The organism is Klebsiella sp. FDAARGOS_511, from assembly GCF_003812845.1.
GTDB lineage: Bacteria > Pseudomonadota > Gammaproteobacteria > Enterobacterales > Enterobacteriaceae > Klebsiella > Klebsiella grimontii.
In genome coordinates, this window is sequence record NZ_CP033824.1 from 4640784 (window position 1) to 4867767 (window position 226984).

At 54.8% G+C, this 226984-nt stretch carries 228 protein-coding genes and 4 tRNA genes (1 of these 232 running past the window's edge); 158 read left to right on the top strand and 74 right to left on the bottom strand.

Features of this window, described 5'->3' with window-relative positions:
* Positions 1 to 25: 25 nt before the first annotated feature.
* Positions 26 to 97: transfer RNA gene (locus EGY08_RS23480), tRNA-Arg, on the bottom strand.
* 74 nt (positions 98 to 171) lie between these two features.
* Complete coding sequence (locus EGY08_RS23485; RefSeq protein ID WP_004123276.1) at positions 172 to 1068, bottom strand: formate/nitrite transporter family protein; 897 nt, start codon at positions 1066 to 1068, stop codon at positions 172 to 174.
* 257 nt (positions 1069 to 1325) lie between these two features.
* Here EGY08_RS23485 and mlaA point away from each other — a divergent pair, with 257 nt between their 5' ends.
* Positions 1326 to 2087, top strand: coding sequence for a phospholipid-binding lipoprotein MlaA (gene mlaA / locus EGY08_RS23490; RefSeq protein ID WP_004123272.1), 762 nt, complete (start codon positions 1326 to 1328; stop codon positions 2085 to 2087).
* Positions 2088 to 2149: 62 nt separating this feature from the next.
* Here mlaA and fadL read toward each other — a convergent pair whose 3' ends face one another.
* Positions 2150 to 3514, bottom strand: coding sequence for a long-chain fatty acid transporter FadL (gene fadL / locus EGY08_RS23495; RefSeq protein WP_075208544.1), 1365 nt, complete (start codon positions 3512 to 3514; stop codon positions 2150 to 2152).
* Positions 3515 to 3886: 372 nt separating this feature from the next.
* Between fadL and EGY08_RS23500 the strand changes: the two genes are divergently transcribed.
* From EGY08_RS23500 to sixA, 4 genes are all read left to right on the top strand, one after another.
* Positions 3887 to 4171, top strand: a complete 285-nt coding sequence (locus EGY08_RS23500; RefSeq protein ID WP_004123267.1) for a YfcZ/YiiS family protein — start codon at positions 3887 to 3889, stop codon at positions 4169 to 4171.
* A gap of 160 nt (positions 4172 to 4331) precedes the next feature.
* Positions 4332 to 5642, top strand: coding sequence for an acetyl-CoA C-acyltransferase FadI (gene fadI / locus EGY08_RS23505; protein ID WP_087829171.1), 1311 nt, complete (start codon positions 4332 to 4334; stop codon positions 5640 to 5642).
* On the top strand, positions 5642 to 7786 hold the full coding sequence (gene fadJ / locus EGY08_RS23510; RefSeq protein ID WP_123829006.1) for a fatty acid oxidation complex subunit alpha FadJ: 2145 nt from the start codon (positions 5642 to 5644) through the stop codon (positions 7784 to 7786). Before fadI ends, fadJ begins: the two co-directional genes overlap by 1 nt.
* Before the next feature lie 209 nt (positions 7787 to 7995).
* Positions 7996 to 8481 (top strand): phosphohistidine phosphatase SixA, encoded by a 486-nt coding sequence (gene sixA, locus EGY08_RS23515; RefSeq protein WP_032741921.1) that lies wholly within the window; start codon positions 7996 to 7998, stop codon positions 8479 to 8481.
* A gap of 19 nt (positions 8482 to 8500) precedes the next feature.
* On the opposite strand, the gene smrB is transcribed toward sixA, so the two are convergent.
* Positions 8501 to 9052 (bottom strand): endonuclease SmrB, encoded by a 552-nt coding sequence (smrB, locus tag EGY08_RS23520; RefSeq protein WP_004123257.1) that lies wholly within the window; start codon positions 9050 to 9052, stop codon positions 8501 to 8503.
* Between the two features lie 167 nt (positions 9053 to 9219).
* Between smrB and prmB the strand changes: the two genes are divergently transcribed.
* The 6 genes from prmB to EGY08_RS23550 are packed head-to-tail and all read left to right on the top strand — an operon-like array spanning position 9220 to position 13770.
* The gene (gene prmB / locus EGY08_RS23525; protein WP_009652591.1) at positions 9220 to 10152 is read left to right on the top strand and encodes a 50S ribosomal protein L3 N(5)-glutamine methyltransferase; all 933 of its coding nucleotides are present in this window, start codon (positions 9220 to 9222) and stop codon (positions 10150 to 10152) included.
* 37 nt (positions 10153 to 10189) lie between these two features.
* Positions 10190 to 11275, top strand: a complete 1086-nt coding sequence (gene aroC / locus EGY08_RS23530) for a chorismate synthase (protein WP_004123252.1) — start codon at positions 10190 to 10192, stop codon at positions 11273 to 11275.
* Positions 11276 to 11278: 3 nt separating this feature from the next.
* Positions 11279 to 12103 carry a penicillin-insensitive murein endopeptidase gene (mepA, locus tag EGY08_RS23535; protein ID WP_004123249.1) on the top strand — a complete coding sequence of 275 codons (825 nt, stop codon included), beginning with the start codon at positions 11279 to 11281 and terminating at the stop codon, positions 12101 to 12103.
* On the top strand, positions 12103 to 12912 hold the full coding sequence (locus EGY08_RS23540) for a sulfite exporter TauE/SafE family protein (RefSeq protein WP_004123247.1): 810 nt from the start codon (positions 12103 to 12105) through the stop codon (positions 12910 to 12912). The genes mepA and EGY08_RS23540 overlap by 1 nt, the downstream gene beginning before the upstream one ends.
* Positions 12912 to 13460 carry an elongation factor P hydroxylase gene (locus EGY08_RS23545; RefSeq protein WP_123829007.1) on the top strand — a complete coding sequence of 183 codons (549 nt, stop codon included), beginning with the start codon at positions 12912 to 12914 and terminating at the stop codon, positions 13458 to 13460. The genes EGY08_RS23540 and EGY08_RS23545 overlap by 1 nt, the downstream gene beginning before the upstream one ends.
* Before the next feature lie 31 nt (positions 13461 to 13491).
* Entirely contained in the window at positions 13492 to 13770 is a 279-nt protein-coding gene (locus EGY08_RS23550) for a YfcL family protein (protein WP_004123241.1), read from the top strand.
* 54 nt (positions 13771 to 13824) lie between these two features.
* Here the strand turns inward: EGY08_RS23550 and mnmC are convergent, their stop codons facing one another.
* A complete protein-coding gene (gene mnmC, locus EGY08_RS23555; RefSeq protein WP_112165717.1) occupies positions 13825 to 15813 on the bottom strand; it encodes a bifunctional tRNA (5-methylaminomethyl-2-thiouridine)(34)-methyltransferase MnmD/FAD-dependent 5-carboxymethylaminomethyl-2-thiouridine(34) oxidoreductase MnmC in 1989 nt (662 codons plus the stop codon).
* 158 nt (positions 15814 to 15971) lie between these two features.
* On the opposite strand from mnmC, the gene fabB reads away from it, so the two are divergent.
* Positions 15972 to 17189 (top strand): beta-ketoacyl-ACP synthase I, encoded by a 1218-nt coding sequence (fabB, locus tag EGY08_RS23560; RefSeq protein WP_004123236.1) that lies wholly within the window; start codon positions 15972 to 15974, stop codon positions 17187 to 17189.
* A gap of 206 nt (positions 17190 to 17395) precedes the next feature.
* Positions 17396 to 18571 (top strand): MFS transporter, encoded by a 1176-nt coding sequence (locus EGY08_RS23565; RefSeq protein WP_004123233.1) that lies wholly within the window; start codon positions 17396 to 17398, stop codon positions 18569 to 18571.
* A gap of 40 nt (positions 18572 to 18611) precedes the next feature.
* Here the strand turns inward: EGY08_RS23565 and flk are convergent, their stop codons facing one another.
* Positions 18612 to 19571 carry a flagella biosynthesis regulator Flk gene (gene flk, locus EGY08_RS23570; protein WP_004123231.1) on the bottom strand — a complete coding sequence of 320 codons (960 nt, stop codon included), beginning with the start codon at positions 19569 to 19571 and terminating at the stop codon, positions 18612 to 18614.
* 110 nt (positions 19572 to 19681) lie between these two features.
* Here flk and pdxB point away from each other — a divergent pair, with 110 nt between their 5' ends.
* From pdxB to hisP, 15 genes are all read left to right on the top strand, one after another.
* Positions 19682 to 20818: a 4-phosphoerythronate dehydrogenase PdxB gene (pdxB, locus tag EGY08_RS23575; RefSeq protein ID WP_049114649.1), complete on the top strand. Its 1137-nt coding sequence runs from the start codon at positions 19682 to 19684 to the stop codon at positions 20816 to 20818.
* Between the two features lie 62 nt (positions 20819 to 20880).
* Positions 20881 to 21894, top strand: coding sequence for an aspartate-semialdehyde dehydrogenase (locus tag EGY08_RS23580; protein WP_123829008.1), 1014 nt, complete (start codon positions 20881 to 20883; stop codon positions 21892 to 21894).
* Positions 21894 to 22706: a tRNA pseudouridine(38-40) synthase TruA gene (truA, locus tag EGY08_RS23585; RefSeq protein ID WP_004123224.1), complete on the top strand. Its 813-nt coding sequence runs from the start codon at positions 21894 to 21896 to the stop codon at positions 22704 to 22706. The genes EGY08_RS23580 and truA overlap by 1 nt, the downstream gene beginning before the upstream one ends.
* Positions 22707 to 22733: 27 nt before the next feature.
* The gene (locus tag EGY08_RS23590) at positions 22734 to 23393 is read left to right on the top strand and encodes a DedA family protein (RefSeq protein WP_004123217.1); all 660 of its coding nucleotides are present in this window, start codon (positions 22734 to 22736) and stop codon (positions 23391 to 23393) included.
* A gap of 194 nt (positions 23394 to 23587) precedes the next feature.
* The gene (gene accD / locus EGY08_RS23595) at positions 23588 to 24502 is read left to right on the top strand and encodes an acetyl-CoA carboxylase, carboxyltransferase subunit beta (RefSeq protein WP_004870882.1); all 915 of its coding nucleotides are present in this window, start codon (positions 23588 to 23590) and stop codon (positions 24500 to 24502) included.
* A 72-nt stretch (positions 24503 to 24574) separates the two neighbouring features.
* The gene (gene folC / locus EGY08_RS23600) at positions 24575 to 25843 is read left to right on the top strand and encodes a bifunctional tetrahydrofolate synthase/dihydrofolate synthase (RefSeq protein ID WP_112165573.1); all 1269 of its coding nucleotides are present in this window, start codon (positions 24575 to 24577) and stop codon (positions 25841 to 25843) included.
* Positions 25833 to 26522, top strand: coding sequence for a cell division protein DedD (gene dedD, locus EGY08_RS23605; RefSeq protein ID WP_049114652.1), 690 nt, complete (start codon positions 25833 to 25835; stop codon positions 26520 to 26522). Before folC ends, dedD begins: the two co-directional genes overlap by 11 nt.
* Positions 26523 to 26721: 199 nt before the next feature.
* A complete protein-coding gene (gene cvpA, locus EGY08_RS23610; RefSeq protein WP_004104143.1) occupies positions 26722 to 27210 on the top strand; it encodes a colicin V production protein in 489 nt (162 codons plus the stop codon).
* Positions 27211 to 27243: 33 nt separating this feature from the next.
* Positions 27244 to 28761 carry an amidophosphoribosyltransferase gene (purF, locus tag EGY08_RS23615; RefSeq protein WP_004123211.1) on the top strand — a complete coding sequence of 506 codons (1518 nt, stop codon included), beginning with the start codon at positions 27244 to 27246 and terminating at the stop codon, positions 28759 to 28761.
* Positions 28762 to 28897: 136 nt separating this feature from the next.
* Positions 28898 to 29467, top strand: coding sequence for a UbiX family flavin prenyltransferase (locus tag EGY08_RS23620; protein WP_049114653.1), 570 nt, complete (start codon positions 28898 to 28900; stop codon positions 29465 to 29467).
* 291 nt (positions 29468 to 29758) lie between these two features.
* Positions 29759 to 30541, top strand: a complete 783-nt coding sequence (gene argT / locus EGY08_RS23625; protein ID WP_004123206.1) for a lysine/arginine/ornithine ABC transporter substrate-binding protein ArgT — start codon at positions 29759 to 29761, stop codon at positions 30539 to 30541.
* A gap of 256 nt (positions 30542 to 30797) precedes the next feature.
* Complete coding sequence (hisJ, locus tag EGY08_RS23630; protein WP_004123203.1) at positions 30798 to 31580, top strand: histidine ABC transporter substrate-binding protein HisJ; 783 nt, start codon at positions 30798 to 30800, stop codon at positions 31578 to 31580.
* Positions 31581 to 31646: 66 nt separating this feature from the next.
* Positions 31647 to 32333 carry a histidine ABC transporter permease HisQ gene (locus tag EGY08_RS23635; RefSeq protein ID WP_004123199.1) on the top strand — a complete coding sequence of 229 codons (687 nt, stop codon included), beginning with the start codon at positions 31647 to 31649 and terminating at the stop codon, positions 32331 to 32333.
* Positions 32330 to 33046 (top strand): histidine ABC transporter permease HisM, encoded by a 717-nt coding sequence (gene hisM, locus EGY08_RS23640; protein ID WP_004123196.1) that lies wholly within the window; start codon positions 32330 to 32332, stop codon positions 33044 to 33046. Before EGY08_RS23635 ends, hisM begins: the two co-directional genes overlap by 4 nt.
* Before the next feature lie 7 nt (positions 33047 to 33053).
* On the top strand, positions 33054 to 33827 hold the full coding sequence (hisP, locus tag EGY08_RS23645) for a histidine ABC transporter ATP-binding protein HisP (protein WP_004123193.1): 774 nt from the start codon (positions 33054 to 33056) through the stop codon (positions 33825 to 33827).
* A 41-nt stretch (positions 33828 to 33868) separates the two neighbouring features.
* On the opposite strand, the gene EGY08_RS23650 is transcribed toward hisP, so the two are convergent.
* The 6 genes from EGY08_RS23650 to yfcG form a co-directional block, all read right to left on the bottom strand.
* Positions 33869 to 34366 carry a GNAT family N-acetyltransferase gene (locus EGY08_RS23650; RefSeq protein ID WP_123829447.1) on the bottom strand — a complete coding sequence of 166 codons (498 nt, stop codon included), beginning with the start codon at positions 34364 to 34366 and terminating at the stop codon, positions 33869 to 33871.
* A gap of 67 nt (positions 34367 to 34433) precedes the next feature.
* Entirely contained in the window at positions 34434 to 35000 is a 567-nt protein-coding gene (locus tag EGY08_RS23655; RefSeq protein ID WP_049114654.1) for a hypothetical protein, read from the bottom strand.
* Positions 35001 to 35003: 3 nt separating this feature from the next.
* Positions 35004 to 35258 carry a hypothetical protein gene (locus EGY08_RS23660; RefSeq protein WP_004123187.1) on the bottom strand — a complete coding sequence of 85 codons (255 nt, stop codon included), beginning with the start codon at positions 35256 to 35258 and terminating at the stop codon, positions 35004 to 35006.
* 216 nt (positions 35259 to 35474) lie between these two features.
* The gene (locus EGY08_RS23665) at positions 35475 to 36368 is read right to left on the bottom strand and encodes a TIGR01777 family oxidoreductase (protein ID WP_004123185.1); all 894 of its coding nucleotides are present in this window, start codon (positions 36366 to 36368) and stop codon (positions 35475 to 35477) included.
* Between the two features lie 23 nt (positions 36369 to 36391).
* Positions 36392 to 36754 (bottom strand): dihydroneopterin triphosphate 2'-epimerase, encoded by a 363-nt coding sequence (folX, locus tag EGY08_RS23670; RefSeq protein WP_004104107.1) that lies wholly within the window; start codon positions 36752 to 36754, stop codon positions 36392 to 36394.
* A gap of 65 nt (positions 36755 to 36819) precedes the next feature.
* Entirely contained in the window at positions 36820 to 37449 is a 630-nt protein-coding gene (gene yfcG / locus EGY08_RS23675) for a GSH-dependent disulfide bond oxidoreductase (protein WP_123829009.1), read from the bottom strand.
* A gap of 208 nt (positions 37450 to 37657) precedes the next feature.
* Between yfcG and yfcF the strand changes: the two genes are divergently transcribed.
* The 3 genes from yfcF to yfcD are packed head-to-tail and all read left to right on the top strand — an operon-like array spanning position 37658 to position 39523.
* On the top strand, positions 37658 to 38302 hold the full coding sequence (gene yfcF, locus EGY08_RS23680; RefSeq protein ID WP_004123181.1) for a glutathione transferase: 645 nt from the start codon (positions 37658 to 37660) through the stop codon (positions 38300 to 38302).
* A gap of 56 nt (positions 38303 to 38358) precedes the next feature.
* On the top strand, positions 38359 to 38910 hold the full coding sequence (gene yfcE, locus EGY08_RS23685; protein ID WP_004123174.1) for a phosphodiesterase: 552 nt from the start codon (positions 38359 to 38361) through the stop codon (positions 38908 to 38910).
* Positions 38911 to 38968: 58 nt separating this feature from the next.
* A complete protein-coding gene (gene yfcD, locus EGY08_RS23690; RefSeq protein ID WP_004123172.1) occupies positions 38969 to 39523 on the top strand; it encodes an NUDIX hydrolase YfcD in 555 nt (184 codons plus the stop codon).
* Positions 39524 to 39525: 2 nt separating this feature from the next.
* Here the strand turns inward: yfcD and EGY08_RS23695 are convergent, their stop codons facing one another.
* On the bottom strand, positions 39526 to 40545 hold the full coding sequence (locus EGY08_RS23695) for a LacI family DNA-binding transcriptional regulator (RefSeq protein WP_004123170.1): 1020 nt from the start codon (positions 40543 to 40545) through the stop codon (positions 39526 to 39528).
* 236 nt (positions 40546 to 40781) lie between these two features.
* Between EGY08_RS23695 and EGY08_RS23700 the strand changes: the two genes are divergently transcribed.
* The 5 genes from EGY08_RS23700 (at position 40782) to EGY08_RS23720 (ending at position 44761) form a co-directional block, all read left to right on the top strand.
* On the top strand, positions 40782 to 41225 hold the full coding sequence (locus tag EGY08_RS23700) for a PTS sugar transporter subunit IIA (protein WP_123829010.1): 444 nt from the start codon (positions 40782 to 40784) through the stop codon (positions 41223 to 41225).
* 87 nt (positions 41226 to 41312) lie between these two features.
* Positions 41313 to 41576 (top strand): PTS sugar transporter subunit IIB, encoded by a 264-nt coding sequence (locus EGY08_RS23705; RefSeq protein WP_123829011.1) that lies wholly within the window; start codon positions 41313 to 41315, stop codon positions 41574 to 41576.
* A 20-nt stretch (positions 41577 to 41596) separates the two neighbouring features.
* Positions 41597 to 42988, top strand: coding sequence for a PTS ascorbate transporter subunit IIC (locus tag EGY08_RS23710; RefSeq protein WP_049087141.1), 1392 nt, complete (start codon positions 41597 to 41599; stop codon positions 42986 to 42988).
* Complete coding sequence (locus EGY08_RS23715; RefSeq protein WP_123829012.1) at positions 42985 to 43815, top strand: transketolase; 831 nt, start codon at positions 42985 to 42987, stop codon at positions 43813 to 43815. The genes EGY08_RS23710 and EGY08_RS23715 overlap by 4 nt, the downstream gene beginning before the upstream one ends.
* Entirely contained in the window at positions 43808 to 44761 is a 954-nt protein-coding gene (locus EGY08_RS23720; protein WP_123829013.1) for a transketolase family protein, read from the top strand. Before EGY08_RS23715 ends, EGY08_RS23720 begins: the two co-directional genes overlap by 8 nt.
* Positions 44762 to 44807: 46 nt before the next feature.
* Here the strand turns inward: EGY08_RS23720 and pta are convergent, their stop codons facing one another.
* Together pta and ackA are read right to left on the bottom strand one after the other, a co-directional pair.
* Complete coding sequence (pta, locus tag EGY08_RS23725; RefSeq protein ID WP_004123158.1) at positions 44808 to 46952, bottom strand: phosphate acetyltransferase; 2145 nt, start codon at positions 46950 to 46952, stop codon at positions 44808 to 44810.
* A gap of 200 nt (positions 46953 to 47152) precedes the next feature.
* Positions 47153 to 48355, bottom strand: a complete 1203-nt coding sequence (gene ackA, locus EGY08_RS23730; protein WP_004123156.1) for an acetate kinase — start codon at positions 48353 to 48355, stop codon at positions 47153 to 47155.
* Positions 48356 to 48690: 335 nt separating this feature from the next.
* Here ackA and yfbV point away from each other — a divergent pair, with 335 nt between their 5' ends.
* The 4 genes from yfbV (at position 48691) to EGY08_RS23750 (ending at position 52307) form a co-directional block, all read left to right on the top strand.
* A complete protein-coding gene (gene yfbV / locus EGY08_RS23735; RefSeq protein WP_004123154.1) occupies positions 48691 to 49146 on the top strand; it encodes a terminus macrodomain insulation protein YfbV in 456 nt (151 codons plus the stop codon).
* A gap of 86 nt (positions 49147 to 49232) precedes the next feature.
* Positions 49233 to 49727 (top strand): YfbU family protein, encoded by a 495-nt coding sequence (locus EGY08_RS23740; protein WP_004123152.1) that lies wholly within the window; start codon positions 49233 to 49235, stop codon positions 49725 to 49727.
* Between the two features lie 11 nt (positions 49728 to 49738).
* The gene (locus tag EGY08_RS23745) at positions 49739 to 50398 is read left to right on the top strand and encodes a sugar phosphatase (RefSeq protein ID WP_032742182.1); all 660 of its coding nucleotides are present in this window, start codon (positions 49739 to 49741) and stop codon (positions 50396 to 50398) included.
* A gap of 76 nt (positions 50399 to 50474) precedes the next feature.
* The gene (locus EGY08_RS23750; protein WP_004123147.1) at positions 50475 to 52307 is read left to right on the top strand and encodes an SLC13 family permease; all 1833 of its coding nucleotides are present in this window, start codon (positions 50475 to 50477) and stop codon (positions 52305 to 52307) included.
* Positions 52308 to 52359: 52 nt separating this feature from the next.
* Here the strand turns inward: EGY08_RS23750 and yfbR are convergent, their stop codons facing one another.
* Positions 52360 to 52959 (bottom strand): 5'-deoxynucleotidase, encoded by a 600-nt coding sequence (gene yfbR / locus EGY08_RS23755; protein ID WP_004123145.1) that lies wholly within the window; start codon positions 52957 to 52959, stop codon positions 52360 to 52362.
* 87 nt (positions 52960 to 53046) lie between these two features.
* Positions 53047 to 54264 carry an alanine transaminase AlaA gene (alaA, locus tag EGY08_RS23760; RefSeq protein WP_004123143.1) on the bottom strand — a complete coding sequence of 406 codons (1218 nt, stop codon included), beginning with the start codon at positions 54262 to 54264 and terminating at the stop codon, positions 53047 to 53049.
* Between the two features lie 889 nt (positions 54265 to 55153).
* On the opposite strand from alaA, the gene EGY08_RS23765 reads away from it, so the two are divergent.
* The 21 genes from EGY08_RS23765 to EGY08_RS23870 all read left to right on the top strand — a co-directional run bounded on the left by EGY08_RS23765 (position 55154) and on the right by EGY08_RS23870 (position 79124).
* Positions 55154 to 56080, top strand: coding sequence for a LysR family transcriptional regulator (locus EGY08_RS23765; protein ID WP_004123142.1), 927 nt, complete (start codon positions 55154 to 55156; stop codon positions 56078 to 56080).
* A gap of 651 nt (positions 56081 to 56731) precedes the next feature.
* On the top strand, positions 56732 to 57178 hold the full coding sequence (nuoA, locus tag EGY08_RS23775) for an NADH-quinone oxidoreductase subunit NuoA (protein ID WP_004123140.1): 447 nt from the start codon (positions 56732 to 56734) through the stop codon (positions 57176 to 57178).
* Between the two features lie 15 nt (positions 57179 to 57193).
* The gene (gene nuoB, locus EGY08_RS23780) at positions 57194 to 57868 is read left to right on the top strand and encodes an NADH-quinone oxidoreductase subunit NuoB (RefSeq protein ID WP_002913178.1); all 675 of its coding nucleotides are present in this window, start codon (positions 57194 to 57196) and stop codon (positions 57866 to 57868) included.
* Between the two features lie 86 nt (positions 57869 to 57954).
* On the top strand, positions 57955 to 59763 hold the full coding sequence (gene nuoC / locus EGY08_RS23785; RefSeq protein ID WP_004123133.1) for an NADH-quinone oxidoreductase subunit C/D: 1809 nt from the start codon (positions 57955 to 57957) through the stop codon (positions 59761 to 59763).
* A 2-nt stretch (positions 59764 to 59765) separates the two neighbouring features.
* The gene (nuoE, locus tag EGY08_RS23790; protein ID WP_004104075.1) at positions 59766 to 60266 is read left to right on the top strand and encodes an NADH-quinone oxidoreductase subunit NuoE; all 501 of its coding nucleotides are present in this window, start codon (positions 59766 to 59768) and stop codon (positions 60264 to 60266) included.
* Positions 60263 to 61600 (top strand): NADH-quinone oxidoreductase subunit NuoF, encoded by a 1338-nt coding sequence (nuoF, locus tag EGY08_RS23795; RefSeq protein WP_112165583.1) that lies wholly within the window; start codon positions 60263 to 60265, stop codon positions 61598 to 61600. The genes nuoE and nuoF overlap by 4 nt, the downstream gene beginning before the upstream one ends.
* An 87-nt stretch (positions 61601 to 61687) precedes the next feature.
* Entirely contained in the window at positions 61688 to 64414 is a 2727-nt protein-coding gene (nuoG, locus tag EGY08_RS23800) for an NADH-quinone oxidoreductase subunit NuoG (RefSeq protein ID WP_123829014.1), read from the top strand.
* Entirely contained in the window at positions 64411 to 65388 is a 978-nt protein-coding gene (gene nuoH, locus EGY08_RS23805; RefSeq protein WP_004104068.1) for an NADH-quinone oxidoreductase subunit NuoH, read from the top strand. The genes nuoG and nuoH overlap by 4 nt, the downstream gene beginning before the upstream one ends.
* Positions 65389 to 65402: 14 nt before the next feature.
* Positions 65403 to 65945, top strand: coding sequence for an NADH-quinone oxidoreductase subunit NuoI (gene nuoI, locus EGY08_RS23810; RefSeq protein ID WP_004104066.1), 543 nt, complete (start codon positions 65403 to 65405; stop codon positions 65943 to 65945).
* Positions 65946 to 65955: 10 nt separating this feature from the next.
* Positions 65956 to 66510, top strand: coding sequence for an NADH-quinone oxidoreductase subunit J (gene nuoJ, locus EGY08_RS23815; RefSeq protein WP_004123127.1), 555 nt, complete (start codon positions 65956 to 65958; stop codon positions 66508 to 66510).
* Positions 66507 to 66809, top strand: coding sequence for an NADH-quinone oxidoreductase subunit NuoK (gene nuoK, locus EGY08_RS23820; protein ID WP_004104062.1), 303 nt, complete (start codon positions 66507 to 66509; stop codon positions 66807 to 66809). The genes nuoJ and nuoK overlap by 4 nt, the downstream gene beginning before the upstream one ends.
* A complete protein-coding gene (gene nuoL / locus EGY08_RS23825) occupies positions 66806 to 68647 on the top strand; it encodes an NADH-quinone oxidoreductase subunit L (protein WP_123829015.1) in 1842 nt (613 codons plus the stop codon). The genes nuoK and nuoL overlap by 4 nt, the downstream gene beginning before the upstream one ends.
* Positions 68648 to 68960: 313 nt before the next feature.
* Positions 68961 to 70490, top strand: a complete 1530-nt coding sequence (nuoM, locus tag EGY08_RS23830; RefSeq protein ID WP_004870953.1) for an NADH-quinone oxidoreductase subunit M — start codon at positions 68961 to 68963, stop codon at positions 70488 to 70490.
* A 6-nt stretch (positions 70491 to 70496) separates the two neighbouring features.
* Positions 70497 to 71954 carry an NADH-quinone oxidoreductase subunit NuoN gene (gene nuoN / locus EGY08_RS23835; protein ID WP_004123120.1) on the top strand — a complete coding sequence of 486 codons (1458 nt, stop codon included), beginning with the start codon at positions 70497 to 70499 and terminating at the stop codon, positions 71952 to 71954.
* 202 nt (positions 71955 to 72156) lie between these two features.
* The gene (locus EGY08_RS23840; protein ID WP_004123118.1) at positions 72157 to 72708 is read left to right on the top strand and encodes a tyrosine-type DNA invertase; all 552 of its coding nucleotides are present in this window, start codon (positions 72157 to 72159) and stop codon (positions 72706 to 72708) included.
* Between the two features lie 426 nt (positions 72709 to 73134).
* Positions 73135 to 73671 (top strand): fimbrial protein, encoded by a 537-nt coding sequence (locus tag EGY08_RS23845; RefSeq protein ID WP_123829016.1) that lies wholly within the window; start codon positions 73135 to 73137, stop codon positions 73669 to 73671.
* A 62-nt stretch (positions 73672 to 73733) separates the two neighbouring features.
* Positions 73734 to 74396: a molecular chaperone gene (locus EGY08_RS23850; protein ID WP_004123115.1), complete on the top strand. Its 663-nt coding sequence runs from the start codon at positions 73734 to 73736 to the stop codon at positions 74394 to 74396.
* Between the two features lie 30 nt (positions 74397 to 74426).
* A complete protein-coding gene (locus EGY08_RS23855) occupies positions 74427 to 76976 on the top strand; it encodes a fimbria/pilus outer membrane usher protein (protein WP_123829017.1) in 2550 nt (849 codons plus the stop codon).
* A 203-nt stretch (positions 76977 to 77179) separates the two neighbouring features.
* Positions 77180 to 78037, top strand: a complete 858-nt coding sequence (locus EGY08_RS23860) for a fimbrial protein (RefSeq protein WP_228712758.1) — start codon at positions 77180 to 77182, stop codon at positions 78035 to 78037.
* Positions 78038 to 78049: 12 nt separating this feature from the next.
* On the top strand, positions 78050 to 78559 hold the full coding sequence (locus tag EGY08_RS23865; RefSeq protein ID WP_004123111.1) for a fimbrial protein: 510 nt from the start codon (positions 78050 to 78052) through the stop codon (positions 78557 to 78559).
* Positions 78560 to 78593: 34 nt separating this feature from the next.
* The gene (locus EGY08_RS23870; protein WP_004123110.1) at positions 78594 to 79124 is read left to right on the top strand and encodes a tyrosine-type recombinase/integrase; all 531 of its coding nucleotides are present in this window, start codon (positions 78594 to 78596) and stop codon (positions 79122 to 79124) included.
* A 48-nt stretch (positions 79125 to 79172) separates the two neighbouring features.
* Here the strand turns inward: EGY08_RS23870 and rnz are convergent, their stop codons facing one another.
* On the bottom strand, positions 79173 to 80093 hold the full coding sequence (gene rnz / locus EGY08_RS23875; protein WP_123829018.1) for a ribonuclease Z: 921 nt from the start codon (positions 80091 to 80093) through the stop codon (positions 79173 to 79175).
* 59 nt (positions 80094 to 80152) lie between these two features.
* Here rnz and EGY08_RS23880 point away from each other — a divergent pair, with 59 nt between their 5' ends.
* The 7 genes from EGY08_RS23880 (at position 80153) to menE (ending at position 87736) form a co-directional block, all read left to right on the top strand.
* Positions 80153 to 80614, top strand: a complete 462-nt coding sequence (locus EGY08_RS23880; RefSeq protein WP_004123108.1) for a GNAT family N-acetyltransferase — start codon at positions 80153 to 80155, stop codon at positions 80612 to 80614.
* Between the two features lie 98 nt (positions 80615 to 80712).
* Positions 80713 to 82008, top strand: a complete 1296-nt coding sequence (gene menF, locus EGY08_RS23885; RefSeq protein ID WP_123829019.1) for an isochorismate synthase MenF — start codon at positions 80713 to 80715, stop codon at positions 82006 to 82008.
* Between the two features lie 77 nt (positions 82009 to 82085).
* Complete coding sequence (gene menD, locus EGY08_RS23890; RefSeq protein ID WP_004123105.1) at positions 82086 to 83756, top strand: 2-succinyl-5-enolpyruvyl-6-hydroxy-3-cyclohexene-1-carboxylic-acid synthase; 1671 nt, start codon at positions 82086 to 82088, stop codon at positions 83754 to 83756.
* Positions 83753 to 84511, top strand: coding sequence for a 2-succinyl-6-hydroxy-2,4-cyclohexadiene-1-carboxylate synthase (gene menH, locus EGY08_RS23895; RefSeq protein ID WP_004123103.1), 759 nt, complete (start codon positions 83753 to 83755; stop codon positions 84509 to 84511). Before menD ends, menH begins: the two co-directional genes overlap by 4 nt.
* Before the next feature lie 14 nt (positions 84512 to 84525).
* Complete coding sequence (gene menB / locus EGY08_RS23900; RefSeq protein WP_004123101.1) at positions 84526 to 85383, top strand: 1,4-dihydroxy-2-naphthoyl-CoA synthase; 858 nt, start codon at positions 84526 to 84528, stop codon at positions 85381 to 85383.
* Complete coding sequence (gene menC, locus EGY08_RS23905; protein WP_123829020.1) at positions 85383 to 86348, top strand: o-succinylbenzoate synthase; 966 nt, start codon at positions 85383 to 85385, stop codon at positions 86346 to 86348. Before menB ends, menC begins: the two co-directional genes overlap by 1 nt.
* Positions 86345 to 87736 (top strand): o-succinylbenzoate--CoA ligase, encoded by a 1392-nt coding sequence (gene menE, locus EGY08_RS23910; protein ID WP_049114238.1) that lies wholly within the window; start codon positions 86345 to 86347, stop codon positions 87734 to 87736. The genes menC and menE overlap by 4 nt, the downstream gene beginning before the upstream one ends.
* On the opposite strand, the gene EGY08_RS23915 is transcribed toward menE, so the two are convergent.
* From EGY08_RS23915 to EGY08_RS23930, 4 genes are all read right to left on the bottom strand, one after another.
* Positions 87713 to 88336 carry a DUF2238 domain-containing protein gene (locus tag EGY08_RS23915; RefSeq protein ID WP_004123096.1) on the bottom strand — a complete coding sequence of 208 codons (624 nt, stop codon included), beginning with the start codon at positions 88334 to 88336 and terminating at the stop codon, positions 87713 to 87715. The genes menE and EGY08_RS23915 overlap by 24 nt on opposite strands.
* A gap of 105 nt (positions 88337 to 88441) precedes the next feature.
* Positions 88442 to 89962, bottom strand: a complete 1521-nt coding sequence (locus EGY08_RS23920; protein WP_004123094.1) for a tripartite tricarboxylate transporter permease — start codon at positions 89960 to 89962, stop codon at positions 88442 to 88444.
* Positions 89963 to 89973: 11 nt separating this feature from the next.
* A complete protein-coding gene (locus tag EGY08_RS23925; RefSeq protein WP_004123092.1) occupies positions 89974 to 90405 on the bottom strand; it encodes a tripartite tricarboxylate transporter TctB family protein in 432 nt (143 codons plus the stop codon).
* Positions 90406 to 90420: 15 nt separating this feature from the next.
* Positions 90421 to 91395: a Bug family tripartite tricarboxylate transporter substrate binding protein gene (locus EGY08_RS23930; protein ID WP_369894088.1), complete on the bottom strand. Its 975-nt coding sequence runs from the start codon at positions 91393 to 91395 to the stop codon at positions 90421 to 90423.
* Between the two features lie 140 nt (positions 91396 to 91535).
* Between EGY08_RS23930 and tctD the strand changes: the two genes are divergently transcribed.
* The gene (gene tctD / locus EGY08_RS23935; protein ID WP_004123089.1) at positions 91536 to 92210 is read left to right on the top strand and encodes a transcriptional regulator TctD; all 675 of its coding nucleotides are present in this window, start codon (positions 91536 to 91538) and stop codon (positions 92208 to 92210) included.
* Positions 92197 to 93612 (top strand): sensor histidine kinase, encoded by a 1416-nt coding sequence (locus tag EGY08_RS23940; RefSeq protein WP_004123087.1) that lies wholly within the window; start codon positions 92197 to 92199, stop codon positions 93610 to 93612. The genes tctD and EGY08_RS23940 overlap by 14 nt, the downstream gene beginning before the upstream one ends.
* Here the strand turns inward: EGY08_RS23940 and nudI are convergent.
* A complete protein-coding gene (nudI, locus tag EGY08_RS23945) occupies positions 93604 to 94029 on the bottom strand; it encodes a nucleoside triphosphatase NudI (protein WP_049115596.1) in 426 nt (141 codons plus the stop codon). The two genes, EGY08_RS23940 and nudI, sit on opposite strands and share 9 nt — an antisense overlap.
* Before the next feature lie 184 nt (positions 94030 to 94213).
* Complete coding sequence (locus tag EGY08_RS23950; RefSeq protein ID WP_123829021.1) at positions 94214 to 95662, bottom strand: catalase; 1449 nt, start codon at positions 95660 to 95662, stop codon at positions 94214 to 94216.
* Positions 95663 to 95932: 270 nt separating this feature from the next.
* Here EGY08_RS23950 and EGY08_RS23955 point away from each other — a divergent pair, with 270 nt between their 5' ends.
* From EGY08_RS23955 to yfaU, 6 genes are all read left to right on the top strand, one after another.
* On the top strand, positions 95933 to 96475 hold the full coding sequence (locus EGY08_RS23955; RefSeq protein ID WP_004123076.1) for a YfaZ family outer membrane protein: 543 nt from the start codon (positions 95933 to 95935) through the stop codon (positions 96473 to 96475).
* Between the two features lie 96 nt (positions 96476 to 96571).
* Complete coding sequence (locus tag EGY08_RS23960) at positions 96572 to 97768, top strand: nicotinamide mononucleotide deamidase-related protein YfaY (RefSeq protein ID WP_123829022.1); 1197 nt, start codon at positions 96572 to 96574, stop codon at positions 97766 to 97768.
* Between the two features lie 204 nt (positions 97769 to 97972).
* Entirely contained in the window at positions 97973 to 98755 is a 783-nt protein-coding gene (locus EGY08_RS23965; RefSeq protein ID WP_004123072.1) for an IclR family transcriptional regulator, read from the top strand.
* A 13-nt stretch (positions 98756 to 98768) separates the two neighbouring features.
* The gene (gene rhmD, locus EGY08_RS23970; protein WP_123829023.1) at positions 98769 to 99974 is read left to right on the top strand and encodes an L-rhamnonate dehydratase; all 1206 of its coding nucleotides are present in this window, start codon (positions 98769 to 98771) and stop codon (positions 99972 to 99974) included.
* A gap of 52 nt (positions 99975 to 100026) precedes the next feature.
* Positions 100027 to 101316: an MFS transporter gene (locus EGY08_RS23975; RefSeq protein WP_004123068.1), complete on the top strand. Its 1290-nt coding sequence runs from the start codon at positions 100027 to 100029 to the stop codon at positions 101314 to 101316.
* Positions 101317 to 101330: 14 nt separating this feature from the next.
* Entirely contained in the window at positions 101331 to 102134 is an 804-nt protein-coding gene (gene yfaU / locus EGY08_RS23980; RefSeq protein WP_004123066.1) for a 2-keto-3-deoxy-L-rhamnonate aldolase, read from the top strand.
* A gap of 23 nt (positions 102135 to 102157) precedes the next feature.
* Here the strand turns inward: yfaU and glpC are convergent, their stop codons facing one another.
* From glpC to glpA, 3 genes are read right to left on the bottom strand one after another with little or no spacing between them, the layout of a single operon-like run.
* Positions 102158 to 103336 carry an anaerobic glycerol-3-phosphate dehydrogenase subunit GlpC gene (glpC, locus tag EGY08_RS23985; protein ID WP_087829149.1) on the bottom strand — a complete coding sequence of 393 codons (1179 nt, stop codon included), beginning with the start codon at positions 103334 to 103336 and terminating at the stop codon, positions 102158 to 102160.
* Positions 103333 to 104592 carry a glycerol-3-phosphate dehydrogenase subunit GlpB gene (gene glpB, locus EGY08_RS23990; RefSeq protein ID WP_049115587.1) on the bottom strand — a complete coding sequence of 420 codons (1260 nt, stop codon included), beginning with the start codon at positions 104590 to 104592 and terminating at the stop codon, positions 103333 to 103335. Before glpB ends, glpC begins: the two co-directional genes overlap by 4 nt.
* The gene (glpA, locus tag EGY08_RS23995; protein WP_123829024.1) at positions 104582 to 106204 is read right to left on the bottom strand and encodes an anaerobic glycerol-3-phosphate dehydrogenase subunit A; all 1623 of its coding nucleotides are present in this window, start codon (positions 106202 to 106204) and stop codon (positions 104582 to 104584) included. Before glpA ends, glpB begins: the two co-directional genes overlap by 11 nt.
* 271 nt (positions 106205 to 106475) lie before the next feature.
* On the opposite strand from glpA, the gene glpT reads away from it, so the two are divergent.
* Positions 106476 to 107822, top strand: a complete 1347-nt coding sequence (glpT, locus tag EGY08_RS24000; RefSeq protein WP_004123062.1) for a glycerol-3-phosphate transporter — start codon at positions 106476 to 106478, stop codon at positions 107820 to 107822.
* A 9-nt stretch (positions 107823 to 107831) separates the two neighbouring features.
* Positions 107832 to 108902: a glycerophosphodiester phosphodiesterase gene (glpQ, locus tag EGY08_RS24005; RefSeq protein WP_112165599.1), complete on the top strand. Its 1071-nt coding sequence runs from the start codon at positions 107832 to 107834 to the stop codon at positions 108900 to 108902.
* A 71-nt stretch (positions 108903 to 108973) separates the two neighbouring features.
* Here glpQ and yfaE read toward each other — a convergent pair whose 3' ends face one another.
* The 4 genes from yfaE to ubiG all read right to left on the bottom strand — a co-directional run bounded on the left by yfaE (position 108974) and on the right by ubiG (position 113820).
* Positions 108974 to 109228, bottom strand: coding sequence for a class I ribonucleotide reductase maintenance protein YfaE (yfaE, locus tag EGY08_RS24010; RefSeq protein ID WP_004123060.1), 255 nt, complete (start codon positions 109226 to 109228; stop codon positions 108974 to 108976).
* Positions 109228 to 110358 carry a class Ia ribonucleoside-diphosphate reductase subunit beta gene (nrdB, locus tag EGY08_RS24015; RefSeq protein ID WP_004123058.1) on the bottom strand — a complete coding sequence of 377 codons (1131 nt, stop codon included), beginning with the start codon at positions 110356 to 110358 and terminating at the stop codon, positions 109228 to 109230. The genes yfaE and nrdB overlap by 1 nt, the downstream gene beginning before the upstream one ends.
* A gap of 103 nt (positions 110359 to 110461) precedes the next feature.
* On the bottom strand, positions 110462 to 112747 hold the full coding sequence (nrdA, locus tag EGY08_RS24020) for a class 1a ribonucleoside-diphosphate reductase subunit alpha (RefSeq protein ID WP_087829146.1): 2286 nt from the start codon (positions 112745 to 112747) through the stop codon (positions 110462 to 110464).
* A 344-nt stretch (positions 112748 to 113091) separates the two neighbouring features.
* Positions 113092 to 113820, bottom strand: a complete 729-nt coding sequence (gene ubiG, locus EGY08_RS24030; RefSeq protein ID WP_004123052.1) for a bifunctional 2-polyprenyl-6-hydroxyphenol methylase/3-demethylubiquinol 3-O-methyltransferase UbiG — start codon at positions 113818 to 113820, stop codon at positions 113092 to 113094.
* Between the two features lie 185 nt (positions 113821 to 114005).
* On the opposite strand from ubiG, the gene gyrA reads away from it, so the two are divergent.
* On the top strand, positions 114006 to 116639 hold the full coding sequence (gyrA, locus tag EGY08_RS24035) for a DNA topoisomerase (ATP-hydrolyzing) subunit A (RefSeq protein ID WP_004123050.1): 2634 nt from the start codon (positions 114006 to 114008) through the stop codon (positions 116637 to 116639).
* 131 nt (positions 116640 to 116770) lie between these two features.
* Positions 116771 to 119617: a two-component system sensor histidine kinase RcsC gene (rcsC, locus tag EGY08_RS24040; RefSeq protein ID WP_004123047.1), complete on the top strand. Its 2847-nt coding sequence runs from the start codon at positions 116771 to 116773 to the stop codon at positions 119615 to 119617.
* A 43-nt stretch (positions 119618 to 119660) separates the two neighbouring features.
* Here rcsC and rcsB read toward each other — a convergent pair whose 3' ends face one another.
* On the bottom strand, positions 119661 to 120311 hold the full coding sequence (rcsB, locus tag EGY08_RS24045) for a response regulator transcription factor RcsB (RefSeq protein ID WP_004103995.1): 651 nt from the start codon (positions 120309 to 120311) through the stop codon (positions 119661 to 119663).
* A 16-nt stretch (positions 120312 to 120327) separates the two neighbouring features.
* Positions 120328 to 122988: a phosphotransferase RcsD gene (gene rcsD / locus EGY08_RS24050; protein WP_004123044.1), complete on the bottom strand. Its 2661-nt coding sequence runs from the start codon at positions 122986 to 122988 to the stop codon at positions 120328 to 120330.
* A gap of 770 nt (positions 122989 to 123758) precedes the next feature.
* On the opposite strand from rcsD, the gene EGY08_RS24055 reads away from it, so the two are divergent.
* From EGY08_RS24055 to mgtE, 6 genes are all read left to right on the top strand, one after another.
* A complete protein-coding gene (locus EGY08_RS24055) occupies positions 123759 to 124853 on the top strand; it encodes a porin OmpC (protein ID WP_004123039.1) in 1095 nt (364 codons plus the stop codon).
* 102 nt (positions 124854 to 124955) lie between these two features.
* On the top strand, positions 124956 to 126008 hold the full coding sequence (gene apbE, locus EGY08_RS24060) for an FAD:protein FMN transferase ApbE (RefSeq protein ID WP_123829025.1): 1053 nt from the start codon (positions 124956 to 124958) through the stop codon (positions 126006 to 126008).
* A 72-nt stretch (positions 126009 to 126080) separates the two neighbouring features.
* Positions 126081 to 127145, top strand: coding sequence for a bifunctional DNA-binding transcriptional regulator/O6-methylguanine-DNA methyltransferase Ada (gene ada / locus EGY08_RS24065; protein WP_004123023.1), 1065 nt, complete (start codon positions 126081 to 126083; stop codon positions 127143 to 127145).
* Positions 127145 to 127795: a DNA oxidative demethylase AlkB gene (gene alkB, locus EGY08_RS24070; RefSeq protein WP_004123021.1), complete on the top strand. Its 651-nt coding sequence runs from the start codon at positions 127145 to 127147 to the stop codon at positions 127793 to 127795. The genes ada and alkB overlap by 1 nt, the downstream gene beginning before the upstream one ends.
* Before the next feature lie 76 nt (positions 127796 to 127871).
* Positions 127872 to 129515: a multidrug ABC transporter permease/ATP-binding protein gene (locus EGY08_RS24075; RefSeq protein WP_087829144.1), complete on the top strand. Its 1644-nt coding sequence runs from the start codon at positions 127872 to 127874 to the stop codon at positions 129513 to 129515.
* Positions 129516 to 129683: 168 nt separating this feature from the next.
* A complete protein-coding gene (mgtE, locus tag EGY08_RS24080) occupies positions 129684 to 131120 on the top strand; it encodes a magnesium transporter (protein ID WP_004123017.1) in 1437 nt (478 codons plus the stop codon).
* Here the strand turns inward: mgtE and EGY08_RS24085 are convergent.
* On the bottom strand, positions 131083 to 132330 hold the full coding sequence (locus tag EGY08_RS24085; protein ID WP_004123015.1) for a SulP family inorganic anion transporter: 1248 nt from the start codon (positions 132328 to 132330) through the stop codon (positions 131083 to 131085). The two genes, mgtE and EGY08_RS24085, sit on opposite strands and share 38 nt — an antisense overlap.
* Positions 132331 to 132609: 279 nt before the next feature.
* Here EGY08_RS24085 and mqo point away from each other — a divergent pair, with 279 nt between their 5' ends.
* Positions 132610 to 134244, top strand: a complete 1635-nt coding sequence (gene mqo, locus EGY08_RS24090; RefSeq protein ID WP_004123013.1) for a malate dehydrogenase (quinone) — start codon at positions 132610 to 132612, stop codon at positions 134242 to 134244.
* 42 nt (positions 134245 to 134286) lie between these two features.
* Here mqo and eco read toward each other — a convergent pair whose 3' ends face one another.
* Positions 134287 to 134778, bottom strand: a complete 492-nt coding sequence (eco, locus tag EGY08_RS24095; protein WP_004123012.1) for a serine protease inhibitor ecotin — start codon at positions 134776 to 134778, stop codon at positions 134287 to 134289.
* A gap of 336 nt (positions 134779 to 135114) precedes the next feature.
* Here eco and EGY08_RS24100 point away from each other — a divergent pair, with 336 nt between their 5' ends.
* On the top strand, positions 135115 to 135537 hold the full coding sequence (locus tag EGY08_RS24100) for a hypothetical protein (protein WP_004123010.1): 423 nt from the start codon (positions 135115 to 135117) through the stop codon (positions 135535 to 135537).
* A 65-nt stretch (positions 135538 to 135602) separates the two neighbouring features.
* On the opposite strand, the gene EGY08_RS24105 is transcribed toward EGY08_RS24100, so the two are convergent.
* Positions 135603 to 136709: an AI-2E family transporter gene (locus EGY08_RS24105; protein WP_004123009.1), complete on the bottom strand. Its 1107-nt coding sequence runs from the start codon at positions 136707 to 136709 to the stop codon at positions 135603 to 135605.
* Positions 136710 to 137183: 474 nt separating this feature from the next.
* On the opposite strand from EGY08_RS24105, the gene EGY08_RS24110 reads away from it, so the two are divergent.
* Complete coding sequence (locus EGY08_RS24110; RefSeq protein ID WP_064147087.1) at positions 137184 to 137999, top strand: DUF6694 family lipoprotein; 816 nt, start codon at positions 137184 to 137186, stop codon at positions 137997 to 137999.
* Positions 138000 to 138097: 98 nt separating this feature from the next.
* Here EGY08_RS24110 and EGY08_RS24115 read toward each other — a convergent pair whose 3' ends face one another.
* The 16 genes from EGY08_RS24115 to EGY08_RS24195 all read right to left on the bottom strand — a co-directional run bounded on the left by EGY08_RS24115 (position 138098) and on the right by EGY08_RS24195 (position 147980).
* The gene (locus tag EGY08_RS24115; protein WP_064147086.1) at positions 138098 to 139276 is read right to left on the bottom strand and encodes a phage integrase Arm DNA-binding domain-containing protein; all 1179 of its coding nucleotides are present in this window, start codon (positions 139274 to 139276) and stop codon (positions 138098 to 138100) included.
* Between the two features lie 2 nt (positions 139277 to 139278).
* A complete protein-coding gene (locus EGY08_RS24120; RefSeq protein WP_032422972.1) occupies positions 139279 to 139488 on the bottom strand; it encodes a hypothetical protein in 210 nt (69 codons plus the stop codon).
* Between the two features lie 303 nt (positions 139489 to 139791).
* Positions 139792 to 140010 (bottom strand): hypothetical protein, encoded by a 219-nt coding sequence (locus tag EGY08_RS24130; RefSeq protein ID WP_123829026.1) that lies wholly within the window; start codon positions 140008 to 140010, stop codon positions 139792 to 139794.
* A complete protein-coding gene (locus EGY08_RS24135; protein WP_123829027.1) occupies positions 140003 to 140380 on the bottom strand; it encodes a hypothetical protein in 378 nt (125 codons plus the stop codon). Before EGY08_RS24135 ends, EGY08_RS24130 begins: the two co-directional genes overlap by 8 nt.
* Positions 140377 to 140760: a hypothetical protein gene (locus tag EGY08_RS31150; protein WP_228712759.1), complete on the bottom strand. Its 384-nt coding sequence runs from the start codon at positions 140758 to 140760 to the stop codon at positions 140377 to 140379. Before EGY08_RS31150 ends, EGY08_RS24135 begins: the two co-directional genes overlap by 4 nt.
* Entirely contained in the window at positions 140757 to 141269 is a 513-nt protein-coding gene (locus tag EGY08_RS24145; protein ID WP_123829028.1) for a hypothetical protein, read from the bottom strand. The genes EGY08_RS31150 and EGY08_RS24145 overlap by 4 nt, the downstream gene beginning before the upstream one ends.
* Positions 141269 to 141943: a hypothetical protein gene (locus tag EGY08_RS24150; RefSeq protein ID WP_123829029.1), complete on the bottom strand. Its 675-nt coding sequence runs from the start codon at positions 141941 to 141943 to the stop codon at positions 141269 to 141271. The genes EGY08_RS24145 and EGY08_RS24150 overlap by 1 nt, the downstream gene beginning before the upstream one ends.
* Complete coding sequence (locus EGY08_RS24155; RefSeq protein WP_123829030.1) at positions 141940 to 142209, bottom strand: antitoxin; 270 nt, start codon at positions 142207 to 142209, stop codon at positions 141940 to 141942. Before EGY08_RS24155 ends, EGY08_RS24150 begins: the two co-directional genes overlap by 4 nt.
* Positions 142206 to 142724 carry a hypothetical protein gene (locus EGY08_RS24160; RefSeq protein WP_228712760.1) on the bottom strand — a complete coding sequence of 173 codons (519 nt, stop codon included), beginning with the start codon at positions 142722 to 142724 and terminating at the stop codon, positions 142206 to 142208. The genes EGY08_RS24155 and EGY08_RS24160 overlap by 4 nt, the downstream gene beginning before the upstream one ends.
* Positions 142721 to 142855, bottom strand: a complete 135-nt coding sequence (locus EGY08_RS31265) for a hypothetical protein (protein WP_262355930.1) — start codon at positions 142853 to 142855, stop codon at positions 142721 to 142723. Before EGY08_RS31265 ends, EGY08_RS24160 begins: the two co-directional genes overlap by 4 nt.
* Entirely contained in the window at positions 142852 to 143637 is a 786-nt protein-coding gene (locus EGY08_RS24165) for a ParB/RepB/Spo0J family partition protein (protein ID WP_123829031.1), read from the bottom strand. Before EGY08_RS24165 ends, EGY08_RS31265 begins: the two co-directional genes overlap by 4 nt.
* A complete protein-coding gene (locus EGY08_RS24170; protein ID WP_123829032.1) occupies positions 143630 to 143830 on the bottom strand; it encodes a hypothetical protein in 201 nt (66 codons plus the stop codon). The genes EGY08_RS24165 and EGY08_RS24170 overlap by 8 nt, the downstream gene beginning before the upstream one ends.
* Positions 143830 to 144357 carry a hypothetical protein gene (locus EGY08_RS24175; protein WP_042934058.1) on the bottom strand — a complete coding sequence of 176 codons (528 nt, stop codon included), beginning with the start codon at positions 144355 to 144357 and terminating at the stop codon, positions 143830 to 143832. Before EGY08_RS24175 ends, EGY08_RS24170 begins: the two co-directional genes overlap by 1 nt.
* Positions 144358 to 144492: 135 nt before the next feature.
* Positions 144493 to 145323: a YfdQ family protein gene (locus tag EGY08_RS24180; RefSeq protein WP_023343169.1), complete on the bottom strand. Its 831-nt coding sequence runs from the start codon at positions 145321 to 145323 to the stop codon at positions 144493 to 144495.
* Between the two features lie 52 nt (positions 145324 to 145375).
* Entirely contained in the window at positions 145376 to 145747 is a 372-nt protein-coding gene (locus tag EGY08_RS24185) for a hypothetical protein (protein ID WP_048999619.1), read from the bottom strand.
* 1600 nt (positions 145748 to 147347) lie between these two features.
* A complete protein-coding gene (locus EGY08_RS24195) occupies positions 147348 to 147980 on the bottom strand; it encodes a LexA family protein (protein WP_049592232.1) in 633 nt (210 codons plus the stop codon).
* A gap of 103 nt (positions 147981 to 148083) precedes the next feature.
* Between EGY08_RS24195 and EGY08_RS24200 the strand changes: the two genes are divergently transcribed.
* The 17 genes from EGY08_RS24200 (at position 148084) to EGY08_RS24280 (ending at position 159648) form a co-directional block, all read left to right on the top strand.
* Positions 148084 to 148287 (top strand): Cro/CI family transcriptional regulator, encoded by a 204-nt coding sequence (locus tag EGY08_RS24200; RefSeq protein ID WP_047683642.1) that lies wholly within the window; start codon positions 148084 to 148086, stop codon positions 148285 to 148287.
* Between the two features lie 22 nt (positions 148288 to 148309).
* Entirely contained in the window at positions 148310 to 148861 is a 552-nt protein-coding gene (locus EGY08_RS24205) for a YmfL family putative regulatory protein (RefSeq protein WP_049592231.1), read from the top strand.
* Positions 148862 to 149033: 172 nt separating this feature from the next.
* On the top strand, positions 149034 to 149213 hold the full coding sequence (locus EGY08_RS24210; RefSeq protein WP_064349867.1) for a DUF4222 domain-containing protein: 180 nt from the start codon (positions 149034 to 149036) through the stop codon (positions 149211 to 149213).
* On the top strand, positions 149203 to 150114 hold the full coding sequence (locus tag EGY08_RS24215; protein ID WP_123829034.1) for a conserved phage C-terminal domain-containing protein: 912 nt from the start codon (positions 149203 to 149205) through the stop codon (positions 150112 to 150114). Before EGY08_RS24210 ends, EGY08_RS24215 begins: the two co-directional genes overlap by 11 nt.
* Positions 150111 to 150569: a hypothetical protein gene (locus EGY08_RS24220; RefSeq protein WP_048258063.1), complete on the top strand. Its 459-nt coding sequence runs from the start codon at positions 150111 to 150113 to the stop codon at positions 150567 to 150569. Before EGY08_RS24215 ends, EGY08_RS24220 begins: the two co-directional genes overlap by 4 nt.
* A 202-nt stretch (positions 150570 to 150771) precedes the next feature.
* Complete coding sequence (locus tag EGY08_RS24225) at positions 150772 to 151551, top strand: phage N-6-adenine-methyltransferase (RefSeq protein ID WP_416381356.1); 780 nt, start codon at positions 150772 to 150774, stop codon at positions 151549 to 151551.
* Positions 151552 to 151693: 142 nt separating this feature from the next.
* Positions 151694 to 153664 carry a DNA cytosine methyltransferase gene (locus EGY08_RS24230; protein WP_049592227.1) on the top strand — a complete coding sequence of 657 codons (1971 nt, stop codon included), beginning with the start codon at positions 151694 to 151696 and terminating at the stop codon, positions 153662 to 153664.
* Entirely contained in the window at positions 153661 to 154134 is a 474-nt protein-coding gene (locus tag EGY08_RS24235) for an SOS-response repressor and protease LexA (RefSeq protein ID WP_123829035.1), read from the top strand. Before EGY08_RS24230 ends, EGY08_RS24235 begins: the two co-directional genes overlap by 4 nt.
* Positions 154134 to 154532: a RusA family crossover junction endodeoxyribonuclease gene (locus tag EGY08_RS24240; protein ID WP_115660793.1), complete on the top strand. Its 399-nt coding sequence runs from the start codon at positions 154134 to 154136 to the stop codon at positions 154530 to 154532. Before EGY08_RS24235 ends, EGY08_RS24240 begins: the two co-directional genes overlap by 1 nt.
* Positions 154533 to 154620: 88 nt before the next feature.
* Complete coding sequence (locus EGY08_RS24245; protein WP_123829036.1) at positions 154621 to 155451, top strand: KilA-N domain-containing protein; 831 nt, start codon at positions 154621 to 154623, stop codon at positions 155449 to 155451.
* Between the two features lie 10 nt (positions 155452 to 155461).
* A complete protein-coding gene (locus EGY08_RS24250) occupies positions 155462 to 155986 on the top strand; it encodes a hypothetical protein (protein ID WP_123829037.1) in 525 nt (174 codons plus the stop codon).
* An 8-nt stretch (positions 155987 to 155994) separates the two neighbouring features.
* Positions 155995 to 157050, top strand: coding sequence for a DUF968 domain-containing protein (locus tag EGY08_RS24255; RefSeq protein ID WP_123829038.1), 1056 nt, complete (start codon positions 155995 to 155997; stop codon positions 157048 to 157050).
* Positions 157051 to 157068: 18 nt separating this feature from the next.
* Positions 157069 to 157899: an antitermination protein gene (locus tag EGY08_RS24260; RefSeq protein ID WP_049071743.1), complete on the top strand. Its 831-nt coding sequence runs from the start codon at positions 157069 to 157071 to the stop codon at positions 157897 to 157899.
* Between the two features lie 210 nt (positions 157900 to 158109).
* Positions 158110 to 158301 (top strand): hypothetical protein, encoded by a 192-nt coding sequence (locus EGY08_RS24265; RefSeq protein WP_016809733.1) that lies wholly within the window; start codon positions 158110 to 158112, stop codon positions 158299 to 158301.
* A 149-nt stretch (positions 158302 to 158450) separates the two neighbouring features.
* Complete coding sequence (locus tag EGY08_RS24270; RefSeq protein WP_123829039.1) at positions 158451 to 159500, top strand: DNA-methyltransferase; 1050 nt, start codon at positions 158451 to 158453, stop codon at positions 159498 to 159500.
* Positions 159491 to 159566 (top strand) — tRNA-Thr (locus EGY08_RS24275). The genes EGY08_RS24270 and EGY08_RS24275 overlap by 10 nt, the downstream gene beginning before the upstream one ends.
* Before the next feature lie 5 nt (positions 159567 to 159571).
* Positions 159572 to 159648: transfer RNA gene (locus EGY08_RS24280), tRNA-Arg, on the top strand.
* A gap of 350 nt (positions 159649 to 159998) precedes the next feature.
* On the opposite strand, the gene EGY08_RS24285 is transcribed toward EGY08_RS24280, so the two are convergent.
* Complete coding sequence (locus EGY08_RS24285; RefSeq protein WP_049071747.1) at positions 159999 to 160811, bottom strand: DUF3800 domain-containing protein; 813 nt, start codon at positions 160809 to 160811, stop codon at positions 159999 to 160001.
* Between the two features lie 460 nt (positions 160812 to 161271).
* Here EGY08_RS24285 and EGY08_RS24295 point away from each other — a divergent pair, with 460 nt between their 5' ends.
* The 37 genes from EGY08_RS24295 to EGY08_RS24470 all read left to right on the top strand — a co-directional run bounded on the left by EGY08_RS24295 (position 161272) and on the right by EGY08_RS24470 (position 189271).
* Positions 161272 to 161697, top strand: coding sequence for a tellurite resistance TerB family protein (locus tag EGY08_RS24295; protein WP_015370231.1), 426 nt, complete (start codon positions 161272 to 161274; stop codon positions 161695 to 161697).
* Positions 161694 to 161849 carry a DUF3927 family protein gene (locus EGY08_RS24300; protein WP_015370230.1) on the top strand — a complete coding sequence of 52 codons (156 nt, stop codon included), beginning with the start codon at positions 161694 to 161696 and terminating at the stop codon, positions 161847 to 161849. Before EGY08_RS24295 ends, EGY08_RS24300 begins: the two co-directional genes overlap by 4 nt.
* Positions 161850 to 162287: 438 nt before the next feature.
* A complete protein-coding gene (locus EGY08_RS24305) occupies positions 162288 to 162677 on the top strand; it encodes a phage holin family protein (RefSeq protein ID WP_004139418.1) in 390 nt (129 codons plus the stop codon).
* The gene (locus tag EGY08_RS24310) at positions 162667 to 162945 is read left to right on the top strand and encodes a phage holin family protein (protein ID WP_014228560.1); all 279 of its coding nucleotides are present in this window, start codon (positions 162667 to 162669) and stop codon (positions 162943 to 162945) included. The genes EGY08_RS24305 and EGY08_RS24310 overlap by 11 nt, the downstream gene beginning before the upstream one ends.
* Positions 162945 to 163574: a glycoside hydrolase family 19 protein gene (locus tag EGY08_RS24315; RefSeq protein ID WP_123829040.1), complete on the top strand. Its 630-nt coding sequence runs from the start codon at positions 162945 to 162947 to the stop codon at positions 163572 to 163574. Before EGY08_RS24310 ends, EGY08_RS24315 begins: the two co-directional genes overlap by 1 nt.
* A 2-nt stretch (positions 163575 to 163576) precedes the next feature.
* Positions 163577 to 163852, top strand: a complete 276-nt coding sequence (locus EGY08_RS24320; RefSeq protein ID WP_123829041.1) for a hypothetical protein — start codon at positions 163577 to 163579, stop codon at positions 163850 to 163852.
* Positions 163803 to 163988 (top strand): hypothetical protein, encoded by a 186-nt coding sequence (locus tag EGY08_RS31155; protein ID WP_123829448.1) that lies wholly within the window; start codon positions 163803 to 163805, stop codon positions 163986 to 163988. Before EGY08_RS24320 ends, EGY08_RS31155 begins: the two co-directional genes overlap by 50 nt.
* Positions 163985 to 164227: a hypothetical protein gene (locus tag EGY08_RS24330; protein WP_064824428.1), complete on the top strand. Its 243-nt coding sequence runs from the start codon at positions 163985 to 163987 to the stop codon at positions 164225 to 164227. Before EGY08_RS31155 ends, EGY08_RS24330 begins: the two co-directional genes overlap by 4 nt.
* 65 nt (positions 164228 to 164292) lie before the next feature.
* Complete coding sequence (locus EGY08_RS24335; RefSeq protein ID WP_123829042.1) at positions 164293 to 164538, top strand: DUF2560 family protein; 246 nt, start codon at positions 164293 to 164295, stop codon at positions 164536 to 164538.
* 244 nt (positions 164539 to 164782) lie between these two features.
* Positions 164783 to 165076: a hypothetical protein gene (locus tag EGY08_RS24340; protein WP_123829043.1), complete on the top strand. Its 294-nt coding sequence runs from the start codon at positions 164783 to 164785 to the stop codon at positions 165074 to 165076.
* A 3-nt stretch (positions 165077 to 165079) separates the two neighbouring features.
* Entirely contained in the window at positions 165080 to 166537 is a 1458-nt protein-coding gene (locus EGY08_RS24345) for a glycosyltransferase family 2 protein (RefSeq protein ID WP_123829449.1), read from the top strand.
* Positions 166522 to 167118 (top strand): hypothetical protein, encoded by a 597-nt coding sequence (locus tag EGY08_RS24350; protein ID WP_123829044.1) that lies wholly within the window; start codon positions 166522 to 166524, stop codon positions 167116 to 167118. The genes EGY08_RS24345 and EGY08_RS24350 overlap by 16 nt, the downstream gene beginning before the upstream one ends.
* Positions 167111 to 167479, top strand: a complete 369-nt coding sequence (locus tag EGY08_RS24355) for an HNH endonuclease (RefSeq protein ID WP_123829045.1) — start codon at positions 167111 to 167113, stop codon at positions 167477 to 167479. The genes EGY08_RS24350 and EGY08_RS24355 overlap by 8 nt, the downstream gene beginning before the upstream one ends.
* 181 nt (positions 167480 to 167660) lie before the next feature.
* A complete protein-coding gene (locus tag EGY08_RS24360; protein WP_123829046.1) occupies positions 167661 to 168173 on the top strand; it encodes a terminase small subunit in 513 nt (170 codons plus the stop codon).
* Between the two features lie 3 nt (positions 168174 to 168176).
* Positions 168177 to 169835, top strand: coding sequence for a terminase large subunit (locus tag EGY08_RS24365; protein ID WP_123829047.1), 1659 nt, complete (start codon positions 168177 to 168179; stop codon positions 169833 to 169835).
* 58 nt (positions 169836 to 169893) lie between these two features.
* Positions 169894 to 171828 (top strand): phage major capsid protein, encoded by a 1935-nt coding sequence (locus tag EGY08_RS24370; protein ID WP_123829048.1) that lies wholly within the window; start codon positions 169894 to 169896, stop codon positions 171826 to 171828.
* Positions 171829 to 171866: 38 nt separating this feature from the next.
* Entirely contained in the window at positions 171867 to 172034 is a 168-nt protein-coding gene (locus EGY08_RS30810) for a hypothetical protein (protein WP_177447676.1), read from the top strand.
* Positions 172034 to 173383, top strand: a complete 1350-nt coding sequence (locus EGY08_RS31160; RefSeq protein ID WP_123829049.1) for a phage portal protein — start codon at positions 172034 to 172036, stop codon at positions 173381 to 173383. Before EGY08_RS30810 ends, EGY08_RS31160 begins: the two co-directional genes overlap by 1 nt.
* The gene (locus tag EGY08_RS31165; RefSeq protein ID WP_123829050.1) at positions 173380 to 174612 is read left to right on the top strand and encodes a phage gp6-like head-tail connector protein; all 1233 of its coding nucleotides are present in this window, start codon (positions 173380 to 173382) and stop codon (positions 174610 to 174612) included. The genes EGY08_RS31160 and EGY08_RS31165 overlap by 4 nt, the downstream gene beginning before the upstream one ends.
* On the top strand, positions 174609 to 174935 hold the full coding sequence (locus tag EGY08_RS24385) for a head-tail connector protein (RefSeq protein WP_049592250.1): 327 nt from the start codon (positions 174609 to 174611) through the stop codon (positions 174933 to 174935). Before EGY08_RS31165 ends, EGY08_RS24385 begins: the two co-directional genes overlap by 4 nt.
* A 69-nt stretch (positions 174936 to 175004) precedes the next feature.
* Positions 175005 to 175202 carry a hypothetical protein gene (locus tag EGY08_RS24390; protein ID WP_049592249.1) on the top strand — a complete coding sequence of 66 codons (198 nt, stop codon included), beginning with the start codon at positions 175005 to 175007 and terminating at the stop codon, positions 175200 to 175202.
* A 1-nt stretch (position 175203) separates the two neighbouring features.
* Positions 175204 to 175554, top strand: coding sequence for a phage head closure protein (locus tag EGY08_RS24395; RefSeq protein WP_123829051.1), 351 nt, complete (start codon positions 175204 to 175206; stop codon positions 175552 to 175554).
* Positions 175547 to 176032: an HK97-gp10 family putative phage morphogenesis protein gene (locus tag EGY08_RS24400; RefSeq protein WP_123829052.1), complete on the top strand. Its 486-nt coding sequence runs from the start codon at positions 175547 to 175549 to the stop codon at positions 176030 to 176032. The genes EGY08_RS24395 and EGY08_RS24400 overlap by 8 nt, the downstream gene beginning before the upstream one ends.
* Positions 176029 to 176394, top strand: a complete 366-nt coding sequence (locus EGY08_RS24405; RefSeq protein ID WP_049592246.1) for a DUF3168 domain-containing protein — start codon at positions 176029 to 176031, stop codon at positions 176392 to 176394. Before EGY08_RS24400 ends, EGY08_RS24405 begins: the two co-directional genes overlap by 4 nt.
* 56 nt (positions 176395 to 176450) lie before the next feature.
* Positions 176451 to 176933 (top strand): phage tail tube protein, encoded by a 483-nt coding sequence (locus EGY08_RS24410; RefSeq protein ID WP_123829053.1) that lies wholly within the window; start codon positions 176451 to 176453, stop codon positions 176931 to 176933.
* Between the two features lie 182 nt (positions 176934 to 177115).
* Positions 177116 to 177646 (top strand): KilA-N domain-containing protein, encoded by a 531-nt coding sequence (locus tag EGY08_RS24415; protein ID WP_123829054.1) that lies wholly within the window; start codon positions 177116 to 177118, stop codon positions 177644 to 177646.
* 46 nt (positions 177647 to 177692) lie between these two features.
* Positions 177693 to 178076 (top strand): phage tail assembly chaperone family protein, TAC, encoded by a 384-nt coding sequence (locus EGY08_RS24420; RefSeq protein ID WP_123829055.1) that lies wholly within the window; start codon positions 177693 to 177695, stop codon positions 178074 to 178076.
* Between the two features lie 2 nt (positions 178077 to 178078).
* On the top strand, positions 178079 to 178342 hold the full coding sequence (locus tag EGY08_RS24425) for a phage tail assembly protein T (RefSeq protein WP_123829056.1): 264 nt from the start codon (positions 178079 to 178081) through the stop codon (positions 178340 to 178342).
* Positions 178343 to 178406: 64 nt separating this feature from the next.
* Positions 178407 to 178874, top strand: coding sequence for a hypothetical protein (locus EGY08_RS24430; RefSeq protein WP_123829057.1), 468 nt, complete (start codon positions 178407 to 178409; stop codon positions 178872 to 178874).
* A gap of 44 nt (positions 178875 to 178918) precedes the next feature.
* Positions 178919 to 181366 (top strand): phage tail tape measure protein, encoded by a 2448-nt coding sequence (locus EGY08_RS24435; RefSeq protein ID WP_123829058.1) that lies wholly within the window; start codon positions 178919 to 178921, stop codon positions 181364 to 181366.
* Positions 181366 to 181845: a hypothetical protein gene (locus EGY08_RS24440; protein WP_123829059.1), complete on the top strand. Its 480-nt coding sequence runs from the start codon at positions 181366 to 181368 to the stop codon at positions 181843 to 181845. The genes EGY08_RS24435 and EGY08_RS24440 overlap by 1 nt, the downstream gene beginning before the upstream one ends.
* On the top strand, positions 181832 to 182314 hold the full coding sequence (locus tag EGY08_RS24445) for a DUF1833 family protein (protein ID WP_123829060.1): 483 nt from the start codon (positions 181832 to 181834) through the stop codon (positions 182312 to 182314). Before EGY08_RS24440 ends, EGY08_RS24445 begins: the two co-directional genes overlap by 14 nt.
* Positions 182315 to 182323: 9 nt before the next feature.
* Complete coding sequence (locus EGY08_RS24450) at positions 182324 to 182704, top strand: nitrite transporter (protein WP_123829061.1); 381 nt, start codon at positions 182324 to 182326, stop codon at positions 182702 to 182704.
* On the top strand, positions 182701 to 185769 hold the full coding sequence (locus tag EGY08_RS24455) for a host specificity factor TipJ family phage tail protein (RefSeq protein WP_123829062.1): 3069 nt from the start codon (positions 182701 to 182703) through the stop codon (positions 185767 to 185769). The genes EGY08_RS24450 and EGY08_RS24455 overlap by 4 nt, the downstream gene beginning before the upstream one ends.
* Positions 185770 to 185846: 77 nt before the next feature.
* The gene (locus EGY08_RS24460) at positions 185847 to 187151 is read left to right on the top strand and encodes a hypothetical protein (protein WP_123829063.1); all 1305 of its coding nucleotides are present in this window, start codon (positions 185847 to 185849) and stop codon (positions 187149 to 187151) included.
* 10 nt (positions 187152 to 187161) lie between these two features.
* Positions 187162 to 187923: a hypothetical protein gene (locus EGY08_RS24465; RefSeq protein ID WP_123829064.1), complete on the top strand. Its 762-nt coding sequence runs from the start codon at positions 187162 to 187164 to the stop codon at positions 187921 to 187923.
* Positions 187916 to 189271, top strand: a complete 1356-nt coding sequence (locus EGY08_RS24470) for a BNR-4 repeat-containing protein (protein WP_123829065.1) — start codon at positions 187916 to 187918, stop codon at positions 189269 to 189271. Before EGY08_RS24465 ends, EGY08_RS24470 begins: the two co-directional genes overlap by 8 nt.
* 57 nt (positions 189272 to 189328) lie before the next feature.
* On the opposite strand, the gene EGY08_RS24475 is transcribed toward EGY08_RS24470, so the two are convergent.
* Both EGY08_RS24475 and EGY08_RS24480 read right to left on the bottom strand, forming a co-directional pair.
* Positions 189329 to 190129 (bottom strand): hypothetical protein, encoded by an 801-nt coding sequence (locus EGY08_RS24475; RefSeq protein ID WP_117095884.1) that lies wholly within the window; start codon positions 190127 to 190129, stop codon positions 189329 to 189331.
* Between the two features lie 6 nt (positions 190130 to 190135).
* Positions 190136 to 192070, bottom strand: coding sequence for an SGNH/GDSL hydrolase family protein (locus EGY08_RS24480; protein ID WP_123829066.1), 1935 nt, complete (start codon positions 192068 to 192070; stop codon positions 190136 to 190138).
* A 91-nt stretch (positions 192071 to 192161) separates the two neighbouring features.
* On the opposite strand from EGY08_RS24480, the gene EGY08_RS24485 reads away from it, so the two are divergent.
* Entirely contained in the window at positions 192162 to 192731 is a 570-nt protein-coding gene (locus tag EGY08_RS24485; RefSeq protein WP_123829067.1) for a recombinase family protein, read from the top strand.
* A gap of 246 nt (positions 192732 to 192977) precedes the next feature.
* Here EGY08_RS24485 and EGY08_RS24490 read toward each other — a convergent pair whose 3' ends face one another.
* Complete coding sequence (locus EGY08_RS24490) at positions 192978 to 193217, bottom strand: DinI family protein (protein ID WP_015370245.1); 240 nt, start codon at positions 193215 to 193217, stop codon at positions 192978 to 192980.
* Positions 193218 to 193297: 80 nt separating this feature from the next.
* Here EGY08_RS24490 and EGY08_RS24495 point away from each other — a divergent pair, with 80 nt between their 5' ends.
* A complete protein-coding gene (locus tag EGY08_RS24495; RefSeq protein WP_123829068.1) occupies positions 193298 to 193681 on the top strand; it encodes a S24 family peptidase in 384 nt (127 codons plus the stop codon).
* A 99-nt stretch (positions 193682 to 193780) separates the two neighbouring features.
* On the opposite strand, the gene EGY08_RS24500 is transcribed toward EGY08_RS24495, so the two are convergent.
* The 3 genes from EGY08_RS24500 to EGY08_RS24510 form a co-directional block, all read right to left on the bottom strand.
* A tRNA-Pro gene (locus EGY08_RS24500) sits at positions 193781 to 193857 on the bottom strand.
* 77 nt (positions 193858 to 193934) lie between these two features.
* The gene (yejM, locus tag EGY08_RS24505; protein WP_004122956.1) at positions 193935 to 195695 is read right to left on the bottom strand and encodes an LPS biosynthesis-modulating metalloenzyme YejM; all 1761 of its coding nucleotides are present in this window, start codon (positions 195693 to 195695) and stop codon (positions 193935 to 193937) included.
* Between the two features lie 19 nt (positions 195696 to 195714).
* Positions 195715 to 195942 carry a YejL family protein gene (locus EGY08_RS24510; RefSeq protein ID WP_004133900.1) on the bottom strand — a complete coding sequence of 76 codons (228 nt, stop codon included), beginning with the start codon at positions 195940 to 195942 and terminating at the stop codon, positions 195715 to 195717.
* Positions 195943 to 196120: 178 nt separating this feature from the next.
* Between EGY08_RS24510 and yejK the strand changes: the two genes are divergently transcribed.
* The gene (gene yejK, locus EGY08_RS24515) at positions 196121 to 197128 is read left to right on the top strand and encodes a nucleoid-associated protein YejK (RefSeq protein ID WP_004122954.1); all 1008 of its coding nucleotides are present in this window, start codon (positions 196121 to 196123) and stop codon (positions 197126 to 197128) included.
* Between the two features lie 50 nt (positions 197129 to 197178).
* Here yejK and EGY08_RS24520 read toward each other — a convergent pair whose 3' ends face one another.
* Positions 197179 to 197937, bottom strand: coding sequence for a DeoR/GlpR family DNA-binding transcription regulator (locus tag EGY08_RS24520; RefSeq protein ID WP_004122952.1), 759 nt, complete (start codon positions 197935 to 197937; stop codon positions 197179 to 197181).
* Positions 197938 to 198017: 80 nt separating this feature from the next.
* Between EGY08_RS24520 and EGY08_RS24525 the strand changes: the two genes are divergently transcribed.
* Entirely contained in the window at positions 198018 to 198614 is a 597-nt protein-coding gene (locus EGY08_RS24525; protein ID WP_004122950.1) for an NUDIX domain-containing protein, read from the top strand.
* A gap of 58 nt (positions 198615 to 198672) precedes the next feature.
* Here the strand turns inward: EGY08_RS24525 and rplY are convergent, their stop codons facing one another.
* Both rplY and EGY08_RS24535 read right to left on the bottom strand, forming a co-directional pair.
* Positions 198673 to 198957: a 50S ribosomal protein L25 gene (gene rplY, locus EGY08_RS24530; protein ID WP_004122948.1), complete on the bottom strand. Its 285-nt coding sequence runs from the start codon at positions 198955 to 198957 to the stop codon at positions 198673 to 198675.
* Positions 198958 to 199094: 137 nt separating this feature from the next.
* Positions 199095 to 200852: a DEAD/DEAH box helicase gene (locus EGY08_RS24535; RefSeq protein WP_049112169.1), complete on the bottom strand. Its 1758-nt coding sequence runs from the start codon at positions 200850 to 200852 to the stop codon at positions 199095 to 199097.
* Positions 200853 to 200998: 146 nt separating this feature from the next.
* Here EGY08_RS24535 and rsuA point away from each other — a divergent pair, with 146 nt between their 5' ends.
* The 3 genes from rsuA to EGY08_RS24550 all read left to right on the top strand — a co-directional run bounded on the left by rsuA (position 200999) and on the right by EGY08_RS24550 (position 203586).
* On the top strand, positions 200999 to 201718 hold the full coding sequence (gene rsuA / locus EGY08_RS24540) for a 16S rRNA pseudouridine(516) synthase RsuA (RefSeq protein WP_087829141.1): 720 nt from the start codon (positions 200999 to 201001) through the stop codon (positions 201716 to 201718).
* Positions 201715 to 202911 (top strand): Bcr/CflA family multidrug efflux MFS transporter, encoded by a 1197-nt coding sequence (locus EGY08_RS24545; protein ID WP_004122939.1) that lies wholly within the window; start codon positions 201715 to 201717, stop codon positions 202909 to 202911. The genes rsuA and EGY08_RS24545 overlap by 4 nt, the downstream gene beginning before the upstream one ends.
* A 330-nt stretch (positions 202912 to 203241) precedes the next feature.
* The gene (locus tag EGY08_RS24550) at positions 203242 to 203586 is read left to right on the top strand and encodes a YejG family protein (protein ID WP_004122937.1); all 345 of its coding nucleotides are present in this window, start codon (positions 203242 to 203244) and stop codon (positions 203584 to 203586) included.
* 3 nt (positions 203587 to 203589) lie between these two features.
* On the opposite strand, the gene yejF is transcribed toward EGY08_RS24550, so the two are convergent.
* From yejF to yeiP, 10 genes are all read right to left on the bottom strand, one after another.
* A complete protein-coding gene (yejF, locus tag EGY08_RS24555) occupies positions 203590 to 205179 on the bottom strand; it encodes a microcin C ABC transporter ATP-binding protein YejF (RefSeq protein WP_032741910.1) in 1590 nt (529 codons plus the stop codon).
* 1 nt (position 205180) lies between these two features.
* Positions 205181 to 206206 (bottom strand): ABC transporter permease, encoded by a 1026-nt coding sequence (locus EGY08_RS24560; RefSeq protein ID WP_004132447.1) that lies wholly within the window; start codon positions 206204 to 206206, stop codon positions 205181 to 205183.
* Positions 206206 to 207300 carry a microcin C ABC transporter permease YejB gene (locus tag EGY08_RS24565; protein WP_004122930.1) on the bottom strand — a complete coding sequence of 365 codons (1095 nt, stop codon included), beginning with the start codon at positions 207298 to 207300 and terminating at the stop codon, positions 206206 to 206208. The genes EGY08_RS24560 and EGY08_RS24565 overlap by 1 nt, the downstream gene beginning before the upstream one ends.
* 9 nt (positions 207301 to 207309) lie before the next feature.
* Positions 207310 to 209115, bottom strand: coding sequence for an extracellular solute-binding protein (locus tag EGY08_RS24570; RefSeq protein ID WP_032742169.1), 1806 nt, complete (start codon positions 209113 to 209115; stop codon positions 207310 to 207312).
* 70 nt (positions 209116 to 209185) lie between these two features.
* The gene (locus EGY08_RS24575; protein WP_004122925.1) at positions 209186 to 210748 is read right to left on the bottom strand and encodes a cyclic di-GMP phosphodiesterase; all 1563 of its coding nucleotides are present in this window, start codon (positions 210746 to 210748) and stop codon (positions 209186 to 209188) included.
* A 189-nt stretch (positions 210749 to 210937) separates the two neighbouring features.
* Complete coding sequence (mepS, locus tag EGY08_RS24580) at positions 210938 to 211507, bottom strand: bifunctional murein DD-endopeptidase/murein LD-carboxypeptidase (protein WP_004122922.1); 570 nt, start codon at positions 211505 to 211507, stop codon at positions 210938 to 210940.
* Between the two features lie 426 nt (positions 211508 to 211933).
* The gene (locus EGY08_RS24585) at positions 211934 to 212647 is read right to left on the bottom strand and encodes a phosphatase PAP2 family protein (RefSeq protein WP_170100815.1); all 714 of its coding nucleotides are present in this window, start codon (positions 212645 to 212647) and stop codon (positions 211934 to 211936) included.
* Between the two features lie 35 nt (positions 212648 to 212682).
* On the bottom strand, positions 212683 to 213660 hold the full coding sequence (locus EGY08_RS24590) for a CobW family GTP-binding protein (protein ID WP_123829070.1): 978 nt from the start codon (positions 213658 to 213660) through the stop codon (positions 212683 to 212685).
* Between the two features lie 119 nt (positions 213661 to 213779).
* Entirely contained in the window at positions 213780 to 215246 is a 1467-nt protein-coding gene (locus tag EGY08_RS24595) for a mannitol dehydrogenase family protein (RefSeq protein WP_087829139.1), read from the bottom strand.
* A 316-nt stretch (positions 215247 to 215562) separates the two neighbouring features.
* Entirely contained in the window at positions 215563 to 216135 is a 573-nt protein-coding gene (gene yeiP, locus EGY08_RS24600; protein WP_004122911.1) for an elongation factor P-like protein YeiP, read from the bottom strand.
* A gap of 148 nt (positions 216136 to 216283) precedes the next feature.
* On the opposite strand from yeiP, the gene EGY08_RS24605 reads away from it, so the two are divergent.
* The gene (locus tag EGY08_RS24605; protein ID WP_123829071.1) at positions 216284 to 216538 is read left to right on the top strand and encodes a YkgJ family cysteine cluster protein; all 255 of its coding nucleotides are present in this window, start codon (positions 216284 to 216286) and stop codon (positions 216536 to 216538) included.
* 98 nt (positions 216539 to 216636) lie between these two features.
* Here the strand turns inward: EGY08_RS24605 and EGY08_RS24610 are convergent, their stop codons facing one another.
* Entirely contained in the window at positions 216637 to 217335 is a 699-nt protein-coding gene (locus EGY08_RS24610) for a transcriptional regulator YeiL (RefSeq protein WP_004122908.1), read from the bottom strand.
* A gap of 135 nt (positions 217336 to 217470) precedes the next feature.
* Between EGY08_RS24610 and rihB the strand changes: the two genes are divergently transcribed.
* Together rihB and EGY08_RS24620 are read left to right on the top strand one after the other, a co-directional pair.
* A complete protein-coding gene (rihB, locus tag EGY08_RS24615; RefSeq protein WP_123829072.1) occupies positions 217471 to 218403 on the top strand; it encodes a ribosylpyrimidine nucleosidase in 933 nt (310 codons plus the stop codon).
* Between the two features lie 333 nt (positions 218404 to 218736).
* On the top strand, positions 218737 to 219987 hold the full coding sequence (locus EGY08_RS24620) for a NupC/NupG family nucleoside CNT transporter (protein WP_004122903.1): 1251 nt from the start codon (positions 218737 to 218739) through the stop codon (positions 219985 to 219987).
* Between the two features lie 36 nt (positions 219988 to 220023).
* Here EGY08_RS24620 and setB read toward each other — a convergent pair whose 3' ends face one another.
* Positions 220024 to 221205 (bottom strand): sugar efflux transporter SetB, encoded by a 1182-nt coding sequence (gene setB / locus EGY08_RS24625; protein ID WP_123829073.1) that lies wholly within the window; start codon positions 221203 to 221205, stop codon positions 220024 to 220026.
* 331 nt (positions 221206 to 221536) lie between these two features.
* On the opposite strand from setB, the gene fruB reads away from it, so the two are divergent.
* The 5 genes from fruB to EGY08_RS24650 all read left to right on the top strand — a co-directional run.
* A complete protein-coding gene (fruB, locus tag EGY08_RS24630) occupies positions 221537 to 222667 on the top strand; it encodes a fused PTS fructose transporter subunit IIA/HPr protein (RefSeq protein WP_123829074.1) in 1131 nt (376 codons plus the stop codon).
* Complete coding sequence (gene fruK / locus EGY08_RS24635; protein WP_004103928.1) at positions 222668 to 223606, top strand: 1-phosphofructokinase; 939 nt, start codon at positions 222668 to 222670, stop codon at positions 223604 to 223606.
* A 16-nt stretch (positions 223607 to 223622) separates the two neighbouring features.
* Positions 223623 to 225299, top strand: a complete 1677-nt coding sequence (gene fruA / locus EGY08_RS24640; RefSeq protein ID WP_123829075.1) for a PTS fructose transporter subunit IIBC — start codon at positions 223623 to 223625, stop codon at positions 225297 to 225299.
* Between the two features lie 325 nt (positions 225300 to 225624).
* Positions 225625 to 226560 (top strand): pseudouridine kinase, encoded by a 936-nt coding sequence (locus EGY08_RS24645; protein WP_123829076.1) that lies wholly within the window; start codon positions 225625 to 225627, stop codon positions 226558 to 226560.
* On the top strand, positions 226553 to 226984 hold the beginning of the coding sequence (locus EGY08_RS24650; RefSeq protein ID WP_004122893.1) for a pseudouridine-5'-phosphate glycosidase. 504 nt of this gene lie beyond the right edge of the window; 432 of the gene's 936 nt are visible here — the first part of the coding sequence; its start codon is at positions 226553 to 226555; its stop codon lies off the right edge, out of view. Before EGY08_RS24645 ends, EGY08_RS24650 begins: the two co-directional genes overlap by 8 nt.

Sequence of the window (226984 nt, forward strand, 5' to 3'; positions counted from 1 at the left end):
GAAATGGTGTGAAAGAACTTCAGATTGTCCCCTGCAGGAATCGAACCTGCAACTAGCCCTTAGGAGGGGCTCGTTATATCCATTTAACTAAGGGGACAAAGCGCCGGGATTATAGCGTTATTTTCGGCGCACGTTAAGCTTGCGCGGGCCAACTGCTTAATCTATAGCCACTTAGCGCTTTTTTGCCTCTTCGGCTGCACGAGCCTTCTTCTCGTGACTCATGTCATTGCGGATCTGCGCATGGCTTAATAAAGCGAAAATAAAGGTCCCGCCACATATGTTGCCGGCAAGTGTTGGCAGAGCAAAAGGCCAGATAAATTCCTGCCACGGCAGCGTTCCGTTAAATACCAGGTAGAAAATCTCGACGCTGCCAACCACAATATGCGTGGTGTCCGCCAGGGCGATAAGCCAGGTCATCAGAATGATGACGACAATCTTTGCGGAACCTGCGGCAGGGAACATCCACACCATTGTTGCGACCAGCCAGCCGGAAATAATCGCATTGGCAAACATCTCCAGCGGGGGATTTTGCATCACCTTCAGGCTAATTTTGAGAAAAGCCTCGCGAGTGGGCTCATCAAAAACAGGCATCACATCAAACGCCCATGCTGCGATCGCAGTCCCGATCAGGTTACCGGCCAGCACGACTCCCCATAGACGCAGCAGCAGGCCAATATTGCCGAGCGTGGGCTTGTGCATAATCGGCAGGACGGCGGTGACGGTGTTCTCGGTAAACAGCTGTTGGCGAGCGAGGATGACGATTACAAAACCAAAGGTGTAGCCGAGATTTTCCAGCAAAAAACCGCCGGGAAGTTCGCTAAGATGAACATGGAAGATACCTTTGGCGACCAGCGAAGCCCCCATTGAAAGCCCGGCGGCAATCGCTGACCAGAGTAGCGCCATAGCATCGCGCTCAAGCTCTTTCTCACCCTCCTGACGAATCACTTCATGGGTGGCCATTGCTTGTGAAGGCAGCCGTTCTTCATCAACCTCAATTTCTTCACCATTCTGTTTTTCATCACTTTCTACCTCAACATCTTCACTATCATGGTGAGTTTGCGGCTTCATCACTTTTCCTCAACGACGGGTCTTTATTATAATCGTAGAGCGGTTTCGGCTGTTTGGGTCGGATAAGCTCCTAAATTCTTCGCAATGACAAGATTAGCAATACGGAAATTGCAAAATGTGTATAGAATCGGGACATCAACAATGATGCTAAAAAAGGCTATGCTGAAAGCAGGCACATGCTTACGGGCGATATCTTAATGGAGGCAGCTGTCCCCCGATAACCCCCAGCGATAGCTAAATTTAACAGGGAGACACCTATGAATTTTCGCCTGTCGGCGCTTGCGCTTGGCGCCACATTGCTGGTGGGGTGCGCCAGTTCTAATTCTGGCGATCAACCACAGGGGCGTTCAGATCCGCTTGAAGGCTTTAACCGTACCATGTTCAACTTCAACTTTAATGTTGTCGATCCCTATGTTCTTCGCCCGGTCGCGGTGGCGTGGCGTGATTATGTTCCGCAGCCTGCGCGTAATGGTCTGAGTAATTTTACCAGCAACCTTGAAGAGCCAGCGGTAATGGTGAACTCCTTCCTGAAAGGCGATCCCTATAAAGGAATGGTGCACTTTACGCGTTTCTTCTTGAACACCATCCTTGGGATGGGGGGCCTGGTTGATGTGGCCGGGATGGCGAATCCGAAACTGCAGCGCGTTGAGCCTGCACGCTTCGGTAGCACGCTGGGTCACTATGGCGTCGGCTATGGTCCATATGTGCAACTGCCTTTCTACGGCAGCTTCACCCTGCGTGATGAAGGGGGGGATATGGCTGATGACTTGTATCCGGTTCTTTCCTGGCTGACATGGCCGATGTCTATTGGTAAATGGATGGTTGAGGGCGTTGAAACACGCGCGCAGCTGCTGGATTCAGACGGCTTGCTTCGTCAGTCCTCCGATCCGTATATCTTAATGCGTGAAGCCTACTTCCAGCGTCACGACTTTATCGCCAACGGCGGTAAACTTTCTCCGAATGAGAACCCCAACGCGCAGGCGATTGAAGGCGATCTTAAAGATATCGATTCACAGTAACCGACGGGTTGAAAGTAAAAAGGGTGAACATGATGTTCACCCTTTTTTGTTGCTGCTGAGGATCAGAAACGGTAGTTGAAGTTCGCGCCGTACAGCCAGGCTTTACCTTCTGATTTAAAGGTATACGGCCCTTCTGTAAATTCAACGTGCTGACCGTGCATATAAGACACACCGACGTCGACTGAGGCATCTTTATTAAAGGCGTAAGTCGTACCGGCGCTGAGCCACAGGCGATCCTGGTCCGGAATAGAGATAGAGCGATTGGAAGCCGGGACCGGGCTATCATCAAAGGCGATACCGGTACGGAAGGTCCAGTTATCGTCATAATAATAGGTGGTACCCAGCGCGATACGATAGGAATCTTTAAAACCTTCGTCTTTATAGAACAGCGTTTCGCCACCGCTGGTTTTGGTTGCTTTCAGCTCCTGGAACTGGCTCCAGCTGGTGTATGCCAGGCTGTAGTGTACGGCCCATTTTGGCGCCACGCGGTTATACCCTGAAATTTCCCACATTTCTGGCAGATTCAACGTTAGAGAACCGCCAATCGTGGAGCCGCCGGTGCCGTACGGCAGGCCCAGGCCCAGAGCAGAGTTGATGGGGTTGAGGGAAGACGGCAGGCTGCTCTTATAATCCCCATCAAAATCAACTTTAATTTCAGAGCGATAGGTCAAACCGTAGCGGTTGTTTTTATCGACTTCATATAAAATACCGGCATTCCAGCCAAAGCCCCATTCATCACCCTTCAGGCGAGCAATTTGGGTGTCGCGGCTGATACCGCCGGCCTGTTGACCAATTGCCGCCGCCTGAGCCGGGGAGAGTTTGCCTGCTTTCACCATTCCCGGTAGCTGAGCGCCGATGATTTCCGGTAAATCGCCCGCATAGCGCTCTAATTTCGCCCGCGCGTAGACGGCGTCAAAACCCAAACCAAAACTCCAGTGGTCGTTGAGGCGATATGCGCCGCTCAGGTTCAGGTTGAGCGTTTCGAGATCGGTCGTACCGCCCATCGAGCCTGCGGCAAAATCGTTGTTGAACTCGGTGGCTAAACCATAGTTCGACGTAAGGGAAGCTCCCCAACCGAACTGGTCGTTAATCGGCGCCACGAAGTGCAGATTCGGCACCCATGCGGTTGGCGCGATATTGTCCTGGCTGGCGTCATTACCGATAACTGAACTGCCGGTGACGTTGACATCAGGATCGACGAAAATGGCGCCGCCCGAGAAGGTTGGGCGGTCGAACATCATGATTAACGCCGGGTTACGGCTGGCGTTGCCCGCATCATCAGCAATAGCGCCTTCACCTGAATAGGCGCGACCAAGGCCCGATGAAGAGAATTCGTTTAGCTGGAAGCCTGCTGACCAGGCCTGGGTTGAAACCATTGCTACAGCCACTGCAAGGGCAGATTGGGTAAGGCGGGTTTTCTGGCTCATGCCCATAACCTCATAGAGTTATTTTTTATTTAAACAATGTTACATGCTGTAACAGGAGCGCGAAGTGTAGGGTCTGCTTTACGACAGAGAAATCAGACCAGTGCGCTGAGTATAGGTCTGACCAGATGATATGTTGCAAGTTTGTTTATAAGTTTTTTCAATTGTGATCTAAGAAACGCGATCCAGTTGGCAATTTTGCCGAGGCAGCTGATACCCAAAGTGGGCGGTTTTTGTTTTGGATCATTTTTAAGTGTGATTTCGGTCACTTATCCCGTTTGTCGCCATTAACGACTGGAGGCTGGCATGCCCCGGGCGTAAAATAAGCACATTGTTTGTCTGGCACTTTGAGTGCATATACAGAGGAAATCTACGATGAGTAAATGCAGTGCTGATGAAACCCCGGTTTGCTGCTGTATGGATGTTGGCACCATTATGGACAACACCGATTGCACCGCATCCTATAGCCGCGTGTTTGCGAACCGTGCCGAAGCAGAAGAAACGCTCGCCGCATTAAGCGAAAGAGCGCGTAACGTTGAATCTGAGCCGTGCAAAATCACCCCGAACTTTACAGACGTTAATGGCGGCGTGAAGCTGGATATCGATTTCGTGTTCAGCTGTGAAGCTGAAACTCTGATTTTCCAGCTCGGCCTACGCTAATCCTTCCCCCGGACGCCCCTCATGTCAGGGGCGTTACCTTTTCTAATCAATGTGTTTTGGCTCCCACTTTTTCGCTTCCCCGATTGGCTTAATGTAAAATATTAGTTAAAACTGTTATCAGGTCAGACCACTTTGTTTTATCGGTTAACAGGGGAGCGTTATGAGTCAGGCATTACCGCTAGTCACCCGCCAGGGCGATCGTATCGCGATAGTCAGCGGTCTACGTACTCCGTTTGCCCGACAGGCGACGGCTTTCCACGGCGTGCCGGCCGTTGATTTAGGTAAACTGGTGGTCGGCGAAATGCTGGCTCGCAGTACTATCCCCGCGGACATAATAGAGCAGCTGGTATTTGGTCAGGTGGTGCAAATGCCGGAAGCGCCGAATATCGCCCGGGAAATTGTACTGGGGACCGGCATGAGTGTGCATACTGACGCCTATAGTGTCAGCCGCGCCTGCGCGACCAGCTTTCAGGCGGTGGCCAACGTCGCGGAAAGCCTGATGGCAGGCACTATTAGCGCGGGTATCGCCGGCGGGGCCGACTCCTCTTCCGTATTACCCATTGGCGTCAGCAAAAAACTTGCCCGAACGCTGGTTGACGCCAATAAAGCCCGTACCCTGGGGCAGCGCCTTAAGCTATTTTCCCGTCTGCGTTTTCGCGACCTTCTGCCCGTACCGCCAGCCGTTGCCGAATACTCAACCGGGCTGCGAATGGGGGATACCGCCGAACAAATGGCGAAAACCTGGGGTATCACTCGCGAACGGCAGGATGCGCTGGCGCTTCGTTCGCACCAGCTTGCCGCCAAAGCCTGGGAGGAAGGGAAGCTATCGGCAGAAGTGATGACGGCATACACGCCGCCGTTCCGTGAGCCGCTGGAGCAGGACAATAATATTCGTAAAAATTCAACCCTGGCGGATTACCAAAAGTTACGCCCGGCTTTCGATCGTCAACACGGTAGCGTGACCGCCGCTAACAGTACGCCGCTAACCGATGGGGCGGCGGCGGTGATCCTGATGACCGAGTCCCGGGCGAAAGAGCTGGGTCTTGTCCCGCTGGGCTATCTGCGAAGCTACGCTTTCACCGCGATTGATGTTCGCCAGGATATGCTTCTGGGCCCGGCCTGGTCGACGCCGCTGGCGCTGGAAAGAGCGGGGCTGACGCTGGCTGATTTGACCTTAATAGACATGCACGAAGCTTTTGCCGCGCAAACGCTGGCCAACCTGCACTGTATGGCCAGCGATCGCTTTGCCCGCGAAGTGCTTGGCCGCTCTCAGGCTATCGGGGAAGTGGACGAGAGTAAATTTAACGTGCTGGGCGGCTCGATTGCCTACGGTCATCCGTTTGCCGCCACCGGCGCGCGGATGATCACCCAAACGCTGCATGAGCTGCGGCGTCGCGGCGGAGGTTTTGGGCTGGTCACCGCCTGCGCGGCGGGGGGATTGGGTTCAGCGATGGTTCTGGAGGCTGAATAATGGAAACCGTATCGGCATTTACGCTTGAGGTTCGCCCGGACAATATCGCCGTCATCACCATTGACGCGCCCGGCGAAAAAATGAATACCCTGAAAGCTGAGTTCGCCAGCGAGGTACGGGGGATCATCCGTCAGATCCGTGACAACAAGGAACTGCGCGGCGCGGTGTTTATCTCGGCAAAACCGGATAATTTTATCGCCGGGGCGGATATCAATATGATTGCCCGCTGCCATTCCGCGCAGGAGGCGGAGGCGCTTGCCCGTCAGGGTCAGCAAATCATGGCCGAGATCCACGGGCTGCCGATTCCGGTGATTGCCGCTATCCACGGCGCATGCCTGGGCGGCGGGCTTGAGCTGGCGCTGGCCTGCCACGGGCGGGTATGCAGCGATGACGATAAAACCCGGCTTGGCCTCCCGGAAGTACAGCTGGGGCTGCTGCCCGGCTCCGGAGGAACTCAGCGTCTACCGCGATTAATTGGCGTCAGCGGCGCGCTGGAGATGATCCTCACCGGTAAGCAGCTTCGCCCGCGACAGGCCCTGAAGGCGGGGTTGGTCGATGAGGTGGTGCCGCAGACTATCCTGCTGCGAACCGCGGTTGAACTGGCGCTCAAGGGCCGCCCGGCAAGCCGCGCTGTTCCGGCGCGTGAACGTATTCTCGCAGGCCCGCTTGGCCGCAGCCTGCTGTTTCGTCTGGTGGCGAAAAAGACGCATCACAAAACCCAGGGGAACTACCCGGCTACAGAGCGCATTTTGCAGGTGATGGAAACCGGACTGGCGCAGGGCTGCAGCAGCGGATACGCCGAGGAGGCCCGCGCTTTTGGCGAGCTGGCGATGACGCCGCAATCGCAGGCGCTACGGTCGATTTTTTTCGCCAGCACCGATCTGAAAAAAGATCGCGGCGCGGATGCTGAACCCGTCGCGCTGCGCAGCGTGGGTATTCTGGGCGGAGGACTCATGGGGGGCGGTATCGCTTACGTCACCGCCTGCAAAGGCGGATTACCGGTACGCATTAAGGACATCCAGCCGCGTGGGATAAATCACGCGCTGAAGTATAGCTGGGATCTGCTCGATAAACAGGTGCGCCGCCGCTATCTGCGCGCCAGCGAGCGCGATCGCCAGATGGGGTTAATATCCGGTTCGCTGGATTACCAGGGATTCGCACATCGCGATGTGGTGATTGAAGCGGTGTTTGAAGATCTTGCGCTCAAGCAAAAAATGGTCAGCGAAGTTGAACAGCATTGTCGTCCGGAGACGATCTTTGCTTCTAACACGTCGTCTTTACCGATCGGCGAGATCGCGGCGCATGCAAGCAGGCCGCAGCGGGTCATCGGGCTTCATTTCTTTAGCCCGGTAGACAAAATGCCGCTGGTGGAGGTGATTCCACATAGTGGTACGGATCGGCAGACAATTGCGACGGCGGTTAAGCTGGCTAAACTGCAGGGTAAAACGCCGATTGTCGTCGCCGATAAAGCGGGCTTTTATGTTAACCGCATTCTGGCCCCCTACATCAATGAAGCCATGCGCCTGTTGATGGAAGGCGAGCCGATAGAGCATATTGATAACGCTTTGGTTAAATTCGGTTTTCCGGTTGGCCCGATTCAGCTCCTTGATGAAGTGGGGATCGATACCGGCACCAAAATTATCCCAGTGCTGGAGGCCGCATGGGGAGAACGTTTTAGCCCGCCTGCAAACATCATTAGCTCGATTCTGAATGACGATCGCAAAGGGAGAAAAAATAACCGGGGTTTCTATCTTTATGCGGCAAAAGGGCGTAAAAGCAAAAAACGGCCCGATCCTGCGATCTACGCTTTACTGGGTATTTCCTCTCCACAGGCGCGCTTGTCCGCGCAGCAGGTGGCGGAACGTTGCGTGATGATGATGCTTAACGAAGCGGCGCGCTGCTTCGATGAGCGAGTGGTTCGCAGCGCCCGCGATGGCGACATCGGCGCCGTGTTTGGCATTGGTTTTCCGCCGTTTCTTGGCGGCCCGTTCCGCTATATGGATACCCTGGGAGCGGGGGAGGTGGCGGCGATACTGCAGCGCCTGGCCGCTCAATACGGCCCGCGTTTTACACCATGTGACACTTTGTTACACATGGCCGAGCAGGGGGCGACCTTTTGGCCCGCTGAGGAACGTACGACCTAAGTTGTGGTCAAAGAAGGTAAATCCGGCAATGAACGGCGCTGAGCTTTGGCGATTTTGTAAGCAATAGTTGACTATACTTACGCCATTGAGGTAAAAAACAGCGTTTCATTCGTTGAATGGATCAGGCACAATGCCCGGCCACCGGGTCACCTGCGTATCGTCTACGTGGGTAAGACCGCGGTGCTTCTGGTTAACAAAAGCGGTGCAATATGCAAGTTTTTATCATGCGTCACGGCGACGCTGCCCTCGATGCAGCCAGTGACTCGGTTCGTCCATTAACCGTCTGCGGTTGCGATGAGTCTCGTCAGATGGCTACCTGGCTGAAAGGTCAAAAAGTGGATATTGAGCGGGTTCTTGTGAGTCCCTACCTGCGTGCTGAACAGACGCTGGAAATTGTTGGGGAGTGCATGAATCTGCCAAAAGATGTCGACGTGATGCCGGAACTCACGCCGTGCGGCGACGTTGGCATGGTTAGCGCTTATTTGCAGGCGCTGGCAAATGAAGGTGTGGCGACGGCGCTGGTCGTGTCTCACCTCCCTCTGGTGGGGTATCTTGTCTCAGAGCTGTGCCCGGGGGAAACTCCCCCGATGTTCACCACTTCGGCGATTGCCTGCGTCACGCTTGATTCCAGCGGCAAAGGCGAGTTCAACTGGCAAATGAGCCCCTGCAATTTGAAGATGGCTAAGGCTATCTGATTCCCTCCGGGGCTGACGTTTACGGAAGCTCCGGCGGTTGCCACTCTTCAACTTCAATCAGTACCAGCAGTGCGGCGTCTCCGCCGTACTCTTTTGGTGCCTGATGAAACGCCATAATATGTGGGTGCTGAGCCAGCCACAGCGGCGTTTGCTGTTTGAGAATATGCTTCCCATGCCCGTGCATTACGCAGGCGCAGAATACGTGCTCGCGACGGCAGGCGGCAATCAAGGCTCCCAGTTCCTGCTTGGCCTGCTGCTGGGTTAAACCGTGCAGGTCGAGAAACAGCTCCGGCGAATAATCACCCCGACGCAGCTTTTTCAGCTCAAAATGGCTGACGTCTGAGCGCACATATTTAACCGACCCTTCGGTATTCAGTAGTGGCTGAAACTCATCGGAAAAATAGTGGCTGTTATCCGCTTGCTCCTGGAGCAGCCGCTTGGGCGGTACTTCAGCGATTTTTTTACGCTGCGGGCGATGAACGATGGTGTCTTGCTTAATCTGACGCGTGCCGGTCATCAACTGCCGGAACAATGCCTGATCCTCCTCGCTTAGCGATGTTTTCTTTTTCATTACCTGATCTCATTTTTTCTTTGTCGGTAGTTTACCCGACTCGCCACGCATCCAGGCAAGGAAAACCTATTTTTCCCCCTCCGCCTGACGTAAGAATGCTGATTTATCCCCGTCTTCGTGGCAAACTAGCCGCCGAATTTATAGCAGAGCGTGCCCTGGGGGATAGCGTGGATAAAATTTTTGTTGATGAAGCCGTTAATGAGCTTCATACCATTCAGGACATGCTGCGTTGGGCGGTAAGCCGCTTTAGCGCCGCAAATATCTGGTACGGACACGGCACCGATAACCCGTGGGATGAAGCCGTACAACTGGTGATGCCGTCACTGTATTTGCCGCTTGATATTCCGGAAGATATGCGTACGGCGCGTCTGACTTCAAGCGAAAAACATCGCATCGTTGAGCGCGTCATTCGCCGTATTAACGAGCGCATTCCGGTCGCTTATCTGACCAATAAAGCCTGGTTCTGCGGCCATGAGTTTTACGTTGATGAGCGCGTGCTGGTGCCGCGTTCGCCGATTGGCGAACTCATTAACAACCATTTTTCCGGCCTGATTGACCACTATCCGCAGCACATCCTCGATATGTGCACCGGCAGCGGTTGTATCGCTATCGCCTGCGCATACGCTTTCCCGGAAGCGGAAGTCGATGCGGTGGATATTTCTCCTGACGCGCTGGCCGTGACCGAGCAGAACGTGGAAGATCACGGCTTAATTCATAACGTGACGCCGATTCGCTCCGATCTATTCCGCGATCTGCCGAAGGTACAATACGATCTGATCGTGACCAATCCGCCGTACGTCGATGAAGAAGATATGTCCGACCTGCCGGGCGAATATCGCCATGAACCGGTTCTGGGACTGGCCTCCGGTAGCGATGGCCTGAAATTGACCCGCCGGATCCTGGCCTGCGCGCCGGATTATCTCAGCGATGACGGTATCCTGATTTGTGAAGTCGGTAACAGCATGGTACATCTGATGGAGCAATATCCTGACGTGCCGTTTACCTGGCTGGAGTTTGAAAATGGCGGCGATGGCGTCTTTATGCTGACTAAACCGCAGCTGATTGCCGCGCGCGCGCATTTCGGTATTTATAAAGACTAAAACAACACGCAAACATAACGACAAAAACGGAGCCGTGATGGCAGGAAACACAATTGGACAACTCTTTCGCGTCACGACGTTCGGCGAGTCGCATGGCCTGGCGCTGGGCTGCATTGTTGACGGCGTGCCGCCAGGCATCCCGCTAACCGAAGCCGATCTCCAGCACGATCTCGATCGCCGTCGTCCGGGAACCTCGCGCTATACCACCCAGCGCCGCGAGCCGGACCAGGTGAAGATCCTCTCCGGCGTATTCGAGGGCGTAACCACCGGGACCAGCATTGGCCTGCTGATTGAGAATACCGACCAGCGTTCTCAGGACTACGGCGCCATTAAGGACGTTTTCCGTCCGGGACACGCAGACTACACCTACGAGCAGAAATATGGCCTGCGCGACTATCGCGGCGGCGGTCGTTCCTCCGCGCGTGAAACCGCTATGCGCGTGGCCGCCGGGGCGATTGCCAAGAAATTCCTTGCCGCGAAATTCGGTATTGTGATTCGCGGTTGCCTGACCCAGATGGGCGATATCCCGCTGGCGATAAAAGCGTGGGATCAGGTAGAGCAGAACCCGTTCTTCTGCCCGGATCCGGACAAAATCGAAGCGCTTGATGAACTGATGCGCGGCCTGAAAAAAGAGGGCGACTCCATCGGGGCGAAAGTCACGGTGGTGGCCGATGGCGTACCGCCGGGGCTGGGCGAACCGGTGTTTGACCGTCTGGATGCCGATATCGCGCACGCGCTGATGAGCATTAATGCGGTGAAGGGCGTAGAAATTGGCGATGGTTTTGAGGTGGTGAAACTGCGCGGCAGCGAAAACCGCGATGAAATTACCAAAGCGGGCTTCCAGAGCAACCACGCGGGCGGCATTCTCGGCGGCATCAGCAGCGGTCAGCAGATCGTGGCGAATATCGCGCTGAAGCCGACCTCCAGCATTACCGTACCTGGACACACGATCAATCGCTTAGGTGAAGAAGTTGAGATGATCACCAAAGGGCGTCACGATCCTTGCGTCGGTATTCGCGCGGTACCTATTGCCGAAGCGATGCTGGCGATCGTGTTAATGGATCACTTTATGCGTCAGCGCGCGCAAAACGGCGACGTGACGACATCAATTCCACGCTGGTAATAGATGAAAAAAACCGTTATCGCACTGCTGGCGCTTCTCGCCAGCGGTACCAGCCTGGCGGCAACGCCGTGGCAGAAAATCACGCAGCCCGTTAGCGGCAGCCCGCAGTCCATTGGCGCGTTTGCCAATGGCTGTATCGTTGGCGCGCAGGCGCTGCCGTTAAACGCCACCGGCTATCAGGTGATGCGTACCGATCAAAACCGCTACTTCGGCCATCCGGACCTCGTGCAGTTTATTCAGCGTCTGAGCAATCAGGCGCACAATAAAGGCATGGGAACGGTGCTGATTGGCGACATGGGTATGCCAGCCGGGGGACGCTTTAACGGCGGCCACGCCAGCCATCAGTCCGGGCTGGACGTCGATATTTTTCTTCAGCTGCCGCAGGCGCGCTGGAGTTCAGCTCAGCTGCTGAAGCCGCAGGCTCTGGATCTGGTGGCCCGCGACGGCAAGCGCGTGGTGCCGTCGTTGTGGAGCCCGCAAATCAGCCAGCTGATTAAGATGGCGGCGGAAGATAGCGAAGTCACGCGTATTTTCGTCAACCCGGCGATTAAGCAGCAGCTGTGCCTTGATGCCGGTAACGATCGCGACTGGCTACGCAAGGTCCGCCCGTGGTTCCAGCACCGCGCGCATATGCACGTGCGCCTGCGCTGCCCGGCAGGCAGCCTCGAGTGTGAAGACCAGACCCCGCCTCCGGCCGGCGACGGCTGCGGCGCGGAATTGCAAAGCTGGTTTGAACCCCCTAAGCCGGGATCAACCCCTCCTGTGAAGAAGACGCCGCCTCCGCTGCCGCCTTCCTGCCAGGCGCTACTGGATGAGCATATTCTTTAATGGATAGTTTTCTCGACGTTTTTATGGTGTCACCGACGGTACTGGTCGTACTGTTCTTCGTGGCCATTCTGGCGGGTTTCATCGATTCTCTGGCGGGCGGCGGCGGGTTATTGACCGTGCCGGCCCTGATGGCGGCGGGTCTTCCCCCTGCGCAGGCGCTGGCCACCAACAAGCTGCAGGCCTGCGGCGGGTCGCTTTCCGCTTCGCTGTATTTCATTCGCCGCAAGGTGGTGAATCTGGCCGATCAGAAGCTCAATATTCTGATGACCTTTCTCGGCTCGACCGGCGGCGCGCTGCTGGTTCAGCACGTTCAGTCCGACGTTCTTAAGCAAATACTGCCCATTCTGGTTATCGGTATCGGCCTCTATTTTCTGCTGATGCCGAAGCTCGGTGAAGAGGACCGGCAGCGCCGTCTGTATGGCCTGCCGTTTGCCCTGATTGCCGGCGGCTGCGTTGGCTTTTACGACGGTTTCTTTGGCCCGGGCGCCGGATCTTTTTACGCGCTGGCGTTCGTCACGCTGGCCGGGTTCAACCTGGCGAAATCGACCGCGCATGCAAAATTGCTGAATGCGACCTCTAACGTTGGCGGCCTGCTGCTGTTTATCATCGGCGGTAAGGTCATTTGGGCTACCGGCTTTGTGATGATGGCTGGGCAATTTATCGGCGCTCGCGCGGGATCGCGGCTGGTGCTGAGCAAAGGACAGTCACTGATTCGACCGATGATCGTCGTGGTGTCGGCGGTGATGAGTGCAAAACTGCTTTATGACAGCCATGGACAGGAGATCCTCCACTGGCTGGGGATGAACTAATGAACAGCACGCATAAATATGAACAGCTGATCGAAATCTTCGACGGCTGTTTTGCTGACGATTTTAATACCCGTCTGATTAAAGGCGATGACGAACCGATCTATCTTCCGGCAGATGATGATGTGCCGTACAACCGCATCGTCTTTGCCCACGGCTTTTACGCCAGCGGACTGCACGAGATATCGCACTGGTGTATTGCCGGAAAGGCGCGCCGTGAGCAGGTTGATTTCGGTTACTGGTACTGCCCGGACGGCCGCGACGCGATGACCCAGTCTCAATTTGAAGACGTCGAGGTGAAGCCTCAGGCGTTTGACTGGCTGTTTTGCGTGGCGGCGGGATATCCCTTTAACGTCAGCTGCGACAACCTGGAAGGGGATTTTGAGCCTGACCGCATCGCTTTTCAGCGGCGCGTGCATGCCCAGGTGATGACCTATCTGGAGCAGGGGATCCCCGAGCGTCCCGCGCGTTTCATTCAGGCGCTGCAAGAATATTACCAAACGCCGCCCTTGACGGCAGAACAGTTCCCGTGGCCGGAAGACCTGCACTAAGGCCACGCTTTACATACTATGAGGAAAGAAGATGATCGCGGAGTTTGAATCACGCATTCTGGCGTTAATAGATAATATGGTCGACCACGCCAGTGATGACGAACTGTTTGCCGGCGGTTATCTGCGCGGCCACCTGACGCTGGCGGTGGCCGAGCTGGAAGGAGAGGACGAGCATACTGCGCAAGCGGTGCATGACAAAGTAGCCCAGAGCCTGGAAAAAGCCATCAGCGCGGGCGAACTGTCGCCGCCGGATCAGATTCTGGTGCAGGAAATGTGGAACAGTCTGTATCAGAAGGCGATGCAGAAATAGTTCTGCTCTTCGCCAAAGCCCGGCGATCGCTCCGCCGGGCCCGTTTTCCCTCAATTATTTCACCGCTTTCCCTTTCAGCAGCTTTCTGACCCACAGCCGGTTAGGGTTCAGCGCCGCCAGCGTTTCTTTATCCATGGGGAGTGGCTCATGGCTCATTTGCGACGCCAGAATTTCAGCCGCCAGCGGCGCGGAGCACAGGCCGCGTGAACCCAGCGCGCCCAGCATATACAGGTTGCGGTAAACCGGCGCTTCTCCGGCCTGCTCCTGATGTTCAGCCAACGAGGCATATGCGCTTAAGGTAGCGTCATAATCAGGTACGTTGCCGACCATCGGCAAATGATCGCGGGTTGCACAACGCACGCCGCTGCGTGACTGATTTGCGCTCACGTCTACCTCCCGCGTCCATTCCGCCTGCGGGAAGCAGTCAATCAGGCGTTGCCGATTCTGCTGCTGATCGTCGGCGCTAAATGCGGCTTCTGCTTGCCCTCGGTGGTAGCTTGCGCCAATGCAGTGTTGCTTATTATGCGGGTTTTGCGGCGTCAGGTAGCCGTTGTAGCACAGGACCTGGCGCAATTTCGATAGCCCTGGCGTCGTCGGAATATGGCTAACCTGACCGGCAACCGGGTACATGGGAAGATGCTCCGTCTGGCTGAAGTGGGTCAACTTATGGCCGTTGGCCAGTATCACGACCTCGTGGTACTGCCGTTGGTTTAACTGCCAGCCGCCATTGTCTGCGCTGAGAGCCTTTACCGGGTAATCATAGTGAACGAGGAGTCCGCGAGTCGCGGCGAGAGCCAGCAGCTCAGCGGTTAACTGCTGCGGACAAAGCCAGCCGCCTGCCGGATAGGCGATGCCGCCGCAGCCGGTTTCGACACCGGTTTGTTGCTCTGCGGCCTCGGCGTTCACGGCGACGGCGATTTCTGGCGGAAGATTAAGCTCAATCATCTGAGCGATTTTCTGCGCGCTTTTTGCATCCCAGCCCAGCTGCGTCACGCCGCACCATTCATGATCGAACATCACCGGCAGCGTGTCGTACAGGCGGCGGGCGAAAGTAAACGCCGCTGGGAAGAAGCGGGCAAGGGCGGGATCGTGCTGGCTGAGCAGCGGATAGAGCGCACCCTGGCGGTTTCCGGAGGCGCCTTCGGCCGGCGCGCTGTCGGCGCAGTATAACGTCACCTGCCATCCGCGGCGCAGCAGCGCCAGCGCGAGCAGGGCGCTGGCGATCCCCCCGCCGATAATCGCGGCATCGCGATGTTCCGTACCGCTGCGGGCAAACCACGGCGCGCGCGCGGGGATCTCCAGCGTCTGAAGCATTTCACCGGTGAGCATTTCGCGCTTGCGGCCAAAACCTTTGCGCTTCTGCATGCTGAAGCCGGCTTCCTGCAGCCCGCGACGCACAAAACCGGCGGAGGTGAAGGTCGCTAGGGTGCCGCCGGGTCTGGCCAGTCGGGCCATCGCCGCAAACAGCTCCGCTGTCCACATGTCCGGGTTTTTTGCGGGGGCAAAGCCGTCGAGAAACCAGGCATCTACCTGCCGATTAAGCGAATCATCGAGCTCGTTGGTCAGTTGATTAATATCGCCAAACCACAAGTCCAGCGTGACCCGACCCTCGTCCAGCAGCAGACGATGGCAGCCCGCGATGGGCAGAGGCCACTGCGCCTGCAGCTGCTCGGCCCAGGTTGCAAGTTCCGGCCAGCGCTGGTGAGCAAGGCGCAGGTCGTCCGCTTTCAGCGGAAATTTTTCGAAACTGATGAAATGTAATCTTTGCAGGGTAGCTTGTGGATTCTCACGGTGAAAAACGTCAAACGCCTGCCACAGCGTGAGGAAATTGAGGCCGGTACCGAACCCGCTTTCGGCAACCACAAAAAACGGGCGGGGATGTCCTGGAAAACGTTCATTGAGCCGATTGCCGCCGAGGAAGACGTAGCGCGTCTCTTCCAGACCGTTGTCATTGGAAAAGTACACATCGTCAAAATCTCGGGAAACAGGTGTACCCTCAGCGTTGAATTCCAGGTTGGCAGGTTGTATGGCGTTTTGTTTCACGTAAGTTACTCGAATCACAAGGCGTAGAACGATCTTAACGATGTGTGCCTGAGGGCGCAAATTTATACACAAATTGGCTGATCGGACTTGTTCGGCGTACAAGTGTACGCTATTGTGCGACTCGAAACTTACTATAGTGCGACTTACAGAGGTATTGAATGAAACGTGCAGTGATTACTGGCCTGGGCATCGTTTCCAGTATTGGTAATAACCAGCAGGAAGTCCTGGCATCTCTGCGTGAAGGACGCTCCGGGATCACTTTCTCTGAAGAGTTTAAAGATTCGGGAATGCGCAGCCACGTATGGGGCAACGTCAAACTGGACACCACCGGCTTGATCGACCGTAAAGTGGTTCGTTTCATGAACGATGCCTCTATCTATTCCTATCTCTCTATGCAGCAGGCTATTGAAGATGCTGGCCTGAAAGATGAAGTCTATCAGCAAAACCCGCGCGTGGGTCTGATTGCCGGTTCCGGCGGTTCTTCTAAATCTCAGGTTTTCGGCGCTGACGCAATGCGCAGCCCGCGCGGCCTGAAAGCGGTTGGCCCTTACGTGGTGACCAAAGCGATGGCGTCCGCGGTGTCCGCTTGCCTTGCAACACCGTTCAAAATCTACGGTGTGAACTACTCCATCAGCTCCGCTTGCGCGACTTCCGCACACTGCATCGGTAACGCTGTTGAACAAATCCAGCTGGGCAAACAGGATATCGTGTTTGCTGGCGGCGGCGAAGAGCTGTGCTGGGAAATGGCGTGCGAATTCGATGCGATGGGCGCGCTGTCCACCAAATACAACGAAACGCCGGAAAAAGCGTCCCGTACCTATGATACCCACCGTGATGGTTTTGTTATCGCGGGCGGCGGCGGTATGGTTGTGGTTGAAGAGCTGGAACATGCCCTGGCGCGCGGCGCGCACATCTATGCTGAAATCGTTGGTTACGGCGCAACGTCCGATGGCGCAGACATGGTTGCCCCGTCCGGTGAAGGTGCGGTTCGCTGCATGAAGATGGCGATGGACGGTGTTGATACGCCGATTGACTATCTGAACTCCCACGGCACTTCTACCCCGGTAGGCGATGTGAAGGAGCTGGGGGCGATTCGTGAAGTCTTTGGCGATAACAGCCCGGCTATCTCCGCGACCAAAGCGATGACCGGTCACTCCCTGGGCGCCGCTGGCGTACAGGAAGCTATCTACTCCCTGCTGATGCTGGAACACGGCTTTATTGCGCCGAGCATCAACATTGAAGAGATGGACGAGCAGGCGGCTGGCCTGAATATCGTGACCGAGCCGACTGAACGCGCGCTGAAGACCGTGATGTCTAACAGTTTCGGCTTTGGCGGGACTAACGCTACGCTGGTGATGCGCAAATACAGCGCATAACGAGCACACTTTACAAGGGGAGCCCGTTGGCTCCCCTTTTTTGTATTCTTGACAGACCCCTGCGCGAAAAGGCAAACTCCTGCCACAACATTAGTCTCTCAGATAATGCGTAAGCGTTTAACGTCATCCAACGCGCCTTAACCCTGATAATCAGGTGGAGAGGGCGTGGCTATCACCTCGCCTTACTCTGCGAACTGGAGTAAAGCATGTCCGCAGTCACTGAAACAAAACATAACCCTTCAGCGAATGGTTCGCTGTTTCGCATCACTTTTGCCGTTTTTCTGACCTATATGACCGTCGGCCTGCCGCTACCGGTTATCCCCTTGTTTGTCCATCAGGAACTGGGATTCGGCAACACCATGGTTGGCATCGCTGTCGGTATTCAATTTCTGGCGACCGTATTAACTCGAGGCTATGCCGGCCGCCTTGCCGACCAGTACGGCGCCAAACGCTCTGTACTTCAGGGGATGCTGGCCTGCGCGCTGGCGGGTGGCGCCTGGCTGTGCGCGGCGCTGCTGCCGGTGCCGGTCATGGCGAAGTTTGGCCTGCTGGTGCTTGGCCGCCTGATTCTGGGGTTTGGGGAAAGCCAGCTGCTCACCGGGAATTTAAGCTGGGGGATGGGGCTGGTGGGTCCCATGCGATCCGGTAAAGTCATGTCGTGGAACGGCATGGCGATCTACGGCTCGCTGGCGGCCGGGGCCCCGCTGGGGCTGCTAATTTACAGCCATTACGGCGTCGCGGCGCTGGCCTGCGTCACCATGGTACTGCCGTTAGTGGCTTGGGCGATTAACGGCACGGTGCGTAAAATTCCTGCTCACGGCGGCGACCGCCCGTCGCTGTGGAGCGTGGTCGGAATGATCTGGCGGCCCGGTATCGGTCTTGGTCTTCAGGGCGTTGGCTTCGCGGTAATTGGTACCTTTGTCTCTTTGTATTTCGCCAGCAATGGCTGGGCGATGGCCGGCTTTACGCTGACCGCGTTTGGCGGGGCATTCGTGCTGATGCGCGTGCTGTTTGGCTGGATGCCGGATCGCTTCGGCGGGGTAAAAGTGGCCATCGTTTCGCTGCTGATTGAAGCGATAGGCCTGGCGCTGCTTTGGCAGGCGCCCAATGCCTGGATCGCGCTGGCGGGCGCGGCGCTAACCGGCTGCGGATGCTCGCTTATCTTCCCGGCGCTGGGCGTCGAGGTCGTGAAGCGGGTACCACCGCAGGTTCGGGGAACGGCGCTTGGCGGCTATGCCGCGTTTCAGGATATCTCTTACGGCGTCACCGGCCCGCTTACCGGGCTGCTCGCGACTTCGTTGGGCTACTCTTCGGTCTTCCTGGCTGCGGCGATATGCGCCGTGCTGGGGATCCTGGTTACACTGGTGTCGCTGCGTAAGTAGCGCTTCATTCGGCCCGGCATGCGGGCCGAATGATATGTCCTTAAATCACCAACCACAACAGGGCAAGCACCACGATAACTGCCAGCGCGATAACCCACGGTTTTTTCAATGCCAGCCGCGTTGAGGCGGGAGGCGCCTGAACCGGCGGGATCGCCAGCGTCTCCTGGGCTCTGGCTACCCTGAGCACAAAAATTTTGTTAAGCAGCGTCAACAGCTGCGCTGCGCTGAGCGGCGTTTGCGCCGTCGCGTGCCAGTGGGTTTGGGCAAAATCCATCACTCTTTGCCATTCTGCGGCTTCAAGCGGCTGTTTTAATGCGGCCTGCAGCGAGGTCAACGTCGGCGCAGCCTGCGAACTGAGCGTTTGCCGCGCGTGGAGCCAGTACGAGAGGGGCGTAAAGTGGGTCGCCGGGATCAGCTCTCCGCTCTTGACGCCGCTTAGCTCCAGCATGGATTGCCAGATAAGCTTGCTGGACTCGCCGGTGGCCGCGGCGAGTTTAGTCACCTGCTGATTGAGCGTGTTGTGTTCTGCTGGCAGCAGCGGACGATGCGTTGGCGGGCGCTGCTGCGGCTGAGGAATCGAGAGCTGGCCGCTTTGCAGGAGTTGCAGAACATTCTCCAGCTGCGGCTGGGTCAAGGCATGCAGCGCGGTTTGACCGTCATGCTGACGAATATAATCGCTGACCGCCTGGCGATTGTTGCCCTGGTTCAGCAGTTCGCTCAGCTGCGCCAGGATTTGCCGACGGTGATGATTTTGCTGGGCGAGGATTAAGCGCTGGTTCAGGCTGTTCTCGGCGGCGGCAAAATGGCTTGCCAGCAGCGGCGCGTCGTTTTTCAGGCTAAGATCGTGTTTTACGCAGGCCCACACTTCCGCATTTTGCTGCGAGGTTAAGGCCACCAGGCGCGTAATGAGCCGCTCAAGCGCGGTGCGCTGCTGAGTGGTGAGCGGAGGTTCGCCCGATCCCGGAGGGCGTTCGGACATACCTGAAACGGGTTGCGTCATGATTAATCCTTTGCGTATTGCTGTACTAAGGGCCGGGTGATGATGTTCCTGGCGGCCAGATTATGGCACACTTCCCCGGTTTACTCTCGCTCTCAGACAGGTACTGAACCGTGAAAATCCTCGTTGATGAAAATATGCCCTATGCGCGCGAGCTTTTTAGCCGCCTGGGGGAAGTCAAGGCCGTTGCTGGCCGCCCTGTCCCGGTCGATGCGTTGAATGACGCCGATGCGCTGATGGTGCGATCCGTCACCAAAGTTAACGAAGCGCTGCTTTCCGGCAAGGCGATCAAATTTGTTGGCACCGCGACGGCGGGTACCGATCATGTCGATCAGGCGTGGCTGCATCAGGCGGGAATCGGCTTTTCCGCGGCCCCGGGCTGCAACGCTATCGCGGTGGTGGAATATGTTTTTTCCGCGTTATTAATACTGGCCGAACGCGATGGTTTTGCGCTTAGCGACCGTACCGTCGGGATCGTGGGCGTCGGCAACGTGGGCGGGCGCCTGCAAAAGCGCCTTGAGGCGCTGGGAATAAAAACTCTGCTTTGCGATCCGCCGCGCGCCGATCGTGGCGATGAGGGCGATTTTCGCACCCTCGACGAGCTGGTGCAGGAAGCGGACATTCTGACTTTCCACACGCCGCTCTATAAGGAAGGGCAGTACAAAACGCTGCACCTGGCGGATGAAGCGCTGATTCGCCGCCTGAAGCCGGGGACGATTTTAATCAACGCCTGCCGTGGGCCGGTGGTGGATAACGGCGCGCTGCTGCAGCGGCTGCAGGCCAATCAGTCCTTAAGCGTGGTACTGGATGTCTGGGAGCCGGAGCCGGACCTGAATACCGAATTGCTCAAGCGGGTGGATATTGGTACGCCGCATATTGCCGGTTATACCCTTGAAGGAAAAGCGCGCGGTACGACGCAGGTTTTTGAGGCCTACAGCGCGTTTATTGGTCATCCACAGCAGGTGGCGCTGGACACGTTGCTGCCGGCGCCGGAGTTTGGCCGCATTACGTTGCACGGGCCGCTCGATCAGGCAACGCTAAAACGGCTGGCGCATTTGGTGTATGATGTGCGCCGCGATGATGCGCCGCTGCGAAAAGTCGCGGGCGTTGTGGGCGAGTTCGACAAACTGCGCAAAAATTATCAGGAACGCCGTGAATGGTCTTCGCTATACGTGCAGTGCAGCGATGCGCAGGCGGCGACGCTGTTGCGCCAACTGGGCTTCAACGCCGTACATCATCCTGTTCGTTAATATCATCTTAATGCTCCTGCTGGATAATCCGGCAGGGCTGCTTTTTTCTGGAGTACACCACCATGTCTGAAGGCTGGAATATTGCCGTACTGGGCGCAACGGGCGCCGTAGGCGAAGCCCTGTTCGAAACGCTTGCCGATCGTCAGTTCCCGGTGGGGGATATTTATGCCCTGGCGCGTAGCGATAGCGCCGGGGAACATCTGCGTTTTTCGGGCAAATCGGTAGTCGTACAGGATGCGGCCGAATTCGACTGGACTCAGGTCCAACTGGCCTTTTTTGCCGCCGGTGTCGAAGCGACCGCGGCGTATATCGAAGACGCCACAAACGCGGGCTGTCTGGTGATTGATTTAAGCGGTCTGTTTGCGCTGGAGCCGGACGTACCGCTGGTGGTGCCGGATGTCAACCCGTTCGTGCTGGCGGATTATCGCAATCGTAACGTTATTGCGGTACCGAATAGCCTGACCAGCCAGCTGCTGTCGGCGTTAAAACCGCTGATCGATCAGGGCGGCTTGTCGCGCATCAGCGTGACCAACCTGCTGTCCGCCTCCGCCCACGGTAAAAAAGCGGTGGATGCGCTGGCAGGGCAGAGCGCCAAACTGCTCAACGGTATTCCGATCGATGAGGACGACTTCTTCGGCCGCCAGCTGGCGTTCAATATGCTGCCGCTGCTGCCCGATCGGGAAGGAAGCGTGCGCGAAGAGCGTCGTATCGTCGATGAAGTCCGCAAAATTCTGCAGGATGATGGCCTGATGATCTCCGCAAGCGTCGTTCAGTCACCGGTATTCTACGGTCATGCGCAGATGGTCAGCTTTGAAGCGCAGCGCCCGCTGGCGGCGGAAGAGGCGCGCGATGCCCTTAGCCGCGGCGAAGATATCGAGCTGTCAGAAGAGGGCGAGTTCCCGACGCAGGTCGGCGATGCTTCCGGTAATGCCCGCCTTTCCGTCGGCTGCGTGCATAACGATTACGGGATGCCGGAGCAGGTGCAGTTCTGGTCCGTCGCCGATAACGTCCGTTTTGGCGGCGCGCTGGTGGCGGTGAAAATCGCTGAGAAGCTGGTTAAGGAGTATCTGTACTGATGTCTGAGATGGAGCAGCCGGTGGTCTACAAAATTGCGCTGGGCATCGAATATGATGGCAGCAAGTACTACGGCTGGCAGCGGCAGAATGAAGTTCGCAGCGTGCAGGAGAAGCTGGAAAAAGCGCTTTCGCAGGTGGCGAATGAGCCTATTAACGTTTTTTGCGCCGGCCGTACGGACGCCGGCGTTCACGGCACCGGTCAGGTGGTGCATTTTGAAACGCGCGCGCAGCGTCAGGATGCCGCATGGACGCTGGGCGTTAATGCCAATTTACCCGGCGACATTGCGGTTCGCTGGGTAAAGCCGGTTCCGCAAGACTTTCACGCTCGCTTTAGCGCCACGGCGCGTCGCTATCGTTATGTTATCTATAATCATCGTCTGCGACCGGCGGTATTGAGCCGCGGCGTAACCCATTATTATCTCCCGCTTGATGCGGAGCGGATGCAGCGCGCCGCTCAGTGTCTGCTGGGAGAGAATGATTTCACCTCGTTTCGTGCGGTACAGTGCCAGTCGCGCACGCCGTGGCGCAACGTGATGCACATCAACGTCACCCGTTATGGTGCATATGTGGTGGTGGACATCAAAGCGAATGCCTTTGTACATCATATGGTAAGGAACATTGTCGGCAGTCTGATGGAAGTAGGTGCCGGTAACCAGCCAGAGAGCTGGATTGCAGATCTTCTGGCGGCAAAAGACAGGACGCTTGCCGCCGCAACGGCAAAAGCGGAAGGATTGTATCTGGTGTCGGTGGACTACCCGGCCCGTTACGACCTCCCGGTCATGCCGATGGGCCCGCTGTTTCTGGCGGACTAACCGGATTATTAAGGGCTAACGCAAACTATGGACCTGATTCACTTTTTAATTGATTTTATCCTGCATATTGATGTGCATCTGGCTGAGCTGGTCGCGGAGTACGGCATTTGGGTATACGCGATTTTATTCTTGATTCTGTTCTGCGAAACCGGCCTGGTGGTCACGCCGTTCCTGCCGGGGGATTCGCTGCTGTTTGTGGCTGGCGCGCTCTCCGCGCTGCCGACCAACGATCTCAACGTGCATTTAATGGTGCTGCTGATGGTCATTGCCGCGATTGTTGGCGATGCCTTGAACTACACGATTGGCCGGCTGTTTGGTGAAAAGCTTTTCAGCAATCCCAATTCGAAAATTTTCCGCCGCAGCTACCTGGATAAGACCCATAGCTTCTACGAACGACACGGCGGTAAAACCATCATCCTGGCCCGTTTCGTGCCAATTGTCCGAACGTTTGCGCCGTTTGTGGCAGGAATGGGGCATATGTCCTATCGTCATTTTGCGATGTATAACGTTGTTGGCGCGCTGCTGTGGGTACTGTTGTTTACCTATGCAGGTTATCTGTTCGGCGATTTGCCGATCGTACAGGAAAACCTTAAGCTGCTGATTGTGGCGATTATCGTCCTCTCCGTATTGCCTGGCGTGATTGAAGTCATCCGCCACAAGCGGGCGGCGGCGAAACAGGCGAAATAACGCGGCGACGTTCTTCGGGCGGTATGCCGCCGTCCGAAGAGTGAAGTGTGAGCGGTTCGACCACTTTTTTATCCCATGTTACGGGATGTTATGATTTAATGTGCAACATTCATGGTCTGTGAGGGGCAAAAATGGCATTATGCGCCCCTTGCGACAAAACTGGCATCGACCAGGTTCAGGTAGAAAGGTTATCAATGAGCTGGATTGAACGAATTAAAAGCAATATAACCCCCACCCGTAAGGCAAGTATCCCTGAAGGTGTATGGACCAAGTGCGACAGCTGCGGACAGGTATTGTACCGCGCAGAGCTGGAGCGCAACCTGGAGGTTTGCCCTAAGTGCGATCACCACATGCGCATGTCGGCGCGCAACCGCCTGCATAGCCTGCTGGACGAAGGTTCTCTGGTGGAGCTGGGAAGCGAGCTCGAGCCGAAAGATGTGCTGAAGTTCCGCGATTCGAAAAAGTATAAAGACCGTCTGGCGTCCGCCCAGAAAGAGACTGGCGAAAAAGACGCGCTGGTGGTTATGAAAGGCACCCTGCACGATATGCCGGTTGTTGCCGCCGCTTTCGAATTCTCCTTTATGGGCGGGTCAATGGGCTCAGTGGTCGGCGCGCGCTTTGTTCGCGCGGTTGAGCAGGCGCTGGAAGACAACTGCCCGCTGATTTGCTTCTCCGCATCCGGCGGCGCGCGTATGCAGGAAGCGCTGATGTCGCTGATGCAGATGGCGAAAACCTCCGCTGCGCTGGCGAAAATGCAGGAGCGCGGCTTGCCGTATATCTCCGTGCTGACCGACCCAACCATGGGCGGTGTCTCGGCGAGCTTTGCAATGCTGGGCGATCTCAACATCGCTGAGCCAAAAGCGCTGATCGGCTTTGCCGGCCCTCGCGTTATTGAGCAGACCGTTCGCGAGAAGCTGCCGCCGGGGTTCCAGCGCAGCGAGTTCCTGATTGAGAAAGGGGCGATCGACATGATCGTACGCCGCCCGGAAATGCGTCTGAAGCTGGCCAGTATCCTGGCGAAGCTGATGAACCTTCCGGCGCCAAATCCGGAACCCGCTCACGAAGGCGAGGTGGTGCCGCCGGTACCGGATCAGGAACCAGAGGCCTGATAATGGAGAGGGCAGGCCTGACGGCGCTGCCCTTTTTTATACGCGTAGCGATCTTAACTCTTGCCGGACATCATGGAAAAACAACCTATTCCTCAGGCCACGTCGCCCCTGGCTACGTGGCTTTCTTATCTGGAGCATCTGCACAGCAAAACTATCGATCTCGGGCTGGCGCGCGTCAGCGAGGTCGCGCAGCGGATGGCGGTATTAAAACCGGCGCCGTTTGTCTTCACGGTGGCGGGGACCAACGGTAAAGGCACTACTTGCCGTACCCTGGAGTCGGCGCTGATGGCGGCGGGTTACAAGGTTGGGGTTTACAGTTCGCCGCATCTGGTGCGCTACACCGAGCGGGTGCGCGTGCAGGGCGAGGAGTTGACGGAGCTGGCGCATACCACCTCTTTTGCCGAAATTGAAGCCGCGCGCGGTGAGATTTCCCTGAGCTATTTTGAGTTCGGCACGCTTTCCGCGCTGTGGCTGTTTCAGCAGGCGCGGCTGGATGTGGTGATTCTTGAGGTGGGTCTTGGCGGCCGGCTGGATGCGACCAATATTGTCGATGCCGACGTGGCGGTGGTGACCAGTATTGCCCTCGACCATATCGACTGGCTGGGGCCGGATCGCGAAAGCATCGGCCGCGAAAAGGCGGGTATTTTCCGCGCCGGAAAAGCGGCCATCGTCGGTGAACCCGACATGCCGTTGACCATTGCTCAGGTGGCGGATGAAAAAGGGGCGCGGCTCCAGCGCCGTGACGCTGACTGGCGGTACGAGGCCGGGGAACAAGGCTGGTCTTTCTACGATCGGCTGGGGGCATTGACCGATCTGCCGCTGCCGCAGGTTCCGATGCCGAATGCGGCTACGGCGATTGCGGCCCTGCGCGCCAGCGGGCTTAAGGTTAGCGAGCAGGCGATTCGTGATGGCGTACAACGCGCGATGCTACCGGGGCGATTCCAGATAATTAGCGAGGCTCCCCGGACGATCCTTGATGTTGCCCATAATCCGCACGCGGCGGCATATCTCGCGGGGCGTCTCAGAACCTTATCGAAAACAGGGCGCGTGCTGGCGGTTATTGGTATGCTGCATGACAAGGATATTGCAGGTACGCTGGCAAATCTGCAGACGGAAGTTGACGACTGGTACTGCGCGCCGCTGGAAGGGCCGCGTGGAGCCACGGCGGAGCAGCTGCTGGAACATTTGCGCACAGGCAAAGTCTATATTAGCGTCGCGCAGGCGTGGCATGCCGCGATGGCGGACGCCAGGCCTGAAGATACGGTGCTGGTATGTGGTTCATTCCACACGGTGGCGCATGTAATGGAAGAAATAGACGCGGGGAGAATCGGTGGCGAGTAAGTTTCAGAACCGTTTAGTCGGGACGATTGTGCTAGTGGCGCTGGGGGTGATTATCCTGCCAGGGCTGTTGGATGGTCAGAAAAAACATTATCAGGATGAGTTTGCCGCGATCCCGCTGGTGCCAAAGCCGGGGGATCGCGATGAGCCGGATATGCTGCCTGCAGCAACTCAGGCGCTGCCTTCGCAGCCTCCGGAAGGGGCGGCGGAAGAGGTGCGAGCAGGCGATGCCGCTGCGCCATCGCTGGATCCGTCGCGTATACCGGTGAACAACAACAGCTTTGATGTGGTGCAGGAGCCGGTTGTGACGCCTAAGCCACAGCCAAAACCTCAGCCGAAGCCTCAGCCTAAGCCGGTAGAGAAACCACAGACGCAGCAGGTTGCGGCGCAGACGCCGCCGCCTAAACCGCAGCAGCAGGCTGAAATCCCGGCGCCGACCGGCAAAGCGTATGTTGTGCAACTGGGCGCGCTGAAGAACGCCGATAAGGTTAACGAGATTGTTGGTAAGCTGCGTGCTTCTGGCTTTAAAGTTTACACGTCGCCTTCGACGCCGGTGCAGGGTAAAATCACCCGTATTCTCGTGGGGCCGGATACTTCGAAGGATAAGCTGAAAGGCCAGCTAGGTGAGCTGAAGCAGATTTCAGGACTTAGCGGCGTGGTCATGGGCTACAGCCCGAACTAACTCTCTCTTTTTTAAAGGAGTAGAGGGCCGGAACCCCTGTCTGACGCGCCCTGAAGAGGCGAAAGACAGTATGGCGTTGAATGTTTTTTCAGCGCCATTTTTATTTCTGTAGGGCACGGAAATCCCTACGCAAACGTTTTCTTTTTCTGTTAGAATGCGCCCCGAACCGGACGACAGGGCGTAAAATCGTGGGACGTATATGGTCTGGATTGATTACGCCATAATAGCGGTGATTGGTTTTTCCTCTTTGGTCAGCCTGATCCGCGGCTTTGTTCGTGAAGCTTTATCGCTGGTAACCTGGGGATGCGCTTTCTTTGTTGCCAGTCATTACTACACTTACCTGGCTGTCTGGTTCACGGGCTTTGAAGACGAACTGGTCCGAAATGGGATTGCTATCGCGATACTGTTTATCGCAACGCTTATCGTCGGCGCTATCGTTAACTTTGTGATAGGTCAGCTGGTGGAAAAAACCGGCCTGTCGGGAACCGACAGGGTGTTAGGGATCTGCTTTGGCGCCCTGCGCGGGGTGTTAATCGTCTCAGCGATTCTGTTCTTTCTCGATAGCTTCACCGGTATGGCGAAAAGCGAAGACTGGCAAAAGTCTGAGCTTATCCCTCAGTTCAGTTTCGTTATCAGATGGTTCTTTGACTATCTGCAGAGCTCGTCAAGTTTCTTGCCCAAAGCATAAGCGTTGGGATGTAGCTTAACGAGGAAAAGACGTATGTGCGGTATTGTCGGTATCGCCGGTGTTATGCCGGTAAACCAGTCCATTTATGACGCGTTAACGGTGCTTCAGCATCGTGGCCAGGATGCCGCAGGCATCATCACCATTGATGCGAACAACTGTTTCCGTTTGCGTAAGGCGAACGGACTGGTGAGCGACGTTTTTGAAGCTCGCCATATGCAGCGTATGCAGGGCAATATGGGTATTGGTCACGTTCGTTACCCGACGGCTGGCAGTTCCAGCGCCTCCGAGGCACAGCCTTTCTACGTCAACTCGCCGTATGGCATTACGTTGGCGCACAACGGTAACCTGACTAACGCTCACGAGCTGCGTAAAAAGCTGTTTGAAGAAAAACGCCGCCACATCAACACCACCTCTGATTCCGAAATTCTGCTCAACATCTTCGCCAGCGAGCTGGACAATTTCCGCCACTACCCGCTGGAAGCAGACAACATTTTTGCGGCGATCGCTGCCACCAACCGCCAGATTCGCGGCGCTTACGCCTGCGTGGCGATGATTATCGGCCACGGTATGGTCGCCTTCCGCGACCCGAACGGCATCCGTCCGCTGGTGCTGGGTAAACGCGATATTGGCGATGGCCGCACCGAATATATGGTCGCTTCGGAAAGCGTAGCGCTGGATACGCTAGGCTTTGAGTTCCTGCGCGACGTGGCGCCTGGCGAAGCGGTGTATATCACCGAAAAAGGCCAGCTGTTCACTCGTCAATGCGCGGAGAACCCGGTCAGCAACCCGTGCCTGTTCGAATACGTTTACTTTGCGCGTCCGGACTCCTTCATCGACAAAATCTCCGTCTACAGCGCCCGCGTTAATATGGGGACTAAGCTGGGTGAGAAAATTGCCCGTGAGTGGGAAGATCTGGATATCGACGTGGTCATTCCTATCCCGGAAACCTCCTGCGATATCGCGCTGGAAATTGCCCGTATTCTCGACAAACCTTACCGCCAGGGCTTTGTTAAAAACCGCTACGTTGGCCGTACCTTTATCATGCCGGGGCAGCAGCTGCGCCGTAAGTCCGTACGCCGTAAGCTTAACGCCAACCGCGCCGAATTCCGCGATAAGAACGTGCTGCTGGTGGATGACTCCATCGTGCGCGGCACCACCTCAGAGCAGATTATCGAGATGGCGCGCGAAGCAGGGGCTAAGAAGGTGTATCTGGCCTCCGCTGCGCCGGAAATTCGCTTCCCGAACGTGTATGGCATCGATATGCCGACCGCCAATGAGCTGATCGCGCACGGGCGTGAGGTGGACGAGATTCGCCAGATCATCGGCGCCGATGGCCTGATTTTCCAGGATCTGGACGATCTGATTGACGCGGTGCGCGCGGAGAATCCGGATATTCAGCAGTTTGAATGCTCGGTGTTCAACGGTATCTACGTCACTAAAGATGTCGATCAGCAGTATCTGGACTATCTCGATTCCCTGCGTAACGACGATGCGAAAGCGGTTCAGCTGCAGAACGAAGTCGAAAACTTAGAGATGCATAACGAAGGGTAATCCTTTGATTTGCCGAAAGCCCGTGGTCCGATGGCCGCGGGCTTTTTTATTTTCTCGCACCAATTGCGGGTCCGCGGTTGCGTCAGGGGCTATAATCCGGCAAAGTCTGCGCCATTGTGGGAAAAGGGCAATCAACGTGAAGCGACTCATTATCGGCATTTCTGGCGCCAGCGGCGCAATCTACGGCGTGCGTTTGCTCCAGGTCTTGCGCGAGGTTTCTGATGTCGAAACCCATCTTATTCTTAGCCAGGCCGCGCGGCAGACGCTGGCGCTGGAGACAGATTTCTCCCTGCGCGAGGTGCAGGCGTTAGCCGATGTGGTGCACGATGCCCGCGATATCGCTGCCAGCATCTCTTCCGGCTCTTTTAAGACCGCCGGAATGGTGATTTTGCCGTGTTCGATGAAGACCCTCTCCGGCATTGTTCATAGCTATACCGATGGTCTGCTGACCAGGGCGGCGGACGTGGTGCTTAAAGAGCGCCGCCCGCTGGTGCTGTGCGTACGGGAAACGCCGTTCCACCTTGGTCACCTGCGTCTGCTGGTCCAGGCGGCGGAAATGGGCGCGGTGATTATGCCGCCGGTTCCCGCGTTTTATCATCGGCCAAAGACCCTTGATGACGTGATAAACCAGACGGTCAACCGCGTTATCGATCAGTTTGATATTTCTCTTCCTGAAGACCTCTTTACCCGCTGGCAGGGAGCGTAAAGCGCACTAAGATAGTGCGCTTTATTCACATCTGCATTGCCGCAGTGCAATTTTGTAGCCTCGATCAAATCCTCAACATTTAATTTGTTTTTTTGCGCTGCGGCACTGCGGTTTATCCGTTATTGCTGGTATCTTCCCTTTTAAGACAAACTTGCAACCTTTATTTAACAAATTTAACGCCATTTGCAGCACGCACTGAGAAAATGGCATAAAACGTGCAAGATTTTATCGGCAGCACAAATAACAAAATAACGCATCGCATAACAACATCACGACACTTAAGGGTAACCTATGAAGAAGACGGTTCTGGCTCTCTCTTTAATGATGGGCATTTGCAGCGCCTCCAGCGCATTCGCTGCGCTGCCGCAGAGTATTCGCATTGGCACCGATGCCACCTACGCGCCTTTCTCTTCTAAGGATGCGAAAGGGGATTTCGTGGGTTTTGACATTGATTTGGGCAATGAGCTCTGTTCGCGTATCAAAGTAAAATGTACCTGGGTTGGCAGCGATTTCGACTCCCTGATCCCGTCGCTGAAGGCCAAGAAAATCGACGCCATCATCTCTTCGTTGTCGATTACTGAAAAACGCCAGCAGGAAATTGCGTTTTCTGACAAGCTCTACGCCGCCGACTCGCGCCTGATTGCCGCGAAAGGCTCGCCGATTCAGCCGACGCTGGAATCGCTGAAAGGCAAGCATGTCGGCGTGCTTCAGGGCTCTACCCAGGAGGCCTATGGAAATGAACGCTGGCGCAGCCACGGCGTCGATGTTGTGGCTTATCAGAACCAGGATTTGATCTACTCAGACCTCTCCGCTGGCCGTCTCGACGCCGCATTGCAGGATGAAGTGGCCGCGAGTGAAGGTTTCCTCAAACAACCCGCCGGTAAAGATTTTGCGTTTGCCGGTCCTTCCGTTAAAGACAAAAAATTCTTCGGTGATGGTACCGGCATCGGCCTGCGTAAGGACGATAGCGAGCTGAAGGCCGCGTTTGATAAAGCGTTGGCTGACATGCGTAAAGACGGCACCTACGACAAAATGGCGAAGAAGTACTTCGACTTCAACGTTTACGGTGACTAAGACGTCCGCTGGCCCGGACGCCGGGCCACGCGCATCTATTTCTGCCCCTTATTGGTGCGCTCACGCTTTTGTGGATCTTTTTGGTGCAAAAAATTCCACGCGGGATGTTAAAAAATGCATAGTTAAGCGTTTCTGGTGCGAAAAAATTTGCTTCCCGGCGCGGAATGTTTTGCCTTACCGGGGCGAATAATGGCACGATAACTGCCGTAAGTACTTCTAATAAATCCGTTAGAATGACAGTCTGTTGAGGATAGTTATGAAAAAACTGGCGTTGTCTCTCTCTTTAGCGCTGGCCCTTTCCAGCGTTTCCACTGTATTCGCAGCCATTCCGCAAAAAGTCCGCATCGGCACCGATCCTACTTATGCCCCGTTCGAATCCAAGAATGCACAGGGTGAATTGGTTGGTTTTGACATCGATCTGGCAAAAGAGCTCTGTAAGCGCATCAATACGCAATGTACCTTTATTGAGAACCCGCTGGACGCGCTGATCCCGTCTTTAAAAGCGAAGAAAATCGATGCCATTATGTCTTCGCTTTCAATCACCGAAAAACGTCAACAGGAAATTGCCTTCACCGACAAGCTTTACGCGGCGGATTCGCGCCTGGTCGTGAAAAAAGGCAGTGATATTACGCCAGACCTCGCGAAGCTGAAAGGTAAACGCGTTGGCGTTCTGCAGGGCACCACTCAGGAAACCTACGGCAACGAGCACTGGGCACCGAAGGGTATTGAAATTGTTTCCTACCAGGGGCAGGACAATATTTATTCTGATCTGACCGCTGGTCGTATCGATGCTGCGTTCCAGGATGAAGTCGCCGCCAGCGAAGGTTTCCTCAAGCAGCCTATCGGTAAGGATTATCAGTTCGGCGGCCCGTCGATTAAAGACGAGAAGCTGTTCGGCGTCGGCACCGGTATGGGGCTACGTAAAGAAGACAACGAACTGCGTGAAGCATTGAATAAAGCCTTTGCCGAGATGCGCCAGGACGGCACCTACGACAAGCTGGCGAAGAAATATTTCGATTTTAACGTGTACGGCGACTAATCATCCCGCGTACCCCATCGCGCGTGATTTCACGCGCGATGGTTGATGACAGACAGGGCAGACAGCATGCTGTACGGGTTTTCACAGGTTATATTTCAGGGCGCGCTGGTCACCCTTGAGCTGGCGTTAAGCTCGGTCGTTCTGGCGGTGCTTATCGGCCTGGCGGGCGCTGGGGCGAAACTTTCCAATAATCGTCCATTAGCGCTGATTTTTGAAGGCTATACCACTTTAATCCGCGGCGTACCCGATCTGGTGCTGATGCTGCTGATTTTCTACGGGCTGCAGATTGCGCTCAACAGCGTGACCGATGCGCTTGGTCTGGCGCAGTTTGATATTGACCCAATGGTGGCGGGTATCATCACGCTGGGCTTTATTTACGGCGCCTACTTTACCGAAACTTTTCGCGGCGCTTTCCTGGCTGTGCCGACGGGGCATATTGAAGCGGCGACGGCCTTCGGCTTTAGCGGCGGGCAAACCTTTCGTCGCATTCTGTTCCCGGCAATGATGCGCTATGCGCTGCCTGGAATAGGCAACAACTGGCAGGTGATCCTCAAAGCGACCGCGCTGGTCTCGCTGCTGGGGCTGGAGGATGTGGTCAAGGCAACCCAGCTGGCGGGTAAAAGCACCTGGGAGCCGTTCTACTTCGCTATCGTCTGCGGCCTGATTTATCTTGTATTTACAACGGTTTCCAATGGTGTGCTGCTGATGCTCGAACGCCGTTACTCTGTGGGCGTGAAGAGGGCTGACCTGTGATTGACATTATTCAGGAGTACTGGAAATCCCTGCTGTGGACCGACGGCTACCGCTTTACCGGCGTCGCGATTACGCTCTGGCTGCTGATCTCTTCCGTGGTGATGGGCGGCATCCTGGCCATTTTCCTCGCGATAGGCCGCGTGTCGAGCAACAAATTTATCCGGTTCCCCATCTGGCTATTCACCTATATCTTTCGCGGCACGCCGCTGTACGTTCAGCTGCTGGTGTTCTATTCCGGGATGTATACGCTGGAAATCGTCAAAGGCACTGAACTACTGAACGCCTTCTTTCGCAGCGGGCTGAACTGTACGGTGCTGGCGCTGACGCTGAATACCTGCGCCTATACTACGGAGATTTTCGCCGGGGCGATTCGTTCAGTGCCGGCAGGCGAGATAGAGGCCGCTCGGGCGTATGGTTTTTCCTCGGTTAAAATGTATCGCTGCATTATCCTCCCTTCCGCGCTGCGTATCGCTCTGCCTGCATACAGCAACGAAGTGATTCTGATGCTGCATTCCACCGCGCTGGCTTTTACCGCCACGGTGCCGGATCTGCTGAAAATTGCCCGCGATATTAACTCGGCAACCTACCAGCCGTTTACCGCCTTTGGTATTGCCGCAGTACTGTATTTAATTATCTCGTATGTGCTGATTAGCCTGTTCCGCAGAGCGGAAAAGCGCTGGCTCCAGCACATCAAACCTTCTTCGACGCACTGAGAACGCCATGTCCGACAATAAATTAAATGTAATCGATCTGCATAAACGTTACGGTGAGCATGAGGTACTGAAAGGCGTCTCACTGCGGGCGAAAGCCGGAGACGTGATCAGTATTATTGGTTCATCCGGCTCCGGTAAAAGTACCTTTTTGCGCTGCATTAACTTTCTTGAAAAGCCCAGCGAAGGGACGATTGTTGTTAACGGGCAAAACATTGGCCTGGTTCGCGATAAAGACGGTCAGTTAAAGGTTTCTGATAAAAACCAGCTACGTTTACTACGTACTCGCCTGACGATGGTATTCCAGCATTTTAACCTGTGGAGCCATATGACGGTGCTGGAAAACGTGATGGAAGCGCCGATTCAGGTACTGGGTCTGAGCAAACAGGAAGCCCGCGATCGGGCGGTCAAATATCTGGCAAAAGTCGGTATTGACGAACGCCAGCAGATTAAATATCCGGTGCACCTCTCCGGCGGCCAGCAGCAGCGCGTTTCCATTGCCCGCGCGCTGGCGATGGAGCCCGACGTACTGCTGTTTGATGAACCGACATCGGCGCTTGACCCTGAACTGGTAGGCGAAGTGCTGCGCATTATGCAGCAGCTGGCGGAAGAGGGAAAAACCATGGTCGTGGTAACGCATGAAATGGGCTTTGCGCGCCATGTCTCTTCGCACGTGATTTTCCTGCATCAGGGCAAGATTGAAGAAGAAGGGCACCCTGACGATGTTTTCGGCAATCCGAAAAGCCCGCGCCTGCAGCAGTTCCTGAAGGGCTCGTTAAAGTAGTACTGTCTATGCCTCCGGCGGAATCCCCTCCGCCGGGACGGCTAGCGCTCCAGCCGATACACCCAGTCATCGAAATCCATTCCGTTCAAATGATACGCTTTTTCAAGCACCTGAATGCGGATAAAACCGTGTTTTTCCAGCAGGCGGGAAGAGCCAGCGTTATTGCCCAGCACCCAGGCATTTATCGCGTGAACGCCGAGTTGGTTAAAGCCGTAGTCGCAAATCGCTTTTAACGCTTCGCTGGCATAGCCCTTTCCCTGTGCATCGGGCATAAGAGCGTATCCGACATCCGCTTCGTGCGGATTTTTACCACTGATGCGCAGGCCAATATCGCCAACCGCCTCGCCGCTGCCGTCGCGCAATACGAATACGCCAGGGTCAGCGCAGCGGGATTCAAACAGCGTCCGCAGCGCTGGCTCTTCAAGAACCTCGCCCATATAGCGCATCACTTCCGGGTCTCGCCGTAAGCGCAGGAAAAATGGCCAGTCGGATGCGTGAAACGGCGAGAGGCGCAGGCGCGGCGTAGTCAGTATTATCATCATGCAGTCCATAGAGGTGGATTATTCTGCCACCTTAACACCATAAAGCGCCGGAATGTTTACGCGTCTAAGCGAGCGTCGGTGAAGCCCGGTGCTGATTTTCGAGCCCGCGGAGATAGCGCAGCACGGTGTTGCTCTCTTGTGTCGCCCTCAACTGCAGCGCCAGGTTGAGGTTGTCCAGCACCTCGGCGTGGGCGACCAGCGGCGAATCCCCGGCAAGCCGTCCCTCCATCACCAGCCAGCCGACGACGGTTTTCCAGCGCCACAGCGGCGAATTGCCTTTCACGCGTTGTACCGGCCCTGGAAACTGCCCCGAGCCTCGTGCGCCATCTTTCAATAAGGCGATGGCCTGTCGCGTCAGGCCGGTGAGTTCAGCAATATCGCTTAATCCTACCAGCGCGGAATCGACGGATTCGACCCGCGCATTCAGGGCCGGAGCGGATTCGATATCGGCAATCGCTGACAAAATGGCCTGTTCGAGAGAGGCGCATTCGCGGTCGAACTCCACATAGACTGCCGTTCCGTAAAAGCAGACCAGGGCATCAGCGCAGCCTGCCGCATGCAGCGCATCCTCCAGCCCCACGGTATGCGCGGTGACGCCGGAGAGTGTGAGCGTAAAGTTATACAGCGCCATGGTTTAATCCTTCTTGTGGTTAATCTGACCCGATACGGGTATCAGACAGCGATCGACCATGCGGATGATTTGCCTGGCATGGTGAATGGGCACCGCCGGCGTTGACCAGATGCTCATCATGTGTTCCCGATGGCGGGCTGTTCCGCACATTAGTCGTCCAAAACAGTGCGCGCTTTTGCCGCCAGAGAGAAGAATCCAGCCGCGCGCCAGCGCGTAGTCAATTGCGGCTCTGATATGTTTATCCAGATGTTCCTTCATCAATGTGTCCTGCTAATATTGAATATGATGTTGACGAATGTCAACGACGGGGTAAGGTAAAATCACACGCAGGGGTTATGACAGAGTGAAGGGGAGATCGCTGGAATGAGATTCACAGTTAAGACGCGACAAGCGTGGTGGTTTTTGCGCGCTGCGAGGAGGGTTCCACGAATAACAGATCAGGGAGATCGCCGGGATCTCCCTGAAGGCCCTGAACTATTTCAGCACATCGGCCAGGGCTTGTTCCAAATCGTACCAACGAAAGCCAAATCCGGCTGCTTCCAGGCGTTTTGGCAGCGCGCGCTGGCCGCCGAGTACCAGAACGGAAGATTCTCCCATCAGCAGGCGAATCGCCGCCGCCGGGACGCGGAAAATGGCGGGCCGATTCAACGCATGACCCAGCGCGTGGGAGAACTGCTCGTTGCGCACCGGGTAAGGGGAAACCATATTAAACGGCCCCCGCAGGTCGTTATCCAGCAGCCAGAGGATACCGTTGACCATGTCGTCGATATGGATCCACGCCAGATATTGCCTTCCGCTACCGATAGGGCCGCCGAGGCCAAGTTTAAAAGCTGGCGTCATTTTGGCCAGAATGCCGCCGCGCGGCGCCAGCACCACGCCGGTACGCAGCAGGCAGACGCGGGTGCGATCGCTCTGCGCTTCACAGGCGATTTGCTCCCAGCGGGCGCAAAGCTTATGGGTAAACTCGTTATGCGGCGGCTCTTCTTCGGTAACCACGACTTCACCGAGGTCGCCATAGTAACCGGTGGCGGAACCGCTTATCAGCACCGCGGGTGGCGTATCGCTGGCGTTGAAGAGCTTGACCAGCTTTTGCGTGATATCCCAGCGGCTGTGGCAGAGACGCTGTTTCTGCTCCGCCGTCCAGCGTTTATCGGCGATCGGCTCGCCTGCCAGGTTAATGACGGCATCAATGCCGTTGAGGTTCGCCTGATGCTCGAAATCGCGCCACAGGGTGACGCGCGAATCGAGGCGGCTTTTGGCCTTTTCAGGGCTGCGCGTTGAAACCGTTATGTGATGCCCCAGCTCCAGCAGCCGGGGAATCAGATGTCGGCCAATCAGGCCGGTACCGCCAGTAAGCAGAACGTTCATAGCGCCTCCCTAAGGTGATGCGTCTAACGCCGCCAGCTCATCGTCATGGATACCGAATCGGCGTAGCGCAGCGCGTGCAGTTTATCGATCTCTACTTCAGCATAAGTGACCCAGTGATGTTCGCGTGCGATATCGAGCACATCCTGAGTTAATTTTTCCAGCAGAGAGAAGCGGTTATTCTCAATATGGCTAATAATGCGCTTGGTGATGGTGCGGTAGTTCAGCGCATCGTTAATGTCTTCGCTGTTGCGTGATTTCTCCGCCGGATAGTGGATAGCGACGTTAACCACCACGTCCTGGCGGTTGGCGATCTCTTCCTCTTTAATTCCGATAAAAGTACGCAGGCGCAGGTTCTTAATTCGAATAATGGCGTCTGGTTGAGACATGGCAGGCTTCCTCCGTGTAGTAATTTCCGCCATCATACATCAAAGCTTCCCGGGCGAGCAGGGGGTTAATGGGCTTCTGTTTTCAGCAGCGCTTCAACGGTGGCCGGGCGCTGGCGAATGCGCTCAAACCAGTTATGCACCGCCGGAAAACTGGCGAGGTCGATACGCTGGCGCTGATGGGCATTCACCCACGGCCAGCAGGCGATATCGGCGATGCTGTAGTGGTTGCCGCCAAGCCAGGGGCTCTCGCCAAGGCGCCGATTGAGCACGCCATACAGACGCTGCGTTTCCACCTGATAGCGTTCAATGGCGTAGGGCACCGCCTGCGGAGCAAAGTGGTTGAAATGATGATTTTGCCCGAGCATCGGCCCTAACCCACCGACTTGCCAGAATAACCACTGTAGCGTAACGTGGCGTTCGCGGAGTTCGCCGCTCAGTAATTTGCCAGTTTTTTCAGCCAGATAAAGCAGGATTTCTCCGGACTCAAACAGGCTTAACGGGGCGCCGCCGTCGGCGGGAGTATCGTCAACGATCGCCGGGATCTTGTTGTTCGGTGAGATCGCCGGAAACGGCGGTTTAAACTGCTCCCCTTTACTGATATCCACCCGGATCAGGCGGTAAGGCAGCTGCGCTTCTTCAAGAAATAGCGTGATTTTGTGGCCATTAGGGGTGGGTGCATAGTAAAGATCGATCATGAGAGTCCCTCGCCGTCACAGGTCGCAAACTTTTCGAGTATAGGTGAACTGGCGTCATCCGGCAGGTTTACCTCATTCTGGATGACTTTCGCCGAGCGCGTACACCTCAGAGAAGTATGTAAGATCCTGAGGGTAGCGGTCAGTGACATCCTCTGAAAGACAGGATATGTTGGCGTATCGCCCCATTACATTAGCCATTGAGGATGCTATGAGCCAGCCCGCGATTACCCTGTGGTCCGACGCCGATTTTTTCTCGCCATATGTGATGTCCGTATACGTTGCCCTGCAGGAAAAGAGCCTGCCTTTTACCCTAAAAACCGTCAACCTTGACAGCGGCGAGCATCTGCAAAGCGGCTGGAAAGGCTACAGCGCAACGCGACGCGTACCGCTGCTGGAGATCGGCGAGTTTTTTCTGAGCGAATCCTCTGCGATTACCGAATATCTGGATGAGCGCTTTGCGCCCCCGGAATGGGAGCGACTTTACCCGCATGATCTGCAAAAGCGCGCGCGGGCGCGTCAGGTACAGGCCTGGCTGCGCAGCGATTTAATGCCGATCCGTGAAGAGCGTTCCACGGACGTGGTCTTTGGCGGAGCAAAGAAGCCTCCGCTCAGCGACGCCGGGCGAAAAAGCGCCGCGAAGCTGTTTGAAACGGCTGGCTTACTGTTGTCCCACGGCGGGCAGAATCTATTTGGCGAGTGGTCCATTGCCGATACCGACCTGGCGCTGATGCTCAATCGACTGGTCCTTAACGGCGATGAGGTCCCCGCCGCGCTGGCGGATTACGCCGTCTTCCAGTGGCAGCGGGCGTCGGTCCAGCGCTACGTCGCACTCTCAGCCAAACGCGCGGGCTGATAAGCTTCAGCGGTTCCGTTATCATAGACGCATCGTCATGCGTGGAGATAAATTGTATGAAGCTGATGTTTGCCTCGGATATCCACGGCTCTCTGCCTGCCGCTGAACGCGTGCTTGAGCTGTTCGCGCGCAGTGGGGCGCAGTGGCTGGTTATCCTCGGCGATGTGCTTAATCACGGGCCGCGTAACGCGCTTCCCGAAGGCTATGCCCCAGCCCAGGTTGCGGAGGCGCTTAATAGCGTGGCGGAGCGGGTGATTGCCGTACGCGGCAACTGCGACAGCGAAGTCGATCAGATGTTGCTCCATTTCCCCATTACCGCCCCCTGGCAGCAGGTTTTGAGCGAGCGAACCCGCCTTTTTCTGACCCACGGACATCTGTATAGCCCCGATAATTTGCCTCCCCTCGCCGCTGGCGATGTGCTGGCTTATGGTCATACTCATATTCCGGTTGCCGAGAAACGCGGTGAGATTTTCCTCTTCAATCCCGGCTCGGTCAGCATCCCTAAAGGGGGATTTACCGCCAGCTACGGTCTGCTGAACGAGGGGCAATTGCAGGTTTTAGCACTCGATGATAATCAGGTTATTGCAGAGGTCGCAATTTACCCGTAATTTACCCCTCAACCGTATAGACGCGCCGTAAGAGCGCTTTAAAAAGTAAGGTTTCCTGATGGCGGAACAGAATCATTTGGCAAGCACAGAATGGGTCGATATTGTTAATGAAAACAATGAGGTGATAGCACAATCCAGCCGCGAACAAATGCGCGCGGAGTGTTTGCGTCATCGGGCGACCTACATTGTTGTTCATGATGGGATGGGCAAAATCCTGGTACAGCGTCGTACCGAAACGAAAGATTTTCAGCCGGGTATGCTGGACGCTACCGCCGGCGGCGTGGTGCAGGCTGACGAGCAAATGCTGGAGTCCGCGCGCCGCGAAGCGGAAGAGGAGCTCGGCATTGCCGGCGTGCCTTTCGCTGACCACGGCCAGTTCTACTATGAGGATAAACATTGCCGCGTCTGGGGCGGTCTGTTCAGCTGCGTGTCACACGGGCCTTTTGCTTTACAGGAGGAAGAGGTGAGCGAAGTGTGCTGGCTGACGCCGGAAGAGATCACCGCCCGCTGCGACGAGTTCACTCCGGATTCATTAAAAGCGCTGGCGCTGTGGATGACCCGCAATGCCAATAATGAGTCAGCAAAAGCTGAAAAGCAGGAAGAGGCCGAGTAGTTTTAACAGCTATCCCTCATGCATAAACTGGATGCGATGGGCCTTCTGTCGCTCCAGTTTCCCTCGCTAAGTCGCTCCAGTAGTGCACGGCCGGCTTCGATGCCAATCTTATGGTGCGGTACCGCCATCGTCGTTAACGGCGGCTGGCAGACCCGGCTTACGTCGCTATCCCCAAAGCCGACAACGGCTAAATCATCAGGAACTTTGATGCGCCGACGCTGACATTCATACAGCGCTCCGCATGCCAGCTCATCGGAAACGCAAACCAGCGCATCCAGTTCCGGCCATGCGAGCAAAAACTCCGGCAGCTGCGAAGCGCCGGTGGAAAAGTTGGCGGGCAGCGCGGCGTTAATTACCCGGTTAGGCGACATATGATGGCGCAGCATGGCTTTATACCACCCCTGCAAATGCTGCTGAAAAATCCACTGTTCCTGATTGGCGCACAGTAGACCGATATTCTGATAGCCGCGGTGGATAAGCATTTCCGTCAGCTCGAACATCGCCGCCACGTTATCGATGCCGATATTCATGTCGATAGGATCGGCGCGCATCGCGCCCATCTCCACCACCGGAATCGAGGCGTTCTGCAGCCAGTGGCGTACGGTATCGCTGTGCTCAACGCTCAGTAGAATGGCGGCGGCGATGTTAGAAGCCAGCAGCGTTTCCAGTAGTTTCTCTTCCTGCTCCAGACGATGCTGCGATTCCGCCAGCATGATTTGATAACCTGCTGGCTGTAATATTTGCTGAAGTCCGGCGAACATTGCCGAGCAGCCCGCCTCCGTCAGATTCGGCACGACCATCGCTATGGTTCTTGAGGACGCGGAAGCCAGTGCGCTAGCGGCGAGGTTAGGCATATATCCCAGTTCTTGCACCGCCGCTTCGATTTTTTCGCGAAGCTTATCGGAAACCTGTTCCGGCGTACGAAGGGCGCGGGACACGGTCATGGTACCCACTCCAGCCAACTGAGCAACATCGGCGATGGTCACCTTTCCGGTGCTACGCCGTTTTCGGGTTAGAGACATACATATTCCTGCTAAACAGACGCTTTTTATTATCATCCATTACTTCACGTGTCAGGGAGTATACGCCTTAAACGGGACTTTTTGCTGCGTTTTGATGGGATGATTGCGAATTGATAGCGCTATCACAAATCTGAATGTTCAACGTTGGTAGCGCTATCTTTGTGATCTTAATCTCAGATAACTATTGCCTGCTTGCATAAAGTTTGCCCATCTTTTGTTAAAAGACGAGGGGTAAAATGCTTAAGACATGGCTCTCTGATACCACCATCACGTTACGGCAGAAGGTAGAAAGCTGGCAGCAGGCACTGGACATCTGTGCCAGACCGCTGCTTGAAGCAGGAGTTATAGAACCTGAATATGTAGCGGCGATCATTGAGCAGCACCGTAAGCTGGGGCCTTACTATGTGTTGGCACCGGGCCTGGCAATGCCGCATGCGCGGCCGGAAGAGGGGGCGAAAGGTTTAGGTCTCTCGCTGCTGAAACTCGAACAGGGCATTTCCTTTGGCTCTAAAGACTTCGACCCGGTCGATATTATTATTATGCTGGCGGCGCCGGATAAGCACAGTCACATTGAAACGATCTCTGCGCTGGCGGAATTATTTTCCAGCGATGAAGATATGAATAAATTACATCAGGCAGCCAACCTGGAGGAGATAAAAACTATCATCACGCGTTTCTGATTTAATTTTATTATCCGACTTATAACCCATTACGCACCTGCGTGATGCGGACCTACTCTACCCAAAAAAGGTGATAACAATGAAATTATGGCAATTTGCGGTTCCGGCCTGGGCAGCAGTTTTATGGTTGAGATGAATATTAAAAAAGTGCTCAAAAAACTCGAAATTGAAGCCGAGGTGGAACATTCCGATCTGTCCTCGGCAATCCCCGGTGCGGCAGATTTATTCGTCATGGCTAAGGATATTGCCGCCAGCGCCAGCGTCCCGGAAAGCCAGCTGGTGGTGATTACCAACATCATCGATATTAACGAACTCGAAGCGCAGCTGCGTGCGTGGTTCGCCAGACAATAACTATTTATAGCGAGGTGGATATGTTTATCCTTGAAACGCTGAATTTTGTTGTTGATATTCTAAAAGTACCCTCGGTGCTGGTCGGTTTAATTGCGTTAATTGGCTTGGTAGCGCAAAAGAAATCTTTCTCCGATGTCGTCAAGGGAACCATTAAAACTATTCTGGGTTTTATTGTTCTGGGCGGCGGCGCGACGGTATTAGTCGGTTCGCTGAATCCACTGGGGGGCATGTTTGAGCATGCTTTTAATATTCAGGGTATTATTCCTAATAACGAGGCGATTGTTTCTATTGCGCTGGAAAAATACGGCGCTTCAACCGCGCTGATTATGGCGTTCGGGATGGTAGCGAATATTGTAGTCGCCCGATTTACGCGTCTGAAGTATATCTTCCTGACCGGCCACCACACCTTCTACATGGCTTGTATGATCGGCGTGATTCTTACCGTGGCGGGTTTTGAAGGTATCGGGCTGGTCTTTACCGGTTCCCTGATCCTCGGCCTGGTGATGGCGTTCTTCCCGGCGCTGGCCCAGCGCTATATGAAGCGTATTACCGGTACAGATGACATCGCTTTCGGCCACTTCGGCACCCTGGGCTATGTCCTTTCGGGATGGATCGGTAGCGTCTGCGGTAAAGGCTCGCGTTCAACCGAAGAGATGAACCTACCGAAAAACCTGAGTTTCCTGCGTGACAGCTCCATCTCCATTTCGCTGACCATGATGATTATCTATTTGATTATGGCGGTGAGCGCGGGGCGTGAATATGTTGAAAGCACTTTCAGCGGCGGCCAGAACTACCTGGTATACGCCATCATTATGGCGATTACCTTCGCCGCCGGGGTGTTCATCATCCTGCAAGGGGTACGTCTAATCCTGGCGGAAATCGTACCGGCCTTTACCGGATTTTCGGAGAAGCTGGTGCCTAATGCCCGTCCGGCGCTGGACTGCCCGGTAGTCTATCCCTATGCGCCCAATGCGGTACTGATTGGCTTTCTGTTCAGCTTCCTGGGCGGCCTGGTCGGGCTGTTCCTCTGCGGGCAGTTCAAGTGGGTGCTGATCCTGCCCGGCGTGGTGCCGCATTTCTTTACCGGCGCGACCGCCGGCGTGTTTGGCAACGCCACCGGCGGACGGCGCGGGGCGATGATAGGGGCGTTTGCCAACGGTCTGCTGATCACCTTCCTGCCGGTACTGCTGTTGCCGGTGCTGGGCGCGATTGGCTTTGCCAACACCACTTTCTCGGATGCGGATTTCGGCGCCGTCGGTATCGTGCTGGGCAACCTGGCCCGCTATCTGTCGCCGTTTGCTATTACCGGCCTTGTGGTGGCGTTGTTCGTACTGCTGGTGGTGTACAACGTTTTTGCGAAAAAGAGATCTGCGGGCGGCGGCGCGCAGGAGAACAGCGGAGCTAAATCATGAATGTGAAAGAAGTAACCCAACTGGCGCGGGACATTCGCGTCGCCACCCTTAAATCACTGACGGATCTTGGTTTCGGCCATTACGGCGGCAGTATGTCGGTCGTGGAGACGCTGGCGGTACTGTACGGCGCGGTGATGAAAATTGACCCCGCGGACCCGGACTGGCCAGAGCGCGACTACTTTGTGTTATCAAAAGGTCATGCCGGCCCCGCGCTGTACAGCACGTTAGCGATTAAGGGATATTTTCCGCTGGAGGAGCTGAGTACGCTAAACCAGAACGGTACGCGGCTGCCAAGCCACCCGGATCGGTTGAAAACGCGCGGGGTGGATGCCACTACCGGCTCTCTGGGGCAGGGGATTTCCATCGCCGGCGGAATGGCGCTTTCGCATAAGCTGGCGGGACGGGCGAATCGGGTATTCTGCATCGTTGGCGACGGTGAGTTGAATGAAGGCCAGTGCTGGGAAGCGTTCCAGTTTATTGCCCATCATCGCCTGAATAATCTGACCGTGTTTGTTGACTGGAACAAGCTACAGCTTGACGGCAGGCTGGATGAGATCATTCGCGCTTTTAATCTGGAAGATAAATTCCGCGCCTTTGGTTTTGATGTTGTTACCGTCAAAGGCGATGACATCCCCGGACTGCTGGCGGCGGTTCAGCCCGTTCCTCCCGCCGATGCGCGCCCGCGGGTCGTTATTCTCGATAGCGTGAAAGGCCAGGGCGTGCCGTATCTCGAGAATCTCAGTAACAACCATCACTTGCGCCTGACGGACGAGATGAAAGAGACGCTAAACGAGACGATTCGCCAGCTGGAGGCCGAACATGATTAAAGTTGCACCTGCAGGACAAAAAGATGCCATAGAGATGCGCAAAGTCTATGCCGGGTTTGTCGCGCAGCAGATTGAAGCCCATAGCCCGATTATCGCCCTGGAAGCGGATCTGATGAGCTCTATGGCGATGGATGGCGTCGCGAGGCAGCATCCGCAGCACGTCATCAACTGCGGCATTATGGAAGCGAACGTGATCGGTACCGCCGCCGGACTATCGTTGACCGGGCGTAAGCCGTTTGTCCATACCTTTACCGCTTTCGCCAGCCGCCGCTGCTTCGACCAGTTGTTTATGGCGCTGGACTATCAGCGGAACAACGTCAAGGTGATCGCTTCTGACGCCGGGGTGACCGCCTGCCATAACGGCGGAACCCATATGTCGTTTGAGGATATGGGTCTTGTGCGCGGCCTCGCGCATTCGGTGGTGCTGGAAGTGACCGATGCGGTGATGTTTGAGGATATCCTGCGGCAGCTTATCGATCTCGACGGTTTTTACTGGGTACGCACGATCCGCAAACAGGCGCCGAGCGTCTACGCGCCGGGTTCGACGTTTACGATTGGCAAAGGTAATGTGCTGCGCGAAGGTGACGACATCACCTTGATTGCCAACGGGATCATGGTGGCGGAAGCCCTTGAAGCAGCACGTCAACTTGAGCAGGAAGGGGTCAGCGCGGCGGTGATTGATATGTTTACCCTGAAGCCTATCGACCGTATGCTGGTGAAAAATTACGCCGAAAAAACCGGGCGTATCGTGACCTGTGAAAACCACAGTATTCATAACGGACTGGGATCGGCGGTGGCGGAAGTCCTGGTGGAGACCTGCCCGGTTCCGATGCGTCGTGTGGGGGTGAAGGAGCGTTATGGCCAGGTGGGAACGCAGGACTTCTTGCAGAAGGAGTATGGCCTGACGGCGCATGATATTGTCTCGGCGGCGCGAGAGCTGCTGTAAATAAAAAGGCGACCCTGAGGTCGCCTTTTTTCATGCAGCGGGCAGATTATGCTTGCTGCTGGGACGACTGAATCGCGGTCAGGGCGATGGTATAGACGATATCGTCAACCAGCGCGCCACGGGACAGGTCGTTCACCGGCTTACGCATCCCCTGCAGCATCGGCCCGATAGAGATCAGGTCGGCAGAACGCTGTACGGCTTTGTAAGTGGTGTTACCGGTGTTCAGGTCCGGGAAGATGAACACGGTAGCGCGGCCAGCAACCGGAGAGTTCGGCGCTTTGGATTTCGCTACGTCAGCCATAACCGCAGCATCGTACTGCAGCGGGCCGTCGATCATCAGGTCAGGACGTTTTTCCTGCGCCAGACGAGTGGCTTCGCGTACTTTCTCAACATCGCTGCCGGCGCCAGAGGTACCGGTGGAGTAGGAGAGCATGGCTACGCGCGGTTCGATGCCGAAGGCAATCGCGGAGTCTGCGGACTGGATAGCGATTTCAGCCAGCTGTTCAGCGGTCGGATCCGGGTTGATCGCGCAGTCGCCGTAAACGTAAACCTGTTCCGGCAGCAGCATGAAGAATACGGAGGAGACCAGAGAGCTACCCGGCGCAGTTTTGATCAGCTGCAGCGGCGGACGGATGGTGTTGGCGGTGGTGTGAACCGCACCGGATACCAGGCCGTCGACTTCGTCTTGTTCCAGCATCAGGGTGCCGAGAACCACGTTGTCTTCCAGCTGCTCGCGGGCAACCGCTTCGGTCATGCCTTTGCTCTTACGCAGCTCGACCAGGCGAGCAACGTAGCTTTCGCGAACCACTTCCGGGTCAACGATTTCAATACCGGCGCCCAGCTCTACGCCCTGAGAAGCGGCAACGCGGGTGATTTCATCCGGGTTACCCAGCAGTACGCAGGTCGCGATACCGCGCTCGGCGCAGATAGCCGCGGCTTTAACGGTACGCGGTTCGTTGCCTTCCGGCAGAACAACACGCTTGCCTGCTTTACGCGCCAGCTCGGTGAGCTGATAGCGGAAGGCTGGCGGAGAGAGACGACGGCTGCGCTCGGAAGTCGCGGTCAGGGATTCAATCCAGTCGGCGTTGATATAGTTAGCCACGTATTCCTGAACTTTCTCAATACGCTCGTGATCGTCAACCGGCACTTCCAGGTTGAAGCTCTGCAGGCTCAGAGAGGTCTGCCAGGTGTTGGTGTTAACCATGAATACCGGCAGGCCGGTAGCAAACGCGCGTTCGCACAGCTTGCTTACGCGCGGGTCCATTTCATAGGCCCCGGTCAGCAGGATAGCGCCGATTTCCACGCCGTTCATCGCGGCCAGGCAGGCGGCGACCAGTACGTCAGGACGGTCTGCGGAAGTAACCAGCAGAGAGCCTGCGCGGAAGTGTTCCAGCATGTGCGGAATGCTACGCGCACAGAAGGTGACGGACTTCACGCGGCGGGTATTGATGTCGCCTTCGTTGATGATGGTGGCGTTCAGGTGATGCGCCATATCAATCGCACGAGTGGCGATCAGATCGAAGCTCCACGGCACCGCGCCCAGAACCGGTAATGGGCTACCGCTCTGCAGTTGAGCCGGATCGATCTTCACGACTTTTGCTTTGGAAGAGTCGTCAAAGATTTCCGACAGGTCCGGGCGAGTACGGCCCTGTTCGTCAACCGGTGCATTCAGCTTGTTGACGATGACGCCGGTGATGCTGGTGTTTTTCGCGCCGCCGAAGCTGCTGCGAGTCAACTCAATGCGCTCTTTCAGCTGTTCCGGAGTATCGGTACCCTGGGACATCACAAAGACGATTTCAGCGTTAAGCGTTTTCGCGATTTCGTAGTTCAGAGACTGGGCAAACTGATGTTTGCGGGTCGGGACCAGACCTTCAACCAGCACCACTTCCGCATCCTGCGCGTTGGCGTGGTAGTTGGCGATGATCTCTTCCATCAGCACGTCTTTCTGGTTGCTGGAGAGCAGCGACTCAACGTGGCTCATTTTCAACGGTTCTGCGGCCGGAAGGTCGGAGTTCGCGCGAATGATGGTGGTAGTCTGGTCTGGCGCATCGCCACCGGCACGCGGTTGAGCGATAGGTTTAAAGACGCTCAGGCGAACGCCTTTACGTTCCATAGCACGGATAACACCGAGGCTGACGCTGGTCAGGCCTACGCTGGTTCCGGTAGGGATCAGCATGATTGTACGGGACACGATATATCCTCTTTCGTTACCGCCAGTATCAGGCGGGATACAAAACTGCACCACCAGCTTCCCGTCATACTTCAAGTTGCATGTGCGTTGGCTTTACTCGCTCACCCCAGTTACGTACTACTCGTACGCTCCTGGGGATTCTCTGCGTCGCCGCCTTCCTGCAACTCGAATTATTTAGGGTTATGGCTGGCGGTGTGGAATCAGGCGGTCAGACGGTTGGCGTCCTGCGCGATGACCAACTCTTCGTTGGTCGGAATGACGATAGCCGGGCGAGTGCCTTCTTTGTTGATGAAGCCAGACTTACCGAAACGGGCAGCCAGGTTACGCTCGTGATCAACTTCAAAGCCCAGTACGCCCAGTTTACCCAGAGACAGTTCGCGAACCATCGCGGCGTTCTCACCGATACCACCGGTGAATACGACGGCGTCCAGACGACCATCCATCAGCGCTGTGTAGGAGCCGATATATTTTGCCAGGCGGTGGCAGTAAACGTCCATGGCACGTTTAGCGTCAGCTTTTTCCTGGTAGTTGTCTTCAACGTAGCGGCAGTCGCTGGTCACTTCGGTCAAACCGAGCAGGCCGGACTCTTTGGTCAGCATTTTGTTGATGGCGTCTACGCTCATGCCCAGGGCATCGTGCAGATGGAAAATGATTGCCGGGTCGATATCGCCAGAACGCGTACCCATCACCAGACCTTCCAGCGGAGTCAGACCCATGGAAGTGTCAACGCATTTACCGTTGCGGATAGCGGAAACGGAACCACCGTTGCCCAGATGGCAGGTGATGATGTTCAGCTCTTCAACCGGTTTGTTCAGAACTTTCGCGGCTTCCTGAGTCACATAGAAGTGGCTGGTGCCGTGCGCGCCGTAGCGACGTACGCCGTGTTCTTTGTACAGGCTGTACGGCAGGGCATAGAGGTAAGATTCTTCCGGCATGGTCTGATGGAACGCGGTGTCGAACACGGCAACGTTCTTGTCTTTCAGATTAGGGAAGGATTTCAGGGCTTCTGCGATACCGATCAGGTGCGCCGGGTTGTGCAGCGGGGCGAAAGAGGCGGAGTCTTTAATTCCCTGAATAACCGAGTCATCGATAACGACGGAGCTGGTGTATTTTTCACCACCGTGAACGATACGGTGGCCGATTGCGGTCAGCTGAGCAGACAGTTCTGGTTTTTGTGCCAGAATAGTGTTAACGATAAAGTTCAGCGCTTCACTGTGAGCAGCGCCAGCGCCTAATTCGGCTTCTTGCTTGCTGCCGTCCATTTTCCATTTGATACGGGCTTCAGGAAGATGGAAACATTCTGCTAAACCAGACAGGTATTCATCACCGTTGACGGCATCAAGGATAGCGAATTTCAGAGAGGAGCTACCGCAGTTCAGAACCAGTACTAACTTACTCGACATGGAAGTACCTTTTATGATACGTGGCTAAAAAAACGTCAGTGTGTCACAAAGCGTAGCGCAGGATGACATCGACATTTATGATTAACATCATGCCTTGTACTGTTTTCGGCACGATGAGAGAAGTACATTTGATTTTATGTCATTTTGCATAATTTTCAGCCAGTGGCAGAATATGCGATAATTTGACTAACCTGGTAAAAGGGTCTAACCGCCCCTCAGGTGCGCACAGAATACCTGATTGAGTGCGTCATTGCCAAAATCTTTTGAACGTTGTCATGCACAGTTGGTGTTTTGCACAAATTTTTTAAGTTTTATATGTAAAGTTGAGGTAAGCCATGTCCGGTCCCGAGAATCGCTCTGTGAGTTTTTTTGGCTTGTTTCGCCACGGGCAGCACTATGCAAAGACCTGGCCTCTGGATAAGCGCCTTGCCCCGGTGTTTATTGAAAACCGTATTATTCGCGCCACGCGTTATGCGATTCGTATCATGCCGCCGGTGGCGATTTTCACGCTGTGCTGGCAAATCGCCCTCGGCGGCCAGTTGGGCCCGGCCGTCGCCACCGCGCTGTTTGCGCTGAGCCTGCCGATGCAGGGTTTATGGTGGTTGGGTAAGCGTTCAGTGACGCCGCTGCCGCCGTCGATACTGAACTGGTTTTATGAAGTGCGCGGTAAACTGCAGGAGGCCGGGCAGGCGTTAACGCCGGTAGATGGCAAGCCCGATTATCAGGCTTTAGCTGACACGCTTAAGCGCGCCTTCAAACAACTGGATAAAACTTTCCTTGATGATTTGTAATTTCATCGGGAAAACGCATATAAAAGAAGGCGCATAATTCATGCGCCTTCTTTTTTCACGCCGTAAAAGTGCAACAGGAGTCAAAAATGGAAATGACCAATGCGCAGCGTCTGATTCTGTCGAATCAATACAAAATGATGACGATGCTCGATCCGGACAACGCTGAACGCTACCGCCGCCTGCAGACCATCATTGAGCGTGGATACGGGCTGCAGATGCGCGAGCTGGACCGCGAGTTTGGCCAGCTTACCGAGGAAACGTGTCGTACTATCATTGATATCATGGAGATGTATCACGCGCTGCATGTCTCCTGGACAAACCTGAAGGACGCCAGCGGGATTGACGAGCGACGGGTCACCTTCCTTGGCTTCGACGTGGCGACCGAAGCCCGCTATCTCGGTTATGTCCGCTTTATGGTTAACGTTGAAGGGCGCTATAGCCACTTTGACGCCGGTACTCACGGCTTTAACTCCCAGACCCCGATGTGGGAAAAATACCAGCGCATGCTGAGCACCTGGCACTCCTGCCCGCGTCAGTACCATTTAAGCAGTAACGAAATTAACCAGATTATCAACGCCTGATGGAGGTTCCCGTGCAGTGTAAAGGTTTCCTGTTTGATCTTGACGGGACATTGGTCGATTCGTTGCCGGTTGTGGAGCGTTCGTGGTGCAAATGGGCGGATCGATTCAGTATCCCTCATGATGAGGTGTTGAACTTCATTCATGGCAAACAGGCGATAACCTCATTACGTCATTTTCTTCCCGGCCGCAGCGAAGAAGAGATTCAGTCCGAGTTCGTCTGGCTGGAAAAGGTCGAAGCAACGGATACGGATGGCGTAACGGCGCTGCCGGGAGCGGTGGCGTTGCTCAGGACACTTGATGACGTGGGGATTCCGTGGGCGATAGTGACGTCAGGTTCGATTCCCGTCGCCCATGCTCGTCACCGCGCTGCGGGGCTGCCTGAGGCTGAGGTTTTCGTCACCGCCGAGCGCGTAAAGCACGGGAAACCCGCTCCGGACGCCTATCTGCTGGGGGCCGAGCTGTTAGGGCTGGCGCCGGGAGATTGCGCCGTGGTGGAGGATGCCCCTGCCGGGCTGCTCTCTGGGCTGAATGCCGGTTGTCGGACTATCGCGGTCAATGTGCCCGCCGATGCGCCGCGTCTTGATGAAGCTGATTTGGTGTTAACGACGCTTGAAAATCTGCTGGTTGAGCGCCTGCCTGACGGCAATGTGAATGTTAGCCTTAAAGATTAATCTCATGATTTAGCCCCGCGCCGGCGGGGCTTTTTTATGCCAAACTTCCAACTCCATCTTCTGACAAGGATAAGTTGTGAACGGTGAACTGATTTGGGTGTTATCTCTTCTTGCCGTAGCCGTCGTACTCTTTGCCACCGGAAAAGTGCGCATGGACGCTATCGCGTTGCTGGTGATTGTCGCTTTTGTCCTTAGCGGCACCTTAACGCTCAGCGAGGCCTTCTCGGGATTTAGCGATCCCAACGTTATCCTTATCGCCGCGCTTTTCATTATTGGCGATGGGCTGGTGCGCACCGGGGTTGCCACCAAAATGGGCTCCTGGCTGGTAAAGGTTGCCGGTAATAGCGAAACCAAAATGCTGGTCTATTTAATGCTAACCGTTGCCGGATTAGGCGCTTTTATGAGCTCGACCGGCGTGGTGGCCATTTTTATTCCCGTGGTGCTCAGCGTGTCAATGCGCATGAACACGTCACCTTCGCGGTTGATGATGCCGCTCAGTTTTGCCGGACTTATTAGCGGGATGATGACTTTGGTGGCAACACCGCCCAACCTGGTTGTCAACAGCGAGCTGTTACGCGAAGGGCTGCAAGGATTCAGCTTTTTTAGCGTCACGCCTATAGGCCTGGTGGTGCTGGTTCTGGGCGTTTTCTATATGCTGGTGATGCGCTTCATGCTAAAGGGGGACGAAGGCGAACAGGTCCGCGATGGCCGTAAGCGAAGCACCTTCCGCGATCTTATCAAAGATTATCATCTCACGGGGCGCGCGCGTCGCCTGGCCATTCGCCCCGGCTCGCCGATGATTGGCCAGCGCCTGGACGACCTGAAGCTACGCGAACGCTATGGGGCGAACGTTATCGGCGTTGAGCGCTGGCGGCGCTTCCGGCGGGTTATCGTTAACGTTAACGGCGTATCGGAGTTCCGCGCCCGCGACGTTTTGCTGATCGACATGTCGGCCTCCGATGTGGATTTACGCCAGTTCTGTGGCGAGCAAATGCTGGAGCCCATGGTACTGCGTGGCGAATACTTTTCCGATCAGGCGCTTGACGTAGGGATGGCGGAAGTCTCTCTGATCCCGGATTCCGAACTGATTGGCAAGACGGTGCGCGAAATCGCCTTTCGTACCCGTTTCGATTTGAACATTGTGGGTCTGAAACGCGATGGCAAAGCTCTTGACGGCGCGGTCACCGATGAAGCTTTGCAGCTTGGCGATATCATGCTGGTGGTGGGGAACTGGCGGCAGATAGCCCTGCTGGCCAAGCGAGGTCGTGACTTTGTGGTGCTGAATATGCCCATTGAGGTCAATGACGCCTCGCCGGCGCACAGCCAGGCGCCGCATGCGATTTTCTGTCTGGTGCTGATGGTCGCGCTGATGCTGACTGACGAAATTCCGAACCCCATAGCGGCGATCGTGGCCTGTCTGCTGATGGGTAAATTCCGCTGTATTAACGCCGAAAGTGCCTATAAAGCCATTCACTGGCCGAGCATTATTTTGATCGTCGGGATGATGCCTTTTGCTCTGGCGCTGCAGAAAACCGGCGGCGTTGATCTGGTTGTACAGGGATTAATGGACGTGGCGGGAAGTAAAGGACCGTACCTGATGCTTGGCTGTCTGTTTGTGATGTGCGCGGCTATCGGCCTGTTTATATCCAATACCGCCACCGCGGTGCTGATGGCGCCCATTGCGCTGGCCGCGGCAAAGTCGATGGGCGTTTCGCCTTATCCTTTTGCGATGGTGGTCGCCATGGCGGCCTCGGCGGCGTTTATGACGCCGGTATCGTCGCCGGTGAATACCCTGGTACTGGGGCCGGGTAAATACTCATTCAGCGATTTTGTCAAAATCGGCGTGCCGTTTACTATCCTGGTGATGGTGGTGTGCGTTCTGCTGATCCCGATGCTGTTTCCGTTCTGATTCAGCAACGTTTTTCCCCGGTCAGGCTGAGGCTGGCCGGGGAGTGATTATTTTATAAAGGTGAATCCTGGCTGATTTCATCAAGCGAAAGGTGGAAGCTCGGCACGAAAACATGCATAAAGTAGTCCATCTCAGCGCTGCGGCGCGATTCCAGCGTTTTCTCAAGGCGGCCTTTGGCCAGCAGAAATTCATTATTCCCCGCCGATAGCTCTTCCAGACACTTCAGGTAGGCACAAAGCGCATCGGCCTGCTTAACAAGGGATTTTTCCTCTTCGCTGTAGTGCTGTTCGTCGATGAGCGGCTCAAAAATATCGCGCAGTTCATCAGGAACCATATCGACCAGCTTCTGCTGGGCGATTTTCTCGATGGCTTTGTATTCTTGCGCGATCTGCGAGTTGAAATATTTTACCGGCGTTGGCAGGTCGCCGGTCAGGACTTCCGAGGCATCGTGATACATCGCCAGCAAGGCAATGCGCTCGGCGTTAACCTGACCGCCAAATTTACGATTTTTGATCGCCGCCAGCGCATGGGCCACCATCGCGACCTGTAAGCTGTGTTCGGAGACGTTTTCGGTGCGCACATTACGCATCAGCGGCCAGCGGTTGATCAGTTTCAGGCGGGAGAGGTGGGCAAAGAAATGACTCTGACTCATAGGAACCCTTAATCAGTTACGACGTCGGGTGACATTGTGCGCAGGGATTGCCGCCGGATGCAAATCCCGGCGGCTGGGTAGATGCAATCAGAGCTGGTGGTAGCCGGAAAGGAAACGGCCGAAACGGGTAATTGCCATTTCAAGATCGTCTTCGCGCGGAAGGGTCACAATACGCACGTGGTCCGGCCACGGCCAGTTAAAGGCGGTACCCTGAACCAGCAGGACTTTTTCCTGTAGCAGAAAATCGAGCACCATTTTTTGGTCATCGTGAATATTAAAGCGCTTAGCGTCGATTTTCGGGAACATATACAGCGCGCCTTTCGGCTTGGTGCACGATACGCCTGGAATGTCGTTAATCAGCTCCCAGGCGCGATTGCGCTGTTCATATAAACGCCCGCCTGGAACAATAAATTCGCTGATGCTCTGATAGCCACCGAGAGCGGTTTGGATCGCATGCTGGGCCGGGACGTTGGCGCACAGGCGCATAGAGGACAGCATTTCCAGGCCTTCGATATAGCCTTTTGCGTGTTTCTTCGGCCCGTTAAGCACCATCCAGCCCTGGCGAAAGCCGGCAACGCGGTAGGTTTTTGACAGGCCGTTAAAGGTCACGGTGAGCAGGTCCGGGGCCAGCGGCGCAATTGAGTGGTGCTGCGCCTCATCATAGAGGATCTTATCGTAGATCTCATCGGCGAAAATAATCAGATTATGCTGGCGGGCGATCTCGACGATCTCCATCAGCAGCTCTTTTGAGTAGACCGCGCCGGTTGGGTTATTCGGGTTGATAATCACGATACCGCGGGTACGCGGGGTGATTTTCGCGCGGATATCGTCGAGGTCCGGGAACCAGTCGGATGACTCATCGCAGAGATAATGCACCGCTTTACCGCTGGAAAGCGCGACCGCGGCGGTCCAGAGCGGATAATCCGGCGCCGGAACCAGCATTTCATCGCCGCTGTTCAGCAGCGCCTGCATGGCCTGAACGATAAGTTCGGAAACGCCATTGCCGATATAAATATCTTCGACCGTCACATCGCGCATGCCGCGAGCCTGGTAATGCTGCATGATGGCCTTACGTGCGGAATAGAGGCCCTTTGAATCGCTATAGCCCTGGGAAGTCGGGAGATTGCGGATGACGTCAACGAGGATTTCGTCAGGCGCGTCAAAGCCAAACGGCGCTGGGTTGCCGATGTTCAGCTTCAGGACTTTGTTGCCTTCTTCTTCAAGGCGTTTTGCCTCTTTCAGAACCGGGCCGCGGATGTCGTAACAGACGTTATCTAACTTGCTGGATTTTTCGATGGGGGACATGAACCTTGACCTTTTAGCTGTTATCGCCACTCCCTGCCGTGGAAGTCAGCACGGAATAATGTACTCCGCATCCCCGCTGTTTTGAAGGGTTAACAGGAGAAGATTTTGCTATTCATGTTTTTTTGGATTAATTGATTTCTCTGGTGGGGTAGTGTTTTGTTTATACAATAAACCTTCAATGCTTTCATTGGTGGTCATAAATTGTGTTCTTTTCTAATTCTATAAACGTTTATCTGGTTTGTTGATTTGACGGGAATGCGTGCTTATTTCTTGCGCAAAAGCCGCGTCACTTTCTTATGTACGTTTAATTCACAATACACAGAATGTGTTAACAACTTTACCAGGTATTTTTAATGAAAAGCATTTAATTGATAAATGGGTTTTATTTTATGCAAGGAATATTCTTAGGTTTGTAATTTAATTAAAGCGCTGGTCAGCATTTAAAATTGCCTGAGATAATACTGATTAACGCTTATAAATATTGTGGTTTTCGGTTAGAATAACATCGTTAATACTGATATATGACTATGCCAGGTAGCCTGTTTCTTTATTAATACATTGTTATTGCAGGTTTTTGTTATCTTCCTGAGCGCTATGGCAAAGTTTGTCGCTGGTGCAGATGCAGGCAATGGTCATTGACGGCTATTTTTTGCGTCTCATCACAAAAAACAATGCGCCGTAATTAAAAGCGCTCAGGCATACGAGCAAAATATTACTCTGAAATTCCGCGCATTTGCTGCTGATGAGTGCTTTCTAATGCAATAACGTTCGTCCAGTTGTTCATCCGTCTGTCTGTGGCGGGTAACGCGAAGCTTAAGGATTAGCCGGAAGCCTGGAGCACAGCATCAACAAGGCAGGTCAGCATTAGCCGCCTGAATGTGAAGCAAATATGATAAATGAAAATCGTTCGATACTAAATTTAGACCTCGACCTCTTGAGAACCTTTGTTGCCGTCGCCGATCTCAATACATTTGCCGCTGCTGCCGTAGCGGTATGCCGGACTCAGTCAGCGGTAAGCCAGCAGATGCAGCGGCTGGAGCAACTGGTTGGCAAAGAACTTTTTGCTCGCCACGGGCGCAATAAGCTTCTGACCGAGCAGGGCATTCAGCTGTTGGGCTATGCGCGGAAGATTCTGCGTTTTAATGATGAAGCCTGTATGTCGCTAATGTTTGGCAGCCTGCAGGGAACGCTGACAGTGGGAGCCTCTGATGAGACAGCAGATACCATTTTACCGTGCCTGTTAAACCGGATTGGTAGTTTTTATCCCAGGCTGACGCTGGAAATCAAAGTCCTCAAACACCTTGATATCGTCGATATGTTGAAGAGTGGGGCAATCGATCTTGCGCTGACCACCCGACAAACCCAGGGGTCTGACATGCTGACGCTGCGCACGTCGCCAACGCTGTGGTACTGCGCAGCGGATTATGTCCTCCCTCAGGGCGAGTCTGTCCCGCTTGTTTTGCTGGATGCCCCGGATCCGTTTCGGGAAGAGATCGTAGAGGTACTCAACGCCGCCGGCATTATGTGGCATCTTTCCCATGCGGCAAGCTCAATGGCGGGGGTGAAGGCGGCGGTGAAAGCCGGGCTTGGCGTAACCGCGCAACCGGTAGAGATGATGAGCCCCGAATTTCGCGTACCGGGCCGGAGTGATGGTTTACCCGTGCTGCCGGATACCCGCTACATGCTGAACTGCAATCCGCAGAAGGCAAGCGAGCTGACGCAGGCCATTTTTCAGTCGCTGAGCGCAGAGTACCAGCCGTGGTCCACGCCACGCGTTTATACCCCTGAAGGGGGAGATAATTCCCTTATTTCCTGAGCGGGAAAAGCTAACAAACATCACAAAAACTGGTAACAAAATGTAAGTGTAAAAACGAACCCCAGACGTGTGAAATCGCCGCTGCGGTTCGTTTTTTTCAAATTTTATTGATTAATAGAAAGTTTTGTTGATATCTTTTGAGCTAAATCAGTAAGTTAGAACTGCTCCTCCTCTCATTTCTCGACTTTTCTCTGCACTTTCAATACTTCCTGCTAATGTTAAAAAACCATCTGGTTTGTTGCTGTTTTCTTGGTTGAATTAACAAAAGCGTGTCGCAGATCAAGAAAATACCCCTCCTTAGGGGGAGGAATCGTGTCTGAATCCTGTCAAAATAGGCGGGTCATTTTGATTTACGGCGGAAACGGACACGATTCAACAACACTAAAGCCGAACAGTATGCAAGGTTATTCCGCATGAAAGGGCATTTAATGTTAATGAAAAAAATCCAATGTAAATTAATGTTGTGAAAACTTTTGTTAAAGTTGACAAAAGGTTAATGAAAGGAGTAAAAAGCCACCGCAACTGGCCTTCCACATCACCCAGGGACGCTTTTTTGCACGGCTATTTTTTTATTCCTCCCCGTGAAACGCTGTGGCGTTCATCTGCCAGTAAGAGCAGAGGGTTTTAGCGCTACACTTTTTTGGTTAAGCAATGCGTATGTCAACATCCACTGAAGTCATCGCTCATCATTGGGCATTCGCTATATTTCTCATCATCGCTATCGGCCTGTGCTGCCTGATGCTCGTCGGCGGCTGGTACCTTGGCGGACGCGCGCGCGCGCGAAGCAAGAACACGCCGTTTGAATCCGGGATCGACTCCGTCGGTTCGGCTCGCTTACGTCTTTCTGCGAAGTTTTATCTGGTTGCCATGTTCTTCGTTATCTTTGACGTGGAAGCCCTGTATCTCTACGCATGGTCGACCTCTATCCGTGAAAGCGGTTGGGTCGGCTTTGTGGAAGCCGCAATTTTCATTTTAGTGCTACTGGCTGGTCTGGTTTACCTCGTTCGTATTGGCGCTCTGGACTGGACGCCTGCGCGCTCCCGTCGCACGCTGGTTAACCCGGAAACAGACAGTCCCACTAACCGTCATACGCAGTAAAAGCGAGGCAATAAGATGGATTATACGCTCACCCGCATCGATCCTAACGGTGAGAACGACCGTTACCCCCTGCAAAAACAGGAGATCGTAACCGACCCCCTGGAGCAAGAAGTCAACAAAAGCGTGTATATGGGGAAACTCGAACACGCCTTACATGACATGGTTAACTGGGGCCGTAAGAACTCAATCTGGCCTTACAACTTCGGCCTTTCTTGCTGCTACGTGGAAATGGTGACGTCATTCACCGCGGTGCATGACGTTGCGCGCTTTGGTGCAGAAGTATTACGTGCCTCCCCGCGTCAGGCTGACCTGATGGTGGTCGCCGGCACCTGCTTTACCAAAATGGCGCCGGTCATTCAGCGTCTTTATGACCAGATGCTGGAGCCGAAGTGGGTTATCTCGATGGGCGCATGCGCCAACTCCGGCGGAATGTACGATATTTACTCTGTCGTGCAGGGCGTGGATAAGTTTATTCCGGTCGATGTTTACATCCCGGGCTGCCCGCCGCGTCCGGAAGCGTATATGCAGGCGCTGATGCTGCTGCAGGAATCCATTGGTAAAGAACGTCGTCCGCTCTCTTGGGTGGTAGGCGATCAGGGCGTTTATCGCGCCAATATGCAGTCGGAACGCGAGCGTAAACGCGGCGAACGTATTGCAGTGACCAATCTGCGGACTCCGGACGAGATTTAACTTGCGCCTGCGGGCGGGATGAAAACTTCGCAAATCAATCTACTACAGCGCGAAGTCTCGCCGGCAGTCACCACGGACCTTTTGCAATGGTGAACAATATGACCGATTTAACCGCGCATGACGCCGCACCAGCCTGGCAAACCCGCGATCACCTTGATGACCCGGTGATCGGCGAACTGCGCAACCGTTTTGGGCCGGATGCCTTTACCGTTCAGCCCACCCGCACCGGCGTTCCGGTGGTTTGGGTGAAGCGCGAACAGCTGCTTGAGGTGGGTGATTTCCTGAAGAAGTTGCCGAAGCCTTACGTGATGCTGTTTGACCTGCATGGCATGGACGAACGTCTGCGCACGCACCGCGATGGTTTACCCGCCGCGGATTTTTCCGTTTTCTATCACCTGATTTCAATCGACCGCAATCGCGACATCATGCTCAAGGTTGCATTGTCTGAAAACGATCTGCATCTGCCGACCTTCACCAAACTGTACCCGAACGCCAACTGGTATGAGCGTGAAACCTGGGAGATGTTTGGCGTCACCTTCGATGGTCACCCGAATCTGCGCCGCATCATGATGCCGCCGACCTGGGAAGGCCACCCGCTGCGTAAAGACTACCCGGCGCGTGCAACCGAATTTGACCCGTTTGAGCTGACCAAAGCCAAACAGGATCTGGAAATGGAAGCGCTGACTTTCAAACCGGAAGAGTGGGGCATGAAGCGCGGGACCGAAAACGAGGACTTTATGTTCCTTAACCTCGGCCCGAACCACCCCTCCGCGCACGGTGCGTTCCGTATTATTTTGCAGCTTGATGGCGAAGAGATCATCGACTGCGTTCCGGATATCGGCTACCACCACCGCGGCGCTGAGAAGATGGGTGAGCGCCAGTCCTGGCACAGCTACATTCCGTATACCGACCGTATTGAGTACCTCGGCGGCTGCGTTAATGAGATGCCGTACGTGCTGGCGGTGGAGAAACTGGCGGGAATAACCGTGCCGGATCGCGTCAACGTCATCCGCGTAATGCTTTCCGAGCTGTTCCGTATCAACAGCCATCTGCTGTACATCTCCACCTTTATCCAGGACGTCGGGGCGATGACGCCGGTGTTCTTTGCCTTTACCGACCGCCAAAAGATCTACGATCTGGTGGAAGCGATTACCGGCTTCCGTATGCACCCGGCCTGGTTCCGTATCGGCGGCGTCGCGCACGACCTGCCCCGCGGTTGGGATCGCCTGCTGCGTGAATTCCTCGAGTGGATGCCGAAGCGTCTGGATTCCTATGAAAAGGCCGCGCTGCGCAACTCCATCCTGATCGGTCGTTCGAAAGGGGTTGCCGCCTACAACGCCAAAGAAGCGCTGGAGTGGGGCACCACCGGCGCGGGCCTGCGCGCGACCGGCATCGGCTTCGACGTGCGTAAATGGCGTCCTTATTCTGGCTATGAAAACTTCGACTTTGAAATCCCGACCGGCGGTGGCGTCTCCGACTGCTACACCCGCGTGATGCTGAAAGTGGAAGAGCTGCGCCAGAGCCTGCGCATTCTTCAGCAGTGCCTCGATAACATGCCGGAAGGCCCGTTCAAGGCGGATCATCCGCTGACGACGCCGCCGCCGAAAGAGCGCACGCTGCAGCATATCGAAACCCTGATTACGCACTTCCTGCAGGTTTCCTGGGGCCCGGTCATGCCGGCGCAAGAATCCTTCCAGATGATTGAAGCGACCAAGGGTATTAACAGTTACTACCTGACCAGCGACGGCAGCACCATGAGCTACCGTACCCGCGTGCGCACGCCAAGCTTCGCACACCTGCAGCAGATCCCGGCCGCTATTCGCGGCAGTCTGGTCTCCGACCTGATTGTCTATCTGGGTAGTATCGATTTTGTTATGTCAGACGTGGACCGCTAATTATGCACGAGAATCAACAACCACAAACCGAGGCTTTTGAGCTGAGTGCGGCAGAGCGTGAGGCGATTGAGCACGAAAAGCACCACTACGAAGACCCGCGTGCGGCGTCCATTGAAGCGCTGAAGATCGTTCAGAAGCAGCGCGGTTGGGTGCCGGACGGCGCAATCTACGCTATCGCCGATGTGCTGGGGATCCCGGCCAGCGACGTAGAAGGCGTGGCGACCTTCTACAGCCAAATATTCCGCCAGCCGGTAGGCCGTCACGTGATTCGCTACTGCGACAGCGTGGTGTGCCATATCACCGGGTTCCAGGGCATTCAGTCGGCGATCGAGAAGAAGCTGGATATCAAACCGGGTCAAACCACCTTTGATGGCCGCTTCACTCTGCTGCCGACCTGCTGCCTGGGCAACTGCGACAAGGGGCCGACCATGATGATTGATGAGGACACTCACAGTTATCTGACGCCGGAAGCGATTCCTGACCTCCTGGAGCGGTATAAATGAAAACCATTATTCGTACTGCCGAAACCCATCCGTTAACCTGGCGTCTGCGCGACGACAAACAGCCGGTATGGCTGGATGAATACCAGAGTAAAAACGGCTACGCCGGGGCGCGTAAAGCGCTCTCCGGCATGGCGCCGGATGAAATCGTCACTGCGGTAAAAGACGCCGGCCTGAAAGGGCGCGGCGGCGCGGGCTTTTCCACCGGTCTGAAGTGGAGCCTGATGCCGAAAGACGAGTCCATGAACATCCGTTACCTACTGTGTAACGCCGATGAAATGGAACCGGGCACCTATAAAGATCGCCTACTGATGGAACAGCTGCCGCACCTCCTGGTGGAGGGCATGCTGATCTCCGCGTTCGCGCTGAAAGCCTACCGCGGCTATATCTTCCTGCGCGGCGAATATATCGAAGCGGCGCAGCACCTGCGCCGGGCCATTGCCGAAGCGACCGAAGCGGGTCTGTTGGGTAAAAATATCCTTGGCACCGGTTTTGACTTCGAACTGTTTGTGCACACCGGGGCAGGGCGCTATATCTGCGGCGAAGAAACCGCGCTGATCAACTCCCTCGAAGGCCGTCGCGCCAACCCACGTTCGAAGCCGCCGTTCCCGGCCAGCTCCGGCGTCTGGGGGAAACCGACCTGCGTAAACAACGTTGAAACCCTGTGCAACGTTCCGGCGATTCTGGCCAACGGCGTCGAGTGGTATCAGAACATCTCTACCAGTAAAGACGCCGGCACCAAGCTGATGGGCTTCTCTGGCCGAGTGAAGAACCCGGGCGTCTGGGAGCTGCCGTTCGGCACCACCGCGCGCGAAATTCTGGAAGATTACGCGGGCGGCATGCGCGATGGTCTGAAGTTTAAAGCCTGGCAGCCGGGCGGCGCGGGCACTGACTTCCTGACCGAAGCGCATCTCGACCTGCCGATGGAATTCGAAAGCATCGGTAAAGCGGGTAGCCGTCTGGGCACCGCGCTGGCGATGGCGGTTGACCACGAAATCGGCATGGTATCGCTGGTGCGCAACCTGGAAGAGTTTTTCGCCCGAGAGTCCTGCGGCTGGTGTACGCCCTGCCGTGACGGCCTGCCGTGGAGCGTGAAAATTCTGCGCGCTCTCGAGCGTGGCGAAGGCCAGCCGGGGGATATCGAGACGCTTGAGCAGCTGTGTCGATTCCTCGGTCCGGGTAAAACCTTCTGCGCGCACGCGCCGGGTGCGGTTGAGCCGCTACAGAGCGCGATTAAATATTTCCGCGAAGAATTCGAAGCTGGCATTAAACAGCAGTTCAGCAATACCCATGCAATCAACGGGATTCAGCCGAACCTGCTTAAGACGCGCTGGTAATGTATCCACAAAATCATTCAGGTTGCCTCTACGTTGGCTGCCTGAATGAATAAGTGGAAAAGATTTTTTTACTTTGGAAGCACGCTAATGGCTACGATTCATGTAGACGGCAAAGAGTACGAGGTCAACGGAGCGGACAACCTGCTAGAAGCTTGTCTCTCTTTGGGCCTGGATATTCCATACTTTTGCTGGCATCCGGCGCTAGGGAGCGTCGGTGCTTGCCGCCAGTGTGCGGTGAAGCAATATCAGAACGCGGAAGACACGCGTGGCCGCCTGGTGATGTCCTGTATGACACCGGCATCCGACGGCACTTTTATTTCCATCGACGACGCAGAAGCGAAGCAGTTCCGCGAAAGCGTAGTTGAGTGGCTGATGACCAACCACCCGCACGACTGTCCGGTGTGCGAAGAGGGCGGCAACTGCCACTTGCAGGATATGACCGTAATGACCGGTCATAGCTTCCGTCGCTACCGCTTTACCAAGCGTACTCACCGCAACCAGGATCTTGGGCCGTTCATCTCTCACGAAATGAACCGCTGTATCGCCTGCTACCGCTGCGTTCGCTATTACAAAGATTATGCAGACGGCACCGATCTTGGCGTTTATGGCGCTCACGACAACGTCTACTTCGGACGCCCGGAAGACGGGACGCTGGAAAGCGAGTTCTCCGGCAACCTGGTGGAAGTCTGTCCGACCGGCGTGTTTACCGATAAAACGCACTCCGAGCGTTATAACCGTAAATGGGACATGCAGTTTGCGCCAAGCATCTGCCAGCAGTGTTCCGTCGGCTGTAACATCAGCCCCGGCGAACGCTATGGCGAACTGCGTCGTATCGAAAACCGCTATAACGGTACCGTTAACCGCTACTTCCTCTGCGACCGCGGTCGTTTCGGCTACGGCTATGTGAATCTCAAAGACCGTCCGCGTCAGCCGGTTCAACGCCGCGGCGACGATCTGATTACCCTTAACGCCGAGCAGGCGATGCAGGGTGCGGCGGATATTCTGCGTCAGTCGAAGAAAGTAATCGGTATCGGCTCTCCGCGCGCCAGCCTCGAAAGCAACTTCGCGCTGCGCGAACTGGTCGGCGCCGGGAACTTCTATACCGGCATTGCTAAAGGTGAACAAGAACGCCTGCAGATGATGCTGAAAGTGCTGCGCGATGGCGGTATTCATACCCCGGCGCTGCGCGAGATCGAATCCTACGATGCGGTGCTGATCCTCGGCGAAGACATCACCCAGACCGGCGCGCGTATCGCGCTGGCGGTGCGTCAGGCGGTGAAAGGCAAAGCGCGTGAAATGGCGGCGGCGCTGAAAGTCGCCGACTGGCAGATCGCCGCGATCCTTAACATCGGCCAGCGCGCGAAGCATCCGCTGTTTGTCACCAATATTGATGACACCCGCCTCGATGACATCGCCGCATGGACCTACCGCGCGCCGGTGGAAGATCAGGCGCGCCTCGGTTTTGCCATCGCCCATGCGCTGGACGAAAGCGCCCCGGCGGTAGAAGGGCTGAGCGGCGAGCTGAAAGGCAAAATTGACGTGATCGTTCAGGCGTTAGCCGGAGCGAAAAAACCGCTGATTGTCTCCGGAACCAACGCCGGCAGCATTGAAGTTATTCAGGCGGCGGCCAACGTGGCGAAAGCCCTGAAAGGTCGCGGCGCCGATGTCGGCGTGACGATGGTCGCCCGCGCGGTCAACAGCGTTGGCCTCGGCATGATCGGCGGCGGCTCGCTTGAAGAAGCGCTGAGCGAACTGGAAACCGGCTCTGCCGATGCGGTTATCGTGCTGGAAAACGACCTGCACCGCCACGCTTCAGCCGCCCGCGTTGATGCGGCGCTGGCGAAAGCGCCCCTGGTGATGGTGGTTGACCATCAGCGTACGGCGATTATGGAAAAAGCGCATCTGGTGCTCTCCGCGGCAAGCTTTGCGGAAAGCGACGGTACCGTGGTCAACAACGAAGGTCGCGCCCAGCGCTTCTTCCAGGTTTACGACCCGGCCTACTACGACGCGAAAACCGTAATGCTGGAGAGCTGGCGCTGGCTGCACTCATTGCACAGCACCGTGAACAACCGTCAGGTTGACTGGACCCAGCTGGACCACGTGATTGACGCCGCCATTGCCGCCCTGCCGCAGCTGGCCGGGATCAAAGACGCCGCGCCGGATGCGACCTTCCGCATTCGCGGCCAGAAGCTGGCCCGTGAACCGCACCGCTACAGCGGTCGTACGGCCATGCGTGCCAACATCAGCGTGCATGAACCCCGTCAGCCGCAGGATAAAGACACCATGTTCGCCTTCTCCATGGAAGGGAACAACCAGCCGTCCGCGCCGCGCTCGCAAATTCCGTTTGCCTGGGCTCCGGGCTGGAACTCACCGCAGGCGTGGAACAAGTTCCAGGATGAAGTGGGCGGTAAACTGCGCCACGGCGATCCGGGCGTGCGTTTGATTGAAGCTTCCGCCAGCGGTCTTGAGTACTTTACCGCGGTACCAGCAAGTTTCCAGGCAGAAGACGGGAAATGGCGTATCGCGCCTTACTACCATCTGTTCGGCAGCGACGAGCTGTCGCAGCGTTCTCCGGTATTCCAGAGCCGCATGCCGCAGCCGTACGTTAAGCTGAACCCGGCAGATGCCGCGAAGCTTGGGGTGAACGAAGGTGCAATGGTCTCTTTTAGCGTTGATGGCCAGGCGCTTAGCCTGCCGCTGGTGATTTCGGCGGGTCTGACGGCAGGGCAGGTTGGCTTACCGATGGGCATGCCAGGGATTGCGCCGGTGCTGACCGGAGCGCGTATTGATACTCTGCAGGAGGCGAAAGCATGAGTTGGTTAACTCCCGATCTCATCGACATTCTGTTAGGCATCCTTAAAGCGGTAGTGATTCTACTGGTGGTGGTCACCTGCGGCGCGTTTATGAGCTTCGGCGAACGTCGTCTGCTGGGCCTGTTCCAGAACCGTTACGGACCTAACCGCGTGGGCTGGGGCGGTTCGCTGCAGCTCGTCGCCGACATGATCAAGATGTTCTTTAAAGAGGACTGGGTTCCGCGCTTCTCGGATCGCGTGATCTTTACTCTGGCGCCGGTGATCGCCTTTACTTCGCTGCTGCTGGCCTTCGCCATCGTGCCGGTCAGCCCGACGTGGGTGGTGGCCGATCTGAATATCGGCATTCTGTTCTTCCTGATGATGGCAGGCCTGGCGGTCTATGCGGTACTGTTCGCCGGCTGGTCGAGCAACAACAAATACTCGCTGCTTGGCGCGATGCGTGCTTCTGCCCAGACCCTGAGCTACGAAGTGTTCCTCGGGCTTTCCCTGATGGGCGTGGTGGCGCAGGCCGGTTCATTCAACATGACCGATATCGTCAACAACCAGGCGCATCTGTGGAACGTCATCCCTCAGTTCTTTGGCTTCGTGACCTTTGCGATTGCGGGCGTAGCGGTATGTCACCGTCATCCGTTTGACCAACCGGAAGCGGAACAGGAGCTGGCCGACGGTTATCACATCGAATACTCCGGCATGAAGTTCGGTCTGTTCTTCGTCGGTGAATATATCGGGATTGTCACCGTATCGGCGCTGATTGTGACGCTGTTCTTCGGCGGCTGGAATGGCCCATGGTTACCTCCTTTCATCTGGTTCGCGCTGAAAACCGCGTTCTTTATGATGATGTTCATTTTGATCCGCGCATCATTACCGCGTCCGCGTTATGACCAGGTAATGTCCTTTGGCTGGAAGGTATGCCTGCCGTTAACGCTGATCAACCTGTTGGTAACGGCGGCTGTCATTCTCTGGCAGGCGCAATAAGGGGTGAATTGACCATGACCTTAAAAGAATTATTGGTAGGGTTTGGCACCCAGGTCCGCAGTATCTGCATGATCGGGATGCACGCCTTTGCCAAACGAGAAACTCGGATGTACCCGGAAGAGCCGGTATATCTGCCGCCGCGCTACCGTGGCCGCATCGTGCTGACGCGCGATCCGGACGGCGAAGAGCGCTGCGTTGCCTGTAACCTGTGTGCGGTAGCCTGTCCGGTAGGCTGTATCTCTCTGCAAAAAGCGGAGACCAAAGACGGTCGCTGGTACCCGGAGTTTTTCCGCATCAACTTCTCGCGCTGTATTTTTTGCGGCCTGTGCGAAGAAGCGTGCCCGACCACGGCGATTCAGTTGACCCCGGACTTTGAGCTGGGCGAATACAAACGTCAGGATCTGGTGTACGAAAAAGAGGATCTGCTGATTTCCGGTCCGGGTAAATATCCGGAATATAACTTCTACCGGATGGCGGGTATGGCAATCGACGGCAAAGATAAGGGCGAAGCAGAGAACGAAGCTAAGCCTATCGACGTCAAGAGCCTGTTACCGTAAGGAGAGGGCAATGGAATTCGCTTTTTATATCTGTGGCCTGATAGCCATCCTCGCAACCCTGCGGGTGATCACCCACACCAATCCGGTGCACGCGCTGCTGTACCTGATTATTTCGCTGTTGGCGATTGCCGGGGTGTTCTTCTCGTTAGGGGCCTACTTTGCCGGTGCGCTGGAAATTATTGTCTACGCCGGGGCCATTATGGTGCTGTTCGTGTTCGTGGTGATGATGCTCAATTTGGGCGGCAGCGAAATCGAACAGGAGCGTCAGTGGCTGAAACCCGGGATCTGGATTGGTCCAGCCATTCTTTCCGCGGTGCTGCTGGTGGTGATCGTTTACGCCATTCTCGGCGTTAACGATCAGGGTATCGACGGCGCGGCGATTAACGCCAAAGAGGTGGGTATCGCGCTGTTTGGGCCGTACGTACTGGCGGTGGAGCTGGCCTCCATGCTGCTGCTTGCGGGCCTGGTTGTCGCCTTCCATATCGGCCGTGAAGAACGCGCCGGGGAAGTGCTGAGCAACCGTCCGAACGACAGCGATAAAAGAAAAACGGAGGAACACGCATGATCCCCTTAACACATGGACTGATCCTCGCCTCTGTCCTGTTTGTCCTCGGCCTGACGGGGCTGGTTATCCGCCGCAATCTGCTGTTTATGCTGATTAGCCTGGAGATCATGATCAATGCCGCCGCGCTGGCTTTCGTGGTTGCAGGGAGCTACTGGGGCCAGACCGATGGCCAGATAATGTATATCCTCGCCATCACGCTCGCCGCCGCGGAAGCGAGTATCGGCCTGGCGCTGCTGCTGCAGCTCCATCGTCGTCGCCAGAACCTGAACATCGATTCAGTAAGTGAGTTGCGCGGATGAACATGCTTGCCTTAACCATTCTTTTGCCATTGATTGGCTTTGTTTTGCTGGCCTTCTCCCGTGGCCGCTGGTCGGAAAATTTATCCGCCACCGTGGGTGTGGGCTCGGTAGGCCTGGCGGCGCTGGTCACGGCGTTTGTCGGCGTTGACTTCTTCGCCAACGGCAAACAGGCGGTCAGCGTACCGCTGTGGACCTGGATGTCGGTCGGCGACTTCAACATCGGCTTCAATCTGGTGCTGGACGGCCTCTCTCTGACTATGCTGTCCGTGGTCACCGGCGTCGGCTTCCTGATCCACATGTTCGCCTCCTGGTATATGCGCGGTGAAGAGGGTTACTCCCGCTTCTTCGCCTATACCAACCTGTTTATCGCCAGCATGGTCGTTCTGGTGCTTGCGGATAACCTGCTGCTGATGTACCTCGGCTGGGAAGGCGTGGGCCTGTGCTCCTATCTGCTGATCGGCTTCTACTACACCGATCCGAAGAACGGCGCGGCAGCGATGAAAGCGTTTGTGGTGACCCGCGTCGGCGACGTATTCCTGGCGTTCGCGCTGTTCATTCTCTACGACGAGCTGGGCACCCTGAACTTCCGCGAAATGGTCGAACTGGCGCCTGCGCACTTCGAAGCAGGTAATAACATGCTGATGTGGGCAACCCTGATGCTGCTGGGCGGCGCGGTGGGTAAATCTGCCCAGCTGCCGTTGCAGACCTGGCTGGCGGACGCGATGGCGGGTCCAACCCCTGTCTCCGCGCTGATCCACGCCGCGACCATGGTCACCGCCGGTGTTTATCTGATTGCTCGAACTCACGGCCTGTTCCTGATGACCCCGGAAGTACTGCATCTGGTGGGGATTGTCGGGGCGGTGACGCTGGTACTGGCAGGTTTTGCCGCCCTGGTGCAGACCGATATCAAACGCGTACTCGCGTATTCCACCATGAGCCAGATTGGCTACATGTTCCTCGCGCTTGGCGTGCAGGCATGGGATGCGGCAATTTTCCATCTGATGACCCATGCGTTCTTTAAAGCGCTGCTGTTCCTGTCGTCCGGTTCGGTGATTCTCGCCTGCCATCACGAACAGAATATCTTCAAGATGGGCGGCCTGCGTAAGTCAATTCCGCTGGTATACGTCTGCTTCCTGGTAGGGGGCGCCGCGCTGTCCGCGCTGCCGCTGGTGACTGCCGGCTTCTTCAGTAAGGATGAGATTCTGGCGGGCGCGATGGCGAATGGTCATCTTAATCTGATGGTCGCCGGTCTGGTCGGGGCGTTTATGACCTCCCTGTACACCTTCCGTATGATTTTCATCGTGTTCCACGGTAAAGAACAAATTCACGCTCATGCAGGGAAGGGGATTACCCATCATCTGCCGCTGATTGTGCTGCTGGTGCTCTCGACCTTTGTTGGCGCGCTGATTGTGCCGCCGCTGGAAGGCGTGCTGCCGCAGACCACCGAGCTTGAACACGGACGCGTCATGACGCTGGAAATCGCCTCCGGGGTGATTGCCATCGCCGGCATTCTGATTGCCGCCTGGCTGTGGCTGGGTAAACGCACGCTGGTGACGTCGATTGCCAACAGCGCGCCGGGTCGTCTGCTCGGTACCTGGTGGTACAACGCCTGGGGCTTTGACTGGCTGTATGACAAAGTGTTCGTTAAGCCGTTCCTCGGCGTGGCGTGGCTGCTGAAGAGCGATCCGCTGAATGCCCTGATGAACATTCCGGCGATCCTTTCCCGCTTCGCAGGCAAAGGCCTGGTGGTGAGCGAGAATGGCTATCTGCGCTGGTATGTTGCTTCTATGGGCATCGGCGCGGTCGTGGTGCTGGCGCTGCTGATGGTATTGCGTTGAGTTTGTTGGCTGGTTGAACGATTGCCGGATGGCGCTGTGTTTATCCGGCCTACAAACCCAAAATTATTTTTAGAATTCGTTTAAAATCTGTTCCTGAAGTACAGGCGTCATCGGCGAAGTCAGATCGGAGACCGCCAGCGCAGATCGACCGGAGCGTACTTGAGTACGTGAGGATGATTCGCGAAGCTCACCCCTACGGGGCCGTCCTTACGGACGTTCGAAACGCGCTGCGTTTTGTGTGAGCACTGGCAGGATTCGGGCTGGCGAGCGAGATAGCCTGAGCAGGAGTAAAATATAAGGGACATACTTAGCTATGTTATTACCCTGGTTAATACTAATTCCCTTCATCGGCGGCTTCCTGTGCTGGCAGACTGAACGCTTTGGCGTGAAGATGCCGCGCTGGATCGCGCTGATCACTATGGGATTGACGTTTCTGCTTGGCCTGCAGTTGTGGATGCAGGGCGGCTATTCTCTCACGCAATCTACCGGTATTCCGCAGTGGCAGTCGGAATTCGTGATGCCGTGGATCCCGCGATTCGGTATTAGCATTCATCTGGCTATCGACGGTCTGTCGCTGCTGATGGTGGTGCTGACCGGGCTGCTCGGCGTGCTGGCGGTGCTCTGTTCATGGCGCGAAATTGAAAAATATCAGGGCTTTTTCCATCTTAACCTGATGTGGATCCTCGGCGGCGTGATCGGCGTATTCCTGGCTATCGACCTGTTCCTGTTCTTTTTCTTCTGGGAAATGATGCTGGTGCCGATGTACTTCCTGATCGCGCTGTGGGGCCATAAGGCCTCCGACGGTAAAACGCGTATCACGGCGGCAACCAAGTTCTTCATTTATACCCAGGCGAGCGGGCTGGTGATGCTGATTGCCATCCTGGCGCTGGCGTTTGTCCACTTCAACGCTACCGGCGTGTGGACCTTCAACTATGAAGAACTGCTGAAAACCCCGATGTCCCACGGCGTGGAATACATGCTGATGCTGGGCTTCTTTATCGCTTTCGCGGTAAAAATGCCGGTGGTTCCGCTGCACGGCTGGCTGCCGGATGCGCACTCTCAGGCGCCGACCGCCGGTTCTGTTGACCTCGCGGGGATCTTGTTGAAAACCGCGGCCTACGGCCTGCTGCGTTTTGCGTTGCCGCTGTTCCCGAACGCTTCCGCCGAATTTGCCCCTATCGCCATGTGGCTGGGCGTCATCGGTATTTTCTACGGCGCGTGGATGGCCTTCAGCCAGTACGATATCAAGCGTCTGATTGCTTACACCTCTGTTTCCCATATGGGCTTCGTGCTGATTGCTATCTACACCGGCAGCCAGCTGGCTTACCAGGGCGCGGTGATTCAGATGATTGCCCACGGCCTGTCCGCTGCTGGCCTGTTTATTCTTTGCGGCCAGCTGTACGAGCGCCTGCATACGCGCGATATGCGTCAGATGGGCGGCCTGTGGAGCAAAATTAAGTGGCTGCCGGCGCTATCGATGTTCTTTGCGGTCGCGACCCTCGGGATGCCGGGTACCGGTAACTTCGTCGGCGAATTTATGATTCTGTTCGGCAGCTATAAAACCGTACCGGTGATTACTATTATTTCTACCTTCGGTCTGGTGTTCGCTTCCGTGTACTCGCTGTCGATGCTGCATCGCGCGTACTTTGGTAAAGCAAAAAGCGAAATCGCCGCGAAAGCGTTGCCGGGAATGTCCCTGCGTGAACTGTCGATCATCCTGCTGCTGGTTGTTCTGCTGGTGCTGCTGGGCTTCTTCCCACAGCCGATTCTGGACACCTCGCACTCTGCGATGAGCAACATTCAGCAGTGGTTTGTTAATTCTGTTTCTACTACAAGGCCGTAATTCGCCATGACAATAACTCCACAACAACTGATCGCACTGCTACCGCTGCTGATCGTCGGCTTGACGGTGGTGGTTGTGATGCTCTCCATTGCGTGGCGACGCAATCATTTCCTCAATGCCACGCTGTCGGTTCTCGGCCTGAACGCCGCGCTGATATCACTCTGGTTCGTGGGTCAGAACGGAGCGATGGACGTCACGCCGTTGATTCGCGTAGATGGCTACTCGATGCTCTACACCGGGCTGGTGCTGCTGGCGAGCCTCGCCACCTGTACTTTCGCCTACCCATGGCTTGAGGGTTACAAGGACAATAAAGAAGAGTTCTATCTGCTGGTGCTGATTGCCGCGCTGGGCGGCATTCTGCTGGCGGGCGCTAACCATCTGGCGGCGCTGTTCCTCGGCATCGAACTGATTTCGCTGCCGCTGTTCGGCCTGGTCGGCTACGCCTTCCGCCAGAAACGCTCGCTGGAAGCCAGCATCAAGTACACGATTCTGTCCGCGGTTGCCTCTTCGTTCCTGCTGTTCGGTATGGCGCTGGTTTATGCCAATTCCGGTAACCTTTCGTTCCTGGCGCTCGGTAAGAGCCTGACGGATGGCATGCTGCACGAGCCGCTACTGCTGGCCGGTCTTGGTCTGATGATTGTCGGCCTTGGCTTTAAGCTGTCGCTAGTGCCTTTCCACCTGTGGACGCCGGACGTTTACCAGGGTGCGCCTGCGCCGGTCTCCACCTTCCTGGCGACCGCCAGTAAGATCGCCATCTTCGGCGTGGTGATGCGTCTGTTCCTCTATATGCCGGTTGGCGGCAGCGAGGCGGTACGCGTGGTGCTGGGCCTGATCGCCTTTGCGTCGATTATCTTCGGTAACCTGATGGCGCTGAGCCAGACCAATATCAAACGTCTGCTCGGCTACTCATCCATTTCCCATCTTGGCTACCTGCTGGTGGCGCTGATTGCCCTGCAGAGCGGCGACATGTCGATGGAAGCGGTGGGGGTTTACCTGGCCGGTTACCTGTTCAGCAGCCTCGGCGCGTTCGGCGTGGTGAGCCTGATGTCCAGCCCGTACCGCGGCCCGGATGCCGATTCGCTCTACTCCTACCGCGGCCTGTTCTGGCATCGTCCGATTCTGTCGGCGGTGATGACGGTGATGATGCTGTCTCTTGCCGGTATCCCGATGACGCTAGGCTTTATCGGTAAATTCTACGTGCTGGCGGTAGGTGTGCATGCGCACCTGTGGTGGCTGGTCGGGGCGGTAGTGCTGGGTTCAGCGATTGGCCTCTACTACTACCTGCGCGTGGCGGTGAGCCTCTATCTGAGCGCGCCGGAGAAACTGAATCGCGATGCGCCGTCTAACTGGCAGTACAGCGCCGGGGGCATCGTGGTGCTGATCTCCGCGCTGTTGGTGCTGGTGCTGGGCGTATGGCCGCAGCCGTTAATCAGTATCGTACAGTTGGCTATGCCGCTGATGTAATGATATTGGTCGTGGGTAAAAAGGATCGCTTCGGCGATCCTTTTTTTATCTGCGCGAAAACGGTGGGCTCTACTCTTTAATATTTTTTGTAATATTCATGCTTTTTATCATATTAAGCTCACTTTACATTTCCACTCATCCTCTTATTTTCCGTACTATTATTACTACGCACAATGTTGTGTTTTGTAGATGGAGAAAATGAATGAAAACAAGGCGTAAGCATTTGACCGTCGGGGAGGTTCAGCGTTTGGTTGAAGCCGCCAGGCGGGGGGCTAACCCGGAACGCGATGTCTGTTTACTGTGGATGTGTTTTAATCATGGGTGTCGGGTGAGCGAAATTCGCCACTGGAAGCTCTCTGATATCGATATTCAAAGTGGGGTCATTTATATTCGTCGGCTGAAAAATGGCTTTTCAACCACGCATCCTATTTACAAACAAGAGGTAAAGGTACTCAACGAGTGGCTGCGCGTGCGTAATAATTACCCCGGGAATAATTCCGGCTGGCTCTTTTTATCACGAAATGGCCAGCCTTTATCCCGCCAGAGAATATATCAGATGATGAAAAATCTGAGCCTTGTTGCTCAGTTGGAAATCAATGCGCATCCGCATATGCTGCGCCACGCGTGCGGTTTCGCGCTGGCGAATAACGGGGTGGATACACGATTAATCCAGGATTTCCTTGGACACCGGAATATTCAGCATACGGTTATCTATACGGCAAGTAATGATGCAAGATTTAGAGAGGTTTGGTAAATGGAATAGTCATTTTGTATCAAACTGACTCCTATGCTATCCACAGGTGGTAACAATGTCAATTTATGATTAACAATATTTTTTATTATTATTTTCATGTGGTTATATTAAATATAGGTGTCATTTATTTTCTTGGTTTCTTTAATTGGCTTCATGTATGGTTTGTGCCTCTTCCCACTCTTTAGTTTTTTATCGTGTTTATTAGGCTTTTCCCTGGTAAATATGAAATAAAAAATGCCTTCCCTGGCGATATATATTTCAATTAATTGAAGTGGTCAAATTGATACATAATGACCACTTCGTAATATTATATCCATTTCATGGGTCAATGTTTTGTTGCGTTATTAGTATCAAACGTAAATAAAAGGATGCGCAGGGTATTGCGCTTATAAGTGAATGCATTGACTGCATTGAAAAGGATAAATCATGAAAAAAACATTACTTGCTGCTGTTGTCGCTGGTTGCGCGGCGTTCTCTGGTGCTGCGCTGGCGGATGACGGTCAGGTGAAGTTTATCGGCGATATCATTGATGCTGGCTGCGACGTGGTGAACGACCTGTCCAACCCGCTGGAAGTTCAGATGGGGCAGATTGCCAAGACCGCGTTTAGCGGTACCGGGTCTACTGCGGCTGAACAGAATTTCGCGATTAAACTGGAAAACTGCCCGACTACCGTCGCTAAAGCATCGGTACTGTTCTCCGGCGCCAACGTCAACGGGGATAATGATAAACTGCAGCTGACCGGCGCGGGCGTCGATCCGGACGTGGCGACCGGCGTGGCCCTGCAGCTGGTTGATGCTAGCAGCAACTCGACGCTGCCGGTTTATACTCGTTCTGCCAGCCTGTCCATCCCGGCTACCGGCAATATCGATCTGCCGTTCCGCGTCCGTTATATCCAGACTGAGACCTCCATCGTTGCCGGTAAGGCTGACGGTACAGCCAACTTCACCATCAGCTATAACTAATTTTCCGTCTATATGACAGTGTTAGCGAGCCCTATGTGGCTCGCTTTTCCAGGGAGCTGGAGATGCAAAAATACCTGAAAGTGCTAATAGCTGGATGGCTGTTGGTCGGTGCCGCGGCGCATGCGGGAGTGGTTACCGGCGGTACTCGCCTGATCTATCCCGGCGGTAAAAAAGAGTCCTCACTGAGCGTAACCAATAATGACGCTACGCCTTATCTCATTCAAAGCTGGGTTGAGAGTAATAAAGGTGCTGCCCCTTTTCTGTTAACGCCGCCTTTATTTCGCCTTGAGGGCGAACAGCAAACCCGACTGCGGGTCATTTACAGCGGCGGTTTAGCGGAAAATAAAGAAAGCATGTTCTGGATGAACATTAAAGCGATTCCCTCCTCGCAGGCTAAAGCCGGCGCCAATACCTTACAGATCGCTATCAAAACGCGTATCAAATTGATTTATCGCCCCAAATCCGTCGAAGGAACACCGGAAATGGTGACGGAGCAGCTTCGCTGGACGCGTAGCGGTAATACCTTACAGGTCACTAATCCCACCGCCTTTTATATGAATTTTGCCGAAGTCAAAGTTGGCGGCGCCGAAGTCAAAGACGCGAACTGGGTGGGGCCGGGGGAAACGGCGCGTTTTCAATTGCCGAACGTCAGCGCCGGCGCTTTGCAGTGGAAACTGATTAACGATTACGGCGGTATCGGCGCGCTGCACCGCGCGAGTTTGTAGAGGCTTTCAGGCCAGGGAGTTCCAGAGAAAATGAAGAATAATCATAATAAATGGCGGCTTAACCGGATAGCCGGCGCTCTGGCCGTTGCGCTGCTACCGCTGAGTGATGAGGTCCTGGCGCGGGATGTTTTTAACCCGGCACTGTTGGAAATGGATGGCCCCCATACGGGCGTCAGGGATTTATCCGCTTATGAGCAGGCGGGCGGGCAGCTGCCGGGCACCTATCGGGTAGATATTTATCTTAACAACGTTTTTATGGATACCCGCGATGTGGCTTTTCAGCAGAGCAAAGGCCCGGGAGCTACGGAATTGCAGCCTTGCCTGACGGTAGAAGAGCTTGCCGCATGGGGCGTGCGCGTCGTCCAATTTCCTGAATTAGGGCACAAGTCACCCCACTGCGCGGATATTAGCGTTATACCGCAGGCAAAAGCCGATTTTCGCTTCAGCCAGCAGCGCCTGCTACTAAGCTTTCCTCAGGCGGCGGTGTCCAGCGCAGCCCGAGGCTGGGTAGATCCGAAACAGTGGGATGACGGAGTGACGGCGCTGCTGCTCAATTACTCGTTTAGCGGGGCAAATAACTGGTCACGCCAGAACGATACGCCGGACAGCGATAACCAATACGTTAACATGCGTCCCGGAATCAACATCGGGCCGTGGCGTCTGCGGAACTACACGACCTGGGCGCGCAGCAGCAGCGGTGGAGAATCCAATAATAGTTGGGACACGGTATATACCTATGCGCAGCGCAGCATCAATGCGCTACAGGGGGTGATGACGCTGGGCGATAGCAGCACGGATGCCGATGTTTTTGAGGGCGTTCCCTTCCGTGGGGCGATGCTGGCTTCCGATGACGATATGCTGCCGGAAAGCCTGCGCGGCTATGCGCCCGTCGTTCGCGGGATTGCGCGTACTAATGCTCAGGTCATTATTCGCCAGAACGGCTATGAGATTTACCAGACCTACGTTGCGCCTGGCGCTTTTGAAATCACCGATATGTACCCGACCGGCGGTTCCGGTGATTTAGCCGTCACCATCAAAGAAGCGGATGGCAGCGAGCAGAATCTGATCGTCCCTTACGCTTCGCTCCCGGTCCTGCAGCGCGAAGGGCGCCTGAAATATAGCGTCACCTCTGGCGTATATCGCGCCTACGACAACAGCATTGACGAAACGCCTCTCAGCCAGGCGACGGCGATTTACGGCTTGCCCTGGGGGTTAACCCTTTACGGCGGCGGCCAGTTTAGCAGCAAATACCAGTCGGTGGCGTTGGGTATGGGGAAAAACCTCGGTGAACTGGGCGCCGTCTCGACCGATATCATCCAGGCCTGGTCGACAAGACAGGATAAAGAGAAAGAGAGCGGGCAGTCGGTACGTGTCCGTTACAGTAAAGACCTTCCTGGTTTGGGAACCAACGTGAGTCTGGCAGGGTATCGCTATGCGACCAGCGGTTTCTGGGATATGCAGGAAGTGCTGGATACCTATCGGGATGACACCTACACGCCTTCTATTGAACGGCGGCGCAATCGGGGAGAGGTCACGGTCAGCCAGAGCCTGGGCGAAGAGTTGGGATCGCTGTCGCTGAGCTATATCCGCGAAGACTACTGGAACAGCGGTCGCACCATGGAGTCCGTTGGCGTTGGATATAACAACAGCTGGCACGGCATCAGCTATAGCATGAACTACAGCTATAACCGCAACACTACCGACCAGAACACCGGTAAGCGTAATGACGAAGACCACCTTTTCGCCCTGAGCATCAGCGTGCCGCTGGGGGAATGGCTGCCGAAGCCGGTTTATGCCAACTACTCCCTGAACAGCAGCAAAAATGGCTCAACCAGCAATAACCTGGGTCTCTCCGGCACCTTGCTGGAGCGTAACAACCTGAGCTGGAGCGTACAGGAAGGCTATACCAGCCAGGGAAGAGGGGAGAGCGGTAGCCTCAACGCAGACTGGCGGGCGACCTACGCTGAGATTACCGGCGGCTACAGCCATGATAAATACAGCCATCGTCTGAACTACGCCCTGCGCGGCGGAGCGCTGGTGCATGAAAACGGCCTGACGCTGGGGCAGCCTTTCGGCGAAACCGTTGCGTTAATCAAGGCGCCCGGCGCCGCGGGCGTCGGCGTGAATAGCCAGACCGGGGTCAGAACCGACTGGCGGGGCTACACCGTTGTACCTTACGCCTCGCCGTATCGTAAGAATATCCTGACGCTCGATACCACGACGATGCCGGATGATGTCGACCTCGAATTGGCGACTCAGACCGTTGTGCCTACCCGTGGGGCGGTGGTTCGCGCAAATTATGCCACCAGCGTGGGTAATCGGGTGCTGATGACGGTGCGTCAGGAGAGTGGACAGCTTCTCCCTTTCGGCGCCATGGTCAGCGTCCCCGGGACGGCGTCATCTGAGCAGGCTTTTATCGTTGGAGATGGCGGACAAGTCTACCTGACCGGACTGGAATCTAACGGCATTCTTAACGCGAAGTGGGGCGCCGGGACGCAGGAACGCTGCCAGATCCACTATACGCTGCCGTCAGCAAAACAACTTACCGGCATCATTGTAGCCCAGGCGCTTTGCCGTTAATCGAAAGGATGCAGAGACAATGAAACGATTTTCATGGGGAATAGTAGCGGGCCTGATGGCGCTGGCGATATCGCCGCAGGCGATGGCGGCATCCGGGTGGTGTCAGACGAATAGCGGGAGTGCTTTTCAGGACAGTTTTTCTTTTACTGAAACATTTACTAATCCCTCGCAAAACCAGGCAGGGATGGAGTTTCTTCGTATATATGAATGGAATACCGGGGGGAACGTATCAGGCGAGGTGTGAATGTGATGCGACCACGCTTAATACATCGACTTTTTTTAAAACGACAATTCCTGGCCTTGCTGCAACGCAAACGCGAAATGGCTTAAATTATTATCGTCTGAATCCATACCTGGAAATCGCTAGTGAGCTATATATCGCCGGAAAATTAAACCAGTTTGTGCCGACGCCGGTACTGGATAAGAGTAACAATTACATTAACTCATTCCCATGTAATACCACGGGTACAATTTTTGACACCGGTTCGAAAGGGTATATTTCACTCTATTTTACCCGGCCGTTCGTTGGCCGGGTGACAATCCCCCCGACGATAATCCTCAATGTTTATGGGACGCGAAAGAAGGGGAGTTATAGCGCTACTCCGATGACCCAAATCACCATGAACGGTTCGGTTACGGTTCCGCAATCGTGTGAGATAAATACCGGTCAACCGATTAACATTGATTTTGGCGATATTGCCGCCAACCACTTTAAAACAATAAATCAGATGCCCACAGGATTCACCCCGCACACGGTAAATATGACGGTGGCGTGCACCAACATTTCCGCCGGGGTAAAAATAGCGCTCTCATTCCAGGGCGCGGCCGATACCCACGACAGCACTGCGCTGGCGACTACCAATAGCGATATTGCGGTGCGCATTGAAAATATTACCGGCGTCAAAATACCCGTTATTTCAGGGATGCTGCCGGTCAATTTTAATTACCCGAGCCAGAGTGGGGACACGACCATGAAAATCTATCCGATTAATACCACGGGGCATTTACCCGGCGGAGGTGGATTTACCGCTACGGCGACCATTCAGGCAGAAATTGAATAGCAGGAGTGAATAATGAAAAAGGCGCTATGGCTGGTATTATTGCTACCCGTTTTTTCATCTTCGGGCGGGGTCCCTTTGAATGTTAAGGGCAATATTTATTACCTCCCCTGTGACGTAAGTACCGATACGCAATATCAAGAGGTGAATTTCGGCCCGCTTCCAAATATCGACTTTCAAACGCCCGGCAACGCTTCTGAGTGGAAAACTTTTTACCTGAATGTCGAAAATTGTCCGGCCGGGACTACGAAAGCCACGGTAAAATTTGATGGTGTGACGGATGGCGACGATGCCACTCATTTCGCCAATATGGCCGCCAGCGACGCGGCGCAGTATATCGCGCTGCAAATAACCAGCAGCGATCATTCTACAACCTATAAAAATCAGGATCAGATGAGCATTGCTATCAACGGAAGCACCGGAAAAGGTATTTTCCCGCTGGCTGCCCGTTTATATTCAACCCGGGGTGGTGCAAAGGTGGGTAAATTTGAGTCTGTCGTACAGCTGACGTTTACCTATCAGTAACCTTATAAGCTAAATGGATGAAAAGGAATGGCGTATGCAGGAAGATACGGAATATCTGAGCGTAAAGGATGTTGAGCGTCTGGTACTTGCCGCACATTATTGTGCTCACCCGGAAAGAAATAGCTGCATGATCCAAATGTGCTTTTTGCACGGTTGCCGAATTAATGAAATTACCGCTCTGACTTTGCAGGATATCGATCTACCGCGGAAAAGGGTTTATATCCGCCGAGCGCGTCACGGTATCTCAGGTTATCACCCTTTACAGCCAAAAGAGGTTGTCTCGTTACAGCGCTGGCTGCTGGCCAGAGAGTGTTATCCTGCTCATAATGATTTGCTGTTTATCTCCTCCCGGGGAAACCAGATGACTCGCCAGCGTTTCTATCAAATTATTCGTGAGTGCTGCGAGCTGGCGAAGCTAAAGCAAAATATTCACCCGCGGATGCTGCGCCATGCCTGCGGCTATGAACTGGGGAAAAAAGGTATTGATGACGACTCTATCCAGGATTACCTGGGTTATCGGAATTTGAAATCTATCCTGCGTTATAACAGCTACGTTGAAGAGTAGCTGGCGGCGCATTCGCGGCTTTTTTATCTGCCGCGTTACGCCTCTTTTTTATTCTACGGTATAGACCATGAAATCTTCCGCCAGCACGGTAGACGGGAATATCTCTTGGCATTCTGCCAGCAGACGCTGGCAGCCTTCAGCGTCATAGCGAGAACTAAAATGCGTGGCGATAAGGGTACCGACGCCAGCGTCGTGCGCCAGCGCGGCGGTTTGCTGGCTGGTCGAATGCCCGCGGCTGTTCGCTTTTTCCGCCATCGCCTGTTCGAGCGTCACCTCATGGACCATAACATCCACGCCGCGGGCCAGCTCCAGCGCCGCCGGGCAGGGGGCGGTATCGCCGAAAATTGCCAGCTTCTTACCCGGCGTCGTAGGGCCGAGATAGCGTCTACCGTCAATCACACGTCCATCTTCCAGCTCAACCGTCAACCCCTGTTTTAAGCGCTGGAACAACGGACCGGGGGGCACGCCTTCGGCGATAAGCTGAGCGGCATCAAGGGTACCCGGCTTATCATGCTGTTCGATACGATAGCCGTAGCATTCGACCGGATGGTTTAACGGCCAGGCGGTAACCCGAAAGCCAGCTTCATCAAGCACCAGCCCTGGCTCGACTTCGACGATAGCCAACGGGTAATCGGTCCAGGAACCGCTCAGGCGCAGCGCGGTTTCCACAAACTCTTTAAGCCCCTTTGGCCCGTACAGCGTCAGCGGCAGCGTATTGCCCTGCATCGAGCGGCTGCACAGCAGGCCGGGGAGGCCGAAAAGGTGATCGCCATGTAAGTGGGTGATAAAAATCTTGTCCAGTTTGCCGGGGTGACAGGCGGTGCGCAGAAACTGATGCTGAGTTCCCTCTCCGCAGTCGAACAGCCACATCTCCGCCATTGTTGGCTGTTGCAAATTCAGCACTATCGACGTCATATTACGCGTACGGGTCGGCACGCCAGCGGATGTCCCCAAAAAAAGTAATTCCATCGTCCAGTATCCTCAGGGCGTGGGTCAAAAAGTAAAGTATACCAACTAAGGAACCGCAGATGATGACATGGCAGGATCTTCACCACGCCGAACTGACCGTCCCCCAGCTATATGCTGTGCTGAAATTACGCTGTGCGGTGTTTGTTGTCGAACAATCCTGCGTCTATCAGGACGTCGACGGCGATGATCTGGTGGGAGAGAACCGCCATCTTCTCGGCTGGCGCGGCGATGAACTGGTGGCCTACGCGCGCATTCTCAAGAGCGATGACGAGTTTGAACCGGTAGTGATTGGCCGGGTGATTGTCAGCCCGGCGGCGCGCGGCGAGAAGCTGGGTTATCAGTTGATGGAACAGGCGTTGGCCAGCTGCCGTCAACACTGGCCGCAAAAGGCCATCTATCTTGGCGCCCAGGCGCACCTGCAAAAATTCTACGCCAGCTTCGGTTTTGTGCCGGTGACCGAGGTTTACGACGAGGACGGCATCGACCATATCGGCATGGCGTACGAAATCGCCACCCACTGACCGTCGCGCGAATTAAAAACCCGCTCCCTCATCGTGGGTACTGCTATTCCTCAGTAGTACCCCGTATAATGTGGGGTTTTTACTCCGTGGAGGTTCGCGTGCTGTCTGTTTCCACCGCGCTGGAAAGCCTATACCGCTGCCTGGATGAAGCGTTCCCGCCATCGCCCGGCACGCGAATTTTCGATGTTCCCTTTGCGCTGAATGACGCTTTTGATCCGCTGCTGTGGTGCGGTCATCAGCGGCAGTGGCCGCAGTTCTACTGGCAGCAGCGCAGCGGCGATGAAGAGCTGGCGGCGCTGGGGGCGGTAAAAACCTTTGCTTCCCTGACGCTGGCGCACGCTTTTTTGCGCCAGCAGGGGCGTGATGACCTGCGAATTTGCGGCCTTAACGCCTTTCATCCTCAGCGGGGTTTGTTGCTATTGCCGAGGCTGGAGTGGCGTCGCCTGGGCGGCAGCGCCACGCTGCGTCTGGCGCTATCCAGCGAGACGTCGCTTTGCGACGATGCCCGCGCGGCGCGTGAATTTCTCGATTCTCTGGTGGCGAAACAGGCGCAACCTACTGCGGTGCCCTCTCTGCTTAGCGAACAGCATTTCCCGGCTTATCCGCAGTGGCGAGCGTTGATTACGCAGGCGACGCAGGCGATAGCGGCGGGGGAAATGGACAAAGTGGTCCTGGCTCGCGCCACCGATTTGCATTTCGCCGCGCCGTTAAACGCCGGATCGATTATGGCCGCCAGCCGCCGCAGTAATCTCAACTGCTTCCACTTCCTGATGGCCTTCAACCCGAGAGAGGCATTCGTGGGTTCAACGCCGGAACGGCTGTGGCGGCGGCGCGGCGCGCTATTACGTACCGAAGCGCTGGCGGGAACCGTCGCCGGCGATGCGGACGATCGGCAGGCCCAGCGTTTGGGCAACTGGCTGATGGGCGACGATAAGAATCAGCGCGAAAATATGCTGGTGGTAGAGGATATCTGTCAGCGGATGCAAGGTGAGACGCGCGCGCTGGAAGTGCTGCCGCCGCAGATTGTCCGTTTGCGTAAAGTTCAGCATCTGCGGCGCTGCATATGGGCCGAGCTGGACAACCCCGATGATGCCCGCTGTCTTCATCTGCTCCAGCCCACGGCGGCGGTCGCGGGTTTGCCGCGCCAGGTGGCGCTGAATTTTATCACCCGTCATGAGCTTTTTACCCGCGGCTGGTATGCAGGCTCAGCCGGCTATCTGTCGCTGGCGCAAAGCGAATTTTGCGTCTCTCTGCGTTCGGCGAAAGTCGAAAACCATACGCTCAGACTGTACGCCGGGGCGGGGATCGTCAGCGGCTCCGACCCTGAGCAGGAGTGGCAGGAAATTGAAAATAAAGCCGCAGGATTGCGTTCGTTACTGCTTACAGAAACATAGATAAAACGATGCATATCAAAACGGCAACAGTCTGCTTTATCTATACTTAGCCTCAATATTTGATACTGGACAAATTCATGTCAGTAAGCGCATTTAACCGACGCTGGGCGGCGGTGATCCTTGAAGCTTTGACGCGCCACGGCGTGCAGCACATCTGCATTGCGCCCGGATCGCGCTCGACGCCTTTAACCCTGGCGGCGGCGGAAAACCGCGCGTTTATTCACCATACCCACTTTGACGAACGCGGTCTTGGCCATCTGGCGCTAGGACTGGCGAAAGCCAGCGGCCAGCCGGTGGCGGTGATTGTGACCTCCGGTACCGCGACGGCCAACCTCTATCCGGCGCTGATTGAAGCCGGGCTGACCGGCGAAAAACTCGTTTTGCTGACCGCCGACCGGCCGCCGGAGCTGATCGACTGCGGGGCGAATCAGGCCATACGCCAGCCGGGCATGTTCGCCTCGCATCCGTCGCACACAATATCCCTTCCGCGCCCGTCGCAGGATATCTCCTCCCGCTGGCTGGTCTCGACCCTCGACCAGGCGCTCGGCGCGCTGCATGGCGGCGCCGTTCATATTAACTGTCCGTTTGCCGAACCGCTGTACGGCGATATGGACGACAACGGCGCCGAGTGGCAGCGGCAGCTTGGCGACTGGTGGCAGAGCGATAAGCCCTGGCTGCGCCAGTCTCTGCAGACCTCAAGCGAAAAGCAGCGCGACTGGTTTTTCTGGCGCCAAAAACGCGGCGTAGTGGTCGCCGGGCGGATGAGCGCGGAAGAGGGCGTAAAGGTTGCCGAGTGGGCGAAAACGCTCGGCTGGCCGCTGATTGGCGATGTGCTCTCGCAAACCGGGCAGCCGCTTCCCTGCGCCGATCTGTGGCTCGGCAACGGAAACGCGGTCAGCGAACTGGCGCAGGCGCAAATCATTGTCCAACTGGGCAGCAGCCTGACCAGCAAGCGCGTTTTGCAGTGGCAGGCCACCTGCGAACCCGAAGAATACTGGCTGGTGGACAACCTACCGGGGCGTCTGGATCCTGCCCAGCATCGTGGTCGTCGCCTGGTCTGCGCCATCGACCGCTGGCTTGAGCAGCACCCGGCGGAAAAACGCCAGCCGTGGGCCGTCATTATTCCTGAACTGGCGCGCCAGGCCTGGCAGGCGGCGGTCGCCAGCAGCGAGGCGTTCGGCGAGGCCCAGCTGGCGCAGCGAATCCGGCGCTATCTGCCGGATCAGGGCCAGCTGTTTGTCGGCAACAGCCTGGTGGTACGTTTAATTGACGCGCTGTCGCAGCTACCGGCAGGTTACCCGGTCTACAGCAATCGCGGGGCCAGCGGAATCGACGGCCTACTGGCGACGGCGGCCGGGGTGCAGCGCGCCAGCGCGCGCCCTACGCTGGCTATCGTCGGCGATCTGTCGGCGCTTTACGATCTCAACTCGCTGGCGCTACTGCGTCAGGCTTCAGCGCCGATGGTGCTGATTGTCGTCAACAATAACGGCGGGCAGATTTTTTCCCTACTGCCCACGCCGCAGGAGCAGCGAAGCCAGTTCTATCTGATGCCGCAGAATATCCATTTCGCGCACGCGGCGGCGATGTTCGATCTGACTTATCATCGCCCTGCGGACTGGAATGAACTGGAACAGGCGCTGGACGTTGCCTGGCGAGCCCCCGGCGCGACGCTGATTGAGCTGGTGGTCAACGAAACCGACGGTACGCAAACTTTGCAGCGGCTGCTGGCCCAGGTGAGTCAGCTATGATCCTCCACGCGCTGGCCGAACGCGGCCAGCCGGGCCATCCCTGGCTGGTCTTTTTGCACGGTTTTTCTGGCGATTGTCGCGAATGGCTGACGGTCGGGCAGGCGTTCGGCGCGTATTCGCGTCTCTATATTGACCTGCCGGGCCACGGCGGTTCAGCGAAAATTGCGGCAAACAGCCTGGCCGAGGTTAGTCATCTTATTGAGAAAACGCTTAATAGTTACAACATACTTAAGTACTGGCTGGTGGGTTACTCCCTCGGCGGACGGGTGGCAATGTACTTTGCCTGCCAGCCGCGCGAAGGGCTCTGCGGGCTGGTTGTTGAGGGAGGGCATCCGGGGTTAGCGGATGAAAACCAGCGCTTGTTGCGCCGTCGCAACGATGCCGCCTGGGCGGAACGCTTTCGCCGCGAGCCGCTGACCCAGGTGTTTGCCGACTGGTATCAGCAGCCGGTCTTTGCTTCCCTTGATGCAGCGCAGCGAGCGGCGCTGATTGCGCTACGCAGCCGCAATAACGGCGGTACGCTGGCGGCAATGCTGCAGGCCAGTTCGCTGGCTGAACAGCCCGATCTGCGCGAGGCGTTACGGGCGCGCGAGTTCCCTTTTCACTACCTTTGCGGCGAACGCGACAGCAAGTTTCGCGCCATCGCCGATGAGCTATCGGCCACCACGCACGTGATTAATCATGCCGGACACAACGCGCATCGGGAAAACCCCGGTGCAGTCGTAGCTTGTCTGGCACAGTTTTTAGCGAGTTAACTGAAGGACACTTTATGATCTCTCTTGATGAAGCAATGCTTTACGCCCCGATTGAATGGCAGGACTGCTCCGAAGGCTACACCGACATTCGTTACCAAAAATCGGCGGACGGGATTGCCAAAATCACCATCAACCGCCCACAGGTACGCAACGCATTTCGTCCGCTGACCGTCAAAGAGATGATTCAGGCGCTGGCGGATGCCCGCTATGACGACAATATCGGCGTCATCGTGCTGACCGGTGAAGGCGATAAAGCGTTTTGCGCCGGCGGCGATCAGAAGGTCCGCGGCGACTACGGCGGCTATCAGGATGATTCCGGCGTTCATCACCTCAACGTTCTCGATTTCCAGCGTCAGATCCGCACCTGCCCGAAACCGGTGGTGGCGATGGTTGCGGGTTATTCCATCGGCGGTGGCCACGTCCTGCATATGATGTGCGATCTGACCATCGCGGCGGAAAACGCTATCTTTGGCCAGACCGGCCCAAAAGTCGGCTCTTTCGACGGCGGCTGGGGCGCCTCCTATATGGCGCGCATCGTCGGGCAGAAAAAAGCCCGTGAGATCTGGTTCCTGTGCCGCCAGTACGACGCGCAGCAGGCGCTGGATATGGGTCTGGTCAATACCGTGGTGCCGCTGGCGGATCTGGAAAAAGAGACCGTGCGCTGGTGCCGGGAAATGCTGCAAAACAGCCCGATGGCGCTGCGCTGCCTGAAGGCGGCGCTGAACGCCGACTGCGACGGTCAGGCGGGACTGCAGGAGCTGGCGGGTAACGCCACCATGCTGTTTTACATGACCGAAGAGGGTCAGGAAGGGCGCAACGCTTTCAATCAGAAGCGTCAGCCGGACTTCAGCAAATTTAAACGGAATCCGTAATGCGGCAGGCGCAGGTCTACCGCTGGCAGCTACCGATGGATGCGGGAGTGGTGCTGCGTGAACGGCGGTTAAAAACCCGCGATGGTTTGCTTCTGCACCTGCGCGACGGCGAGCGTGAAGGCTGGGGGGAAATTTCTCCCCTGCCCGGATTCAGCCTGGAAACGCTGGATGAGGCGCAGACGGTGCTGTTGGCGTGGGCAAGCGCCTGGCGCGATGGCGAGGGCGGCGCGCTGCCGACCCTGCCGTCAGCGGCTTTCGGCGCGAGCTGCGCGTTGGCGGAACTGTGCGGCGAGCTGCCGCAGACGGCGGATTATCGCGCGGCGCCGCTCTGTTCCGGCGACCCGGACGAGCTGTTCGCCAGGCTTTCGCTGATGCCCGGCGAGAAGGTCGCCAAGGTCAAAGTCGGCCTGTATGAGGCGGTGCGCGACGGCATGGTGGTCAATCTACTGCTGGAGGCGATTCCCGATCTGACGCTGCGCCTCGACGCTAACCGCGCCTGGACGCCGCTGAAAGCGCAGCAGTTCGCTAAATATGTTAATCCGCACTATCGCAGCCGCATCGCCTTTCTCGAAGAACCCTGTAAAAACCGCGACGATTCACGCGCTTTTGCGAAAGAAACGGGTATCGCTATTGCCTGGGATGAGAGCCTGCGCGAGGCGGACTTTAGCTTTGCCGCCGAGCCGGGGCTGCGGGCGGTAGTGATTAAACCGACGTTGACCGGCAGCCTGCAAAAAGTGCGGCAGCAGGTGGCGCAGGCGCATGCGCTGGGGCTGACGGCCGTCATCAGCTCATCCATTGAGTCGAGCCTTGGCCTGACGCAACTGGCGCGAATCGCCGCCTGGCTGACCCCAAACACGATACCCGGTCTGGACACCCTGAGCCTGATGCGTGCCCAACTGGTGCGCCGTTGGCCGGAAAGCGATCTGCCGTGTCTGAACGTTGATGACCTGGAGCCGCTGCTGTGACCTTTAGCGACTGGCCCTGGCGCCACTGGCGGCGGCTGCGGGAAGAGGCTCAGGCGCTGCGCCTGAACGAGCGGCGGCTAAGCTGGCGGGAGCTGTGCGCGCAAATTGATGCGCTGGCGGCGGGATTTCACGCCCGGGGCGTTCGCGACGGCGATGGCGTGCTGCTTCGTGCTTACAACCAGCCCGATGCTCTGCTGGCGTGGCTGGCCCTCCTGCAGTGCGGCGCGCGCGTCCTGCCGCTGAATCCTCAGTTGCCGGCTCCTCAGCTGGCGGAACTGCTGCCGTCTTTGGGTCTGCGCCACGCGCTGGTGCTAAACGGCGGCGACCTTCCGGCGGCGCTTAATCCATTAGCGTTGCACGCCGGCGACGGCGTCCACGCGGTCGACTGGCGAGAAGATCGTATCGCGTCCATGACGCTAACCTCGGGGTCGACGGGACTACCGAAAGCGGCGGTGCACGCTTTTCGCGCCCATCTTGCCAGCGCAGAAGGCGTGCTGGCGATGATACCCTTTGCGCAGCAGGACGACTGGCTGCTGTCGCTGCCGCTGTTTCACGTTTCCGGCCAGGGTATTCTCTGGCGCTGGCTGTTTGCTGGCGCAGGCCTGACGGTACGCGACAAGCAGCCGCTGGAACACGCTTTACGCGGTTGTACCCACGCCTCCCTGGTACCGACTCAGCTTTGGCGTCTGCTTAACGGCGACGCCAGGGTGTCGTTAAAAGCGGTTCTGCTCGGCGGCGCGGCGATTCCGGTGGCGCTAACCGAGCAGGCCGGTCAGCGCGGTATCCGCTGCTGGTGCGGCTACGGGCTAACCGAGTTTGCCTCGACGGTATGCGCCAAGGAGGCGGACGGCCTGGCGGACGTCGGGCGGCCACTGCCGGGGCGCGAACTGCGGATTGTCGACGGTGAGGTCTGGCTGCGCTCGGACAGCATGGCTGAAGGCTACTGGCGCGATGAGCAAATAGTTCCACTGGTTAATGAACACGGCTGGTTTGCTACCCGCGATCGCGGCAGGCTTGATAACGGCAATCTGACCATTCTCGGAAGAATGGATAATCTCTTTTTCAGCGGCGGGGAGGGCATTCAACCGGAAGAGGTGGAGCGGGTCATTGGCGCTCACCCTTGGATCCAGCAGATTTTTATCGTGCCGCAGGATGACGCGGAGTTTGGCCAGCGGCCGGTGGCGGTGGTGGAGTGCGGCGAGCATTACGACCCGTCCGCGCTGGCGTGCTGGTGCGCCGATAAGCTGGCTCGCTTTCAGCTGCCGGTGCGCTGGCTGCGGTTGCCTGAATCGCTGAAAACCGGCGGCATTAAAATTTCCCGCCGGGCGCTACGTGACTGGGTCAACCAGCAGGCCATACCCGGCTCAGACGCGCTGGACGTTCAGTAGCTGCTTCGTATGCCAGCGGCCCAGCGCAAAAACGGTGGTCAGCGCGCCGAGCAGGGCGCAAAACATATCCGACTGGGTATCCCAGGGATCGCCCTGGGTGCCGAGAAACTCCTCTGCGCCCTGTCCCAGCGCCAGCGCCGCCCACCATTCGATCAGTTCATAGACGGCGCTAATCGCCAGCGCAATACAGCAGACCAAGAAACCGAGCATTTTCCGCCCGTGAACGTAGCCACCGCGCAGCAGAATCTCCCGCGCCGCCAGCGCCGGCACCAGTCCCTGGAAAAAGTGCCCCAGCTTGTCATAGGGGTTACGGCTCAGTCCCAGCCATGCCTGTACGTCAAAACCGATGGGCACTTTCGCATAGGTGTACATGCCGCCGACCATCAAAATGATGGCATGGAAGAAAATCAGCGTGTAAAGCAGCGGCGTCAGCGGATAGCGCGAGCGCGTGGCCAGCAAAAGCGGAACGATGATGATCACCGGCGTGACTTCCATCAGCCAGGTAAGCTTATCCCCCGCGCTGATACCGGTGTAAACAAGAATCAGGGCCAGCGCCAGCGCGGCGAAGGTTAACCCCGAACGGGATGCGGCGACGGTCATAACGGATCACCAGAAAGTTAAAACGATAACTATCAGGCAGATGTGGTGGAAATTCAACGTATACCGTCATTGGCGGCGCTGAGCGACCGCCAATGACGTTGAGCATCAGGAGGAGGGCAGATCGCCCTGCGTATTAAGCTGACGTTTGCGCCAGTACCGCAGCAGCGGGGGGACAACAATCACCGCGATGGCCAGAAACAGAAGCGTTTTCGTCACGCCGCTTTGCCACAGAATCGCCACGTTGCCATTGCTGATGGACAGTGCGCGGCGCAGGTTCTGCTCCAGCATCTCTCCCAGCACAAACCCTAAGATCAGCGGCGACATCGGGAAGTGCATCTTACGCATAATGTAGCCCAGCACGCCCAGCCCAACCATCAACAGCAGGTCGAAGGTGGTGCTGTGTACGGCGTAGACGCCGACCGCGGACACGGCGGCGATAGCCGGGGCCAGAAACCATAGCGGTATCGTCAGCATGCGGGTGAACAGGCCGATCAGCGGAATGTTCATAATCAGCAGCATCACGTTGGCGATCAGCAGCGCGGCAATTAACCCCCAGACGATATCCGGCTGTTCGGTAAACATCGCCGGTCCCGGCGTGATGTTGTAGAGGGTCAGGGCGCCCATCATCACCGCGGTGGTCCCGGAGCCGGGAACGCCGAGCGTGAGCATCGGAATAAACGAGCCGCAGGCGGAGGCGTTGTTCGCTGCTTCCGGCGCCGCGACGCCGCGAATATCGCCCTTCCCGAAGGTGTCGCTATTGCCGCTGAGCTTTTTCTCGGTCATATAGGTGATAGCGCTGGCAATGGTCGCCCCTGCGCCCGGCAGAATGCCGACAAAGAAACCCACCACCGATGAGCGCAGGGTCGCGCCCACGCACTGGCCCGCCTCTTTGGCGTTAAACAGCATGCGTCCGGTTTTCCGTACCAGCTTCTGCCCGCCGCTGGTGCTTTCCAGCATCAGCAAAATCTCCGAAACCGAAAAGAGCCCGATCACCACCACGATAAACTGCACGCCATCGGAAAGATGAACGCTGTCGAAAGTGAAGCGGTACACGCCGGTATTGGCATCAACGCCCACCGTCGCCAGCCCCAAACCGATTAACGCGGCGAGAAACGACTTCAGCGGATTTTCCGCCATCATGCTACCAAGGCAGGCGATGGCAAAAATCATCAGGGCGAAATATTCCGCCGGACCGAACGCCAGCGACCACTGCGCCAGCACCGGCGCGAACAGGATGATCCCGCCGATAGCGATCATTGAACCAACAAAGGAGCTCACGGCAGAGATCGACAGCGCTACGCCGCCACGTCCCTGCTGCGCCATCGGATAACCGTCGAGAGCGGTCATAATGGCGGCGGCATCACCGGGGACGTTAAGCAGGATAGACGAAATGCGCCCGCCGTATTCACAACCAATATAGACCGTAGCCAGCAGGATTAACGCTGATTCCGCGGGCAGGTGCAGAGCAAAGGCCAGCGGCAGTAAGATCGCGACACCGTTAATCGGGCCCAGACCCGGCAGGAGACCGACGATAGTGCCCACAAAGCAGCCAATTAGCGCGATGGTCAGGTTGCCCGGCGTCATGGCAACGGCGAAGCCCTGTGATAAATAAATCCAGATATCCATAACCTTCTCCGTTAACTCAACCAGATGCCGAGCGGCAGGGTGACATCAAGCAGGGCGTCAAAGACGTACCACAGCGCGATGCCCATCGCGACGCCGGCTACCCCGGCAGCGGGCAGCGTGGCGCCAAACAGCAGGCCAAACACGGCGGTCAGCAGCGCGGTGGCCAGAGGAAAACCCAGCCATTCAAAACCCCACGCATAGATCCCCAGCGCCACCACCATAGTTAATAGACGTTGTAAAACCCGGCGCCCGGGCCACGTGATAGCGTCGGGCCGACGCAGAAGCAGCAAGACAGAGCACACCAGCATCAGGCCGATAATGCCGACCGGGAAAGGACGTGGGCCGACAGGCTCATAGGCGTATTCGCTGTGAATTTGCCAGGCGATAAACATTCCACCCGCGCAGAGCAGCAGCCACACTCCGGCAAAAATACGATCGCTCATCGCAACCTCCGCAAATTATTTGGCCAGGCCAAAGGATTTCGCCTGCAGGCGATACGCTTCCACCTGTTTTTTGACATAGGCGTCCAGTTCCTTACCGTTCATGTTGAATTCAAACAGGCCGCGCAGCTCGCGCTGCTTTTTGAACGCGTCGGTCTGCTGCAATTTCGTGAACTCATCCACCCACCACTGATAGTCGGCGTCGCTGACTTTCGGACCCACGAAGAAGCCGCGAATAATCGGCCAGACCAGGTCGTAGCCCTGCTCTTTGGCGGTGGGGACATCGGCGAGCGCGCCCGGTAGCCTTTCGTTAGCGAACACCGCCAGCACGCGGATTTTATTGCCCTGGAGATAAGGCACCATTTCGCTGAGATCGCCGGAAACCGCCTGCACGTGATTGCCCAGCAGCGCGGTGACCGGTTCGCCGCCGCCCTCAAAGGCCACGTAGCGCATTTTGTGTGGATCGACGTTCGCTTTTTGCGCCAGCAGCGCCGCTTTCATCCAGTCCTGGCTACCGATTGAGGCGCCAGCGCCGATGACGATACTGGCGGGATTTTTTTCCATCGCTGCCATAAACGACGGCAGGTCTTTCCACGGCGAGTCGGCGCGGACGGCGATCATGCCGTAATCGGTGCCGACGCTGGCCAGCCAGCGCACATCATCCACGCCGTAGCGGCCAAACTTACCCTGCGCCAGGTTGAGCAGCGAGCCGCCGGAGAAAGCGACTACGGTACCGGGTTCGCCGGGGCGCTGGGCGACGATCGCGTTGTAGGCCACTGCCCCTACGCCGCCGGGCATGTAGGTGACGCGCATCGGTTTTTCGATGGCGCCGGTTTCCATCAGGCTGACCTGGATCAGCTTGCAGGTGAGATCGAAGCCGCCGCCGGGCTTGGCGGGCGCGATACATTCGGTACGGGAAGGCGCCTCGGCGGCCAGGGCAGAGGCGGTTAAAAGGCATAATGCAATGGCGCTAGCACGGCGCAGGAATGGCATATTCATAAGCTTCCTCAGTCAGATACAGGGGACGTTTTTTTAATTATGTGAACCGGCATGTGGCTATTCGGTTGCGTGATTGTTAAAACAATTACCTTTCATTTCCCTTTCAATGCAGCAGCAACTTTTCAGGATGTGATATGCGTCTCTTACTGGCAGAAGATAACCGTGAGCTGGCTCACTGGCTGGAGAAAGCGCTGGTGCAGGGCGGGTTTGCCGTGGACTGCGTATTTGATGGCCGGGCGGCCGATCATCTGCTGCAAAGCGAAAAATATGCGCTGGCGGTGCTGGATATCGGCATGCCGGGACTCGACGGCCTGGAGGTGGTGCAGCGCTTGCGAAAGCGCGGGCAGACCCTTCCTGTCCTGCTGTTAACCGCCCGCAGCGCGGTGGCGGACCGGGTTAAAGGGCTGAACGTCGGCGCCGATGACTATTTACCAAAACCTTTTGAGCTCGAAGAGCTGGATGCCAGGCTGCGCGCGCTGCTGCGGCGTAGCGAAGGCCAGGTGCATGAGGTGCAACAGATCGGTTCTCTGGAATATCGCGATGAAGGCTATTTTTTACTCTGCGGACAAACGCTGTCATTGACGCCGCGCGAGCAGGCGCTGCTGACGGTGCTAATGTTTCGCCGTACGCGGCCGGTGTCGCGCCAGCAGCTATTTGAACAGGTTTTCAGCCTGAACGATGATGTCAGCCCGGAAAGCATCGAGCTATATATCCATCGTCTGCGTAAGAAACTTCAGGAGAGCAACGTGCGTATCGTGACCCTGCGCGGCCTGGGCTACGTGCTGGAGCTCGCTCATGAGATGGGGTAAACCGCAGTCGTTATTCTCCCAACTGCTGCTGTTTCTCGGCCTGCCGCTGGTTTTGCTGTGGGGGCTGTCGGCGTTTAATAGCTACGTCAGCGCCCTGCAGGCGGCGACCCAGGCTTACGATCGTACGCTGCTCTCCTCTGCCCGCACGGTGGCGGAGCGCCTGGTGGTACGCCACGGCAGGCTGGAAGTGAATGTTCCCTGGGTGGTGCTCGATAGCTTCGAACTCAATATGAACGATCGCCTGTACTATAAAGTTCTCGATCCCGAGAGACGGGTGATTTCCGGTTTTGACGACCTGCCATCGATGCCGCCCTCAACCTCTCGTACCGAGCTCTATCCGGCGCTGGCGTGGTTTTATCATACCGAGTATCGCGGTCAGGCCATCCGCGTGGCGCGGCTGCTGCAGCCAGTTAACGAAGGCGGCGTTGTCGGAATGGCGGAAATCTATATCGCCGAAACGCTGCAGTCGCGGCGATGGCTGGCGGGGCAGCTGCTGTTTTCATCATGGATCTCGCAGGGGCTATTAGTGCTATTGACGCTGGTGCTCGCTGGCTGGTTGCTGCGCCGTGTGCTACGGCCAATGCGTCGGCTTTCGGCGCTGATGGTGCGGCGTGAACCCGGCCTGCTGACGCCGCTGCCGGAGCTGCTGCCGTGGTCGGAAACCCGTCTGCTGATCGTGGCCTTTAACCGCTATATCGACCGGTTACGGGTGATGATCTCCCGCCAGGAACGGTTTAGCGCCGACGCGTCTCATCAGCTCAAAACGCCGTTAGCGGTGTTGAAAACGCAGGCCTCAGTGGCGCTGGCGAGCGGCGATCCCCGGCTGTGGCGAGAGAGCCTGGAGGCGATGAGCGGCACGCTTGACAGTACGATTCTGCTCACTGAACGCCTGCTGCAGCTGGCCACCATCAAACGTAAAGAGCAGGGCGAACACGCGTTTCCGCCGGTGGACCTGTATGAGATTGTCCACAATAGCTGCTTTTCGCGTCTTCAGCAGGCGCGGAGCAAGGCTATCGATCTCGGCTATGAGGGCGAACCCTCGACGGTGACCATCGCCGGCGATGGCGTGCTGTTGAGCGAGCTGTGCGCGAATCTGCTGGATAACGCGATTCGCTATACGCCGCAGGGCGGTATCGTCACCGTCAGCCTGCATCGTGATGGAGAGGCGGTATTGCTGGACGTCGAAGACAGCGGGCCGGGTATCGATGATGCGCAGATTCAGCAGGCACTCATGCCGTTCCATCGTCTGGAAAACGTGGGTGATAACCCCGGCGCCGGGCTTGGCCTGGCGCTGGTCAGCGATATTGCGCGCCTGCACCGCAGCCATCCGCAACTGCTGCGCAGCGAAACGCTGGGCGGGCTGAAGGTCAGGCTGCGCTTTTTGCGCGCTTTTTCAGAGTAAGCCTTTCAGGGTGAGGGTCCTGCGGGTCGCCACGTTCAAATCATAGTGGGGAAGATCTTCGGCTTTCACCCAGGCGTAGTCCTGGAACTCTTCGTTGATTGTCACGTCGCGATTGGCGCTGATGCAGTCGAAGATCAGGTAAATCATATAAATCTCTTCCCGGTGGCCATCGGCGTAAGTTTTAACCCGGACGTCGTCGCTAAAGGTCCACGGAGTGATGTCGGTCAGCTGCAGTTTTTCGCCCAGCTCTTCACGAATTTCTCGCCGCAGCGCCTCTTCAATGCGTTCGCCCGGCTCGACGCCGCCGCCGGAGATCGCCCACTGGCCGGGAAATACGCCACGATCGTCGGCCATTTTGCACAGCAGGTAGTGGCCTTCATGTTGAATGAGCGGACAGACGATAGTCCTTTGACGCATGATTTCTCCTTAATGATGACAGGGATACTAACGGGAAGGCCCAGTTTGCGAGCCGCCCCGGCAAACCGCAAGCGAAAACGCGCGGCGAAGATGAGCGGTGTTAGGGTAAGCGCAGGGTATTGGGTCAGGGGCCATCATGGAACAGATAGCGCAAAATGGCAGCCTTAAGGGCTGCCATCAGTACTTATTCTCCGTGCTTTAAGAGCTGCAACGCCGCTGCAACACCTGCGCCGTAGTCGGGGTGGACTTCGCTGAACAGGCCAATTTGTCGCTGCTGAATAAAGTCAGGGATATCCCGCATATCATTGGCGATACGCTGAAACATACGCTGATGCTCATCTTCGCTTAATAGCTCAAACAGCCTGCGCGGCTGGCTAAAGTAGTCGCTATCTTCCCGGTGATCCCAGTGCGCCGCCGCGCCTTCAAGGCTTAAAGGCGGCTCGCTAAAGTCCGGTTGTTCCTGAAACACGCCAAAACTGTTGGGCTCATAGGTGACGCCGTTGCCGCTATTGCCATCAACGCGCATCGCGCCGTCGCGGTGATAGTTATGGAACGGGCAGCGCGGCGCATTGACCGGAATTTGATGATGGTTAATGCCCAGACGATAGCGCTGGGTATCGCCGTAGGAAAACAGCCGTCCCTGTAGCATCCGGTCCGGAGAGAAGCCCACGCCAGGCACCACGTTCGCTGGATTCATCGCGACCTGCTCAACCTCAGCGAAGTAGTTATCCGGGTTGCGGTTAAGTTCCAGTACCCCGACTTCAATCAGCGGATAATCGCCGTGCGGCCAGATTTTGGTCAGATCGAAGGGGTTGTAAGGGACCCGGCTGGCTTCTGCTTCCGGCATTATCTGCACGTAGAAGGTCCAGCGCGGGAAATCGCCTCTCTCAATCGACTCATAGAGATCGCGCTGCGAACTCTCGCGATCTTCTGCCACCAGGCGTTTCGCTTCATCATCCATCAGGTTGGCGATCCCCTGCTGGGATTTGAAGTGGAATTTCACCCAAAAACGTTCATTTTCAGCGTTGATAAAGCTGAACGCGTGGCTGCCGAAACCGTGCATATGGCGATATGAGCGCGGGATGCCGCGGTCGCTAAAGTCGATGGTTAACTGGTGCAGCGTTTCGGGAAGCAGGGAGAAAAAATCCCATTTCCAGGTCGGATTACGCAGGTTGGTCCGCGGGTCGCGTTTGACAACGTGGTTAAGGTCGGGAAATTTCAGCGGGTCGCGAAGGTAAAAAATGGGCGTATTGTTGCCCACCAGATCCCAGTTGCCCTCTTCGGTATAGAACTTGATAGAGAAGCCGCGGATATCGCGCTCGGCGTCAGCGGCACCGCGTTCTCCGGCGACGGTTGAGAAGCGCAGGAACAGATCGGTGGTTTTACCTATTTCGGCGAACAGTTTTGCGCGCGTATAGCGGGTGATATCGTGGGTGATAGTCAGTTTACCGTAAGCGCCGGAGCCTTTAGCGTGCATTCGGCGTTCCGGGATTACCTCACGGTCAAAGTGGGCCAGTTTTTCCAGAAACCAGACATCCTGCAGCAGCATCGGGCCGCGAGGACCTGCAGTGACGACATTATTATTATCGACGACCGGCGCGCCGGCGCCGGTGGTTAGTCCTTTCTTGCTCATCTTTATCTCCTGACAAAGTTTTATGTAACTTATTCATCTCCCTGAAGGAAAGAAATAAGCTGAGCACACTTTGTAGAATAAATAGCCAGCACGGACAATCTGGCTCTGGCTATCGAATTGATACCCGGAGCCGTTGGCAAAATCCCGGTAGCAACTGGTTACAATCACAATGGCAAACGTCGCTTTAGTTCATTGATTCCTTAGCATTCGGCAGTACAATTTCGCGGTTTTTTGGGATTTTCTTATTATTATTTTTCTGGATAGATAAAAATGAAAAAAAGCATATTTATGGCCCTCGCTGGCATGATGTTCGTCTCGACGGCGGCAAATGCGATCAGCGTCAGCGGGCAGGCCGGTGAGCACTACACCAATCTTGGCGTTGGATTCGGCACCGAATCGACCGGCCTGGCGGTAACCGGCAACTGGCTGCACAATGATGACGACGGCGATGCGGCGGGTCTGGGATTGGGCCTGAACATCCCCCTCGGGCCATTCCTGGCCACCGTGGGCGGCAAAGGCGTTTACACCAATCCAAACAACGGCGATGAGGGCTACGCGGCGGCGGTTGGCGGCGGTCTGCAGTGGAAAATCGGCGACAGCTTCCGTCTGTTCGGCGAATACTATTACTCTCCGGATTCACTCTCCAGCGGCATCGACAGCTATCAGGAAGCCAATGCCGGCGCGCGCTTTACCATTATGCGTCCTCTGAGCATCGAAGCCGGCTACCGCTACCTCAACCTGGCGGGTAAAGACGGCAACCGCGATAACGCAGTCGCGGACGGTCCGTACGTCGGCGTCAACGCCAGCTTCTAATCTCTTCGGCGCGGTATTCCGCCGCGCCTGATTTTCAGGCTTTTTCGCCAGCCGCTTTGCGATATAGTATTTCTACTTATCAGGCTGGAGTTCACAATGTTAAACGTGGAAATGCTGTCCACCGGCGATGAAGTGCTGCATGGGCAAATCATCGATACCAATGCCGCGTGGCTGGCGGATTTCTTTTTTAATCAAGGATTACCCTTAAAGCGTCGCCATACCGTTGGTGACGATCTCGACTCCCTGGTGGCGATTTTACGCGAGCGTAGCGAGCATGCCGATGTGCTGATCGTCAACGGCGGTCTGGGGCCGACCAGCGACGACCTGAGCGCGCTGGCCGCCGCGACGGCCAAAGGCGAAGGGTTGATTTTGCACGAAGCGTGGCTGGAAACCATGACCCGTTTCTTTGCTGAGCGTGGAAGGCCCATGGCCGCCAGCAATCGTAAACAGGCGGAAATTCCGCAAAGCGCCGAGATCATCGATAACCCGGTTGGAACCGCCTGCGGTTTTGCCGTGCAGCTAAACCGCTGCCTGATGTTTTTTACCCCCGGCGTGCCTTCTGAATTTAAGGTGATGGTCGAGCAGGAAATTTTACCGCGCCTGCGCGAACGTTTCCCGCTGCCTGCTGCGCCGCTGTGTCTGCGTTTGACCACCTTCGGCCGTTCCGAAAGCGAACTGGCGCAGAGCCTCGATCATCTGCAGCTGCCGCCGGGCGTGGTGATGGGGTATCGCTCCTCGATGCCGATTATTGAACTGAAGCTGACCGGACCCGCTGAACAGCGCGAGGCGATGCTGGCGCTGTGGCCGGAAGTGCAGAAAGTGGCCGGAGAGAGCATGATTTTCGAAGGCACCGAAGGCCTGCCCGCGCAGATCGCCCGTCGTCTGCAGGAGCGTCAGCTAAGCCTGACGCTGAGCGAGCAGTTTACCGGCGGCCTGCTGGCGTTACAGCTTTCACGCGTCAATGCGCCGCTGTTGGCCAGCGAAGTCATTCCTTCGCAGGAAGAGACCCTGGCGCAGTCCGCGCGCTGGGCGGCGGAGCGGCGCGAGAAACATTTTGCCGGCCTGGCGCTGGCGGTCAGCGGCCAGGAGAGCGATCACCTGAATTTTGCGCTTTCCACGCCGGACGGCACCCACGCGCTGCGGGTGAAATTCACCACCAGCCGCCACAGTGTCCAGGTGCGTCAGGAGGTATGCGCGATGATGGCCCTGAACATGCTGCGCCGTTGGCTAAACGGCCAGCCGGTGGCTGGCGAGCACGGCTGGATTAACGTCGTCGAATCTCTCTCGGTGTAAACAAGCCTCCGCGTCGGGAGTCCTTCCCGACGCGGGCTGAGTCCAGCCAGCTGTACTTGCTTTTAAATATTCTGTGCACTACCTCGCATTTTTATCCCTCCGAACGTCCACCCTGCTGGAATAGCGTCGTCATTTGAAGCCGCTCACAATTTATCCGCCTGACAACCGCAACACTGATTCCAGTATTCAGGATTGGAGTCCAGTATGTTGGAATCAAGCAAAGTCCCGGCGCTGACCCGCGCCATTGATATTCTCAATTTGATCGCCCGCATCGGTCCCTGCAGCGCGGCGACCATTATTGACGAACTGGGTATTCCGAAAAGTACCGCCTATCTGCTGCTGGGAGAGCTGAAAAAACAGCGCTTCCTCAGCATGGATAATCAGGATAACTACTGCCTGTGGACCAAGCTGGTTGAGCTAGCCGGGCAGGCGCTGAGCAAAATGGACCTGCGCGAGCTGGCGCGTCCACGCCTGACGCAACTGATGGATCAGTGCGGGCTGCTCTGCCACCTGGGCATTATCGACAGCGGCAACGCCTACTACATTCTGAAGATTGAGTCCCCGGCCACCATCAGCGTGCGCTCGCATGAGGGTAAGAGCCTGTCGCTGTATCGCTCCGGTATCGGTAAATGCCTGCTGGCCTGGCAGCCCGAGCGGGTTCAGGAGTCGATTATCAGCGAGCTGCGGTGGGAACGGGCGACGCCAACCACTATCACCAGCGCCCAGCAGCTTCGTGATGAGCTGGGGCGTATTCGCGCCCGCGGCTGGAGCTTCGATAACGGCGAAGACTATCCCGACGTTCGTTGCGTGGCCGCGCCGGTGTTTAACGCCAATAACGAGCTGACCGCCGCCATTTCCGTGGTGGGTACTCGTCTGCAAATCAATGAAGACAATCGCGATTACCTCGCCGGTAGGGCGATTGCCTGCGCCAAAGATATTTCCCGTCTGCTGGGGTGGAAGAGCCCCTTCGAACAACAAGCCTCATAATAAGGAGAAGATCATGACCCTACCGAAAATTAAACACGTCCGCGCCTGGTTTATCGGCGGCGCTACCGCAGAGAAAGGCGCTGGCGGCGGCGATTATCATGACCAGGGGGCAAATCACTGGATTGACGATCATATCGCCACGCCGATGAGCAAATATAAACAGTATGAACAGTCCCGCCAGTCGTTTGGCATCAACGTTCTCGGCACGCTGATCGTTGAAGTGGAAGCCGAAAACGGGCAGACCGGTTTTGCGGTGTCGACCGCGGGCGAGATGGGCTGCTTTATCGTGGAAAAACATCTGAACCGCTTTATCGAAGGTAAGTGCGTCAGCGATATCAAACTGATTCATGACCAGATGCTCAACGCCACCCTGTACTACTCCGGATCTGGCGGCCTGGTGATGAATACCATCTCCTGCGTTGACCTGGCGCTGTGGGATCTATTCGGCAAAGTGGTTGGGCTGCCGGTTTACAAACTGCTGGGCGGCGCGGTGCGCGATGAAATTCAGTTCTACGCCACCGGGGCACGTCCGGACCTGGCAAAAGAGATGGGCTTTATTGGCGGCAAAATGCCGACCCACTGGGGGCCGCACGATGGCGACGCGGGGATCCGCAAAGATGCCGCGATGGTGGCCGATATGCGCGAAAAATGCGGACCGGACTTCTGGCTGATGCTGGACTGCTGGATGAGCCAGGACGTTAACTACGCCACTAAACTGGCCCACGCCTGCGCGCCGTCTAACCTTAAGTGGATCGAAGAGTGCCTGCCGCCGCAGCAGTACGAAGGCTACCGCGAGCTGAAACGCAATGCGCCAGCCGGCATGATGGTCACCAGCGGCGAGCACCACGGCACGCTGCAATCTTTCCGCACGCTGTCGGAAACCGGCATCGATATTATGCAGCCTGACGTGGGCTGGTGCGGCGGTCTGACCACGCTGGTGGAGATTGCGGCGATCGCCAAATCGCGCGGCCAACTGGTGGTGCCGCACGGCTCGTCGGTCTATTCGCACCACGCAGTTATTACCTTTACCAACACGCCGTTCAGCGAGTTTCTGATGACCAGTCCGGACTGCTCAACGATGCGTCCACAGTTTGACCCGATTCTGGTTGACGAGCCGGTGCCGGTAAACGGGCGCATTCATAAAAGCGTGCTGGATAAACCGGGCTTCGGCGTCGAGCTGAATCGCAACTGCAACCTGAAACGTCCTTATAACCACTGATCCCGTCGTGCCGCACAGCGCAGATGTGCGGCCCATTGTTGAGGATATTACGATGAGCAACACCTTGCTTGAGAGCGTGGTGAAGAAAAACCGCGCCCGTTTGATCCCTTTTATGCTGGCGCTGTACGTGCTGGCGTTTCTTGACCGTTCGAATATCGGCTTTGCCAAAGAGACTTACCAGCTGGATACCGGCCTGAGCAATGAGGCCTATGCGCTGGGGGCGGGGATTTTCTTTGTGGTGTACGCCTTTCTCGGGGTGCCTGCCAACCTGCTGATGCGCAAATTCGGCGCAAGAAAATGGATCGGCTGCACCACCTTGCTGTGGGGGCTTCTCTCCGCGGCGATGGCGTGGGCGGATACCGAAGCGAAGTTTCTGCTGGTGCGCACCCTGCTGGGCGCCGCGGAAGCGGGCTTCTTCCCGGGTATGATCTACCTGACTTCCCAGTGGTTCCCGCAGCAGAACCGCGCCAGCATTATGGGGCTGTTTTATATGGGCGCGCCGCTGGCGCTGACCCTCGGGTCGCCGCTCTCCGGCGCGCTGCTGGAAATGCACGGCTTTATGGGGCATCCCGGCTGGTTCTGGATGTTTATCATTGAGGGGCTGCTGGCGGTCGGCGCCGGGTTCTTTACCTTCTTCTGGCTTGACGATACGCCGCAGAAGGCGCGTTTCCTGAGCGCTGCCGAAAAACAGGCGTTAATCAGCGAGCTGGCCAGCGAAGAGCAGAAAAAGGTGACCTCGCGTTTGTCCGATGCGTTGCGCAACGGCCGCGTCTGGCAGCTGGCGATTATCTATCTCACCATTCAGGTGGCGGTTTACGGCCTGATCTTCTTCCTGCCAACCCAGGTTGCCGCGCTGCTCGGCACCAAGGTGGGGTTCGTGGCGTCGGTGGTGACCGCGATCCCGTGGGTGGCCGCGCTGTTCGGTACCTGGCTGATTCCCCGTTATTCCGATCGTACCGGCGAGCGGCGTAATGTGGCGGCATTTACCCTGCTGGCAGCAGCAATCGGCATCGCGGTCTCTGGCCTGGTTTCACCGGTGCTGGCGATTATCGCGCTGTGCGTTGCCGCCGTGGGCGTCATTGCCGTACAGCCAGTGTTCTGGACCATGCCGACGCAGCTGTTGTCCGGTACGGCGCTGGCCGCGGGCATCGGTTTCGTCAACCTGTTTGGTGCCATCGGCGGTTTTCTGGCCCCGATTATCCGCGTCCAGGCTGAAACAATGTTCGCGAGTGATTCTGCCGGATTAGTGACGCTCGCCTGCGTGGCGATTGTCGGAGTTGTTATTATCTTTTCGCTGCGCGTCAATCGCACGGTACCGCAGGCTGGCAGCGTACAGCATTAATGTAAGGGAGAACTATGAACGCAATTTTATCGAACTCATTTAAAGCGGGATTGTTGCAAGGGGAAGCGCAAATCGGCCTGTGGCTGAGCTCAACCTCTTCGTATATGGCTGAGATTGCCGCCACCTCGGGTTACGACTGGCTGCTGATCGACGGTGAACATGCGCCCAATACCATTCAGGACCTGTATCATCAGCTGCAGGCCATCGCGCCCTACGCCAGCCAGCCGGTTATTCGCCCGGTGGAGGGCAATCGTAGCCTGATTAAACAGGTGCTGGATATCGGCGCCAGAACGCTGCTGATCCCGATGGTCGATACCGCTGAACAGGCGCGGGAGATCGTCTCGGCTACCCGCTATCCGCCGGTGGGCACCCGCGGCGTCGGGGCCGGGGTGGCCCGCGCCGCGCGCTGGGGGCGGGTGGAGAACTATATGGCGCAGGCCAACGATGAACTGTGCCTGCTGATTCAGGTGGAGAGCAAAACGGCGCTTGATAATCTGGATGCGATCCTCGAAGTGGAAGGGATTGACGGCGTCTTTATCGGCCCGGCTGACCTATCGGCCTCGCTGGGGTTTCCGGATAACGCCGGTCACCCGGAGGTGCAGCGGATCATTGAGCAGAGCATCCGCCGCATTCGCGAAGCGGGAAAAGCCGCTGGATTCCTGGCCGTTGACCCGGAGATGGCGCACAAAGCGCTGGCGTGGGGGGCCAATTTTGTCGCCGTGGGCGTTGATACCAACTTGTATACCAGCGCGCTGGATAAACGGCTGGCGATGTTCAAGCCGATAGCCGAACAGGCGGAGGGAAAGGGGAGCTATTAGTCCCCCCGCAGCCGGTGCTGGTATCAGGCCAGCGCCTGCGCCAGCAGAGAGATGGGATGTTCGCAGCGTTTGCTGGTGGACATCTCAATCTGCCATTTGCAGGTTTCACAATCGGTCACCACCAGGTCAGCGCCGCTCTCCTCAATTTGCCGGAACAGCGGCGCGCCAATGGCCTGCGATGAGTCGTAGTTCTCCGACTTAAACCCGTAGGTGCCGGCAATGCCGCAGCATTGAGAGTCGAGTACCTCCAGCTGCAAACCGGGGATCAGCCGCAATAGCTCAAGGGTATACAGCGACCAGCCCATTTTCTCCATATGACAGGGGGTGTGGTAGACCACCTTCAGCGGCAGCGGTTTTAGCTGCAGAGGCCGCCCATCATCCAACTGACGCCAGATCCAGCGGGTAGCCAGCTCAATGCGATCGCGAACGTCGCGGTTCTCAATATCGAGTACGTGCGGGTATTCATCGCGTAGGGTAAAGGTGCAGGTTGATGAGGTGGCAATAATGGGGAGGCTATTTTCCCGCATTGCGGTGACGTTGCTCTGCGCCTGTTTGCGCGCCCTGGCAAAGAAACCGTTGGCAATCAGCGGCACGCCGCAGCACTTCTCCTTACTTAATAACTGCACGCCGATGCCCATGGCGTTCAGCACCCGGATAAGATCTTTGCCCAGCTGTGGGTGGTTGTAGTTGACATAGCAGCCGTGAAAAAACGCCACCTGTTCGGCGTACTGCGCCTGCTGAGCAGACAGCTGACGATACGCGCGGCGAAAGGTGCCAAAACCATATTTCGGCAGCGTGCGGCGGTGATCGATTTTAAGCGCGGCATCGAGGAGTCGCCGTACCGGCTTCAGCCCGGTGGTGGCGTTCACCAGCGGGGCAAATGGCGTGGAGAGGGTGCCCATCAGGTCGGTGTGGCTGAGGATCGTATCGCGCAGCGTGGGCTTTTGTCGGCTGTACTCCATGCGCGCCCGCTGGATAATATCGCCGATTTTGACGTCTGAAGGGCAGGCGACTTCGCAGCGTTTGCAGTTGATGCAGTATTTTAACGCCTCGTCGTAGAGCGTGCCGTCTTTCAGGCGCAGGCGCTCGCCGTCCGGCCCGGCCTGTTTTGGCCCAGGATAGCGCGGGTTAACCCGGCTGACCGGGCAGGCGGTGGTGCAAACGGTGCATTTAATGCAGTGTTCAAAACGCGTGTCGTTCATGACTCACCTCCGGCAAGCTCGCCGATTAGCCTTGCGGCGTGCAGCGCGGTGACCGCGCAGACGCCGCCGCCGCATCCCAGCGCGATGGCATCAAAACCGCCGAGAATGGAACCTACGGCGAACAGATTCTCCAGCGTCTGTCCCTGAAGCTGCGGACGCAGAGCCGTATCGGTTTTCAGGCCGAAACGCTGCCAGGGCTGGGAAGCAAAAAAGTCCTGCTGATACCAGCTCTCCCGCGGCAGCGTCTGCTGTAGGTCAAGGCCAAGAATCGGCTCGCGCACGCCGCTGCGTTCGGCGACCAGACCATTGCTGAAAAAGCTGCCGCTGGCCAGCACCGCGAAGCGCGGGCGCAGCGGGATATCACCGTGGTTGCGCGTCCAGATAGCATTAACGATACCGTTCTGCTGGCTGATATTGATGACTTCGTCCCCGGTAAGCCAGGTACCGCCGCCGCGGATAAAATGCCGCTGGAGCTGGGCGTGCAGGCGCATCCCCGGCACCGACGGCGGCAGCGTAGGCAGCAGGCGCAGCGGGCAGGGAAGACGCTGCTGTAGCCACTGGTACAGGCGATCGTCGGCGAGGCCGAAGCAGGCGGGCATGATAATGAAACTGTGCCGCTGCGCCAGCGGGCGCAGCGCCGCCAGCAGCGCCGGCCACTGCGTTTCATCATCCAGACGGCGGGCGATATTGGCGGCGCGAAATTCGGATGGGCTATCGCGCAGAACATCAAGGAGCGGTAAATCTATCTCCTGCGCTTCGGCGTTAACGCCGTACTGGTTCAGCGAGGCGGCGGCAAGATGCGGCTGGAAGTCGCCGAATCCGCTGATGCCGACCACGCAGACGCCCTTGGCGGGCAGCGGAGCGGTGGCAATCTCCTGTGGCGAAAGCCAGGCCGCGCGTAAGGTTCCCAGCGGCGTCACGCGCAGATGAGGCTGGCTGGCCTCTCCCTGCATGGCGATACCGCAGTCGGCAAACAGGGCCTGTGCCTGGCTGGCGTAATCCATTACCCGTTCGGCGCCAAGCCTTGCATAGGGGTGCTCGGGAAGCTGGCGGGCCAGCTGGCTGATGCCGTGAGCAACATCGGTGACGGTTTCGCCATTTGGCAGCGTCGAGAGCAGATCCAGCGAGGCGGAAGAGAAGTGCAGGGCGCTTTGACCGCGGCTAATAATCACGCTGCGCAGGCCGCGCCGATTAAGCGCCAGCCCGCAGAGTAGTCCGGCGAGACCGCCGCCGATAATGGCGCAATCAAACTTCATCCTGATGCTCCTTTTGTAATCCGCACAGGCCGAGATAGACCCAGCGGGTGAACTCGCTTTCACGCAGCGCGTCTCCCCAGGCCACCGGCTGGACGCCTTTCCAGCGTTCGTTCAGAAATTCAGACAGCTGGGTAAGGGAGCGCGCGGAGGTGGTGACGTTAAAACGCGCGAGCAGCCCGGCGGCCCGGCAGGCGCACAGTTCGCCCTGACAGGTGCCCATGCCGACGCGGGTGCGCCGGCGCAGGTCGAGCAGGTTTTTCACCGCCAGGTTTTCGACCGCGTACTGAACCTCGCCGGCGGTGACCGCTTCGCATTCGCAGACCAGGCTGCGGTGCTGGCGGCTATGGCCAAGCCAGACGGGGGTACGATCGCCGTGGCGGTAAATGGCCGACCCGCGCAGCGATGCCGGTAAAGAGATGATTTTGCGTAGCGTGGTTTCCGTCGGCTCCTGCGAGCCGGGAAGCGGCGCATCAGCGGTTGTACAGGGGGCGGTATTGCCGAGCTTCCGGCATACCGCATCCGTAGCCCACTCCGCCATCAGGCGGTAGGTCATCAGCTTACCGCCGGTGATGGTGATAAAACCTTCCATGCCGTCGCGCCGGGCGTGGTCGAGCAGCACGATGCCGCGGCTGACGCTGCGTCCACTGGGATCGTCATCGCTGGCGACCAGCGGACGTACGCCGGAGTAGGCGCGCAGTATCCGGGTCCGCCCCATGATCGGCGCCAGCTTTTCCCCCTCGCGCAGTAGCGTATCGACTTCCCCGGCCGTCACCCGGTTGTCGTCAATTTCATCATAGGGAATGTGCATCGAGGTGGTGCCAATCAGCGAAATGGTATCGCCGGGTACCAGGATATCGGCGTCAGCCGGTTTGCGGCAGCGGTTAATAACCTGACGGTTAATGCGGTGGTCGAGGATCAGCAGCGATCCTTTTGCCGGAAACATCGCGATGCGCAGGTCGGCATACTCTGCGATGCGCTGCCCCCAGATACCGGCGGCGTTGACCACCACCTGAGCGCGCAGGTTGAGCGGTTCACGGCGCTGACGATCGTAGAGCGCTACCCCCTGGACGCGATCGCCCTCGCGCAGCAGGCCGGTGACTTCGCAGCCGGTGAGGATAGTGGCGCCATGTTCGCGGGCATCGAGCATATTCGCGGCGGTGAGGCGGAACGGATCGACGGTGCCGTCCGGTACCTGCACCGCGCCAAGCAGCGCGGGGTTCACGGCAGGCTCCAGGCGCAGCGTCTCGGCGGGCGTCAGAGGCTGGGCTTCAATACCCGCCTGCTGGCAGGCGTTGATAAAGGTGTGTTGATACGCCGGATCGTCTTCCGGCAGGGTAATAAAGAGTCCGCTGGTGGGCTCAATGCAGTGGCGGGCGATGCGACGTAAGATGCGGTTTTCGCTGATGCACTCGCGCGCCGATTCGCTATCGGTTACCGCATAGCGCGCGCCGCTGTGCAGCAGGCCGTGGTTACGCCCGGTCGCGCCGGTAGCGATATCGTAGCGCTCAACCAGCGCCGCCTTCAGTCCGCGCAGCGCGCAGTCGCGCGCGATCCCGGCGCCGGTTGCGCCGCCGCCAATAATAATGACGTCATATTCACGACTATCGGCCATCTCCCTGTCCTCTGTTTTCGTTTTACATCATTTAGCCACATCAATAGCGTTTAATGTTTGATTTCGAGCATATTTGCGCGTAATTCGAGCATTTGTTGTGACTTTGTGCGCATATTAGAAAGCGCTGTCATATTTCTGTAACAAAGTGTGCGACATTTCACAGTATTAGATTTACGCTTTGCCTACTATCGCGACCAAATCAGAAGTCAGTGAATAAATTACGTTTTTTTGCGTCGACGTCAGAAGAACAGCAATGGCCACGGAGGCTGATATGTTAAGTATATTTAAACCCGCAGCGCATAAGGCGCGTTTGCCAACGGCGGAAATCGACCCCTTATATCGTCGATTACGTTGGCAGATCTTTATCGGTATCTTCTTCGGATATGCCGCTTACTATCTGGTTCGTAAGAACTTTGCTTTGGCGATGCCCTATCTTATCGAACAAGGATTCTCCCGTGGCGATCTCGGCTTTGCGCTTTCCGGTATCTCCATCGCCTACGGGTTTTCGAAATTCATCATGGGCTCGGTCTCAGATCGTTCGAATCCGCGCATTTTTTTACCGGCAGGGCTGATCCTGGCCGCGCTGGTGATGCTGGTCATGGGCTTCGTCCCCTGGGCGACCTCCAGCATTATGGTGATGTTCGTGCTGCTGTTCCTGTGCGGCTGGTTCCAGGGGATGGGCTGGCCGCCGTGCGGGCGCACGATGGTGCACTGGTGGTCGCAAAAAGAGCGTGGCGGTATTGTGTCGGTATGGAACTGCGCGCATAACGTCGGCGGCGGGATCCCGCCGCTGCTGTTTCTGCTGGGAATGGCGTGGTTTAACGACTGGCACGCGGCGCTGTATATGCCGGCTTTCGGCGCGATCCTGCTGGCGATTTTCGCCTTCGCGATGATGCGCGATACCCCGCAGTCCTGCGGCCTGCCCCCTATCGAAGAGTACAAAAACGATTATCCTGACGACTACAGCGAGAAGCATGAAGAAGAGCTGACCGCAAAGCAGATCTTTATGCAGTACATCCTGCCGAACAAGCTGCTGTGGTACATCGCCGTCGCTAACGTATTTGTCTATCTGCTGCGCTACGGCATTCTTGACTGGTCGCCGACCTATCTGAAGGAAGTTAAGCACTTCGCGCTGGATAAATCATCCTGGGCCTACTTCCTTTATGAATACGCGGGGATCCCGGGCACGCTGCTGTGCGGCTGGATGTCGGATAAAGTGTTTAAAGGCAACCGCGGCGCGACCGGCGTCTTCTTTATGACCCTGGTCACCATCGCCACCGTCGTTTACTGGCTGAACCCGCCGGGTAATCCGGGCGTGGATATGGCCTGCATGATCATCATCGGCTTCCTTATTTATGGTCCGGTGATGCTGATTGGCCTGCACGCGCTGGAGCTGGCGCCGAAAAAAGCCGCCGGCACCGCCGCGGGCTTCACCGGCCTGTTCGGCTATCTCGGCGGCTCGGTAGCCGCGAGCGCTATCGTTGGCTATACCGTCGATTTCTTCGGCTGGGACGGCGGCTTTATGGTAATGATCGGCGGCAGCGTGCTGGCTGTCCTGCTGTTGATTATCGTGATGCTGGGTGAACGACGTCATCACCAGCAGATGAAACAAGGCTAAGGAGCTGCGATGAAAAGTCAATTAACCGCCCTGATGAGCGGAATGCTGCTGGCCGCTACCGCGCTCTCTTTCAGCGCCGTCGCGGGGGAGAAAATCGTTATCGCCCACCGCGGCGCCAGCGGCTATCTGCCGGAACATACCCTGCCGGCGAAAGCGATGGCGTATGCTCAGGGGGCCGATTACCTTGAGCAAGACCTGGTGATGACTAAAGACGACCGGCTGGTGGTACTGCATGACCACTATCTGGACCGGGTGACCGACGTGGCGCAGCGTTTCCCGCAGCGGGCGCGTAAGGATGGCCGCTTCTACGCCATCGACTTTACGCTCGCCGAGATAAAGTCGCTGAAGTTTACCGAAGGGTTTGAGCCGAAAGATGGCAAGAACGTGCAAACTTATCCGGGCCGTTTCCCGATGGGGAAATCTGATTTCCGTATTCATACTTTTGAAGAGGAGATTGAGTTTGTGCAGGGGTTGAACCATTCGACCGGCAAAAATATCGGCATCTACCCGGAAATCAAAGCACCGTGGTTCCACCATCAGGAAGGTAAGGATATTGCCGCCAGTACGCTGAAGGTGCTGAAAGAGTATGGTTATACCCGCAAGCAGGATAAGGTCTATCTGCAGTGTTTTGACGCGGACGAGCTCAAACGTATTAAACACGAGCTGGAGCCGAAGATGGGGATGGATCTCAATCTGGTGCAGCTTATCGCCTACACCGACTGGAATGAGACCCAGCAGCGGCAGGCCGACGGCAAGTGGGTGAACTACAGCTATGACTGGATGTTCAAACCAGGGGCAATGGCGCAGATAGCACAGTACGCTGACGGCATTGGTCCGGACTACCACATGCTGGTGGCCGAAGGTTCGAAGCCGGGTGAGGTGAAGCTGACGGCCATGGTGAAAGAAGCTCACGCCAGCCATATGCAGGTCCATCCGTATACGGTCCGCGCCGATCAGTTGCCGGAGTACGCAACCGACGTCAATCAGCTCTATAACGTGCTGTATCGCCAGGCGGACGTTGACGGCCTGTTTACCGATTTCCCGGATAAAGCGGTGCAGTTTCTGAACGCGAAGCAGTAAAAAGCCGGGTTTACCCGGCCTGTGAACGGCAGTTTCATAGGTCGGGTAAGCGCAGCGCCACCCGATAAAGATTACATCTCGATTTCAATATCGCCTTGCGCCCGGCAGCAGCAGGGCAAAATCTCACCCGGCTGGACAAACGCCAGCGGCTCGGTGAGCCAGTCAACCTGGCCCGAAACCAGCCGTAGACGGCAGGAGCCGCAGTAGCCTTCGCGGCATTGATACTCCACGTCGATATTGTGCGATTCCAGAGCCGCCAGCAGAGAGGGATGTTCATCCTGACACTCAAGACGAGTGTCAGAAATCTTCAAAAAAATGCGTTTCATCAGAGCTGGAAGTTGCTCAGATCGTCGGCGTCGACTTCGGAATCGATCTGCCCGACGAGATAGGAACTGACTTCCACTTCCTGCGGCGCAACCTGCACGTTATCGGACACCAGCCAGGTGTTGATCCACGGGATCGGGTTGGAGCGGGTCTGGAACGGCAGATCGAGACCCACCGCCTGCATGCGGATGTTGGTAATGTACTCAACGTACTGGCAGAGAATATCTTTGTTCAGGCCGATCATCGAGCCGTCGCGGAACAGATAATCCGCCCACTCTTTTTCCTGCTGCGCCGCCTGCACGAACAGGTCGTAGCACGCCTGTTTGCACTCTTCGGCGATTGAAGCCATCTCCGGATCGTCGACGCCTGAACGCAGCAGGTTCAGCATATGCTGAGTACCGGTCAGGTGCAGCGCTTCGTCGCGGGCGATCAGACGGATAATCTTGGCGTTACCTTCCATCAGCTTGCGCTCGGCAAAGGCGAAGGAGCAGGCAAAGCTGACGTAAAAACGGATGGCTTCCAGCGCGTTCACGCTCATCAGGCACAGGTAGAGTTTCTTTTTCAGCTCGCGCAGGTTCACGGTGATAGTTTTACCGTTCACGCTGTGGGTGCCTTCGCCCAGCAGATGCCAGTAGCTGGTTAGCTCAATCAATTCATCGTAATAGCTGGAAATCCCTTCCGCGCGTTTCTGGATCTGCTCGTTGGTGACGATATCGTCAAACACCATCGCCGGATCGTTAACGATATTGCGGATGATGTGGGTGTAGGAGCGCGAATGAATGGTCTCTGAGAACGCCCAGGTTTCAACCCAGGTTTCCAGCTCCGGAATCGAAATCAGCGGCAGCAGGGCGACGTTCGGGCTGCGTCCCTGGATCGAGTCGAGCAGCGTCTGATATTTCAGGTTGCTGATAAAAATGTGCTTTTCGTGTTCCGGCAGCGCCTGGTAGTCGATGCGGTCGCGGGAAACGTCAACTTCTTCCGGACGCCAGAAGAAGGAGAGCTGTTTTTCAATCAGCTTTTCGAAGATGTCATATTTTTGCTGATCGTAGCGGGCGACGTTCACCGGCTGACCAAAAAACATCGGCTCAAGCAGCTGATCGTTTTTGGTCTGAGAAAAAGTGGTATATGCCATGAGTGAGGATCCTGTCCTGGAATTACAAGCCGGGTGGCACTTCGCTAACCCGGCCTACAATATACCGTAGGCCCGGCAAGCAACGCGCCGCCGGGCAATATTATCAAATCTTACATGCGCCGCTTTCGCAGCCGTCGTCCTGGATGGACGGCGCCAGATCATCCTGAGCATCTTCCGCGCCATCGCGAGTGTTGTGATAGTACAGCGTTTTGACGCCGAACTTATAGGCATTGAGCAAGTCTTTCAGCAATTGCTGCATCGGCACTTTACCTGACGGGAAGCGAGTCGGATCGTAGTTGGTGTTGGCAGAAATCGACTGGTCGATAAACTTCTGCATAATACCGACCAGCTGCAAGTAACCATCGTTGTTCGGCATTTCCCACAGCAGCTCGTAGCCGTTCTGCAGTTTTTCGTAATCCGGCACCACCTGGCGCAGGATCCCGTCTTTCGATGCTTTAATGCTGACGTGGCCGCGCGGCGGCTCAATGCCGTTGGTGGCATTGGAGATCTGCGAAGAGGTCTCGGACGGCATCAGCGCGGAGAGCGTGGAGTTACGCAGGCCGTGCGTTTTGATCGATTCGCGCAACGCTTCCCAGTCGTAATGCAGGGATTCATTGACGATCGCATCCAGGTCTTTTTTATAGGTATCGATCGGCAGAATGCCTTTGGCGTAGGTGGTTTCGTTGAACCACGGGCACGCGCCCTGCTCGATAGCCAGTTCGTTAGAGGCTTTCAGCAGGTAGTACTGAATCGCTTCGAACGTTTTATGCGTCAGGTTGTTGGCGCTGCCGTCGGAGTAGCGTTTACCGTGCTTCGCCAGATAGTAGGCAAAGTTGATCACGCCAATACCCAGCGTACGACGGCCCATGGCGCCGCGTTTGGCTGCCGGGATCGGGTAGTCCTGATAATCCAGCAGGGCATCCAGCGCGCGAACCGCCAGTACCGCCAGCTCTTCCAACTCATCAAGGCTATCGATAACGCCGAGGTTGAAAGCGGAGAGGGTGCACAGCGCAATTTCACCGTTTTCGTCGTTCACATCTTCCAGCGGCTTGGTCGGCAGGGCGATTTCCAGGCACAGGTTGGACTGGCGCACCGGCGCGACAACCGGGTCAAACGGGCTGTGGGTGTTGCAGTGGTCGACGTTCTGGATGTAGATACGGCCGGTGGAGGCGCGCTCCTGCATCATCAGCGAGAACAGCTCTACCGCTTTGATGCGCTGCTTGCGAATGGTGTCGTCCTGCTCATATTTTGTGTACAGACGCTCGAACTCGTCCTGATCGGCAAAGAACGCATCATACAGGCCCGGGACGTCTGATGGGCTGAACAGGGTGATATCGCCGCCTTTCAGCAGGCGGGTATACATCAGCTTGTTGATCTGTACGCCGTAGTCCATGTGACGAACGCGGTTGGCGTCGGTGCCACGGTTATTTTTCAGCACCAGCAGGCTTTCGACTTCCAGATGCCACATCGGGTAGAAGAGGGTCGCCGCACCGCCGCGCACACCACCCTGGGAACAGGATTTTACCGCGGTCTGGAAGTGCTTATAGAACGGGATACAGCCGGTGTGGAACGCTTCACCGCCGCGAATCGGGCTACCCAGCGCGCGGATGCGACCGGCGTTGATGCCGATACCGGCGCGCTGAGAGACGTATTTAACAATGGCGCTGGAGGTGGCGTTAATCGAATCCAGGCTGTCGCCGCACTCGATCAGCACGCAGGAGCTGAACTGGCGGGTTGGGGTGCGCACGCCGGACATGATCGGCGTGGGCAGGGAGATTTTAAACGTCGACACCGCGTCATAGAAACGCTTAATGTAGTCCAGACGCGTCTCGCGCGGGTAGTTGGAGAACAGGCAGGCGGCAACCAGAATGTACAGGAACTGGGCGCTTTCGTAGATCTCGCCGGTGACGCGGTTCTGCACCAGATATTTACCTTCGAGCTGCTTAACCGCCGCGTAGGAGAAGGTCATATCGCGATCGTGCTCGATGAACGAATCCATCTGCTTGAACTCTTCTTCCGTGTAGTCTTCCAGCAGATGAGTATCGTATTTGCCGTTTTTCACCATTTTCGACACGTGGTCGAACAGCGCTGGCGGCTCAAACTGGCCGTAGGCTTTTTTACGCAGGTGGAAAATCGCCAGGCGGGCGGCGAGATACTGGTAATCCGGGGCATCGCGGGAAATAAGGTCCGCGGCGGCTTTGATAATGGTTTCGTGAATGTCGGCGGTTTTGATGCCGTCATAGAACTGAATGTGGGAACGCAGTTCTACCTGGGAGATGGATACGTTATTCAGCCCTTCTGCCGCCCAATCCAGCACGCGGTGGATTTTATCGAGATTGATGCGCTCGGTGCTACCGTCGCGCTTTGTCACCAGCAGACTCTGATTCATGTGGATTATACCTGTCCGTGAAAGAAAATATCCCCCACTTATCCACAGATCGCCGTTGTGACTAACTCTGTGGATAAATACTATATGTAGGGGGTTGTCGATAAAAGAAACGCTATATGGTGAGTATTCTAGTAAGGATTCTTTTGAGTACAAGAGTTGATTTTGAGGTTAAATTGAGGTTGCGGAAGGGTAATGATTGCGAAATCCACGCCACATAAGGCCTGGAGAAGATGTCAATAAAACAGAAAAAAAAATGAAAATTTGATCGAGTGCTGATTTCTTCATCGGAAGAAAAAATCACGCGGCTTGATGCCGCGCAATCATCATAGGAAAAACAGCTGACGCTATGCCTTCGTCGCCGTTGTATGCAACATATAGTTAACATCAACGCCCGGCGCCAGCTTGAAGGTATTGGTCAACGGATTGTAGTGAAGACCGGTAATATGCTGCTCTTTCAGAATAGTCTCATCAACCCAGCCGATCAGCTCCGCTGGTTTAATAAATTTCTTCACGTCATGGGTACCTTTTGGCACCATCTTCATCACGTATTCGGCGCCCACGACCGCCATCAGCCACGCTTTACCGTTACGGTTAATGGTCGAGAAGAAGACCTGGCCGCCGGGTTTGACCAGCCGCGCGCAGGCGTGGACCACCGACTGCGGGTCCGGGACGTGCTCCAACATCTCCATGCAGGTCACGACGTCATACTGCTGGGCATGCTTCGCCGCGTGCTCTTCAACGGTTTCCTGGACGTATTCGACCTGAATACCGCTCTCCAGGGCGTGCAGCCTGGCCACCTGTAACGGTTCGAAACCCATATCCAGACCGGTCACCGTCGCGCCTTCCCGAGCCATGCTTTCAGCCAGGATGCCGCCGCCGCAGCCGACATCGAGCACTTTTTTGCCAAACAGGCCTCCGGCGCGCTCCGCGATATAGCCAAGACGTAGAGGGTTGATGCGATGTAACGGCTTGAATTCGCCTTCTAAATCCCACCAGCGCGAGGCGACGGCTTCAAATTTAGCGATTTCATTATGATCAACATTGTGGGCCACCGACGGTTTTTCGGCATTCATGGGCGCTTTTACTCCTGTTCAGTTCAGACCCGCGAGTATATCAGGCCTCAGGGATGAATAAACCGTCTATCCCTGTCGCCTTCCGCCGCGCGAAAATCATTGGGTATAGGTTTACCCGTATCACTACGGGTGTGTTATAATTTGCGACCTTTGAATCCGGGATACAGTAGAGGGATAGCGGTTAGATGAGCGACCTTGCGAGAGAAATTACACCGGTCAACATTGAGGAAGAGCTGAAGAGCTCGTATCTGGATTATGCGATGTCGGTCATTGTTGGCCGTGCGCTGCCGGATGTCCGAGATGGCCTGAAGCCGGTACACCGTCGCGTACTATACGCCATGAACGTATTGGGCAATGACTGGAACAAAGCCTATAAAAAATCTGCCCGTGTCGTTGGTGACGTAATCGGTAAATACCACCCTCATGGTGATACTGCCGTATACGATACCATTGTACGTATGGCGCAGCCATTCTCCCTGCGTTACATGCTGGTAGATGGCCAGGGTAACTTCGGTTCTGTCGACGGCGACTCCGCCGCAGCGATGCGTTATACGGAAATCCGTATGTCGAAGATCGCTCATGAACTGATGGCCGACCTGGAAAAAGAGACGGTGGATTTCGTCGATAACTATGACGGCACGGAAAAGATCCCTGACGTTATGCCGACCAAAATCCCGAACCTGTTAGTCAACGGTTCGTCCGGTATCGCGGTAGGTATGGCGACCAACATTCCGCCGCATAACCTGACCGAAGTGATCAACGGCTGTCTGGCCTACGTTGAAAACGAAGACATCAGCATTGAAGGGCTGATGGAACATATTCCGGGTCCGGACTTCCCGACCGCCGCGATCATCAACGGTCGCCGCGGCATTGAAGAGGCCTATCGTACCGGTCGCGGTAAAGTGTACATTCGCGCGCGCGCGGAAGTGGAAGCTGACGCGAAAACCGGTCGCGAAACCATCATCGTGCATGAAATTCCGTATCAGGTGAACAAAGCGCGCCTGATTGAGAAAATCGCTGAGCTGGTCAAAGACAAACGCGTCGAAGGCATCAGCGCGCTGCGCGACGAGTCTGATAAAGACGGCATGCGTATCGTGATAGAAGTGAAGCGCGATGCGGTGGGTGAGGTGGTTCTTAACAACCTTTATTCGCAGACTCAGCTCCAGGTCTCCTTCGGTATCAACATGGTTGCCCTGCACCATGGTCAGCCGAAGATCATGAACCTGAAAGAAATTATTGCCGCGTTCGTGCGCCACCGCCGCGAAGTGGTGACCCGCCGTACGATTTTTGAACTGCGTAAAGCCCGCGATCGCGCGCACATCCTCGAAGCGCTGGCGATTGCCCTGGCCAACATCGATCCGATTATTGAGCTGATTCGCCGCGCGCCGACGCCGGCGGAAGCGAAAGCTGGCTTAATCGCCCGTTCATGGGATCTGGGCAATGTTTCCGCGATGCTGGAACGTGCAGGCGATGACGCCGCGCGTCCGGAATGGCTGGAACCTGAATTCGGCGTGCGCGACGGCCAGTACTACCTGACCGAACAGCAGGCACAGGCGATTCTGGATCTGCGTTTGCAGAAACTGACCGGCCTTGAGCATGAAAAACTGCTCGACGAATACAAAGAGCTGTTGGAACAGATTGCGGAATTGCTGCACATTCTGGGCAGCGCCGATCGCCTGATGGAAGTTATCCGCGAAGAGCTGGAGCTGGTCCGTGAACAGTTCGGCGACGCGCGCCGTACCGAGATCACCGCTAACAGCGCCGATATCAACATCGAAGACCTGATCAACCAGGAAGATGTTGTCGTGACCCTTTCGCATCAGGGCTACGTGAAGTATCAGCCGTTAACCGACTACGAAGCGCAGCGTCGCGGCGGCAAAGGCAAATCTGCGGCGCGTATCAAAGAAGAAGACTTTATCGACCGTCTGCTGGTGGCCAACACCCACGACACGATCCTCTGCTTCTCCAGCCGCGGTCGTCTCTACTGGATGAAAGTTTATCAGTTGCCGGAAGCCAGCCGCGGCGCGCGCGGTCGTCCGATCGTCAACCTGCTGCCGCTGGAAGCCAACGAGCGCATCACCGCGATCCTGCCGGTCCGCGAATACGAAGAGGGCGTGAACGTCTTTATGGCGACCGCCAGCGGTACCGTGAAGAAAACGGCGCTGACCGAATTCAGCCGTCCGCGTTCCGCCGGTATTATCGCGGTTAACCTTAACGAAGGCGACGAACTGATTGGCGTCGATCTGACTTCCGGTCAGGACGAAGTCATGCTGTTCTCAGCCGCCGGTAAAGTGGTGCGCTTTAAAGAGGACGCCGTCCGCGCGATGGGCCGTACCGCCACCGGCGTGCGCGGCATCAAGCTGGCCGGCGAGGACAAGGTGGTCTCGCTGATCGTTCCGCGCGGCGAAGGCGCCATCCTGACCGTCACGCAGAACGGCTACGGTAAACGTACCGCGGCTGAAGAGTATCCAACCAAGTCGCGTGCGACCCAGGGCGTTATCTCTATCAAAGTCACCGAACGCAATGGTTCCGTTGTGGGCGCGGTGCAGGTAGATGACTGCGACCAGATTATGATGATCACCGATGCGGGCACGCTGGTACGAACCCGCGTTTCTGAAGTGAGCATTGTGGGTCGTAACACTCAGGGCGTGATTCTGATCCGCACCGCGGAAGATGAAAACGTGGTTGGCCTGCAGCGCGTAGCTGAGCCGGTTGATGACGAAGAGCTGGATGCCATCGACGGCAGCGCGGCGGAAGGCGATGAGGATATCGCGCCGGAAGCGGATACTGACGATGATATTGCCGAAGACGAAGAGTAATTCTCTGCGGTGATTGTTCTGAAAGGGTCGGGGCTATCCCCGACCCTTTTTGTTTTCCCGTTGCGGGACCGTTGTTTTATCGTTACCTTAACGCCATTCTGTTGAGCCCCTGACGGCCGAGCATCGCCACATTGAAATATCTAGCTTCTTTCCATAACACGTTAAAGGTTTCACGCTATCTATTCAGAGCGCTGGCGGTACTACTGTGGGTGCTGGTCGCTTTTGTGTCGGTGTTTTACATCGTCAATGCTTTGCACGATCGCGAATCGGAAATTCGCCAGGAATTTAATCTCAATGCCGATCAGGCGCAGCGCTACATCCAGCGTACCGCCGATGTGATCAAAGAGCTGAAGTACGTTGCGGGCAACCGGCCGATGGACGGCGGCGAAGGCGGTGATACGCCGGTTCAGCGCGGCGATATCGCGATACCTAATTTTGAACCGCTCTACCCGGACTCCGACTGCGCGCTGATGAGTACGACCTGGCGTAATTCGCTACAGTCACTGGCGTGGTTTATGCGCTACTGGCGTGACAATTTCTCAACGGCCTACGACCTCAATCGTATTTTTTTGATTGGCAGCGACAATCTGTGTATGGCCAACTTCGGTCTGCGCGATATTCCGCTGGAGCGGGACCAGGCGTTAAAAGTGCTGCATCAGCGCATTGAGCAGTATCGCGACGCGCCGCAAAACGAGCGCGGTAATAATCTGTTCTGGATAAGCCAGGGCGTGCGTCCGGGCGTTGGTTATTTCTATGCGTTGACCCCAATCTATGTAGCGAATCGCCTGCAGGCGATGCTCGGCGTAGAGCAAACCATCCGTATGGAAAGCTTCTTTACTCCTGGTAGTCTGCCGATGAACGTCACTATCCTCGACGATAACGGTCAGTCGCTGATTTCGCTTGCCGGGTCGGACAGTAATATTAAAGCGGATGCGAAGTGGATGCAGGAGCGTCTGTGGTTCGGCTATACCGCCGGTTTTCGCGAGCTGGCGATGAAAAAAAACCTGCCGCCATCATCCCTGAGTATTGTCTATTCGGTGCCGGTGGATCAGGTGCTGGAACGCATCCGGATGCTGATACTGAACGCTGTGGTGCTCAATCTGCTCACCGGCGTGCTCCTCTTTGTCCTCGCCCGAATGTATGAACGGCGGATTTTTATTCCGGCGGAAAATGACGCCCAGCGGCTGGAAGAGCATGAGCAGTTCAACCGAAAAATCGTTGCCTCCGCGCCGGTGGGGATCTGTATTTTACGTACGCTCGACGGCACCAACATCCTGAGTAACGAGCTGGCGCATAACTATCTCAACATGCTAACCCACGAGGACAGGCAGCGGCTGACGCAAATTATCTGCGGCCAGCAGGTGAACTTTGTCGATGTGCTGACCAGCAATAACACTAACCTGCAAATCAGCTTTGTCCACTCGCGCTACCGTAATGAGAATGTGGCGATTTGCGTGTTGGTGGATGTCTCGGCGCGCGTCAAAATGGAGGAGTCGCTGCAGGAGATGGCCCAGGCTGCCGAGCAGGCCAGCCAGTCGAAATCAATGTTCCTCGCCACCGTCAGCCACGAACTGCGCACGCCGCTGTACGGGATTATCGGTAACCTTGATTTATTGCAGACCAAAGAGCTGCCGAAGGGCGTCGATCGCCTGGTGACGGCGATGAACAACTCTTCCAGCCTGCTGCTGAAAATTATTAGCGATATCCTCGACTTCTCAAAAATTGAGTCCGAGCAGCTAAAAATTGAGCCGCGGGAGTTTTCGCCGCGCGAGGTCATGAACCATATTTCCGCCAACTATCTGCCGCTGGTGGTGCGTAAGCACCTGGGGCTGTACTGTTTTATTGAGCCCGACGTACCGCAGCTGATGTCCGGCGATCCCATGCGCCTGCAACAGGTTATTTCCAACCTGCTAAGTAATGCGATTAAGTTTACCGATACCGGCTGTATTGTCCTGCACGTAGAGCGGGCGGATGATTATCTGCGCATCAGCGTACGCGACACCGGCGAAGGGATCCCGGCGAAAGAGGTGGTACGCCTGTTCGATCCATTCTTCCAGGTCGGAACCGGGGTGCAGCGCAACTTCCAGGGGACGGGACTCGGTCTGGCGATCTGTGAAAAGCTTATCAGCATGATGGATGGCGATATTGCCGTCGAAACCGAGCCCGGCATGGGCAGCCGGTTCACCATTCGTATCCCGCTTTATGGCGTACAAAATACGCCGCCGCTACTGATTGACGGCCTGGCTGAAAAATGCTGCTGGTTGGCGATTGATAACAGCTCGCTGGCGGTGTTCGTCGAGCAGTTGCTGACATTTCACGGCGTCCCGGTCCGTCGTTTTGACGGGCAAACGCCGGGAGCGGAAGATATTCTGTTAACCGATAGCGAGACGTATGAAGCCTGGACCGGCTGCGCAATGGTGATCTTCTCTCGTCGGCATATCGGTATTCCGCAGGAGCGGGCGCCCGGCGAATGGCTGCATAGCGTGGCCACGCCCCATGAACTGCTGCCGCTTCTGGGACGCATCTTCCATATCGCCGTGGCCAGCGCGGAAAACGGGCCCGCGCTATCCGCGGCGGATGCGGAAACCACCAGCAATGATGACATGATGATCCTGGTGGTAGACGATCATCCTATTAACCGACGTCTGCTGGCCGATCAGCTGGGATCGCTGGGCTATCAGTGCGTGACGGCAAATGATGGGGTCGATGCGCTGAATGTTCTGAGCAAGCAGCATATTGATATCGTGCTTAGCGACGTCAACATGCCGAATATGGACGGCTATCGCCTGACCCAGCGCATACGCCAGCTGGGACTCACGCTGCCGGTGATCGGGGTCACCGCCAACGCCCTGGCGGAAGAGAAGCAGCGCTGCCTGGAGTCGGGTATGGACAGCTGCCTTTCTAAGCCGGTGACTCTGGATATTATCAAGCAGACCCTGACGGTCTACGCAGCACGGGTACGTAAGGGAAGGGAGTAAGGCAGTTTCCCGGATAGCGCTGCGCTATCCGGGAAGGGAGACGTTAGTCTTTATCCGTGGAGCTCAGGGAAACGGAAGAGAGGTAGTTAAGCAGGGCAATGTCGTTTTCCACACCGAGCTTCATCATTGCCGATTTTTTCTGGCTACTGATGGTTTTGATACTGCGGTTGAGCTTTTTGGCAATCTCTGTGACCAGGAAGCCTTCGGCGAACAGACGCAATACCTCACTCTCTTTAGGCGACAAACGTTTGTCGCCGTAACCGCCGGCGCTGATTTTTTCCAGCAGGCGCGAAACGCTTTCCGGGGTGAATTTTTTGCCCTTTTGCAGCGCGGCCAGCGCTTTAGGCAGATCGGTTGGCGCACCCTGTTTCAGGACGATCCCTTCGATGTCCAGATCCAGCACCGCGCTCAGGATCGCCGGGTTGTTATTCATTGTCAGGACAATGATGGACAGATCCGGGAAATGACGCTTGATGTATTTGATAAGCGTAATGCCATCGCCGTATTTATCACCGGGCATGGATAAATCGGTAATCAGGACGTGTGCGTCCAGCTTTGGCAGATTGTTGATTAATGCGGTGGAGTCTTCAAACTCGCCGACAACGTTCACCCACTCAATTTGTTCAAGTGACTTACGAATACCGAACAGTACGATCGGATGGTCATCGGCAATAATTACGTTCATATTGTTCATGTATTAGGCTACCTTGCTACAGCAAGCTCTTGACGTAGTCGTCAATGTCGCTGATATATTTTTCTATGCCTTGCGCATCTTTTTCTCGAATCAGATGCTCAAGCGTTTCACATAACTGCTTGCCGGGTACCAGATTTAGCATAGCAAACGCCCCTTTGAGGCGGTGAGCGGTCTGCGCCAGCGCGGCGAAATCGCCTGTTGCCCGTTCATTATACAGCCTCTTAACATCATCTGGTACCGTGTCTGCAAACAGCGTGTAATAGCCGCTGGCATGCAGTTCGGCGTTACTTTCGCTACCGGCTGAGGAAGGGGGCTCCTCTTCCTCAGCAAGCTGCTGCTCAATCAGCTGGAGGATAGCTTCCTGCATCGCAGCGCTGATATTAAAGTTTACGCGGAGCTGACCAGGACCAATCTTATGAACCCGGACTTCATCATCGCTTAAAAGCAAGCCCGAAGCAGTAAGATTAGACGGATTATCCGTTAAAAAGAGATCATATTGTTGACTTGTGATTCTGTCATCCGGCGTGATGCAGGTGGCCCCCCAGCTTTCAAGCTGGCGGGTGACGATACGGCGGACTTCATGGGCCGTTACATCAAGCAGTATTACGACCTCATCCAACAGATGTTCCCCTGAATCACTCTCCTCTGCGCTGGCGGCCATTTTTAGATGCAGGGAGTAGCGGGTGCCCAGCGACTCGCGCGCTTTGATATTGAGCTGCCCGCCTAGCTTGCGGGTCAGGCGATCGCAGAGCCAGAAGGTGAGGGCGTTGGCTTTGCCGTAAAGGTCTGCCTGCGTCTCGTTGAGGAACGGGAAGTGCATATTGTCGATTTCATTCGCCGAAACGCCGTTGCCGGTATCCAGAATACGGAAGGTCAGGCGGTCGTCAGCTGATTCATCTTTACTCACTTCCAGGGTGATTTTGCCGATAGGCGTGGTGGTAACCGAATATTGGATGAGCAGTAAAAGTGTGCGGCGCAGGGCGTCGCGATCGCCGTAGCGTTGCTCATTGGCCGGCAGCGAGTTGTTAATCAGCAGCTGAAGACCTTTACGTTTGATGATGGGCAGGACTTCAGGCACCACTTCATCTATCAATTCCTGAATGGAGAACAGACCCTGCGCGCTCTTCCAGCTATCGGTCTCCAGCAGGTTTGCCAGCTGTATTTCATCGACCAGTTGGACCAGTTCATCTGCATGCTGGGCCAGCTTGCGGCTTTCAGCTATGCCGAGCGCCGCGGCTTCTTCCGCCAGCGTTTGCGCTGGCTGCTTCAGCGCCATACCGATATGCTGCATAAAAGCAGTGCGGCCCTGCTGGTTTTTCTCATACAGGCGCTGGGCCTGCTTGAGCTTCTTATTCACCAGCACTTCACGGTCCTGATCGCGAATAATAAAGATTTGCGTACGCGGCGAAACCTGGCTGCGGAACTGACGGATTTCATACAGTTCATTGTTCACCGTCGCCTGAATCACGCCCTGATGCTGATCGGCCATGTTAATGATGTTTTGCAGGTTCAGATGCGGCAGCAGATGATCGGCAATCGGATTGCTAATCACCGTACGGTTAGCGTCCAGATCGTGCACCAGAAGCCCTAGCGGCAGCAGGGAAACAATCTCTTCGTGAATGGCGCGCTGGGCGCGCAGCTCATTATTGGCTGCCGAAGAGACCGCCGTTCCCACGATGCTTTTACGGCCGCTGTAGTGGCGAAAGGTCGTAAATCCGAACAGCGCCAGCGCCAGCAGACCAATATTCAGCAACAGCGGCAGTAAGATACTCTGCAAGGACTCCAGAATCAGCTCGCTAAAGGGCACCATCCAGACCAGACGCATACCGGTGGTATTAATGGTGGTGAGAATTTCAATCTGCGGGCCGTTAAAGTTAATGCTAACGATGTCGGCGGCTTCTTTATCCGGGTTGCTGTTGACGCTTTGCGACGGATCGGGCTCCAGCCGGAAGCTCTCCAGCGACATACTAGGAGGAATGAGATCGTTAATGGGCAGATCGAAGGCGACAACGGTCGCCAGGTGACCGGGCTGGTTGAATGTCGTGCGTAAAGTAAAGTAGTAGCCGTTTTGCCAGGCAAGGTGGCGCAGCGACGAAAAGGTCTCGCGTTCATCTAAGGTGTTGGCCTGAAGCAGCATTTCTGCCCGTCGTGATTCGACGACGCTGCTGATGGTCGACTCTTTGAAGCTGGAAGAGAGGTCTTTTAAGGGCAGCGTTGAAACCAGAATCAGGCTGTTATCAAGCCCGTTCAGGTAATACATCGACCAGGGGATCGTCTCGGCGCCCCACAGGATATCGAGATAGTTGGAGATTTTTTGCGTCATTTCCAGCGTTGAGCCGTCATGCGAGCCAAAAATCAGCGCTTCTGTTTTGCGCCGGGGTTTCTCCAGGTAGTAAACATCCTGTTTTAAACGCGTTTCCTGGAGCCCTGTCTCTGAGACTGAACTGGACGAGGTCGCAGCGATATTGTCATAAATCTGCCAGGTGGCGTAGCGCCAGGTATCGATGCGTTTATGTAAGTCGTAGCTGACATCGACCACCTGGTAGCTTTTGTCTTTAAGCCAAGTGTTAACGGCGCTTTGGATCATGACCCCCATCGTCGCCAGTAGGACGATGACCATGAGAATAAAGAAGCGAGTAATGTTGCCGGGTATCAGGGAAAATTTTTTCGGGGTCATCGTGTGAGAATACGACTCATCATTGTGTGTAAACGGACTGTTGCACCAAGTTAACCGGGGGCAGCGCAGATGCTACGAACAGTATAAGGGTTAACGTCCAAAATCCATACATCTGAATATCCTACAATGACTTTTTGCCTTGAGATTTATGCCAAACCAGCGGGGCGTACAAAGATGTACGTCCCGGTTATTTTTGTACAATTATTTACGGATTCGATAATGTAAATAGCACTAAATAACAAGAAATTATATAAATTACTCCGATTTTAGCCGTAAGTTGTTTGATTAATAACCGTTATTTTTTTCGCGGTTAGCAGGGAATAATTAAAGATGTGTAAAGAAGGGTAAAAAAAACCGGATGCGAGGCATCCGGTTGAAATAGGGGTAAACAGACATTCAGAACTGAATGACGGTAATAAATAAAGTTAATGATGATAGCGGGATTAATTTTAGTCCCAGATGAGAATTTTGTTTTACCATTCAGTGCTATAGGTGTGTAACTGTGTAACTCTTTGACATTGATTGATAATTTTTATTTTTTGATTATTAGTGCTTATTTTTATGAGCTTTTTGTGCAGAAAAAAAGTTCCCTTGCATTTACAATTTGAAACATCTTGTGGGTATTTTGAAACATCTTAGAAGTTTTAGTATCATATTCTTGTTGGATTATTCTGCATTTTGCAGCACAATGAAATAGCCGACTGATTAGAAGGGTAATCAGTAAGCAGTGGCAATAATAAAAGGCATATAACAAACAGAGGGTTAATAACATGAAAGTTAAAGTACTGTCCCTCCTGGTACCGGCACTGCTGGTAGCGGGCGCAGCGAATGCGGCTGAAGTCTATAACAAAGATGGCAACAAATTAGACCTGTACGGTAAAATCGACGGTCTGCACTATTTCTCTGACGACAAAGGTCAAGATGGCGACCAGACCTACATGCGTCTGGGCATCAAAGGCGAAACCCAGATCAATGATCAGCTGACCGGTTACGGCCAGTGGGAATACAACGTCCAGGCTAACAACACCGAAAGCTCCAGCGATCAGGCGTGGACTCGTCTGGCGTTTGCAGGTCTGAAATTCGGCGACGCGGGCTCTTTCGACTACGGTCGTAACTACGGCGTTGTTTACGACGTAACTTCCTGGACCGACGTTCTGCCGGAATTCGGCGGCGACACCTACGGTTCTGACAACTTCCTGCAGTCTCGCGCTAACGGCGTGGCAACCTACCGTAACTCTGACTTCTTCGGTCTGGTTGACGGCCTGAACTTTGCTCTGCAGTATCAGGGTAAAAACGGCAGCGTAAGCGGTGAAGGTTCGACCAACAACGGTCGTGACTGGAACAAACAGAACGGCGACGGTTACGGCACTGCTGTGACCTATGATATCTACGACGGTATCAGCGCTGGTTTCGCGTACTCTCACTCTAAACGTACCAGCCAGCAGAACACTGTTCCTGCTCTGGGCCGCGGCGACAACGCTGAAACCTACACCGGTGGTCTGAAATATGACGCCAACAACATCTACCTGGCGACTCAGTACACCCAGACCTACAACGCAACTCGCGCTGGCAACCAGGGCTTTGCTAACAAAGCTCAGAACTTCGAAGTGGTTGCACAGTACCAGTTCGACTTCGGTCTGCGTCCGTCCGTGGCTTACCTGCAGTCCAAAGGTAAGGATCTGGAAGGTTACGGCGATCAGGATCTGCTGAAATATGTTGATGTAGGCGCGACCTACTACTTCAACAAAAACATGTCCACCTACGTTGACTACAAAATCAACCTGCTGGACGACAACCGCTTCACCCGTGCTGCCAATGTGTCTACCGACGACATCGTTGCTCTGGGCCTGGTTTACCAGTTCTAAGTACGCAGAAGTTTGAAAAAAGGCGCCGATGGCGCCTTTTTTTATGCCCGGTTTAACCTTACTGGTGTACTCTTTGCGCCTTAGCCAGAGGAAGCCAATTTTATGGATATCACTTTTTTCCGCGCCGCCCTGTTCGGCGCCTGCGTATTACTTTCAGGCTGTGATTCAGCCACCTCTCCCCAGACGCCAAAATCCGCCGCCACCGTGCTGGATGGCAAAACCATGGGCACATTCTGGCGGGTCAGCGTCATCAACCTTGATGAGGCGAAGGCCGAGGCGCTGCGCCAGAAAGTGCAGGCTCAGCTCGATGCCGACGACCGTCTACTTTCTACCTGGAAGAACGATTCAGCGTTGATGCGCTTTAACCATTCGCCGGGAACGTCGCCGTGGCCGGTCAGCGAGGCGATGGCAGATATCGTGACGATGTCGCTGCGCATTGGCGCGAAAACCCATGGCGCCATGGATATCACCGTCGGGCCGCTGGTCAATTTATGGGGCTTTGGTCCGGATAAACAGCCGGTAAAAACGCCGGATGCGCAGCAGATTGCTGCGGCGAAAGCGCGCAGCGGATTACAGCATCTGACGGTGATCAACCAGGCCGGCCAACAGTATCTGCAAAAAGACATTCCGAATCTGTTCGTCGATCTCTCTACCGTGGGTGAAGGCTACGCCGCCGATCATCTGGCGCGCCTGATGGAGCAGGAGGGGATCTCGCGCTATCTGGTCTCGGTGGGCGGCGCGCTGGTGAGCCGGGGTATGAATGCGGAAGGGCAGCCCTGGCGGGTGGCGATCCAGAAGCCAACCGATCGCGAAAACGCGGTGCAGGCGATCGTTGATATCAACGGCCACGGCATCAGCACCTCCGGCAGCTACCGCAACTACTATGAGCTGGACGGTAAGCGCATCTCGCACGTTATCGATCCGCAAACCGGGCGGCCTATTGATCATAAACTGGTTTCGGTGACCGTTATCGCCCCGACGGCGCTGGAGGCCGACGGCTGGGATACCGGGCTGATGGTGCTGGGGCCGGAAAAAGCGCAGGACGTGGTTCGCGAACAGGGGCTGGCGGTATATATGATTGTCAAAGAGGGTGACGGGTTTAAAACCTGGATGTCGCCGCAGTTCCGCGCGTTCCTCGTCGGCGAGAAAAATTAAAGCGCAAGATTTCGGGTTTTTGTTAACGGACTTCGGGCCAGACTGCAGATACACTTACAGCAGGAGTCCGTGATGAAACCGATAATGATTGATACCGATGAGCGCCGCTGGCAGGCGGTATGCGAACGTGATGCCCGCGCCGATGGTCAGTTTGTTTTTGCCGTGCTGACCACCGGCGTTTGCTGCCGTCCGTCCTGTCGTTCGCGTCGCGCGCTGCGGGAAAATGTTCGCTTTTACCCTGACGTTGCAACCGCGCAGGCGGAAGGCTTTCGCCCCTGCAAACGCTGCCAGCCGGAAAAAACCGACCCGCAGCAGCAGAAGGTAGAGAAAGTGGCCGCCGCGTGCCGTCTGCTGGAGCAGGAAATGCCGGTGACGCTGGAGGCGCTGGCGCGTCAGGCCGCGCTCAGCCCCTTTCATTTTCACCGCCTCTTTAAATCCGTCACCGGAATGACCCCTAAAGCCTGGCAACAGGCCTGGCGCGCTCGCCGTTTACGCGAAGCGCTGGGGCAGGGGGAGAAAATTACCGATGCGGCGCTGTCGGCCGGCTTCCCGGACAATAGCAGCTACTATCAGCAGGCAGATGCCGCGCTGGGGATGACCGCCCGCCAGTTTCGCCGCGGCGGCGAGGATCTCGATATTACCTGGGTATGCGGCGATGGTCCGCTGGGACGCTGTCTGGTGGCTGAGAGTAAGCGGGGCGTGTGCGCCGTGCTGCCGGGAGAGAGCGATGCTTTGCTCTACGCTGAATTAGCCAGCCTGTTTCCCAATGCGCGGCTGCATCCGGGCGATGATGCTTTTCGTCAGCGGGTGGCGCAGGTATTTTCCCATCTTGATGACCACCGGCAGCCGTTTTCCCTGCCGTTGGATTTGCGCGGCACGGCTTTTCAGCTTCAGGTCTGGCAGGCGCTGCGTCAGATCCCGGCGGGAGAGACCCGCAGCTATCGCCAGGTCGCGCAAAGTATCGGCCGCCCCCGCGCGGTGAGAGCGGTGGCAAGCGCCTGCGCCGCTAATAAGCTGGCGCTGGTTATTCCCTGCCATCGGGTCGTTCGCCAAGATGGGGCGCTATCCGGCTATCGTTGGGGAACGGCGCGCAAGGCGCTGTTGCTGGCGCGAGAAGCGTCATCCGAGGAGAAATAATGTTCGATCTTTTTGCCGATACGCCGCCCTGGCAGGAGCCGCTGGCTCCGGGGGCGATAATTTTGCGCCGCTACGCCCGAGAGCGCGCCCCGGCGCTGTTGCAGGCAATCGCCGGGATTGCCGATCGTTCGCCTTTTCGCCAGATGGTCACCCCCGGCGGTTATACGATGTCGGTGGCGATGACCAACTGCGGCGAGCTGGGCTGGACGACGAACCAGTATGGCTATCTTTATGCTGCCGACGATCCGCTGACCGGCAAGCGCTGGCCGCAGATGCCGCCGCCTTTCCGCGAGCTGGCCGCAGAGGCCGCGGCGGCGGCTGGCTATGCGCGCTTTACCCCGGATGCTTGTCTTATCAACCGCTACCAGCCCGGCGCGAAGCTGTCGCTGCATCAGGATAAAGACGAGCATAACCTGCGAGCGCCGATTGTCTCCGTCTCGCTGGGGCTGCCGGCAATATTTCAGTTCGGCGGGCTGCGGCGTAACGATCCGCTACAGCGTGTGCTGCTGGAGCACGGCGATGTGGTGGTCTGGGGCGGCGAATCGCGGCTGTTTTACCACGGTATTCAGCCGCTCAAAGAGGGCATCCACCCGGAGACCGGCGCCTGTCGTTACAATCTCACTTTCCGCCTGGCGGGTAATAAAGAATAAAAATAAGAATTATTCTTGCTGTCATCGTCGAGCAGTTTAAACTGCTGGCTGTTTTTGCTTGCCCGGATTATGCGTTATGGAACTTCTTCTTCTTGTCTGGCGTCAGTATCGCTGGCCGTTTATCTCCGTCATTGCCCTGAGCCTGCTGAGCGCGGCGCTAGGTATTGGGCTTATCGCCTTCATTAACCTGCGCCTGATAACCCTTGTCGATACCTCCCTGACGGTCCTGCCGGAGTTTCTCGGGCTGCTATTGCTGTTGATGGCGGTCACCCTCGGCTCGCAGCTGGCGCTGACCACGCTCGGCCACCATTTCGTTTACCGCCTGCGCGGCGAGTTTATTAAGCGCATTCTGGATACGCAAATCGAGAAGATCGAGAAAATCGGCAGCGCGTCTCTGCTGGCCGGGCTAACCAGCGATATCCGTAATATCACCATTGCCTTCGTGCGCCTGCCGGAGCTGGTGCAGGGGATTATTCTCACCTTCGGTTCCGCCGCCTATCTGGCCTGGCTGTCGGGAAAAATGATGCTGGTTACCGCCCTGTGGCTGGCGTTGACCATCTGGGGCGGATTTATGCTGGTATCTCGGGTGTATAAACATATGGCGTCGCTGCGCGAAAGCGAAGATAAGCTATATCACGACTACCAGACGGTGCTCGAAGGTCGCAAAGAACTCACTCTCAACCGCGAGCGCGCCGAATATGTGTTTAATCAGCTCTATCTGCCGGATGCGCGAGAATACCGGCACCATATTGTTCGCGCCGATACCTTCCATCTGAGCGCGGTTAACTGGTCGAATATTATGATGCTGGGCGCGATTGGCCTGGTCTTCTGGATGGCCAACAGCCTGGGCTGGGCCGATACGGCGGTGGCGGCGACCTACTCGTTGACCCTATTATTCCTGCGCACGCCGCTGCTTTCCGCAGTTGGCGCGCTGCCCACTCTGCTCAGCGCGCAGGTGGCGTTCAACAAGCTGAATAAGTTTTCGCTCGTGCCGTACCGAGCTGAATTTCCGCAGCCGCAGGCGCATCCCCACTGGCAGACGCTCGAGCTGCGCGACATCACCTTCCATTATGCTGACAACAGCTTTGCGGTCGGGCCGATTAATATGACCCTCAAGCGCGGCGAACTGGTCTTTCTGATTGGCGGCAACGGTAGCGGGAAATCGACGTTGGCTATGTTGTTGACCGGTTTGTATCAGCCCCTTTCCGGGCAGATCCTGGTCGACGGGCAGCCGATGGCGGCGGATAAGCCGGAAGATTATCGCAAGCTGTTCTCGGCGGTGTTTACCGACGTCTGGCTGTTTGACAGACTGCTGGGGCCGGAAGGAAAGGCGGCTGACCCGGCGCTGGTGGAGAAGTGGCTGGGTTATCTGCAGATGAACCATAAGCTACGGCTTGACGATGGCAAAATCCTCGACCTGAAGCTGTCAAAAGGACAGAAAAAGCGCGTGGCGCTGCTGCTGGCGTTAGCGGAAGACAGAGATATCATTATGCTTGATGAATGGGCGGCGGATCAGGACCCCCATTTCCGCCGTGAATTCTACCAGGTGCTGCTGCCGCTGATGAAGGAGATGGGTAAAACCCTCTTTGCTATTAGCCATGACGATCACTACTTTCAGCACGCCGACAGACTGCTGGAAATGCGCGGCGGCCAGTTGTCTGAGCTGACCGGAAATGAGCGCGAGCTGGCGACGCGCGACGCGGTCGCCCGTACCGCCTGATCGCTTTATGCCGTCCCGGAGGCGCCAGCCGACCTCCGGGCTTCCCGCAGGCTGCTGTTTTTTCCGTCGACTGAATTCATAGCGGTTATTATTTCCGCCTCCTCGCGCTATGCTTAAGGCTTCCGGCCTGCTGGTCTGACAGATATTTTTACAAGGATTGCCTGACCGATGTCCGTTTTGCATAAAAAAAGCGCCAGATTGCGTGACGAAGAGCGCGCCCGCCTCATTTGGCTGCTGAGCACCGATAAAGCCGTCACATCTTCGCTGCTGGGTAAATTAACCCTCGCTGAACGTTACGATGACAGTACGCTTGCCGACGATCTGGCGGAAGTGGAGATGCTGGTTTCCCACCTGCCGCCCCCGGACCTTGCCGATGCGCTTGAGGCTCTGCCTTATGATGCGCGCAACGCGCTCTGGCGGCTGGTCGCTGACGATAAGCGCGGTGAAGTGCTGCTGGAGGCATCGGAAAGCGTCTGGGGCGACCTCATTGAGGAAATGAGCGATCACGACCTGCTGTTCGCGCTGCAAAATCTCGATATTGATGAACAGGTCTACCTGCTGCAGCACCTGCCGCGCGATCTGACCGGACGTTTGCTGGCAACGCTGCCCGCGGATAAGCGCGCGCGTATTCGCCAGATGATGCGCTACGCCGACAATACCGTCGGCGCGATCATGGAGTTTGAGGTCATTACCGTTCGTCCGGAAGCCACCCTTGCGGCGGTACAGCGCTATCTGCGGCGATTAGGGAAAATGCCGGAGAACACCGACAAACTGTTTGTGACCACCCGCAATAAGCTGCTGCTCGGCGAACTCGAGCTGCAAACCATTCTGCTTAACGATGCGCAGAAGCGGGTAGGGGAAGTGATGGAAGGCGATCCCGTCACCTTCCAGCCGCACGAGGATGCGGAAAAAGTGGCGCGTACTTTTGAACGTGATGACTTACTCAGCGCCGCGGTGATTGATGCCGACGGCAAGCTGATGGGGCGTTTAACTATCGATGAGATCGTTGATGTGGTCTATGAAGAGACGGACAACGATTTACGCCGGATGGGCGGCCTGAGCAACGACGACGACGTTTTTGCCCCGGTCAGTAAGGCGGTGAAGACCCGCTGGGCCTGGCTGGCGGTGAATCTATGCACCGCATTTATCGCCTCCCGCGTTATCGACGGTTTCGAACACACCATCTCCCAGCTGGTGGCGCTGGCCTCACTGATGCCGATCGTCGCCGGGATCGGCGGCAACACCGGCAATCAGACGATCACCATGATCGTACGGGCAATGGCGTTACAGCATATTCAGCCGGGAAGCTTTTCGTTTCTGATCCTGCGTGAGATGGGTGTTGCGCTGATCAATGGGATCGTCTGGGGCGGGATCATGGGGGCCATTACCTGGTGGCTGTATGACGATCCGCAGCTTGGCGCCGTGATGACCCTGGCGATGATGCTCAACCTGCTAATGGCGGCGATGATGGGCGTGATTATCCCGATGGTGATGGTTAAGCTAGGTCGCGATCCGGCGGTCGGCTCCAGCGTGATGATTACCGCGATTACCGACACCGGCGGATTCTTTATTTTTCTTGGGCTGGCGACGATTTTTCTGATGTAGACCGCGCTTGATTACGCAGGCGACGGGGGATCAGCACCATCGAAACCAGGCCTGCCAGGACGCCAATTGCCAGATTGCTGGTGCCGACGGTCGCGCCGACGGTTACCAGCATCACCAGCGTTTCCGGCCACGGGTTGCGCGCCAGCTCCGCCGGACGAACGCTGTGCCAGCTAAAGGTTTTTACCGCCACAATCACCATCACGCCGGCGAGAACGGCCATCGGGATTTTCGCCATCACTTCGCTGAGCGCGGTCACCAGCAGGAGGAGCACCAGGCCTGCGACAATGGTCGAGACGCGGCTGCGCGCTTTACCCATTTCAACGTTAACGATGGTCTGGCCGATCATTGCGCATCCGGCGATGCCGCCATAAAACCCGGCGAGGATATTGGCGATGCCCAGACCGGCGCTCTCGCGCGCCTTACTGGAAGGGGTATGGGTCAAATCATCGACCAGCTTCGCCGTCAGAAGTGACTCCATCAGGCCGACAAAAGCGATGCTCAGCGCGCAGGGCCAGATAATGCTCAGCGTGGTTAAGTCCAGAGGCACCATCAGGCTGGTTAATCCCGGCAGTCCGCCGCTCATGGAGCCTTCGTCGCCGACGGTCGGCAGCAGCTGGCCGCTGAAAACGGTAAACAGGGTCAACAGAACGATAGCAATCAGCGGAGAAGGGACTGCCTTAATAAAGCGCGGCGCCCACAGCACAATCAGCAGCGTTAACACGAACAGGCCGATAATCAGCGGCTGCTTGCTCCAGAAATGCGGTACCTGAGCAAAAAAGATGAGAATACCCAGCGCGTTAACAAAACCGGTCATCACCGGCTGCGGGATAAAGCGCATCAGCCGCGCCATGCCGCAAATGCCAAACAAAATTTGAATAACGCCTGCCATCACGACCGCTGGCAGAATGTAGCCGACGCCGTATTGATGCACCATTGGACCAATAACCAGCGCCACCGATCCGGCGGCCGCGGTGACCATGGCTGGCCGTCCGCCCAGGAGCGACATCGCCATACACAGCACCACGGAGGCAATCAGGCTAACTTTCGGGTCAACGCCAGCGATAACCGAGAAGGAGATGACCTCAGGGATGAGCGCCAGTGCGGTGAGCACGCCAGCCAACGTTTCACGCGTCAGCAGCGCGGGCGAACGCAATATCTGGCCTAATGCGCCAGCGTCAGCGGAGGTAGCGGGATCAGAAACTGGAGGCATAAAAAAAGTTCGCAGATTTTAAAAATTTGGCGGCAGGATCGATCGCTGCTTACGTGCGGTCGGTCACAAAACCGAGGATAATAGCGCGTAAGCGTCGCTGACACCAGTACAAAATGTGATTTGTGATACACATTTATTAAACATTTTTATAACAGATCTCAAAACTCAACTTAAAATTTAAACAATATTTAAATTTTTTTTCTTCAGTGTTACCTTTGAAGCCGAGAATCGTTTCACCTGCGCTAAATAAAAAAGCGAGTAAAGTAAGGCTCAAATCCGATGAAGAAAAAGATGGCCGTACCCAGCTCACAGGCGGTTGGTTCCAATAACACTCGGACCAACACCCGCCATGAGCAAGAGACGGATGTATTGTTGATTGGCGGCGGCATCATGAGCGCCACGTTGGGAACCTGGCTGCAGGAACTGGAGCCGGACTGGTCTATTACCATGGTCGAGCAGATGTCCAGCGTCGCGGAAGAGAGCTCGAATGGATGGAACAACGCGGGCACCGGCCACGCGGCGCTGATGGAATTGAACTATACGCCGCAAACCGCTAACGGTATCAATATCGATAAAGCGGTCGATATCAATGAATCTTTCCAGATTTCTCGTCAGTTTTGGGCCCACCAGGTGACCCGGGGCATTCTGAAAAAGCCTAAATCCTTTATTAACAGCGTGCCGCACATGAGCTTCGTCTGGGGCGAAGACAACGTTAACTTCCTGCGCGCCCGCTATGCGGCGTTACAACAAAGCGAGCTGTTCCGCGGTATCCGCTACTCCGAAGATCATCAACAAATTAAAGAGTGGGCTCCGCTGGTGATGGAAGGACGCGATCCGCAGCAGAAGGTGGCCGCAACCCGCTCGGAAGTCGGCACCGACGTGAACTACGGTGAAATCACCCGTCAGCTGATCGCCGGGCTGCAAACCCATGACAATTTCTCGCTTCAGCTGGGTACCGTGGTCCGTCGCTTTAAGCGCAACGCCGACAATAGCTGGAGCGTCACGCTGGCGGATGCGAACAATCGCCACCAGAAACGGGTTATCAGGGCTAAATTTATCTTTATCGGCGCCGGCGGCGCCGCGCTGACCCTACTGCAGGAAACCGGTATTCCGCAGGCGAAGGAGTACGCGGGCTTCCCGGTCGGTGGACAGTTCCTGGTCTGTGAGAACCCGGAAGTGGTTAACCATCATCTGGCTAAAGTCTATGGCCAGGCGGAAGTGGGCGCGCCGCCGATGTCGGTTCCGCACATCGACACTCGTATTATCGACGGCAAACGCGTGGTGCTGTTTGGGCCGTTCGCGACCTTCTCAACCCGCTTCCTGAAAAATGGTTCGCTTTGGGATCTGCTGGCTTCCACCAACACGTCGAACATCATGCCGATGCTCAACGTCGGGCTGGATAACTTCGATCTGGTCAAATACCTGATTAGCCAGGTGCTGCAAAAGGACAAAGATCGTCACGCGGCGCTGTGCGAGTATTACCCGGAAGCGCGCAAAGAAGACTGGCGCTTATGGCAGGCCGGCCAGCGCGTGCAGATTATCAAGCGTGATGAGAAGAAGGGCGGCGTTCTGCGTCTGGGTACCGAAGTCGTCAGCGATGATGAAGGTACCGTTGCCGCGCTGCTGGGCGCCTCGCCGGGGGCTTCCACTGCGGCGCCAATCATGCTGCAACTGATGGAGAAAGTGTTCAAAGAGAAGATTAACTCCGCGGACTGGCAGGCGAAACTGAAAGCGATCATACCGAGCTACGGTACGCGTCTGGATGGCAACGCGGCAGAAATTGAAAGGGCGTTGGCGTGGACCAGCGAAGTGCTGGAATTGCACTATGAGCCGCTTACCGCTGCTGACGATGTGCCGCAGGCGACGCTGAAACCGCTGCCTGAAGGCAAACCTATCGCGGATATCGCGCTGTAAATGCTTTCCGGCGGCTCAGGCCGCCGGAATCTGACTTAACCATTAACGCTCAACGGCAGTGCCGATGGTTTCGTCCGCTCGCCAGATACGATATTTCACGTCGATATTAGCCGGGGTATAAACCACAATAGGTAACCTGCTGTTGTAACGCAGCATTCCCGCATCGCCCAGGCCAGCCATCACAAACTGTTTCTCTTTTTTACCGTCCGGGCAGGCCATCATGGTTGAGACGGGTGACGTCACTTTATCAAACACGTAGTAGTCGTAGCCCCAGCCTTCCAGGGTTCTGCTTTCCAGCTGGCCGCCAAGGCGGTGGCGATTGCAGTCGACTTCCAGCGTCTGGCCAATTAACAGCTCTACTTTTAATGCGGACTCATCCTGCTGCTGCGGCAGCTGAATCACCTGACGCTTCATCCCTTGTTCCGCCTTAGGATACGGAGCGATTTTTTCCAGCGGCTGCTCAGCAGCAACGGCGCTCGCGGAAACGCAGGCGATGGCCAGCAGGGAGGCGGCAAACGTAGTGATTTTTTTCACGAGAGTAATCCTTTGTTATCAATCATAAACAGCACAATGTTAACATTGGTTTGCGTTATGGGTAGTGGTGTTTACCAAAGTTTTCATAGTTTCTAGTTATAAGTTCTGCTGGCGTGGTGGAGGCAGTTGTTCATCCCCTACGGCAATCCGCGGTTTCCCCTTGCAGCCAATTATTGGTAATGTGAATTTTAAAATGATTATGATCAACAAAAGAATTAATTTACATATGAAATTATTTCATTCGTTATATTTATCTTTCGTCATTTAGAATGTTTTATAAGGGAAATTAATTGAAAGGGAATTGTTCATTTAAATAATTGATATGAGTGATGGTAGATGAAAGTGAAAAAGGTTTTACTGGTTGCGTCGCTGGCGGTTTTTTCGCTATTGGCAGGGTGTACTTCCGAGTCACAGCGTTTGGCGAACTGCGAGGCCAAGGGGATTTCCCGCGATACTTGCTACTTAGCGGAGCAAAATCGTCAGGCCTCGATGAATGCAGCTTATGAGAAGCAGGCCTTAGAAAACGCCGCTGCTGCCGTTCAGCATAGTCAGAGCGCGAAGGTGAAAACCCGGCATTTTAACGGCATGGAGATTAAAGGCACCAGTACCGGCTTAAGTATTGATGGTAAAGCGGCGGCGGTGATTGAGAAAAATAAAGACGCGACCGTTTACCAGCAGGGGCTTTACAACTTTATCGTTTACGCCAACGGTAAAATTGCCGTCACTCAGGACGGCGTGTTTAAAGGCTACGCCAAATAAAAGCGCCGATCGGGGGGATATGCTCCCCCTGTATGCCTGCGCTGCGGCGGTCCAAAAGGAACGCGTTACTCCTCGTGATTTTTACCCTCTTCTAAGAAATCCTCATCAAGCTCGTCGATATTTCCGGCGTGATCGCGTCCGGACAGCAGGTTCCAGCAAGCGATAAACAGGGCGGCGATCAGCGGGCCGATAACAAAGCCGTTGATGCCGTAGATTTCCATGCCGCCGATGGTGGTGATCAGGATCAGGTAGTCCGGCATTTTGGTATCTTTGCCAACCAGTAAAGGGCGGAGAATGTTATCGACCAGGCCGACGATGATCACAAAAAAGCCAACGATAAACGCCCCCTGCCATAGCTGACCGGTCGCGAAGAGATAGACCGCCGCAGGAACCCAGATGATCGCCGAGCCCACCGCCGGAATCAGCGACAGAAACGCCATCAGCGCGCCCCACAGGATGCTACCATCAAGACCCACGATCCAGAACGCCAGTCCGCCAAGCGCGCCCTGCGCGAGGGCGACCGCCACGGTACCTTTGACGGTTGCCCTGGAGACGGCGGCAAATTTGGCGAAAAGATGCTGCTTCACATGATTTGATAGCGGCAGGGATTCAAGGATCAGCCTGACCAGGTACGGACCATCTTTTAGCAGGAAAAACAGCAGGTAAAGCATGATGCCGAAGCTGATGGTAAAACCGAACGTGCCTTTACCAATCAAGAATGCGCTACCGGCCAGGTACTGGCCTCCTTTAAGCGCAACGTCCGAAAGCTGGCGCTGAATTTGTTCCGCGCTATCAAGGTTATGCTCTGAGAGGAAGCTCCTTGCCCATTCTGGCAGGTGCGCAAAGAGGCTGGCTACCACAGTCGGGAACTGGGTATCGTTATGCTGCAGTTTGGTGTAAACCACGTTTAGCTCGAAGGCCAGCGACGAGAGTATGATCGCCAGAGGGGTAAACACGATCAGACAGATAATCACTATCGTCAGAAACGCCGCCAGGCCGTTGCGCTCGCCAATCCGATCGCGCAGTTTGTTCTTCACCGGGTGGAAGATTACCGCCAGAATTGCTGCCCATAAAATAGCTGAATAATAGGGGGAGAGAACGTCGAAAAAAGCAAGGGTGACGATCAGCACGATCAGGATGAAAAATCCCTTCGTAAGTCCATTAACTCTCATGTGAATCCTTCATAAAAATGACGTGTACCATCAAATAATAGAAGCTTTTCCATGATTTACAATCAAAGTGGCTGGTGCAGTTTGCTGAGAACAGGGAGGATATATGACATTAAAAAACCCGCAGTCTTTGTAAGAGTGCGGGTTCTTAAGGGGTTACCGATTTAGTCGGTGAATAATTTGGTCGGCACGAGAGGATTTGAACCTCCGACCCCCGACACCCCATGACACCGCTTTCAAAACGCTGAAAGGCCCACCGTTGCTGGTGGCGCGGGGTATTCGTATGTATAAACAAACAGTGCTTTTTTTGCAAAATATGCGCTATATGCATCAATGAGTTAGGGGATAGTTTCTCCCCATGGTGGTTTCACTTCTCCACATAGTTTTCAATATGACAATTTCCCTTGGCATTGTTTCATTAAATACTTCAAAATGTTTCATTGTGAGATTAGGTTTTGTTTTGTTACGGGAATGATTATGAAAAAAATATGGCTCACACTGGCTGTTGTATGTGTTCTAAGTGGCTGTGATCAGCCAAAAATTGATACCTCAAGTGAGGAGAGTATGAAGGCCTCGATTCAGAAGGTTAGAGACTCACTGCCTGAGGATAAACGCGCATCTTATGATGATGCTATCAAAGTAGTGGCTTTCAGCAATCTGAACTTAAAGGATCTGATGCAGGCAGGGATGACGAATAATACTGCTGGTATTGAAGCGCAAATGAGAAGCGCTCTTTCTGGGAAAACTGGCGAAGAAGTCATCACTTATGCTGATAAGCTCCGTAAGGAGCGGGCTGAGAAAGAAAAGTCACAAGCTCTTCAGGAAATCGCGGAGCTTGAAAAAAAACAGACTGAAGTACAAGAAAACCTCACACAACTTAAGTCATTCAAAGTCACACGTTCACGTTTTTACTTCGAAAAAACAGAATTCGGACCTGATCAGCCAATTATTGCGTTGAGTGTAGAGAATGGAACGTCTAAAGCGGTATCTCGCGCCTACTTTCGTGGGGTAATTTCAAGTCCCGGTCGTGAAGTGCCTTGGTACACTGACACTTTCAACTACAAAATTTCTGGCGGGCTCGAACCGGGGGAAAAAGCTGACTGGAATCTTGCACCAAATCCTTACTCTGACTGGGGCAAAGCTAAAGTTCCGGCAGATGCAGTCTTCACTGTAACAGTGATTCGCATTGATGATGCTCAAGGAAACCCTGTATTCGGTGAAACTGACTTTACCGAGCGTGATGCTAGTCGCCTCGCTGAACTTAAAGGCCGTTATCAGGGCACTTCCCCATGATTCCTTAGTGATTAGGCAAGAATTAAACTTAACTTGTATTCCCTTCGAAAATTAAATAATAGTCGAAGGGAATATTATAAAACTAAGCAAAGATCATTTTAACCGGCCTTAATCTCACCATGTGGGACAACTACCCAATCGATATGGTTTTGCGTGTATATCTTGGTAGATTTCGAATCACTGTGTGCCATTCTTCCCTGAGGATCGATGCCCTGTTTATCGAAAAGATAGGCGGCAAGAGCTCGAATTTCGTGAAATGTTGGTCTTTCATCCAATGGCATTTTGTCGCAGAGACCCAACTTGTCACGTACCGCAGAAAATGACCGACTCAAGTAGTCAGGCGCAACTTGCGTAGGATGGGAAACCTCTTTACTGCGTTTCACCTGCCGTTCTGGGAGCCTGTGAACTATAAAAGGACTGGCCACACTATCGCGGCTATCGTCTATAATCCGCTTTAATACATCACCTATCGGTATTGCTACGTGCGATGCCTCTTTCTTTTGTACTTTTTGCCTGTGTATGTAGAGCGTCCCATAGATGCCATTTTCAGGTTGAGCTAACCATACGCAGCCGCAGATTCCGTCTTTAGGTTCACTGATTGAATACCGGATTCGTGACACTTCAAGGCGCGCGTGCGTCGTCTGCAATGCTAAATCCATCGCTGTGCGTAACCAGGGTTCGGCGGCCCGCCGAATGGCTTTAAAGTTATCGAGTGAAAGACGCTGGCGTTTCTTCTCTTCGGTTCTTCGCATTTTTTTGCGTGAAGCAGGGTTATCAAACATCAATGATTCATCGACCGCATACGAGAACAATTTTTTAAGGAAACTAACCTTTCGGTTTTGTACGTTCGCTGATGAATCTGAGTGGAAACGATTTATGTACGCGTTCACATGCTCCAGCTCAATATCGCAAGCAGGTATGATATTAAAAAACTCTTTTACCCTAAGAGCGTCGTTGTTCCAGTCGTCAAGGGTACTTGGCGACGGTCGCTCATTCTCTATTGCTCGCTGCATGATATGATCTACGTGCTCAGCAAATGGTTTAGCCTCACCAGTAACACCGCCTGATTCTCGGATTAACAATTCAACAGATGGTGCATTTAATGGCCTCATTCTTAGGTTATATTCGCGAGCTATAGCGATCGCCATAGCCCGGTCTTTACCAAGATTTTTCTTCTTCCCCGTTATTAGTGTGAATTTATAAACGCCACGATCCTTATCAAATAACAAGTATTCTGGAAGATGACGATATTCTCTTTTTCTCGGTCTGGCGGCCATGGTCAACCTTCATTTATTAGCTGAAGAACCGTATGATTTACCATTGAGTCTACTCCCCACTTTTCAGACTCGTAGACGAACACAGTGCCGTCTACAATTTTTCCAGTGAGAAGGCCATTTTCTACCCAACGTTTAATGGTTCTGTTATCTGGAATAGAGTCTTTGGTAAATTCGCGTTTTCCCCATTGACTCGCTTTCATTAGTTTTGCCATGGCTATTTCTCCATAAACCGGCTGCACCCGGTTATCGAACGTTAAAAGAACATGACGAACACCCACCTCGAAGTCCGTCATTACATCTTCTGCATAGCTGGTGGTCTCTATTATCCTTATCTGTTTCGTAAATCTTCATTTTGGCAATAATCAGCTTAGATCCTGGGAGAATCTGTTTGCGAAGGTTTGCAACTTCATCGGCTAATTCCAAAAGGCGGCAATGAAGGTCCTTTGCTTCATCCTTATACCAGGCTAAATCATCCCGCATACGCCTCCATCGCCGGCGCTTTAGTTTACTTGGCATCAGTCATCATCCTCATCTTCTTCGTCATCGCAGGATGCGAGCAGTGGATTCATTCGCCTCCCCACCTGACTGGCGTAGCCGCTGCGACCGAGGTTGTGTAGCACGCTGTAGATTTCGAACATTTCGGTTCGCTCATCACCAATATCAAGCTCGCAGGCCAGCGCGTGGCATTCAGTGGCGAGCGCTGATATCTTCTCAAGCAGTTCGACCTTATTCACCTTTCACCTCCCTTGGTGTAGCTGTGAAATGCTCAACGCCTTTAGCCCAAATAGCTTTGATAGTCGTCCAGGTGACAGGTACTGTTATTTCAATTCTCCCGCTGCCGTCACAGGTTTCACATTCATCATCACCAAAGCATTCCGGGCAGTTTACGAACTTGGTTTCTGAAAACTCACCTGATAGCGCCCCCTTTGCGCCGTTCTCAGCGGTTAACCTCATAGGCACCATCACGTAACCATCCGGAATTACCGGAGAGTTGCCAGCCTCATAAGCTACGCGCATCCAGTGATAAAAAGCTTCAGTGGTAACACAGCCGCAATCTACCTCAATGACGCAGTTTTGTTGCGATAACCATTCTTCGAATTTCATGACTTACCTCCATTGAGCATGGCGGCGCGGCAGGCGTTAAGGACGTGCTTAACATTCTCAAGGCTTGTGCCCCACTTTTCATGATCTGACAATAGGGCGTAAACAGCTTCGGCATCCGGCACGGGCTGCGCGTGGCGATAGAGAAGCACATCTCCCATCTCTTCGCGCTCAGGAGGCCACACATCGGCATCAGCACCACTCCGGAGATAGTCAAGATTAGCCTGGTCAATTACCGCCACCGGCTCGCTGTCCATTGCGGCCAGCGCCATGCGGGCCAGTTCTTTAATCACGGTGCAATTTTCAAGCCCTTCGCACTCATCCATTAAGAGCCAGTCATCATTCAAAATTTTCTGAATTCCTTCTTTGGTCAATATGCTCATGCCGCGCTTCCTTCTGATTTGTTAACGATTACGCCGTCATAAACTTCTTTGAGGTGGCCGCGCAGGTCCATTCGGCGCAGGGCGCTGTACATGTAATCGCACTCGGCCTGTTTGTTGGCCTGAAACGGCTTATGCTCCCGAGAGCACCACAGTGCGTTACCCGGCCAGCCGTGGACTTTGTATACGCGCCCGTTCCTGACGTGCAGCAGGCCCCAGCCCGGCGGCAAATCAGAGACGTCGATGAAGCCAGGCTCGGCCATAAAAAAGCGCCAGTCGCCCATACCCTGGTTAGGCATCCTTCTGAATGATTTTTTCTTGTCCGCCAAAAAGTCTGCGCGGGAACACTTAACTTCAATCAAACAGGAAGCCAGGTTACGGAAGCCGATCGCATCTGGCTGCTCACCAGTGGCAACGGCAGCGACAAAGCGATCGTGAAAGGCCACCTTGAAACCGTTGTTTTGCAGAAAGCGGCAGGCTATCTGGCAAAGTTCATCGTGTGTCAGTGCCATCACTCAGCCTCCACCTTGATGCCAGCGGCGCTTATCGCCCGGATAGCATTCTGCGTTCCGTCCACAAAGCCATGGCAGTAATCTGTGCTGCCACCAGACATGTTCTGAACCGCGCCAAAATCGCAATCGACAAGCTTCACAGCTCTTGACTCCAGTTCAGAGATATGACAGCGAGCATCAATCTCATTGTTTTCTGCTGCTTTAAGTTGGCTTTCCAGCTCGGCGATGCGCGCCTTCATGCCATCAATGCGCTCACGCAGGTTAATGGGTGCTACATCGTCGGCATCCTTTCCGAACCCCAAAGCATCACGTGCTGCGCGTGATTCGCACATACGCTGATCTGCTTGTCCAGGAGACATTGAATATCGTGAGAGCTCCCCACCTAACTCAGCATTACGCCTCTCCAGAATGTCGATTCTGTCCTGCTGCTGGTTGATATGGTCGTCCTGAGCGGCGTTGGCACGCTGCGCCTTCTCCAGCGCCTCTTCAGCGGCAAGTTGTGCGAGCCCTGCCGCCTGAAATGCATCGGTGGCGATTTTGAGTTCCTCAGCAAAATGCAGGGCAGTGATTGCCAGGCTTTCTCTTTCTCCCATAGTTGGTGTGCTGCCGAGCGCGATCTGCTTGATTCGTTCAATGGACATACGCTGCGCCAGTTCGGTGATATCAGTTGTCATGCGACATCCTCCAGACCAATTAGCTCGGCAATCTGTGCCAGCGTGTCTTCGCTTTCTCCAACCGGCTTGTCCATCCAGTCAAATGAAATCAACTTGCCGCCCTCGATTACGCCGACATTGAAATCGTCGCTATCCACACCCCGAAAACCGTGTGATATGGCTCCATTGCGGGTCTCGTAGTGAATAAGGTCAGATGAATATTCGATACCGTGCCCACCTTCGTTACACCAGGCTCGCCGGATAATTACGATGAATGACTTGCTCATTTGGCCCCCTCGCGCAGCTGCTTCACGTAGGCATTAGCCAAGGAAAGGTAAGACAACGCTGACACTGCGTCGCTTTCATCAAAAATCTTATGCGTGGTATTGGATACGAACTCCTCCACCCCATCAGCCTTAATCCCGGCTACGATGCGATCGGTGGCGGGGGTTTCAGGCTTAAGTGCGTCAAGAACGGCGTGGATAACCTCTGTTTCGTTTTCAACCCATGACCACTCGGAGGTTTCATTCCAGTCATGATCCATTACTGCGGTTTCCATGAATGCATCGACTGCTTCGGATGGGATTTCCTTCTGGCTAAATACATCCTTCAGCGCCACATTCTCCGCAGCCAGCTGAGCATTTTGGTCCGCCAGTACATTCCCGCCTTTGATGGCAGCATCCAGTGAAGCACTGCAAATGCGAAACTCTTTAGCCAGCTTCAGGAACTTCTGCTCTCTGATCGACAGCTCGCCTGCGCTCTCCAGGGAAGCGATGAGCTCGTTTACTGTTGAGATGTTCATGCTGTCCACCATTCAATAAACATGCAGATACCAACGGTTACTACGGCAATCAGCACACAGCAGATCACATCGAACAGGGCGGCGAACCGACGGAGGGTGTATTTGCTGTAATTGTCAGGATCAATATTCATACCGCCTCCCCAAGCACCCAGCGCAGAGCCTCGGCATATTCGCCGCTGGCATCTTCGAGTGCTTTTGTAATTTCCTTGCGTGATTTGATACGCGGCTTTGCTTCACCAAGAACCTGGCGCTGTCGCCGGGCTTTTTCATGGCCCGTGGTGCCGGCGGTCGCTGTCTCGATCTGCTTGACCTTCTCCCGTTGCTCTTCGGGTTTCAGCGATGCCAACTGACGCGCCTGGGTAACGGTAATTGTTCCAGCCTCTACAGCTTCCCGGACGGCCTGGGTAGTCTCGAGGAGGGAGAGCGTTGCTCGAACGGTCTGAACGCTGCAGCCAAACAACACTGCAATGTCGTCCTCATCGAGCCCGCGATCGAGTGCGTCTGACATTTTTTTAGCCCGGCCAAGCGGTGTATCAGGTCGGCGAATTTCGTTTTCGCTGACCATGTATTTAGCCATCTGATTTGCTGATCCGCGCTTAACGACCCCAGGAACAAGCAGTGGGGCTTTGCCCTCTTTCAAAAGAAGCTTATTTGCCTCCAGGGTATGCTTAACACGCTGACGGCCTACAACTACGCAGGTGAGCCCCGTTTCAGAGTCTTTCCAGACGATAATCGGCTCCAGTACACCCAGCTCCTTGATATTCAGAACCATCCCTTCGTCGATAGGAAGGTGGACCCGCTCATCGTAGAGAGGGTGGGTCTTATCGGTGACCAGATGAAGCTTTTCCGGTTCAAACGAAAGGGCGTTGGTTTTGCCGCTGGCGCCGTACACGTCGATCGAGTTTTTAGCCATGGTTTTTAACCCCATTCAGGCCTGCCAGTACAGCTGCCTGCGCAGTGTTTTGGTTCATTGCTTCGGTAAGGGCGATAAACGTAACATCCAGCCGTGAAGCGATATTGCGCATTAACTCTGCTTTTTCCGGTGGTAGATCTGCTGCCGCAGCGTAAGCTGCAGCGACCAGTTCTTTAACTTTCATATGTGCCATTAGCGCCGCTCCATCAGCTGGTGGAAGCGGTTCATGAACATCCCGTAGGCCTGGCCAGGGCGAACCGGATTAATAACGAATTGATCCGTCGGAATAATGCCTTCGAGCATGGGCCAGACAGTGCCGTCGTCGATCTCAAAGTCACGACGTTCGCTGGCCAACATCACCAGGTCGGCATATTTAACGGTCGGGTGCTGCTCAGCCGGCAGGCCGAATTTCTGACGTATTGCTGCATCAACCCGAGTCTCTATTGCGCGATAGTCAGGTAAGAGATGCTTAAGCGGTGCCGGGATATCCTGCAGGTAAGCCTCGGCAGCATCGTGGAGAAGTGCCTCAAGTGCGAACTCCTGCGGTACGAGCAGGCTGGATAAAACGCTGTGCTGTCCAACGCTGTAGAACTCTGGCAGGTGGCCGGCAAATCGGCAGATATGCGAGAGGGCGGTTGCAATATCCTCTATCTCGATCGCGTCTTGCTGGATATCGAGATAATTAAAGTGTTTGCCTGAAAGGGTTTGAATAAAGCTCATTATTTTCTCCATACGTTACGCCTGCACAGCGCTGTTATTTGGGTGTAGAAATCCCTCGCCATAAGGCGATAAATAAAAGGATTACGCTTCAATAAATCCCCGCAGCAGCGGAGATTTAAGGCTGAGCAATCAGGCTTAGGCTTTGAAAGTACCGATGAAGGCCTCGACCGGCTTACCGTCGAACTTACCGATCAACAGGTCGCGGAACTCATTGGCGATCGCTTCTTCCTGGGCTTCCAACTGGACGATACGCAGGACGAATACCGGATCATTACTTTTCAGTAGGCTGTTGCGCAGGCTGAATGCACGTTCTCCGAGTCCTTCATATGGCACACATTTGAACTCGAACGCCACCGGCATCACGTCTTTACTGCTGGCTTCGATACTCTGCATCAGCGACTTTTTGCCACTGAAATCACCATCTTCATGATCGGAGGCATTAGTTTGCTGGATGGTTACGCGGCGAACTGCCTGAGCGGCCTGGGCGATTTTCATCGTGTTACCGTCGGCATCGAATGCAATCAGGTAATCACTCCAGTCTTCCAGCCATTCGGCGATTTGCTTCTGGTTGAGGTGATCCCCGTTGATCGACAGCAACGCGCGGAATGGTGCAGTCTTTTTAAGCTTGATCGAGGCGACGTTATCAGCGTGCCCGGGATTATCCAGCGTACCGATGTTGAAGATAGAACGCGCCAGCATGTTATCGGCATCAATAAAGCAACGGGCTTTTTCGTCTTCTTTGGCGTAGCCTGAGGAATAACGCACAAAGTCGTCGATGCTTGTGGTTTCCATCGCACCACGGAAACGAAAGCGCTCCGAGGAGAAGCGTTCGAGGCTTTCGATACCCGTGCCAGCTGGGAGGACAGCTGTTGGGCATGCCAGTCGCTGGATATCTTCCATGTAGTAACCGGAAAGCACCAGGTCCTGAACTTGCTTAATTGCGCTGCCATCTAATTGTTGAGACATAAAATTTCCTTAAAGAAAAATGTAGTTAAACTAAAAACGCATCAGTCACGGCCTATGGCGCCGTCCGTAGCTTTGCATCCGGCTCCCCGCCCAGAGTAAACAGGTTGCCCTGGTCTTCCTGCAGGATGGTCAGCTTGCCGCCGCGGTTCACGAACATCGGCGTTTCTGTCGTGTCTTCTTCGGAAACTTTCCCGCGAGGGGTGGGGGTGATGTACTGCAGCTTGTGTTTGATCATGACTCGCTTTTCTTCGATCGAATTGCCCATGCGATCGATGTCGAAAGTCAGTACTACTTTGCCTTTGCTGCCATTGTTCAAAACGCCAAGTGCGGCGGTATTGAGCGCCCCGGCGATCTTGTTGATGAACACGCCAGCATCCAATTCGCCCAGGAAATCTGGAACATTGGTCATGCGATCATTGCTCATAGCACTACCTCTTTGTTAGGGCGGCTGCCACCGCCGACGGTTTCTCCATACACAACACAGAAGAGCATCTGCGGTTGACGGCCGCCCGGGTGGATTGGGTTATGAGCCCGTCGCCCGGTGATGCTCTTGTGTCTTGTGTAAAAAGGGCGGTACCAGAAACAAAGGGAAACTGGCACCGCCAAACTACACACAGCTATCAGTTGTTACGGTGACGTTCATATCCTGAATTAACCCAAGCTCTGCGGGCATAAAAGAGGGCGGAGATTGCTGCGAAACCCTCTTTTCGTAGTTCGCAATATCTTTCAAGACAGTAATTTTTCACTATTTATGCCTCGCTTATCTTTTTACAGCACCGTTATTAAAGTTGTGGCGGTGGTGCCTCCACCTGCCGGTGTTAGCCAATCTCGGCGACGTACACTGCCCGGAAACGTACTCAAAGAACGGGTTGGCTCGTCACGTGCGCATAGCCGCAATTACCACAACGAAGAGAGCACTGCCGGTGTCCGAATCGAACGGACCTTTTCCCTGCCCATCACCAGATATAGAACTATCCTGGCGTCTGGAATCGAACCAGACTCTGTGCCTTGCTCGTCAATGCCCTCATCGTTGTGTCCCGGACTCTTCCCGGGCGTCACACCTTTTCGCCGCGCTGGTGGGGCGCACGTCGTGCCTGAAACACTTAGCTTGCACATTCCAGTTGTCCGGATAGCGCATGGAACTTCAAGGGAACCATCCGGGCTGCTAACGCTGCATGTGCCATACAACGGTCGTGAATATTGCCGTTCACAACTGGAAGCGCACTCCTTCAGTTACAAACCAGTCCCCACGACGTATGAAGATGGAATGCGCTTTCATGTTGTGTACGATTCATCTACCCCGGTCCGGCGGCGCCACCTCGCCGGGGCAGATGCAAAGGACCGTTACGCGATCATTCGGCTTGTTGGTCTGGCCGGAAGTATCAAGTCCCGACATCGCGGATTCTGCTTCTCCGCCCCGATTTCACCCCCGCTATTGTTTAGCGCGCAAACCGAGAAAATCGCCTTCAACGCTGTCGGCTTTCGCCATGTTCGATCAGGTATCTTCGGGCGGGGCGCCGGCGACCAACCGGCACAACCCCTACAGTATTAATCCAGGTCTACTGGACCCCCGACGCCGTGGGCTAAACGGCTGCTGTATGTCGGGTGAGTTTCTGTTGCTGGTGGTCAATCCAGCTCCGCAACCCCTCCCGAAGACACCTGTTTTTCAATCAAAACTTCAAATTACGCACCAGAGGGGCAGCAGTTGAGCCGCCTGACATTTGTACCCTGATACGGTTTACTGATGGTTTGCTACGTTCTTCGCCCGTAAAGCTGTTGAATGTGCATAACCCTAGGACTAAACGAGGGACGCCGCGTAAAATTACAATTCCTCCAGCTTTTGGTAGCTTGCGGTACGCCTTGCGGCGTTGTGCTGAATTCATCCTGGTTGCCTCTCACCGTAAAGTAAGTTTGCTGATGAATGTAGTATTAGAAGTCTTACATTTTAAGTCAAGAGGAAAATGTAAGAGGGCTTACTTTTTGTGGCGGGGCAATAAAAAACCCGCGGATGCGGGTTCGGGGGCTTAGAGATCGATGATTATTTGCTTAACTATACCGATCAGTTTTGTATCTTGGTTCACCTCTATAGGCTTAAACGACGGGTTTAGAGGTATGAGATAGGAAAATGGAGGGTCTATGGCGAGCTTTTTAATGGTCGCTTCACCACCAGTAACGGTTTGGGCTATCACAATTTTGCCATTTGCCTCATCAACAAAACCGTATTCTGGCTCGACAATGACAACCGAACCATCAGGAATGCTAAGCTCTTGGCTCGAAGTCATCGAGTGACCTTTAACACGTAATGCAAAAGCTGATTCAGATAGCTTCTTTGTAGTTTTAACCAGTTCGTTAGCTGGATCGCCAATAACCTCGGTCCAGTTACCTGCCTGAACCCAAGATATAACAGGCACTTCTCTAACAGATATCAGGTTAATGTTGATACCGTTCTCGATATCGCCTGTACCGAAGATAAGCCATTCGGGAGAACATCTCAGGCACTGACATACCAATACAAGATTCTCGCCTGATAACTTTGTGGAATCATTTTCCCATTGTGTAACCGCAGACGCGCTGACGCCGGCCCACTCAGCAACATCACGTTGCGTAAGTTTTTTCTGCTTACGTCTAAATCTTAATCTGCTGCCAACGGTATCCATAAAATCTCCTCCGGATTACACGTTAGCAATCTTACATTTTATTGACGTAAGTATGCTGTCGATATAGCATGTAAGTATGCTAACTTTTTAGGAGAGGTAATCCATGTTGAAAGCTAAAGTCGTCACGTTCTATGGCGGTATATCTAAAACCGCTACAGCTCTGGGAGTGACCCATAGTGCTGTATGCCAGTGGGGAGATGTTATCCCAGAAAAACAAGCGCTCTACATTGAGCGGCTCACAGATGGAAGGCTGAAGTACGACGCTTCCCTCTATCACAAGAATATCAATCCAACGACTCAGCAGTAACCACAGACGTAGGGGGTAAGCCGTGGGTATAGAACCTGAATGGAAAGTAGAGAAGCAACCGGCGTGGCTGGTGGCTGCGATTAAAAAAACTATCACCGAACTGGATGGGGGTTATGCAGAAGCTGCTGAATGGTTAGGCGTTACAGAAAACGCGCTCTTTAACCGCCTTCGCGCAGAAGGGGATCAGATATTCCCGCTCGGTTGGGCAATGGTACTCCAACGTGCAGCGAGCACAAATCATATAGCTAATGCTATCGCACGCCACTCCAACGGCGTCTTTGTTCCGCTTGCTGAAGCAGAGGATGTGGACAATGGCGACATTAATCAACGGCTTATGGAGTCGATTGAGTGGATTGGAAAACACTCCAGCTTCATTCGTAAAGCAACTGCTGATGGTGTTATTGATGCCGATGAAAAGGCTCAGATTGAGCAGAACAGCTATCAGGTGATGGCAAAGTTCCAGGAGCATGTAGCGCTTCTGTTTCGCGTTTTTTGTACTCCAGAAAAGAGTGACGCCCGCGAGTGTGCAGCTCCGGGCGTCGTGGCGAATAAATCTTTGTGTATGGAGAAATAATCCGCATGAGCAATTTAATCGTAAATCTTCAATTACCGCAACTACGGATGTACCCGATCCCGGGCGTTTCGTCGTTTCGGTATGAGCGCATGGTATGCGGTAAATGGGTCGAGTGTAACCACAGTCGGGCACGCGGAGTTGTGGGGGTCTTTAACCGGAGGGCTAAAGCGTTATGCGAGAAGTTAACCGGAAGTTCAAAGACCACTATGGCAATCCAGTCAGAGTTATCCGCTGGGAGCCTGAGACACGTCGCGTCATCTACCTGCGGGAAGGCTATTCCCACGAGTGCTTTAGCCCACTCGATCAGTTTCAACGCAAGTTCAGGGAAGTAGAGGGCAGCCATGAGCAGTAAATTACACGGCCTCGTATGGGAAGCATGCGCTTTCAAAGGGCTGATAATCTCAGAAATAGCGGTCATGGCTCGCCTGGCAGATTTCAGTAATGACGAAGGTGTGTCATGGCCAGCGGTAACCACTATTCAGCGACAGATCGGCGCCAAGAGCGAGAATACTGTCCGCAGCGCTATCAAAAAGCTTCAGGCTAAAGGCTGGCTGAAGAAGCAGGAACGGCGCGTGGGCGGAAAGAATAATTCGAACGTTTATAAACTCAATGTTGACATGCTGGAACGTGCAGCAGCTGAAGCAAAAATTTTCTACGCAACGCCACGTGAACAATCAAAATCTGATGCCTCAGAATTTGAGGGGTCAAAATTTGAGGGGTCAAATTCTGATGCCTCAAATAATGGGTCTGTACCCCCTCAAATATTGCGGGAGGACCCCTCAATGGTTGAAGGCGATCCGTCATTAGATCCGTCATTAGATCCGTCATCTAAAAAACCTTCTTGTCGGGCTCCTGCGGAACCCGACGATAAGCCGGATCCTGAAGTTGTTATTACCGATAACGCGATCGAAGTTCTGGCACACCTGAATCTGGTCAGCGGTTCCCATTACCAGAAATCTAAGACCTCGCTGGAGAACATTCGCGCCCGCCTCCGCGAAGGTCATACCGTTAGCGACTTGAAACTGGTAATTGACGTCAAGCATGAGCACTGGCATGGCAACGACGAGCAATACCAGTACATGCGACCCGAGACACTTTTCGGCCCTAAAAAATTCGAGGGATATCTGCAAAGCGCTATCCGTTGGGATGCTAAAGGCCGCCCGCCAAGGGAGTCGTGGGACAAAACCAGACCGCGGGATGTTAATTCAATTAGTCCAGTACAAACCACGATTCCACGGGGGTTCCGGGGATGAACATAGCCAAGTCGATCTTTGAATTTATTGAGAAGAATCCAGGCAAAATGCTGCGCGATATCACTGCGGCATTTCCTGAAACCAAACCGGTAACAGTGAAGAGCGCTGTTCATCGCCTTTACTACGACGGGGAACTTGCCAGCGTTGAAGTTACTGGTGGGTTTATCTACTTCGTAGCGGGATCCATCGATATTGAAGAATACCTGCCTGGTGGGCTTTCGGGGGAGATTCTTGCCCTTGAAGCGACAGCCAAAAAGCTGGAAGAGAAACGCTATTACCGCCGTGCGGCGACGGTATGGCAGCAACTTTGTGACAGCAACTGTACGGCTAAAGCAAGAGAGCGATACCTGCGTCTTAAGAATGCTTCTGTTCGAAACGCCAGAAACATGAATGATTCCGCCGGGTCATGCTATCTGGCCGGAAATTACTGCGGAGGTGACTTGTGCTCCGATTGAAGAGGATTTTGATAAGTCTCCGGCGCCTTGTGCGTTTGCATCACTGGCGTTACTGGTGGCAGCACGACGTTATTTTTCGCAGAAAATATGCACTCCTCAGAAATGACCTTTTCAGCTTTGATCGCCGTTACTGGTTACTGAGAGCACTTGTTAATGCTGATCAGCGCAGGGGAAAACTATGAGTCAGGAAGTACAAGAAGCTATGACCGCAGAAGAGCAAAATTTAACAAAAACCGTCAGCCCTTATTGCCTGGCACTTGAGGAACAGCGCCAGCGAAGTTCGCATTATTTGAAAGAAGTCGGGGATCAATGGCGTACCCCTGATCTGCTGTTCTGGGGCGTTAACGCTATGTTTGGCCCGCTGGTGCTGGACCTGTTTGCAGACGAAAGCAATACAAAATGCCCGGCATGGTATACCGCTGAAGATAATGCGCTGACGCAGGACTGGTCTGGTCGTCTGGTAGAACTCGGAGGAGCGGCCTTTGCTAATCCGCCGTACAGCCGTTCGCAGTACCATGAAAAACAAGCCATCACTGGCATGACTCATATTATGAACTATACCGCCGAGCAGCGTGAAAAGGGTGGTCGTTACATTTACCTCGTGAAGTCAGCAACAAGTGAAACATGGTGGCCGGAATATGCCGATCACATCATGTTTATTCGTGGTCGTATTGGATTCGATCTCCCAACGTGGTTTGTGCCGGCCGACGAAAAGCAGAAGCCCACCAGCGCATTCTTTGCCGGGGCCATTGCGGTATTTGATAAGACCTGGCGCGGTGAACATTTTAGCTATATCGATCGCGTTGAGCTGGAAGCAAAAGGGCGCGCAAGTATGGCGCTGGCTGAGTTTGCTGCAGGAAAATTCCTGTCACCAGTTTCGCCAGTTCAGTCTCCTGAAGTGATCATCCCCGATGCTGTTGCATCATTGGCTGAGCCTGAATCCCGGATCTGGCCACTGGAAGTTGGACTCGTCTTTGGATAGGTACAAGGCGCAGAGGATCTGGAGTTCTCCCAGCAGAACAAGCTGAAGGCCCATATTAACCAGTTGTGGCTGGAGCGCGTGCCCACCAGCGAAATCATAACCGTTGCTGGTGGTCTTGTCGGCAGCATGAGGGGGACCGCTCATGCGTGAGATTATTGTCGATAATTTCGCTGGCGGCGGTGGAGCCAGTACAGGTATTGAACTGGCAATAGGGCGCAGTGTTGATATTGCTATTAACCACGATGTTAACGCCGTTGCTATGCACCGCACTAACCATCCCGACACGCTTCACTATTGCGAAAGTGTGTTTGATGTATCCCCATTAGCCGCTACCAGTAGCAAGCCTGTCGGCCTGGCATGGTTCTCGCCTGACTGTCGTCACTTTTCTAAAGCGAAAGGTGCTAAACCAGTAGAGAAGGCTATTCGAGGGCTGGCATGGATCGTCATTCGTTGGGCGCTGGATGTTGGCCCGCGAGTCATTATGCTGGAAAACGTCGAAGAGTTTAAAACGTGGGGTCCGTTACTCGTGGCAGAAATGCGACCGGATCCGGCACGCATCGGTGAAACTTTCAATGCATTTGTCGGGATGCTGACCACCGGTATTCCAGCAGATCATCCTGCACTGGTGGAGTGTTGCGAGTTTCTGGAGTTTTCACCGGATAGCGAGCAGGCCAAGCGCTTAATTGCCGGGCTGGGTTATGTCGTCGATTTTCGCGAGCTGCGCGCCTGCGATTATGGCGCGCCGACCATCCGTAAGCGGTTCTTCATGGTGATGCGCCGGGACGGGAAACCGATAGTCTGGCCGGAAGCCACGCACGGGGATCCGAAGTCTGCCGCCGTGCTGGCGGGCCAGCTTGAGCCGTGGCGTACAGCTGCGGAATGCATAGACTGGTCAATCCCCGCACCGAGCATCTTCGGTCGCAAAAAGTCACTGGCAGAGAATACGCTAAAACGGATTGCCCGCGGCATTCAGCGCTTTGTTATCGAAAGTGCTTCGCCGTTCATCGTGAAGTGCAATCACACAACGACACGTGGCAAATACGACTGTTTCCGGGGACAGGCACTGGACGATCCGCTACAGACGATTACGAAAACCCACGGCTACGCAATTGCGATACCTCATCTGACAAAATTCCGAACCGGAGCTACCGGGCAGGAAGTCACCGATCCGTTGCCGACGGTGACCGCCGGTACCGCAAAACGCCCGGGCGGGAATGGTCATGCTCTGGGTATTGTTGAAGCAGAGCTGGCGCCGTTCCTGGCTGGCAATGGCGGCAGCGAGTACCAAGCTAAACCACGCCCGCTCGATAAACCCGCTCACACCATCCTGAAAGAATCGCGCGCCTGTGTCGTCGCTCCGGTTATTGCCCGGCAGTTCGGCGCCAGCATCGGACACCGTGCCGACGAACCTAGCGCAACAATCACCGCGGGCGGTGGCGGAAAATCACAACTGGTATCCGCATTCCTGGCGAAACATTATGGCGGGAACTATAACGGGGCGGGCGTAGGGCTGGATGAGCCAGCTCATTCAGTAACGACTGTCGATCACCACGCGCTGGTTACCGCGCAGATAGTCGGTGTTGGTGGTCGTGCAGGGCAGAGTCGTCCGCGAGACGTTAGCGAGCCATTGCAGACAATGACAACAAAGGCTGATGCTGCAATGGTGACTTCTCATTTGGTTAAGCTGCGCGGTACTTGCCGTGACGGCCAGCCTACTGACGAGCCGATGCCGACTATCACTGCCGGCGGCCAGCACGTAGGGGAGGTTAAAACGACTCTGGCGGTCGAGGACTATGACGAAGAGCGCGCGCAGCAGGTGCTGGCGTTCCTGCAGGAATACTGCGGAGAGGAATGCACCGGGCTGGTGGAGATCGGCGGAGTGACTTACCGCATCGTTGATATCGGCATGCGCATGCTGCAGCCACACGAACTTTACCGGGCGCAGGGCTTCCCCGAGTGGTACATCATTGACCAGGATTACCGCGGCGTGAAGTACGCGAAAGATAAGCAGGTCGCGCGCTGTGGCAATGCCGTTCCGCCACCGTTCGCCGAAGCGCTGGTACGCGCCAACTTACCCGAAATGTGCGTGAACAGAGAGGAGCAGGCAGCATGACTTCCTTGACCTTAAGGCAGCAGGAGGTCCTGGACCTCCTGATCGAATATCAGCGTAAACATGGTTTTCCGCCTACAACTTACGAACTGACCGGCATGCTGGGGTGCCGGTCCCCCAATGCCGCAGCAACGCACCTCAAGGCGCTGGAGAGAAAAGGGGCCATCAAGATTACCCGCGGGGTTTCCCGCGGTATCAGCATCACCACTTCGCTTTTGACCAGGGAGGTTTCAGTTAACCTCAACAGCATCGTAAAGGTGAAGCTTTATGACGTAGCCCTGAGGCATTTGAAAAGCCAACATGAGGAGAATCGTATCCGTCATCCGGGAATATTCGGAGAGTTCGTGCCGCCGGCGACAGATGACGATGGCTATTCAGCAATGACGCTTTGGAGTCTCATGTCGGACCTGGGGCAACTCTGCTATTGCGGTGGCGACGTGCCTTTCGAACTAAAAATGGTTCTGGAGGATTAATGAAATTTTTACTTCCATTCCCGCCCAGCGTGAACACCTACTGGCGATCCCCGAATAAGGGGCCCGCCAAAGGTAAACACCTTGTCAGCGCCGCAGGTCGTAAATTCAAGCATGCCGTACGCTCAGCGATCATCGAGCAACTGCGTGCAATACCCAAACCATCAACCGCGCCAGCAGCAGTAGAAATTATTCTCTATCCGCCGGACTACCGCAGACGCGATCTGGACAACTACAACAAGGCACTGCTTGATGCTTTGACTTATGCCGGTATTTGGGAGGATGACAACCAGGTTAAGCGGATGGCTATTGAATGGGGTGAAAACGTCAAGGGAGGGCGGGTAGAAATCACGATATCGGCGTATGAAAAAACGCTGGATGTTTGTTCAGTGGTAGGTTGAAGTCTATGCAACTTAGCATTAATCTCAAGGTGTGCAAACGAAACGGGCGTGCAGGCCCTTCGTCACATAAAAATGTATGGAGAAAGCTATGACTAACCACGTCATGGGTGCTGCTGCATCCAATAATCACTCTTTTTTTGTCATCGATGGTATTTCTGTTCGTCGTGATGTCCTTGGTCGCTATTGCCTAAATGATCTCCATCGTGCATCCGGTTCCCTTGATCGCCACAAGCCAGCATTCTGGCTGCGCAACGAACAAACCGCGCAATTGATAGGCGAGTTGCAAAATAGCAACTCGGATATATCAGAACCTGTAAGTGTCATCCGTGGAGGTAATGAGCAAGGCACATATGTTTGCCGTGAGTTGGTGTACGCCTACGCGATGTGGATCAGCGCTGTTTTTAATCTGAAGGTCATCAGAACGTTTGACGCGCTGCACACTGCCGGCGCTGCAACCGTCAATGCCGATCGCATCCAGGCTGGTGTAATCCTTCTGGAGTCTGCAGCCAAAATGCTCAATCTCTCCAATTCGTCAAAGCTCGGGGCATATCAGAAGCTTCAGCAGGTGGCCGGGTTGCCTGATTTAATGCCCTCTTATGCCATTGATGCGCCAGCTGGCGCGCAGGACGGTTCAAGCAGGCCAACACTTTCTCTCAGCGCTTTACTTAAAGCTAATAACATCAGAATGACCGCGAACCAGGCTTATCACCTTATGGCGGGCCACGGCATAGTCGAGCAGAAGGAGCGCCGTAGCCGAACAGGTATCAATGGCGTGAAAAGATTCTGGTCTGTTACGGCAAAAGGATGCCTGTATGGGAAAAACATAACCAGTCCGGCGAATCCCCGGGAGACTCAGCCACATTTTTTTGAATCCAAGTTCCCTGAGCTTATGAAGCTGCTTGGCATTGTTACGCAGTAAGGGGATGAAAATGAGAATGACACCTCCACACCTGCAACCAGTTCTCTCCAGGGTAAAGCGTTTTGTAGAGAAGCAACCAGAAGGCGCAACGCTTACCCACCTGACGCACAAAGTGGCGGCATATAGCGGGCTCAATCGAAAAGACAAAGAGACTCTGATCGATATTATCCGGGAAAGCGGGATGCTCTGCGTGATAGATGATGGAAGGTCTACTACCTTGCACCACCCGAAATATGGTCACAAATCTGTGGCGCCTGTAATGACACCTCCTCAGCCGACGATGGAATGCAAAATGAATAAACAGCTCGAAGTAACTCCGGAAGCATTACGTAAACAGGCTGACGCCTTGATCAAAGCGGCAGAGGAAGCGGAGAAAAAAGCCGGGGATCGTGCAGAAATTAAGAAACAGCTCGATCCCTTGAAGTTGGAGATTCTCCAGGCATATGGAATGGCCAGCAGGAAGTTTGACGAGTTCGTAGATGCTATGGCTGAAGTTGGTAAAGCCGTGCAGAAGCTTAAAGATCTGACTGTTTAGGGGGGATTGTGCGAGCATTGCTTACTCCGGAAATTGTGCCGCGCCTGGGCGTTGTTCTTTTCAAACCAGGCCGCGAATTGATGTCTCTCTTTACCGGCGGCCGTGTCCTGATAGAGTGTCAGCCAGAGAAGATGAAAACACTGCCCACTGGGCGGATCGCCGATGCACGTCAGCCCCTTGCAGAAATGGACATTCTGCGTTTTTTCTTGAGGGATGAGAGGGTTATTAACGCAGCTGGTGGAATTAACGCTCTTGAGGCCTGGCTTCTACGACATGTCAGAGAGTGCCAGTACCCGCATTCCCACTATCACCACCATGAATTAGTGACTATGCGGCATCCGCCTGGCGCCATGGTTGTCTGCTGGCATTGTGATAATGAATTACGTGAGCAGACCACCGAAATGTTGTCAGAGCTGGCTTATCAGAATCTGGTTCAGTGGGTGATTGAAAGGGTGCTGATCAGCCTTGGATACAATAAGGAGCGCGAATTATCGATGGCGGAGCTCTGCTGGTGGGCTGTGAAATCCGGCATTGCTGACGCAATAACCGAGACGATGGCGCAACAGGCCTTAAGACTGCCTGAGGAACCTTTCCTGTCCGTTTATAAGGATAGCGATATTGTCCCGTCATTTGCTGCAGGTGAAATCCTTCAGGATCTTGTTGAGGGCATAGACCTGGCGGACGCCAGCGTACTCATTGAGCAACCTCAGATTGAAAGTAAACCCATTCTGAGGCTTAGTGTCGATCCGAACAGCCCCGAATCATTTATGCGCCGCCCAAAGCGCCGGCGCTGGACCTGCGAAGTTTACACACGTTGGGTTAAAACTCAGCCATGTGAATGCTGTAGGCAACCATCAGACGATCCACACCATATAATAGGGAATGGTCTGGGGGGAACTGGCACCAAGGCCCATGATCTCTTCGTGATACCACTGTGCAGAGTGCATCACGATGAATTACACGCCAATACATCAGAGTTCGAAAAGAAATATGGCACTCAGTTGGAGCTGTGGGCTCGTTTTCTGGATCGGGTAATGGGTATCGGCGTCATTGTAAAAGCTTGAGTGTATGGAGTACTGAGCATGAATATTGAATCAATTCCCAAATTTTTCGCGCCCAAAGGAATGCATATTTCCGATAGCGGTCGTGCAACCGCCAGCGAGCAACTCACGGTGACAGATGTAATGGCCGCACTGGGGATGACACAGGCAGAGGCAGGAATAGGCCTGTCAATGTTTTTGGGTAAAGCTGGAATCAGCGAACATGACAGAAAGGCATCCGTCAGTTGGTTGGCTGAATATGCAAAATCAAAAGCGCCTCGATCGATAAGAAAAGCAGCAGGGAAGAAGTTCCCGCTGTGTATGCTGATAATAGCTCGGTTCGCTTATAACGACTATGCCTCGTCTGCAGCTGACAGCGTAGATTGCAGGAAGTGTTCTGGTTCAGGCTTCATAAAAAAAACCTCAATGGTGGAAAAAAGCCACTACAAAATGAGATTACCGCAATGGGCAAAAGACCTCGGGCAGTCACCTTCGGATTTTGAAGTAAAACGTCAGGTGGAAGAGATTGACCATGTTCTCTGCTTCAAATGCGGCGGCACCGGGAAAATCAGCAAGCGATGCCAGTGTGGCGGTACGGGAAAAACCCTGGACCGTAAAGAGTCAGAGCTGCAGGGAGTGCCTGTCTACAAAGTATGTAAACGTTGTGAAGGCCGCGGTTATAGTCGTCCTAAGTCTTCAAATGCTTACAGAGGTATGCTCTCTGAGCTGCCTGGTCTGCCAGAACGTACCTGGCGATACAGCTGGAAACCTTTCTATGAGAGTCTGGTTACAAAATGCTTTGAGGAAGAGAGTTATACCGACTCACAACTTAAACGTGTGACAAAGGTGTCTGATTTGATAAATATCGCATAATTTAGCGACACGTTACTTGCAAGGTTGCCGCTTTTGTGTAATTTTATCTATAACGATGGGCTTTGTATGTTCAACGTTGATTAACCCGCCAGCGAGCGGGTTTTTTTATGGGCTAAAATCGATAAAATCTTCTTCTCTTTCAATTAGTTCTTGCTGGATATCGTCACCAGAGTTATCTGTATGTCACACCACTTATTTGAGGTAAAAGACATGCTAAATCAGCAAGATATGACGGAAACAGCCAAGGCTGTTTTTGATGAGTTAAGTGACAAACCGGCTACGGCTGGGGAGATTGCTCAGAATACTCACCTGAGCCGCGAACGCTGCCAGCTCATACTTACGCAGCTGGTAATGGCGGGGTTATCTGATTATCAGTTCGGATGTTATAAGCGCCTCCAGTAATGGGGGCTTTTGCTGTGAAAATGGGCGGCTGGTGGGTGTTGTAGCACCCGACCAGCCATCAGCTCATGCTTTCAGGTCACAAGCTAACCACGGCCCACTGCTTTAGCGCAAAAGCAAAGTGAGCCTATCAGAGTTACGCTTACTGATCTATGAAAAATACTGTAAAAATATCCAGTATTGAATTAATCAATGCTGATTGCCTGCAATACCTCCCATCGCTACCCGATAACTCCATTGATCTTATTGTTACCGATCCGCCTTATTTTAAGGTGAAGCCAAACGGCTGGGATAACCAATGGAAGGGGGACGAGGACTATTTACGTTGGCTGGATAGCTGTCTGGCACAGTTCTGGCGAGTGTTAAAACCTGCCGGAAGCATGTATCTGTTCTGTGGGCACCGCCTGGCAGCGGATATTGAGCTGTTGGTGAGAGAGCGGTTTAACCTGCTCAACCATATCATCTGGGCTAAGCCATCAGGGCGATGGAACGGCTGCAATAAGGAGAGCTTACGCGCTTATTTCCCGGCCACTGAGCGTATCATTTTTGCCGACCATTATCAGGGGCCATACAGGCCCAAAGACGATGGATATGCCGCAAAGTGTAATGAGTTAAAGCAACACGTCATGACGCCTTTAATTTCTTACTTCCGGGATGCCCGGGAATCTCTTGGCGTGACGTCGGCCCAGATTGCAGAAGCCACGGGTAAAAAAAATATGGTTTCCCACTGGTTTGGCCTTAGCCAGTGGCAACTGCCGAATGAAGCCGATTATTTGAAGTTGCAGGCTCTGTTTCAAAAAATCGCCATGGATAAGCACTCACGCAACGAACTGGGAAAACCTCACCACCAGCTTGTCGCTACATGGCAATCACTTAACCGGAAGTATTCTGAACTTCAGCAGGAGTATTACCGGTTACGGCGCCCATTTAGCGTGTCGGTCACGGTGCCATATACCGACGTTTGGACACATAAGCCGGTTCAGTTTTATCCAGGTAAGCACCCATGCGAAAAACCTGCCGATATGCTTCAGCAGATCATTTCTGCAAGCACTCGGCCAGGGGATGTCGTCGCTGATTTCTTTGCTGGTTCGGGGTCCACACTAAAGCAAGCTGCTCTGCTCGGGCGGAGTGGAATCGGTGTTGAACTGGAAACCGAGCGATTTGAACAAACGGTCAGCGAAATGCGCAATTTGCTGGTTTAGCTCAGTTGGTAGAGCGCCTGCCTTGTAAGCAGGATGTCGGCGGTTCGATTCCGTCAACCAGCACCAATTCAGCGCCATTAGCTCAACCGGAGAGAGCAATAGCCTTCTAAGCTATCGGTTTCAGGTTCGAGTCCTGAATGGTGCGCCAGATAATGGCCTGACCTGATGACGGGCTCATAATCCAATCCATCAGGGCGTTGCGCCAACAACGCAACAGGCCGCCAGATATGGAGCGCGGGCATTATCGCCTAAAATAAGTCCTCCCCGGTGCCAGATTGATCACCTGGCCGTCGGCTCCACGAAACGGAGCGCACAACAGGTAAGAGTACATGGATGAAGCTTTGACTTACTCTATCGTTGACTGGTTTCTTTTTCGAATGTAAATTAAATTCATGTTCAGTTTTGGGAATGAAGAGGCGGCTCCCAAAAAATAACCGCCAAGTTGGTCACTTCGGCTTAGGCCTGGGACTCCAACCACGTCGGCTGAGAGGTCGGCACTCATTTAGATCCAGTCCTCATAGGTAACGGATCTTTGAGTTCAACTCGCTTGGTTTCAATATCTCGGATACCTCTTGTTTTGTCATAAAATAACCAGATATTGAATTTCCTTTCCCTAGGCCACGTGTCATAAGTAAGAGCATCCCACCCAAGGTTTTCAGCAATTTTTGCAGCTAAAGTGACTTTGGCTTCAGAAGATATCTTTCCTTGGTATGCGCTCATGATTGCGCCCAGGAAGAAGTCAGATATTTGAATATTTTCAGATGATTTTGAATCTTTGGTAACGACAGAGGTGATGAGATTCTTTGTTCCATGTTGAAGGAACAGCATGTTATTGGCAATCACATGAAACGCTTCATCGGCCTTCTTATACCGAGAGGCAATCGGATCAACCTCTACACGAAAGCTGCAATCTCGTTCTGGGTGAGCTCGTAAGATACTTGAAATTTTACTTGTCACTAATTTGGTAAAATGCTTTCGCATGGCCAGATCATAATCGCCATTATGGAAGCTTTTATTAACTATTGATTTTTCAACAATAATACAGTGAAAAGCGAGCCATTGATGTTTAAAAAAAAGCTCGATCAAATCTATGTGAAACGGAAGATATTTTTTAGAATTGGCTTTTTGCCACTTAATTTCCTGAAAATACCCATGTTTCTCACGGACGTCACGGATTAATTTCGCAAAATCACCACGGCGTTGGTATTTCATCCATAGACTACCAAAGCCATAAAAACGTTGCCCATCAATACCCGATTCATCACAGGCAACATGCCAAATTACTCGACCAGGGTTATTTTGCTCAGCCATACGCTTAAGTCGCTTACAAAAGAGAAATGAGTGATATTTAATCACAAGCGTAACCCATTGATAAAGATCGTTTTACTAATATCATGAGCGCTATCCCTTACCTTAGGGCTAAACCGGGCGGAAGCCGCCGGATAAACGTAACCGGCACTTAAATGGCAGCGGGGCCAGCGTCTGAAGCTAATCCCGATCACGATGCGAAAACTACATGTCCCAGCTGCACGCAAAGTGACTAAAAGGCAGGGCCACAATTTGAATCTGCGACAACTTAGGTTGGTCGCTCCGTATCAGTAAGCGGATCCACTAGGCTCGCATTTGCGGGCCTTTTTCGTATCTGCGCCACGCTCGGCGTTATATAACCACAGAGCCTTTCAGGGGTGAGCCATAGGGAATAGTCAGTGTGACTGTCTCTGTGGGCTGATCATTCCTGAGCGCTGGCTCACCCGCTAAAAGGAAAGTCACTATGTTTGGTATTTTTAAAAAGAAAGCCCGTAAAGCCGTTGTTGAAGTGAAAAAAATGGAAAACCGCGATGCTGTAGAAGCCACGGTCTGGGGAGCGTACTCGATTGCATACGCCGATGGTACCTGCGATGCAAAAGAGATTGCAGTGCTGGAGAAGACTATTTCGGCCCTGCCGGCATTCGCGCCATTTGCTGGTGAAATTGCCCAGATGAGTTCGAATATTCGCGCTCGTTACGAAGCATCGCCGCGTTCAGCCAACGCTCAGGCGTTGCGCGAACTGGCTGATGTTGCCGGGACGGATGACGCTGTCGATGTTCTTTGCCTGTGTCTTGATGTAGCAGATAATGACGGTATCGGGGAAGAAGAAGAGAAACAGCTGAAGAAAATTGCCCAAGCTCTGCAACTTCCTCTGGACCAGTACCTGTGATCGGTAAACTTCGCTGGGCCGCAGCCGGGGTGCTTTTGTTTCTGGTGGTTGCTATCGACTTCACCAGCAAAATGATGTCAATCCTGGCTGATGGCGTGCTGGTAGCCGGGGTAATCGCTTTGCTCTGGCCCCTTATTAGAGCCAGTGATTAGCACTGTGCAAAAGGCATCGTAATGGTGCCTTTGACAGAGTGTCAGTTATTGACGCCGCCTATGACTACATCCTAAATTATCCGTGTGGTGAATCCCCCTATGCGGAGGGGCGTCCAACTAATAGAGCGAAAGCCCTGTGAATACCACGCGAGTGATGTCTGTTGGGGCATGCTCACCGGGAGGCACCCGGCACCACATCTAATCGCAAGTAAGTAAACCGAACATCTTGTTGGGTTTACTCATTCTCTTTGGCAGACTATGGTTAATTACAGTAACGACATTAAAGGGAATGTTTTTCTGGTAAATCGGTAGCTCGGACTATCAGGAACCTTTCTTTATCGTTACTCCTCGAAAGCCAACTTTTTCAGCCCGCTCTCAAAGCGGGCTTTTTTTATTCCCCTCGTTCATGAGAGGACTCACAGCAATAGAGGGGGCTAAATGTCCGATCCTGTCTCTGGTACTTCAGTTGCGGCCGGCGGCCTGATGGGGGCTAGCATGTTCGGTCTGGCTACCGGAATAGATTACGGCGTTGTTTTTGGTGCGTTCGCTGGGGCTGTTTTTTACGTGGCCACGGCAGCTAACATATCCCGCGGTAAGCTGGTGGCATACTTTATGACGTCATTCATTGTTGGTGTTCTGGGCGCCGGTCTGGTGGGTTCCAAGCTTTCAAGCTGGACTGGCTACAGCGACCGTCCGCTTGATGCGTTGGGAGCCGTATTAATATCAGCGCTTATCATCAAAGTTCTGACGTTTCTCAACAGCCAGGATCTAAATAGCTTGTTCAATATGCTGACCCGGTTCCGGGGAGGAGGTTCAAGTGGTAAATGATCCTTCAGCGCTGGCTAATGCAGTCATTTGCGCCGTCATTGTGCTGGCATTGATGTTCTACCAACGAGGTAGTGCGAGACACCGTCCGGGCATATCCGTTCTGGCTTATCTCATGGTGCTGGTTTATGCCAGCATCCCTTTCCGTTTCCTGTTTGGCCTGTACGAGTCATCCCACTGGCTGGTTGTGCTGGCGAACATTCTTATCTGCGGCGCGGTTCTCTGGTTCAGGGGGAATGTGGCGCGACTGGTTGATGCACTGAGGCACTGATGAATAAATCACAATTCCAGAAGGCGGCTGGTATTAGCGCCGGGTTAGCTGCGCGCTGGTTTCCGCACATTGATACAGCAATGAACGAATTCAGCATCACTAGTCCACTCGATCGGGCGATGTTCATAGCGCAGTGTGGACACGAAAGCACGTCATTTACCCAACTGGTTGAAAGTTTTAACTATAGCGTTGCCGGCCTGGCTGGTTTTGTGAAGGTGAAGCGCATCACGCAAGACCAGGCAAACACCTTAGGGCGTAAAACTTACGAAAAGGTTTTACCGATCGAACGTCAACGAGCGATCGCTAATCTCGTCTACAACAATCGTTTTGGCAATAAGGCTGCGGGCGATGGCTGGAAATACCGCGGGCGCGGAATTATCGGGATCACCTTCCTCGAAAATTATATGAAGTGCGGTAATGCACTGAAACTGGATTTAGTCAGCAACCCTGAGTTGTTGGAGAAAGATATTAATGCGGCACGCAGCGCAGCTTGGTTTTACACATCAAATGGGTGTTTGAAATACCCCGGAGATTTATTGCGGGTGACCCAGATTATCAACGGCGGGCAAAACGGCATTGATGACCGACGCGCCCGCTTCCTGAAAGCAAAATCGGTACTGGTGGGATGATCATGGGAATAGAAGCTATCGCGGGGCTGGTGGTTGTCATTCTGGGCGCTATCGCTGGCGCGTTCGGCATTGGCCATGCGCGAGGCACCAGTAAAGCAGAATCGAAAGCCAGCCGGCAGCGCACCGAAGAGAAGGCGGCCGCCAGCGTCGCCGCGGCAGAACGTAAAGCAGAAGCCATTAAAGGGGCCAGCGATGTTGAAGAGAGCGTTAAGCGTATGCCTGATGACGATGTTGATCGCGAGCTGCGCGAAAACTTTACCCGCCCCGGTGGTGGTTGATACCGCGTGCAGTTGGGTGCGGATCATCTACCTGACTGATCACGATATCGACGCGCTGGACAGGCAAACGAAGCGCGACATTCTGGCGCATAACAAATCAGTGCTGGCGAACTGCCCGCAAGGTGCAAGCAAATGAACATCAATAATGTTAACGCCGCTTCAATCTTATGCGAACAGCTTAGGGAACTCGAAGCACAACGCGCAATCGTCGTCCGTGGGGAAGGGCTAGGTGTCACGATTCAGAGTCGTTATCAGGATGATGCCTTTGTTAATGCAGTACGCAGTAGCGTCACTGGTGAGCTTAGCCGACGCATTGGTGCGGTAAAGCATCAGCTTGCTGAACTCGGTGTAACGTCATTTACCAAAGAGCAGTAGGTATTACAGGAGCCATTCTGCCGAGTGGCTTCGATAATGCTCCCCACATCGCACAGAGGTATGACATGGTCGAAATTACCGACGCCCAGCAGATTCGCCTGAACCTGCTTTCAACCCTGAACTATGACACTGCCGCCGCAAAAGTCGCCGTAGAATTTGTTCAGGATGATCCGCTTAAGTATCAGCTTTTCATCCAGCAATACAGCCGTGTCACATCAGAGACTGAAGTGGTAGCAAAGACGATGAAAGCTGTGCAGGAAGCAACTGAAGCGCTGCCGCTCTTCGATACCAGCGCTGAGCAAGCGAGCTAAGACATTATTAAGGTCGCTCAGGCGGCCTTTTCATGGGAATTTTCAAATGAGTAGAAAATTACCTAATCCACCGCCAAAGAATTTCGTGAGACCAAAGCCACCACCGCCGCCTCCGGCAGTCGCACGATAAATTAAGCGCTTCGCACGCGCATATGAAGAGAGTCTTTCAGCTGTGAGCCTGGGCAAACCGTTAACTTTCGGCGGCCTTGCCGTGCGACAGGCTCACGTCTAAAAGGTAACGCTCATGAAATTCCAGGTCGCAAAGGTCTATCGCTATGGTCGGTTTATGGGTTACGGAATTGCAGTAGACGGTAATCTTATTGATGGGCAGGTATCAACGACAGTTGATACCGATGCGAAAGGCATTCCCTTAATAACTGCAGTTTTTAATATGAATAACGAGCATGCCGAAAACCAAATCACCATCCGCTTAGACGACGAAGTAGATTCACAAAAGGTTGATTTGATCAAAAAGGCTGTAGCTGAAGCCGCCGCTTGCAACTACCGAACGGTGGTTAACTCAGTTATCAAGGGGTGAATGATGCGGGTCATTATTGACGGCATTGAGTATATGCCCGCGGCAAATGGAAACTTAAGTGTCGGAATTGCCATAAGCACCCACCAGCGCCCAGAGGTATTGAAGCGAGCTATTGAGCAGCACATGAAGTATCTGCCCTCCGGCGCGCTGGTGGTTGTCATCGATGATGGTTCCAAACCTGCCGCTGTCGTCCCCGATGGCGTGCAGCTGCTCCGGCATGAAACATCTCTGGGCATTGTTGCCTCGAAGAACGCCAGCTTATCTGCGCTGATGGATGCCGGGTGTGAACATCTTTTTCTGTGGGATGATGATGCCTGGCCCATAGCCGATGGCTGGCATCTTCCCTACATCGAATCACCAGAGCCTCACCTGGCTTACCAGTTTCTTGATCTGGCTGGCCGCAATAAGCTGAATGACATTGCGGCGCTTTACTGTGACGAACAGCATGTGGCATATACCGGGCAGCGTGGCGTGATGCTTTACTACCACCGCAGCGCCATTGAGAAAGTAGGTGGATTCGATCCGGTTTACGGCCGCGGCATGTACGAACACAGCGACCTTGCCCTGCGCATCCATAACGCCGGGCTGACTACCTGGGCTTATGCCGATGTAACTGGCTCCGAAAAGTTGATTCACTCTCTCGATGAGCATGAAGCTGTAGAGCGTTCGGTACCGCGTCCAGACCGACAGGCGCTGGTGGAACGTAACGTGAAGATCCACAACGAACGGCGAGATGCCGGGTTTACTGGTTACGTTGAGTTCCGGCAGCAGCGCGACGCGGTAATCACAACGTTGCTGACCAGTCAGCCTGACCCGCAGCGCGGTAGCCGAATGCGGCCTGACCCGGCGGCGTTGACCACCTGGGCTAAATCAATCCGGGGTGCTGATGCCGTAGTGCTGGCCGACCAGCTAACCTCCGCTCCTGATGGCGCTCAGCTGGTGACGGTCACGGATGTTGCAATGAATGTCTATTTCCGGCGCTGGCTGCACATCTGGCAGCATCTTCGTGAGCATCCTGAATATCGGTTCGTCTGGTGTACCGATGGTACCGATGTCGAAATGCTCAGCGCGCCGTGGGAAGAAATGATTTCCGGTAAGGTCTATGTTGGTTCAGAACCTAAGACCTATGCCGACATCTGGGCAAAGCAGAATCATCCAGAGAGTATCTATCAGAAGTTCATCGACGCGCACAGCAACGATGTGATGCTTAATGCTGGTCTTCTGGGTGGTTCCCGCGCTGATGTAATGTCGTTCGCTCACGGCATTATCCGTCTTTACTACCGGATCGAGAGTTATCGTTTCTGGAAGAAAGAACAGGCGAATGCCGCTGTAGGGGACATGATTGCCTTTGGCATCGTCGCTAAATCATTTGGCGATCGGATAGTAACCGGCCCGCGCATCCACACGGTGTTTAAGTCGGATGGTATCGGTAAGGAGTGCGCCTTTTGGAAACACAAGTGAAGTTTGCGGTGGTAGGGCATCACTCAAGAGAACCTCAGGCACGAGCGCTGGCTTACCAAATTGGACCGACCGCCCACGTTATGATTGACCCCGGTAATCATGGTGCAGCATGGAATCATCGGCGTGCTCTGGAGTGGGCTGCTGAACAGGATTGCCGTGTGGTAATCATTGAGGATGATGCGATACCAGTACCGCGCTTTGTGGCCCTGATTGCTGGATGGTTAGAGCGCTTTCCTGACGCTTTATGCTCTTTCTATCTTGGCACTGGACGCCCGCCGCAGTACCAGTTGCAGATTGTCGAGCGGTTGATAATGGCTGACAAGATCCGCGCCGATTACATCACACTGCCGCGACTGATTCACGGCGTCTGTTATACCGTACCGCCGCAGCATATCGGTCGGGTGCTATCCCGCTGGGACAACAATAAGCCTGCTGATTATGCAGTAGGTGATGCATACGGCGGCAGCGTCATCTACCCATGTTACTCGTTGGTTGACCATGCCGATGCTGAGCCGGTAGAGCGCCACCCTGATGGTTCATCCCGGACTGAACGCCGCAGAGCCTGGAGGTTGCATGGCTAGATTGAAGACATTGCAGCCCAGGCTGAAAGCCATCGACACCCGTAGGATAAAGCCGGTATTTGGCGAGCAGAGACGTGTAAGCGGCAGCGCAAGGGTAAGCCTGAAGCGGCGCATTTATGCGCGTGACCGCGGGCGTTGCTGCATGTGCGGCCGTGTCGTAGACCTTCACGATAGCGAACTGGATCACCGGGTCGCGTTGCAGTTCGGCGGCGATAATGGAGAGCGCAACCTCTGGACGCTCTGCATTGAATGTCACTCAGGTAAGTCATCGCGTGAAGCCTCGACGGGACAACCAGATGGGGAGGCCCTGAACCATTCCATCAATGATGACGACCAGGAGCCTGACATCGTGGTGATCTGACGTCAATTGATAATGTTTCTCAATATTGCTCAATGTTGATTGAATTTGAAATTATTTCAATTCAAATGATATCGATTATCATTTCAGATAGGGGGGGGAGGGGAGGGTGTTAACCTCGATCGCCCTGGACACCGCGCCCCCTCTCACGCACAGAAAAAATTCCCTTTTGGAGGGTGTAAACATGTTAACAGCGCAAAAGCGGAAATTCGCTGTCGCGCTGATGTCCGGTATGTCTCAAAAAGATGCGGCAATAAAGGCGGGGTATTCGGAGAAATCCGCACGGTCCAAGGGGTCGCAGCTTGCAAAAGACCCGGAAGTCATCGCGTTTATAAGTCGAAAAAAACAGGAAGTCATCGAGACAGACGCCGTACCTACCTACGGTAAAAAGGTTTACACCCCACCAGTAAACTCGCCCCAAAAAAAAGAGGGGGTGGTAGCGTCACCAGTGTTCCCTGCGGTTGTCGGCGAGTTTGACGATCCGCTTCAGTTTCTAATGGCTGTGATGAACGACTCCACTGAAGACATCGACACCAGGAAGGATGCGGCCAAAGCCATGCTGCCTTACGTTCACCCCAAAAAAGGGGAGACGGGCAAAAAAGAAGCGCGTAACGCTGCGGCAAAAGCAGCCGCAGGCGTGAGCAAGTTCGGGTCCATGGCACCGCCAAAGCTGGTGGTAAACAACAAAAAGGGGTAATCCATGGCGCAGTGGTCCACGGCCTGCACCGACTGGGAGAATCGCCTCATCGACGGCGAGTCCATTATTCCGCCGCCAATATTTGCTGACCAGGCTGAACAGGCGCTGAGTATATTCCGAGAACTTCGTGTGTCAGACCTGCCGGGCAAGCCCACCTTCGGTGAGTGTTCAGAGGCGTGGGTGTTCGATTTTGTAAAAGTTATCTTCGGCGGGTACGACGCCGAGACCGGTAATCAGCTGATCCGTGAATACGGCCTGCTGATATCGAAGAAGAACACCAAGTCGACGATTGCCGCTGGCATCATGCTGACCGCGCTCATTCTCTGCTGGCGTGAGGATGAGGAGCATCTCATTCTGGCACCGACGAAAGAGGTGGCCGACAACAGCTTCAAACCCGCCGCCGGCATGATACGCGCGGATGAAGAACTGACGGATATGTTCCAGATTCAGGATCATATCCGCACTATCACCCACCGGGTGACGCGAAATACGCTGAAAGTGGTGGCCGCTGATACCGACACGGTCTCCGGGAAGAAATCAGGCCGGATCCTCGTCGACGAACTCTGGCTTTTCGGCAAGCGTGCCAACGCAGAGGCGATGTTTATGGAGGCTCTTGGCGGCCAGGTATCGCGTAATGAGGGCTGGGTTATTTACCTTACCACGCAGAGCGATGACCCGCCAGCGGGCGTGTTTAAGGAGCGTCTCGATTACTGGCGTGATGTGCGCGACGGCAAAATCAGCGATCCTAAAACGCTGGGCATCCTCTACGAATTCCCGGACAGCATGATCCAGAGCAAGGCCTATCTGCAGCCTGAGAACTTCTATATCACCAACCCGAACATCGGGCTTTCCGTCAGTCCGGAGTGGATTGCCGATAACCTGCGAAAGAACCAGGCGAAAACTGACGGCACGCTGCAGCAGTTTCTGGCAAAGCATCTCAACATCGAGATTGGCCTTAACCTGCGCAGCGACCGCTGGGCAGGCGTCGATTTCTGGGAACAGCAGGCGCAGCGTGTCAGTTTTGAAGATTTATTACGACGCTCAGAGGTGATCACCGTTGGTATAGACGGCGGCGGCCTTGATGACCTGCTGGGTGCCTCTGCTGTTGGGCGTGATGCCAAGACAAGAGAGTGGCTCTGCTGGTGTCATGCGTGGGCACATGAGATAGCGATCCGCCGGCGTAAAAGTGAAGAGTCCCGATTTAACGACTTCGTGAAAGCTGGAGACCTGACCATTGTGAAGCGCGTTGGACAGGACACGGAGGAGGTGGCTGAATACGTCAGCCGTATCTACGAGGCCGAGTTGCTCGACAAGATCGGTATTGACCCATCCGGTGTCGGGCAAATACTCGATGCGCTGATTGAGGCGGGAATTCCCGCCGATGCGGTAGTTGGGGTCAGTCAGGGCTGGCGCCTTGGTGGAGCGATTAAAACCACCGAGAGAAAACTAGCTGAAGGCATATTGATACATGGTGGTCAACCAATGATGGCGTGGTGTGTTGGAAACGCCAGAGTTGAGCCGAAAGGCAATGCCATTCTGATTACCAAACAGGCCAGTGGTAAGGGGAAGATTGATCCGCTGATGGCATTGTTTAACGCCGTTTCTCTCATGGCCCTTAATCCTGAACCGGCTAAAAAAGATTACCAGGTATTTTTCGTATAACAAACATGTCAGCTAATGACCCGCTCAGGCGGGTTTTTTCATTTCTGGAGGACAGTAAATGACGCTTAAGCGCGCCTGTACCCTCATGACGGTGAAGTCGGTAAACGAGGATGATCGGATTATTACCGGCATCGCCTCCACACCGTCACCAGATCGTGACGGTGACATCATGGAGCCAGAGGGGGCGAAATTCCGTAGTGACACGCCGTTCCTCTGGCAGCACGACCGCTCGCAACCTATCGGCACATGCACACCAAAAATGGTGAAAGAAGGATTGCAGATCACCGCAAAGCTGGTGAAACCAACCTCTGACATGCCGTCGCAGTTGGTTGCCCGTCTTGATGAAGCATGGGCATCAATAAAGGCGGGTTTGGTTCGGGGGCTGTCTATTTGCTTTCGGCCTATCGAGTACTCATTCCTGGATGAAGGCGGTATCCGCTTTTTGTCCTGGGACCTGCTTGAAGTCTCGGCGGTGACTATTCCTGCAAACGCAGAATGTTCCATCCAGACCGTTAAATCTTTCGATCGCCAGCTTCTTGCCGCGTCTGGCATTGAGAAGCCGGTAGTGAAAACCTCTAAAACCGCTGGCGCTACAGCAACCAATACCAAAAAAGGAATCAATTCGATGAATATTTCAGAACAAATTAAGAGCTTCGAAGCGAAGCGTTCAGCGCTGGCAGCCTCACTGAGCGACATCATGAGCAAGGCAGCAGATGAAGGCCGTACGCTTGACGCAGAAGAAACCGAAAGCTACGACAACACATCTACCGAAATTAAGGCGGTTGATGAGCATCTGAAACGCCTCCACGACATGGAAAGCAATATGGCATCGACCGCTAAACCGGTATCAAAAGCCGCCAATGGCGAAATCACCACGGTTAAGACGGGTGTGCCAGGCATTATCCGTGTCGAACAGAAGCTGGAAAAAGGTATCGCCTTTGCCCGCTTCGCGAAAGCGCTGGCCGCGGCTAACGGCAGCCGCTCCGAAGCGCTGGAGATTGCCCGTAAACAGTATCCTGATGATGCGAAGCTTCACCATGTACTGAAGGCCGCCGTTGGGGCAGGTACCACAACCGATCCTACCTGGGCGGGTGCGCTGGTGGAATATCAGGACTATGCGCAGGATTTCGTTGAATTCCTCCGTCCTCAAACCATTATCGGTCGATTTGGTCAGGGCGGCATTCCGGCCCTGCGCCAGGTGCCTTTCAATATCCGCATTCCGGCACAGACCTCCGGCGGTTCAGCGAACTGGGTAGGGCAAGGTAAGGCCAAGCCCCTGACCAAATTTGACTTTGAGTCGATCACGTTCAGCTTTGCCAAAGTGGCAGCTATCGCGGTACTGACTGACGAACTGATCCGCTTCTCCAACCCGGCCGCAGATGCACTGGTGCGTAACGCGCTCGCCGAAGCGGTCATTGCCCGTCTGGATACGGACTTTATCAACCCGGCGAAAGCTGAAGTCGCTAACGTTTCTCCTGCATCTGTCACTAATGGTATTGCTGCGATCCCGTCCACTGGCAGCCCGGATGACGATGCTGCAGCCGCCTTTGGGGTTTTCGTTGCAGCTAACCTGCAGCCGAATGGCGCTGTCTGGTTGATGTCCAGCACTACTGCTCTGGCATTGTCCATGCGTAAGAATGCGCTGGGTCAGAAAGAATACCCTGATATGACGCTTCTTGGCGGTACCTTCCAGGGTCTTCCGGTCATTGTATCCCAGTATGTTGGTAACCAGCTTGTGCTGGTGAACGCACCGGATATTTACCTGGCAGATGATGGTGGTGTTGCAGTGGATATGTCGCGTGAAGCATCGCTGGAAATGGAAAGCGAACCCACCGGCGATAGCATCACCCCGACCGGCACCGAACTGGTATCCATGTTCCAGACCAACAGCGTCGCTATTCGCGCTGAGCGCTGGATCAACTGGAAGCGCCGCCGTACAGCAGCGGTCGCGGTTATCTCTGGTGTGAACTACAGCTCAAGCCAGGGCAGCTAAACGGCGGAAGGAGGGCGGGGGAAACCCCGCCGTATTGGATGGCAAAAATCAGATATCTGCAACGTACCCATGACTCGATACCGGGCGACGTGAAAGCCGTGGACGATCGGTGCGCAAAGGTGCTGGTGCTGCTTGGTAAGGCTGAATATTGCACCGTCGTGCGTACCGATGGCAAAAAGAATAAGCGAAAAGCGGAGAATGGCTAATGTGGAATCCTTTCCGGAGAAAACAGGGAAATGAAAAAGCCCTGCAGCAGCCTGCCAGTCGTGGAGGCTGGAACCCGTTATTCAGCTTTATCCATGAGCCGTTTGCTGGGGCATGGCAGCGTAACCTTGAAATCAGGCAGGATACCGTTCTTTCTTATTATGCTGTCTTTGCCTGCATATCGCTGATTGCGAGTGATATTGCCAAAATGCCGCCGCGGCTGATGCGGCGCGACTCAAAGGGAGTCATGCAGGAGGTAAAATCAGGGGACATTCCGGCGTTATACAAAAGGCCAAATGCCTTTCAAAACCGGATCCAGTTCTTCGAGAACTGGCTGAACTCTAAACTGTGTCACGGAAATACGGTGGCGTTAAAAATCCGCAATAACGCCGGAAAAATTACTGAACTCAGGCTACTTGACTGGAACAAGGTTACCCCATTGGTGGCGGATGATGGATCTGTCTTCTATCAGATAAACCCTGATAACATGACCGGTATTGAATCGTCAGTTACTGTTCCGGCGCGCGAGGTGATTCACGATCGCTTCAACTGCCTCTTTCATCCTCTCATCGGTTTGTCACCCATTTACGCAGCTGGGTTGGCGGCAATGCAGGGCCACCATATTCAGGAAAACTCCGCCTTTTTTTTTCGTAACGGTGGAAAGCCCAGCGGCGTGATTGAGGTGCCTGGTTCCCTCACTGAAGAAAACGCCAAAACAATAAAGGAAAACTGGGACTCCGGATATTCTGGCAAGAATGCCGGCAAGACCGCCATTCTGAGTAACGGGGCTAAGTACAATCCCACAACGGTATCTGCTGCTGATGCGCAGACCGTCGAACAACTGAGTATGACGGCACAGATCATCTGTTCTGTGTTTCACGTTCCGGCCTATAAAGTTGGTGTTGGCGAACTGCCCACTCATGACAATATCGAAGCGCAGGATCAGCAATATTATTCGCAGTGCCTTCAGTCGCTCATTGAGTCGATAGAGTTGCTTCTGGATGAAGCCTTTAATCTTGATGGCGAAACGGGTACGGAGTTTGATGTTAATGCTCTGCTGCGCATGGACAGTGAGCGCCGTATCAAGTCTCTCGGCGAAGGCGTAAAAAATACCATCCTGACACCAAATGAGGCGCGCAGGAGTGAAAATCTACCTCCTTTACCTGGCGGTGATGCGCTTTATCTTCAGCAGCAAAACTTTAGCCTTGAAGCGCTGGCGCGACGTGATGCCTCTGAAAATCCATTCGCTAAAACTGCCTCATCGCCACCCGCAACTGACGACGCAAAGGCTATGTCTGAGCATGAACTGACGGCGGCAAAAGCTATGCTGAGAGGATTGTTAGCAAAATGAATGAACGTGAACTTTCCCTTATCAGGGCTCTTGGGGAAGAATTTTCCCTGGCGCTTGGCGAACTTCGTCAGTCTTTCGAAAGAAGCCTCAGTGACTATCAGCGGGCAACGAACGAACAACTGACCCGGCTCTCTCTTGAAGTTGCGACCCTCAAGGACTCTCCGGCGCCTGACTTTACAGCACTGCTGGCGGAAGCAGTGGCATCATTACCGGCTCCCGATATTCCCCAGTTGCCGGATATCGGCGCTATGGTCAGCGAGGCAGTGGCCGCCATGCCTGTACCGCAGGACGGTAAAAGCGTGACGCCGGAAGACGTGCGGCCGCTGCTGCAGGAGCTAGTTACCGCGGCAGTGGGCGAAATCCCGGCCCCGCGGGACGGCAAAGACTACGATCCTGCGGCGCTGAAACAGGCGGTGGACGATGCCGTCAGTGAAGCTTTAGCGGAAATACCCCTGCCGCAGGACGGTAAAAGCGTGACGCCGGAGGACGTGCGTCCGCTGCTGCAAGAGTTAGTCACGGCGGCAGTGGGCGAAATCCCGGCCCCGCGGGACGGCAAAGACTACGATCCTGCGGCGCTGAAACAGGCGGTGGACGATGCCGTCAGTGAAGCTGTAGCGGAAATACCCCTGCCGCAGGACGGTAAAAGCGTGACGCCGGAGGACGTGCGTCCGCTGCTGCAAGAGTTAGTCACGGCGGCAGTGGGGGAAATCCCGGCCCCGCGCGACGGCAAAGATTACGATCCGGCGGTGCTGAAACAGGCGGTGGACGATGCAGTCGCCGCGTTGCCGCCGGCGCAGGACGGACGTGATGCTTTGCAACTGGAAATACAGCCTTTCATTGATGAAGGTAAAAGTTATCCGCGCGGATCTTATGCCACTCACAACGGAGGCCTCTGGCGTTCGTATGAGAAAACCCATGGTATGCGTGGCTGGGAATGCATCGTTGATGGTGTATCAGATGTTGATATCAGCATGAATAGTCAACGCAATTTCACTGTTACGGTCAACCGAGCAAGTGGAACGAGCGATAAAAAAGCTTTCGATATACCGGCTATGGTGTACCGCGGCGTATTCAAATCGGGCGATGAGTACCTGCCTGGCGATACGGTTACATGGGGTGGTTCACTCTGGCACTGTGACGATCAGACGCAGGATAAGCCAGGTGAAACAGGCTCTAAAGGCTGGACTCTGGCCGCCAAGCGCGGACGGGACGGGAGGGATAAAGCGTGATTGAGCTTGTAACTTTACCCCAGGCAAAAGAGCATCTGCGCATTGACGATGACGCAGGTGATGCCGATTTGCTCCTGAAAATTCAGGCCGGTAGTGCTGTGCTGCTTTCCTACATTCAGGGAAGTCGGGACAAGGTGGTTGATGGGGATGGGAACCTGATTCAGGGTGAGCCTTTATTGCGAATGCAGGAATCCCTTCTCAGACTGCTTGGCTATCTCGATCGCAACCGCAACGGCGAAGAAGAAGAAAAACTACAGCAGGGTGAGCTGCCTTTCTCAGTAACGATGCTGATCTACGATTTGCGTCGGCCAACGATTATTTGAGGTGGTATATGGCTTGCTCAGGTTGCGCCCGGCGGCGCGAGTGGATAATAAAGTGGACGAAAATAGCCTATGAACGAGCAACAGGTAAACGCGCTGATAGCGGCGCTGAGAGAACAAACCGCAGCACAGAGAGAGCAAACGGCCGCGATAAACCGACTGGCTGAATCAAATACGGCGCTGTGTGACATCATTATCCAGTCTCTGGCCGATGAACCGGAAGAGCCTGCGGAGGCAATCACCTATCTGAGTGGAAAAAGCAGGGGGTAATATGCAGGCTGGAAAACTTCGACATCGTGTCGTTCCCCAAAAGTTTATTTCGGTGCAAGACCCACAGACCGGCGAGATTGTGAAAAAATGGGTAAATCTGGTTCAATTTACAGATGATAATGGCATTTGGGCTGAAGTTTATCCATCTTCTGCAAGGGAATTTACTGCCGCCCAGGCAACCCAGAACGAGATAACCACCAGGATCACAATCCGTCGGCTCGACGATATTACCCCTAAATGCCGCATCTTATATCGCGGTAAAATATATAACGTTGAGGGCGTACTCCCTGATCCGGTTAGTGGGCTGGAATATTTAACGCTGCCCTGTTCAGAAGGATTAAACGATGGCTGACGGTGTTGAATATAAGCTGACCGGGGTTGATGAATTACTGGGTAAGCTTGATTCAATCACCGATGATATGAAGCGTAAGGGAGGGCGAGCGGCTTTAAGGAAAGCGGCCAATGTTATTGCTAACAGGGCAAAGGCAAACGCCAGAAGGCTTGATGATCCCGAAACAGGGCGAAGCATAGCTGATAACATTGCAGTACGCTGGAATGGACGCGAATTTAAGCGTAACGGCAATCTTGGATTCAGAATCGGTGTTCTGCATGGCGCCGTACTGAAAAGGCATCCTGATAAAGCAAAAAACGCCCCCACCCCTCACTGGCGCCTTCTGGAATTTGGAACGGAAAATATTCGCGCTCAACCAATTATGCGGCCAGCTGCTGAAAACGGTGCCGAGGAGGCTATGAACACTTTCGTTGAGGAATATGGGAAGTCCATCGATCGAGCTATAGCCAGAGCTGCCAAGAAAGGAGGTAGAGGATGATCGCACCTATCTTTAACGTTTGCGCTGCCAGCCAGGAGGTAACCGCGCTAATCGGTTCAAATCCACTCCGACTTTACCCATTCGGTCTGCAAGATGACAATATCGTCTATCCCTATGTCGTCTGGCAAAACGTCAGTGGAGAGCCAGAGAATTACCTGGACAGGCGCCCCGACGCAGATAGCTACACCCTCCAGGTAGACGTCTATTCGGTTACTGCTTTATCGGCACAGGCAGTAGCAATGGCGCTGCGTAATGCCATAGAACCACACGCCTACATCACCCGATGGGGTGCACAGAGCCGTGACCCGGAAACAAAACGCTACCGTTATTCATTCGACGTTGACTGGATAGTTAAACGTTAATCAACAAACCTTCCAAACGCCGGCCCTGAGCCGGTTTTTTATTTTCGGAGATAACTATGTCTGTGTTAACGCAGGGTACCCAGCTGTACGCGCTGATCCGCGGTGTTATTCATGAGATTGAATGCATAACTAATTTTAACCCCGGCGCGAACCCGGCAGATCAAATCGAAGATACCTGCCTGAGTGAACGTAACAGCCGAACGTACAAAAAAGGACTCCGCACCCCTGGCCAGGCGTCGGTAACCATCAATGCCGATCCTGATAACGAATCGCATTACCTGATGTGGCAACTTGCAGAACTGGACGAATACCAGGATGAGCTTATTCAGTGGGCGATTGGCTGGTCTGATGGCGAGTCTATCCCGACACTTTCAGCTGGTGAAATGGAACTACCGACAGATCGCACCTGGTATACTTTCCGCGCCTATGTCAGCGATTTCCCGTTCGACTTCCAGGCTAATGCAGTAGTGGCTACCGCGGCCACAATGCAACGCAGTGGTCCTGGACTCTGGGTCCGCAAAGTCCAGCCAGGTAGTTAAGACAGAGCCTCGGCATAGTCCGGGGCTTTTTTATACCCGCAACAAATCGCGCATTCGCGTGCGCTTCTTCCAGCAAGAGCTTTCCGTAGTGTGAGTCTGAGACAGGGCGGTGGATTTCATCGTTCCGCTCTTGGCTGCCCATGTCTACGCGAACAGGCTCGCACCACAGAAAGGTAAATACGATGAAATATCCAACCGTATCAGTAAACGGCGTATCCGTTCGTGTCGACGATGAAGGGCGCTATAGCCTTAATGATCTCCATGCGGCCGCCGTGGCAAATGGGGAGGCTACAGAGTCACAGCGACCAAGCGTATTCCTCAGAAGCGCCCAAATAAAACGCTTTATTAAGGCGCTACAATCCAAAGCACTAAAAAGTGCTTCGGAACAAAATCAACCGCTTAAGGTAATGAAAGGCGGCTCAGAATCAGGAGCGTGGGGAGTTGAACTGCTTGCCATTCGCTACGCTGCATGGATTAAGCCGGAGTTCGAAATTGAAGTTTACGAGGTGTTTCGAACGGTTGTCCGCATGGGGATCGGCGCCATGTCCCGCCTGAACAAAATCGACCATATCATCAACACCGAAACCAAAGCGATTAGCCAGTGCGCCAGCCAGATGGCTAAATGGGGCGTTGGCGGCCGCAAGCAGTTACTCCATGCGGCGCGAGATCGGGCCGCCGATGAAGTGCAGTTGTATTTGCCAGGTATCGCATAAATTTGGAATAGCCCACTCAGGTGGGCTTTCATTAACAGGAGACAACATGCAACTTACTCTCGATACGTTAAAAGAAACTGGGGCCTTTACCGGCCGCCCGGTAGAGAAAGAAATCAAATGGAAAGGTCGTGACGGGAAAGAGCATATCGCAACCGTCTATGTGCGCCCGATGGGTTACCACACCACAAAAGCCGACCTGCTGGCTTATAAGGGCAAATCAGATCCGGTGGCTGGCCGTATTGCCGCCCATATCTGTGATGAGGAAGGCAAGCAAATCTTTACTGAGGCAGATATTCTCGGAACTGCATCTGAAGACCGTGGCGCGCTCGACGGGCCAATTGTTATTGCCTTACTGGCTGTGATTCAGGAGGTCAACGATCTGGGAAAGACTACGAACTCACAGGAGAAGACGAGTTCTGGTGTGAGTTAGTCATGAACGGCATCGGTGGGCGCACAATTGCGGAGGCTCAGGAGCGAATGAGTCTCCGTGAGTTTCAGATATGGGTAAAGTACCGCAATAAGTATGGTCAGCTTAACAGCATGATGCGTACCGAGTGGGGGGCTTCACTGGTGGCCTCCGTGCTGGCGAACATCAATAAGTCAAAGAATTCGCCGCCGTTCAAGATTAGCGACTTTGCGCCGCACATCAACGAGCCCACATTATCGCTTGAGGAAGCCATGAAAGCCTGGGACTGATTATTGTTTTTGTCTTTTAAAAATCCTGCTACCCTTTTGGTAACTATTATCACGAGGGAATGATATGAAGAGTTCAGGGCAGTTGTTATCGTTGGCAGGTGTAATTCTTGCGGTTTACTCATTGTTCTTTATGGATGTGAGTGTTGAAGTTGGCGATGGAACAAGAGTTAATAACATTGGGCTAATTGCTCAACAGCAAAATTATTTATTAATTGCGATTGTTCTTTTTCTTGCTGGGGTCGTTATTTCCTTCTCAGGTAGAAAGAAGTCATTGCCAGACGTGGATTTTACAAAAATAGAATCATGCTCGGCAGATGACTTTGTATCTTTGAAGGATGGTGAACCATTCCTGAATATGTTGGCTGTAGACAATCTAGCAATGATGTTTTTAAAAAAACATGGTTCAAGAAGCGTTAATGATATCCTTTTCATGAATATGCCTTTAATCGATAGGTTAGAACAAGGTCTCCCTGAATCAATAAGGAAAGATTTTAAAACTAACCTTGAAAGGAGGTTAAAGGACAATTGTTAAAATAATTCCCGCTAAAAGCGGGTTTTTTTTCACTTGGAGAATATATGGCTGGCAAGTCACTGGGAACTCTGACTATCGACTTGGTTGCAAAAGTTGGTGGATTTGTTTCAGGGATGGATAAAGCTGAGCGCGCATCAGCCAAGTGGAGTAAGCAGGTTCAAGATGATGTAGCAAAGTCCAGCGCTGCACTCGCAGGTATAGGGGCAGCAGCTATTGCTGCTGGACTAGCTGTTGGCGCCTCCGGATTTCAATTACTGAAATCAACGTCCAAGCAAATAACAGAAACTGATCGCTGGGCGAAATCATTACAATTATCAACCCAAGAGCTTCTCGCTTGGCAGTTTGCCGCTGAAAAAGCTGGTGTATCCGGTGACCAAATGGCTGATATCTTCAAGGATATTGGCGATAAGATTGGCGATGCGGTGTTGAATAAATCTGGTGAAGCCGTTGATGCGCTCAACGCCCTTGGATTATCTGCCGAAAAACTATCAAAGGTCAGTCCAGATAAACAATTGCTTGCTATAGGTGAATCTCTAGGAAAAATTAGCACCAATGCCGAGAAGACAACAATTCTTGAAAGTTTGGGGAACGACCTTTCAAAATTGCTTCCTTTGTTTGATAACAATAACCAAAAGCTTAAACAGTTTATTGACCTTGCTAAAGATTATGGTGTTGCTCCGGATCCATCCTCTATTGAAGATTTAGTAAAGATAAATCAGCTTTTTGAAGATATGGAGGCTCAAGTTGCAGGGCTCAAAATTGAGATTGCTGCAGGATTAGCAAAAGTAGATCTAACTCCTTTACAGAGCTCACTAGATAAGCTCCATGATGTACTGACTGATCCTGTAGTTCTTCAAGGTATTTCTGATCTAGTATCGGAAGTTGCTCAACTAGCCGGATGGCTTGTAAAGGCTGCTGCTGGGGCGGGTCAATTAGCAGCCAGCACCGGAAATCGTTTTGCGGCGCTTAGTGGTAAGATAGACCTCTCGAATATAGATCAGGTTAATGAACGTATTGCATATCTGCAAAAAAGCCTTGAAGGGAAGAAAGGTTTTTACTCTCAAAGTGAATCAATGTTTGGCTGGATTACTGGGGTAGATGATAGCGCAAAAGCCCTTAATGATGAGTTGCTGTCTCTTTTAGAAACAAGAGATAAATTCTCTAAAGCGAGTAATTCGGTGTTACCTCTTCAGGCTGCTACTGTAGGTTCGAATAATCCTTTTGCTTTGCCCCCCGGTGGTACAAATGGCAAACCGGTTAAAACACCTGTAAATAAAACTGACAATGCCTTTAAAAGTAGATTTCTGGACCTACAGAAACAAGCCGCACTTATTGAAACAACTGGTAAAAAAACAGCCGAAGTCACAGAGCTTGAAAAATTAAACTTTGATATTACCAGCGGTAACCTGAAAAAATTATCAGAAGACCAAAAAGAACAGCTTCGCACTGCTGCAAAGGTCCTGGATTCCAAAAAACAAGAGCTGAGACTTAACCAGGAGAACGCAAAGGTTGCAGAATATGTTTCCGGATTAGAAAAACAGAATAAACTAGTTCGGCAAGGTTTCGACAACCAAATTGTTGGCCGTTATTCTGGAAGCCGTGAGCGTTCACGCATGCAGGATAATAATGATATCCAGCAGGATTTTGCTTCTCGACAAGATGACCTTTTAAATCAGCTCCAATCTGGAGATATAGACCAAAGTCTTTACGACAAAAAGAAAGAGGCATTGCAAAATTCTCTTGATGAGAGACTTAAAATACAGGAGGAATATTATAAGAAGCAGGATGAGTTACAAAATGATGGTGCTGCTGGTTTTATGTCCGGGCTGGCAACGCAAATAGAAGCATCAATGGATTTATACACCAACATGCAGCAGGTTGGTGCACAAGCATTTAGTAGCTTAACGGATATGATTATTGACTGGGCAGAAACCGGAAAGTTAAACGTTAAAGATTTTGCTTCGACATTTCTGCAATCTGTCGGTAGCACACTTCTTTCTTATGCTGCTGCCCAGGTTGCAATGGCGGGGTTGCAGGCTTTTACAGCAATGATCGGCGTGCCGTTCGTTGGCCCCGAAATAGCTGGTCCGGCCGCAATAGCCGCAGCGGCGGCTGCTGGTGTACTGGCGATCGGTGTTGGTGCAGCCCTTCAGGGACAGGCTCACGACGGTATCGACTCAGTACCTGAAACCGGAACATGGCTACTGCAAAAAGGCGAGCGAGTTACTACTGCTAAAACCAGCGCAAAGCTGGATGCCACTCTGGATAGGGTCGCGACTCAGTCAACCGGAAGCGGCGCTATTTATTCGCCTACTATCAACATCCCAATAAATGGGAACCCATCCGATGCAACTTTGGCGCTGGTGCGTAAAGCAGCAGATGAAGGGGCTGAACGGGGATATCGAAAGGCGGTGAACTCAGTTGCAAGTGGGAAGGGTGATTTGCACAGAGCATTAACCAGCAAAACTAACTCAGGGAGGAAAATCGGCTGATGGCTATCACCTCAACGCTTTACTATCCCTCCGATTACCTGCCAGGCCCTCTTAAAGATAGTTTTGGTTTAACTCCAGTTTCTCCGCTGAAACGGACCTCGATGGTAACCGGCCGCGCGCGGCAGAGGCGTGCTTATACCTCGACACCAACCCAAACAGATCTGGCTTGGATATTTAATGATGCGCAAGCCCAGGCCTTTGAGGCGTGGTTTCGCGATGTGCTATCTGACGGGGCGGCCTGGTTCAACATACCGTTATTAACTCCTGTAGGGCTTAAAAATTATGTATGTCGCTTCACGGACATTTATAAGGGACCCACTCCAGAGGGTGGGTTTTACTGGAGATATACGGCTCCTGTTGAGCTATGGGAGCGCCCATTACCTCCGGCTGGATGGGGACATTATCCGGAATGGATAGTCGGCAGCTCGCTGCTCGATATTGCGCTGAATAAGGAGTGGCCGAAGCATGACGCAGATTAACCGCCTCTACGCTAGCAGTGGGCCAGAGGTGATCATTGAAACGCTGCAGATAACAATCGGTTCTGATGTTCACTACCTCTGCCAGGGTTATGAGGATATTACCGCGACGACGGAGAACGGCGAGACCGTAACGTTTACCGCCTGCGCGATGGATATTGCGCTGCCGGCGCGTAACGAGGACGGCACGCAGGACCTGAGATTCGCTCTGTGCAATATCGACGGCGTTGTGTCCACGGCGATCCGCAATGCGCTGGCGAACCGTCTTCCGGCGTCGCTGACTTACCGGAGTTATATCTCCACAGATTTAGTGGCGCCCGCGGCGGTGCCGTATACGCTGCAGGTCAAATCTGGCTACTGGACGGCGACAGAGGTACAGATCACCGCGGGCTATATGAATGTCCTAGATACAGCCTGGCCGCGATACCGTTATACGCTCCCTTTATTCCCCGGTCTGCGTTACATCAGCTAAGGAATCCCAATGTTTAACCCTGAAAAATACCTTTCAGTCACCTGGCTGAAGGGCGGTCGCACGTACCCAGAACTTGACTGCTTCGGCATTGTGAACGAAATCCGGGCGGACCTTGGACTGCCTCTCTGGCCTGAGTTCGCCGGGGTGACCAAAGACGGCGGTGGGCTCGATCGAGAAGCGCGCCGGATGATGCTTTCTCTGGAGCGCTGCGAACCGTGCGAAGGTGCCGGGGTGGCCTGCTATTCCGGTTCAACCGTCACCCACGTCGGTATCGTCGTCAGTATCGGTGGCCTGCTGCACGTGGCGGAATGCAATCCGGGAACGAACGTCACCTTTCTGCCGTTGCCGCGATTTAAGCGGCGATTTGTCAAAGTGGAGTTCTGGCAATGACCATTCGTTTTTACCCGTCGCGGCTGCCCGGTGAACCACTCGAAACGCATGAGCATGGCGTTACCAGCATTCGCAGCTGGCTGGTTGCCAATGTCGAAGACTATGAGGATCGGGATGTTCCACCACTGGCTATTGAACTCGATGGCCAGCCGGTACCACCTGGCGAATGGGCGTTTTGCATCATCCGGCCGGAGAGCGACGTTCGCATATATCCGGTGCCTTTCGGGCTTGAAGTAGCAACGATCGCATGGATAGGGGTAGGTATCGCCGTGGCAACGGCGGCTTATTCACTGTTCATGATGGGTAATATTGATGCTGGTGGCTATACGTCATCCACCGGACGAAGCCTCGACCTGAACCCCGCGAAAGCAAACAGCGCGAAACTGGGTGATGCGATTCGTGAAGTTTTTGGGCGCGTACGTATTTATCCGGATTATGTTGTGCAGCCCGTTACCCGGTTCGATGCTGCCGATCCCACGAAAATGCGCGTACAAATGCTGCTGTGCCTTGGTGTCGGAGCTCTGGATTATACCAATGGCGATATCCGCGTTGGCAGTACGCCTGCATCGACGCTGCCGGGATTCAGCAGTACGCATTACCCCCCTGGTGCGGACGTTTCCGGCGATGAGCGCAGTGAAAACTGGTTCAATTCTACCGAGGTGGGCGGGACGTCATCCGGTACCGGTCTTGATATGGCCCAGACGTCGCCGGACGCTGACGATGTTATCGCAGACAGCATGACCGTAGCCGGAGCAGACGTAACGTTTACCGGGCTGGACACGGATGATGGCGATGATGACGACGAGAACGACAATTCTCTGCCGGATAGTTGGGTAGAAGGCGCGATTGTTGAGATAAAGGCTCCCGCCAACTACCAGATCACTACGGCGACCGGGTACAGCGTTATCGCGAGTCCGCTGCTGACGGAAATCGCGCCGGTGGTTGGTATGCCGGTGACGCTGGGGTTTAACTCAGTCGATTACGATTTGTTTATCGCGTCATATACCCCTGGCCAGGCTGCGGTGCCGGGCACCGGGGGAAGTGCGGCAAAAGTTCAGGCCAGCGCAGCACCTACCACCTACGACTTTTCGACCAGCTCCAGCACGTTCACGATCACGTGGCAGGGGATCGCTTACGCGGTATCGCTGGTGGCGAACTATGTGTCGATGTCTGGACTTCTGGCGGCCATCACCGAGGGGCTCACTGGCTCCGGCCTGGTCGCGCAGGATAACGGCGGGACTGTAGTGATAACTGAGGCGGCCAGCCCGTTCGCGGGAGGGGCGATCACATCATCTTCGCTTCCTGCTGCCGTTTTCGGTGATGCCCCTGTTTACACCGCCGGCACGGCGTCAACCGGCGGCAGCCCGGCGGTAACGGAAAATTTGACGCTTGCCTATAACAGCGCCACGGGAACCGCATTTTCCGGAATGCCGGAGGGCGTGCAACGGCTTTCACTTGCTCACCGCGGGAATGAGTACAGGATTGTGTCCGCTGACGGCACGACGGCGACGGTGGCGCGTCTGGTTAACGGTGCAGTTGATGAGTCATGGCCGGGATTCACCACCAGGACGATGATCGACTATGAGGCCACTGGCCTTAACGACACGCTGAGCTGGCTGGGACCGTTCCTGGTATGCCCAGAGAATGAAGTGGTGGATATGTTCGAAGTGAATTTTTCCTTTCCGAACGGCATCTGCGGTTTTGACAGCAAGGGCAAAAAACGACTCCGGCATGTTGAGTGGGAAATTCAGTATCGGATTTACGGATCCGGCTCTGGGTGGGTCAGTAAACAGGGCGAGTACGCGCTGAAGAACGTTAACGGTCTGGGCTTTACTGAGCGGATCTCTCTCGGTTCTCCGGGGCTTGTAGAGGTTCGCTGCCGACGTCGCAACGAGCAGGGCTCCAATAATGCCAGGGATTCGATGTACTGGCAGGCACTGCGCGGACGACTACTGACTCGCCCAGCATCCTATCCCGGTGTGTCGCTGATGGCGGCGACCGTCGAGACGGGCGGTAAACTGGCGGCGCAGTCTGACCGCCGCGTAAACGTTGTGGGGACGCGTGCCTATGAAACCGGAACGGCCAGAACCATTTCGGGGGCGCTGCTGCATGTCGGGAACTCGCTGGGACTGGAGATGGATGTCGATACCATTAACGCGCTGGAGTCTGCGTACTGGACGCCGCGTAGCGAGTATTTTGATTTCGCTACTGGCGACAGTATCTCGGCACTGGAAATGCTGCAAAAGATCGCCAACGCCGGGAAGTCTCGTTTTCTGCTGAGTGATGGCCTGGCGACCGTAAACAGGGAAGGGATTAAGCCCTGGACAGGTGTGATCACCCCGCATGAGATGGTCGAAGAGCTGCAGAGTGGTTTCACTGCGCCATCTGACGATGATTACGACGGCGTTGACGTGACGTACATTAACGGGACCACCTGGGCGGAAGAGACGGTTAAATGCCGTACTCCCGATAACCCTACACCGGTGAAAATCGAGGATTACAAGCTCGACGGGGTACTGAGTCAGGATCATGCCTACCAGATTGGGATGCGGCGCCTGATGAAATACCTGCAGGAGCGCGTAACGTTCCAGACGACGACCGAACTGGACGCACTCTGCTACAACGTTGGCGATCGTATTGTGCTGACCGACGATATACCGGGGAATAACACGATTTCCTGTCTTGTTGAGGAGATGACAACGGCTGGCGGTGTAACGACCTTCACCGTCACGGAGCCGCTGGACTGGTCTTTTGAAAACCCTCGCGCGCTGATCCGTTACCAGGATGGCTCGGCCTCCGGTCTGATGGTGGCGACCAGAGCAGGGGATTATCAACTTTCGGTCCCGCATCTGAGTGAGTTTGATGACCTGCTGAAAATCAATTTATCGTCTGCAACCATCGAGCCGATCCGGCTGGTGTTCTGCGGCTCAACGCGGCATGTCTATGATGCGCTGGTGGCAGAAATTGCCCCACAGTCTGACGGAACCTGCCAGGTGACCGCCAACGAATATCTCGAATCATTCTACGCATACGACGACGCCACATACCCCGGCGACGTCGCGTAATACCCCATAAAAACCCCTTATTAACTCTTTTCGCACAAACCCTCGTTTGTGCGAACGCCTTTTTTGGAGCAAAAAACATGGCCGAACTTAACCCGCCCTTGGGAACAACTTCGCCGCCGGTATTTCTGCTGAACGTTCAGAATCTGGATAAGGCTATGAACAGCAGCGACCTGACCTGGAATGACCGCAGTGATATTGAGCGGGATTCCTGGGCGGGGTTACAGCAAAAGTTTCTCGATGCGCTTGCTGTACTCGCACAGAGTGGCGGCATTCTGGGTTTTGAAACTGAAGCAGATTTACTGGCTTATACGCCGCAACAGGCGCACGCCGTAGGGATTGTCGTTTCCACCGGGGATACGTGGTTATGGGATGGTTCTGCATGGGCCAGCGCCGGGGTGTCATTTGCTGAAAAAGCGGTGAATAAATACATCGATAACATCAGCGCTGCCGACAGCGATACTCCGGTGCTGACGCTCGGGGGAGCGCACGGTTTCTCCTGGCACCTGCTGCGAGAAAGCGGCCTTTACTGGAAATCAATCCAGCTCAGCCAGGAAGCGCTGAAGAACGAGATTATTGATATCCGCCAGAATCTGTTACGTGCCGGAGGCATTGAGATGAGCCAGTTACCCGGCGGGGAGTTGCTGCTGGTCGGCCAGCATGGCTTCGCTAAAAAAATTCCGTTTTCCACCCTCAGTGCGGCTGAAAACGTCGAATCCGATGCTCTTGAACACTGGATTTTCGGCACCGGAGATGCTGCCCTGACAGGCAGGAACGGCAACCACACGCTCTCCCCGCAGAACGTCACACATGCCTGGTCTAAAAATTACGTTGAGATCCCCGCGTGGGGCGGTGCACTGGTTTCAGATGTACCTGACTCACTGGAATATACCCGCTGCGCAGTCGTACGGTATGACGGCGTGAAGGGCGTTTCCGTCTTCAATAACTCTGACTATGCACTCAGTATCGGCGGTGGGCGTTTTGTCATAACCAGCGAAACAAAAACCGGCGATGCGCTGAAAGTTGTTTGTGTCGAGAAGGGCCTGGATACCCAGGGCTGGTATATTCCCGCCGCCATCGGGGACTGGGTTTTTATTGCCCTGACCGAAAGGCTGTCTGATACCGGGGCCAGTTGCACGAGAAGCATATTTATCGGCGGCCAGGCGCCGCTGGATATTCGCGAGCCGGACAATAAAATCCGGCCATTATCCACACTCCCCCTCGCGGTGGGTAACGCATTCTCCGATAACACCAACTACAAAACCAACCCACTGGCGGTTGCTGAGAGCGTGATTTACGACATTGCTCTCAGCCCGGCTGAACTTCAGGCGCTCTACGAACGCCGCAAACAGGCGATGGCCGCACGCGGTATTCGCGTTTTCTGAGGGAGACATTATGAGCATCTATCTGAAAGACAATTCCATGATCCTGAACACGCCGGAAACTGTGGATACGGTTGTGGCACCAGTCATGCCGTATACCTCGCTCATCATGGCAGGTAATCCGTCGCTGGAAACGGCTTTTCGCCTCCGGCGCTACGGCAACACTCTGAGCCAGGTCACGCTGAACGGTCCGTGGTCTGCAAACCAGCCAGGATTTAAAGCGGATGGTACCGCGCTGGCTTATTTTGACGTGGATGTGACGCAGCAGGTTCCCCGCACGCTGATGGTTACAGGGACAATTAACAAAGGTGGACGATTTGCGGGTATTGGCTTTGATAACCCGGAAAACCTCAAAGCCCTGCTTATTGAAAGAGGGAGCGGTGTCTCCGGGTCGGGATTCCCGTCAAAAAACTTCATCCCGGTATGGGCAGGAGCAGCCAGCGGCATTGCAGGGAAACAGCTTGTTCTCGACAATGAGCCTGACGGAGCTTTAACGCTGTTTATCAGCGGCGACAGCACCGGCACCCGTTGGGGTGTGATTTATAATGGCATCATGAAGGCTCTGGCGAAAGACACAACTTATCAGCTGTCGACTACTACTGGCCGAACTCGCATTGGCGGGTCGTCAGCACAACCCACCGGAGGCGCAATAGCGGCACCAACGATTTATGCAGCTGCGTCGTTTCCTCGTTTGCTTACTGATGACGAGCTGATGCAGATGGCTGACTTCATGAATGGCTACGCAGCAGACATGGGAGCGGTGATGTATGAATAATGTCACCATTGGAGCCTTCCCGGACGAGATCGAAACCACCATGCAGTCGGCCTGGTGGAAGCCGCTGGCGGTGAAGTTCGGGCGGGAAGTGTTCGCCTATATCGTGACTGAGACGGCGGCGACGGGCAGCGATGTCGGGACGCATAAAGTCAAGGTTGCGCTGCGTAACGCCGACGGCTCATTCAGACTCGGGTATTGCAAACTTTCTGATGGCACTGACGCCATCTATGCCAACGACACCGGACATAACCAGCCATCTGTGGCAGTTGACGGGCTGGGTCACATCTGGGTATTCACATCGATGCATATCGATATGTGGCGGGTATTCCGATCGGCGCGCCCGTTTGATGTCAGCACGATGGCGCAGTTTAACCTGCTGCCGGATACCACATGGGGGAACTCTTACCCGGTGCTGGCCCAGGATAACAACGGCGATGTTTATGCGATGGTCCGCGACTTCCCGATCACCAACGTTACACAGTCAGGGCAACTGTATAAATTCTCGCTGACAGAGCGTATGTGGCGAAGGGTGGCGCAGCTCGGCTATGAGTTTGAGCGCACCTTCTATCCTGACGACCTTATCGCGACCCGCGATTATGTGCATATTCTGTGGGAGTGGGGGCCGCTCGGCGCGGGTACCCTGAGACACCTGCCATCGTATGCCCGTTACGATAAACAATCCGGGCAGCTGCACAGCATTTCCGGGGAAACGCTGCCCATGCCCCAGGATACAACCGCCGGGTTTAACTTTCACATCAGGGAACTGGAGCCGGGAGAGTTTTTTGTCGAAAACAGCGATACCGCCAACATCAATATCACTGGCGGCGTGCAGGCAGCCAAGCTCTGCATGGACGGGGAGAACTTCATCGGGGCACTGTACCGTCACCGGGCACAGGGGGTGGATGGCGGGACGTTTGGTGGGTTTAATGTCGTTTTTTCAACCTTCAGTGATGGTCAGTGGCAGCACGAAACCATTGTGGATATACAGCAATTCAGTGATATTCAGACCGGTGCGGCGCTGTCAGCCGCATACACCAGAGGTGAGACTCGTCTGTTTTTCTCTGTAGAGATCGGCAATAACACTGCGGATCCTTACCAGAATAAAGCGTGGCCAGTGATGGCGCGTAACGTTAACGGACAGTGGAAATATTCAGCACTCACGGCGTCATCTTACCGTCGCCTGCTGCGTCTGCGTAATGAGAAAATCAACGGTGGCGACCTGCTGATAATGACCACGCCGTATACAACGCCTCGCGCCATGTATCGCCTGGTTGTTCCTGAGAATTACACCAGTGATGAGGAGTTCACCACTCTGTCTGCTCTGATTTCTTTGCTAAGAACAAAATAAAAAATAACAGGCGGCTGTCAATTTACCCAGCAGCCGCGAGTTTCTGCCATTACTGTATTAACCTAAATCAGTAATTCCCCATGCTGCGCTGAGGTAGGCGCTTACACTATCGAGGACTGATGCGACCTGAGCCTGAGTCAGCGCTGTTTCAAAAATCAATTCCATCCCCATCGTGATATTTGCCCCTGCTGGATAAGCACCTGGCGCATGATGCGACCCGATGCGGATCGTACGGTCGGTATAAGCTGTGCGGCTGGTCAGGGTTTTGGAGTTCTGCCAGTTCAGGGCGCCTCCCTGCCGGGCTGCAATCCTCGCCACATTATTATCACCATCAACCAGCTCAACAAACGCGGCCCATCTGGCGCTGTCGTACGCTGCGCTGTAATAGTTGATCATGTTCAACGGCGTAGCACCGTTATCCTCAACAAACGCTCCGTAAAGGCTTTGCCCGGAAAACAGAAATGCAAGCCCGTCGCCGCGGTAGACTGCCGGTGCGCCGGAATAGCTGTAGTTCCCCATCATGAATGCCTGCTGCGTTTCGGTTGCCGCTGTCGGCTTTACCGGCTTACAGATCACGATATGCGTCTGGTTTTTGGTTGAGACCTTCCCGGTATCAAAACAGTTTCCAAAACTACAGATCGCCCCAAATTCGGAGAGGATTGTCGGGGTTCCGATTTTTGTCAGCGGGGCGGAATTGTCGGCGCGATTCCTCATGCTGAGGTCTGCTGTTCCTCCCTGAATGTACAATCCTTTAAGCCCCGCTGTTACAGGAAGGTCTGGCTGCATGAAATGACCTTTTTTCGGATGTGTTCCGGGGATCACGACATCACCGAGTTTTGGGATATAAACAGTGTTCATAATAAATTAGCCTTTAATCAGTGCGTTATTAAGTGATGATGCGACCAGATTACTGCCTGTAGCATTCGGATGAAGATTATCGAGGAAACAGCCCAGGCTGTTCATTTCAGTCCAGGTGTCAAACAGGTCATAGATGCTGAAGAACTCGACATTCAGCGTCTGCGAGAGATCGTGCATCACGTCACGGAAATTAACGAGCGGCGTTACCGCCGTTCCGTTCGTGCGGGGTGGTGCCATCAGGATAAAACCAACATCTGGTAACACCGCGCGGCAGGCGGCGATGTACGTCTGTAATGCGGTTTTAAATACCTGCGTCCCGTCAGAATTTCGGTAATCATTGTTGCCGATGACGATACAAATGACGTCCGGCTGCATCGTGCTGAGGTACTCAGAGATTTTGTCGGAGAACAGCAGAAACTGGTCCGCAAGAATCCCGGAGTTACCCGCCTTACTCATCACGCAACCAGCCACACCGGCGCGCCAGAGGTAAAAACCGTGGATGGCCACACGCCCGGTATTGCCATCAGTTTTGACGTAAATCGTCCTGGCCTCGTCGGCCATGCCTGTCAGCAACACCGATTTTGTCGCGCCGGTATTCCCGCAGACAACCTCAGTCCACTGAGTGACCCCGCCAACGTCGTAGCCGTACTGAAACTTACCGTTCAGGTCCTGGTAGTAAATACGGCAGTCAGTACAGCGCACGTTAGTCACATTAAAATAGGCCGTTGCCAACGTAGTATTGATGGACTGGCCATCAATACCGCAGCCATAAAGCGGCGCCCCGCTCGTAGGGGACGAATCGTATAAATCCCAGCCAGCGGAGCGGTAAATATTCGAACCGTCCCGCGCAGCACCATAGTTGACGGTTCGCCAGCCCAGACCTGCATCACCGTAATCAGCGTGTAAAAGGCTCGCAATAGCGGTCGCCAGTTCGTTATTCTGCGTCCAGCTGTCCCCCGTCAGCATGAAGTGGGGGCGGACAGAAAGACCCGCTTTAAGCTGCGCTTTCTTCGCTTTCCATCGCCACAGTGTGCGTCCGTCGGTATGCAGAGGAATGTTATAAGCGGCGGTGTACATCCGCCCCTGAAACCAGTTGTCCATATCCCCGCGAATGTTCGGCCCGATCCCACTGGCATCAAGCTTTCCATCATGGAACCAGAACGGGACGTTCCCGGCGGCATCCATCATCCCCGGTACAAAGCCAGGGGAAATCAGAGGGACATTCTGGTTAAGCGCGCTGGCGATGATACCATTGATATAAGCCCATATTTTTTCCAGCAACCCCGTCGCTACCGCCGACGCATCCAGCCCGCCATTCCAGTACACCGGTACATTTCCCGCGCTGTCCATGAATAACGGAAAAAAGCCTGGGGAAACCCCTGTCACTTGTGCATTCAGCGCATCCCCAAGCCGCGCATGAACATCCTCATAGATCATCTGATACAACGATGTGGCAATACGGGAAGCCGCAAAACCATTATCCCAGTACACAGGCACGTTTCCGGCCCCATCAACAAAGAAGGGGAAGAAGTCACCGCTGACGGTGCCGGTGGCAATAAATTTATCGATAAACTGGATAAGTGCATCGACAGAGCCCTGAGAGGGCATCCTGCGGCCGGTTGCCGTCAGCGTCGCACCATCACTCAGGTACTCATCAGCCAGCGCGCTGCCGTCCTGGCTGCGCACATAGGTTGTGGAGCCCGCCGGAATATTCGCAATATCAGCCTGCGCCGCTGCCAGCGTCATGTACTGGCGACTCAGCGGGATGATGTTTTGCCGGACTTCATCATTTTTCGCCATCATTCCGCGCCAGGTATCCAGATCAACGCCAGCGCGATCCGGTTCGGTCGGCGCATCACCATTCACCAGCTTATCCAGGCGCTCGGCGTTATCGAGCAGCACTGCGGGAGACGTGCTCCCCAGCTCCGGGTTAAAGGCCATGTTTTTTGCTCCAAAAAAGGCGTTCGCGCAAACGAGGGTTTGAGCGAAAGACCGGAGCTTTTTACAATCAGCTATTTCAAAGGGTTACATCATGCTGATTGGTTATGCGAGGGTATCAACGGGGGATCAAAACCTCGATTTACAGAAAAACGCGCTGTTACGCGCAGAATGTGAACAGGTTTTCGAAGATACGGCCAGCGGAAAGAATGCCAGACGACCAGGGTTAAAGCGTGCGCTGCGGCGGCTGCGACCGGGTGATGTGCTGGTGGTCTGGAAACTGGATCGGCTGGGGCGAAGCGTGCGTGACTTGATCACTCTGGTATCGGAGCTGCAGGCGCGCGGGGTTAATTTCCGAAGTCTGACTGACAGCATCGATACCAGCACGCCAGCAGGCCGTTTTTTCTTCCACGTAATGAGCGCTCTGGCGGAAATGGAAAGAGAGCTGATCGTCGAGCGTACCCGCGCCGGTTTAGCAGCGGCCAGGGAGCAGGGGCGCATCGGTGGCCGCCGCCGGATAATGACCACAGAAGTTGTGGATCGTTGCCGACACATGTTGGAGAAAGGGGCTACCCGGCAGCAGGTCGCGGATGTGATAGGGATCAGTGAGAAGACTGTATATAAATATTTCCCATCAGAAAGTGGCGTACCTGAGAAGTCATGAACGAATCAGCCCAACCCCAGATATCGCTGCTTAACTCTACTGCATGAGATATGGCAGGACCATAGTCCTTATAAATTATTGTTGTGGCTGGAAACCAGCCACTTTTCGTTGATTCAAGAAGCATATAGCCATCTTCTCGAACTTTTATAATAGCGAAGGACCGTAACTCGAAATCAGGGAGTGGTAACTTCCTCTCCTCGGGGAAGTAGATCCTTACCCCTGAAAGTATGGCGCTGTTGCAACTGATCATTCTTTTACCAGCCATAGATCTGCTTCTTCAAACATCTCCTCAAGCATGCGGTTTAGCCGTTCTTTATCATGTTTGCTGGCGTCTGAGTTAAGAGCATTTGCCTGCATAGGTTTTACCTTAACTTCTGCATCAGGAAAAATTCTGTGCACCCGCTTTGTTAACTCATTGAGAATGATAGAACGAGCATTAGCCAAACCTTCAACATTGCGCTTGTCATATACGAGTTCAACAAACATTTTTTCGATCCTCTTTACTGTGTTTATATACAGTATATATACTGTGATTATGTACAGTGTCAAGAAAGAGGAGTAAAACCGTGGGCTTTCCATCTCCAGCAGCAGATTATGAAGAAATGCGTATTTCGCTTGACGAAAAATTCATTAAGCATCCAGCTGCAACGTATTTTATGCGGGCGGCAAACACCTGTTATCGTGCGGGTATTTTACAAGGGGCTCTTCTGGTCATTGATGCTTCACTTAAGCCATGTGATGGTACTCTGCTTGTATGTGCAATTGATGGGGAATTCAGAGTCAAGCGCTACCGGCTGGCTCCAAAACCTCATCTTGAGGACCTGACATCAGGTAGAAAAGAGCGACTGCCGAGCCAAGAGGATAATTGTCCACCACCTGTCTTCGGTGTGATTACGTACATAATCAATGATGCGCGATTAGGGGAGTTTGATGATTGCCCAGTCATGTAATTTTGTCAGGGTTTCTCCCCATTTTCACCCCAGAAGCTCCCCGCTTGAAAAACAGGCATAAAAAAACCAGCCTTAAAAGGCTGGTTTAAATGGGATTTTTGGTCGGCACGAGAGGATTTGAACCTCCGACCCCCGACACCCCATGACGGTGCGCTACCAGGCTGCGCTACGTGCCGATTCGTGGGGAACAATATTACCCGTTCCCCAAGCGAATGCAAGCCGGGAAATGACTGATTGATTTATAAATAATCAATCAGTTAGCGATAAAGCGTTTTTCATCGGTCAGCACCTGCAGCAACAGGCTGAGCTGCGGTTTTTGATCGTTAATTTTCTCGCCGTCGCTGTTCCATGTTCGGTAAGTACCGTTGTGATTAAGCACGACGGTGACCTTCGGCGTGGTAATGGCCAACGTATCGCTATTCGCTGCGGTGACCCAGGCACGGCGACGGGCGGCGCTAAACAGATCTTCGCCTTGCGAATACTCGTTTGCCGGGGTCGAAACGTGGAGCAAACGCTGCATCAGCGTCGTCATCACGTCTTTGTTATCCGTCAGTGTCGCGATTTCCTGAGCCGGCGTACCTGGCCAATGGATCACTAAGGGAACCTGCAGCTGCTCACGCGACCAGCCAAACTGCTCATGCTGCGGGTTCAGCGGCATTCCGCGGCCCGCCGTCACGATCACCACCGTGTTGTCGAGCTTGCCCGCTTCGCGCAGCGCGTTCAGCACGCGACCAATTTGCGTATCGACCGCACCGGCAGCGCTGCTGTAGCGACGGACAAAGTTTTGCTGCTGACCGTCGTCAAGGGTGGTGCCGTTGAGCGAAACCCATGAGAACCAGCGGTTTTCATCCTGGGCGTAGCGGTCCAGCCAGTTAATCCACTGGTTAGCCGTCTGCTCATCGCTTTGCGCTTTCGCGGCTGGCAGTGAAAAATCGGACAGCAGCGCCTGGCGGTAGAGCGGGCTGCTAAAACCGTCGGACGAGAACAGGCCCAGCTGGTAGCCCTGTTGGTTCAGCGAAGTAATCAGCGCTGCGGGAATACGCGCTGAGAGGACGCCGTCCATATAGCTCGGCGAAATACCGTAGAACAGGCCAAACATGCCGCTGTCAGCGGTGTTGCCGGAGCTCATATGCTGGGTAAAGTTAACGTTCTCTTTCGCGAACCCGGCCAGCGCCGGCATGTTTTTCTCAAAGCGTGAATAATTAAGATTATCAACGGTAATCAGCAGCACATTATAGCCGGTACCGAGATCGCGATAACGCAGATCGCTCAGCGGGTATTGCACCGAGACGGCTTCCGGCGCGCCTTGTTCCACCAGGCGGCGCTGGTAGTCCTGCGCGTCGAGCAGACCGTGTTTTTCGAGGAAACGGCGCGCCGTCATCGGATAGGAAAGCGGCAGGTTGGCCCGCTGCATGGTTATTGGGCGATAGAAATTGGCGTCCGCCCAGATATAGACCAGGTGGCTACTGATAAAAGAAATAAAGAAGAACCAGGCAACGGGACGCGCATAGTGGCGGCGACGCGTCAGGCTGCGCAGCTTCTGCCAGCTCCAGGTCGCAAACAGCATCTCCAGCAGGAAAATGATCGGCACGCTGATAAACATCAGCTGCCAGTCGCGCGCCATCTCGTTCTGGTCAGGGTTAATCACCAGTTCCCAGACAAAGGGATTAAGATGCAGGTGAAAACGGGTGAAAACTTCACTATCGATCAGCAGCAGCGTCATGCCCACGGTCGCCAGAACAACCGAGATAAAGCGCATTAAGCGCTGAGAGACGACGATAAAAGTCAGCGGGAAAAGAATCAGCACGTAGCTGGTAAAGACCAGGAAGCTGAAGTGACCAACGAGACTGACGTACGAAAAGAGGCGTCCGGCAAGCGTCGTTGGCCAGTCGGCGACAAACAGATAGCGACTGCCGAGCACCATAGCCAACAACATGTTGAAAAGGGCGAACCAGTGCCCCCAACTGACCATCTGGGAGACTTTTTCTCGGTAGGGCTGACGAAGAGTCACCATATACTGTTGTTCGTTATCCTTAGTGCGCCGGATCGTCGTTGATAGATGACTGCAGCGCCTGGGCAAAAGAACGGGCGATGGCCTGACGCTGCGCCGGCGCGACGCTACTATTGATCAGGTTAGTCACCATATTGCCCAGTACCATCAGTGACAGGTCAACGGGCGCTTTATGTGTTTCCAGAACGCTCGTCAGCTCGCTGAGCAGCTGTTCGACGTGTTCATCGCTATAGCGGGATAATTGCGGCATAAACTCAAAATCTGTTTGTTCGTGAAAGGGCAACATATTACCGTAGCAGCAGCTTTTTTTCCGCATTTTTTCGCCGCGACGCAAAAGCGCGCGGCTTCGCTCGCAAAGAGTCACGCGGCGGTTGCGTCGTCGCCCCGCCGGTGGTTGAATACCGCCCGGTCTAAAAGGAGAGTTTAACATGAGTCTGGATATCGACCAGATTGCCCTGCATCAGTTAATCAAACGTGATGAACAAAATCTGGAGCTGGTGCTGCGCGAGTCACTGCTGGAGCCGACGGCGACGGTGGTGGAGATGATGGCCGAACTGCATCGTGTCTACAGCGCGAAAAATAAAGCCTACGGCCTGTTTAATGAAGAGAGCGAGCTGGCGCAGGCGCTGCGCGGGCAGCGTAAGGGCGAAGAAGCGTTCCTGCCATTTAGCCGCGCCGCTACCGGTCGCCTGCGCGACGAACTGGCAAAATATCCCTTTGCTGAAGGCGGAATCGTGCTGTTTTGCCAGTATCGCTATCTGGCGGTGGAATATCTGATGGTGGCGGTGCTGAACAACTTAAGCAGCATGCGTGTTAATGAAGAGTTGGATATCAGCTCCACCCATTATCTGGATATCAATCACGCGGATATCGTCGCCCGTATTGATTTAACCGAGTGGGAAACCAACCCGGAGTCAACGCGCTACCTGACCTTCCTGAAAGGCCGGGTAGGGCGCAAGGTGGCGGATTTCTTTATGGACTTCCTCGGCGCTAGCGAAGGGCTGAACGCGAAAGCGCAGAACCGCGGCCTGCTGCAGGCGCTGGATGATTTCGCCGCCGATGCGCAGCTGGATAAATCTGAGCGTCAAAACGTGCGCCAGCAGGTATACAGCTACTGCAACGAACAGCTGCAGGCCGGTGAGGAAATCGAGCTGGAGTCGCTATCAAAAGAGCTGGCGGGCGTCAGCGAGAAGACGTTTCAGGAATTTACCGCGGAACAGGGCTACGAGCTGGAAGAGAGTTTCCCGGCGGATCGCAGCACTTTGCGTCAATTAACCAAGTTTGCCGGCAGCGGCGGCGGGTTAACCATCAACTTTGACGCGATGCTGCTGGGCGAGCGGGTGTTCTGGGATCCGGCCACGGATACCCTAACCATTAAAGGCACGCCGCCTAACCTGCGCGATCAGCTGCAGCGCCGCACCTCCGGCGGAAATTAAAACGCGAAATCCCGACGCCGAGTCGGGATTTTTTTAGCCTTAGGCCTGAGCTATCCGGCGCAGACGATCTCTACGCCATCGATGGCTAACTGCTGGCGCAGCGCCTCATCTAATGTCGTATCCACGATCAGCGTACTGACCAGACCCAGCTCGCCGATAGCAAAGGCCGACGCGGAGTTCAGCTTCTCTTGTGACGCCATCACCACCGTTTCGGCAGCCCGCGTCGCCAGCGCGCGCTTGATTCCCGCTTCTTCATAATCGCCGGTGGTGAATCCCGCCCGCGGGTGAACGCCGGTGACGCCCATAAAAAACAGATCGGCATTGATGCGGGAGATACTTTCCAGGGCGGCGGACCCGACGCTGACCACCGAATGTTTAAACAACCGGCCGCCAATCAAAATCACCTCGATCAACGGTTTATCCACCAGCGCGACGGCGATCCCCGGGCTATGGGTGACAACTGTACACGCGAGGGTAGCCGGTAGCAGACGTACCATCTCTCCGGTGGTGGTGCCGCCGTCGATAATCACTACCTGGCCGGGTTGAATGAGCTCTACCGCGCGCTGGGCAATGGTCTGCTTTGAGGCGATTTGCACGCTCTTTCTTGTTTCAATGGGCGCGATGGCTTCGGAAACCGGCAGCGCGCCGCCGTGGACGCGCTGCAGTTTGCCTTCCGCGGCCAGCTCCCGCAGATCCCGGCGAATGGAGTCTTCTGAGACGCTAAAGCGCTGGCTGAGATCCCCTGACATTACCTGTTTTTCCTCGGCGAGGATCTGCAAAATCTGCTGTTTTCTCTGGCTGGCAAGCATCAAAATACCTTCATGAGTGATCTTGTTTGTGCACGATTATGCATGTTATGTTGCTCTCTGTCACCTAAAAGGGGAAAAACATGCACGATGATGCACCGCGCGTTCGCCATATTCGCGAAACGCTATTATCGGACAACTGGTACACACTCAAGAAATATACCTTCGAATTATTACGCCGGGACGGGCGCTGGCAGGAGCTGAGTCGGGAAGCTTACGACCGCGGCAACGGCGCGGTGATCCTGCTCTACAATCGTGAAAAGCAAACGGTAGTGCTGGTTCGCCAGTTTCGCTTTCCGGTGTGGATTAACGGTCATGATGGCTTTTTGATCGAAGCCGCAGCCGGACTGCTGGATAACGCTTCTCCGGAGGCGCGCATCGTTGCCGAAGCCGAAGAGGAGACCGGTTTTCGCGTCACGCGGATTGAGCCGGTATTCACCGCTTACATGAGCCCCGGTTCGGTGACGGAGAAGCTTTACTTTTTCATCGCCGAATACTCTGCCGACGATCGGCGCGGCGACGGTGGCGGTCTGGCGACGGAAGGGGAAGATATCGAGGTGCTGGAGTGGCCGCTGGAAAAAGCGCTACAGGCTATTGGTGAAGGGGAAATCGTCGATGCGAAAACGATTATGCTGCTGCAGCATCTGGCACTGAATGCGGCAACGTTGTTAGCCCGATAAACAAAACGCCCCGAACCTTGCGGAGCGGGGCGTTTGCCATACAACTTTCAGTCGGCGATTAAGCGCGAACGAAGTCGATGTGAGTCAGCTTCGGCTTGAACGGGTGACGCTGAACAGCCTGAGCTTTAACTTTCTCTTCTTTGCCATCAACAACGAGGGTCAGAACTTCGTTGTAGAACTCAGCGTTGTTCTGCATGTTCCACACTTTGTCGTGATCCAGTTCGATTGCTACTGGCGCAGCTTCGCCGCCATAGATGATGGCCGGGAATTTGTTAGCTGCACGCAGGCGGCGGCTCGCACCCTTACCCTGCTCTTTACGTAATTCTGCATTGATAGTAAACATTGATGTCTCTCTATATATAAATCCTGCTACAGGCGACCCAGCAGCAGGCAGATTATCTGCTTTGCGAATGCAAAAGCGGGCGGCATTATAGCCGCCATACGTTTTTGCGGCAACCAAAACCTCAGGCGTACGGAGGATTAACGCAGTTCATTGGCCCGGCGGAATCGGCCCTGATAATCAAATACTTTCTCCCGCACCTGCCAGTATTGCCCCTTCATGCGCGCCACGACAAAGTCCGGATGGCGCAGCAGCGCCTGCTGGGCGAGGATATCGGCGGGCGTTATCCAGCGCAGCGGCACGCCCGGCGTTCGGGTGTGTGGGCGGATAAAGAGCTGCTCAAAGGCGGTGCGCTGGGCGGGGGTATGCAGGCGGAAGCGCTCGCTGACCTCCGCGCCATCTTCGTCGTAATAGGTGATTTTCAGCCAGTTGCCTTTATCATCCGCGCCGTGCTGCAGATCCATTCCGCTACAGCGCAGCACCAGCGCGTCTTTTAGCTTCAGCGCGGCTTTCAGCATGTCATCGGGGTCGACCAGAATGGTATCGCACTCGCGGCAGCGGCGGGCGGCGATATCGTTTTCCGCGTTACACTGCGGGCAGTTTTTGAAGCGAAAGCGAAAATCACACTGCTCGCGATGGCCTTCGTCATCTTCAAACCAGCCCTGGCAGCGGCGGCCAAAGTGTTCAATCAGCGTGCCGTCGGCGGTGGTTTTCCCCCAGAAAGTATTGGCGAAACCGCATGCCGGGCAAAACACCTGGACCGGCACGTTGTCGCTTTTTCCTTTCGGCGTCCCCACTTCCGGGGCATAGAGATCGTGCGGATTCCCGGCGTAATCAAGGATCAGGCAGTCGGTTTTACCCGGCGCCAGGCGCAGGCCGCGGCCGACGATCTGTTGGTAAAGACTCACCGACTCGGTCGGGCGCAGGATGGCGATCAGATCGACATGCGGCGCATCAAATCCGGTGGTCAGCACCGCGACGTTGACCAGATAGCGATACTGCTGGGCTTTAAACGCTTCAATGATGCGATCGCGCTCTGGACCCGGCGTTTCACCGGTGATTAAAGCCGCTTCGCCCTGCGGAAGTAACCCGGTCACTTCGCGGGCGTGTTCAACGGTGGCGGCGAAAATCATCACTCCTTTGCGCGTGTGGGCGAACTCGACGATTTGGCTAACGATATGCGGCGTGACGCGCTGCTGTTTTTTCAGCTCATGGTTCAGGTCGGACTCGCTGAACAAGCCATTGCTTTGCGCCTGGAGACGGCTGAAGTCATACTGAACCACCGGCATATCCAGCCGCTCCGGCGGCGTCAAATAGCCGTTCTTAATCATATAGCGCAGCGGCAGCTCGTAGATGCAGTCGCGAAACAGCGCTTTTTCATCGCCGCGCACCATGCCGTGGTAGTGGAATTGGTAAATCCATCCCTTGCCGAGGCGAAAAGGCGTGGCGGTCAGCCCCAGCAGACGCAGATGCGGATTGACCTGCTGAAGGTGGCTGATGATCTGCTGGTACTGGCTGTCATCATCGTCGCTGATGCGGTGGCACTCGTCGACGATCAGCAGCGAAAACTCGCCCTGAAACTGGTCAAGGTTGCGGGCGACCGACTGCACGCTGCCAAAGACCACTTTACCGTGGCTCTCTTTGCGCTTAAGGCCCGCGGCGAAAATATCCGCCTCCAGACCGAGCGCGCAATACTTGGCGTGGTTCTGTGCCACCAGCTCTTTAACGTGCGCCAGCACCAGTACCCGACCGCGCGCCAGGCGCGCCAGTTCGGCGATGACCAGGCTTTTACCTGCGCCGGTCGGCAGGACAATCGCGGCGGGTTCATGGTGGCGGCGAAACCAAGCGAGCGTGGCGTCGACCGCTTCTTTTTGGTAGGGACGTAGTGTAAAGGTCATGAATTTATAGCGGTTAATTAACTCGCGAATAGTATGCCACGAATCTTTTCCCTTGAGTGGTGTTAATAGCTCGTTATACTACCTATGAAATTCTTCTTTTTCGGGCGCGTTGCCCGCTCCAGCACTCTTACAGGCTAAAAAATCTCATGCGACTTGATAAGTTTATCGCTCAGCAACTTGGCGTTAGCCGGGCTATTGCCGGGCGTGAAATCCGCGGCAGCCGCGTTACCGTGGACGGCGACATTGTAAAAGACTCCTCCTTCAAGCTTCTGCCGGAGCATGACGTCGAGTATGACGGCAATACGCTGGTTCAGCAGACTGGCCCGCGCTACTTTATGCTCAACAAGCCGCAGGGTTACGTGTGTTCCACCGACGATCCGGATCATCCAACGGTCCTTTATTTCCTCGACGTGCCGGTGGCGCACAAGCTGCATGCCGCGGGTCGCCTGGATATCGACACGACCGGGCTGGTGCTGATGACCGACGACGGCCAGTGGTCCCACCGCATTACTTCTCCTCGCCATCATTGTGAAAAAACCTATCTGGTGACGCTGGAAAACCCGGTTGACGAGACGACCGCCGAGCAGTTTGCCAAAGGCGTTCAGCTGCATAATGAGAAAGAGCTGACCAAACCGGCGGTGCTGGAAGTCGTGACCCCGACCGAGGTCCGCCTGACCATTAGCGAAGGGCGCTATCATCAGGTTAAGCGAATGTTTGCTGCGGTGGGTAACCATGTGGTGGGCCTGCATCGCGAACGTATTGGCGACATTGCGCTTGATGCGGCGCTGGCGCCCGGTGAATATCGTCCGCTGACAGAAGCTGAAATTGCCAGCGTCGGCGGCCAACATGCGCGGAGTAAAACGTGACGGCAAAGCAGAATTCTTCGTTAGGGATTGTGTTTATTCTAGGGCTGCTGGCGATGTTAATGCCGCTGTCGATTGATATGTATCTTCCGGCGCTGCCGGTGATCGCGGCGCAGTTTAACGTGCCGGACGGCAGCGCGCAGATGACGCTGAGCACCTATATTCTGGGCTTTGCCCTCGGCCAGCTGTTGTATGGCCCGATGGCGGACAGCTTAGGGCGTAAGCCGGTTATTCTTGGCGGTACGCTGGTTTTTGCCGCGGCGGCGGTGGCCTGCGCGCTGTCGCAGACTATCGATATGTTGATTACCATGCGCTTTTTCCACGGTCTGGCGGCCGCAGCGGCGAGCGTGGTGATTAACGCCCTGATGCGCGATATCTATCCCAAAGAAGAGTTTTCGCGGATGATGTCGTTCGTCATGCTGGTGACGACCGTCGCGCCGCTGGTGGCGCCGATGGTCGGCGGCGCTGTGCTGGTGTGGTTTAGCTGGCATGCGATATTCTGGATCCTCGCGCTTGCTGCACTCTTAGCCTCGGCGATGATCGCGTTCTTTATTAGCGAGACCCTGCCGCCGGAACGCCGGCAGAAGTTTCACATTCGTACTACGTTAGGTAACTTCGCGACCCTGTTTCGCCATAAGCGAGTGCTTAGCTATATGCTGGCAAGCGGCTTTAGCTTCGCCGGGATGTTCTCGTTTCTGAGCGCCGGCCCGTTTGTGTATATCAATATTAACCACGTTTCGCCGCAGCACTTTGGCTACTATTTTGCGCTGAACGTCGTGTTCCTGTTTGTCATGACTATGATCAACAGCCGGTTTGTGCGGCGGGTTGGGGCGCTAAATATGTTCCGCGCCGGGCTGTGGATCCAGTTTGCCATGGCGGTATGGATGGTGGTATGCGCGCTGTTTGACGTGGGTTTTTGGGCGCTGGTGTTTGGCGTAGCGGCTTTCATCGGCTGCGTTTCGATGGTCTCTTCCAACGCGATGGCGGTGATTCTCGATGAGTTTCCGCATATGGCCGGGACGGCTTCCTCGCTGGCAGGCACTTTCCGTTTCGGCATTGGCGCCATTGTCGGCGCGCTGCTATCGATGGCAACGTTTACCACCGCCTGGCCAATGCTGATTTCGATCGCCTTCTGCGCCAGCAGCTCCATCCTCTTTTATCTCTACGCCAGCCGACGGCGCAAAGCCGCGCGCTAAGCGACTTTCAGGGGGCGATATCGCCCCTTTTTTTGATGCATGTCAACCGAATCCGGCTTCTCAGTTCAGTAATTTGTTTATTTTATGTAAAATCAAATCGCTCTAAAAGTCGCATGATTGCGATAAAAAAGTTGTTTTAGATCACAGAAACGGGTACATATAGCCCGAAGATGTTCCACCTGCACAATTATAAACTTTTACATTACAAACCAATAACACGGCTATGCCACTGGTGTAAGCGTTTTCTGTGCAGGATCAGGACTAGTTGTCAATAATGTGTTAGTATTGATGTAAAATTATTGTGAAGTATTTTGCTTCCGGGGTAAACACGTGAATACACTGCAACTCTCTATCGTACACCGTCTGCCGCAGAGCTATCGCTGGCTGGCCGGTTTTGCAGGTTCAAGAGTTGAACCGATTCCGCAAAACGGCGCCCAGAGCGAAAATAGCCTCGTGGCGTTGAAATTACTCAGCCCCGATGGCGAAAGCGCGTGGCCGGTCATGCATAAGCTCAGCCAGGCGCTTAGCGACATCGAGGTCGATAGCTCTGTCGTTGAATGCGAAGGGGAACCGTGCCTGTTTGTTAACCGTCAGGACGAATTTGCCGCAACCTGTCGCCTGAAAAATTTCGGCGTGGCGATTGCAGAACCCTTCTCCGGCAACAACCCCTTCTGACCGTCAGCTCAACGCCAGCAGCTGACGGGTATACTCCTGCTGCGGAGCGGTAAATACGCGCTCGCACTCACCCTGCTCGACGACTTCTCCCTGCCGCAGCACCATTACCTGATGACACAGCGCCCGCACGACGCGTAAATCATGGCTGATAAAAATATAGGCCAGCTGATGCTTTTGCTGCAACGCCTTCAGCAGAGTGAGGATTTGCGCCTGCACGGTTTTATCCAGCGATGAGGTTGGCTCATCCAACACAATAAGCTGTGGTTTGACGACCAGCGCCCTGGCGATAGCGATGCGCTGACGCTGGCCGCCGGAGAAGGCGGCAGGGTAGCGATGCCGGGATTGCGGATCGAGCCCTACCTCCTGCATCACCTGAATCACCGCCTGTTCCCGTTCGGCGGGCGTAAGCGTCGGCTGATGAACGCGCAGTCCCTCTTCAATAATTTGCAGCACGTTGAGCCGCGGGTTTAGCGATGAGTTAGGGTCCTGAAACACCACCTGCATGCGGCGACGTAGCGGCAGCATCTGCCGACGGTTGCGTCCCTGAAGCGCCTCACCGTCAAAGGCGATCGCGCCAGCGGAATGAATCAGACGCAGAAGCGCCAGCCCGGTGGTGCTTTTGCCCGATCCTGACTCGCCGACCAGCCCCAGCGTTTCTCCCGCGCGCAAATGAAAGCTGACGGCATTAACGACGCGGTTATGATCGACAACCCGTCGCAGCAGACCTTTACGTATCGGAAAGGCGATACTCAAGTTTTCCGCCCGCAGTAATACCGGCGCATCGGGCGCGAGCGGGACGGGATCGCCCGACGGCTCGCTGTCCAGCAGGCGGCGGGTATAAGGGTGTTCGGGTGCGGAGAACAGCGCCTGGCAGCCGTTTTGTTCAACGCAGCGGCCATTCTGCATCACCGCGACGCGATCGGCGAGCTGACGAACGATGCTCAGATTATGGGTGATAAACAGCAGCCCCATATTTAACTCTTGCTTCAGCTCGCGCAGCAGCGTGAGGATTTGCGCCTGCACCGAGACGTCCAGCGCGGTTGTGGGTTCGTCGGCGATAAGCAGCTCCGGGCGGGTCAATAGCGCCATGGCGATCATCACCCGCTGGCGCTCGCCGCCGGAGAGCTGATGCGGATAGTCAGCCAGCCGCCGGGGCGCATTGCGGATCCCGACGCGCTCCAGGCAGTCGAGGATTTCTCCGCGCGCCGCTTCTTTACGCATCCCGCGATGCAAGGAGAGCACTTCGTACAGCTGTTTTTCCAGGGTATGCAGCGGATTAAGCGAAACCATCGGTTCCTGGAAGATCATCGCGATGCGGTTACCGCGCACGCCGCGCAGGGTGCGTTCATCGGCATGCAGTAGCGACTGACCGTGAAAGCGGATATCGCCGGTGGGATAGCTGACCGGCGGCGACGGGAGCAGCCGCAGCACCGATAGCGCGGTCACGCTCTTACCGGAGCCGGACTCGCCGACCAGCGCAAGGGTCTCGCCGACGGCAATCTGCAGCGACAGTTCGCTGACGACCGAAGTGGTTTCTCCCTGCTGACGAAAGGCGATGGAGAGATTATCGATATCTAACAGAGGTTGCGTCATGCTACACCGCCTTGCTTGGATCAAAGGCATCGCGAACCGCCTCACCAATAAAAATCAATAACGTCAGCAGCACCGCCACCGATAGAAAGGCGGCGATGCCCAACCAGGGCGCCTGAAGGTTGTTTTTACCCTGCAACAGCAGCTCACCCAGCGAAGGGGAGCCCAGCGGCAGGCCAAAGCCGAGAAAATCGAGCGAGGTCAGGGTGGTTATTGAACTACACAGAATGAACGGCAGAAAGGTCAGGGTGGCGACCATGGCGTTAGGCAGCATATGGCGTAGAATAATCGCGCGATCGCTGACGCCAAGCGCCTGCGCGGCGCGGATATAATCATAGTTACGGGTGCGCAGGAACTCGGCACGGACGACGCCGACCAGCGTCATCCAGCCGAACAGCACGGTAATGGCCAGCAGCCACCAGAAGTTGGCCTGCACAACGCTTGAGAGCAGGATAATCAGAAACAGCGTCGGCATTCCCGACCATACTTCGATAAACCGCTGTCCCCAGAGGTCAATTTTTCCACCGTAATACCCCTGAACGGCGCCGGCCATCACCCCCAGCACGCTGGAGAAGAAGGTCAGCAGCAGACCAAAGAGAATGGAAATGCGCGTACCGTAGAGAATTCGCGCCAGCACGTCTCCACCGTTGGCATCGGTGCCCAGCCAGTTCTGGGCTGACGGCGGCGAAGGGAAGGGCGCGTCGGTGGCGAAATTTATGGTCGTCGCGCCGAACCGAACCGGCGCCCACAGGGCCCAGCCGTTATCGTCCAGCCGCTTTTGCAGCCACGGGTCCTGATAGTCGGCGGCGGTGGCAAAGCTGCCGCCGAAAGTGGTCTCGCTGTAGTTTTTCAGGAGCGGGACGTAGAGGCTGCCCCGGTACTGGACGAGCAGCGGCTTATCGTTAGCAATCAGCTCAGCGCACAGGCTACAGGCGAAAAGCGCTAAAAAGATCCATAGCGACCAGTAGCCGCGGCGGTTGTGGCGAAAACGCGCCCAGCGCGCCTGGTTGACGGGACTAAAAAATGACATTAGCGGCCCTCAAAATCGATACGCGGATCGACCAGCGTATAGCTGATATCGCTGATGATATTCAGCAGCAGGCCAATCAGGGTAAAAATATACAGCGTGCCGAACATGACCGGGTAATCGCGAGATACGGTGGCCTCATAGCCCAGTAGCCCCAGTCCGTTTAGCGAGAACATCACTTCAATCAGCAGCGAGCCGGTAAAAAACATACTGATAAAGGTGGCCGGGAAACCGGCGATTACCAGCAGCATGGCGTTGCGAAATACGTGTCCCCAGAGGATCTGCTTTTCGCTGACCCCCTTGGCGCGGGCGGTAACCACGTACTGCTTGCGGATTTCATCAAGAAAGCTGTTTTTGGTCAGCATAGTGAGGGCGGCAAAACCGCCGATCACCGTTGCCAGCACTGGTAGGGTGATATGCCAGAGATAGTCGAGGATTTTTTGGTACCAGGGCAGGCTGTCGAAGTTGGCTGACACCAGCCCGCGCAGCGGAAAGAGATCGAAATAGCTGCCGCCAGCAAAGATAACGATCAGCAAAATGGCGAACAGGAATGCCGGGATTGCATAGCCGATAATAATCAGCGTACTGCTCCAGACGTCAAAATGGCTGCCGTTGCTGACCGCTTTACGGATCCCCAGCGGAATCGACACCAGATAGATAATGAGCGTACTCCATAAACCCAGGGTGATAGAGACCGGCAGGCTGTCTTTAATCAGCTGTAGTACCGATGAGCTACGAAACAGGCTATCGCCAAAATCAAAGCGCAGGTAATCTCCGAGCATTTTAAAATAGCGCTCGTGCAGAGGCTTATCAAAGCCGTAGCGGTGGGTTATCTCTGCAATCACCTCCGGGTCCAGCCCGCGCCCGCCGCGATAGTGCCCATCGCTGATGTTGCTGACCCCGGTACGCGCATGACTGGCGGCCATGCCGCCGTCTCCGGCGCCGGGCAAGCCGCCGCGGTCGCCGAACTCAATCGCCGCAATCGCCTGATCGACCGGACCGCCGGGCGCGATCTGCACAATAAAAAAGTTAATGGTGATAATCGCCCACAGGGTGGGGATGATGAGCAGTAGTCGGCGGAGCAGATATGCACCCATCTTAATTCCTTAGCGTCTGTCCGCGGGGAGTCTGGCCGCTTTGCTTGCGTCGTACCACCAGTTTTCGAAACCGGAGGAGTAGACCGCGCGGGTCTGCGGGAAGGAGAATTTGTCCCAGTAAGCGGTTCGGTCCTGCGCCATATACCACATCGGCAGCATGTAATAGTTCCAGGTCAGCACGCGGTCGAGAGCCCGGCCCAGCGGCAGCAGCTTTTCTTTATTACCCTGCCAGCGAATAATCTGCGCGATGAGCCGGTCGACGGCCGGGTTTTGTACTCCTGAGGCGTTGTAGCTGGAGTTTATATATTCGGAGTCCCAGGAGACTTGCAGGTCGGTGCCGGGCCAGGGGGTGGCGCGCCAGACGTTAGGCATCATGTCGTAATCCCGGCTGCGCTTGCGGTTACTGTATTGGGAGTTGTCGACCTGGCGAATATCCATGACGATGCCGAGCCGCTGGAGGTTGTGCTGGAAGGGCAGGACCCAGCGATCGCTACTGCCAGAGGGGAGCAGCAGCTCAAAGCGTAACGGTTTGCCGCTCTGCGCGTTTACCCGCTGCTGGTTTTTCACTATCCATCCCGCCTGGTTGAGGATGGCATCGGCTTTGAGTAAATTCTCTCGCGCAAAACCGTCGCCGCTGGAAACCGGCGGCCGGTATATCTGCGTGAAGACTTCAGCCGGGATCTCTTTTTTCAGCGGCGTCAGCAGGGCGAGCTCGTCGGCATCTGGATAATCGCGCGCCGCATATTCGGTATTCTGAAAGAAGCTGTTGGCGCGGCTGTAGGAGCGATAAAACAGCGCCTTATTCATCCATTCAAAATCAAAAGCGAGGGTAATGGCTTCGCGTACCCGGCGGTCGGAAAATACCGGGCGCTGAATATTAAACGCCAGCCATTGCGTGTTCTGCGCCGAGGTGTTGGTGTATTCGTCTTTTACGATATAGCCGTGGGTAAAATTGCGCCCGACGTAACGAGTAGCCCAGTTTTTGGCAACGTTCTCTTCGCGACGGTCAACGGCGCCGGCCTTAAAGGCTTCGAAAGCAACGTTGTCGTCCAGGTAATAGTCGTAGCGCAGCGTATCGAAATTCCAGCGTCCGCGGTTGACCGGTAAGTCGGCGGCCCAGTAGTCCTTTACCCGCGAGTAGGTAATGTACTGGCCCATGCGCCAGGCAGTGATGCGATACGGACCACTGGCCAGCGGTGGCGCAGAGAGTGGATCGCTAAGCTTATGGTGCTGCCAGTATTTTTCCGGCATAACGGGCAGCGTCATCAGGCTAAGCATGTTCTCTTTGCCCGGTTTGGCTAAATCAATGCGGACGGTGAGTGGAGCGATGGCTTTTACCGTGGTGCCTTTATAATAGAGGCGAAACTGCGGTACCCCTTCGGTCATAAACTTCTGGAAGGTAAACGCAACATCGGCGGCGGTGATGGGGCTGCCGTCGTGATAGCGGGCGCGCGGATTGAGCGTAATCTCCATCCATGAAAAATCATCGGCATAGCGCGCATGCTCGGCAATCAGCGGATAGTAGCTGCCGGGCTCATCGTCAGAGGTGGTGAAGAGCGTATCGTATAAACTTTCGGTACGAATACCCGGGTTGCCGCGCATGGCGTAGCGGTTGAAATTATCAAAGGTGCCGATGGCGGCGAGGGTAATTGCGCCGCCTTTAGGCGCGGCGGGATTGGCATAATCGTAATGGGTGAAGCCTGCGGCGTATTTCGGCTCGCCGATAATCGCGAACCTGTCGCTCTCTTTAATGGTTTGCGCCTGGCTGTGCAGGCTAAATAAGGTCAGCAGTATCAGGCTGATGCGCGCAAAAATAACCAGGATATCGTCCTCCCATGCCGGGCCTGAAACGGCCTGACCTCTGATAGCAAATAATAAAGGACACTTAGCGGGTTGTGAAATATTTCGCCGGTTCATCATGGGCGGCGATCAGCGCTTCCAGCGTCAGCGGTCGGCTTAACCAGTATCCCTGCAAATAATTTACCCCATGATCGCGCAGCCATTCCGCCTGCTCCTGCGTTTCCACGCCTTCGGCGACGGTGGTGAGCTTCAGCCGGCGGCTTAGGGTGATAACGGCGTCCAGCACCGGCGAGGTCACGGTCTCCGTGCCGATAGCCTGTACGAAGCCGCGGTCTATTTTCAGGTAATCAAAGTTATAGCGTTCCAGATAAATTAGCGCGCTATGGCCGGTACCGAAATCATCAATCGCGATTTCAAAACCCTGCTCGTGCAGCCAGTCGAAGTTTTCTAAGGAACGATTTTTATCGATCATCGCGCGCTCGGTGATTTCCAGCACCACGCTAAAATGGTCGGCCGGCATGGCGGCGGTGAATCGCTGCAGATCCTGCTGAAAGCTCCCGGCGTGTAGATGCATGGGGGAAATATTGATCCCCAGCTTGCTCCCGGCGGGCAGGAGCGTTTGCAGAACAGGCGCATCCTGCGCAATCAAGGTTAAGAGATGGCGGGTAAGCGGAATGATGATCTGCTGGGTTTCCGCAAGGTTGATAAAGACATCGGGAGGGATCTCGCCGGCCACCGGATGCCGCCAGCGCATCAACACCTCAATGCCGCTAATTTGTAGCGTCTCTGACCTCACCACCGGTTGATAGACCACGTAGAACTGATCGTTTTTGATGGCCAGTAGAAGCTCTTTGCGCGGGTCCGACTTAATGGTGAGGACGTAGTAGCTTAAAAGCCCGGCCAACAGTCCGCAAACGACGCCCAACAGCAGAGCAAACTGCGTATTCTCCGCCAGCCAGCTGTTGGCGTAGAGATAGACTTTCAGCGGCAGGCCGTCAATTTGCGTCTGGCGAATGGGTGGCGAGATCAGGGTCTGCGGGTCGATGAGTTGGTTACTGAAGGTGGAAATGGCGACGTCCTTAATAGCCAGCGCCAGGCCGCTGAAATCATTCTGTCGCGCTGAATAGAGGATATAGGGCGTCAGGTTGGCATTAATCGAGACAAAAATACCGTCTTTCCCACCGTGGGGGCTACGGACCCACAACGCCAGCGCTGCGCTTTTGGGCATCATTGGCGTCCCGGGCAGAATCGCCATATCGACCGCTTGCGTTACATCAAGCTGCGGTATGAGCTGGGTTAAGGGCGTACTCATGACGCCTGTAGCGGAGGAACAAAACGCGAGGCCATTTTTGACCAGCAGGACAGCGCGGACGTTTGGGCTGAAGGCCGCATGGGCGGTTAAGCCTGAGGCGACGTTCTCACATGGCTCATCGACCAGCGGCTGCAGGTCGTGGATAGTCTGATTTAAATCGTGAAAATAGTCCTGCAGATAGGTATGGACGTTGTTAATAATGGCGTCGAAACGCTCCGCCCGGTTGTGATAAATCACCATAAACTGGATGCTACCGGCCAGCAGGGCGACGGCTATTCCAATACATATACTTGTCAGCCAGATTTTTCGCCGGGGAGCGAGGTGACGGGTAGGCATAGGCTATATAGTCAGTCCGTATTGTTGATGTGCGCCAAAGGGCTGATAGAAAACGTTTTTTCTATCCCTGCTTAAAGACATAGCTTATTTTACGAAGTTTATTGGCTGGCGAGCAAAAAAAAACACCGCCTCGGCAGTGTTTTTTTGTTTCTACCGTTGGCCAAGGGATTAACCAACGGTAGAAGACGATTACGAACGACTCAGAACGCGTCGCGCTTCGTTATAGCGCTTTTTCCAGTACGGTTCATCCATGCTTGAAATGGTCACACCGCTGCTGGTGGATGCATGAACAAACTGATTGTTGCCGATATAGATGCCAACGTGGCGGCCCGTGGAGCCGGCGCGGAACAGGACTAAATCACCGGTACGCAGCTGGGCGCGGCTGATCGATTTTCCAGAATCCTGCTGCTCTGAAGTGGAGCGGGGCAGTTCCAGGCCAAACTGTTCACGAAAAGTCCGTTGCACAAAGGCGGAACAATCGATGCCTTTACGGGTGCTGCCGCCGAGGCGGTAACGCACGCCCTTCCAGCTGGCATACTGATCCATCAAGCGGGACTTGACGTCCAGGTTGCGGACCATCGTTTCAAATTCATCCTGAGAGGCTTGCAGTGATGATAAATCGCCACTACCCACAGCAAGCGTCTCAGAATGCATATTTCTGGCGGTACTATTTGAACTACACGCGGAAAGCAGAACCGCAACTGCAATCGCGGGGGCGACCCGCAAGATATATCTCAAAATCGGCTGAGATTTGACCATGCTGTGTGTTATCCCTTGTTGTCCTTAACGACAATGTCGTTATAAAAAATGCCAAACGTGTTAGAGCCTAATTACCTGGTCGCAATGAGACAATTCCGTAAGCATAAAACTGTGGAGTCACGCACAAATTTATTCATTCTTTGAATTGATGTCGCTGACGAGGCAAAACGAGATTGAGGTTACCCGATCAACCGGGGGATGGCGAGCGGTTTTACGCATTTTCTTATAAGTATTTTTGCGACAAAAAGTGAATCATCGGCAAAGGACAAAATAGCGGCAGTGATGGGTAAAAAATACGCAATTTACTCATTTTTAAGATGATTAATATGACAGAAAGATGATGCAGGATGAGAAAACAGGCGAGGGCAAAAAAAGGGACCCAGAACGATCCCTTATGAATGATATTAATTAATTGTAAAGATAGATTTAAATTTTTGCTTTTCTACCCGGAAGGTGGCGCTCAAATAAGGCAATAACATTATCGCTCAATGAGGTCATCAATACCCAGGGGGCGCCTATGAGCACTGCCGTTAATGAGCCGACGGCAATATCGGTAAACCAGTGGGCGCCAATCATCACGCGTGGGAAAGCGAACACCACGAATATTACCAGCGCGATAGCAAACGCCCGGCGGCCAAAATAACGCCACATAAATGACGCAAATATCAGCAGCATCATCCCGTGATCGCCCGGGAAACTGTCTTTTGAAGCATCTTTGGTGGGGAATGAGATCACATCGCTCACTTTGGTGATGTCGGTAAAAGAGAGCGAAGGGCTGGCGCGCTTAACCGGCATCAGGTGCTGGGCCAGCTGATTGATAATGACGGCAGCCAGCAGCATCACCAGGCCGATGATAATCACCCGCCGGCGTCCGGCGCTCTGCTCTTTAAACCAGAAGCTCAGCATCAGGCTGCCCATCGCCAGTAGCGAGCAGGCGTCAAAGGCACGGTTATTGATAATCGCCAGCAGCCAGGTATAGGCGGTGCTCACGCCAACCAGGTGATTAAAGAAATAGAAGATCGCCGAGTCCAGCGGATTCCAGAAACCATGGTTAACGGGAAGGTACCATGAACAAAAAAGCGCTATACCCGCCGCGTTCAGCAGCAGAATAAGGGGAATTCGATTTTTAATCATAACTATCGTGTATTGGGTAAACGACGGCAACCATAGCCGTCTTAACTTAAACGAATCCTCAACAAGGAGGCCTGCAGTGCATTCCAGTCGGTCTCGGTATCGGCAATCAGCTCGATGCGGCTGTCGGGAGGGGAGACGTTCTGCGTCTCAATATGCAGATCAAGCTGTTGGCGATTGATCCTTACCAGCCCCTCCGCAATGCGCATCACGCCTTTGACGCGCCCGACCGGCGCCAGGCGCGCCCATTCGAGCAGGGCAACGGTGTCGAAAACGGTTTCAGCGTCAAAAATCCAGCCGCAGGCGTGATAGCCCTGACCGCTATTCAGGCTGCGACGCCAGCGCTGATGGGCGGGGAGGCTAAATGCCGCAAGGCCTTGTTTCTGCCCGTGGCCGTGCGCGTGTTCGGCGCTGGCGGGGAGCGGCGCAATATTGCGGCGCGGTAAATCAAGCAGCATCGGGTCGATATTGCCCCGCGTGGCGCTGACGAACCGGCGATCGCCCGCGTAGGCCTGCCACCATGCGGCAAAGGCGCGTTGACTTTCCTCCGTCGAGCGGTCGGCTTTATTGCTGATAATAACGTCAGCGGCCGCCAGCTGGTCGCGAAAGTTGTCGTTGGTCACCGCTTTTTCGTCAAGCAACTGGCGCGGGTCCAGCACGCACAAGGTGGCGCGCAGGTCGATCCACGGCTCGTATACCGCGGCGGTCAGCATATCGAGGATCTGTTTAGGATGGCCCAGCCCGGTGGGTTCTATCAGCAGGCGATCGGGTTTGCCCTGGCGTAGCAGGGTATTAAGCCCGACTTGCATCGGCAGGCCGTTTACACAGCACATGCAGCCGCCGGGGATCTCTTTGAGCAGCGCGCCGCTTTCCGCCAGCAGCGCGCCGTCAATACCCACTTCACCAAACTCGTTGACCAGCACGGCCCATTTTTCATCCGCGGGCTTATTGGCCAGCAGATGCAAAATCGTCGTGGTTTTACCGCTGCCGAGAAACCCCGTGATCATGTTGGTTTTGGTCACTTTTTCTCCAGGATAAATGTAATGTTGTAACAGTTACGCCTATCCTGACGAAAAAAAGCGAAAAAGAGAAGTCTTAGCGCGGACAGAAGGGGACTCTGTCCGCTAAAAGGCAGTTATTGTTAAGCGTTCAGCGTGGCGGCAATCGCCTGACGCGCACCAAAGGCGGCAAGCTGATGCCATGCGGCGGTGATGTGAGCAACAAACTGCGGATCCTGCGGCAGGTCGTGACCGAAGATCTCCTCAAGCGTAAGCAGGGCCGCTACGCGCTGGTGTTCATCGCTGGCGGAGACCAGTTTCTGTATCTTATCGGCCAGCGGATCGCGAATATCAATGGCATTTCCGCCATCATCAATACCGCTGACGTAGCGCATCCAGCCCGCGACGCCGAGCGCCAGGAGCGGCCAGCGGCTGCCTTGCGTAAGGTGGACGCGAATACCGTCAAGCATACGTTGCGGCAGCTTCTGGCTGCCGTCCATGGCGATTTGCCAGGTGCGATGCTTCAGCGCCGGGTTGCTGAAGCGTTCGATCAGGCTGTCAGCATACGCCGTCAGATCCACGTCCTGAATAGATAAGGTCGGCGCCTGTTCGTCAAGCATCAGGCGGTATGCGGCGCTGCGGAAAATCGGATCCTGCATGCAGTCGCTAATATGCGCATGACCTGTCAGATAGCCAAGCCAGGCGAGGAACGAGTGGCTGCCGTTGAGCATCCGCAGTTTCATCTGTTCCCACGGCAGGACGTCATCGGTCATCTGGACGCCCGCGGTTTCCCAGGCCGGGCGTCCGGCAACGAAGTTATCTTCGATGACCCATTGAATGAAGGGTTCGCAGCTGATAGCGCAGGGGTCTTCTACGCCCAACGCGGCGCTAATTTCCGCCAGCGATTCATCGGTGGCGGCTGGCACAATACGGTCAACCATGGTGCCGGGAAAACTGACGCGCTCGGCGATCCACTGCGCCAGCTCCGGGCTCCGTTTTTCTGCCATTCCCAGCACGGCGTTTTTCACCACATGCCCGTTGTTGGGGATGTTATCGCAGGAGAGGACGGTAAACGGCGGTAGTTCACGCTGACGGCGGCGCGATAACGCTTCGACCAGAATGCCGGGAACCGATTGCGGCAGCGTCGGGTTTTGCAGATCGTGGATAATGCGCGGCTGCGTCATGTCCAGCAGGCCGCTGGCCGGATCGATGCAGTAGCCTTTCTCGGTGATGGTCAGAGAGACGATGGCGACCTGTGGTTCGCAAAATTTCTCAATAATCGCGGCCAGCGAATCCAGTTTTGCGTTCAGGCATTCATGGACGGCGCCGACCACGATTGGCTGATTGCCCTCGGCGCCTTTTTCCAGCACGGTAAACAGGTGGTTCTGCTGGCGAAGCTGGCTCATCAGCCGATCGCCGCTGAACAGACTGATCTCACAAATCCCCCAGTCCCCGCCGCCGGCGTTAAGCACCCGATCGGTGAGGAGCGCCTGGTGCGCGCGATGAAACGCGCCGAAACCAAAATGCACAATACGCGAACGCAGCTGGCTGCGGTCATATTGAGGGAGCTGTACGCCTTCCGGCAGCGTAGCCGTAGCAATGGTAGTCATTCTTAACACACCTGATTAACGGATAATTAACATTCCCAGTGTAAAGTTATATGACAACAAATTAAATTGGTGAGCCTTATTTATCCGCTTAATGTGAGCTCGATCATCAATTGTTAGCTGCATACCCGGCTGTTCTGAAAAGTGGGCGCGCTTAATGGAGGAGAGGAGCGATAGTTTAATTACTTTTGGTATAACAACTTTGCAGCGAGTGAAGGGAGAGCAACGTTGCCAGCAGAGAGAGGGCCAGGCGCTGCGGAAAAGGTGCGAAAAAAAGGACAGCCGCTGGCTGCCCTTTATGATGTTGCAAACGCAGAGTTTAGTCCGCGCGGCCCATATAGCGGCTCTCTTCGATATGGATACGAATGCGCTCGCCCGCGCTCAGGTATTCAGGCACCTGAACAACAAGGCCGGTGCTCAGCGTCGCCGGTTTGTTACGGGCGCTAGCGGATGCGCCTTTAATACCTGGCGCCGTCTCAACGATTTCCAGATCCACGGTCTGCGGCAGCTCTAGCGCCAGCAGCTGGCCGTCCCAGGTCAGAACCTGCATATCCGGCATGCCGCCTTCCGGCATAAACAGCAGCTCTTCTTCGATTTGCTCTTTGGTAAAGATATACGGGGTGTAATCTTCTTTATCCATAAAGACGTATTCGTTGCCATCGATATAGGAGAAGTCAACGAAGCGGCGGGTCAGGGTGACGGTATCAACGATATCGTCGCCTTTGAAGCGTTCTTCCACTTTCAGGCCGGTGCGTACATCGGAGAAACGCATTTTGTACAGCGTCGCTGCGCCGCGGGCGCTGGGTGACTGAATATCAATGTTTTTAACAATCAGCAGTTTGCCGTTGTAATTCAGCACCATACCTTTTTTAATTTCATTCGCTCTTGGCATTGCAGTAATCCTGTCACTTAAAGGGTCGAAAATATCGCGTAAAACTACTCGCGCCGGGCCTTTCAGGCAAGTGGAATTCGTCTGTTTTGCTATCTTCAGGTAAAACGTTTAGGCTGGACTGCTAAAAGCGTTATCGGAAGAGTCGATTATGGAATGCCGCCCTGAATGCGGAGCTTGCTGTATCGCTCCTTCTATCTCCAGCCCTATCCCGGGCATGCCGCAAGGCAAGCCGGCAAACACCCGCTGCGTGCAGCTATCGCAAAATAATCTCTGCGCTATTTTTGGCTCGCCGTTTAGGCCGAAAGTGTGCGCCAGCCTGAAGCCGGAAGCGGAAATGTGCGCCTCCAATCGCGAAGACGCCATGACCTGGCTGCTTCATCTTGAACAGAGCACCTCTGCGTAGTGCATTTACCCGTCATACTTCAAGTGGCATGTGCGTTGGCTTCACTCGCTCACGCCTCCTTAAACTTGAATTATTTAGGTTATAAATTTTGTAAAAGCTTAATGCAATAAATCAGAAAAATTATGCTCAGGATCCATCTCCCGCGCGAGGGCGATCAGTTTCTTCTTATTACCAAGAGCGTAGCCGGATTTCTGTTTAACCAGCAGGCCTTCCTGACAGAATTGTGCGATCACATATAATAAATGACGATACGACACTCCCATATATTCCGCCGCCGGGGTATGTTTTTCGTGATAAATATCACAATGCTGAGTTAATAAAATAAATGCTGCCAGACGATTCACCAGTGGAAAAGATTGATTTTGGGTGAGCGACACGATGTTACGGTAGTTTTTTTGGCTTAACGCGATACAGAGATTACGCAGGAAAATGACGTCATTCAGCAACAAAGGGCGGAATGAAGCGATGGGCAGCGCCAGGCACCAGCACGCTTCGATGGCCTGAACGCCACGCGGATCGTGATGTTTATCAATGAGTTCTATCTCGCCGATAAAGCAGGGTGCGCCAAAGAAGTCGATCAGCGAGACCCGACCATTAGCTGATGTGGTGTAAAGCTTAGCCCGGCCGCGTGCGAGGTAAAAAAGGTGCGCGGGTTGAGCCCCCTCTTTAACAATATAATCCCCTGCCACAGCGTGGAACAATCGTGTATCCCGCACAACATCGACGGAAAATTTTTCCAGGTACCCCGAGTCGCTTATCAATTGCTGCTTGAGATTTTCATTTTGGATTTCTTTCACGGTCGCTTCCCGGTATGAGATTTCTCATATTCAGTATCAGTTTTCGCCTGGTATGCTGCAAACGTTAATCCGATACCTGTTTAATCCTGCTGTAATAACATAAAAATGGCGTAAAAGCGAAAAGAGGGAATAAAAATGGAAAAAAGAAAAATTATACTCGACTGCGATCCAGGTCACGATGATGCTATTGCGATAATGATGGCGGCCAGACATCCGGCAATTGATTTATTAGGAATAACGATTGTTGCGGGTAACCAAACGCTGGATAAAACGTTAGTCAATGGATTAAATGTTTGCCAACATTTAGATGTCAATGTGCCGATTTATGCCGGGATGCCACAGCCAATTATGCGTCAGCAAATTGTCGCTGATAATATTCATGGTGAAACCGGATTGGATGGGCCGGTATTTTCATCGTTAACTCGTCAGGCAGAAGAAACGCATGCAGTTAAATATATTATTGACACCCTCATGGCTAGTGAGGGTGACATCACGCTGGTGCCCGTTGGCCCACTGACCAATATAGCCGTCGCCATGCGAATGCAGCCGAAAATCCTGCCGAAAATTCGCGAGATTGTATTAATGGGCGGTGCTTATGGTACCGGAAACTTTACGCCATCGGCAGAGTTTAATATTTATGCCGACCCTGAAGCCGCTCGCGTGATATTCAGCTCGGGTGTCCCTCTGGTCATGATGGGTCTCGATTTGACTAATCAGACGGTCTGCACCGCTGATGTTATTGCACGCATGGAAAAAGCCGGCGGTCCGGCGGGACAGTTGTTTAGCGATATCATGAATTTCACCCTCAAAACGCAGTTTGAAAACTACGGCTTAGCGGGTGGTCCGGTGCATGATGCCACCTGCATCGGCTATCTGATTAATCCTCAGGGCATCAAAACACAGGACATGTATGTTGAGGTAGATGTTAACAGCGGCCCCTGCTATGGCCGTACGGTCTGCGACGAACTGGGCGTACTCGGTAAAGCGCCGAATACCAAAGTCGGCATCACTATTGATACCGATTGGTTTTGGGGTTTAGTCGAAGAGTGCGTGCGGATGTACCGCTAATTCGTTTTGTACCAGGCGTGCGGAATATCCCTCATCGCCTGATATACCCGTCGTCTTTCAAGCGGCTTCTTTGTTGGCTACGTTCGTTCACCCCAGACACTTACTTGAGTAAGCTCCTGGGGCTTTAATGAGGGACATCCGTGTCCCTTACCAAAGGCAGCCTTTGGCTGTTCAAATTCGTACCAGACGAATTTGTCTCTCTTGCCGCCTCTAAGCAACTTGAAATCCATTGGGTATAGAAACAGGCGGGCAGTAAGCTGTCGCCCGTAATAAAATCAGACATACCAAAACCTGGCGTAATGCCGGGTTTGCTGGCATCAAGAGATAATCATTATGGATATAATGAGAAGTGTTCTGGGTATGGTGGTATTACTGGCAATCGCTTTTCTGCTGTCAGTAAATAAAAAAAGAATTAGTCTGCGTACGACTGGCGCGGCGCTGGTACTGCAAATTGCTATTGGTGGTATTATGCTCTATTTTCCGCCAGGAAAATGGTTGGCGGAGCAGGCGGCTTTCGGCGTACATAAAGTGATGACCTACAGCGATGCCGGTAGCGCATTTATTTTTGGTTCGCTGGTCGGGCCGAAAATGGATCTCTTATTCGATGGTTCTGGTTTTATTTTTGCTTTTCGGGTATTGCCAGCCATTATTTTTATCACCGCATTGGTAAGCCTGCTTTATTATATTGGCGTAATGGGAATACTGATCCGAACTCTTGGCGGAATTTTCCAGAAAGCGCTGAATATTAGCAAGATTGAGTCGTTTGTTGCCGTGACCACCATTTTCCTTGGGCAAAATGAGATCCCGGCGATCGTTAAGCCCTTTATTAATAAGCTAAATCGTAATGAGCTATTTACCGCGATTTGCAGCGGGATGGCTTCAATCGCCGGGTCGACGATGATTGGCTATGCCGGGCTGGGCGTGCCGATTGATTATCTGCTGGCGGCATCGCTGATGGCGATTCCCGGCGGTATTCTGTTTGCCCGCCTTCTCAGCCCGGCGACTGAAGTATCGCAGGTGACTTTCGAAAACCTCTCCTTCACCGAAACTCCGCCGAAAAGTTTTATTGAAGCCGCGGCTAGCGGCGCGATGGCTGGGGTAAAAATTGCCGTGGGCGTGGCGACGGTAGTGATGGCGTTTGTGGCAATTATCGCTCTGATCAACGGCGTGATTGGCGGTATCGGCGGTTGGTTCGGTTTTGGTCACGCGACTCTGGAGGGGATTTTCGGTTATATCCTTGCACCGCTGGCCTGGTTAATGGGCGTTGACTGGAGTGATGCGACGCTGGCGGGCAGCCTGATTGGCCAGAAGCTGGCGATTAACGAGTTCGTAGCCTACCTCAACTTTTCGCCGTTCCTGCAAACGCCGGGAGCGCTGGATGTGAAAACTATCGCCATTATTTCTTTTGCGCTATGCGGTTTCGCCAACTTTGGTTCTATTGGCGTGGTGGTTGGCGCATTCTCGGCAATTGCACCCCAGCGCGCGTCTGAAATTGCCCAATTGGGGATGAGGGCGCTGGCTGCGGCAACGCTGTCAAACTTAATGAGCGCAACAATTGCCGGGTTTTTTATTGGCCTGGCGTAATACTCTGGTGTGCCGCTGATGCGGCACACCGCTGCTTTATACGTCTTTAATACGCCACAAGCAGGCCTGGGTAGCTACGCCCATGACCAGCGCAATCCAGAAGACGGCGTGATAGCTCCAGATTTCCGCGACGACGCCCGCCAGCGAACCGGCGATAATCCAGCCAACGCGCGTGGTATTGGTATAAAGCGTAGTGGCCGCGCCCGCCTGTCCGGGCATCAGATCCTGAAAATAGAGCATGCCGATACCGGCGAGAATGCCGATAAATATGGCGTTCAGCGCCTGCAGGGCCAGCAGCAGTCCGGGGGTATGTACGGTTAGCATGCCAACGTAAAACAGCACGCCGGCCACCGCTGAGATGCGCATCAGGAAGCGTTTGCCGAAGCGTTTGGCATAATAGCCCGCAATTAGCATGGTTGGGATTTCCAGCCCGGCGGCGGTGCCCATCATGACTCCGGCCAGCTTCTCCGGTAAATGCAGCTCATTGATGATAAACAGCGGCATATTAATGATGTACAGGCTGTTGATTCCCCACATCAGCGTACAGATGATAAACAGCAGCAGCGCGTCGCGGCGGTTGGTGCGCGGCGTTTCGAGGTGTCCCGTAGCGATCTTCGGCTCTTTACGCATGCTGGGAAGAAAAAACCAGACCATTGCGCCGCAGATCACAAAGGCGACCGCCGCGCTGAGATACATCACGGTAAAGCCGAAACCCATCGCCAGCGCGTAGGCCAGCGGCGGCCCGATAACCCATGCCAGAGACACCTGAGCGCGCAGAATCGAGCTGAACATGACCGCCTCGCGGCCCGTTTTGTCCGCATGCTCGCGGGCGAGGGCAAACATCTGCGGGTTCGCGGTGGAGCCGAAGCTGCTGAGGAATACGCCGATAAACAGCAAAATAAAGTAGTTACGGTTCCAGGCGAAAAGCACGCAGGCCAGCACGCCCATCAGGCAGCAGAAGACGATCAGCCGCTTGCGGTCGCCTTTGCGATCCGAACGCCCGGCGAGGAACTGGCTTACCAGAATGCCGATCACCGCGCTGCCGGTAAAAAAGAAGCCGACCATCGCCGGTCGGACGTGAACCTCGTTAGTCAGAAACAGACTCAGCGTCGGCGTCTGGAGTGCCCCGGCGATACCCGTCAGGAAGGCGACGATCAGAAAGGCGGAAGAGGTGAAATCAAACCCGCGTCGTGGCAGGGCGGCGCTACTGTTTTGCATGTCGGCGTTCATCGGTTTTCAGGAGTCGCGGAGTTTACGCCGTCACTCAGAAAATGAACAGTACCAGGGCACGAATAAATCAAAAAGACGTTTCAAAATCAAACTTCAGCAGAAAGCTGAAGTTTTCCCTGCATCGTAGCTCCTGCTTCAGCAAAAGTGTGCTGTATCTCTAACTTCTGTTATCAGGAAACGAACTTTTCTTGCCTGGCGGCTAATAAAGGTACAGACTTCTTGAAACGTTTCAGCGTCATCGGGAGATTCTCCAGCAGGTAGATGACGCATTTTTTCTCAAAGTAGCTGAAACGATTCAATTCAGCAGGAGAGGAGAACCATGTTCCAGTTATCTGTGCAGGATATTCATCCCGGTCAGCAGGCCGGTAATAAAGAAGAGGCTATTCGTCAGGTTGCCTCCGCGCTGGTCAGCGCGGGCAACGTGGCAGACGGCTACGTCAACGGGATGCTGGCTCGCGAGCAGCAAACCTCCACTTTCCTTGGCAACGGTATTGCGATTCCGCACGGTACCACCGACACCCGCGACCAGGTGCTGAAAACCGGCGTTCAGGTTTATCAGTTTCCGCAGGGCGTGACCTGGGGCGAAGGGCAAACCGCCTACGTCGCCATCGGTATCGCCGCCAGCTCGGATGAACACCTTGGGCTGCTGCGTCAACTGACCCACGTGCTGAGCGACGACGCCGTTGCTGAACAGCTTAAGTCCGCGACGACCGCCGAAGAGCTGCGCGCCCTGCTGATGGGCGAAAAGCAGAGCGAAGCGCTGAAGCTGGATAATGAGACGCTAACCCTGGACGTTGCGGCCAGCGATCTGCTGACCCTGCAGGCGCTGAACGCCGCGCGGCTGAAAGAAGCCGGCGCCGTCGATGCTTCCTTTGTTAGCCGTACGATTAATGATAAACCGCTGAACCTCGGTCAGGGCATCTGGCTGAACGACAGCACCGAAGGTAACCTGCGCAGCGCCGTTGCCGTCAGCCGCGCGGCCAGCGCCTTCACCAGCGATGAGCAGCCGGTTTCTCTGCTGATCACCGTCGCGATGGCCGATGACCAGCCGACGGCGGTGCTTAATCGCCTGAGCAATCTGCTCCTTGATAAAAAAGCTGACCGCTTGCTGAAGGCTGATGGCGCCACGCTGCTGGCTCTTCTGACCAGCGACGATGCGATTGCCGAAGATGTTCTCAGCGCGGAATACGTTATCCGCAACGAGCACGGGCTGCACGCGCGTCCCGGCACGATGCTGGTTAATACCATTAAACAATTCTCCAGCGACATTACCGTCACCAACCTTGATGGTTCGGGCAAGCCGGCAAACGGCCGCAGCCTGATGAAAGTCGTGGCGCTGGGCGTTAAGAAAGGTCACCGCTTGCGCTTTACCGCGCAGGGTGAAGATGCGCAGCAGGCGCTGGATGCGATTGGCGAAGCGATCGCCGCAGGCCTTGGGGAGGGCGCATAAATGAGCAGACGTGTCGCAACGATTACTTTAAACCCGGCCTATGACCTGGTGGGTTTTACCCCGGAAATTGAACGCGGTGAGGTTAACCTCGTTCGCACCACCGGTTTGCACGCCGCAGGGAAGGGGATCAACGTTGCAAAAGTGCTAAAAGATCTCGGTATTGACGTCACCGTTGGCGGTTTCCTCGGTAAAGACAATCAGGATGGTTTTCAGCAGCTGTTCAGCGAGCTGGGCATCGCAAACCGTTTTCAGGTCGTTCAGGGCCGTACCCGTATCAACGTCAAGCTGACTGAGAAAGATGGCGAAGTTACTGACTTCAACTTCTCCGGCTTTGAAGTGACGCCGGGCGACTGGGAGCGTTTTGTTAATGATTCTCTTAGCTGGCTGGGCCAGTTCGATATGGTCTGCGTAAGCGGTAGCCTGCCGTCCGGCGTTAGCCCGGAAGCGTTCACCGACTGGATGACCCGTCTGCGTAGCCAGTGCCCGTGCATCATTTTTGATAGCAGCCGCGAAGCGCTGGTTGCGGGGCTGAAAGCGGCTCCGTGGCTGGTTAAACCTAACCGTCGCGAGCTGGAAATCTGGGCTGGCCGCAAGCTGCCTGAGATGAAAGATGTCATTGAAGCTGCTCATGCGCTGCGTGAGCAGGGTATCGCTCACGTGGTTATCTCCCTGGGCGAAGAAGGCGCCCTGTGGGTTAACGCATCCGGAGAATGGATTGCCAAACCGCCTTCAGTAGAAGTGGTTAGCACCGTTGGCGCCGGCGATTCAATGGTTGGCGGCCTGATTTATGGCCTGCTGATGCGTGAGTCCAGCGAGCATACGCTGCGCCTGGCAACGGCAGTCGCCGCGCTGGCGGTGAGTCAGAGCAATGTCGGTATTACCGATCGTACCCAGTTGGCCGCAATGATGGCGCGCGTCGACTTACAACCCTTTAATTAACAGCAGGAGAGGCATAATGAAAACGCTGCTGATTATTGATGCCGGGCTTGGACAGGCTCGCGCCTATGTGGCGAAGACCCTGTTAAGCACCGCGGCGCAAAAAGCGCAACTCGAACTGATTGAAAACCCAAATGACGCTGAGCTGGCGATTGTGCTGGGGACGGCGCTGCCGGCCGACAGCGCGCTGAATGGCAAAAAGGTCTATCTCGGCGATATCAACCGCGCCGTGGCTCACCCGGAGCTGTTCCTCGGGGAAGCCAAAAGCCATGCGACGCCTTACGCCGCTCCGGCCGCTGCTGCGTTGCCGGCTGCAGCTAACGGTCCAAAACGTATTGTGGCGGTCACCGCTTGCCCGACCGGCGTCGCGCACACCTTTATGGCGGCGGAAGCGATTGAAACCGAAGCTAAAAAACGCGGCTGGTGGGTGAAGGTTGAAACGCGCGGCTCCGTAGGCGCGGGCAATGCAATCACCCCGGAAGAGGTTGAACAGGCGGATCTGGTGGTCGTCGCTGCCGATATCGAAGTGGATCTGGCGAAATTCGCCGGTAAGCCGATGTATCGCACCACCACCGGCCTGGCGCTGAAGAAAACCGCGCAGGAGCTGGATAAAGCCGTGGTTGAAGCGAAACCGTATCAGCCTGCGGGTAAATCCCAGGCCGCGGCGGAAGGCAAAAAAGAGTCCGCGGGCGCCTATCGCCACCTGCTGACCGGCGTGTCATACATGCTGCCGATGGTGGTGGCGGGCGGTCTGTGTATCGCGCTCTCCTTCGCTTTTGGTATTAAAGCTTTTGAAGTGAAAGACACCCTGGCCGCGGCGCTGATGCAAATCGGCGGTGGCTCAGCCTTCGCGCTAATGGTACCGGTCCTGGCGGGCTTTATTGCCTTCTCTATCGCTGACCGTCCTGGCCTGACGCCGGGTCTTATCGGCGGTATGCTGGCGGTGAGCACTGGTTCTGGCTTTATCGGCGGTATTATCGCCGGTTTCCTTGCCGGCTACGTGGCGAAAGCGATCAGTACGAAGCTGAAGCTGCCGCAAAGTATGGAAGCGCTGAAACCGATCCTGATCATTCCGCTGGTTTCCAGCCTGATCGTCGGTCTGGCGATGATTTACCTGATTGGTAAACCCGTTGCCGGGATCCTCGAAGGCCTGACCCACTGGCTGCAAACGATGGGGACGGCGAACGCGGTTCTGCTCGGTGCTATCCTCGGCGGTATGATGTGTACCGATATGGGCGGTCCGGTGAACAAAGCGGCCTACGCGTTTGGTGTTGGCCTGCTGAGTACCCAGACCTATGCGCCGATGGCGGCTATCATGGCGGCGGGTATGGTTCCACCGCTGGCCCTGGGCCTGGCGACGCTGATTGCGCGTAAAAAGTTCGACAAAGCGCAGCAGGAAGGCGGCAAGGCCGCGCTGGTTCTCGGCCTGTGCTTTATCACCGAAGGGGCGATTCCGTTCGCCGCACGTGACCCGATGCGCGTCCTGCCTTGCTGTATCGTTGGCGGCGCGGTGACCGGCGCGATGTCCATGTGGGTTGGCGCGAAGCTGATGGCGCCGCACGGTGGTCTGTTCGTCCTGCTGATCCCTGGTGCGATTACGCCGGTGCTTGGCTACCTGATGGCGATTGTGGTCGGTACGCTGGTCGCAGGTCTCTCCTACGCGGTGCTGAAACGTCCTGAAGTTCAAGCCGCCTGATAGACGTAGCAAACGCTTCTCAAGGGCAGAGTCTTCTCTGCTCTTTTTTTATGCCGCATTCTTCCTCCGCCCTCCCGCCGTATGTGCTCTTCTTCGCATTTTTAAACTGTTTAAAAACCATACTGGCCAAATTTTGTGATTTTGTTCATGTTCATATGAAAATCCTATTTTACCTCTCTTTACTTTAAAATTATTCCGCTTACCATAAACACATGTTCACATTCAAACATGTGTTTAAATGAGGGGCTGTGAATCGTGAGGTGTTTATTTACTGATATTAAATAATTTTACTGCCATAGCGTTTTTTATGCTGGAGGGTATTTTTATGCCTGAAAATGATTACGTTGTGATTATTGGATCGGCAAACATGGATGTGGCTGGTTATTCCAATGTGTCGCTAAACTACGCTGATTCTAATCCTGGGAAAATAAAATATACTCCCGGCGGCGTGGGGCGCAACATTGCGCAAAATATTGCCTTATTGAATAAAACGGCGTGGCTATTATCCGTTGTTGGTGACGATTTTTATGGTCATTCATTATTAAATCAAACGGCCCAGTCCGGGGTTCACGTCGATAAATGTAAGATAATCCCGGGTGAAGGCACATCAAGCTATTTGTCGCTGCTTGATAATACCGGTGAAATGCTGGTGGCGATTAATGATATGAGCATCACTGAGCATATTACGCCGGCCTTTTTAAGGCAGCATCAAGACTTTATCTGCGGCGCCGCGTTGATTGTTGTTGACTGCAATATTAGCGAGTCGGCGCTGGCCTGGCTAATGGAAAATAGCGGCTCGACGCCCATTTTTGTTGACCCGGTTTCTGCCTGGAAATGCGTGAAAATCAGCCAGCACCTGGGGCGTATTCACACCCTGAAACCGAACCGGATTGAGGCTGAAACGCTGAGCGGCATCGCGCTGTCCGGCACTGAAGATGTGGCTCGCGTAGCCGACTGGTTTCACCATCATGGCCTGAAACGCCTGGTGTTGAGCATGGGCGGCGACGGCGTTTACTACAGCGAGAAAGATGGGGAACGCGGCTGGTCCGCGCCGCTGAAAACCCAGGTTGTCAATGTCACCGGCGCCGGTGACGCGATGATGGCCGGTCTGGCCTGCTGCTGGCTCGACGGCTGCTCATTTTCGCAAGCGGTGAAGTTTGCTCAGGGATGCTCTTCTCTGGCGCTTTCATCGGAATTCACCAATAACCCTGAATTATCTTACGCCAACGTAAAAAAGTTAGTGGAGAAAGAATATGTCTGAATTAAATATTTCCTCTGAATTATTACAGATTTCTGCGGAAGTTCAGCAGGCGTTAAAAAATAACCAGCCGATAGTGGCGCTGGAATCGACGATTATTTCTCACGGCATGCCGTTTCCGGAAAATGCGCAAACGGCGCTGGAAGTAGAAGAAACCATTCGTCGCCAGGGGGCGGTGCCGGCAACCATCGCAATTATTCATGGCGTAATGAAAGTTGGCTTAAGCCGTGAAGAAATTGAACTTCTGGGTCGCGAAGGTCATAACGTCGCCAAAGTCAGTCGTCGTGATTTACCCTTTGTTGTCGCCGCAGGATTAAATGGCGCGACCACCGTGGCGTCTACCATGATTATTGCGGCGATGGCCGGAATTAAAGTCTTTGCGACCGGCGGTATTGGCGGGGTACATCGTGGCGCCGAGCACACATTT

Bases quoted from the DNA above. Each gene is read 5' to 3' on its own strand.
- EGY08_RS23485 (WP_004123276.1), bottom strand. From the start codon at position 1,068: ATGAAGCCGCAAACTCACCATGATAGTGAAGATGTTGAGGTAGAAAGT.
- mlaA (WP_004123272.1), top strand. From the start codon at position 1,326: ATGAATTTTCGCCTGTCGGCGCTTGCGCTTGGCGCCACATTGCTGGTG.
- fadL (WP_075208544.1), bottom strand. From the start codon at position 3,514: ATGAGCCAGAAAACCCGCCTTACCCAATCTGCCCTTGCAGTGGCTGTA.
- EGY08_RS23500 (WP_004123267.1), top strand. From the start codon at position 3,887: ATGAGTAAATGCAGTGCTGATGAAACCCCGGTTTGCTGCTGTATGGAT.
- fadI (WP_087829171.1), top strand. From the start codon at position 4,332: ATGAGTCAGGCATTACCGCTAGTCACCCGCCAGGGCGATCGTATCGCG.
- fadJ (WP_123829006.1), top strand. From the start codon at position 5,642: ATGGAAACCGTATCGGCATTTACGCTTGAGGTTCGCCCGGACAATATC.
- sixA (WP_032741921.1), top strand. From the start codon at position 7,996: ATGCAAGTTTTTATCATGCGTCACGGCGACGCTGCCCTCGATGCAGCC.
- smrB (WP_004123257.1), bottom strand. From the start codon at position 9,052: ATGAAAAAGAAAACATCGCTAAGCGAGGAGGATCAGGCATTGTTCCGG.
- aroC (WP_004123252.1), top strand. From the start codon at position 10,190: ATGGCAGGAAACACAATTGGACAACTCTTTCGCGTCACGACGTTCGGC.
- mepA (WP_004123249.1), top strand. From the start codon at position 11,279: ATGAAAAAAACCGTTATCGCACTGCTGGCGCTTCTCGCCAGCGGTACC.
- EGY08_RS23540 (WP_004123247.1), top strand. From the start codon at position 12,103: ATGGATAGTTTTCTCGACGTTTTTATGGTGTCACCGACGGTACTGGTC.
- EGY08_RS23545 (WP_123829007.1), top strand. From the start codon at position 12,912: ATGAACAGCACGCATAAATATGAACAGCTGATCGAAATCTTCGACGGC.
- EGY08_RS23550 (WP_004123241.1), top strand. From the start codon at position 13,492: ATGATCGCGGAGTTTGAATCACGCATTCTGGCGTTAATAGATAATATG.
- fabB (WP_004123236.1), top strand. From the start codon at position 15,972: ATGAAACGTGCAGTGATTACTGGCCTGGGCATCGTTTCCAGTATTGGT.
- EGY08_RS23565 (WP_004123233.1), top strand. From the start codon at position 17,396: ATGTCCGCAGTCACTGAAACAAAACATAACCCTTCAGCGAATGGTTCG.
- flk (WP_004123231.1), bottom strand. From the start codon at position 19,571: ATGACGCAACCCGTTTCAGGTATGTCCGAACGCCCTCCGGGATCGGGC.
- EGY08_RS23580 (WP_123829008.1), top strand. From the start codon at position 20,881: ATGTCTGAAGGCTGGAATATTGCCGTACTGGGCGCAACGGGCGCCGTA.
- truA (WP_004123224.1), top strand. From the start codon at position 21,894: ATGTCTGAGATGGAGCAGCCGGTGGTCTACAAAATTGCGCTGGGCATC.
- EGY08_RS23590 (WP_004123217.1), top strand. From the start codon at position 22,734: ATGGACCTGATTCACTTTTTAATTGATTTTATCCTGCATATTGATGTG.
- accD (WP_004870882.1), top strand. From the start codon at position 23,588: ATGAGCTGGATTGAACGAATTAAAAGCAATATAACCCCCACCCGTAAG.
- folC (WP_112165573.1), top strand. From the start codon at position 24,575: ATGGAAAAACAACCTATTCCTCAGGCCACGTCGCCCCTGGCTACGTGG.
- cvpA (WP_004104143.1), top strand. From the start codon at position 26,722: ATGGTCTGGATTGATTACGCCATAATAGCGGTGATTGGTTTTTCCTCT.
- purF (WP_004123211.1), top strand. From the start codon at position 27,244: ATGTGCGGTATTGTCGGTATCGCCGGTGTTATGCCGGTAAACCAGTCC.
- argT (WP_004123206.1), top strand. From the start codon at position 29,759: ATGAAGAAGACGGTTCTGGCTCTCTCTTTAATGATGGGCATTTGCAGC.
- hisJ (WP_004123203.1), top strand. From the start codon at position 30,798: ATGAAAAAACTGGCGTTGTCTCTCTCTTTAGCGCTGGCCCTTTCCAGC.
- EGY08_RS23635 (WP_004123199.1), top strand. From the start codon at position 31,647: ATGCTGTACGGGTTTTCACAGGTTATATTTCAGGGCGCGCTGGTCACC.
- hisP (WP_004123193.1), top strand. From the start codon at position 33,054: ATGTCCGACAATAAATTAAATGTAATCGATCTGCATAAACGTTACGGT.
- EGY08_RS23650 (WP_123829447.1), bottom strand. From the start codon at position 34,366: ATGATAATACTGACTACGCCGCGCCTGCGCCTCTCGCCGTTTCACGCA.
- EGY08_RS23655 (WP_049114654.1), bottom strand. From the start codon at position 35,000: ATGGCGCTGTATAACTTTACGCTCACACTCTCCGGCGTCACCGCGCAT.
- EGY08_RS23660 (WP_004123187.1), bottom strand. From the start codon at position 35,258: ATGAAGGAACATCTGGATAAACATATCAGAGCCGCAATTGACTACGCG.
- EGY08_RS23665 (WP_004123185.1), bottom strand. From the start codon at position 36,368: ATGAACGTTCTGCTTACTGGCGGTACCGGCCTGATTGGCCGACATCTG.
- folX (WP_004104107.1), bottom strand. From the start codon at position 36,754: ATGTCTCAACCAGACGCCATTATTCGAATTAAGAACCTGCGCCTGCGT.
- yfcG (WP_123829009.1), bottom strand. From the start codon at position 37,449: ATGATCGATCTTTACTATGCACCCACCCCTAATGGCCACAAAATCACG.
- yfcF (WP_004123181.1), top strand. From the start codon at position 37,658: ATGAGCCAGCCCGCGATTACCCTGTGGTCCGACGCCGATTTTTTCTCG.
- yfcE (WP_004123174.1), top strand. From the start codon at position 38,359: ATGAAGCTGATGTTTGCCTCGGATATCCACGGCTCTCTGCCTGCCGCT.
- yfcD (WP_004123172.1), top strand. From the start codon at position 38,969: ATGGCGGAACAGAATCATTTGGCAAGCACAGAATGGGTCGATATTGTT.
- EGY08_RS23695 (WP_004123170.1), bottom strand. From the start codon at position 40,545: ATGTCTCTAACCCGAAAACGGCGTAGCACCGGAAAGGTGACCATCGCC.
- EGY08_RS23700 (WP_123829010.1), top strand. From the start codon at position 40,782: ATGCTTAAGACATGGCTCTCTGATACCACCATCACGTTACGGCAGAAG.
- EGY08_RS23705 (WP_123829011.1), top strand. From the start codon at position 41,313: ATGGCAATTTGCGGTTCCGGCCTGGGCAGCAGTTTTATGGTTGAGATG.
- EGY08_RS23710 (WP_049087141.1), top strand. From the start codon at position 41,597: ATGTTTATCCTTGAAACGCTGAATTTTGTTGTTGATATTCTAAAAGTA.
- EGY08_RS23715 (WP_123829012.1), top strand. From the start codon at position 42,985: ATGAATGTGAAAGAAGTAACCCAACTGGCGCGGGACATTCGCGTCGCC.
- EGY08_RS23720 (WP_123829013.1), top strand. From the start codon at position 43,808: ATGATTAAAGTTGCACCTGCAGGACAAAAAGATGCCATAGAGATGCGC.
- ackA (WP_004123156.1), bottom strand. From the start codon at position 48,355: ATGTCGAGTAAGTTAGTACTGGTTCTGAACTGCGGTAGCTCCTCTCTG.
- yfbV (WP_004123154.1), top strand. From the start codon at position 48,691: ATGTCCGGTCCCGAGAATCGCTCTGTGAGTTTTTTTGGCTTGTTTCGC.
- EGY08_RS23740 (WP_004123152.1), top strand. From the start codon at position 49,233: ATGGAAATGACCAATGCGCAGCGTCTGATTCTGTCGAATCAATACAAA.
- yfbR (WP_004123145.1), bottom strand. From the start codon at position 52,959: ATGAGTCAGAGTCATTTCTTTGCCCACCTCTCCCGCCTGAAACTGATC.
- alaA (WP_004123143.1), bottom strand. From the start codon at position 54,264: ATGTCCCCCATCGAAAAATCCAGCAAGTTAGATAACGTCTGTTACGAC.
- EGY08_RS23765 (WP_004123142.1), top strand. From the start codon at position 55,154: ATGATAAATGAAAATCGTTCGATACTAAATTTAGACCTCGACCTCTTG.
- nuoA (WP_004123140.1), top strand. From the start codon at position 56,732: ATGCGTATGTCAACATCCACTGAAGTCATCGCTCATCATTGGGCATTC.
- nuoB (WP_002913178.1), top strand. From the start codon at position 57,194: ATGGATTATACGCTCACCCGCATCGATCCTAACGGTGAGAACGACCGT.
- nuoC (WP_004123133.1), top strand. From the start codon at position 57,955: ATGGTGAACAATATGACCGATTTAACCGCGCATGACGCCGCACCAGCC.
- nuoE (WP_004104075.1), top strand. From the start codon at position 59,766: ATGCACGAGAATCAACAACCACAAACCGAGGCTTTTGAGCTGAGTGCG.
- nuoF (WP_112165583.1), top strand. From the start codon at position 60,263: ATGAAAACCATTATTCGTACTGCCGAAACCCATCCGTTAACCTGGCGT.
- nuoG (WP_123829014.1), top strand. From the start codon at position 61,688: ATGGCTACGATTCATGTAGACGGCAAAGAGTACGAGGTCAACGGAGCG.
- nuoH (WP_004104068.1), top strand. From the start codon at position 64,411: ATGAGTTGGTTAACTCCCGATCTCATCGACATTCTGTTAGGCATCCTT.
- nuoI (WP_004104066.1), top strand. From the start codon at position 65,403: ATGACCTTAAAAGAATTATTGGTAGGGTTTGGCACCCAGGTCCGCAGT.
- nuoJ (WP_004123127.1), top strand. From the start codon at position 65,956: ATGGAATTCGCTTTTTATATCTGTGGCCTGATAGCCATCCTCGCAACC.
- nuoK (WP_004104062.1), top strand. From the start codon at position 66,507: ATGATCCCCTTAACACATGGACTGATCCTCGCCTCTGTCCTGTTTGTC.
- nuoL (WP_123829015.1), top strand. From the start codon at position 66,806: ATGAACATGCTTGCCTTAACCATTCTTTTGCCATTGATTGGCTTTGTT.
- nuoM (WP_004870953.1), top strand. From the start codon at position 68,961: ATGTTATTACCCTGGTTAATACTAATTCCCTTCATCGGCGGCTTCCTG.
- nuoN (WP_004123120.1), top strand. From the start codon at position 70,497: ATGACAATAACTCCACAACAACTGATCGCACTGCTACCGCTGCTGATC.
- EGY08_RS23840 (WP_004123118.1), top strand. From the start codon at position 72,157: ATGAAAACAAGGCGTAAGCATTTGACCGTCGGGGAGGTTCAGCGTTTG.
- EGY08_RS23845 (WP_123829016.1), top strand. From the start codon at position 73,135: ATGAAAAAAACATTACTTGCTGCTGTTGTCGCTGGTTGCGCGGCGTTC.
- EGY08_RS23850 (WP_004123115.1), top strand. From the start codon at position 73,734: ATGCAAAAATACCTGAAAGTGCTAATAGCTGGATGGCTGTTGGTCGGT.
- EGY08_RS23855 (WP_123829017.1), top strand. From the start codon at position 74,427: ATGAAGAATAATCATAATAAATGGCGGCTTAACCGGATAGCCGGCGCT.
- EGY08_RS23860 (WP_228712758.1), top strand. From the start codon at position 77,180: ATGAATGGAATACCGGGGGGAACGTATCAGGCGAGGTGTGAATGTGAT.
- EGY08_RS23865 (WP_004123111.1), top strand. From the start codon at position 78,050: ATGAAAAAGGCGCTATGGCTGGTATTATTGCTACCCGTTTTTTCATCT.
- EGY08_RS23870 (WP_004123110.1), top strand. From the start codon at position 78,594: ATGCAGGAAGATACGGAATATCTGAGCGTAAAGGATGTTGAGCGTCTG.
- rnz (WP_123829018.1), bottom strand. From the start codon at position 80,093: ATGGAATTACTTTTTTTGGGGACATCCGCTGGCGTGCCGACCCGTACG.
- EGY08_RS23880 (WP_004123108.1), top strand. From the start codon at position 80,153: ATGATGACATGGCAGGATCTTCACCACGCCGAACTGACCGTCCCCCAG.
- menD (WP_004123105.1), top strand. From the start codon at position 82,086: ATGTCAGTAAGCGCATTTAACCGACGCTGGGCGGCGGTGATCCTTGAA.
- menH (WP_004123103.1), top strand. From the start codon at position 83,753: ATGATCCTCCACGCGCTGGCCGAACGCGGCCAGCCGGGCCATCCCTGG.
- menB (WP_004123101.1), top strand. From the start codon at position 84,526: ATGATCTCTCTTGATGAAGCAATGCTTTACGCCCCGATTGAATGGCAG.
- menC (WP_123829020.1), top strand. From the start codon at position 85,383: ATGCGGCAGGCGCAGGTCTACCGCTGGCAGCTACCGATGGATGCGGGA.
- EGY08_RS23915 (WP_004123096.1), bottom strand. From the start codon at position 88,336: ATGACCGTCGCCGCATCCCGTTCGGGGTTAACCTTCGCCGCGCTGGCG.
- EGY08_RS23920 (WP_004123094.1), bottom strand. From the start codon at position 89,962: ATGGATATCTGGATTTATTTATCACAGGGCTTCGCCGTTGCCATGACG.
- EGY08_RS23925 (WP_004123092.1), bottom strand. From the start codon at position 90,405: ATGAGCGATCGTATTTTTGCCGGAGTGTGGCTGCTGCTCTGCGCGGGT.
- EGY08_RS23930 (WP_369894088.1), bottom strand. From the start codon at position 91,395: ATGCCATTCCTGCGCCGTGCTAGCGCCATTGCATTATGCCTTTTAACC.
- tctD (WP_004123089.1), top strand. From the start codon at position 91,536: ATGCGTCTCTTACTGGCAGAAGATAACCGTGAGCTGGCTCACTGGCTG.
- EGY08_RS23940 (WP_004123087.1), top strand. From the start codon at position 92,197: ATGAGATGGGGTAAACCGCAGTCGTTATTCTCCCAACTGCTGCTGTTT.
- nudI (WP_049115596.1), bottom strand. From the start codon at position 94,029: ATGCGTCAAAGGACTATCGTCTGTCCGCTCATTCAACATGAAGGCCAC.
- EGY08_RS23950 (WP_123829021.1), bottom strand. From the start codon at position 95,662: ATGAGCAAGAAAGGACTAACCACCGGCGCCGGCGCGCCGGTCGTCGAT.
- EGY08_RS23955 (WP_004123076.1), top strand. From the start codon at position 95,933: ATGAAAAAAAGCATATTTATGGCCCTCGCTGGCATGATGTTCGTCTCG.
- EGY08_RS23960 (WP_123829022.1), top strand. From the start codon at position 96,572: ATGTTAAACGTGGAAATGCTGTCCACCGGCGATGAAGTGCTGCATGGG.
- EGY08_RS23965 (WP_004123072.1), top strand. From the start codon at position 97,973: ATGTTGGAATCAAGCAAAGTCCCGGCGCTGACCCGCGCCATTGATATT.
- rhmD (WP_123829023.1), top strand. From the start codon at position 98,769: ATGACCCTACCGAAAATTAAACACGTCCGCGCCTGGTTTATCGGCGGC.
- EGY08_RS23975 (WP_004123068.1), top strand. From the start codon at position 100,027: ATGAGCAACACCTTGCTTGAGAGCGTGGTGAAGAAAAACCGCGCCCGT.
- yfaU (WP_004123066.1), top strand. From the start codon at position 101,331: ATGAACGCAATTTTATCGAACTCATTTAAAGCGGGATTGTTGCAAGGG.
- glpC (WP_087829149.1), bottom strand. From the start codon at position 103,336: ATGAACGACACGCGTTTTGAACACTGCATTAAATGCACCGTTTGCACC.
- glpB (WP_049115587.1), bottom strand. From the start codon at position 104,592: ATGAAGTTTGATTGCGCCATTATCGGCGGCGGTCTCGCCGGACTACTC.
- glpA (WP_123829024.1), bottom strand. From the start codon at position 106,204: ATGGCCGATAGTCGTGAATATGACGTCATTATTATTGGCGGCGGCGCA.
- glpT (WP_004123062.1), top strand. From the start codon at position 106,476: ATGTTAAGTATATTTAAACCCGCAGCGCATAAGGCGCGTTTGCCAACG.
- glpQ (WP_112165599.1), top strand. From the start codon at position 107,832: ATGAAAAGTCAATTAACCGCCCTGATGAGCGGAATGCTGCTGGCCGCT.
- yfaE (WP_004123060.1), bottom strand. From the start codon at position 109,228: ATGAAACGCATTTTTTTGAAGATTTCTGACACTCGTCTTGAGTGTCAG.
- nrdB (WP_004123058.1), bottom strand. From the start codon at position 110,358: ATGGCATATACCACTTTTTCTCAGACCAAAAACGATCAGCTGCTTGAG.
- nrdA (WP_087829146.1), bottom strand. From the start codon at position 112,747: ATGAATCAGAGTCTGCTGGTGACAAAGCGCGACGGTAGCACCGAGCGC.
- ubiG (WP_004123052.1), bottom strand. From the start codon at position 113,820: ATGAATGCCGAAAAACCGTCGGTGGCCCACAATGTTGATCATAATGAA.
- gyrA (WP_004123050.1), top strand. From the start codon at position 114,006: ATGAGCGACCTTGCGAGAGAAATTACACCGGTCAACATTGAGGAAGAG.
- rcsB (WP_004103995.1), bottom strand. From the start codon at position 120,311: ATGAACAATATGAACGTAATTATTGCCGATGACCATCCGATCGTACTG.
- rcsD (WP_004123044.1), bottom strand. From the start codon at position 122,988: ATGACCCCGAAAAAATTTTCCCTGATACCCGGCAACATTACTCGCTTC.
- EGY08_RS24055 (WP_004123039.1), top strand. From the start codon at position 123,759: ATGAAAGTTAAAGTACTGTCCCTCCTGGTACCGGCACTGCTGGTAGCG.
- apbE (WP_123829025.1), top strand. From the start codon at position 124,956: ATGGATATCACTTTTTTCCGCGCCGCCCTGTTCGGCGCCTGCGTATTA.
- ada (WP_004123023.1), top strand. From the start codon at position 126,081: ATGAAACCGATAATGATTGATACCGATGAGCGCCGCTGGCAGGCGGTA.
- alkB (WP_004123021.1), top strand. From the start codon at position 127,145: ATGTTCGATCTTTTTGCCGATACGCCGCCCTGGCAGGAGCCGCTGGCT.
- EGY08_RS24075 (WP_087829144.1), top strand. From the start codon at position 127,872: ATGGAACTTCTTCTTCTTGTCTGGCGTCAGTATCGCTGGCCGTTTATC.
- mgtE (WP_004123017.1), top strand. From the start codon at position 129,684: ATGTCCGTTTTGCATAAAAAAAGCGCCAGATTGCGTGACGAAGAGCGC.
- EGY08_RS24085 (WP_004123015.1), bottom strand. From the start codon at position 132,330: ATGCCTCCAGTTTCTGATCCCGCTACCTCCGCTGACGCTGGCGCATTA.
- mqo (WP_004123013.1), top strand. From the start codon at position 132,610: ATGAAGAAAAAGATGGCCGTACCCAGCTCACAGGCGGTTGGTTCCAAT.
- EGY08_RS24100 (WP_004123010.1), top strand. From the start codon at position 135,115: ATGAAAGTGAAAAAGGTTTTACTGGTTGCGTCGCTGGCGGTTTTTTCG.
- EGY08_RS24105 (WP_004123009.1), bottom strand. From the start codon at position 136,709: ATGAGAGTTAATGGACTTACGAAGGGATTTTTCATCCTGATCGTGCTG.
- EGY08_RS24110 (WP_064147087.1), top strand. From the start codon at position 137,184: ATGAAAAAAATATGGCTCACACTGGCTGTTGTATGTGTTCTAAGTGGC.
- EGY08_RS24115 (WP_064147086.1), bottom strand. From the start codon at position 139,276: ATGGCCGCCAGACCGAGAAAAAGAGAATATCGTCATCTTCCAGAATAC.
- EGY08_RS24120 (WP_032422972.1), bottom strand. From the start codon at position 139,488: ATGGCAAAACTAATGAAAGCGAGTCAATGGGGAAAACGCGAATTTACC.
- EGY08_RS24135 (WP_123829027.1), bottom strand. From the start codon at position 140,380: ATGAAATTCGAAGAATGGTTATCGCAACAAAACTGCGTCATTGAGGTA.
- EGY08_RS31150 (WP_228712759.1), bottom strand. From the start codon at position 140,760: ATGAGCATATTGACCAAAGAAGGAATTCAGAAAATTTTGAATGATGAC.
- EGY08_RS24145 (WP_123829028.1), bottom strand. From the start codon at position 141,269: ATGGCACTGACACACGATGAACTTTGCCAGATAGCCTGCCGCTTTCTG.
- EGY08_RS24150 (WP_123829029.1), bottom strand. From the start codon at position 141,943: ATGACAACTGATATCACCGAACTGGCGCAGCGTATGTCCATTGAACGA.
- EGY08_RS24155 (WP_123829030.1), bottom strand. From the start codon at position 142,209: ATGAGCAAGTCATTCATCGTAATTATCCGGCGAGCCTGGTGTAACGAA.
- EGY08_RS24160 (WP_228712760.1), bottom strand. From the start codon at position 142,724: ATGAACATCTCAACAGTAAACGAGCTCATCGCTTCCCTGGAGAGCGCA.
- EGY08_RS31265 (WP_262355930.1), bottom strand. From the start codon at position 142,855: ATGAATATTGATCCTGACAATTACAGCAAATACACCCTCCGTCGGTTC.
- EGY08_RS24165 (WP_123829031.1), bottom strand. From the start codon at position 143,637: ATGGCTAAAAACTCGATCGACGTGTACGGCGCCAGCGGCAAAACCAAC.
- EGY08_RS24170 (WP_123829032.1), bottom strand. From the start codon at position 143,830: ATGGCACATATGAAAGTTAAAGAACTGGTCGCTGCAGCTTACGCTGCG.
- EGY08_RS24175 (WP_042934058.1), bottom strand. From the start codon at position 144,357: ATGAGCTTTATTCAAACCCTTTCAGGCAAACACTTTAATTATCTCGAT.
- EGY08_RS24180 (WP_023343169.1), bottom strand. From the start codon at position 145,323: ATGTCTCAACAATTAGATGGCAGCGCAATTAAGCAAGTTCAGGACCTG.
- EGY08_RS24185 (WP_048999619.1), bottom strand. From the start codon at position 145,747: ATGAGCAATGATCGCATGACCAATGTTCCAGATTTCCTGGGCGAATTG.
- EGY08_RS24195 (WP_049592232.1), bottom strand. From the start codon at position 147,980: ATGGATACCGTTGGCAGCAGATTAAGATTTAGACGTAAGCAGAAAAAA.
- EGY08_RS24200 (WP_047683642.1), top strand. From the start codon at position 148,084: ATGTTGAAAGCTAAAGTCGTCACGTTCTATGGCGGTATATCTAAAACC.
- EGY08_RS24210 (WP_064349867.1), top strand. From the start codon at position 149,034: ATGCGAGAAGTTAACCGGAAGTTCAAAGACCACTATGGCAATCCAGTC.
- EGY08_RS24215 (WP_123829034.1), top strand. From the start codon at position 149,203: ATGAGCAGTAAATTACACGGCCTCGTATGGGAAGCATGCGCTTTCAAA.
- EGY08_RS24220 (WP_048258063.1), top strand. From the start codon at position 150,111: ATGAACATAGCCAAGTCGATCTTTGAATTTATTGAGAAGAATCCAGGC.
- EGY08_RS24225 (WP_416381356.1), top strand. From the start codon at position 150,772: ATGACCGCAGAAGAGCAAAATTTAACAAAAACCGTCAGCCCTTATTGC.
- EGY08_RS24230 (WP_049592227.1), top strand. From the start codon at position 151,694: ATGCGTGAGATTATTGTCGATAATTTCGCTGGCGGCGGTGGAGCCAGT.
- EGY08_RS24235 (WP_123829035.1), top strand. From the start codon at position 153,661: ATGACTTCCTTGACCTTAAGGCAGCAGGAGGTCCTGGACCTCCTGATC.
- EGY08_RS24240 (WP_115660793.1), top strand. From the start codon at position 154,134: ATGAAATTTTTACTTCCATTCCCGCCCAGCGTGAACACCTACTGGCGA.
- EGY08_RS24245 (WP_123829036.1), top strand. From the start codon at position 154,621: ATGACTAACCACGTCATGGGTGCTGCTGCATCCAATAATCACTCTTTT.
- EGY08_RS24250 (WP_123829037.1), top strand. From the start codon at position 155,462: ATGAGAATGACACCTCCACACCTGCAACCAGTTCTCTCCAGGGTAAAG.
- EGY08_RS24260 (WP_049071743.1), top strand. From the start codon at position 157,069: ATGAATATTGAATCAATTCCCAAATTTTTCGCGCCCAAAGGAATGCAT.
- EGY08_RS24265 (WP_016809733.1), top strand. From the start codon at position 158,110: ATGCTAAATCAGCAAGATATGACGGAAACAGCCAAGGCTGTTTTTGAT.
- EGY08_RS24270 (WP_123829039.1), top strand. From the start codon at position 158,451: ATGAAAAATACTGTAAAAATATCCAGTATTGAATTAATCAATGCTGAT.
- EGY08_RS24285 (WP_049071747.1), bottom strand. From the start codon at position 160,811: ATGGCTGAGCAAAATAACCCTGGTCGAGTAATTTGGCATGTTGCCTGT.
- EGY08_RS24295 (WP_015370231.1), top strand. From the start codon at position 161,272: ATGTTTGGTATTTTTAAAAAGAAAGCCCGTAAAGCCGTTGTTGAAGTG.
- EGY08_RS24305 (WP_004139418.1), top strand. From the start codon at position 162,288: ATGTCCGATCCTGTCTCTGGTACTTCAGTTGCGGCCGGCGGCCTGATG.
- EGY08_RS24315 (WP_123829040.1), top strand. From the start codon at position 162,945: ATGAATAAATCACAATTCCAGAAGGCGGCTGGTATTAGCGCCGGGTTA.
- EGY08_RS24320 (WP_123829041.1), top strand. From the start codon at position 163,577: ATGGGAATAGAAGCTATCGCGGGGCTGGTGGTTGTCATTCTGGGCGCT.
- EGY08_RS31155 (WP_123829448.1), top strand. From the start codon at position 163,803: ATGTTGATCGCGAGCTGCGCGAAAACTTTACCCGCCCCGGTGGTGGTT.
- EGY08_RS24330 (WP_064824428.1), top strand. From the start codon at position 163,985: ATGAACATCAATAATGTTAACGCCGCTTCAATCTTATGCGAACAGCTT.
- EGY08_RS24335 (WP_123829042.1), top strand. From the start codon at position 164,293: ATGGTCGAAATTACCGACGCCCAGCAGATTCGCCTGAACCTGCTTTCA.
- EGY08_RS24340 (WP_123829043.1), top strand. From the start codon at position 164,783: ATGAAATTCCAGGTCGCAAAGGTCTATCGCTATGGTCGGTTTATGGGT.
- EGY08_RS24345 (WP_123829449.1), top strand. From the start codon at position 165,080: ATGCGGGTCATTATTGACGGCATTGAGTATATGCCCGCGGCAAATGGA.
- EGY08_RS24355 (WP_123829045.1), top strand. From the start codon at position 167,111: ATGGCTAGATTGAAGACATTGCAGCCCAGGCTGAAAGCCATCGACACC.
- EGY08_RS24360 (WP_123829046.1), top strand. From the start codon at position 167,661: ATGTTAACAGCGCAAAAGCGGAAATTCGCTGTCGCGCTGATGTCCGGT.
- EGY08_RS24365 (WP_123829047.1), top strand. From the start codon at position 168,177: ATGGCGCAGTGGTCCACGGCCTGCACCGACTGGGAGAATCGCCTCATC.
- EGY08_RS24370 (WP_123829048.1), top strand. From the start codon at position 169,894: ATGACGCTTAAGCGCGCCTGTACCCTCATGACGGTGAAGTCGGTAAAC.
- EGY08_RS30810 (WP_177447676.1), top strand. From the start codon at position 171,867: ATGGCAAAAATCAGATATCTGCAACGTACCCATGACTCGATACCGGGC.
- EGY08_RS31160 (WP_123829049.1), top strand. From the start codon at position 172,034: ATGTGGAATCCTTTCCGGAGAAAACAGGGAAATGAAAAAGCCCTGCAG.
- EGY08_RS31165 (WP_123829050.1), top strand. From the start codon at position 173,380: ATGAATGAACGTGAACTTTCCCTTATCAGGGCTCTTGGGGAAGAATTT.
- EGY08_RS24390 (WP_049592249.1), top strand. From the start codon at position 175,005: ATGAACGAGCAACAGGTAAACGCGCTGATAGCGGCGCTGAGAGAACAA.
- EGY08_RS24395 (WP_123829051.1), top strand. From the start codon at position 175,204: ATGCAGGCTGGAAAACTTCGACATCGTGTCGTTCCCCAAAAGTTTATT.
- EGY08_RS24400 (WP_123829052.1), top strand. From the start codon at position 175,547: ATGGCTGACGGTGTTGAATATAAGCTGACCGGGGTTGATGAATTACTG.
- EGY08_RS24405 (WP_049592246.1), top strand. From the start codon at position 176,029: ATGATCGCACCTATCTTTAACGTTTGCGCTGCCAGCCAGGAGGTAACC.
- EGY08_RS24410 (WP_123829053.1), top strand. From the start codon at position 176,451: ATGTCTGTGTTAACGCAGGGTACCCAGCTGTACGCGCTGATCCGCGGT.
- EGY08_RS24415 (WP_123829054.1), top strand. From the start codon at position 177,116: ATGAAATATCCAACCGTATCAGTAAACGGCGTATCCGTTCGTGTCGAC.
- EGY08_RS24420 (WP_123829055.1), top strand. From the start codon at position 177,693: ATGCAACTTACTCTCGATACGTTAAAAGAAACTGGGGCCTTTACCGGC.
- EGY08_RS24425 (WP_123829056.1), top strand. From the start codon at position 178,079: ATGAACGGCATCGGTGGGCGCACAATTGCGGAGGCTCAGGAGCGAATG.
- EGY08_RS24430 (WP_123829057.1), top strand. From the start codon at position 178,407: ATGAAGAGTTCAGGGCAGTTGTTATCGTTGGCAGGTGTAATTCTTGCG.
- EGY08_RS24435 (WP_123829058.1), top strand. From the start codon at position 178,919: ATGGCTGGCAAGTCACTGGGAACTCTGACTATCGACTTGGTTGCAAAA.
- EGY08_RS24440 (WP_123829059.1), top strand. From the start codon at position 181,366: ATGGCTATCACCTCAACGCTTTACTATCCCTCCGATTACCTGCCAGGC.
- EGY08_RS24445 (WP_123829060.1), top strand. From the start codon at position 181,832: ATGACGCAGATTAACCGCCTCTACGCTAGCAGTGGGCCAGAGGTGATC.
- EGY08_RS24450 (WP_123829061.1), top strand. From the start codon at position 182,324: ATGTTTAACCCTGAAAAATACCTTTCAGTCACCTGGCTGAAGGGCGGT.
- EGY08_RS24455 (WP_123829062.1), top strand. From the start codon at position 182,701: ATGACCATTCGTTTTTACCCGTCGCGGCTGCCCGGTGAACCACTCGAA.
- EGY08_RS24460 (WP_123829063.1), top strand. From the start codon at position 185,847: ATGGCCGAACTTAACCCGCCCTTGGGAACAACTTCGCCGCCGGTATTT.
- EGY08_RS24465 (WP_123829064.1), top strand. From the start codon at position 187,162: ATGAGCATCTATCTGAAAGACAATTCCATGATCCTGAACACGCCGGAA.
- EGY08_RS24470 (WP_123829065.1), top strand. From the start codon at position 187,916: ATGAATAATGTCACCATTGGAGCCTTCCCGGACGAGATCGAAACCACC.
- EGY08_RS24475 (WP_117095884.1), bottom strand. From the start codon at position 190,129: ATGAACACTGTTTATATCCCAAAACTCGGTGATGTCGTGATCCCCGGA.
- EGY08_RS24480 (WP_123829066.1), bottom strand. From the start codon at position 192,070: ATGGCCTTTAACCCGGAGCTGGGGAGCACGTCTCCCGCAGTGCTGCTC.
- EGY08_RS24485 (WP_123829067.1), top strand. From the start codon at position 192,162: ATGCTGATTGGTTATGCGAGGGTATCAACGGGGGATCAAAACCTCGAT.
- EGY08_RS24490 (WP_015370245.1), bottom strand. From the start codon at position 193,217: ATGTTTGTTGAACTCGTATATGACAAGCGCAATGTTGAAGGTTTGGCT.
- yejM (WP_004122956.1), bottom strand. From the start codon at position 195,695: ATGGTGACTCTTCGTCAGCCCTACCGAGAAAAAGTCTCCCAGATGGTC.
- EGY08_RS24510 (WP_004133900.1), bottom strand. From the start codon at position 195,942: ATGCCGCAATTATCCCGCTATAGCGATGAACACGTCGAACAGCTGCTC.
- yejK (WP_004122954.1), top strand. From the start codon at position 196,121: ATGAGTCTGGATATCGACCAGATTGCCCTGCATCAGTTAATCAAACGT.
- EGY08_RS24520 (WP_004122952.1), bottom strand. From the start codon at position 197,937: ATGCTTGCCAGCCAGAGAAAACAGCAGATTTTGCAGATCCTCGCCGAG.
- EGY08_RS24525 (WP_004122950.1), top strand. From the start codon at position 198,018: ATGCACGATGATGCACCGCGCGTTCGCCATATTCGCGAAACGCTATTA.
- rplY (WP_004122948.1), bottom strand. From the start codon at position 198,957: ATGTTTACTATCAATGCAGAATTACGTAAAGAGCAGGGTAAGGGTGCG.
- EGY08_RS24535 (WP_049112169.1), bottom strand. From the start codon at position 200,852: ATGACCTTTACACTACGTCCCTACCAAAAAGAAGCGGTCGACGCCACG.
- rsuA (WP_087829141.1), top strand. From the start codon at position 200,999: ATGCGACTTGATAAGTTTATCGCTCAGCAACTTGGCGTTAGCCGGGCT.
- yejF (WP_032741910.1), bottom strand. From the start codon at position 205,179: ATGACGCAACCTCTGTTAGATATCGATAATCTCTCCATCGCCTTTCGT.
- EGY08_RS24560 (WP_004132447.1), bottom strand. From the start codon at position 206,206: ATGTCATTTTTTAGTCCCGTCAACCAGGCGCGCTGGGCGCGTTTTCGC.
- EGY08_RS24565 (WP_004122930.1), bottom strand. From the start codon at position 207,300: ATGGGTGCATATCTGCTCCGCCGACTACTGCTCATCATCCCCACCCTG.
- EGY08_RS24575 (WP_004122925.1), bottom strand. From the start codon at position 210,748: ATGCCTACCCGTCACCTCGCTCCCCGGCGAAAAATCTGGCTGACAAGT.
- mepS (WP_004122922.1), bottom strand. From the start codon at position 211,507: ATGGTCAAATCTCAGCCGATTTTGAGATATATCTTGCGGGTCGCCCCC.
- EGY08_RS24595 (WP_087829139.1), bottom strand. From the start codon at position 215,246: ATGACTACCATTGCTACGGCTACGCTGCCGGAAGGCGTACAGCTCCCT.
- yeiP (WP_004122911.1), bottom strand. From the start codon at position 216,135: ATGCCAAGAGCGAATGAAATTAAAAAAGGTATGGTGCTGAATTACAAC.
- EGY08_RS24605 (WP_123829071.1), top strand. From the start codon at position 216,284: ATGGAATGCCGCCCTGAATGCGGAGCTTGCTGTATCGCTCCTTCTATC.
- rihB (WP_123829072.1), top strand. From the start codon at position 217,471: ATGGAAAAAAGAAAAATTATACTCGACTGCGATCCAGGTCACGATGAT.
- EGY08_RS24620 (WP_004122903.1), top strand. From the start codon at position 218,737: ATGGATATAATGAGAAGTGTTCTGGGTATGGTGGTATTACTGGCAATC.
- setB (WP_123829073.1), bottom strand. From the start codon at position 221,205: ATGCAAAACAGTAGCGCCGCCCTGCCACGACGCGGGTTTGATTTCACC.
- fruB (WP_123829074.1), top strand. From the start codon at position 221,537: ATGTTCCAGTTATCTGTGCAGGATATTCATCCCGGTCAGCAGGCCGGT.
- fruK (WP_004103928.1), top strand. From the start codon at position 222,668: ATGAGCAGACGTGTCGCAACGATTACTTTAAACCCGGCCTATGACCTG.
- fruA (WP_123829075.1), top strand. From the start codon at position 223,623: ATGAAAACGCTGCTGATTATTGATGCCGGGCTTGGACAGGCTCGCGCC.
- EGY08_RS24645 (WP_123829076.1), top strand. From the start codon at position 225,625: ATGCCTGAAAATGATTACGTTGTGATTATTGGATCGGCAAACATGGAT.